This window comes from Paraglaciecola psychrophila 170 (assembly GCF_000347635.1).
GTDB classification, from domain to species: Bacteria; Pseudomonadota; Gammaproteobacteria; order Enterobacterales; family Alteromonadaceae; genus Paraglaciecola; species Paraglaciecola psychrophila.
Map to the genome: position 1 here is coordinate 1,153,430 of NC_020514.1, position 230,686 is coordinate 1,384,115.

Annotated in this window: 189 protein-coding genes, 1 tRNA gene and 18 pseudogenes (1 of these 208 only partly in view); 107 read left to right on the forward strand and 101 right to left on the reverse strand. The window is 40.9% G+C overall.

Annotation, left to right across the window (positions count from 1 at the left end; genetic code table 11):
• Window positions 1-19: 19 nt before the first annotated feature.
• From C427_RS05010 to corA, 8 genes are all read left to right on the forward strand, one after another.
• A complete protein-coding gene (locus C427_RS05010) occupies window positions 20-445 on the forward strand; it encodes a DUF2177 family protein (protein ID WP_007639417.1) in 426 nt (141 codons plus the stop codon).
• Window positions 435-1,115 (forward strand): hypothetical protein, encoded by a 681-nt coding sequence (locus tag C427_RS05015; protein WP_007639415.1) that lies wholly within the window; start codon window positions 435-437, stop codon window positions 1,113-1,115. Before C427_RS05010 ends, C427_RS05015 begins: the two co-directional genes overlap by 11 nt.
• A 301-nt stretch (window positions 1,116-1,416) precedes the next feature.
• Complete coding sequence (locus C427_RS05020) at window positions 1,417-3,138, forward strand: ABC transporter transmembrane domain-containing protein (RefSeq protein ID WP_407636127.1); 1,722 nt, start codon at window positions 1,417-1,419, stop codon at window positions 3,136-3,138.
• Between the two features lie 188 nt (window positions 3,139-3,326).
• The gene (def, locus tag C427_RS05025; protein WP_007639411.1) at window positions 3,327-3,845 is read left to right on the forward strand and encodes a peptide deformylase; all 519 of its coding nucleotides are present in this window, start codon (window positions 3,327-3,329) and stop codon (window positions 3,843-3,845) included.
• A 77-nt stretch (window positions 3,846-3,922) separates the two neighbouring features.
• The gene (locus C427_RS05030; RefSeq protein WP_007639409.1) at window positions 3,923-5,167 is read left to right on the forward strand and encodes a lytic murein transglycosylase; all 1,245 of its coding nucleotides are present in this window, start codon (window positions 3,923-3,925) and stop codon (window positions 5,165-5,167) included.
• A 207-nt stretch (window positions 5,168-5,374) separates the two neighbouring features.
• Window positions 5,375-5,539 carry a hypothetical protein gene (locus tag C427_RS26210; RefSeq protein ID WP_153810660.1) on the forward strand — a complete coding sequence of 55 codons (165 nt, stop codon included), beginning with the start codon at window positions 5,375-5,377 and terminating at the stop codon, window positions 5,537-5,539.
• Between the two features lie 232 nt (window positions 5,540-5,771).
• On the forward strand, window positions 5,772-8,069 hold the full coding sequence (locus C427_RS05035; RefSeq protein ID WP_007639407.1) for a YgiQ family radical SAM protein: 2,298 nt from the start codon (window positions 5,772-5,774) through the stop codon (window positions 8,067-8,069).
• A 327-nt stretch (window positions 8,070-8,396) separates the two neighbouring features.
• Window positions 8,397-9,464 carry a magnesium/cobalt transporter CorA gene (corA, locus tag C427_RS05040; RefSeq protein WP_007639406.1) on the forward strand — a complete coding sequence of 356 codons (1,068 nt, stop codon included), beginning with the start codon at window positions 8,397-8,399 and terminating at the stop codon, window positions 9,462-9,464.
• Window positions 9,465-9,691: 227 nt separating this feature from the next.
• Here corA and pckA read toward each other — a convergent pair whose 3' ends face one another.
• Together pckA and C427_RS05050 are read right to left on the reverse strand one after the other, a co-directional pair.
• A complete protein-coding gene (gene pckA / locus C427_RS05045; RefSeq protein ID WP_007639403.1) occupies window positions 9,692-11,341 on the reverse strand; it encodes a phosphoenolpyruvate carboxykinase (ATP) in 1,650 nt (549 codons plus the stop codon).
• A gap of 508 nt (window positions 11,342-11,849) precedes the next feature.
• Window positions 11,850-12,242, reverse strand: a complete 393-nt coding sequence (locus tag C427_RS05050) for a phasin-related domain-containing protein (protein WP_007639401.1) — start codon at window positions 12,240-12,242, stop codon at window positions 11,850-11,852.
• 542 nt (window positions 12,243-12,784) lie between these two features.
• On the opposite strand from C427_RS05050, the gene C427_RS05055 reads away from it, so the two are divergent.
• Together C427_RS05055 and C427_RS05060 are read left to right on the forward strand one after the other, a co-directional pair.
• Window positions 12,785-15,295, forward strand: coding sequence for a S8 family peptidase (locus C427_RS05055; RefSeq protein ID WP_007639399.1), 2,511 nt, complete (start codon window positions 12,785-12,787; stop codon window positions 15,293-15,295).
• Between the two features lie 165 nt (window positions 15,296-15,460).
• On the forward strand, window positions 15,461-17,968 hold the full coding sequence (locus tag C427_RS05060; RefSeq protein WP_007639398.1) for a S8 family peptidase: 2,508 nt from the start codon (window positions 15,461-15,463) through the stop codon (window positions 17,966-17,968).
• A gap of 351 nt (window positions 17,969-18,319) precedes the next feature.
• Here C427_RS05060 and C427_RS05065 read toward each other — a convergent pair whose 3' ends face one another.
• Entirely contained in the window at window positions 18,320-18,793 is a 474-nt protein-coding gene (locus C427_RS05065) for a DUF6998 domain-containing protein (protein WP_007639396.1), read from the reverse strand.
• Window positions 18,794-19,344: 551 nt separating this feature from the next.
• The gene (locus tag C427_RS05070) at window positions 19,345-19,740 is read right to left on the reverse strand and encodes a hypothetical protein (RefSeq protein ID WP_007639393.1); all 396 of its coding nucleotides are present in this window, start codon (window positions 19,738-19,740) and stop codon (window positions 19,345-19,347) included.
• Between the two features lie 257 nt (window positions 19,741-19,997).
• On the opposite strand from C427_RS05070, the gene C427_RS05075 reads away from it, so the two are divergent.
• The 3 genes from C427_RS05075 to C427_RS28730 all read left to right on the forward strand — a co-directional run bounded on the left by C427_RS05075 (window position 19,998) and on the right by C427_RS28730 (window position 23,175).
• Window positions 19,998-20,978: a hypothetical protein gene (locus tag C427_RS05075; protein WP_015430505.1), complete on the forward strand. Its 981-nt coding sequence runs from the start codon at window positions 19,998-20,000 to the stop codon at window positions 20,976-20,978.
• A 739-nt stretch (window positions 20,979-21,717) separates the two neighbouring features.
• Window positions 21,718-22,875 carry a cell division protein ZapE gene (gene zapE / locus C427_RS05085; RefSeq protein ID WP_236613742.1) on the forward strand — a complete coding sequence of 386 codons (1,158 nt, stop codon included), beginning with the start codon at window positions 21,718-21,720 and terminating at the stop codon, window positions 22,873-22,875.
• A 15-nt stretch (window positions 22,876-22,890) separates the two neighbouring features.
• Entirely contained in the window at window positions 22,891-23,175 is a 285-nt protein-coding gene (locus C427_RS28730) for a transposase (protein ID WP_148285883.1), read from the forward strand.
• 984 nt (window positions 23,176-24,159) lie between these two features.
• On the opposite strand, the gene C427_RS05095 is transcribed toward C427_RS28730, so the two are convergent.
• The 7 genes from C427_RS05095 to C427_RS05120 all read right to left on the reverse strand — a co-directional run bounded on the left by C427_RS05095 (window position 24,160) and on the right by C427_RS05120 (window position 33,301).
• Window positions 24,160-26,631 (reverse strand): S8 family serine peptidase, encoded by a 2,472-nt coding sequence (locus tag C427_RS05095; protein WP_007634611.1) that lies wholly within the window; start codon window positions 26,629-26,631, stop codon window positions 24,160-24,162.
• Between the two features lie 475 nt (window positions 26,632-27,106).
• A complete protein-coding gene (locus C427_RS26215) occupies window positions 27,107-27,274 on the reverse strand; it encodes a helix-turn-helix transcriptional regulator (protein WP_322786670.1) in 168 nt (55 codons plus the stop codon).
• 26 nt (window positions 27,275-27,300) lie between these two features.
• Window positions 27,301-27,738 carry a response regulator gene (locus C427_RS05100; protein ID WP_015430509.1) on the reverse strand — a complete coding sequence of 146 codons (438 nt, stop codon included), beginning with the start codon at window positions 27,736-27,738 and terminating at the stop codon, window positions 27,301-27,303.
• Window positions 27,735-28,430, reverse strand: a complete 696-nt coding sequence (locus C427_RS05105) for a sensor histidine kinase (protein WP_007634615.1) — start codon at window positions 28,428-28,430, stop codon at window positions 27,735-27,737. Before C427_RS05105 ends, C427_RS05100 begins: the two co-directional genes overlap by 4 nt.
• Window positions 28,420-31,569 carry a serine/threonine-protein kinase gene (locus tag C427_RS05110; RefSeq protein WP_015430510.1) on the reverse strand — a complete coding sequence of 1,050 codons (3,150 nt, stop codon included), beginning with the start codon at window positions 31,567-31,569 and terminating at the stop codon, window positions 28,420-28,422. Before C427_RS05110 ends, C427_RS05105 begins: the two co-directional genes overlap by 11 nt.
• A gap of 43 nt (window positions 31,570-31,612) precedes the next feature.
• Window positions 31,613-32,434 carry a GAF domain-containing protein gene (locus C427_RS05115; RefSeq protein ID WP_007634628.1) on the reverse strand — a complete coding sequence of 274 codons (822 nt, stop codon included), beginning with the start codon at window positions 32,432-32,434 and terminating at the stop codon, window positions 31,613-31,615.
• Between the two features lie 36 nt (window positions 32,435-32,470).
• A complete protein-coding gene (locus C427_RS05120) occupies window positions 32,471-33,301 on the reverse strand; it encodes a DUF6689 family protein (protein ID WP_007634630.1) in 831 nt (276 codons plus the stop codon).
• Between the two features lie 411 nt (window positions 33,302-33,712).
• Between C427_RS05120 and C427_RS05125 the strand changes: the two genes are divergently transcribed.
• The 4 genes from C427_RS05125 (at window position 33,713) to C427_RS05135 (ending at window position 36,811) form a co-directional block, all read left to right on the forward strand.
• Window positions 33,713-34,951, forward strand: coding sequence for a serine hydrolase domain-containing protein (locus C427_RS05125; protein ID WP_007634632.1), 1,239 nt, complete (start codon window positions 33,713-33,715; stop codon window positions 34,949-34,951).
• 256 nt (window positions 34,952-35,207) lie between these two features.
• Complete coding sequence (locus C427_RS26220; RefSeq protein WP_007634634.1) at window positions 35,208-35,348, forward strand: hypothetical protein; 141 nt, start codon at window positions 35,208-35,210, stop codon at window positions 35,346-35,348.
• Window positions 35,341-35,901 carry a demethoxyubiquinone hydroxylase family protein gene (locus tag C427_RS05130; RefSeq protein WP_007634636.1) on the forward strand — a complete coding sequence of 187 codons (561 nt, stop codon included), beginning with the start codon at window positions 35,341-35,343 and terminating at the stop codon, window positions 35,899-35,901. Before C427_RS26220 ends, C427_RS05130 begins: the two co-directional genes overlap by 8 nt.
• 421 nt (window positions 35,902-36,322) lie before the next feature.
• Window positions 36,323-36,811 carry a ribonuclease HI gene (locus tag C427_RS05135; protein WP_007634640.1) on the forward strand — a complete coding sequence of 163 codons (489 nt, stop codon included), beginning with the start codon at window positions 36,323-36,325 and terminating at the stop codon, window positions 36,809-36,811.
• Between the two features lie 138 nt (window positions 36,812-36,949).
• Here C427_RS05135 and C427_RS05140 read toward each other — a convergent pair whose 3' ends face one another.
• Complete coding sequence (locus C427_RS05140; RefSeq protein WP_007634641.1) at window positions 36,950-37,624, reverse strand: type 1 glutamine amidotransferase domain-containing protein; 675 nt, start codon at window positions 37,622-37,624, stop codon at window positions 36,950-36,952.
• A 133-nt stretch (window positions 37,625-37,757) separates the two neighbouring features.
• Here C427_RS05140 and C427_RS05145 point away from each other — a divergent pair, with 133 nt between their 5' ends.
• On the forward strand, window positions 37,758-38,630 hold the full coding sequence (locus C427_RS05145; protein WP_007634642.1) for a LysR family transcriptional regulator: 873 nt from the start codon (window positions 37,758-37,760) through the stop codon (window positions 38,628-38,630).
• A 121-nt stretch (window positions 38,631-38,751) separates the two neighbouring features.
• On the opposite strand, the gene C427_RS26225 is transcribed toward C427_RS05145, so the two are convergent.
• Window positions 38,752-39,210, reverse strand: a complete 459-nt coding sequence (locus C427_RS26225) for a hypothetical protein (protein WP_034898483.1) — start codon at window positions 39,208-39,210, stop codon at window positions 38,752-38,754.
• Window positions 39,211-39,338: 128 nt separating this feature from the next.
• Here C427_RS26225 and C427_RS05155 point away from each other — a divergent pair, with 128 nt between their 5' ends.
• From C427_RS05155 to C427_RS28120, 9 genes are all read left to right on the forward strand, one after another.
• The gene (locus tag C427_RS05155; protein ID WP_007634645.1) at window positions 39,339-40,469 is read left to right on the forward strand and encodes a PQQ-dependent sugar dehydrogenase; all 1,131 of its coding nucleotides are present in this window, start codon (window positions 39,339-39,341) and stop codon (window positions 40,467-40,469) included.
• A 179-nt stretch (window positions 40,470-40,648) separates the two neighbouring features.
• Window positions 40,649-40,789: a hypothetical protein gene (locus C427_RS26230; RefSeq protein WP_007634646.1), complete on the forward strand. Its 141-nt coding sequence runs from the start codon at window positions 40,649-40,651 to the stop codon at window positions 40,787-40,789.
• Window positions 40,790-40,932: 143 nt separating this feature from the next.
• Complete coding sequence (locus C427_RS05160) at window positions 40,933-43,746, forward strand: bifunctional aconitate hydratase 2/2-methylisocitrate dehydratase (RefSeq protein ID WP_007634647.1); 2,814 nt, start codon at window positions 40,933-40,935, stop codon at window positions 43,744-43,746.
• A 415-nt stretch (window positions 43,747-44,161) separates the two neighbouring features.
• Window positions 44,162-46,774 (forward strand): bifunctional aconitate hydratase 2/2-methylisocitrate dehydratase, encoded by a 2,613-nt coding sequence (gene acnB, locus C427_RS05165; protein WP_015430511.1) that lies wholly within the window; start codon window positions 44,162-44,164, stop codon window positions 46,772-46,774.
• 388 nt (window positions 46,775-47,162) lie between these two features.
• Window positions 47,163-47,615: a DUF192 domain-containing protein gene (locus C427_RS05170; RefSeq protein WP_007634653.1), complete on the forward strand. Its 453-nt coding sequence runs from the start codon at window positions 47,163-47,165 to the stop codon at window positions 47,613-47,615.
• Between the two features lie 193 nt (window positions 47,616-47,808).
• Complete coding sequence (gene lysC, locus C427_RS05175) at window positions 47,809-49,170, forward strand: lysine-sensitive aspartokinase 3 (RefSeq protein ID WP_007634655.1); 1,362 nt, start codon at window positions 47,809-47,811, stop codon at window positions 49,168-49,170.
• 949 nt (window positions 49,171-50,119) lie between these two features.
• Window positions 50,120-50,845 carry a hypothetical protein gene (locus tag C427_RS05180; RefSeq protein WP_407636107.1) on the forward strand — a complete coding sequence of 242 codons (726 nt, stop codon included), beginning with the start codon at window positions 50,120-50,122 and terminating at the stop codon, window positions 50,843-50,845.
• Window positions 50,846-51,352: 507 nt separating this feature from the next.
• The gene (locus C427_RS28115; RefSeq protein WP_015430512.1) at window positions 51,353-52,468 is read left to right on the forward strand and encodes a CocE/NonD family hydrolase; all 1,116 of its coding nucleotides are present in this window, start codon (window positions 51,353-51,355) and stop codon (window positions 52,466-52,468) included.
• Entirely contained in the window at window positions 52,387-53,253 is an 867-nt protein-coding gene (locus C427_RS28120; protein ID WP_269079242.1) for a CocE/NonD family hydrolase, read from the forward strand. The genes C427_RS28115 and C427_RS28120 overlap by 82 nt, the downstream gene beginning before the upstream one ends.
• A gap of 679 nt (window positions 53,254-53,932) precedes the next feature.
• Here C427_RS28120 and C427_RS05190 read toward each other — a convergent pair.
• Window positions 53,933-54,818 (reverse strand): annotated as a pseudogene (locus tag C427_RS05190) (IS1595-like element ISGps1 family transposase).
• Between the two features lie 133 nt (window positions 54,819-54,951).
• Here C427_RS05190 and C427_RS05195 point away from each other — a divergent pair.
• Both C427_RS05195 and C427_RS05200 read left to right on the forward strand, forming a co-directional pair.
• Entirely contained in the window at window positions 54,952-55,296 is a 345-nt protein-coding gene (locus C427_RS05195; RefSeq protein ID WP_015430516.1) for a hypothetical protein, read from the forward strand.
• 14 nt (window positions 55,297-55,310) lie between these two features.
• Window positions 55,311-55,889, forward strand: a complete 579-nt coding sequence (locus tag C427_RS05200; protein ID WP_041250442.1) for a hypothetical protein — start codon at window positions 55,311-55,313, stop codon at window positions 55,887-55,889.
• A gap of 477 nt (window positions 55,890-56,366) precedes the next feature.
• Here C427_RS05200 and C427_RS05205 read toward each other — a convergent pair whose 3' ends face one another.
• Together C427_RS05205 and C427_RS05210 are read right to left on the reverse strand one after the other, a co-directional pair.
• Window positions 56,367-59,204: a M16 family metallopeptidase gene (locus C427_RS05205; RefSeq protein WP_226991188.1), complete on the reverse strand. Its 2,838-nt coding sequence runs from the start codon at window positions 59,202-59,204 to the stop codon at window positions 56,367-56,369.
• Window positions 59,205-59,466: 262 nt separating this feature from the next.
• Window positions 59,467-59,658: a DUF3185 family protein gene (locus C427_RS05210; protein ID WP_007639632.1), complete on the reverse strand. Its 192-nt coding sequence runs from the start codon at window positions 59,656-59,658 to the stop codon at window positions 59,467-59,469.
• A gap of 285 nt (window positions 59,659-59,943) precedes the next feature.
• On the opposite strand from C427_RS05210, the pseudogene C427_RS05215 reads away from it, so the two are divergent.
• Window positions 59,944-60,612 (forward strand): annotated as a pseudogene (locus C427_RS05215) (OmpW family outer membrane protein).
• Between the two features lie 210 nt (window positions 60,613-60,822).
• Window positions 60,823-61,627: pseudogene (locus C427_RS27085) on the forward strand (delta-class carbonic anhydrase).
• Window positions 61,628-61,647: 20 nt separating this feature from the next.
• On the opposite strand, the gene C427_RS05230 reads toward C427_RS27085, so the two are convergent.
• From C427_RS05230 to C427_RS05255, 7 genes and pseudogenes are all read right to left on the reverse strand, one after another.
• The gene (locus tag C427_RS05230; protein ID WP_007639622.1) at window positions 61,648-62,334 is read right to left on the reverse strand and encodes a response regulator transcription factor; all 687 of its coding nucleotides are present in this window, start codon (window positions 62,332-62,334) and stop codon (window positions 61,648-61,650) included.
• A complete protein-coding gene (locus C427_RS27090; protein ID WP_015430522.1) occupies window positions 62,331-62,747 on the reverse strand; it encodes a sensor histidine kinase in 417 nt (138 codons plus the stop codon). Before C427_RS27090 ends, C427_RS05230 begins: the two co-directional genes overlap by 4 nt.
• A gap of 71 nt (window positions 62,748-62,818) precedes the next feature.
• Window positions 62,819-63,076: a histidine kinase dimerization/phospho-acceptor domain-containing protein gene (locus C427_RS27095; RefSeq protein ID WP_015430523.1), complete on the reverse strand. Its 258-nt coding sequence runs from the start codon at window positions 63,074-63,076 to the stop codon at window positions 62,819-62,821.
• Between the two features lie 75 nt (window positions 63,077-63,151).
• Entirely contained in the window at window positions 63,152-63,643 is a 492-nt protein-coding gene (locus C427_RS27100) for a hypothetical protein (RefSeq protein ID WP_034899663.1), read from the reverse strand.
• Complete coding sequence (locus C427_RS27105; RefSeq protein WP_007639620.1) at window positions 63,640-63,888, reverse strand: hypothetical protein; 249 nt, start codon at window positions 63,886-63,888, stop codon at window positions 63,640-63,642. The genes C427_RS27100 and C427_RS27105 overlap by 4 nt, the downstream gene beginning before the upstream one ends.
• Window positions 63,889-64,010: 122 nt before the next feature.
• Window positions 64,011-66,023 carry a tetratricopeptide repeat-containing sulfotransferase family protein gene (locus C427_RS05250; protein WP_007639617.1) on the reverse strand — a complete coding sequence of 671 codons (2,013 nt, stop codon included), beginning with the start codon at window positions 66,021-66,023 and terminating at the stop codon, window positions 64,011-64,013.
• Window positions 66,024-66,424: 401 nt separating this feature from the next.
• Window positions 66,425-69,068 (reverse strand): annotated as a pseudogene (locus tag C427_RS05255) (TonB-dependent receptor).
• 298 nt (window positions 69,069-69,366) lie between these two features.
• On the opposite strand from C427_RS05255, the gene C427_RS05260 reads away from it, so the two are divergent.
• Both C427_RS05260 and C427_RS05265 read left to right on the forward strand, forming a co-directional pair.
• Window positions 69,367-71,334 carry a BCCT family transporter gene (locus C427_RS05260; RefSeq protein ID WP_081589031.1) on the forward strand — a complete coding sequence of 656 codons (1,968 nt, stop codon included), beginning with the start codon at window positions 69,367-69,369 and terminating at the stop codon, window positions 71,332-71,334.
• A 114-nt stretch (window positions 71,335-71,448) separates the two neighbouring features.
• Complete coding sequence (locus C427_RS05265; RefSeq protein WP_007639600.1) at window positions 71,449-72,660, forward strand: pyridoxal-phosphate-dependent aminotransferase family protein; 1,212 nt, start codon at window positions 71,449-71,451, stop codon at window positions 72,658-72,660.
• 17 nt (window positions 72,661-72,677) lie between these two features.
• Here C427_RS05265 and C427_RS05270 read toward each other — a convergent pair whose 3' ends face one another.
• From C427_RS05270 to C427_RS05280, 3 genes are all read right to left on the reverse strand, one after another.
• Window positions 72,678-73,322 carry a GntR family transcriptional regulator gene (locus C427_RS05270; RefSeq protein ID WP_007639595.1) on the reverse strand — a complete coding sequence of 215 codons (645 nt, stop codon included), beginning with the start codon at window positions 73,320-73,322 and terminating at the stop codon, window positions 72,678-72,680.
• 3 nt (window positions 73,323-73,325) lie between these two features.
• Window positions 73,326-74,504: a benzoate/H(+) symporter BenE family transporter gene (locus C427_RS05275; protein WP_007639593.1), complete on the reverse strand. Its 1,179-nt coding sequence runs from the start codon at window positions 74,502-74,504 to the stop codon at window positions 73,326-73,328.
• 348 nt (window positions 74,505-74,852) lie between these two features.
• Window positions 74,853-75,890, reverse strand: coding sequence for a hypothetical protein (locus C427_RS05280; RefSeq protein WP_007639591.1), 1,038 nt, complete (start codon window positions 75,888-75,890; stop codon window positions 74,853-74,855).
• Between the two features lie 333 nt (window positions 75,891-76,223).
• Between C427_RS05280 and C427_RS05285 the strand changes: the two genes are divergently transcribed.
• Complete coding sequence (locus C427_RS05285; RefSeq protein WP_007639589.1) at window positions 76,224-76,604, forward strand: VOC family protein; 381 nt, start codon at window positions 76,224-76,226, stop codon at window positions 76,602-76,604.
• Between the two features lie 51 nt (window positions 76,605-76,655).
• Here C427_RS05285 and C427_RS05290 read toward each other — a convergent pair whose 3' ends face one another.
• The 6 genes from C427_RS05290 to C427_RS05315 form a co-directional block, all read right to left on the reverse strand.
• Window positions 76,656-77,534, reverse strand: a complete 879-nt coding sequence (locus tag C427_RS05290; protein WP_007639587.1) for a bile acid:sodium symporter family protein — start codon at window positions 77,532-77,534, stop codon at window positions 76,656-76,658.
• Window positions 77,535-77,684: 150 nt separating this feature from the next.
• The gene (locus tag C427_RS05295; protein ID WP_007639585.1) at window positions 77,685-78,434 is read right to left on the reverse strand and encodes an SDR family oxidoreductase; all 750 of its coding nucleotides are present in this window, start codon (window positions 78,432-78,434) and stop codon (window positions 77,685-77,687) included.
• 124 nt (window positions 78,435-78,558) lie between these two features.
• Complete coding sequence (locus C427_RS05300; RefSeq protein WP_007639583.1) at window positions 78,559-79,254, reverse strand: histidine phosphatase family protein; 696 nt, start codon at window positions 79,252-79,254, stop codon at window positions 78,559-78,561.
• Between the two features lie 12 nt (window positions 79,255-79,266).
• The gene (locus tag C427_RS05305) at window positions 79,267-80,370 is read right to left on the reverse strand and encodes a phosphotransferase family protein (protein WP_007639581.1); all 1,104 of its coding nucleotides are present in this window, start codon (window positions 80,368-80,370) and stop codon (window positions 79,267-79,269) included.
• 4 nt (window positions 80,371-80,374) lie between these two features.
• The gene (locus C427_RS05310; protein WP_007639578.1) at window positions 80,375-81,181 is read right to left on the reverse strand and encodes an SDR family oxidoreductase; all 807 of its coding nucleotides are present in this window, start codon (window positions 81,179-81,181) and stop codon (window positions 80,375-80,377) included.
• Window positions 81,182-82,402 carry an acyl-CoA dehydrogenase family protein gene (locus C427_RS05315; RefSeq protein WP_007639576.1) on the reverse strand — a complete coding sequence of 407 codons (1,221 nt, stop codon included), beginning with the start codon at window positions 82,400-82,402 and terminating at the stop codon, window positions 81,182-81,184. It abuts the gene before it with no gap.
• Between the two features lie 120 nt (window positions 82,403-82,522).
• Between C427_RS05315 and C427_RS05320 the strand changes: the two genes are divergently transcribed.
• The 5 genes and pseudogenes from C427_RS05320 (at window position 82,523) to C427_RS05340 (ending at window position 88,135) form a co-directional block, all read left to right on the forward strand.
• A complete protein-coding gene (locus tag C427_RS05320) occupies window positions 82,523-83,440 on the forward strand; it encodes a LysR family transcriptional regulator (RefSeq protein WP_007639575.1) in 918 nt (305 codons plus the stop codon).
• Window positions 83,441-83,550: 110 nt separating this feature from the next.
• Entirely contained in the window at window positions 83,551-85,422 is a 1,872-nt protein-coding gene (locus C427_RS05325) for a sensor domain-containing diguanylate cyclase (protein WP_007639574.1), read from the forward strand.
• Window positions 85,423-85,540: 118 nt separating this feature from the next.
• On the forward strand, window positions 85,541-86,245 hold the full coding sequence (locus tag C427_RS05330; protein WP_007639572.1) for a glycosyltransferase: 705 nt from the start codon (window positions 85,541-85,543) through the stop codon (window positions 86,243-86,245).
• A gap of 119 nt (window positions 86,246-86,364) precedes the next feature.
• Entirely contained in the window at window positions 86,365-86,886 is a 522-nt protein-coding gene (locus C427_RS05335; RefSeq protein ID WP_148285886.1) for a hypothetical protein, read from the forward strand.
• Window positions 86,887-87,578: 692 nt separating this feature from the next.
• Window positions 87,579-88,135 (forward strand): annotated as a pseudogene (locus tag C427_RS05340) (GGDEF domain-containing protein).
• A gap of 74 nt (window positions 88,136-88,209) precedes the next feature.
• Here C427_RS05340 and C427_RS05345 read toward each other — a convergent pair.
• The 5 genes from C427_RS05345 to C427_RS05365 all read right to left on the reverse strand — a co-directional run bounded on the left by C427_RS05345 (window position 88,210) and on the right by C427_RS05365 (window position 91,269).
• Window positions 88,210-88,587: a hypothetical protein gene (locus tag C427_RS05345; protein WP_226991186.1), complete on the reverse strand. Its 378-nt coding sequence runs from the start codon at window positions 88,585-88,587 to the stop codon at window positions 88,210-88,212.
• 14 nt (window positions 88,588-88,601) lie between these two features.
• Window positions 88,602-88,937 (reverse strand): VOC family protein, encoded by a 336-nt coding sequence (locus C427_RS05350; protein ID WP_007639553.1) that lies wholly within the window; start codon window positions 88,935-88,937, stop codon window positions 88,602-88,604.
• A gap of 27 nt (window positions 88,938-88,964) precedes the next feature.
• Complete coding sequence (locus C427_RS05355; protein WP_226991185.1) at window positions 88,965-89,498, reverse strand: DUF4199 domain-containing protein; 534 nt, start codon at window positions 89,496-89,498, stop codon at window positions 88,965-88,967.
• A 150-nt stretch (window positions 89,499-89,648) separates the two neighbouring features.
• A complete protein-coding gene (locus C427_RS05360; protein WP_007639545.1) occupies window positions 89,649-90,857 on the reverse strand; it encodes an ammonium transporter in 1,209 nt (402 codons plus the stop codon).
• A gap of 73 nt (window positions 90,858-90,930) precedes the next feature.
• A complete protein-coding gene (locus tag C427_RS05365) occupies window positions 90,931-91,269 on the reverse strand; it encodes a P-II family nitrogen regulator (RefSeq protein WP_007639543.1) in 339 nt (112 codons plus the stop codon).
• A gap of 234 nt (window positions 91,270-91,503) precedes the next feature.
• On the opposite strand from C427_RS05365, the gene lspA reads away from it, so the two are divergent.
• Together lspA and C427_RS05375 are read left to right on the forward strand one after the other, a co-directional pair.
• Window positions 91,504-92,001, forward strand: coding sequence for a signal peptidase II (gene lspA / locus C427_RS05370; RefSeq protein WP_007639542.1), 498 nt, complete (start codon window positions 91,504-91,506; stop codon window positions 91,999-92,001).
• 4 nt (window positions 92,002-92,005) lie between these two features.
• A complete protein-coding gene (locus tag C427_RS05375; protein WP_007639541.1) occupies window positions 92,006-92,185 on the forward strand; it encodes a hypothetical protein in 180 nt (59 codons plus the stop codon).
• Between the two features lie 36 nt (window positions 92,186-92,221).
• Here C427_RS05375 and C427_RS26240 read toward each other — a convergent pair whose 3' ends face one another.
• The 3 genes from C427_RS26240 to C427_RS05380 form a co-directional block, all read right to left on the reverse strand.
• The gene (locus C427_RS26240) at window positions 92,222-92,341 is read right to left on the reverse strand and encodes a hypothetical protein (protein ID WP_161601930.1); all 120 of its coding nucleotides are present in this window, start codon (window positions 92,339-92,341) and stop codon (window positions 92,222-92,224) included.
• A 19-nt stretch (window positions 92,342-92,360) separates the two neighbouring features.
• Entirely contained in the window at window positions 92,361-92,507 is a 147-nt protein-coding gene (locus C427_RS26245; protein ID WP_007639540.1) for a hypothetical protein, read from the reverse strand.
• 217 nt (window positions 92,508-92,724) lie between these two features.
• Window positions 92,725-93,090, reverse strand: a complete 366-nt coding sequence (locus tag C427_RS05380) for a HopJ type III effector protein (protein ID WP_007639539.1) — start codon at window positions 93,088-93,090, stop codon at window positions 92,725-92,727.
• 578 nt (window positions 93,091-93,668) lie between these two features.
• On the opposite strand from C427_RS05380, the gene C427_RS05390 reads away from it, so the two are divergent.
• Window positions 93,669-94,025, forward strand: coding sequence for a hypothetical protein (locus tag C427_RS05390; protein ID WP_007639536.1), 357 nt, complete (start codon window positions 93,669-93,671; stop codon window positions 94,023-94,025).
• Between the two features lie 123 nt (window positions 94,026-94,148).
• Here C427_RS05390 and C427_RS27115 read toward each other — a convergent pair whose 3' ends face one another.
• Window positions 94,149-94,331 (reverse strand): hypothetical protein, encoded by a 183-nt coding sequence (locus C427_RS27115; RefSeq protein ID WP_007639534.1) that lies wholly within the window; start codon window positions 94,329-94,331, stop codon window positions 94,149-94,151.
• 192 nt (window positions 94,332-94,523) lie between these two features.
• Window positions 94,524-94,760 carry a LysR substrate-binding domain-containing protein gene (locus tag C427_RS27120; protein WP_007639533.1) on the reverse strand — a complete coding sequence of 79 codons (237 nt, stop codon included), beginning with the start codon at window positions 94,758-94,760 and terminating at the stop codon, window positions 94,524-94,526.
• Between the two features lie 184 nt (window positions 94,761-94,944).
• Here C427_RS27120 and C427_RS05405 point away from each other — a divergent pair.
• Window positions 94,945-95,525, forward strand: a pseudogene (locus tag C427_RS05405) (glutathione S-transferase).
• Window positions 95,526-96,571: 1,046 nt separating this feature from the next.
• On the opposite strand, the gene C427_RS05410 reads toward C427_RS05405, so the two are convergent.
• A complete protein-coding gene (locus tag C427_RS05410; protein WP_015430532.1) occupies window positions 96,572-97,885 on the reverse strand; it encodes an aminotransferase class V-fold PLP-dependent enzyme in 1,314 nt (437 codons plus the stop codon).
• 236 nt (window positions 97,886-98,121) lie between these two features.
• Between C427_RS05410 and C427_RS05415 the strand changes: the two genes are divergently transcribed.
• Window positions 98,122-100,548: a TonB-dependent receptor plug domain-containing protein gene (locus tag C427_RS05415; RefSeq protein ID WP_007639530.1), complete on the forward strand. Its 2,427-nt coding sequence runs from the start codon at window positions 98,122-98,124 to the stop codon at window positions 100,546-100,548.
• Window positions 100,549-100,880: 332 nt separating this feature from the next.
• On the opposite strand, the pseudogene C427_RS28480 reads toward C427_RS05415, so the two are convergent.
• The 5 genes and pseudogenes from C427_RS28480 to typA (C427_RS05440) all read right to left on the reverse strand — a co-directional run.
• Window positions 100,881-101,345, reverse strand: a pseudogene (locus C427_RS28480) (methyl-accepting chemotaxis protein); the annotation flags it as partial.
• Window positions 101,346-101,357: 12 nt separating this feature from the next.
• A complete protein-coding gene (locus tag C427_RS28485; RefSeq protein WP_015430534.1) occupies window positions 101,358-101,711 on the reverse strand; it encodes a methyl-accepting chemotaxis protein in 354 nt (117 codons plus the stop codon).
• A gap of 336 nt (window positions 101,712-102,047) precedes the next feature.
• Entirely contained in the window at window positions 102,048-102,353 is a 306-nt protein-coding gene (locus C427_RS28490; RefSeq protein WP_007639528.1) for a PAS domain-containing protein, read from the reverse strand.
• 495 nt (window positions 102,354-102,848) lie between these two features.
• On the reverse strand, window positions 102,849-104,687 hold the full coding sequence (gene typA, locus C427_RS05435; RefSeq protein WP_007639527.1) for a translational GTPase TypA: 1,839 nt from the start codon (window positions 104,685-104,687) through the stop codon (window positions 102,849-102,851).
• A 449-nt stretch (window positions 104,688-105,136) separates the two neighbouring features.
• On the reverse strand, window positions 105,137-106,981 hold the full coding sequence (gene typA / locus C427_RS05440) for a translational GTPase TypA (RefSeq protein WP_007639526.1): 1,845 nt from the start codon (window positions 106,979-106,981) through the stop codon (window positions 105,137-105,139).
• 439 nt (window positions 106,982-107,420) lie between these two features.
• Here typA (C427_RS05440) and glnA point away from each other — a divergent pair, with 439 nt between their 5' ends.
• From glnA to glnG, 4 genes are all read left to right on the forward strand, one after another.
• The gene (gene glnA, locus C427_RS05445) at window positions 107,421-108,830 is read left to right on the forward strand and encodes a glutamate--ammonia ligase (protein WP_007639525.1); all 1,410 of its coding nucleotides are present in this window, start codon (window positions 107,421-107,423) and stop codon (window positions 108,828-108,830) included.
• Between the two features lie 168 nt (window positions 108,831-108,998).
• On the forward strand, window positions 108,999-109,526 hold the full coding sequence (locus tag C427_RS05450) for a DUF4124 domain-containing protein (RefSeq protein ID WP_226991184.1): 528 nt from the start codon (window positions 108,999-109,001) through the stop codon (window positions 109,524-109,526).
• Window positions 109,527-109,655: 129 nt separating this feature from the next.
• Entirely contained in the window at window positions 109,656-110,735 is a 1,080-nt protein-coding gene (gene glnL / locus C427_RS05455) for a nitrogen regulation protein NR(II) (RefSeq protein ID WP_007639523.1), read from the forward strand.
• Window positions 110,732-112,138: a nitrogen regulation protein NR(I) gene (glnG, locus tag C427_RS05460; protein WP_007639522.1), complete on the forward strand. Its 1,407-nt coding sequence runs from the start codon at window positions 110,732-110,734 to the stop codon at window positions 112,136-112,138. The genes glnL and glnG overlap by 4 nt, the downstream gene beginning before the upstream one ends.
• Window positions 112,139-113,055: 917 nt before the next feature.
• Here glnG and C427_RS05465 read toward each other — a convergent pair.
• Complete coding sequence (locus C427_RS05465) at window positions 113,056-114,204, reverse strand: HD domain-containing phosphohydrolase (RefSeq protein WP_007639520.1); 1,149 nt, start codon at window positions 114,202-114,204, stop codon at window positions 113,056-113,058.
• 193 nt (window positions 114,205-114,397) lie between these two features.
• On the opposite strand from C427_RS05465, the gene C427_RS05470 reads away from it, so the two are divergent.
• From C427_RS05470 to C427_RS27130, 8 genes are all read left to right on the forward strand, one after another.
• Window positions 114,398-115,117, forward strand: a complete 720-nt coding sequence (locus tag C427_RS05470; RefSeq protein ID WP_007639519.1) for a 1-acylglycerol-3-phosphate O-acyltransferase — start codon at window positions 114,398-114,400, stop codon at window positions 115,115-115,117.
• A gap of 25 nt (window positions 115,118-115,142) precedes the next feature.
• On the forward strand, window positions 115,143-115,505 hold the full coding sequence (gene rraB, locus C427_RS05475; protein ID WP_007639518.1) for a ribonuclease E inhibitor RraB: 363 nt from the start codon (window positions 115,143-115,145) through the stop codon (window positions 115,503-115,505).
• Window positions 115,506-115,672: 167 nt separating this feature from the next.
• On the forward strand, window positions 115,673-118,009 hold the full coding sequence (locus tag C427_RS05480; RefSeq protein WP_034899655.1) for a TonB-dependent receptor domain-containing protein: 2,337 nt from the start codon (window positions 115,673-115,675) through the stop codon (window positions 118,007-118,009).
• Window positions 118,010-118,085: 76 nt separating this feature from the next.
• Complete coding sequence (locus C427_RS27125) at window positions 118,086-118,352, forward strand: hypothetical protein (protein WP_015430535.1); 267 nt, start codon at window positions 118,086-118,088, stop codon at window positions 118,350-118,352.
• Window positions 118,324-119,208 (forward strand): alkaline phosphatase family protein, encoded by an 885-nt coding sequence (locus C427_RS05485; RefSeq protein ID WP_236613743.1) that lies wholly within the window; start codon window positions 118,324-118,326, stop codon window positions 119,206-119,208. Before C427_RS27125 ends, C427_RS05485 begins: the two co-directional genes overlap by 29 nt.
• A gap of 6 nt (window positions 119,209-119,214) precedes the next feature.
• Window positions 119,215-120,243 carry an alkaline phosphatase D family protein gene (locus C427_RS05490; protein ID WP_007639514.1) on the forward strand — a complete coding sequence of 343 codons (1,029 nt, stop codon included), beginning with the start codon at window positions 119,215-119,217 and terminating at the stop codon, window positions 120,241-120,243.
• Window positions 120,244-120,341: 98 nt separating this feature from the next.
• Window positions 120,342-121,046 (forward strand): alpha/beta hydrolase, encoded by a 705-nt coding sequence (locus C427_RS23960; protein WP_015430537.1) that lies wholly within the window; start codon window positions 120,342-120,344, stop codon window positions 121,044-121,046.
• Window positions 121,015-121,398, forward strand: a complete 384-nt coding sequence (locus tag C427_RS27130; protein WP_015430538.1) for a hypothetical protein — start codon at window positions 121,015-121,017, stop codon at window positions 121,396-121,398. The genes C427_RS23960 and C427_RS27130 overlap by 32 nt, the downstream gene beginning before the upstream one ends.
• Window positions 121,399-121,479: 81 nt before the next feature.
• On the opposite strand, the gene C427_RS05505 is transcribed toward C427_RS27130, so the two are convergent.
• Both C427_RS05505 and C427_RS05510 read right to left on the reverse strand, forming a co-directional pair.
• A complete protein-coding gene (locus C427_RS05505) occupies window positions 121,480-122,376 on the reverse strand; it encodes a DapH/DapD/GlmU-related protein (protein WP_007639505.1) in 897 nt (298 codons plus the stop codon).
• A gap of 113 nt (window positions 122,377-122,489) precedes the next feature.
• Window positions 122,490-123,338 (reverse strand): hypothetical protein, encoded by an 849-nt coding sequence (locus C427_RS05510; protein WP_007639504.1) that lies wholly within the window; start codon window positions 123,336-123,338, stop codon window positions 122,490-122,492.
• A gap of 193 nt (window positions 123,339-123,531) precedes the next feature.
• On the opposite strand from C427_RS05510, the gene C427_RS05515 reads away from it, so the two are divergent.
• The gene (locus C427_RS05515; protein ID WP_007639502.1) at window positions 123,532-125,085 is read left to right on the forward strand and encodes an FG-GAP repeat domain-containing protein; all 1,554 of its coding nucleotides are present in this window, start codon (window positions 123,532-123,534) and stop codon (window positions 125,083-125,085) included.
• Window positions 125,086-125,197: 112 nt separating this feature from the next.
• On the opposite strand, the gene C427_RS05520 is transcribed toward C427_RS05515, so the two are convergent.
• Window positions 125,198-126,514 carry a hypothetical protein gene (locus C427_RS05520; RefSeq protein ID WP_007639500.1) on the reverse strand — a complete coding sequence of 439 codons (1,317 nt, stop codon included), beginning with the start codon at window positions 126,512-126,514 and terminating at the stop codon, window positions 125,198-125,200.
• Window positions 126,515-127,037: 523 nt separating this feature from the next.
• On the opposite strand from C427_RS05520, the gene C427_RS05525 reads away from it, so the two are divergent.
• Complete coding sequence (locus C427_RS05525) at window positions 127,038-127,895, forward strand: PA4780 family RIO1-like protein kinase (protein ID WP_007639499.1); 858 nt, start codon at window positions 127,038-127,040, stop codon at window positions 127,893-127,895.
• 411 nt (window positions 127,896-128,306) lie between these two features.
• On the opposite strand, the gene C427_RS05530 is transcribed toward C427_RS05525, so the two are convergent.
• From C427_RS05530 to C427_RS05575, 11 genes and pseudogenes are all read right to left on the reverse strand, one after another.
• Complete coding sequence (locus C427_RS05530; RefSeq protein ID WP_007639485.1) at window positions 128,307-128,672, reverse strand: AMP-binding protein; 366 nt, start codon at window positions 128,670-128,672, stop codon at window positions 128,307-128,309.
• A gap of 31 nt (window positions 128,673-128,703) precedes the next feature.
• Window positions 128,704-131,817 (reverse strand): TonB-dependent receptor domain-containing protein, encoded by a 3,114-nt coding sequence (locus tag C427_RS05535; RefSeq protein WP_015430539.1) that lies wholly within the window; start codon window positions 131,815-131,817, stop codon window positions 128,704-128,706.
• Window positions 131,818-131,998: 181 nt separating this feature from the next.
• Window positions 131,999-132,643, reverse strand: a complete 645-nt coding sequence (locus C427_RS05540) for a TetR/AcrR family transcriptional regulator (protein ID WP_007639480.1) — start codon at window positions 132,641-132,643, stop codon at window positions 131,999-132,001.
• A gap of 960 nt (window positions 132,644-133,603) precedes the next feature.
• Window positions 133,604-134,584, reverse strand: a complete 981-nt coding sequence (locus C427_RS05545) for a hypothetical protein (protein ID WP_007639478.1) — start codon at window positions 134,582-134,584, stop codon at window positions 133,604-133,606.
• Between the two features lie 198 nt (window positions 134,585-134,782).
• A pseudogene (locus C427_RS24610) lies at window positions 134,783-134,974 on the reverse strand (Type I secretion system protein TolC); the annotation flags it as partial.
• Window positions 134,975-135,805: 831 nt separating this feature from the next.
• Window positions 135,806-136,314: pseudogene (locus C427_RS25655) on the reverse strand (hypothetical protein); the annotation flags it as partial.
• A gap of 170 nt (window positions 136,315-136,484) precedes the next feature.
• On the reverse strand, window positions 136,485-137,096 hold the full coding sequence (locus C427_RS05555) for a DsbA family oxidoreductase (protein WP_226991183.1): 612 nt from the start codon (window positions 137,094-137,096) through the stop codon (window positions 136,485-136,487).
• 488 nt (window positions 137,097-137,584) lie between these two features.
• Window positions 137,585-138,766 (reverse strand): retropepsin-like aspartic protease family protein, encoded by a 1,182-nt coding sequence (locus C427_RS05560; RefSeq protein WP_007639446.1) that lies wholly within the window; start codon window positions 138,764-138,766, stop codon window positions 137,585-137,587.
• A 7-nt stretch (window positions 138,767-138,773) separates the two neighbouring features.
• Entirely contained in the window at window positions 138,774-139,232 is a 459-nt protein-coding gene (locus C427_RS05565) for an acyl-CoA thioesterase (RefSeq protein ID WP_007639445.1), read from the reverse strand.
• 7 nt (window positions 139,233-139,239) lie between these two features.
• Window positions 139,240-139,935: an FFLEELY motif protein gene (locus C427_RS05570; RefSeq protein ID WP_007639444.1), complete on the reverse strand. Its 696-nt coding sequence runs from the start codon at window positions 139,933-139,935 to the stop codon at window positions 139,240-139,242.
• Window positions 139,936-139,947: 12 nt separating this feature from the next.
• Complete coding sequence (locus tag C427_RS05575; RefSeq protein WP_007639443.1) at window positions 139,948-140,694, reverse strand: sugar-binding protein; 747 nt, start codon at window positions 140,692-140,694, stop codon at window positions 139,948-139,950.
• 208 nt (window positions 140,695-140,902) lie between these two features.
• Here C427_RS05575 and C427_RS05580 point away from each other — a divergent pair, with 208 nt between their 5' ends.
• Genes C427_RS05580 through C427_RS05590 form a run of 3 tightly spaced genes read left to right on the forward strand, consistent with a single transcriptional unit; the run spans window position 140,903 to window position 142,882 of the window.
• Entirely contained in the window at window positions 140,903-141,433 is a 531-nt protein-coding gene (locus C427_RS05580; protein WP_007639442.1) for an elongation factor P hydroxylase, read from the forward strand.
• Window positions 141,417-142,592, forward strand: a complete 1,176-nt coding sequence (locus C427_RS05585; protein WP_007639441.1) for an ATP-NAD kinase family protein — start codon at window positions 141,417-141,419, stop codon at window positions 142,590-142,592. Before C427_RS05580 ends, C427_RS05585 begins: the two co-directional genes overlap by 17 nt.
• Window positions 142,589-142,882, forward strand: a complete 294-nt coding sequence (locus tag C427_RS05590) for a YfcL family protein (protein ID WP_007639438.1) — start codon at window positions 142,589-142,591, stop codon at window positions 142,880-142,882. The genes C427_RS05585 and C427_RS05590 overlap by 4 nt, the downstream gene beginning before the upstream one ends.
• Window positions 142,883-142,927: 45 nt before the next feature.
• On the opposite strand, the pseudogene mnmC reads toward C427_RS05590, so the two are convergent.
• Window positions 142,928-144,936 (reverse strand): annotated as a pseudogene (gene mnmC / locus C427_RS05595) (bifunctional tRNA (5-methylaminomethyl-2-thiouridine)(34)-methyltransferase MnmD/FAD-dependent 5-carboxymethylaminomethyl-2-thiouridine(34) oxidoreductase MnmC).
• 200 nt (window positions 144,937-145,136) lie between these two features.
• Between mnmC and fabB the strand changes: the two are divergent.
• Together fabB and C427_RS05605 are read left to right on the forward strand one after the other, a co-directional pair.
• A complete protein-coding gene (gene fabB / locus C427_RS05600; RefSeq protein WP_007639436.1) occupies window positions 145,137-146,351 on the forward strand; it encodes a beta-ketoacyl-ACP synthase I in 1,215 nt (404 codons plus the stop codon).
• 200 nt (window positions 146,352-146,551) lie between these two features.
• A tRNA-Met gene (locus C427_RS05605) sits at window positions 146,552-146,628 on the forward strand.
• Here C427_RS05605 and C427_RS24625 read toward each other — a convergent pair.
• The 6 genes from C427_RS24625 to C427_RS05630 form a co-directional block, all read right to left on the reverse strand.
• Complete coding sequence (locus C427_RS24625) at window positions 146,607-146,852, reverse strand: hypothetical protein (protein ID WP_148285887.1); 246 nt, start codon at window positions 146,850-146,852, stop codon at window positions 146,607-146,609. The two genes, C427_RS05605 and C427_RS24625, sit on opposite strands and share 22 nt — an antisense overlap.
• A gap of 36 nt (window positions 146,853-146,888) precedes the next feature.
• Window positions 146,889-147,242: a DUF952 domain-containing protein gene (locus tag C427_RS05610; protein WP_007642315.1), complete on the reverse strand. Its 354-nt coding sequence runs from the start codon at window positions 147,240-147,242 to the stop codon at window positions 146,889-146,891.
• Between the two features lie 84 nt (window positions 147,243-147,326).
• A complete protein-coding gene (locus tag C427_RS05615) occupies window positions 147,327-147,839 on the reverse strand; it encodes a DUF952 domain-containing protein (RefSeq protein WP_007642314.1) in 513 nt (170 codons plus the stop codon).
• 468 nt (window positions 147,840-148,307) lie between these two features.
• Window positions 148,308-149,063, reverse strand: coding sequence for a DnaJ domain-containing protein (locus tag C427_RS05620; RefSeq protein WP_007642312.1), 756 nt, complete (start codon window positions 149,061-149,063; stop codon window positions 148,308-148,310).
• Between the two features lie 114 nt (window positions 149,064-149,177).
• Complete coding sequence (locus tag C427_RS05625) at window positions 149,178-149,876, reverse strand: hypothetical protein (protein WP_007642311.1); 699 nt, start codon at window positions 149,874-149,876, stop codon at window positions 149,178-149,180.
• 621 nt (window positions 149,877-150,497) lie between these two features.
• A complete protein-coding gene (locus tag C427_RS05630) occupies window positions 150,498-151,670 on the reverse strand; it encodes a DUF418 domain-containing protein (RefSeq protein ID WP_007642310.1) in 1,173 nt (390 codons plus the stop codon).
• A gap of 557 nt (window positions 151,671-152,227) precedes the next feature.
• Here C427_RS05630 and C427_RS05635 point away from each other — a divergent pair.
• A complete protein-coding gene (locus C427_RS05635) occupies window positions 152,228-153,025 on the forward strand; it encodes an SDR family oxidoreductase (RefSeq protein WP_007642309.1) in 798 nt (265 codons plus the stop codon).
• 5 nt (window positions 153,026-153,030) lie between these two features.
• On the opposite strand, the gene C427_RS26255 is transcribed toward C427_RS05635, so the two are convergent.
• Window positions 153,031-153,177, reverse strand: a complete 147-nt coding sequence (locus C427_RS26255; protein WP_007642308.1) for a hypothetical protein — start codon at window positions 153,175-153,177, stop codon at window positions 153,031-153,033.
• A 130-nt stretch (window positions 153,178-153,307) separates the two neighbouring features.
• On the opposite strand from C427_RS26255, the pseudogene C427_RS24630 reads away from it, so the two are divergent.
• From C427_RS24630 to C427_RS05670, 4 genes and pseudogenes are all read left to right on the forward strand, one after another.
• Window positions 153,308-154,333 (forward strand): annotated as a pseudogene (locus C427_RS24630) (IS110 family RNA-guided transposase).
• Window positions 154,334-154,999: 666 nt separating this feature from the next.
• A pseudogene (locus tag C427_RS25660) lies at window positions 155,000-155,961 on the forward strand (IS630 family transposase).
• A gap of 387 nt (window positions 155,962-156,348) precedes the next feature.
• Entirely contained in the window at window positions 156,349-157,959 is a 1,611-nt protein-coding gene (locus C427_RS05665) for a glycoside hydrolase family 3 protein (protein ID WP_015430551.1), read from the forward strand.
• Between the two features lie 299 nt (window positions 157,960-158,258).
• Window positions 158,259-159,142: pseudogene (locus tag C427_RS05670) on the forward strand (IS982 family transposase).
• Between the two features lie 146 nt (window positions 159,143-159,288).
• Here C427_RS05670 and C427_RS05675 read toward each other — a convergent pair.
• The 4 genes from C427_RS05675 to C427_RS05690 form a co-directional block, all read right to left on the reverse strand.
• Entirely contained in the window at window positions 159,289-160,224 is a 936-nt protein-coding gene (locus C427_RS05675) for an alpha/beta hydrolase (protein WP_007641763.1), read from the reverse strand.
• Window positions 160,225-160,612: 388 nt separating this feature from the next.
• The gene (locus C427_RS27145) at window positions 160,613-160,870 is read right to left on the reverse strand and encodes a DUF2293 domain-containing protein (RefSeq protein WP_236613745.1); all 258 of its coding nucleotides are present in this window, start codon (window positions 160,868-160,870) and stop codon (window positions 160,613-160,615) included.
• The gene (locus tag C427_RS27150; RefSeq protein WP_015430553.1) at window positions 160,857-161,303 is read right to left on the reverse strand and encodes a hypothetical protein; all 447 of its coding nucleotides are present in this window, start codon (window positions 161,301-161,303) and stop codon (window positions 160,857-160,859) included. The genes C427_RS27145 and C427_RS27150 overlap by 14 nt, the downstream gene beginning before the upstream one ends.
• Before the next feature lie 650 nt (window positions 161,304-161,953).
• Window positions 161,954-162,373 (reverse strand): ribosome recycling factor family protein, encoded by a 420-nt coding sequence (locus C427_RS05690; protein ID WP_007641767.1) that lies wholly within the window; start codon window positions 162,371-162,373, stop codon window positions 161,954-161,956.
• Between the two features lie 467 nt (window positions 162,374-162,840).
• On the opposite strand from C427_RS05690, the gene C427_RS05695 reads away from it, so the two are divergent.
• The 4 genes from C427_RS05695 to C427_RS28740 all read left to right on the forward strand — a co-directional run bounded on the left by C427_RS05695 (window position 162,841) and on the right by C427_RS28740 (window position 166,784).
• Window positions 162,841-164,280, forward strand: coding sequence for an SDR family NAD(P)-dependent oxidoreductase (locus C427_RS05695; protein WP_161601935.1), 1,440 nt, complete (start codon window positions 162,841-162,843; stop codon window positions 164,278-164,280).
• A 966-nt stretch (window positions 164,281-165,246) separates the two neighbouring features.
• Window positions 165,247-166,014 carry an AMP-binding protein gene (locus C427_RS28125; RefSeq protein ID WP_269079246.1) on the forward strand — a complete coding sequence of 256 codons (768 nt, stop codon included), beginning with the start codon at window positions 165,247-165,249 and terminating at the stop codon, window positions 166,012-166,014.
• A 44-nt stretch (window positions 166,015-166,058) separates the two neighbouring features.
• Window positions 166,059-166,259, forward strand: coding sequence for an AMP-binding protein (locus tag C427_RS28735; RefSeq protein ID WP_015430556.1), 201 nt, complete (start codon window positions 166,059-166,061; stop codon window positions 166,257-166,259).
• Between the two features lie 96 nt (window positions 166,260-166,355).
• Window positions 166,356-166,784: an acyl-CoA synthetase family protein gene (locus tag C427_RS28740; protein ID WP_015430557.1), complete on the forward strand. Its 429-nt coding sequence runs from the start codon at window positions 166,356-166,358 to the stop codon at window positions 166,782-166,784.
• Between the two features lie 512 nt (window positions 166,785-167,296).
• Here the strand turns inward: C427_RS28740 and C427_RS05710 are convergent.
• The 3 genes from C427_RS05710 to C427_RS05725 form a co-directional block, all read right to left on the reverse strand.
• Window positions 167,297-167,794, reverse strand: a complete 498-nt coding sequence (locus C427_RS05710) for an FKBP-type peptidyl-prolyl cis-trans isomerase (protein WP_007641774.1) — start codon at window positions 167,792-167,794, stop codon at window positions 167,297-167,299.
• A gap of 476 nt (window positions 167,795-168,270) precedes the next feature.
• A complete protein-coding gene (locus C427_RS05720; protein ID WP_007641777.1) occupies window positions 168,271-168,876 on the reverse strand; it encodes a DNA-3-methyladenine glycosylase I in 606 nt (201 codons plus the stop codon).
• A gap of 63 nt (window positions 168,877-168,939) precedes the next feature.
• Window positions 168,940-169,425, reverse strand: coding sequence for a hypothetical protein (locus C427_RS05725; RefSeq protein WP_226991254.1), 486 nt, complete (start codon window positions 169,423-169,425; stop codon window positions 168,940-168,942).
• Between the two features lie 506 nt (window positions 169,426-169,931).
• On the opposite strand from C427_RS05725, the pseudogene C427_RS05730 reads away from it, so the two are divergent.
• Window positions 169,932-171,552 (forward strand): annotated as a pseudogene (locus tag C427_RS05730) (cation:proton antiporter domain-containing protein).
• 221 nt (window positions 171,553-171,773) lie between these two features.
• Window positions 171,774-171,959: a DUF2970 domain-containing protein gene (locus C427_RS05735; RefSeq protein ID WP_007641785.1), complete on the forward strand. Its 186-nt coding sequence runs from the start codon at window positions 171,774-171,776 to the stop codon at window positions 171,957-171,959.
• Window positions 171,960-171,969: 10 nt separating this feature from the next.
• Here the strand turns inward: C427_RS05735 and C427_RS05740 are convergent, their stop codons facing one another.
• Complete coding sequence (locus tag C427_RS05740; protein ID WP_007641788.1) at window positions 171,970-172,656, reverse strand: Crp/Fnr family transcriptional regulator; 687 nt, start codon at window positions 172,654-172,656, stop codon at window positions 171,970-171,972.
• A 91-nt stretch (window positions 172,657-172,747) separates the two neighbouring features.
• Between C427_RS05740 and C427_RS05745 the strand changes: the two genes are divergently transcribed.
• The 10 genes and pseudogenes from C427_RS05745 (at window position 172,748) to C427_RS26260 (ending at window position 182,650) form a co-directional block, all read left to right on the forward strand.
• Window positions 172,748-173,503: a class II aldolase/adducin family protein gene (locus C427_RS05745; RefSeq protein WP_007641790.1), complete on the forward strand. Its 756-nt coding sequence runs from the start codon at window positions 172,748-172,750 to the stop codon at window positions 173,501-173,503.
• 3 nt (window positions 173,504-173,506) lie between these two features.
• A complete protein-coding gene (locus tag C427_RS05750; protein WP_007641791.1) occupies window positions 173,507-174,412 on the forward strand; it encodes an alpha/beta fold hydrolase in 906 nt (301 codons plus the stop codon).
• Window positions 174,413-174,419: 7 nt separating this feature from the next.
• A pseudogene (locus C427_RS27155) lies at window positions 174,420-174,677 on the forward strand (DUF3291 domain-containing protein).
• 88 nt (window positions 174,678-174,765) lie between these two features.
• A pseudogene (locus C427_RS05755) lies at window positions 174,766-175,892 on the forward strand (4-phosphoerythronate dehydrogenase).
• 55 nt (window positions 175,893-175,947) lie between these two features.
• Window positions 175,948-176,964, forward strand: coding sequence for an aspartate-semialdehyde dehydrogenase (locus C427_RS05760; RefSeq protein WP_007641794.1), 1,017 nt, complete (start codon window positions 175,948-175,950; stop codon window positions 176,962-176,964).
• A gap of 424 nt (window positions 176,965-177,388) precedes the next feature.
• Window positions 177,389-180,556: a FimV/HubP family polar landmark protein gene (locus C427_RS05765; RefSeq protein WP_007641795.1), complete on the forward strand. Its 3,168-nt coding sequence runs from the start codon at window positions 177,389-177,391 to the stop codon at window positions 180,554-180,556.
• Between the two features lie 197 nt (window positions 180,557-180,753).
• Window positions 180,754-180,963, forward strand: a complete 210-nt coding sequence (locus C427_RS25805; RefSeq protein ID WP_007641797.1) for a hypothetical protein — start codon at window positions 180,754-180,756, stop codon at window positions 180,961-180,963.
• A gap of 39 nt (window positions 180,964-181,002) precedes the next feature.
• Complete coding sequence (locus tag C427_RS05770) at window positions 181,003-181,311, forward strand: cupredoxin domain-containing protein (protein WP_007641798.1); 309 nt, start codon at window positions 181,003-181,005, stop codon at window positions 181,309-181,311.
• Between the two features lie 96 nt (window positions 181,312-181,407).
• Window positions 181,408-182,517: an OprD family porin gene (locus C427_RS05775; protein WP_007641800.1), complete on the forward strand. Its 1,110-nt coding sequence runs from the start codon at window positions 181,408-181,410 to the stop codon at window positions 182,515-182,517.
• Window positions 182,495-182,650, forward strand: a complete 156-nt coding sequence (locus C427_RS26260; protein ID WP_007641802.1) for a hypothetical protein — start codon at window positions 182,495-182,497, stop codon at window positions 182,648-182,650. Before C427_RS05775 ends, C427_RS26260 begins: the two co-directional genes overlap by 23 nt.
• 7 nt (window positions 182,651-182,657) lie before the next feature.
• Here C427_RS26260 and C427_RS27160 read toward each other — a convergent pair whose 3' ends face one another.
• The 4 genes from C427_RS27160 to C427_RS05790 form a co-directional block, all read right to left on the reverse strand.
• The gene (locus C427_RS27160) at window positions 182,658-182,801 is read right to left on the reverse strand and encodes a hypothetical protein (protein WP_226991252.1); all 144 of its coding nucleotides are present in this window, start codon (window positions 182,799-182,801) and stop codon (window positions 182,658-182,660) included.
• 168 nt (window positions 182,802-182,969) lie between these two features.
• Entirely contained in the window at window positions 182,970-183,125 is a 156-nt protein-coding gene (locus C427_RS24665; protein WP_236613768.1) for a DUF1272 domain-containing protein, read from the reverse strand.
• 52 nt (window positions 183,126-183,177) lie between these two features.
• Window positions 183,178-183,822, reverse strand: a complete 645-nt coding sequence (locus C427_RS05785) for a DJ-1/PfpI family protein (protein ID WP_007641806.1) — start codon at window positions 183,820-183,822, stop codon at window positions 183,178-183,180.
• A gap of 107 nt (window positions 183,823-183,929) precedes the next feature.
• Window positions 183,930-184,166 carry a type 1 glutamine amidotransferase family protein gene (locus tag C427_RS05790; RefSeq protein ID WP_007641808.1) on the reverse strand — a complete coding sequence of 79 codons (237 nt, stop codon included), beginning with the start codon at window positions 184,164-184,166 and terminating at the stop codon, window positions 183,930-183,932.
• On the opposite strand from C427_RS05790, the gene C427_RS05795 reads away from it, so the two are divergent.
• Entirely contained in the window at window positions 184,165-185,226 is a 1,062-nt protein-coding gene (locus C427_RS05795; protein WP_226991253.1) for a GlxA family transcriptional regulator, read from the forward strand. The two genes, C427_RS05790 and C427_RS05795, sit on opposite strands and share 2 nt — an antisense overlap.
• A gap of 33 nt (window positions 185,227-185,259) precedes the next feature.
• On the opposite strand, the gene C427_RS05800 is transcribed toward C427_RS05795, so the two are convergent.
• The gene (locus C427_RS05800) at window positions 185,260-186,162 is read right to left on the reverse strand and encodes a LysR family transcriptional regulator (protein ID WP_007641827.1); all 903 of its coding nucleotides are present in this window, start codon (window positions 186,160-186,162) and stop codon (window positions 185,260-185,262) included.
• A 130-nt stretch (window positions 186,163-186,292) separates the two neighbouring features.
• Between C427_RS05800 and C427_RS05805 the strand changes: the two genes are divergently transcribed.
• Genes C427_RS05805 through C427_RS05815 form a run of 3 tightly spaced genes read left to right on the forward strand, consistent with a single transcriptional unit; the run spans window position 186,293 to window position 191,365 of the window.
• On the forward strand, window positions 186,293-189,004 hold the full coding sequence (locus C427_RS05805; protein WP_007641829.1) for a TonB-dependent receptor domain-containing protein: 2,712 nt from the start codon (window positions 186,293-186,295) through the stop codon (window positions 189,002-189,004).
• Complete coding sequence (locus C427_RS05810; protein ID WP_007641832.1) at window positions 188,994-189,917, forward strand: N-formylglutamate amidohydrolase; 924 nt, start codon at window positions 188,994-188,996, stop codon at window positions 189,915-189,917. Before C427_RS05805 ends, C427_RS05810 begins: the two co-directional genes overlap by 11 nt.
• 35 nt (window positions 189,918-189,952) lie before the next feature.
• On the forward strand, window positions 189,953-191,365 hold the full coding sequence (locus tag C427_RS05815) for a YfcC family protein (protein ID WP_007641837.1): 1,413 nt from the start codon (window positions 189,953-189,955) through the stop codon (window positions 191,363-191,365).
• 348 nt (window positions 191,366-191,713) lie between these two features.
• On the opposite strand, the gene C427_RS05825 is transcribed toward C427_RS05815, so the two are convergent.
• The 3 genes from C427_RS05825 to C427_RS05835 all read right to left on the reverse strand — a co-directional run bounded on the left by C427_RS05825 (window position 191,714) and on the right by C427_RS05835 (window position 194,296).
• Window positions 191,714-192,436, reverse strand: coding sequence for a DUF481 domain-containing protein (locus tag C427_RS05825; protein ID WP_007641848.1), 723 nt, complete (start codon window positions 192,434-192,436; stop codon window positions 191,714-191,716).
• Between the two features lie 114 nt (window positions 192,437-192,550).
• Entirely contained in the window at window positions 192,551-193,336 is a 786-nt protein-coding gene (locus tag C427_RS05830) for a DUF481 domain-containing protein (RefSeq protein WP_007641850.1), read from the reverse strand.
• A gap of 114 nt (window positions 193,337-193,450) precedes the next feature.
• Window positions 193,451-194,296: an HDOD domain-containing protein gene (locus tag C427_RS05835; protein WP_007641852.1), complete on the reverse strand. Its 846-nt coding sequence runs from the start codon at window positions 194,294-194,296 to the stop codon at window positions 193,451-193,453.
• 170 nt (window positions 194,297-194,466) lie between these two features.
• On the opposite strand from C427_RS05835, the gene C427_RS05840 reads away from it, so the two are divergent.
• From C427_RS05840 to C427_RS05850, 3 genes are read left to right on the forward strand one after another with little or no spacing between them, the layout of a single operon-like run.
• Window positions 194,467-195,915 (forward strand): WS/DGAT/MGAT family O-acyltransferase, encoded by a 1,449-nt coding sequence (locus tag C427_RS05840; RefSeq protein ID WP_007641856.1) that lies wholly within the window; start codon window positions 194,467-194,469, stop codon window positions 195,913-195,915.
• A gap of 24 nt (window positions 195,916-195,939) precedes the next feature.
• Window positions 195,940-196,740: an esterase/lipase family protein gene (locus C427_RS05845; RefSeq protein ID WP_007641860.1), complete on the forward strand. Its 801-nt coding sequence runs from the start codon at window positions 195,940-195,942 to the stop codon at window positions 196,738-196,740.
• Window positions 196,741-196,762: 22 nt separating this feature from the next.
• Complete coding sequence (locus C427_RS05850) at window positions 196,763-197,668, forward strand: alpha/beta fold hydrolase (protein WP_007641861.1); 906 nt, start codon at window positions 196,763-196,765, stop codon at window positions 197,666-197,668.
• 2 nt (window positions 197,669-197,670) lie between these two features.
• On the opposite strand, the gene C427_RS05855 is transcribed toward C427_RS05850, so the two are convergent.
• The 9 genes from C427_RS05855 to ampD all read right to left on the reverse strand — a co-directional run bounded on the left by C427_RS05855 (window position 197,671) and on the right by ampD (window position 210,470).
• A complete protein-coding gene (locus C427_RS05855; protein ID WP_007641862.1) occupies window positions 197,671-198,453 on the reverse strand; it encodes an SDR family NAD(P)-dependent oxidoreductase in 783 nt (260 codons plus the stop codon).
• A gap of 56 nt (window positions 198,454-198,509) precedes the next feature.
• Window positions 198,510-198,785: a DUF1289 domain-containing protein gene (locus C427_RS05860; RefSeq protein WP_007641863.1), complete on the reverse strand. Its 276-nt coding sequence runs from the start codon at window positions 198,783-198,785 to the stop codon at window positions 198,510-198,512.
• Window positions 198,786-199,465: 680 nt separating this feature from the next.
• Complete coding sequence (locus C427_RS05865; protein WP_007641865.1) at window positions 199,466-201,532, reverse strand: M13 family metallopeptidase; 2,067 nt, start codon at window positions 201,530-201,532, stop codon at window positions 199,466-199,468.
• Window positions 201,533-202,039: 507 nt separating this feature from the next.
• Window positions 202,040-203,461: a dihydrolipoyl dehydrogenase gene (gene lpdA / locus C427_RS05870; protein ID WP_015430561.1), complete on the reverse strand. Its 1,422-nt coding sequence runs from the start codon at window positions 203,459-203,461 to the stop codon at window positions 202,040-202,042.
• Between the two features lie 120 nt (window positions 203,462-203,581).
• Complete coding sequence (gene aceF / locus C427_RS05875) at window positions 203,582-205,252, reverse strand: dihydrolipoyllysine-residue acetyltransferase (protein WP_007642484.1); 1,671 nt, start codon at window positions 205,250-205,252, stop codon at window positions 203,582-203,584.
• A gap of 26 nt (window positions 205,253-205,278) precedes the next feature.
• The gene (gene aceE / locus C427_RS05880; protein ID WP_007642487.1) at window positions 205,279-207,963 is read right to left on the reverse strand and encodes a pyruvate dehydrogenase (acetyl-transferring), homodimeric type; all 2,685 of its coding nucleotides are present in this window, start codon (window positions 207,961-207,963) and stop codon (window positions 205,279-205,281) included.
• A 157-nt stretch (window positions 207,964-208,120) separates the two neighbouring features.
• Entirely contained in the window at window positions 208,121-208,867 is a 747-nt protein-coding gene (locus C427_RS05885; protein WP_007642488.1) for an FCD domain-containing protein, read from the reverse strand.
• Window positions 208,868-209,065: 198 nt separating this feature from the next.
• Window positions 209,066-209,890 carry a beta-lactamase regulator AmpE gene (gene ampE / locus C427_RS05890; RefSeq protein ID WP_007642495.1) on the reverse strand — a complete coding sequence of 275 codons (825 nt, stop codon included), beginning with the start codon at window positions 209,888-209,890 and terminating at the stop codon, window positions 209,066-209,068.
• A gap of 43 nt (window positions 209,891-209,933) precedes the next feature.
• Window positions 209,934-210,470: a 1,6-anhydro-N-acetylmuramyl-L-alanine amidase AmpD gene (gene ampD / locus C427_RS05895; RefSeq protein WP_015430562.1), complete on the reverse strand. Its 537-nt coding sequence runs from the start codon at window positions 210,468-210,470 to the stop codon at window positions 209,934-209,936.
• An 89-nt stretch (window positions 210,471-210,559) separates the two neighbouring features.
• On the opposite strand from ampD, the gene C427_RS05900 reads away from it, so the two are divergent.
• From C427_RS05900 to C427_RS05965, 15 genes and pseudogenes are all read left to right on the forward strand, one after another.
• Window positions 210,560-211,063, forward strand: coding sequence for a retropepsin-like aspartic protease family protein (locus C427_RS05900; protein WP_007642499.1), 504 nt, complete (start codon window positions 210,560-210,562; stop codon window positions 211,061-211,063).
• Window positions 211,064-211,376: 313 nt separating this feature from the next.
• Window positions 211,377-212,228 (forward strand): carboxylating nicotinate-nucleotide diphosphorylase, encoded by an 852-nt coding sequence (nadC, locus tag C427_RS05905; RefSeq protein ID WP_007642501.1) that lies wholly within the window; start codon window positions 211,377-211,379, stop codon window positions 212,226-212,228.
• A gap of 219 nt (window positions 212,229-212,447) precedes the next feature.
• On the forward strand, window positions 212,448-212,879 hold the full coding sequence (locus C427_RS05910) for a pilin (RefSeq protein ID WP_007642503.1): 432 nt from the start codon (window positions 212,448-212,450) through the stop codon (window positions 212,877-212,879).
• A 75-nt stretch (window positions 212,880-212,954) separates the two neighbouring features.
• A complete protein-coding gene (locus tag C427_RS05915; protein WP_015430563.1) occupies window positions 212,955-214,163 on the forward strand; it encodes a type II secretion system F family protein in 1,209 nt (402 codons plus the stop codon).
• Window positions 214,164-214,272: 109 nt separating this feature from the next.
• Window positions 214,273-215,176, forward strand: a pseudogene (locus C427_RS05920) (prepilin peptidase).
• A 577-nt stretch (window positions 215,177-215,753) separates the two neighbouring features.
• Window positions 215,754-216,365, forward strand: coding sequence for a dephospho-CoA kinase (gene coaE, locus C427_RS05925; RefSeq protein WP_007642022.1), 612 nt, complete (start codon window positions 215,754-215,756; stop codon window positions 216,363-216,365).
• Between the two features lie 108 nt (window positions 216,366-216,473).
• Window positions 216,474-217,226, forward strand: coding sequence for a cell division protein ZapD (gene zapD / locus C427_RS05930; protein ID WP_007642025.1), 753 nt, complete (start codon window positions 216,474-216,476; stop codon window positions 217,224-217,226).
• Between the two features lie 36 nt (window positions 217,227-217,262).
• Window positions 217,263-217,505: a DNA gyrase inhibitor YacG gene (gene yacG, locus C427_RS05935; protein ID WP_007642027.1), complete on the forward strand. Its 243-nt coding sequence runs from the start codon at window positions 217,263-217,265 to the stop codon at window positions 217,503-217,505.
• Window positions 217,506-217,647: 142 nt separating this feature from the next.
• Window positions 217,648-218,388, forward strand: a complete 741-nt coding sequence (locus tag C427_RS05940) for a glutathione peroxidase (protein ID WP_007642034.1) — start codon at window positions 217,648-217,650, stop codon at window positions 218,386-218,388.
• 115 nt (window positions 218,389-218,503) lie between these two features.
• Window positions 218,504-219,529 carry an alpha/beta hydrolase gene (locus tag C427_RS05945; RefSeq protein ID WP_007642035.1) on the forward strand — a complete coding sequence of 342 codons (1,026 nt, stop codon included), beginning with the start codon at window positions 218,504-218,506 and terminating at the stop codon, window positions 219,527-219,529.
• 10 nt (window positions 219,530-219,539) lie between these two features.
• Window positions 219,540-220,022, forward strand: a pseudogene (locus tag C427_RS05950) (DUF1697 domain-containing protein).
• A gap of 202 nt (window positions 220,023-220,224) precedes the next feature.
• Complete coding sequence (locus C427_RS27165) at window positions 220,225-220,713, forward strand: glutathione S-transferase family protein (RefSeq protein WP_015430567.1); 489 nt, start codon at window positions 220,225-220,227, stop codon at window positions 220,711-220,713.
• 40 nt (window positions 220,714-220,753) lie between these two features.
• The gene (locus C427_RS27170; RefSeq protein WP_015430568.1) at window positions 220,754-221,158 is read left to right on the forward strand and encodes a hypothetical protein; all 405 of its coding nucleotides are present in this window, start codon (window positions 220,754-220,756) and stop codon (window positions 221,156-221,158) included.
• Window positions 221,159-221,256: 98 nt separating this feature from the next.
• Window positions 221,257-221,688: a thioredoxin TrxC gene (trxC, locus tag C427_RS05960; protein ID WP_034900136.1), complete on the forward strand. Its 432-nt coding sequence runs from the start codon at window positions 221,257-221,259 to the stop codon at window positions 221,686-221,688.
• Between the two features lie 190 nt (window positions 221,689-221,878).
• On the forward strand, window positions 221,879-223,264 hold the full coding sequence (locus C427_RS05965) for an MATE family efflux transporter (RefSeq protein WP_007642041.1): 1,386 nt from the start codon (window positions 221,879-221,881) through the stop codon (window positions 223,262-223,264).
• 114 nt (window positions 223,265-223,378) lie between these two features.
• Here C427_RS05965 and C427_RS05970 read toward each other — a convergent pair whose 3' ends face one another.
• From C427_RS05970 to C427_RS05980, 3 genes are all read right to left on the reverse strand, one after another.
• Window positions 223,379-223,732: a RidA family protein gene (locus C427_RS05970; protein ID WP_015430569.1), complete on the reverse strand. Its 354-nt coding sequence runs from the start codon at window positions 223,730-223,732 to the stop codon at window positions 223,379-223,381.
• A gap of 179 nt (window positions 223,733-223,911) precedes the next feature.
• The gene (locus C427_RS05975) at window positions 223,912-226,191 is read right to left on the reverse strand and encodes a xanthine dehydrogenase family protein molybdopterin-binding subunit (protein WP_007642047.1); all 2,280 of its coding nucleotides are present in this window, start codon (window positions 226,189-226,191) and stop codon (window positions 223,912-223,914) included.
• Complete coding sequence (locus C427_RS05980) at window positions 226,192-226,710, reverse strand: (2Fe-2S)-binding protein (protein ID WP_007642049.1); 519 nt, start codon at window positions 226,708-226,710, stop codon at window positions 226,192-226,194.
• Window positions 226,711-226,946: 236 nt separating this feature from the next.
• Between C427_RS05980 and C427_RS05985 the strand changes: the two genes are divergently transcribed.
• Window positions 226,947-227,711 (forward strand): SDR family oxidoreductase, encoded by a 765-nt coding sequence (locus tag C427_RS05985; RefSeq protein ID WP_007642051.1) that lies wholly within the window; start codon window positions 226,947-226,949, stop codon window positions 227,709-227,711.
• Window positions 227,712-228,149: 438 nt separating this feature from the next.
• Here the strand turns inward: C427_RS05985 and C427_RS05990 are convergent, their stop codons facing one another.
• Entirely contained in the window at window positions 228,150-229,394 is a 1,245-nt protein-coding gene (locus tag C427_RS05990; protein ID WP_081602659.1) for a cystathionine gamma-synthase family protein, read from the reverse strand.
• A 767-nt stretch (window positions 229,395-230,161) separates the two neighbouring features.
• Window positions 230,162-230,686 carry the 3' portion of a YceH family protein gene (locus C427_RS05995; RefSeq protein ID WP_007642054.1) on the reverse strand. The gene runs 165 nt beyond the window's last position, so only the last 525 of its 690 coding nucleotides appear in the window; its start codon lies off the right edge, out of view; it ends in the stop codon at window positions 230,162-230,164.

The following is a 230,686-nucleotide window of genomic DNA, read 5'->3' on the forward strand; positions in this document are numbered from 1 at the left end:
TAAACGCCTCAGGAGCAAAATGAAAACGAATATCATAACTTACGCAACACTGTTACTCAGCCTGCTTATCCTTGATGGCATTTGGTTAGGTTTGGTTGCAAAGGACGGTTATCAACAGGCAATGGGACATTTTATGCGAGAACAGGTCATCATATGGCCTTGGGTTGCATTTTATCTATTGTACCCATTGGCGATTTTGATTTTAGCAATTAACGTTCAACTGCCCACACAGTCTAGATTTTACTTTTTATGGCGAGGTTTTGTTTTAGGTGCAGCGGCTTATGGCACTTACAACTTAACCAACTATGCACTAGTGGTAAATTGGCCTCTGTCTATTACGATTAAAGACTGGCTCTGGGGTGCTGTGTTGACCTCAAGTTGTGCGATGATGGGTGGACATGTGTGGTTGAAATGTTCTTTCAGAGTAAAGTTAAATGATATCTAAGCCGTCTAATGCTGCTCGACTAGTCAGTAATATTAAAGCTGCAATAGGCGCTAATTTACTACCTGGTCTATGTTTGCAGCTGTTCGCTTTAACGATCGGGTTAAGCTACTTCTATTGGCCTGCATCCCAGCAAACCTTTCAGTTTTTTGCTGACTTAAAAACAGAATATGGTGCTTTGTATGCTATTATTTCCACTTCCATATTCGGCGGCTTGTTGCCATTTTTGTATCTATTTCTTAGTGGCAAAATTAAATTTTTAGCAGTTACGCAATTACTTTTTTATATCATTATATGGGCAGCGTTAGGTGGCTTGATAAATGGATTTTATGGCTTGCAAATTCTGTTATTTGGAGAAGGCACAGACTGGCTAACTATATTCAAAAAAACCGTGTTTGATCAATTTGTGTTTTCTGTCTTTGTCACTTCACCATTTATTGCTTTAGCTTTTTTATGGAAAGATCAGCAGTTTAATTGGCAGCAAACCAAAATGCATTTTAATGACCTCATTAAGGTGCAAATTCCTACTACAATTGTGACTACTTGGATTATCTGGATACCTGCAGTGAGTCTTATTTATATGATGCCAAGTAATCTACAAATTCCGTTGTTTAATTTAGTGTTATGTTTTTTTGTATTGATACTGGCTATTTTAAACGTTGATGAAAAATAGCTACGCTAATCATTACATTTGCTGAGTCTTGGTAAGTAGCCACTTATAAGAGTGGCTTTAAATGCACTAAAACCACTTATAGCTAGTCTCGGGTTGAGTTGCGACTAATTGGTTATATATTTCGCCGGAAAAGATACATGTCGTTCATCAGGTGGTTGATGTTACTCATAAATATCCTGCAACAGTTTGATACTTTTTACTTTGGCTGGCGTATCGTAATAGGTCTTTAATGCCCCCATATAAATTTTACTGTTAAACTTAAGAGAGTCACGCTTTGCAATCCCCTAAAACCAGCACCGTTATGAAATGGCTATTTGGCCAACTTCGCCCTTACAAATCAAAAGTGTTTTTTGCTATAACAGCACTAATTGTAGGTGCGGCATCTTGGCTATTATTAGGCCAAGGTATTAAAGCGGTAGTGGACGAAGGGTTTATTGCCGATAATGCTGACAAGTTAGATCAAACGATGTTTATGGTTATGGGTATTGCCCTTGTAGGCAGTATTGCTGCTTATTTTCGCTTTTATTGGATGATTTGGTTGGGTGAGAGAGTTAGCGCAGACATTCGCCAAAATGTGTATGGGCATTTGTTAACGCTATCACCTGCATTTTTTGCTAAAACCCGCACCGGAGAAGTAATTTCACGATTTACCGCCGACACCACATTGCTTCAGTCGGTGGTGGGTATGGGGTTGTCTATGGGCTTACGCTCATGTATTACTTTTATCGGTGCGTTATTCTTGATGCTTTTTTCTAGTCCAATGTTGACTCTGTACGTTTTAATTGCGGTGCCAATAGTGTTACTGCCGATTAGAGTATTTGGTGCAAAAGTAAGATTACACTCCAAAAACAGTCAAGATAAGGTCGCAGACGTGGGGGCTTATGTAGATGAAACGCTACATGAAATCCATACAGTACAAGCTTATTCTCATGAAGAAATAGACAAAACCTTATTTCAATCGCGTATAGAAGGTGTGATGGGGGCGGCACAATTACGGATCAAATACCGTGCTTTGTTGGTGGCATTTATTATGGCGATTAGCATTATTGCTATTACGTCAGTAGCTTGGATTGGTGCTCAGCAGGTGTTGTCGGGTGAATTGAGTGCTGGTGAGCTAACGGCATTTATGTTTTATGCAGTGATGGCGGGTGGCGCTGTAGCCACCATCAGCGAAGTGATTGGTGAAGTGCAAAAAGCAGCGGGTGCTAGTGAGCGTTTAATGGAACTGCTGAATACTCAAACCAGTATTCAGTCGCCTGTTTCTCCAATTGTTTTGCCTAACAAAGTTAGCGGTGAAATTGACTTAAAGCATGTAAGCTTCCATTACCCCCAAGCCGACACTGTTCCCGTTATAAAAAATCTAAGTTTGGCCATCAAAAGTGGTGAGCGTGTTGCTTTAGTCGGTCCAAGTGGAGCGGGTAAGTCTACGTTGTTTCAACTATTACTGCGTTTTTATGATGTCAGCAATGGGCAGATAGCATTAGAAAACCAAGACATTAAATTGTTAGATGTATCTGCATTGCGAGATCAATTTGCGTTGGTACCTCAAGAGTCGGTTATATTTGCTAGTAGTGTTAAAGATAATATTGGTTATGGCCGAACTCATGCTAGTCAGTTAGATATTGAAAACGCTGCAAAGGCGGCCCGTGCCCATGACTTTATTAGTGAGCTACCTCAAGGTTATGATACTAATTTAGGCGAACGAGGTGTGCGTTTGTCGGGTGGTCAAAAGCAGCGCATAGCGATTGCTAGAGCCATTTTAGCTGATAGGCCAATTCTGTTGTTAGATGAGGCCACAAGTTCTTTGGATGCCTCTAACGAGCAACATGTTAAGTTAGCGCTAGAAGAATTGATGAAAGACAAGACAACCTTGATTATCGCCCATAGATTGGCGACTGTTATCAACGCAGACCGGATAGTGGTAATGGACAAAGGTGAGATAGTCGCCATTGGCACTCATCAAGAATTAGTAGAGAATAATGCCCTGTATAGAGAATTTGCACAGTTGCAGTTGGTGAGTTGACAGCTAAAATAATTTTAACCACAGCGGAAATGTGATCTCCGGGTGCCGCGCACCGAGGAAAAGAATAATCAGTTTAAAATCTGTTCCTCTGAATAACGAAGTGGTTGGCGTCATCGGCTCTGTTTTCGCCACCCGAGGTTCTTGGTGGTTCAAAGCTTTTTTATTAAATATTTAAAGGAAGGCAGTTTATGAAAATTGCGCAGGTGGGTGAAGAGGTCCTTAGAACGCCAGCTAGGCAGGTTGAGCAGGTTGAGTTTGAGCAAGAGGCACTGTTCACATTTATGGATGGGTTGCTGGCGACTATGCTTGAAGCTAACGGCATCGGTATTGCTGCACCACAAGTGTTTGACCCTAGGGCTATTATGATTATTGCCTCGCGACCTAATCCGCGTTACCCCGATGCGCCAGATATGCAGCCTTTGATGATGGTTAATCCTGTTATTAAGCAAAGTAGCGACAATCAGGTCTGGGAGTGGGAAGGCTGCCTCTCTGTGCCAGGTTTACGTGGGCGTATTGAACGACCAGATTGGGTTGATGTGGCCTATTTGGATACAGAAGGTAAAGTGCAAAATATCAAGCTAGAAGGTTTTGTCGCGCGTATCTTTTTACATGAGTTTGATCATTTAATTGGTAAAACATGGCTCGATCATATTACCAGTACAAAAAATATCATGGCAAACGATGTTTGGGTGACTAAATTCACCTGAAATTTTTTTATCAATTTATGTTAACTCAGTTAGCATAAACTTTTGAACAACAAATTTTAAATTTTTGGATAGTGAAATTGACTTCTTTATATTCATTTAAAACGATTTTTATCGCCGCAAGTTTCACCTCAGTGGCTTTTATTTCTCACGCTCAGGACGACCAAAATCCTGAGTCCAAATCGTTTCCACAGTGCATCGAACGTTTACAGCAACTAGCTCGTAACGCAGGAGTGTCTGAAAACACTACTGTAGATATTTTAGGTCAAGTTAAGCCTTTGCCAAAAATTCTTGGTTACGACCGTAATCAACCAGAATTTGTTCAGACGTTTACTGGCTACTTTTCAAAACGAGTCACCAATTGGCGGGTCAATAAGGGCCGTGAAAAACTGGCACAACATCGTGAGTTTTTATCCAAACTCACACAGCAGTATGGTGTGCCAGCCCATTACCTGATTGCGTTTTGGGGGCTAGAAACTAATTTTGGTGGCATCAAAGGTAAAATCCCCACTATCCCCGCTTTAACCACATTGGCTTGTGACCAACGCAGAAGTGCCTATTTTTCTGGAGAACTGATACAGGCTTTATTATTACTTGAGCGTGAAAAACTTGATCATAAAGACATGATTGGCTCTTGGGCCGGTGCCATGGGGCACACCCAATTTATGCCAACAGCCTATATGAAATACGCTAAAGATGGTGATGCTGATGGCAAAGTTGACTTATGGAATAATGAATTAGACGCACTGGCATCTGCTGCCCACTTTTTGCAAAACTTGGGCTGGAAAACGGGCTTTAAATGGGGCCGAGAGGTATTGTTGCCTCAAGGTTTTAACTATCAATTAGCAGGTAAATCCCATCCGCAAACGTTGTCTTTTTGGTCACAACAAAACGTGACGCAAGTGAGCGGTCAAACGCTCGGTGATAGTGACATAAAAGCAGCATTGCTTGTTCCAGCAGGACATACAGGCTCTGCATTTATGGTTTACCCTAATTTTGATGTGATCCTACGTTGGAATAATTCCGAATATTACGGCATAGCAGTAGGCCATTTAGCTGATCGAATCAAAGGGCAGGGTACCTTATCAAAACCTCTCCTGGAATTACCTAATTACACATTAGCCGAAATGCAACAATTCCAAGATAAACTGAATCTGTTGGGTTTTGATGTAGGCGAAGCTGACGGTATTTTAGGCCCTGCCACACGCAAAGGTGTACGTGGATTTCAAGTGACTGTTGGGTTGATTGCCGATGGCTATCCATCAAAAGAAACGGTTGAAGCAGTGATGAATGCGACTTTGAATACGGAACAAAACAGGACATAAATAGTTGAGGGTTTGTTGAGAGAAAACGAAATTGATTGATCATCTAACGTTATCCACATCACCTAGCGATATTTAAACTCTGCAACTTTGCACTGACCCTGACACATGCGATTCACTTTCTATCAATAGACTTTTTGCAAGCAAGCAAACGTTTCACTGAACAGTGGCAAACTTGGTTGCTCTATGGCGGTATAAATTAAGATATTAGTGCTTTTGGGGAATGTCGTTTTTACTTGGGGTTGTTATAAAGTCAGCCAATCAAAAGCCAGTGAAATCGACACTCACAATTATGTATTTGGTACTTTGCTATCAGCATTGTTGTTTAGTTTAGGGCACTTGGCTGTTGCACTGATTGTTGACGGGCAACCCTAATGTTTATATATATTTGTACATCATTATCATCATCCCCATCGGCAACAGTGTTTTTGGTTGTATTGCTGGCTATTTTGGGACCGTGGGCTTGAATACACGAGATTGGCACATATGTTTACGCATATAACCATGTTAATTTTGGTGTGATTATTGGCTCACTAAGGCAATTTATTTCTGCTATAATCACGCCGATTTTTTGTACAGCTAGTCGCTGCATTTTTTAGAGAGCATCATGCCAACCATTCAACCCGCAACCCGATCCAAACCTGTCGCCCGTATGAAAGCTGAGCGGGGATTATTTTCTTTCCCTAAATATTGGGCCGAGTGTTTTGGACCCGCGCCATTTTTACCTATGTCACGCAAAGAAATGGACCAGCTTGGCTGGGATAGTTGTGACATTATTTTGGTTACTGGCGATGCCTATGTTGATCATCCAAGTTTTGGTATGGCCGTTATTGGGCGTACGTTAGAAGCACAAGGATTCAGAGTGGGGATTATTTCCCAGCCTGATTGGCATAGTAAAGACGAGTTTATGAAGCTCGGCGAGCCTAACCTATTTTTTGGTGTGACCGCAGGCAATATGGACTCGATGATCAATCGCTATACGGCTGAGCGTAAATTGCGTCATGATGATGCCTACACTCCAAACAACGAAGGCGGAAAACGTCCCGACCGCGCAGTAACGGTTTACACCCAGCGTTGTAAAGAAGCTTATAAAAAACCTGTCATCATTGGTGGCATTGAAGCCAGTCTAAGACGTATTGCTCATTATGATTATTGGTCAGACAAAGTACGCCGTAGTGTGTTGTTTGATTCTAAAGCCGATATGTTGATGTTTGGTAATGCCGAGCGACCCTTATTAGAAATGGCCCATCGTTTTGCTGCGGGCGAAACGATTGACCAGATGCAAGATATTCGTGGCACAGCGGTGATTCGAAAAGAGCCGTTACCCGGCTGGCAAGGTGTGGATTCAACGCACCTAGACAGTATTGGTAAAATTGAACCTATTATTAGCCCTTACCAAATTATTGATGACAAATGCGCCGTCTCCTCTGAGGCTGAAAGGCAAGCGGCAATTGAAGAGCAAAAAGCTCAGCCAATAGTGATTCAGCCATTTACATCAAAAACTGAAAGACGTAAACCTTGGGATAAAACCTATGTTTTGCTACCTGCTTATGATGTAGTGCGCGCCGAAAAAACCCATTATGCCCATACCTCACGTATTTTACACAAAGAGACTAACCCTGGTTGTGCCCGTGCCTTAGTGCAGCGCCATGGTGATCGCATCATTTGGATTAACCCACCTGCTTACCCATTAGAAACCGAAGAAATGGATGCGGTGTTTGATTTACCTTATGCACGGGTTCCGCACCCTAGTTATGGCAAAGCAAAGATACCTGCCTATGACATGATCAAAACGTCAGTGAATATTATGCGCGGTTGCTTCGGTGGTTGTACTTTTTGTTCGATCACAGAACATGAAGGCAGGGTGATCCAAAGCCGTTCGGAAGAGTCGATTATTCGTGAAATAGAATTAATTCGCGACAAAGTACCGGGTTTTACCGGTGTTATCTCTGATCTCGGTGGTCCAACTGCAAACATGTATAAATTGCGTTGTAAAAGCCCCAAAGCCGAACAAGCTTGTCGCCGTTTGTCCTGTGTATGGCCCGAAATCTGTGGGCACTTAGATACCGACCAAACCCCTACCGTTAATCTTTACCGTAAAGCTAGGGAAGTCGAAGGGGTTAAAAAAGTCCTGATTGCTTCTGGTGTAAGGTATGACTTAGCGATTGAAGACCCGAATTACGTAAAGGAATTAGTGACGCATCATGTAGGCGGGTATTTAAAAATCGCACCAGAGCATACTGAAAAAGCCCCACTTGATAAAATGATGAAACCAGGTATGGGTACTTACGATAAATTTAAAGAAATGTTCGACAAATACACCAAAGAAGCAGGCAAAGACCAGTATTTAATTCCTTACTTTATCTCTGCTCATCCGGGCACCGAAGATATGGATATGGTGAATTTGGCTTTGTGGCTCAAAGAGCGTAACTTCAAATTAGACCAAGTACAAAACTTCTATCCGTCACCTATGGCAAACGCCACCACTATGTATCACACCGGTAAAAACCCGATACATAAGGTCAATCATAAGAGTGAAGAGGTTGAAGTGCCTAAAGGCGAAATTCATAGGCGTTTACACCGTGCATTTTTACGTTATCACGATCCAGCCAACTGGCCAATATTACGTAAAACGCTCAAAGAAATGGGCAAAGCCCACTTGATTGGCAATAGCCCTAAATGTTTAGTGCCTGCTGAAAGTCGCAATGAATTAAAAGGCCGCGACCAAAAAGAGTTCGCCAAACGTTCAGGTAACAAAGCATTTGCTAAAGGTAAAACCGCGAATGCAGTAAAAGCACAGAAAGGGCTAACCCGTTTTAGTGATAACCAACCTCACAATGAAGCGGCTAAAGCTGAACAAGTGAGTCATGGAAAGTCGAATAACAAAAAACGGAAACCTCATTAAATCACAGGATTTAGGCAACGATTGTGTGGTTCATCTGATATCTACTCTTTATAAATTTGGTCAACGGTAACTTTTTATTACATAGAGAGTAGTTGCTACTCTGCTTTGCCAACTTCACATAAAAAAGTGTTGTTGGCAGCCTGTTTCAAATAGCCTGCTAAACATCAATTTACATTGATTTTCAATACTGCAACTCTCACAACCCAGAGACAGCAATTAAACCGTGAAGTGCAACACCAGATTAATCAGTAAGTGTCCCGACAAACCTTTAATTGTTCTTAATTTTGTATAAAACTATCATTACTTACCTATTCTCAAGGTTTAAAAATGAAACTGTTTAACAAACGCTATCACCAGCCTGGTACTCGCCCAGGAATGTTAGCCGAACCTGCAAGCGATATATTTACACTTGATTTGCTCGAATATGATGAAAATTCGATAAGCGTAAAGCGTAATCTTGATGTGAATGTTTGTCGTTCTTTTATTGGCACTGAAAAAGTAACGTGGATCCACGTTCAAGGCGATCCGCCTCATGATACTTTGCTTTCTTTAGCTAAAACCCTCGATATTCATGAGTTGTACGTTGAGGATATAGTGAACTCAGGACAAAGACCAAAAGTTGAATTAAACGAGGATCAAATATTTGCGATACTGAGTTTCCCTGTCGACAATGGCAGCAGCGTTCAATTAGAGCAAGTTAGCTTGTGTTTTAGCCAAAATACCGTTGTATCTTTTTGTTCTGGCACGGTTAATCCCTTTAGTAAAATCATCACAAGATTGAACAGTGGGGTGGGTAAATTGAGACGGCGTAAAGCTGATTATCTGTTCTATAGCCTAATTGATACCGTTATTGATTTCGGTTTCCCCCTATTAGAGTCCTACTCTGAACGCATCCAAACGCTTGAAGATCTGCTATGTGATTCGCCTGATAAAGCACAGTTGAATCAAGTGCATAAGTTGCGCCGAGAATTACTGTTAGTTAGACGCCGTTTATGGCCTCAACGAGAGGTGATTAACGAAATATTACGTGATGAGGATAATTCTCAAATATCATTTGAAACCAAGCTACATTTTCGCGATTGCCATGATCACGTTATTTCAATCATGGAGTTGTTAGAAACCTATCACGAGATGACCTCAGGTTTGATGGAACTGTATATGACTAGCGTGAGTTTAAAATTAAATGATGTAATGAAAGTATTGACTATTATTGCCACTATTTTCATTCCCCCTACATTTATCGTTGGTGTGTATGGGATGAATTTCGATCCTAACTTGAGCAGTTTGAATATGCCTGAAATCCAATGGGAATATGGCTATATTGCGGTGTGGGGTTTAATTTTTTCTATGACAACGGGGATGTTAATGTTTTTCAGAAAGCATAAGTGGATTTAATCTTGGTGACCCACTTTCGGGGCTAAGGCACTGCAAGAAGCAAACATTTCTCATTTTCTTCATGGAACCAAGCAAACTAGTTGTCGCTTATTTCCAGAGGTAAACATGTAAATGCTTGGATGAACATTTTCAATAGAGTGATTGCCATAATAGGCTAAAAGGTTATTATCTCTTTTTTTTCAATCATGTTTGAGGCCTCAAAGTGAATGAGACCTCAGTCATCTATGTTATAAATGAGGTCCTGCTAAAGTAAGAGCTTTACCTTCATCATTATCTGTAAACTTAGTAAAGTTACCGATAAATAGTTCGGCTAATTGTTTCGCTTCCTTATCCCATTCATCCACGCTTGAATATGTATTGCGTGGGTCTAAGATATGGCTGTCTACGCCAGTTAATGTAGTAGGGAAAGCAAGGTCGAAATAAGGCAGTGTTTCGCATTCAGCGTTTTCCACTTCACCGCTTAATATTGCATTAATAATAGCGCGGGTTGCCGCTAAACTAATACGTTTACCTGTGCCATTCCACCCCGTATTAACTAAATATGCGCTTGCACCAGCGTCAGACATTCTTTGCTCTAGTACTTCGGCATATTGCGTGGGGTGTAAGCTTAGAAATGCCTGTCCAAAACATGACGAAAACGTTGGAGTAGGGTGAGTAACACCACGCTCAGTGCCTGCCAATTTTGCAGTGAAGCCTGACAAATAATGATACTTTGCTTGTTCACTGGTTAAACGTGATACTGGCGGAAACACACCAAACGCATCTGCGGTTAAGAAAATGACTTTTGTTGCATGTCCCGCTTTACTGATCCCTAATACTCGGTTTTCAATATGTTCAATTGGGTATGAAACACGGGTGTTTTCTGTTTTAGAGTTATCAAAGTAATCAGGTACATTGCCCTTTATCACCACATTTTCTAATAGGGCGTTACGTCTAATTGCGTTATAAATTTCTGGTTCTTTATCAGCATCTAAATCAATTGTTTTGGCGTAACACCCGCCTTCGAAATTAAAGATACCGTCATCATCCCAGCCATGTTCATCATCACCAATTAATGCCCGTTGAGGGTCGGCTGATAAGGTGGTTTTACCCGTTCCCGATAAACCAAAAAATATAGCGGTATCATTATCTTTACCCACATTGGCCGAGCAATGCATTGACGCGATACCTTGAAGAGGAAGAAAGTAGTTCATCATGGAGAACATGCCTTTCTTCATTTCACCGCCATACCAAGTGCCACCAATTAATTGCATTTTTTCAGTTAAGTTAAATGCGACAAAGGTTTCGGAGTTAGTTTCGTGTTTTTTGAAATCTGGGTCTGAAGATTTTGACGCGTTCATAACCACAAAATCTGGCTCAAAATTATCAAGCTGGTCTTCTGTTGGGCGAATAAACATATTTTTAACGAAGTGTGCTTGCCAAGCTACTTGCATAATAAACCTAACTTTAAGTGCCGTATTTGCGTTTGCGCCGCAAATGGCATCTACCACATATAGCTCGCTATCTGAAAGCTGTTGCTGACTGATTTTCTTTAACGCTTGCCAAGTTTCTAATGAGATGGGCTTATTGTCGTTATTGTTGTCTGCGGTCTTCCACCATACGGTATCTTCAGTTGTATCGTCTTTTACTAAAAACTTATCTTTTGGCGAACGCCCTGTATAAATTCCAGTGTCGACATTGACTGCACCTGAATCAGTTACGGTACCTTTCTCGTAACCAGTTAAGGCTTCATCAGTCTCGGCGGCAAATAATGTGTCATAACATGGATTATGGATAATGTTGGTTATATTCTTAAGCCCAACCGTTTCTAAATGCGCGCGGACTTTATCGAGTCTGATACTTTTTGAGGCGCTAGGCTGCTGTTCTTTGATTGTCATATTTTAATCCAATAGTAATTATCTGGGTGTTTTTGCGGCCAAATTATATATATAAAATGTATAGCGCTGGCTGTACCGGACTTTTCAATCTGTTGCGTTAAAGTCATAGGTTTTATACACAAAAAAAATTAATAAATCATAATAACGGTATTATCTTGGCTATAAGCACTGTGAATAAAAGATTACAAAACGCACATGTACTTACTTTCTGACGTAAATTGTAAATTACAATGTAAAGTAAGGGCTGCTTCTTACTGGTTTATCTTTCATTACAATCATTATGTAAAAGGATATTTTAGTGAGGGAACATTAGCACTTGGAAGGTGAAAAAGAGGACCAAAGTGAGGACATTTACGACTTGCAGATAGTCTTTAATTATACATTTAACGGTTTATTTAAATGAACGACTAAAACTAATATCCTATCAATCAATCAATCAATCAATCAGTTGTTTTTACTTATAAAAAAAGAGAGCTCAAAGGCTCCCTTTTTTAAAGGCTAGATTGAATTAAGCTTTTTTTACTGCCGGCTTAGCAGCTAATTTAGCTACTGCAGCTGTTAAAGCGTCAATTTTGTCACTTAGCTCTTCAATTTTTTTGTCAGAATCAGTGTTATTCAGACCGAGTTTGTTTCGAACTGTCTCGATGCGAGTTTCGATTTCAGTTTGAGCTGCTACTTTGGTTTGGACTTCCTTAACTTTGTCTTTACCTTCAGTTTCAAGCTTTTCGCCTTTAACAACTAACTCATCAAACAATTTGTTTGAATCAGTAGAAAGTGCTTCAAAACGACCTTTAACTTCTTCGTAGCCTTTACCATATGCACCAATACCAGCTAACCAGACTTTACGAGCCATGTCTTCTGCATTAGCGGCTTTTTCTTTGATCATATCGATATTACTCATAATATTTACTCCGTGGATGTTTAAAATTAGATGTCTTGCTTCAATGGATTGCATCTTACGGATCAAAATTAGAAATCGCATACTAATCAACCAATTTTATTTAATATTTCCAAGAAAATATTAAGCATAAAATAAAAAGTCAGGTTTATTAGTGCCATTTCTGATGCTTTTTAAATAATTTATCGTGTTGTGATAGTTCTCAGACCTTCTTTGTTTGTAAATCCATTTCTTCAATTGGAGCTATGTGTTGTAAAAAATCGAATAAATAGGTAACGCTGGCTCTATTGAAAATTGCTCAATATTTGCTGTCTGTACAAAATCGTAACGTCTTAAAAACTGTGACCATAAAAACACTCATTACATAAACGGGTGCTACTCGATTCAAAAATAAGGGGATGCCGACTGCTGCCATATTTTACATACTCCAGATTTCAATCGCACCTTACTTAGGGGGATACCCCTATTTGTTCTTTTTGCATTACTTGAGAAACTAAGTAGGTAAAGTTAATAACAAATAGTTAACATTTGGAGCAACCTAAGACATGAAAAAATTTACATTAAGTGTATTGGCTGCCGCTGTTATATCAGTGACGCTGCCTTCGCAAGTTTTGGCACAAGCAGCTATTGGCGAACAACTAGCACAAGTACTGCCGACTATGAGCGGCGAAGAAACGATTATGGCAGTTGTTACATTTGAACAAATGAGCCCAGTATCGGTAAGTCAAATACGTTCATTAAAAGCGTTAGGTATCGTTAAAGGCGTTCAGTTTTCTGCCGTGCCCGTGATGGGTCTTGTTGCTAATGTCGCACAAATTGAAGCTATCGCTGCAAGAGACGATGTTCGCTCAGTCTGGTTAAACCGTAAATTAGACTATTTCAACGCCAGCTCACGTCAAATAACTGGTGTAGACAAAATTCAAGGTGCTGAGTTTGCTAACCGTAATGGCGGCACTGAATACACTGGTAAAGGCGTCACTATTATGGTGAATGATTCTGGTATTGATGCCACCCATCAGGATCTGTTTTTTGGTGATGTAGTGGTCGATAACGTTCAAGCCGCTACGCATTCATTGGATCTTGCTGAGACTGGCATTACCGATGGTTTTGTCATTCAGGGACAACCTAATACTGATCTAAATGTCGGCCATGGTACCCATTGTGCTGGAACAATAGCTGGTTCAGGGGTTATGTCTGATGGAAAATATAAAGGCGTAGCGCCTGATGCTGATTTAGTTGGTTATGGCTCGGGAGCAGGCTTATTTATTTTGGATGCTGTCGGGGGGTATGATTATGCCATTAATCACGTATACGACTATGAACATCCGTTACGTGTTATGAGTAACTCTTGGGGATCTGGCGGCAAGTTTGACCCTAAGGGCCCAGTAAACTTGGCGTCTTATAAAGCCTATAAGTTTGGAATTTTGTCAGTATTTGCTGCGGGTAATGCTGGGTCTGGTGAAAATACCCATAACCCTTATGCTCAGATCCCTTGGGGAATGTCTGTAGGTGCAGGTGATACAAATGGTAATTTGGTCAACTTTTCTTCTCGTGGTTTAGAATATGAAACGGGTGATTTCACTATGCCTGATGGGACAGATTGGACCTATAAGAATGAAGTTACGATCGTAGCACCAGGTCGTTACGTCATATCAACACGTTCATCTACTAATATGGTTGCCAACGGTAATCAAGCAGATTCCGTTATTGAGCCCGCTTATTTACCTTTTTATACGCGTATATCGGGTACCTCTATGGCAACACCTCACGCAGCAGGCGTTGTGGCTCTGGTAATGGAAGCTAACCCATCGTTAAACATTGATGAAGTGAAACAACTAATAAAAGAGTCGGCTACTAATATGCCTGGCTATGAAGCGTGGGAAGTAGGGGCGGGTTATATTAATGCGCGCGCTGCGGTAGCCGCAGCAAAGGGATTTGACAATAACCAAAAAGAGACAATTAACAACAGTTCAGATTCAGAATTTTTTGCAAATATCGATATGCAAGCTCAAAAGATCTCTGAAGGAAAATTAGCTTTTGATACCGTAGAGTCACAAGTAATTGAGCTCGAAGTTGGTCCCAATGCAAAATTCGTAAGTGTCGGTGTAACTGCTTTGGCAGCCATTAAAGCCATTCTCGAAGATCCAGATGGAAATCGTTACGAAGGAGATTTCACAGCGCCTCTTTTGGCTGACAGCTCAGTTATTACTGCTCCTGCTAAATCAGGTACTTGGAAATTATCTATGCAACCTGATGCTTTTGGTCTAGAAGTGTCGCCCCTAGGAGTTGCCTACGATGAGCAAGCTCAAACTGACGAAGCAAGTGATAACCGCGTTACTTACTGGGCATGGCAAGACGTATATCAGGGCTCAGATGGTATGGATGATGTAATAGGCCATAGTCAACAAGATGCAATAGAAAACGCAGTTCTTGAGCGTTTAATGGACGGTCGCCCGACTGGGCAGTTTGAACCTGATTCAATGCTGTCCCGTAAAGAATTAGCAAAGGCATTAGTTATGGGTGCAGCAGTGCGTCAGCATCGTAGCCTTGATAATGAGCCAGAAATTATGATTACTGGCGTTGGCAACAGATATCGGACTTATGCTGAGTCAGTCATTGTGCCTGGTGCAGCGTTGAAAGATGCGAAACAACAATTTGGTCCAGTCATGATGGCTGATGGTGGCGATTTCCGCGGTGGTGATGCGGTGAAGCGCGCAGAGCTAGCCTACAGTTTGGTACAAGTTATTGGCAAGGCACAAATTGCTATGGACTTTGGTGATGATCACCAGGTCACCGTTAACTACAACGGACAGACAATAACGATTGCTGACCAAGGCACTATTCCCAGTGACATGCGAGGATATGTACAAGTTGCACTTGATGAGGAACTTTTAGGTGCTAGTTACAATATAACGCAAGAACAATTCGGCTTAGAGCCCAAAATTGGCGCCAATTTTAACCCTGACAACGGCATCACACGAGCTGGCTATGCCATTATTGCTAACAAAATAGATTCACTTTATTTTGTATCAGGAACTGCCTCTAACGCTGAATAGCGATAGTGTTTTAAGTTCTGTTTAACGCCCCGCTTGCGGGGCGTCTTTATTTGTAACCAATTCAAAATTAGATAGGGGGAACCCCCTATTTCTAAATTTTCACTATCCCGACAGAATACTTAAAAAAACATGTCAATTATTTTAATAATAAGAGCGAGTAAAGAAATGAAAAAATTTACCTTAAGTGCAATAGCCGCCGCAACCATGGCGTTGACTATGCCGTCAGTCGTGTCAGCTGAAGCTGCCATTGGTCAACAGTTAGCTGAGTTTTTACCTACTATGACCGCAACCGAAACGGTTATGGCTGTTGTTACTTATAATCAATTAGAGCCAGTTTCTACAACCCAACTTGAGCATCTTTCTACACTGGGTATTAGTCAGGCGGTTCAGTTTGCTTCGGTTCCTGTTATTGGGGTAGTGGCTAACCTAGAACAAATTAAAGCCATTGCTAAACGCAGTGATGTACGCTCGGTATGGTTAAATCGTCATCTAGAATACTTTAATGCTGATGCTCGCCAAATTACTGGTGTCGCTTCAATACAAGGTGATGATTTTGTTGAACTTAACGGTGTCGAATATACTGGTAAGGGGGTCACTGTGATGGTGAACGATTCGGGTATCGATGCCACCCATCAGGATTTATTTTTTGGGGATAAAGTTATCGACAATGTGCAAGGTCTAACCCACGCGAGTGCCCTAAGCATTGTTGGAGTTACTGAAGGTTTGATCATTAAAAACCAACCTAACACTGATACTAATTCAGGTCACGGCACCCATTGCGCAGGCACAATTGCTGGCTTAGGTGTCATGTCAGACGGTAAGTATACTGGTGCAGCGCCCGATGCTAAGCTAGTGGGCTATGGCTCAGGTGCGGTGATTGCTATTCTTGATACTATCGGCGCTTACGACTACGCCATTAGCAAGGGCGATAGTTACGACGAAGGCCCGTTACGGGTAATGAGTAATTCATGGGGGTCAAGTGGCAAGTTTGATTCATCAGGCCCCGTTACTTTAGTGTCATATAAAGCACATAGATTGGGTATATTGTCTGTGTTTGCAGCCGGCAATTCAGGTTCAGGCGAAGATACACATAACCCTTATGCTCAAATCCCTTGGGGAATGTCTATTGGCGCAGGTGAAAAAGACGGCACTCTTGCTGGTTTTTCTTCAAGAGGTTACAAGTGGGAATCAGGTGATTTCACTATGCCTGATGGCACAAACTGGACATATAACAACGAAGTGACCGTCGTGGCTCCAGGCGTAGATATTATCTCTACTCGCGCTCTCACCAATGCAGGTGCTAACGGTGGTGCCGACGATGTAGAGGCGATGGACGCAACGCATGTACCGTTCTATACCATGATATCAGGTACATCTATGGCAACGCCTCACGTAGCCGGAATTGTTGCCCTGATGATGGAAGCTAATCCAGATTTGGACACACTCACAATCAAAAGATTGTTACAAGAATCCGCTACTAATATGCCAGGTTACGAACGTTATGAAGTCGGTGCTGGATATGTGAATGCACGTGCAGCAGTTGCAGCAGCGAAAAGCTTTGATATGAACCATAAAGTAACGGTGAACAACCTACGCGACAAAGTGTTTAATGCGAATGCATTGATTAAAATCAGTGACAAGACCTTTACAGATAACATCTGGGTAATGCCCGCTGGCACAACAGAGCCAGTAGGATTGAAAAATGCATTTACGTTTGACGTACATGCTGATGCCATCTGGGTTAAAGGGTCAGCGAGTACACTTGCTAATACTTCTAAACTGGTTTTAATTGACCCACAAGGTAATGAATACTTTGGTAACTTAACGTTGCCTGTGCTTGGGACTGAAATGCGTGTTACTGCTCCTGCGATGGAAGGCACTTGGAGTGTCCGTGTAGACGGTCTGACGTCTTTGTCTGGTGTTAATCCTGACCCGCTTGGATTAACCAATGGCCCCATGGCGCCTGATAATTTTGACGTTACCATCACATTTGAAGATTTGATTGGCTTTGATGGAGTAGTCGATATAACAGGCCATCCATATGAAAAAGCGATGCAATATGCTGTTAGCAAACGACTGATGGATGGTTTTAACGACCGTGGTTTCCGCCCAGACGCAAAGTTAAAACGTAAAGACCTCGCTAAGTACTTAGTCATGGGTGGCGCTGTTCGTCAATACCGTGATCTAGACAACGAGCCGCAGCCAGCTCTTAGTTCAGTTCCTACTAGTTATAAAGCATTTGTTGAATCTGTATCGGTTGAGGGGGGCGCATTGAAAGATAAGCTGCTTAACCAAGCTCCTATCATGCTTAGCGAAGGGGGTAACTTTGCACCTAAGGGACGGGTAAATAAACTAGATCTTGCTTACAGCCTAGTACAAGTATTAGGGCTTGAATCGGTCGCTAAAGCGTTTGATCCTAGCGATGATATTACCGTTGACTATAATGGTCAGATTATTGTGTTAGCAGATCAAGATAACATTCCAGACGATATGAAAGGTTATGTGCAAGTTGCAATACAGCTTTCATTATTGAATGTTAACTTCGCCGTGGTTCAAGGCTATTACGACTTGACGCCGCAGCTAACTGCGACCTTCAAACCAGGTTACAAAGTGACCCGCGCAGAATACGCGGTTACGGCTGGTCGTTTTTTTGGACAATACTTCAGTCAGTAATATTAAAAAGTAACCAGGAGGCCAATCGGCCTCCTTTTTTTATATGTGAAACAATTTTACAGGTTATGTATCCCTTAAATCATTGTTAATATTATTACCACAATCAAATCCTCGGCTCTACACACAAACTCACTCAAATTTGCCTCATCTGTTCGAGCATACTAAAGTTTGCAACTAGGAATTAATTTTTGAAACTTGCATTAGGTCGGGTTTGTGCTGTGAGCTCACAGCCATTTGCGGTCGTTCATTAACGATGCCAGAACGCGCAGCTTTTAAATTGGTGTTTATGTGGTCGCGAAGCGTTAAGCCACAAAAAGAGCACAAGAAAAGCTTTCGTCGTTGCTGGCCTTATTAACTGCACAATGCTTCTTTAATACATTTAACTCTCTGGTCGCTCAATATGGGCCCCTTGAGTATTAATATGTGGGCATTAATATGCTTTCTAAAAGATGCATATTCGCCAACGACTTCATGAGGTATCAGTACTGCATCGATTACATCAAAGTTTTCATCGTATATCACTGCGGCCAATTCATCGAAGTCTTTTTCATCATATTTTCGGATGGCACTTAGCTGGCGTGACCTATTGTCTGGCGTAATTCGGCGGCCTTTAATTTGCACTCTGACATTATTTTTATCCATGCCGTCATAGCCTGCTTTTGAATTAGCTTGTAACTCAAGATTAAGAGCTTTTGCCACAAGCCACTCAGTATAATCTCCGAGTGGATTATTCTTAGTACGAACAACCCTTCTATCTTTCAGCTCATCGATGACCGATGATTGAAGACGAAGAAGATCTTTAATACCTAATTCATTGAAGTTCACTCGTTCCCTCTTTGACAGCTAATCGTTTATTAGTGCGACATTTCAAGGTCGACAATCTTGAAAACTAGACTACCTTGTATAGTTGAAAAGTCCAGAGTGAGTACGCTAAGGCGTTTATGAGTCAGTTATATGACTATAATTCGCTCATTGGAGCCATTCGCTGAGCGTCACAAATGTACCCAGCCTGTGTGAAAACTATTTTCAAGCCATTATTTAAACGAGAACTGATGTAAATATGCGTCTTACATTAAAATCTGACTAAGTTTTCTAACCAATCAAATACACATTTTACGTAGCATTGCGTTATTAATTTGGTCATTGGAGTTTTCACACAGTCTGTGCCATAAGGGGACATTCATCATTAGCTTGATAAAACTAGTTTAGATAGTTGTGAGAGCCTCTATAGAAGAAGTTGAGTTTACTTCAATGAAGTTGCTTAAAATTGAAGTATTTAAGCTTTGTCACATGCAAACTTTATCTCTAGATATGGTTTCAAACTTATTTGACTGTGACATGCCACCAGATATTCTTTCTGCTCTATTTTAATTAAGTTAAAAGTTAATATCATAATTAAAATAGTGTATGTCGAATACAATAGCCAAAACATTAGGAAATGGACTTTCTTCTATAGGATATTTTAAAAGGAATTTGAAGTCCCCCTTACCATTCTGGTCATTGACTTGAATAAGTGTAGGTAGTCCAAAACCTTGTTTTTTCTTTCTTAAATGGGACACAAGCGAATTACTTTCTTTGTTGTTAGGAAGTTCTATTATTTTTTTATTTAAGGATCCCAATAGCATCATCAAAAAACCTTGCCACTTAGCTCCTATATAAAACTTCGAAGCATCAATATCTAAGCTTTTTAATAGTGAAATAATATCGCTTCGTAACGTTTCCAATCCAATTAGTTGGCTGAAATACTTATGATCGTCGGAATGCCATTCCATAGTAATATCAAGCTAAAGAAGACACCTAGAAGCTAAAGAAAGCTAAAGAAGACACCCATTTTTAGGAAGTAGCAAATCACCTGTTATGCCCTAAACTATAAGGTATTCACACAACCAAGGATGGTCTGTTATGCCTCAGCCACGTAGGAATCAAATCAGTTTAATCAAGCTAAAGAAGACACCCATTTTTAGGAAGTAGCAAATCACCTGTTATGTCCTAAACTATAAGGTATTCACACAACCAAGGATGGTCTGTTATGCCTCAGCCACGTAGGAATCAAATCAGTTTAATCGATACCCCTTATTACCACTGTGTTTCCCGCTGCGTGCGTCGTTCTTTTTTGTGCGGTACGGATAAGTTTACTGGGCAGAGTTACGAACACCGCCGAGGTTGGGTAGAAGAGCGTTTGTTATTTTTGTCGTCGGTATTTGCTATCGACATTTGTGCTTATGCGGTCATGGGTAATCATACCCATGTGGTTCTGTGTGTGGACAAAGATATGGCTGAACGCTGGTCGATGAAAGAAGTTATAAGACGTTGGCATCAGCTTTACCAAGGTACGTTATTGAGTCAAAAGTATCAAAGAGGCGGCACACTTAGTAAAGGGGAAATGATGAGTCTAGAGGAAACAGTGACAACTTACCGTCAGCGTTTATACGACATCAGTTGGCTAATGCGTAACCTCAATGAGTACATTGCTCGCGAAGCTAACAAAGAAGATGGTTGCACAGGCAGGTTCTGGGAAGGCCGATTCAAATCTCAAGCTCTGTTAGATGAAACTGCAGTATTAGCCTATATGGCCTATGTGGACTTAAATCCTATTCGCGCCAAGATGGACACCACGCCAGAAACGTCAAAACACACCAGTATTCAAAATCGAATACATTCTCTTATCAAAGGCGAACAACCTAAAAATCTGATGCGTTTTGTGGGTAATCACAGACAAGATGTGCCTAAAGGCATTGCTTACAGCTTAATTGATTATTGTGAACTAGTAGATTGCACAGGTCGCTGTATTAGAGATGATAAAGCAGGATATATAGAGCAACAGCATAGCCCTATTCTTGAGCGGCTTAACATTAACGTAGAACAATGGTTAACCCTGACCACAGAGTTCGAAAAACACTTCAGTACTGCCGTAGGCAGTGAGCACATGTTACAGCAATTCAAACAGCACACAGACCATAGGCGTATACGAGGGATGGCAAAGGCAAGAGCCTTACTTCAATCAGCCTGAATCACATCTAAATTTATCCTCAAATCCTCTAATAATAAGTGTCTCAATCATACTGTCTGCAATTTGAGCTGTGCGCCCATGTTAACTGCATTCATCTCGTTCAATCCCAAATAAGCTCGAGTTCCTCATTTTAAAACCAAGAAATGTGAATATCTCTGCCACTTTGTGCTTATTGAATATGCTGTGATTGGGTGTTTTATTACTTTGGGTGTCTCGTTTAGCCGCTTTGTCTAGATAACAAATATTTTACCATGACAAGGCTATTTTTATTTATATTATTCAGTTAGTTATGCAGAATTTGGCGTTCAAGTTGAACTCCGAAACTTGAGTCTCTAATACAAATCCATTTGATACCCATGCAGAAATCTATTGTACCATACCATCATGTTGATAAACTCATCAGCTCCATGATGAAGACGATGAAGATGAAGACCATGATAGCACAACATCGCGTCGCTAAGCGGTGCTTCTCGACAGGCCCCGTGGCAGCGGCTTATGAACTCAAGGTGGACGCGGGGGAGGTGCGACGAGATGACGCGCAAGTCGCTCTGGCGGCAAAATTCGATGCCCTGCACGAGTCTCTTGCCTCGCTCCCACCAGGACCCGTTCGCACCGACGATCCGACAGAGAGCAGCTGACAGGCAGCAGTCCACTGTTACTGGCGCGATCCCTGGCATCCGCCCAGTCCTTTCTTCGAAAGAAGTTCCATTTGTGGTCTTTTGGTCCACCACCACGAGGCATGTACATTCATGGACCGGTCGGGGTCGGCAAGAGCTTTCTAATGGATCTCTTTTACGCGTCGGTTACTGTTCCTGATGATGATTCTTGCTGTAATAATGACAGCCACAGCCACAAACACGCAAAGATTACCAAACGCCGCGTCCACTTTCATGAATTCATGCTAGACGTCCATCATCGAATCTTTGTCTACAAACAGAAGCACCCACGAGGTGATGCGATTCCCATCATTGCGCAACAATTGGCACAAGAAGCCCAACTCCTCTGTTTCGATGAATTTCAAGTGACAGACATTGCCGATGCCATGATTTTGAAGCGACTGTTTTTACTATTATTATTGGATTGGAATGTCGTGGTGGTGGCCACCTCGAATCGACCCCCCGATGCCTTGTATGAGGGAGGCATTAACCGATCCCTCTTTTTGCCATTCATCGACATATTGAAACGCACGTCCGACATTATTTCCATGGAGGATTCCCGCAAGGATTATCGACTCGAAACTCGAGCGGGTGGTCAATCCTATTTTTGGTCAAACAAGGATGTTCGTGGCGATAATAATATTAATAACAACATGCAGGCGCAGTTGGAAGAAATATTTGGTGGCACTGCATCCGGAACTGAGGCCGAGATCATTCCCGTCCTCTTTGGTCGCACCGTCCAGGTAGCCCGATTGAATGACAGGTGCGCCTGGTTTGACTTTTCCGAGTTGTGCTACCAACCGCTCGGGGCGGCCGATTATATTTCCCTCTGCTGCCGATTTCCGGTCCTCATCATGGACTGCGTCCCCCAACTGGACGCCAAACACCTCAATGAAGCGCGACAATTCGTGACCCTCATTGACGCGTGTTATGAATCTCGCACCCGCTTGGTGCTGGCGGCACAAGTCCCGCTCGACGAATTGTTTGTCGATTTTGAAGCGCAAGTCGAAAGCAGTGATGGAGATGAAGAATTGTTTGTCAGTGAGAAGGGGGGAAGCTCGAGTTCCTTTGCGACGACCATGATTCGCACCAAAGAGGGGGAATATTTGGAGTGGTCGGCGACGGGTCGAATTGGCGTGTCACTGGCACAATTATCGGCCACCAATGATCTCGCCTTTTCCTTTCGACGAGCCGCGTCTCGGTTGGTAGAAATGGGTGGAAAGGAATGGGGACGGCAATGACGAAAGTTCTTTACCTTGCAAAGCATTGCACCTATGGCAGAGCAAGGGCTTGCGTCAGGCTGTGCCGCAAAAGTGGCAGGCTTCAGTCTCCATGCAGGTGTCATGATGAGCAACGCACAGGATAGAAGTAAACTCGAAAGGCTGTGCCGTTATATTACCCGCTCTGGGGTATCGGAAAAAAGGTTGGCAATAACGACTTACGGTAAGGTGCCCTACCAACTAAAAAGTGCCTTACATCAGTTGCAGAGACATCATCCTAATTTGCTAAAACTTAGGCTTCTTGCTCCTGAATCGCTATGACCACGAACGTCTGCAATTGGCTCAGATTGTGTAAAAACTTCAACTACCCAATTAATTACGCAATGCTACGTAAAATGTAAGTTTCCTTAGTTATGAAACTTGGTCAGATTTTAATGTAAGACACATATTTACATCTATTTTTGTTAAAATAATGGGCTGAAAATAGTTTTTACACAGCCTGCGCACGTGGCCGACGGATAGAGGAAGTTGATGTTGAAGGGTTTTAGCAGCAAAATACAGTAATATAATTCTTCGTTTGTATGTCTGCTTTGTTGGATCACCTGCCATTAGGATACCAATCGACAACATCAAAAAGTTTAAAGGTATACAGATTTTTTGAACGACTATAGATCGCTCATAGCCGTCTGTCAGTTTATTAGGCAAGGCTGAGTTTCAAACATTAATTCATTGAGTTTTATAGAGCTTAAGCTTTGGCTTTTCCTCGTTATAAACATTATGTAATTTGGGCGAAATCTAAGTAAACAAATCGCCGGGTTTCAAAGAGTTTCAGTTTCAAACATCAATATGCACGAACATCATCCTCATATAACGTGACAAAGTGATCGCTTATACCCTCAACTTAGGCTCAGTCATCTTGATGTATTTTAATGCCCCTATGATGTAGCTTATTAAGACATTTTATTTCAATTTAGTTATTCGAGAGTATTCATTCTTAAGCAAAGAGATAAATGTGGCGATGATTGTTGATTCTCTTTGATAATGAACAGCCTTTAATTATGTTGTATAGGTTAGTTAATTACACAAGCGGTATCTAAGCTCTAAAACCTAATGTGTTGAATGGCAACTCTTCATTTAACCTTGCCTCAAATTGAAATTAGGCTATTTTGCAGGTGCGGTGATATTTTAAAGTTTAGATAATAGTGAAGTTGTGAACGTTATCTTTTGTTATTGATTAACGTTTTTTTTGCAGATATAAAAAAAGGCAGCCTTGGCCACCTTTTGGATTAGCGTGTGTCGTTACACTTACTTTGCCATAAGTGGTGTCAGTTGTGTCAAGCTCATTGCCATTACTGCACGGTTGACTGGAGTGTCTGGATTAAAACGGGCTTTCAAAACTTGCCCCATTCCAACGAGATCATCCTCAAAGCTAAATGCAGCTTGCAATAAACCCGCATTCAGCGCCAGTTGAACATGGCCAAGTAGTTCAGGTGCAATCATGTCACTGTCTACTACTTCAACCCATTGATCAAAGATAAATACTTTTAAAGGCTGATCTTGATCGACTTCAGCTGCTGCTTCTTGCTGGCCTAACATTTGTACCAATGTGTAAGCTAATGTCTCACGTGTAACTGGCTTAGTCGCACCAAACATATCACTGGAATCAGACTGCATCACCCCTTGATTTGCATAAGCACGGTCTTTAATTGAAGCACCATTGGTGACCACAGAATTCATAGCCGCTGCGGTGTCAGAATTACTGTCAACAAAATTGACAGTGTTGCCATCATTAGATTGGCGAACAGCACCATAAAACATCATCATATTGGCTAATTCAGCTTTGGTGACTGTTTTATCTGGCTGAAAACCCTCTTCGGTACCATCCATCAAATGACTGGCTACTGCAAACTTGATAAAGCTTTCAGCTGGGTGACCGATTGCATCGTTGACACCGAAGTAGCTATCAATTGCGAATTGTTTTACGGTAACAGTGGTCGACTCAGGCCCAGCAACGCCATTGGTGACTCCCAACGGATCTACACTTTGCCCAGAGATACTGCCGATCCCGCCCATATATAGCTTCCATATACCTGGCATACCAGTAGCTGAAATGGCCCGATTTGTACCTTGAACTTGGATAAGTCCTATGCCTGAGCTATAGCGATTGCCCTTAGGATCTTCCAGCACAAAAGCGGTTCCTAACTCAACTGTTCCGGTGGCCATGATCATTGATACATTGTCGGCTACGACAAACTCTTTTACATCGGTGTCACCCACTGGAGTGAAACTAATAGGATAATCTTCAGAAGACGGTATGCCTAAATTGGCACCTGCATTAAAATCAATGGCTGTTTTGTCATGGTCGCCAAAACTGTCACTCATCGCTAGCGCGGCTTTAACTGCAGCGTGGGCATTGACATAGCCACTACCGACTTCCCAAGGTGCACGACTTGGCATATTTGTGGCGGTATCTTGTAATATTTGTTTTACTTCACGCCAACCGAGATCAGGGTTAGCTTCAAGCATCAAAGTCACAATGCCTGATACATGAGGTGCAGCCATGGATGTACCGCTGTTAACTGTATAGAAAGGTACATGGGTGGTATCCATATAATCACTATCACTGGATATAGATATCGCATTCGAATAGTTGGTGCTGGAACGAGCCGAGATAATATCTACCCCTGGAGCCGTTACTGTGGGGCGATCTAGCCATTCAAAGACTTCACCATCGATAGTGACAAGTCCACCTTTTTCAGAAACGCCACGTGAACTAAAATCAGCTAAATTACCGTTTTTGTCGCCAGCGGCAACGGCGACTACCCAAGGTGCCTTTTTAAAGTTACCGGTGATAGTGGACTCTCCTGAACCAGAATTACCTGCAGAGAAGACTACAATTATGCCTCGGTCAGCCAGTATTTTAGTCACCACATTAGTGGGGTGATCTGGGTTGAAATCGCTGCCCACATCGCTGGTTTGGCCAAACGAGTTAGAAATAACACGAATATTATAAGTATACTGATGTGTTGAGGCGTAGTCGAAACCGCCCATAGTGTCCAAAAGAAGATTATAAGCCCCTGAGCCATAACCGATGATATTGGCGCCCGGCGCAACACCAGTATGCATGCCGTTACTCATTGCTCCATTGCCCCCGATAGTGCCAGCTACATGGCTACCATGGCCTGTGGCTACTTCAGTGTTAGCAACGTTTTCCTGATAAAGAACAGGCACTATACCTGTGTCGTTGAGTAAATTGAATTGACCAGCAACGTTTTGCACGACATGTTGGGGGAATTTGATGTCGTTATGATTGCCATCAATGCCGCTGTCATTGACCAACACACCGATACCACGACCAGAGTAAGGAATGCCGTTTTTACGCATGCTTTGATCAGCACGCAACTGCTGTACACCGGTTAATTGTGTTGCTTCAAAATTTTCCAGGGTGATTTCTTCATTTTCCCATATGGAAACCACGTCATCACGAGTATATATTGCCTCAATCTGTGATTGGGTCGCCAATGCACCCACAATGGGTAGACTTTGCATGCTGACTCCGCTTATACCAAGTGAGTTCAATGCAGCAAGCTGTGCGGTGCTAAGTGCGCCTGTTTGGTCAAACGCAATAATGACTTGGTGCAGGGAATCCTGATCAGAGTTGGCTAAAATATTTTGTAAGTCTGAATCAAACGTTTTGGCCTGTATAGATGAACTCGCTAAAGCAACAGCAATGGATATCGAAAGAAGGTGAGTTTTATTTTTTATTATATTTCTCATGTGAAAACCTAATGTGTTTAATGACACCACTAGATTTTCATATCCCACAGAAAGCCTCAATAGGGGTTTCCCCCTGCTTTATCTATTAACTTCTGGTGTATCGTAAGCCATTATTTGTTAAACCCTGCAAGTTGATGTTTTGTGATGATGTTCAGTTGAACTCAGCAGTCAACACAGTCAAATCCAGTGGGTGGTGAAAATTGATTTAGATTGTTGATTAAAATCATTGATAGTGACGTTGTCAGTTTAAACGTCAAAGCTATGTCCAGCGATCTATGGCTTCATGGAAACCCAGTTCACAGTAGTGAATTGCAATAAGACAAGTTGAAATAGGTTTTATGATTTGAAAGCTAATTTGTGCCTTTTAAAAACCTGTAATTTACTGGACTCTCAGTGAAACCAGTGTGGCTTCGACCCAACTAGAAAGCCAATGAAACGAATTGAACAGGGTGTGTGAAGGTTTAATTTGGCTAGGTTATTCCAACAGACCGGCTTTTCCAGCTAATCTTATTAACTCTGCAGAACTGGAAACGTGTAATTTCTTGTAGATATTACCACGATGGTTTTCCGCCGTTTTTAAACTCATATCAAGCAGTTCAGCAATTTTCTTACTGGTATTTCCGGCGGTCACTAAAAAAAACACTTCTCGCTCTCGGCGAGTCAGTATTGTTATAGGATTGATGTACTTAATTTGAATAGCCAGAGGATCTTGTTCTTTTTTTGTGCAGGAAAGACACTTTTTCCTTCTGCTACCAACTTGATTGCGTCAATCAATTCTTCGCTTGACGTTTCCTTTAACACATAACCTATGGCACCAGCATCGCGCATCGCTTCAACATACTCAAGTTCATCATGCATAGATAATACTAATATGCGACTCTGTGGGCGTTGTGCCAGCAGTTTATCAATAGCGACCAATCCACTCATTCGTGGCATTGATATATCCATGATTACTACATCCGGAGAGAGTTTTAAAACTTGTTTGATAAGTTCGATTCCGTCACCGCACTGACCAATTACGTTGATATCCTTTTCGGCACTTAGTACTTGGATTAATCCCTGACGCATGAGGACATGATCATCAGCAATCACGATGGAAATACTCATATTGCAACCGTTAATGTAATTCTTGAGCCTTTATTGGCCTTAGCATAAATAGTTAACTGCGCATTAAATGCTTGAGCTCTGTCTTGCATACTCATCAGACCAACACCTTTTTCAACTTTTTCATGCTCAAAGCCAAGGCCATTGTCAATAATATCCAGCCTAATTGTTTGATGATGACTTGATAATAGTATTTTAGTTTTTGAGGCCTGCGCATGTTTAATAATATTAACTAGTGCTTCTTGAGCAATCCTGAAAATTAAAATGCTGATGTCTTTAGGCAACTCCAATGTACAATCAAATTGACATTCATACTGGCAATCTTCATGTTCAAATAAGTTTCTACATAACCATTTAATAGCAGGAACAAGGCCTAAATCGTCTAAAATTGTTGGGCTCATTAAACGCGATAACTGCCGAACATCTGATAGTGCCATTTGAGATAATTGCGCCAATTCTTGAAATTCAGGTTGATTCGAACTAAGACTCTGTAACCTTCTGGTAAGGCCGGTAAGTAGCTGACCTACACCATCATGTAATTCACGTGATAATTTGGCTTTCTCTGATTCTTGTTGTGCCCATAAACGTTTAGCAAGCAAATTTAAATTATATTGCTCGTCATCTAATCGCGCTTGCAACAGCGCTTGTTGACGCAGAACTTCTGCTATTAAATGTTGGTTGTGATCAGCGGGCAAGATAAAGCTCCCGATATGATTTAGCCTGCTGCTCTGTTAGCTGTAACATCCAGTCTTGTAATAACTCTAGTTGTTTTAATTGCGCTTTTTCATCGTCAAAAGCCTGATAGTAAATATGATTTCGCCAATATTTAGGATGAGCTATAAGTTGTTCCCGCAACGCTGTAAGAGCGGTATCTTGAGAAGATTTAAGAAATAGTAAATTCATATAGGCCTGATAGTAAACAGGTTTAACGATTTGTTCTAAAAGTTGCATAATGGGACTATTGATTGGCAAGCTAAGTCTTTCTTGAATATCTAACAAAATTTTCATTTTTGTGGTGGCTGGAATATTGGCTGTTTTTATGTTTTCCACAAATTTGACTGATTCGCTTGATAAAATCTCAGAGGTTTCGACATCATAGCTAAATATTAACCAATTTAATAATGCCTGTTGCTCAACCATAGAGCCCGCGATAGTACTTTTAACTAAGTCAATTTGAGTGCTCAGGCATCGAAGATCAGCGGTTCTCAAACAAATCTCACCGTGCCACAAGTATACCTCTGTTAAAGCTCTGCTATCATCAGTCTGCTGAGCAATAAGTTCCGCGTTTAACAAGTTTTCTAGTGAATGTGTTAGGGCTCCATCTGCAAAGTTTAAAAAGCTATACAACAATTTATTGATCATTAATTCTTGTTTGTTACTGGCATCGAGTTGATAGGAAACATCAGCTAAATATCGCGTTGCTGTTAAGTGATCGCCTTTTGCCATACTTAATTGTGCAATATTTTGTAAAGTACGTTGTAAATGAAGTTTTTCGTTGCTTGTATTAAACAGCGCTTTTGCCTGCTGCCAGTAGATATCCGCTAGGGAATAATCCCCAATTAAAAAGTGCATATACGCCACATTACTGATGCTTTGAGCCTGATTAATGTCACCACCATTGGTAGTACGAATGTCGAGGCCTTTTTTGTAATAGCTTAATGCTTGAGAATACAGCCCTTGTTCCTCATATAAAAAACCAAGTGTATCAAGGACATGTGCTTGTTGTTTTGTATCACCAAAGATTTCAAGTAAATGTGATGCTTCTTCTAGTGCAGTTTTAGCTTTATTAAATTGACCATTTAAAGCATCCAGATTAGCCAAGTTGGCTAACGATTTAGCCCGTTCAAGGGGATATTTTTGAGAATCAAAAATTGTTAGCGAATCCTGTAGGTATTTCTCTGCAGTAGCGTATTCTGCTAATCGTATGTAAGCTACTCCAAAAGCATTTAATACTAAGCCTTCCCCAGCTTGATCTTTATTTTTTCTGAATAGGACTAAGGCGCGAGTCAATTCATTATCAATCGCACTTTGTGTCTTTCCTGAGATTATTTTGAGTCGTGCTAATTCAAACCACAGTTGCGCATTATTCGGTTCCAGTTCGGTTGCTTGGTAATAATCGGCTATGGCTAATTCATAATCGTTTGCCCATTCGTATATTTCACCTCGTTTAGCTAATAATGCAGAACGTTGTGGGAAGGCAGCAGTCAGTTTTTGAATTGCCTGTAGTGCTAATTTTAAATCATTATTAATTTCAGCTTCCAATAGACGACCACTAAGTAACCAAAAAACTGAATTACTTTTCAATGCAAATAAAGTTTGTAGGTTATCTTGTGCGGATTGTATGTCCCCCTCTTGCCAAGCTTTATGGGCGGCTTGATACCAAGTTCCTGCATATTTTGGGGCGTACTGAGTAAAATTATTATGTATGTTCGGTAAACTGTCCGACTCATCTTTATCAAGACTTGGCGTAAATGCACTCAGCCCAGATAAAAAAGAAGTGGCTTCAGACTGCTCAAATTGTTGTGATAATTGCAATTCAAATTGTTCAAACAATGTTTTAGCAAAATCAGCTAAATCTTGTTCAAGTGTGTTTGCATTAACACTTCGGGTTAATTCAACCATACTGATGTCAGTAGGCATCGAACGAATACTCGCTCGTATTAAAAAATCATCAGCTTGGATACTATTGATTGTCAGCATTATTATTGCATCTAATCCAAATATTGTAGCCAATCTTATTCTATCTTGGTCGGCGGTAACTGGCTTTAAGGCAAGATTATTAATTGTATTTTGTGTTCGATATCCATTTACTACCGATAATTGAGGGTTGGTTTGCAGAGGCATTTCAAATAGTTCAACTAGTCCATTGAGCAGTGAAGATTTACCATCATGGATTATTGCAATTTGAATCGTGCTTGTTGGCAAAGCATTATTAGGTTGACTCTGTTGTTGCCATATAGACCAAGCCAATGCACTTATGATGATGAAAACCCCTATTAGCCGAGCTCTATAACTTAGCGTAGTAGTCTTTTTCTTGAAGTGATAAAAGTCGTTGGCTTTAGCTAATGTCGGGCGTTTGGACTGGTTTATATGGCAAAGTTGGGCTGCAAAAGTAGCCTGTTTTGAGTGCCACCAACGTGCGGTCATTGATAATGCGTTATAGTTAATATTTGCCAGCATTAACTGAATTATTTTTCCTGCGCTATAGAGTTCAGATTGCACGCTGGATTGGCCAGAACAAACAACCTCTGGTGCAGAAAAATCTTGGTGACCACTTGTTTGTAACTCATCATTATGGAACTGACCAATACCAAAATCTATTAGACGAAGATTATTGTGCTCATCAATCAGAATGTTGTCGGGTTTAATATCCCCATGCTTAATACCTGATGCCTCACATGCAGTTAACGCAATAAATAGTTGCTGAGTCCAAAGCTGAAATTCAGTTTGTAATATCAGTTTTTCGAGGCGCTTGAACAGTGATATACCAGTAATGAGCTCCATGGTAAAAAAGATTAGGCCCTGATCTTCAAACACATCATAAACTCTAATAATATTTTGATGTTGTAAACGACGGGCAATCAATACCTCGTTGCGTATTGAGTCCAACTGAGTCTGGTTATCCGATGAGGTTTCAACGATTTTAATGGCTATATCTGTTTCTAATAACTGATCGTACGCATGATACACATTACCTTGTGCGCCACTGCCAAGGGGGGCAATTATGTGAAAGCGTTCGACTAGGGTCGTATTGTTGGATAGTTGCGAAGCAGAGCGCAATGGTTGGGTGGCCAGGTTATTGCTGTTCAATGATTCCTCGGTGTGATCAGTCAACTCACCACTCCAATTGGTTTCTCAGCAACGTGAGTATTAATAGTTATAATGCTGAGATTTTATGTTCTATAGATTGAAATAACAAACGCAATGATAGGATATTGGCAAACGATTCAACGAATTTGACTTCTGTTTCTGTGAAAAATTGACGACCTTGGGTGTTATCGGCATATAAAACGCCAATGACATTATTTTCAGACATAATAGGTACGCACAGGGCAGCCTGGATGTTGTAACGCATAACGCTATGTTGTATCGCTAGACTAGGATCAGCTTGAATATTACCAATGGCAAGGACTCGTTTTTCATCAATGCAACGTTGAATAATCGTCTTACTGCCGCTAAAACGCTCGTTATCCATCCATGTTTCGTGGCCCAGGCACTGTTGAAGTTGTTTTTGTTGATCTACCAAAATTAGAGCCGCACGCTCACAGCCCAATGTTTGTAGCAAGCAATGTCGTGCAGATTTTAGTAACGCTATACTCGAAGAACACTGACTAAATTGATGGGACAGCTGTTGAACTTGTCGTTGGCGCCACATATTCTGATTGTCCAATGCAGTCAGTTGGTGGTGGTTAAGGTACTTAAACTGGCATAAAACGGGGCCCAGTTTTAAAGTTTTCTGATCAGTTATAGGCAAATAGCTGACCCGTTTACTACGATGATAACAACCGGCGCTACTCGTGTCTTGAAGTGACCATATATCGTCGTTAGCACTTAACGTGGCGTGGTCGCGTGATATTTGGGGGTGATTAATAAACACATCAGCTTGTGTTGAGCGCCCAATATTATAAGCATTACCTTCAAATAGAATATGTTCGGACATCCAACCTGATTCAAGTGAAATGTTAACCCGCATTGGCATACTGATGTCCTTTATTAAATTTTTACAAAAGTAAAATTAGTTAACTCGAAGACTGTATCTTAAGGTTTTAAGACGAGTCAGCAATTCACCTTGCATGTTGGTTACATCACCAGAGGAGCGCCAAACATTACTCATTTGATCGCCTGTTGCATTTTCGGTAATGAAAATTAAGCTTTCAGTCACTTCTAATGCCGTAGCGAAATCAGCCATCAAAAGCGCATGTTGCAGGTTGTTAATAGAAGCTTGTATCGACGTTGCTAAAATGAGTGAAACCTTGTCACCATGTTGATTAAATAACTGGCTTAATTGGGAAAATGTGTCATCAATCATGTCAATATTGCTTCGCTCGTCAAGCAAGATCATAAAGTCTGAGAAACTACCAGTATTTCCGCGGGCGCGAATACTACCTGCAGAAACCATTGACGTAATATTTTCAAAATTACCATTATCATGGGATCTAAAAAGCCTAGCGGGCATTGCAGCGTTGTAGTCTATTGATCTTGTATAAATTTCTACCGAGGCTAGGCCTTCAAATCCAAATCCGCTGTTTGCTTTGGGACTAATTGAAATAAGAACTGGAAAAGATGGAATCGCTTTTATATCATCCACATTGAATCGATTTGTCACACTACTCGAATTTACATCAATCAATGATGCACTAATCTCAATATTGTTAGCACTTAACCCTATACTCCTTTCAAATTCCACTACTAAATCTAATTCAATTAAGCTTGTGACTTGAAGTTTTGCTTGAAGAATGTTGCCGTTTATTGACAATGATGTAGGTGAAACGGTTTGCGCTATTGAGCTACTGCTTAAAAGAGTTAATAGTAAAAATCCAAAAAAATATCGTTTACTTAGAGTCATGATGTAGCACCTTGATCGTTATTCTTGTCGTATATTATGCGAGCAACTTATCTTATTACCGTATTTATATCAATAGTGACCAGACTTTCACTAATTCTTAATGGTAATGATCAATATACACCCAAGACATAGGCTTCATATAGCGAATGGGCTTCACCTGATTTTGAATTGAAAGCGGGTGGTAATATTGGCTCTCATTTTAATAGCCATGTTAGATACAGTTCGAGAGTTTGCATAATTTTATTTTATCTCTGACTCACTTGGAAGCAAGACAAAACGGGTGACTTGTTTCGTATCCTGAGTATTTGATGCAAACTGTTGCTCAGGTTTAATTGGGATTGATGATAGGTTATGACCGTTCTATTCGTTCCAGCCAGATTTTAATATTTTGTTTAACGTAATGAGAAGTGTATGTCAGAAATAAATGTGAAGACTAAATTTGGTACCGTGAGTGGTTTTTGCGATCCAAAATTCCAAAATGTCGCTGAAGAATTTGTGAAAAATTTTGAAGAGCGTGGGGAGATTGGAGCATCAGTTTCTCTTAACGTTGAAGGGGAGACGTTGCTGGATTTATGGGGTGGCTATCGAGACCCTGCTACTCAAGCCCCTTGGGAAAAAGACACGCTATCATTGGTTTTTTCATGCACTAAAGCTGCCACCGCATTGTGCGCTCACAGGCTTATCGATCAGGGTAAAATGGCGCTGGATGCAAAAGTAAGTCAATACTGGCCAGAATTTGCTCAAAACGGTAAGGAGAATGTGACTGTTAGAATGATGCTAAATCATTCTGTAGGATTGCCAGCATTTCGTGAGCCCATTAAAGAAGGCGGTTATTACGACTGGGATTATATGGTCGAGCGATTATCGGCAGAAGCGCCTTTTTGGGACCCCGGTACTCGAAGTGGATACCACATGATGTCTTTTGGATGGACTGTCGGGGAGCTTGTTCGCCGAGTGTCAGGAATTTCCTTAGGTCGTTATTTCAAAGAAAATTTCGCAGATCCGTTGGGGCTCGATTATTGGATAGGTTTACCAGAAGAACATGAAGAGCGAACCGCTCGCATGATCTCTCAGGCGCCCAGTCCCGATGATAAACCGACTGCTTTTATGACAAATATGATGACAAACCGGGCCTCTATTCAGCACTTGTGTTTCCTCAATTCCGGTAACTATCAACCCAACTGCCGAGAGGCACACGCTGCAGAGATTGGTGGCGGTGGTGGTATTGCCAACGCTCGGGCACTCGCCGGATTATTTGCGCCCTTAGCTAATGGTGGTAGCTTGAACGGGGTGACTTTGCTATCAAGCGATCATATTGAAAAGATGAGTGCAGTGTCTGTGGCGACGATGGAAGATGCTACTTTGTTGATCCCGTCACGGTTTGCTCTGGGCTTTATGAAATCAATGGACAACCGTCACCGTAGTACGGGAGAACTTGAAACCGCGATTATGGGTGAGCAGGCTTTTGGGCATGTCGGAGCTGGTGGTAGTATTGGTTTTGCAGATCCCGAATGTAAACTTGGCTTTGGATATTCCATGTCCAAAATGGGAGCTAGTTTAATGTTAAATGAACGCGGTCAATCATTAGTTGATGCAGCTTATAAAACCTTAGGTTATCGAACTAATAAGCCCGGTCACTGGGTAAGATAATATTATAGTTGGCGGGCATTTACTCAATTACCATGAGTATTCTGCTAGCGAACTCTATTGCAAGCTAAAAGGATTTAGCTCTATTTTTCAGTATACCACTTGTATCTAACGGAATGTATTTGTTCGAAAATTAATGTTTGTCTTTTTGTATAACAATCAATTAAACACAAATTTTAGTATGATCCTCTGCCCATACAAATCGTAATCTCACTTATAAATACATTTGTAAATTCATTATAGTTTTTAGGAGATGAGTGTGAGCGTAGCTTGGGTTGCCTACATAGTTGTTGGCTTAGCAATATCGATGCTAGCGGTTCTTGGCATCGGATTACTGTCCTTATCTGGTAAAAATACCAATACAAAAATGTCGGAGCAAGGCACAAGTAAAGATGCATAAGTTAAATGTTTTTAATACCACACGATATGCCTCATCGATTCGTGCAGAACTTCGGGCAAGCCATGCGGGGGAAACCGGCGCTGTTTGGATATATCGTGGCATATTGTTGGTAAATCGTTTCAAACGAGACTCCGATATACAAACGTTCGCTAAACATCATTTAGCGACAGAGAAAGAGCATCTGCTTCAATTTGAAAACTTGATACATCGATTTAGAGGTAGCGCACTTCTTTTTTTTTGGATGTTCGCTGGATTCATGATGGGCGCACTGTCCATGTTGCTTGGAAAAAATTGGGTTTATTATACGATTTACAAAGTAGAGTCATTTGTTGACGTTCATTACAGGCAACAAATAAACGCTCTTTCCAAGCTGGAGTTTTGTGACAAAGTCGACATTTTAAAAATGATGCAAGCTTGTAATGTTGATGAGCAAGCTCACAGAGACGAAGCGCTCAGCGCGATTAATGGTGAACCTAATCTAGCTATGCGAGTGTGGGGCAACTTGGTTGGAACTGGCTCACATTGTGCCGTTGTTGTGGCTAAATTACTTTAAAAGTATATGCATGGGAAAGTCACTAAGAAACCGCCAGCTGAAAGATTGCGAGCACTGTGCAAAAACCGAGTCTGTGTTGTATCGGATTCGATTACAACAAGCTGCCCCTTGGATTTTTATCTGTTCTAATTGTCAGTCAAAAGTAAAAAGCCAAGCGCTGTATCAATATGGAGGTACTTGGAAACAGCAGAAGCGACACTGATATCGTTAACTGCCTGCTGTAATATTCTATTCACACAATACAAATAAATGCTTTAATCTCGCTCTGAATTCCTCACCCAAAAACGTAAAGTTAAATTGAAATTGTTATCTTTAGTACACTGCTTATTTTCAGTCTGAACTTAGTTGAATTGTTTAGTCTACGAAGGTGCGTAATATGCTGTAAAATTCAAAAGTAACTGTATTTTTAAGCGGATAATGAATGCTTCATTTAGAGGTTTTTACAGACGGTAGTGTTAATAATCAATTAAAAGTGGGGTATGGCGCTTACTTAGTTGTATCAGAACAGTGTAGGTCTATAGACAGACTTAAACATGATGTGAAAATCAAACGCTTTACACCGACAAGTTCGACTAAGTTAGAATTACAAACATTGTTGTGGGCGTTACATGACATCATTATTTTGGCTGCTGAAAGGGACTTCAGATTGACCATTTATACTGATTCTCAAAATATCATCGGTTTGCCGGACAGGCGAATTTCTCTTGAACAGAGTCATTATTTTTCGAGTAAAAATAAGCGGCTCAATAACTATGAACTGTACCAGGAATTTTACCAGTTAACGTCGAGCATAAAACACATCTTGGTTAAGGTGGTTGGCCATCAAGCATCTAGTAACAAAGATGAAGTTGATAGACTATTTGCATTGGTTGATAAGGCATCCAGGCGCGCATTGCGAGAACAATTTTAAGCCGTGCTCAGATAATATGAGCGATTAAATTCAAGATATTTAAATTCTTTAGGTTGTTAGCATGTACTCACTTAAATTTATGACATTAGTAAATATATTAAGGACGAAAATTATTTTACGTCCTTAATACTTGAGATTTTACTTAGCTAATTGTTTTAGTATAGCTACAGCAACAGCATGAGCACTGGTAGGGTTTTGACCTGTTATCACGCGTTCGTCTTCGATTACAAACTCCCCCCAAGGCTGTACTTTGCTGTAACGAGCAGCGTTACGAGCAAGTGACTCTTCTAAAAGAAAAGGTACATCATTTATTGTGCCGTAATCAATTTCTTCTTCACGAGTAAAACCGGTAACAGATTTATTGGCTAAAAGACTTTCACCGTTGCTTAATGTGATAGGCAACAAGGCCGCTGGACCATGACATACTGCAGCGATAAGTCCGCCATTTTCGTAGTGTTTGGCACTAAGTGCTGCAAAGTCTTGGTTACTGGCTAAATCAGATAACAGTCCAAAACCACCCGGATAAAATACCGCATCGTAATCATCAATATTAACGTCAGAAACAGAAAGAGTGTTATTAATCCTGTTTTGGAACTCTTGGTTGTTTAGTATGTTGTCGTTAACAGCATCGCCTTCAATGTCGGTGCCATAAATAGGCGCTTTGCCACCTTTGATAGAAGCAATATCATATTCAAATCCTGCTTCTAAAAACACATGCAATGCATGAGTGATCTCAGGTGAATAAGTACCATTTTCTTGGTCTGTTGTACCTAAAGTGCCATGATTAGTCACTGGAATAAGTATTTTTTTCATTGTTATTGCCCCTTTAATTAGTTTTGTAAATACGCTTTCTTTAAATTGAGATTATTATAGTTGCTGAGTGAATTGACAACAATATAGCTAAATGGCAAATTACTGTTGTTATATAGCAATAATAAAGCGTGGAATGGAAAACTTTGAAGGTATTATTGAATTTGTGAGTGTGGCTGAGAGTCATGGTTTTTCTTCAGCCGCTAAGCAGTTAGGCTGCAGTACTAGTCATGTCAGTCGGCAAATTTTAAAATTAGAAAAACGTTTAGGTTGTGCTTTGTTTGCTCGCACCACGCGGTTGGTCAGCCTGACATCAACAGGATTAAATTATTATCATCAATGCAAGGAGCTAGTCACGGGTCTACAACAGGCTAACGAGCAAATTAATACTCAGCAACTTAAATTGGTTGGAACGTTGAGGGTGAGCGCAGCAGGTACCTTTGCAGAGCAGCAAGTCGCCCCAGCATTGATGGAGTTTGCTTTGCTACACCCTGAGTTGTCTATCGATATTGACTTCAATAGTAAGAAAGTCAATTTTGTCGAAGACGGTATCGATTTTGCGATCAGGTATGGCAAGTTAGAAGGTTCTGGTCTGATTGCCCGTAAATTATTAGCGCATCCTATGATGGCTGTGGCTAGTCAGTCCTATTTAAGCAAATATGGCATACCTAAAGGTCCTAATGACTTAAAAAGACATAGCTGTATTGTTTCAAATAATGATCATTGGTTGTTTGAGCATCAAGGCGAGCAACAGAATATAAGAGTGCAGGGTAGGTGGAAAAGTAATAATGCTCACGCAGTGGTAAACGCGTGCGAACAGGGCTTAGGTATTGCTTATATGCCTGAGCATAACTTTTTACAAGCTGTCGAACATGGACGTTTAGTACCAATATTGCAGACCTTTTGGCGTACTGATTCACACAGTTGGGTGGTATATCAAAATCGTCGATTTTTACCTATGCGAGCCCGTTTGGCTATTGATCATTTGCTAGCACACTTTTCTAAATAAAATACCAAATAAGTAAACTGCCATCGAAGTATTTAACATTTTTTTTGAATAACTTAAATTCAATAGTTGCTGCTACGGTGTTTATTATTTTTTGAATTTTTGTGGATGCTTTTGTGAGTTTTTATTGGGTGGCAATGTGCTGCTTTATTCTAAGGTTTGCAAACACCACTCCGCCCATTGCTCCTGCTAGGCTTTGGCATATAAAACCAAAGGTACTGCGAGCACCGGCTAATAGGGTGATCTCTAAAATAGGATGCATGGCTAAAAGTGCCACCGTGACTCCTACGCCCCCTGCCAAACAATACAGAATGTTAGGGGATAACGTATACCGTTTGATTAATAGGCCTGCCACGATGAAGGAGATGAAATAACTAACCGCTATCACTATGCCATAAGTAGGATATAGGCCTAATAAGTCATCAAGGTTCATACTGAGCCGATCGTTGAACAAAATTTCCACTCCTACCTTGGTCAATTCGGCCATCACAAATTGGCTATGAAACAAGCTTGCTAGAACAAATGCAAAAATCACTGCGACAAGAAAATGTGTACAAAGCCTGAGGTAAAAATATAATTTCATAAAGTGTTACTTATTTTCGTGTTGATGCGGGATATAGAATATGGCGATAATGGGCGAACTGAAAGTTAATATCAATAGAACTATGATCCGCTATTCGGATTTTATTCTAAATTAGAGAAGACACACCTATGCTATATCGGGTTTTTATTTTTGGGCTGCTTATTCTCTTAAGCTGCAATTCACACTTATCAGCTGCGCAACAAGCTCCGTTCCCCAGTTATACAATACAGGAAGTCGCTAGCGGCTTAAATTTTCCTTGGTCATTAGCCTTTTTACCCGATGGCAGTTTATTGGTGACTGAGCGTACTGGCAAATTGGCAAGGATAAGCCATGACAAAGTGTCTGCGCCGATTACTGGCTTGCCCACTGATATATACGTTAAAGGGCAAGGCGGATTATTAGAGGTCGTGTTGCATCCTAATTTTGCCTCAAATAATTGGGTGTATATTTCTTACGCTACAGGCAATGATGACCAAAATGCTTTACGGGTTATGCGTGCAAAATTAATTGGTAACAAATTAGTAGAGCAACAAGTTGTTTTCACCGTGACTCCTTTTAAGTCAACGCCGGTACACTTTGCTGGGCGCATGGCTTTTTTACCTGATAACACACTACTTATCACCAGTGGTGATGGCTTCGATTACCGTGAAGATGCACAACGATTAAATAGTTTGCTGGTTAAAATAATACGCATTAACGACGATGGTAGCGTACCAACCAATAATCCCTTTGTGACTGAAAACCCTGATTCGCCTAGTAATTATGTTTTTAGTTATGGGCATCGAAACCACCAAGGCCTACTTTTTGACTCCAAGCGAAATGTGATTTTTTCAAACGAACACGGACCAGATGGCGGTGATGAACTGAATATTATTCAAGCTGGGGTCAATTATGGTTGGCCCGTGATTACCCAAGGACTAGATTATATCGGCTCTCGCATTAGCCCTTTTACCGAATATCCAAATATGCAGCAACCCAGACTAGATTGGACCCCTTCTATCGCTCCTTCGGGTATGGCAGTTCACCAGGGTCATCTGTTTAGTGAATTAAATGGTGATTTGTTAGTCAGCGTCTTGAAGTTTAAAGAAGTGCGATGGTTGCATATGGACGGATTAAATGTGGTCGGTCAAACATCTTTGTTTAAAGAACTAGAACAAAGGGTTCGTGATGTGCGTGTCCATCCTGATGGTTCAATTTATATCTTAACTGATAGTGAAAATGGCAAAGTCCTGCGTATCATCCCAAGTGAAGATATATAAATTCAGTGTTGGGTAAGTAAAATAGAATTTTACTCAACAGATAAATAGACTTATCAATTAAATAAATACTGAGTATAAGTAAACTAAGGGCTTAGTGAATTTCACTTTTGGGTAATAACCATTATAATTCAGTTCTTATGTCTTATGCTCCAGTATTTATAGTTGTTTTGGGAGTCAATTTGAAGACACAAACCGTTACTCAGGCCTCTTGTCACCACGTTGCACAACGTGCCGCAACGAATATCCCGCCTAAGCTATTGGATGCTGAGCAAGTTGCCCGTTTAGTGCGGGTAATGAAAACATCACCCGCTGGAAATTAAGCTGTTTTTAAAGAAAGCCTTGATGTAGAACGCTTATTTTACCAAAAGATGCTTAATGAATAGAAAATTAGGTAAACTATCGACAAAATTTCACCCTGCTAATGAGTATATTATTAGCATGTTATCGCCCTTGGGAGTTGTATATGAGTTTGTATTTAGAATACGTTAAAGAAATTGAAAGCCGTAAGACAGATCTAGGATTGGCACCTAAGCCAATTGATGGTGCTGAATTATTAGCCCAAATTATCGAGCAAATTAAAGACTCGGCCCATGAGCACAGAGAAGACTCGCTTCATTTCTTTATTTATAACACCTTGCCTGGCACCACTAGCGCCGCAGGTGTAAAAACTAAATTCTTAAAAGAAATCATTTTAGGTGACGTCTTCGTCAAAGAAATTACACCTACCTTTGCTTTTGAGTTGTTATCTCATATGAAAGGTGGTCCTTCTATAGAAGTACTTTTAGATTTAGCATTATCTGATGACGTATCAGTAGCAAAACCAGCAGCAGAAGTATTAAAGACTCAAGTCTATTTATATGAAGCAGACATGAGTCGTCTTGAAAAGGCGTTTAAAGCGGGTAATGCGGTCGCTAAAGATATCCTTGAAAGTTATGCCAGAGCAGATTTTTTTACCAAACTTCCTGAAATAGACGAAGAAATTGAGGTGGTTACTTACATCGCTGGTGAGGGTGATATTTCTACGGATTTATTATCACCTGGTAACCAAGCTCACTCTCGTTCAGATAGGGAATTGCACGGTAAGTGTCTTATTTCTCCCGCTGCTCAAGCTGAAATTCAAGCACTTCAGAAACAACATCCAGCCAAGAGAGTGATGTTAATCGCTGAAAAGGGCACCATGGGTGTAGGCTCTTCTAGAATGTCAGGTATTAATAACGTGGCTTTATGGGCGGGTAAGCAAGCCAGTCCTTATATTCCATTTGTGAATTTTGCCCCCGTTGTTGCAGGTACTAATGGCATTTCGCCTATCTTTTTAACGACTGTTGGTGTGACTGGCGGTATCGGTTTAGATCTTAAAAACTGGGTTAAAAAACTCGATGCTAACGGTAAGCCTGTGCTTAACGAAAGTGGCGACCCCGTTCTTGAGCAAACTTATTCTGTCGAAACGGGCACAGTGCTAACGATTAACACTAAACAGAAGAAGCTATTCAGCGGCGATAAAGAACTGGTTGATATCTCTTCGGCTTTTAACCCTCAAGCAGTTGAGTTTATGAAAGCAGGCGGGTCTTACGCCATTGTATTTGGTAAAAAGTTACAAACTTTCGCAGCTGAAACACTCGGTGTAGCGTTAGAGCCTGTCTATGCTTCTTCTAAAGAAATTTCTCATCCAGGCCAAGGTTTAACGGCTGTTGAAAAAATATTCAACAAAAATGCAGTAGGCGTTGCCTCTAAAACGGCTCTTCACGCTGGCTCTGATGTCCGTGTAACGGTCAATATCGTGGGTTCTCAAGATACAACCGGCTTAATGACGTCTCAAGAACTAGAGTCTATGGCCGCCATGGTTATTTCTCCCATTGTTGATGGGGCTTATCAATCGGGTTGTCATACTGCTTCAGTATGGGATTCCAAGGCACAGGCTAACATTCCTAAGCTGATGAGCTTTATGAATAAGTTTGGTCTTATCACAGCACGGGATCCTAAAGGTGTTTATCACCCAATGACGGATGTTATTCACAAAGTCTTGAATGATATTACGGTGGATGAATGGGCACTTATAATCGGTGGTGACTCGCACACTAGAATGTCGAAGGGTGTAGCGTTTGGTGCTGATTCGGGAACGGTTGCACTTGCCCTGGCTACTGGCGAAGCGAACATGCCTATCCCAGAGTCCGTCAAAGTGACATTTAAAGGCAATATGAAAAGCTACATGGATTTTCGTGATGTAGTGCATGCAACGCAAGCTCAAATGTTAAAAAAGTTTGGCGATAATGTGTTCCAAGGAAGAGTTATTGAGGTTCACATTGGTACTTTACTTGCCGATCAAGCCTTCACCTTTACCGATTGGACTGCTGAAATGAAGGCGAAAGCCTCTATTTGTATTTCTCAAGATGACACTTTGATTGCGTCATTAGAAATAGCTAAGAGCCGTATTAAAATAATGATCGATAAGGGCATGGATAATGAACCCCAAGTTCTTCAAGGATTAATTGATATAGCAAATAAGCGAATTTCTGATATTACATCTGGAGAAAAACCAGCACTAAGACCAGATGATAATGCTGAATATTTTGCCGAATTAGTGGTTGATCTTGATGCCATTGACGAACCAATGATTGCGGATCCAGACGTTAACAATGCCGATGTTTCAAAACGCTATACTCATGATGCTATCAGACCTATTTCGTATTACAAAGGCAGCAAAAAAGTAGATTTAGCCTTTGTTGGCTCATGTATGGTTCACAAAGGGGATATGCAAATTATTTCTCAAATGTTGAGAAATATTGAAAAGCAAAACGGCAAAGTTGAATTTAAAACACCACTAGTGATTGCACCACCAACGTATAATATTGTTGATGAGCTTAAAGCTGAGGGTGATTGGGATGTGCTTAAGAAATATGCAGGTTTCGAATTTGATGACGCTGTGCCTAAAAACACTGCGCGTACAACATACGAAAACATCATGTACCTTGAACGCCCTGGTTGTAACTTATGTATGGGTAACCAAGAGAAAGCTGAAAAAGGCGACACGGTACTCGCCACCTCAACACGCTTATTTCAAGGTCGTGTAGTAGAAGATACTGCTGAAAAGAAAGGTGAGTCATTACTTGCTTCTACACCAGTGGTGGTTCTGTCTAGTATTTTAGGGCGTACGCCTACTTTGGAAGAATACAAAAAAGCAGTGGAAGGCATTAACTTAACTGATTTTGCGCCACCGCTTGAACAGCTAACTACAGCACCATCAGCGCCTGTGGCAGTTAAAATCGCAGATCCTAGCTAATCTAGTAGATGTCGTAAATTAAAGTAAAACAAGCCGCGAGGCTTGTTTTACTTTCCCTAACGCGCTCTTCAAATAGCCTACAGCAGTGACAAGCCCTCGTATTAATAATGATCTCTATCGCGGCATAGCCAGCTAAAAAATTCATAAAGACACAACATGTGTTGAGCAAAACCATTCTTATCACGATAAATTATGCCTTCACCATCGCTTATTATTGCTTGGTGTCTTCTGCCCCAAGTTGATTATATGTGTATTCAATAAATGTAAATTACATATAAATGAGCAAATATTGATTATAAGCAAACGAAGACCTTGGCCAATTTCACTTTTTGACAATAAGCCTTATACTTAGCCGGTTTTATTTCTACACTCGAATATTTTTGATATTTTCGGGGTCAACTTAGAGGGTCTAATTTTGTTAGAAGCATATCGTAAACATGTTGCAGAGCGAGCAGCACAGAGTATTCCACCTAAAGCACTGAACGCCGAGCAAGTGGCTGGTTTAGTCGAGTTGTTAAAAGCGCCACCTGCTGGTGAAGAACACACATTATTAGAATTACTAGCGGAGCGTGTGCCTCCTGGTGTTGATGAAGCTGCGTATGTTAAAGCTGGGTTTCTTACTGCAATCATAGAGGGTGAAGCTTCTTCTCCTGTTATTTCTAAAGATGCCGCGATTCAATTGTTAGGTAACATGCACGGTGGTTATAACATCGTGACTTTAGTTGCCGCGCTTGATAACGATGATTTAGCCGAATTAGCAGCTGAAGAGCTTAAACATACATTATTAATGTTCGATGCTTTCCACGACGTAGAAGAAAAATCCAAAGCCGGTAATGCTTATGCAACAGATGTCATCGCATCTTGGGCCGATGCAGAGTGGTTTACGTCGCGTCCCGATATGCCAGAAAAAATCACTGCTACTGTATTCAAAGTAACAGGTGAAACCAATACCGATGACTTGTCTCCCGCACCTGATGCATGGTCTCGTCCTGATATCCCTTTGCATGCTCGCGCTGCTTTTAAAATGACTCGTGATGGTTTAACACCTGAAAAACAGGGTGAAGTAGGACCTCTAGCACAAATCGACGCAATCAAAGCTAAAGGCCATCAAGTTGCTTTTGTTGGCGATGTAGTCGGAACCGGCTCCTCACGTAAATCAGCTACTAACTCAGTGTTATGGTTTTTCGGTGAAGACTTACCGGGCGTTCCAAATAAACGTGGCGGCGGTATTTGCATTGGTAGTAAAGTCGCGCCTATTTTCTATAACACCATGGAAGACGCAGGGGCTTTAGTATTTGAAGCCGACGTTGAAAAAATGAATATGGGTGATGTGATTGACATCTTCCCATTGGCCGGCAAAATTACCAACGCAGATACGGGTGAAGTGTTAGCTGAATACGCTTATAAGTCAGAGGTTTTACTTGACGAAGTGCGCGCTGGTGGCCGTATTAACTTAATTATTGGTCGCGGCTTAACTGAAAAAGCCCGTGAATCTTTAGGCTTAGGCCCATCTGATTTATTCCGTAAACCTGACCAACCGGTTGATACAGGTAAAGGTTACACGCTTGCTCAGAAAATGGTTGGCCGTGCATGCGGGGTAGACGGTATTCGCCCTGGTACTTACTGTGAACCCAAAATGACCACTGTAGGCTCACAAGATACGACTGGCCCTATGACCCGTGACGAACTCAAAGATTTAGCTTGTTTAGGTTTCTCTGCCGATTTAACCATGCAATCTTTTTGTCACACAGCGGCTTATCCTAAGCCCATTGATATTGAAACTCAGCATACGCTGCCTGACTTTATAATGAACCGTGGCGGTGTATCGCTGCGCGCCGGTGACGGTATTATTCACTCTTGGTTAAACCGTATGTTGTTACCTGATACCGTTGGTACAGGTGGCGATTCCCATACGCGTTTTCCTCTGGGTATCTCATTCCCTGCTGGCTCTGGCTTAGTGGCATTTGCTGCGGCTACAGGTGTTATGCCACTGGATATGCCCGAATCAATCTTGGTGCGTTTTAAGGGTAAAATGCAGCCGGGTATCACATTACGTGATCTGGTTCATGCGATCCCTTTATACGGTATCAAGCAAGGTTTATTAACGGTGGCTAAAAAAGGCAAAGTAAATGCGTTCTCTGGTCGTATATTAGAAATTGAAGGTTTGAGCGACTTAACCGTTGAACAAGCGTTTGAGTTATCCGATGCTTCGGCAGAACGCTCAGCAGCAGGTTGTACTATCAAAATGTCTGATAAGTCTATCGCTGAATACCTCAACTCGAACGTGACTATGTTGCGTTGGATGATCAACGAAGGTTACGGTGACGCACGCACACTAGAACGTCGTGCTCGTAAAATGGAACAGTGGTTAGCTAAACCTGAATTGATGCAAGCTGATGCAGATGCAGAGTACGTTGAAATTCTCGAAATTGATTTGGCTGATATTAAAGAGCCAATTCTATGTTGTCCGAACGACCCTGACGATGCTAAAACATTGTCTGAGGTGTCTGGAACCAGAATTGATGAAGTCTTTATTGGCTCTTGTATGACCAATATCGGACATTTCCGTGCCGCAGGTAAATTATTACAGCAATTTGAAGGTACCTTGCCAACCCGTTTATGGATGTCACCTCCAACCAAGATGGATCAAGCTCAGCTAACGGAAGAAGGCTACTACGACATTTATGCGAATGCGGGTGTACGCCTCGAAATGTCTGGTTGTTCATTGTGTATGGGTAACCAAGCGCGAGTTGAGCCCAATTCAACAGTACTGTCTACCTCAACTCGTAACTTCCCTAACCGTTTAGGTGATGGCGCAAATGTATATTTGTGTTCTGCTGAAATAGCGGCGGTGGGTGCGATTATGGGTAAAATTCCGTCTACAGAAGAATATATGGCTTACGCAACTAAGATTGAATCCATGTCAGCTGAAGTATGTAAATACTTAAACTTCGACCGTATGGATGCGTTCAAAAAAGCCGCAGAAGCAGCGAAGGCCAATATTATTCCTGCACTTAATATTGCTTGATTTTGAAATATCTAACACACTAACAAAAAACGGTATAGCCTAATGGGCGTATCGGTTTTTGGATGTGTATTAATATCTTCACGATTAAGATGAACTACGATTTTTGAATAGGTTGAACTATGGAAACCTCTATTTGGGTTATGTTATTGATGGTCATAATTATGCTGTCTACTGGCTGTACAAAAAGTCTCTTTAGGCAAAAGGTAGGCAGTGTAATAGCTAATGGCGCCGACACTAAAGTATAATATAATGTCCAAGAATGTAGGACGTTACAGCAGCTATGTGTGCAAGGAGATTTTCAGGAGTGGCAAACCAGTGACAAAGAGATGGGTTGTTCGTGCAAAAAACTGTAATCTAAGTGTCTAATTTTCTTAAGTCATCAAAAAATATGTTTACGCTTCGTTTAACGTCTTTGGTTTTTATACTCGCCTTTGTTTCTAGCCTAACTTTTGCTAACCAGGCAGACTCGGTATTTCCTGAAATTCAAGTCAAGGTTAGACAGCAGGTTTTCGCCTTGGAATATGCCAATAACTTTGAATTACGTGCGCAAGGCTTGATGCATAGAGAAGAATTATGTAACAACTGCGGCATGTTATTTAATTTTGAACAATCCAGACGTGCTGGTATGTGGATGAAGAACACTCTTATTCCCCTTGATGTGGCATTTATCCGTGCAGATGGAAAAATCACTGATATCAAAGCCATGCAACCCCATGACTTAACTACTACAAGTTCATCGGAACAGGTGCTGTATGGATGGGAAATGAATCAAGGTTGGTTTGCGAAACACCAAATTAAAGTAGGGGATACCGTAGTTATTCCGCTTAACATCAAACCATAATTCACATGTTGGATTAATTAAATGCTACGGAATATAATCAGATTCAACAGTAGTTTGTATCAAAATATATTCATCAAGATGAATATACTATTCCAAAAAAGCTTACTTATGCATGAACTTTTACTTTTTAATTATAATCAAAAACTGTTATTTTTGTAAGTATCAAGATTTAGATTAATGAGTGAAATAAACAGTGAGTAACATCGCATTGAATAACCTGAATGTAGCTAAATTTGGTGGTACTAGCGTGGCAAATTTTGCCACCATGCAAAATTGCGCCAATATCATTAAAAACAATCCTAATACCAAAGTAGTGGTTGTCAGCGCATCAGCCGGTGTCACTAACCTGTTAGTGGATATTGCCCACACGGCAATGTCTAAAGAACAAATTAAACAAAAGCTCACCGAGATAGACAGTATTCAACAAGCTATTTTGCAAGCATTAGAAAACGTCGATGAAGTAGAGCCAAAACTACAACAGTTACAAAGTTCATTAGCAGACTTAGCTCTACACGAAGAAATGCTCCATCGTGCAGATTTAAAAGACGCCTTGTTATCACATGGCGAAAGAATGTCTTCATTGTTGTTCACCGCTGTATTAAACCAATTCGATGTGAAAGCCGAAAACTTTGATGTACGTAATGTACTTAAAACCGATAGTGAGTTTGGTCAAGCTGTACCTAATCTTGAACAAATAAGCGCTGCAGCCAAACAACTGATGTTGCCTGCGCTGGTCGACACTGTGTTAGTTACCCAAGGTTTTGTTGGTTCAGATCAGCAAGGCAATACCACCACCCTTGGACGAGGTGGCTCAGATTTTACTGCTGCTTTGTTAGCGGAGGGATTGGGTGCAGATACCTGTGAAATTTGGACCGATGTGATTGGTGTATATACCACCGACCCTAGGATCACAAATGCCGCTCGGCCACTACCAGAACTCAGCTTTGAAGAAGCCGCTGAGATGGCCACTTTTGGAGCCAAAGTGTTGCACCCCGCTACAATGGAGCCAGCACTTAGACAAAATATCAAAGTGTTTGTTGGCTCAAGCAAAGAGCCTGAAAAAGGCGGCACTTGGATTATCAGAGACTGTGAAACTGAACCTTCTTATCGTGCTATTACCCGCCGCAAAGAACAGGTGATGGTGACAGTTAAAACGCCAAAGATGATGTATGCACAGGGCTTTTTGCAAAAAGTATTTACCATTATTGCTGAACATAAACTCAGTGTTGACCTCATCACCACATCAGAAATTTCTGTATCTTTTACCCTAGATAATCCCGCTAATTCTGTTCTTAAACGTCTAAATCAAGAAACCATTGAAGAGTTAAGCCAATTTTGTGATGTATTGATTGAAGAGAACTACGACTTGGTTACAGTTGTCGGCAATAATATGCACAGTGCGGCTGGAGTCTCTAGCAAGATTTTTGCGGCTGTGGCGGACTATAATTTACGGATGATTTGTTACGGGGCAAATCCACATAACCTTTCTTTGTTGGTAAATGATACTGACAGTCAAGATGTGGTTTGTGCGTTGCATAGGGCTTTGTTTGAGTGAGGAGTAGCTGCGCGAGCTACGAGCTAAATGCATACGCCATGCTTACCGTAATCATGGTTTTTGTCGCACAACTTCTCGCGCTGCGTCAGCTTGCGGTATGACTTACTTTTTGCCTTCAGCTGCAAAAAGTAAGTAAAAAATACCACTTTTTAAACAATGCTCCTTATCTAATTATTGACTCATTTTTTTATGTCATGATGATTCGTTCCCGGTAGCCATTTCTCAATCGCCTGTCTATGGCGATTGCCCTAAAAAATGAGTCAATAGTTGGAAAGCATTCAGTCGAGGGTAGATCAAGAACATCAGCTTTGCCGACAAGGAATTTTAGATGGCTACGTCATCACTGATACGTCCAAAAAAATTAAAACAATACTCAAAGCCTATAAAATTGACTTACCACTGAATTCCCGCCACGCTATGAAATATGTGAATGGGTACCTTTATTGCTCTGGGTGTCTAATTTAGAAATGGTTAATAATAGTTTATAACAGTTATATCCTGCTGCTAACATTATTAAAGTCACTTATATTAATTTAGTGAAATATCAAGACCTAAACTCAGAAACATAATACAGAGGGCTAGGTAATTATCGTTCGATCTAACCTTCGACTGAGTATATGTTATTGTTCTAATGTGAAAGTTATGATTGAAATAGGACTTTTACTATTCGAATCGCGCATGTCTATATCGTTTTAATTAAACATGTAGTAAAGTTTTTATAATAGTTTCAAAGAGGTATTAAACCGTTTTATTGAATTAAAGAGTAAAATTTCTTTAATTCAATAAAACGGTTTTCTATACATAATTTATGAAGTTTCTCTGCATTACTTTGACTTTATTCTATTTTTGCAGCTCGTCCTGGGCTTCAGTCAGACTAGTGGTCGCGTCCGATAACTGGTGCCCTTATATCTGCGATGATCAGCAATCACCTGGTTATATTGTCGAAATAGTGCGTGATATATTTCATCAAAATAATATAAGCCTCAAGTTTGAAACCCTACCGCTGGCCAGAGCGATGCAGTTTGTAGCAAATAATCAAACTGATATGGTGTTAGGACTAACTGAAGAACAAATCATTGAACACAAACTAAGCAAAAGTCAGCTATCTGTTGGTCGTCCTACCCTTGATTTTTTTGTCATTAATGGTAATCCTTGGCGGTATACTTCAAACACAGAATTGATTAAACACCTTGCTGATGACAAAAAAATTGGGATCATTAAGGGTTACAGTTATGGTGAATTTTTTAATAATCTTATTGAATCGAGACCTAAATATTTTTATGTTTCTCACGGCAATACACCACTTGATACTAATCTTAATCTTCTCAACGCAGGCCGCATCGATATAATAATAGACAATAAATACACGGTGTTATTTTCCGCACAATCTTCCGTACAATCTTCCGCACAATCTTCCGCACAATCTTCCGCACAATCTTCCGCACAATCTTCCGCACAATCTTCCGCACAATCTTCCGCACAATCAGAACTTATAAAAAATTTAGTTCATGCAGGTACTGAAGGTGAAGGCGGGGGTATTTATGTTGGTTTTGCGCCACATCTTTCCACTGATTATATCAATATGCTGGATCAAGGCATCATTGAATACAGAAAAAGTGGCAGGCTTAAAGTTTTACTCAATAAATATGGCATCACTGACTGGAAAAAGGATTAACTTATATTTAAATGGGCACCGATTAGCCATCTGTGACTAAGTAAATTAAAGGCTGTAGTCCCTAGCTGGGATTCATTTCTTCCACAAGATTTTGCATTATTAGCATGGCGAAGGCTAATGATTTTTGAATGGCAGAATGCTTGCCAACTCCTTTTACTTTGCAACACCACCATTCGATTTAATATTTGCCTGATATCAGGTAAATTTATTTGGGTAATTATCAGGGATACTAAATCGCAACGCTTATTATTAAAAATCTTAAAGTTCGAAGTTAAAAACGTCAATAACGTAAAATAAAAAAATTACTCGATTCTGCTGCGTCAGTCTAATGGCTGGATGATAATTATAATGTTGACCAGGATAGAAAAATTAATGGCTCAACTAGCTAACAGTTGAGCGTTTTTGTGATGAACTTCACCTCATTTCTCTTCGAATACAACCACAAAACATAGTAATATTGAATATTGGCGATAAAAAATCGCTGCTTTAATAATAAAGGATAACTTAATGAATAAGAAAACCTTATCAAGGTTCATTATATTGTGTTGTTACATGATGCTGACAACATTTGTACAAGCTGCAGACACCAAAGAACCAGATAAAAGAGCTGAGTATATTCGTTCTCATTATGCAAAATATGAATATCAAATTCCGATGCGTGATGGCGTGAAATTGTTTACTTCGGTATACATTCCTTACGACAAATCATCTGAATATCCGATGATGATGCAGCGCACTCCTTATCGTGTTGCCCCATATGGTGCTGATAAATATAAAACCAAATTAGGGCCAAGTGAAATTTTTGAAAAAGAGGGGTTTATTTTTGTTTTTCAAGATGTGCGTGGCAAATTTATGTCTCAAGGTGAGTACGTTAATATGCGTCCACAAGACGCAAATCAAAAAGGTGGTAATGCCACCGATGATGCCACCGACAGCTATGACACTATTGACTGGTTAGTTAAAAACGTTCCAAATAATAACGGGAAAGTGGGGATGTGGGGCACGTCTTATCCCGGATATTATACCTCGGTCGCCGCCATTAATAGCCATAAAGCCCTTAAAGCGATTTCACCTCAAGCCCCAATAGCCAACTGGTTTTATGATGATTTTCATCGTAATGGTGCGTTTTCTACACCCATGGCGTTTATTTTCTTCGATACTTTCGACAAACAGCGCGAAGGGCAGTTTGCTTACTGGCCAAAAGGTATGGACTCTATTACGCCTGATGGTTATGACTTTTTCCGTAATCTGGGTCCATTGAGCAACGTTAATAAAGATTATTTTAAAGGTGAGCGTCCGTTCTGGAATGAATTAACTGAACATCCTAATTATGATGAATATTGGCAGGCGCGTAATGTGTTACAACACCTTACCAATGTTAAACCAGCCACCTTAGTTGTAGGCGGTTGGTATGATACTGAAGATCTATATGGGCCTCTGGAAACCTATCAAACTATGTCCAAAGGCAATAAAAAGACAATATCCATCTCATCATGGGACCTTGGTATCACGGTCAATGGAATTCAGCTGACGGCAGTAAAATGGGTGAAGCCGAATTTGGCTTTAACACCAGCGAATGGTTTCAAGAACGAATCTTATTGCCATTTTTCAAACAAAATCTAAAAGACATTAAAGATGATAAAGACGCTAAAGCAGTATCATTGGCAACTGCGACGATGTTCGAAACAGGTGCTAATCGCTGGCGCGAATTTGATACTTGGCCACCAAAACAAGGTAAAGATGTTGTGCTATATATGGGAGCTAATGAAAAGCTATTGGATCAAAAAGAGTCTAAAGGTGGTTCGAGTGATTATATAAGCGATCCAAACAAACCTGTTCCTCACTCAGATAAAGTCAGTCGCGGCTGGGATCGTCCATATATGGCAGAAGATCAACGGTTTACTGCTCGTCGCTCTGATGTTTTAGTGTTTAATGACGAAGTGGCAACTGAGGATCAAACCATTGCAGGCTCGATTGATATTAATCTGTGGGTATCTACCGACCAAAGTGCAGGCGATTTTGTGGTTAAGTTAGTTGATGTATTCCCAGGTATGGATGAAACCACCAATAAAGTAGACAAAGAAACGGGCAACCGTCATGAGTTAGTGCGTTGGGGCATTATTCGTGGACGTTTTAGAAACAGTATGAGCACACCTGAGCCGTTTGAACCTAATAAACCCACACTGGTTAAATTTGAACTATTGGACGTACTGCACACCATCAAACGTGGGCATAAGTTACAAATTCAGGTGCAGAGCAGCATGTTTCCGTTTATGGATATGAACCCACAAAAATATGTTGATAATATTTTTAAGGCTAAGCCAGAAGACTATGTCAAAGCGCAACATAAGCTTTATCACAGCGAACAATACCCAAGCTCGATTGAATTTAAAGTGATTGCTCACTAACCAAAGTTGGTAACGGATATGACGTTTCTGAATAGAGTAACTTGAAGCACAAAGCTGCGAGTTATTAGTCTACAATGTACGCTTTAACAATCTAAAAATAAAAAACGTCTTAATTGGCGTTTTTTTATTTTGAGTATAGCGAAGAATAAGCACGGTGAATGCACGCCTCTTTGTATTGTAATCTCGTCAGTCGATTGGCTTACATAGATTTTTCACCATCAAACTGTACACCCTTTACGGTGCATAAAATAAAGTGAAAAAACGTAACCATATATTTTCTTTAACGGTAGCCTTATTTTTACTAGCAGCTTTTCTCGAAAGCCTTTTAAGATCGACTATTTGATGACGCTTAGCAGCGATATTTATCGTCGCGTTTATCTTGGGCAGTATTAGCTTTAGTAACAAAACTCACACGAGTATTGGGGGGATATCCTCAAAACGCCATTCAATCGACTTTATGGTCTGCTACGCTCGACTTAGGTGAACTGCACATAAAAACGCTTAGAAGTATTATTCAAGACAAGTAACAGACCTTGTATATGGGTATTCTTGCAATTATAGATAGTTTCAATCAGTTCTTAGTCCAGCCCAGTTAAAATTAAAAGCAACTTTTTTGCTCTTGAATGGAAAATAATTAGCCGTAATACTTTACATTATTCTACATGCCTATGCACCTGGCTCAGGTCGATTTTACAGGTAAGTGAATTATTGCTAAGTTTAACAATCGGTTAGGTATTTGTTTTTCGATAAATCGACGATTGAACCGATAACAGAACTCATCAAAGTATTCTTGTAGGTATTTTCCGGTTACACCATGAAACGTACCTAACAAAAACGTTCTTAAATTGCCGATGGCTATATGTACCCACGGTAACCCTTCATCAACTAAATAACCCGGGGTTACTCTTGCCTCATAGTTTTCTGTTTGACCTATAATATTCAATGCCGGCAATGCATCAGAATGAACTTGTTGGCCTTGTTTCAAGTGTTTCTTGACGAATTCATTCACGCTAAAATGACAAATGCTATCGACCACTGCCATTGCGATAAATCCTGCTTTTTTATCCTTACTTTCACAGGCTATCAGCACATTCTTTTTTCCTGCTGCTCCGCGTCCTCGTTTGCCTTTTTGTCTACCGCCAACCAGAGCGTCGTCTAGCTCTATTGTGCCACTTAATTGATATAAACTATCTCTATGCCCCATAGCCGTTTTAAGTTTCTTTAAAATCAGCCTCGCGGTTCGCCAATTGACTTCTATTAATTTACTGAGTCTCAGTGCTGAGATACTTCCCTTATCAGAGCCAAAGAGAATAGATAGCCCAAAACCACTGGTTCAAAGTGATTTTGCTGCCGTAAAAAAGTGTTCCTGACATGACTGAGGTCTGCTTTTTACATTGTGTACACTCGTATAAATGATGACTTGTAATTTCATAGCTATGGTTATTGCCACAACCAGGGCAAATAAAGCCATTTAGCCATTTCATTTGTTGCAAGTATTTTAAGCAATCATCTTCTGTACTAAACTGTTTTTGCCAAGCTAAAAAGCTTGCTTCTGGCATGTTCATGGTAATGGTTACCTATGCGGGGTGTTTGTATATACAGTACAGTACAGTACAGTTCAGTCCTGAGTTATCTGCATAGGCATGATATTCTATTATAGAATTTAGTATTGTTTAAACATCGTATGAAGGTATTTTTATGGAAAATGATACGCTTGACTTACTTAAATCAAACATAGCTAAGCTTAAAGTCTGGAACAATAAGCATCAGAATTTGACGCTTGTTAGCAGTCCTAAAAAAATGACTATTTCACGTACTAGCGCAGCTTTTATTCTGGCCACAAGCACTATTTCTAGCCCTTTGTTAGCTACTTCAAATGACCATAGGCCGCTTTGGTCATCAACAACATTACTGAATAGACATTTGGTAAATGTCGATTATTCAACACTTACATCTTATTTGATTATTCCTATTTTTGATAATGTCAGCACCAGAAACATCACTGCTAGCGACCAACCTAATTATAAAAAAACATTTTTATAGCACTGATACGTTGGGTGTTCGCGGAGAGTAAGGAAGCGGAAGATAAAAGCCAAAGTGCTGACCTTCATAGATTTGCATCAATCATGGTAGCCCTACTCAATAGCGGTAGTCCTAACAAAATGGCTGTATTTTTAGCTCAAGTTCACAATAATATTACACGGGAAATGCACGAACCTAGAAACGAAGCACTCGAAAAATTAGATAAGGCTGCGACGGCAAAGGCAAAAATAATGGATAAACAATTCGAAGACCGACAGGTTGTGATGCAACTGGCTAGGCTCAGTCAAGTAGAAGCCTCTATGAAGCAGTTTGCTGCTTTAGACGCTCAAGCTTACCAGTTAGGTTTTGAAACATTCAACAGGCTCAAGGACATCGATACAAATCTCAATATTCCTCTTTATGAAAGAGCCGCCTTCAATGAGGGGATCGAAATAGGTAAGCACAGTTATGATGTATCTCCTGCTATCAGAAACAGTATGCATCTGGATGAAACTGAAAAGCCACTTACCAGCTCTGATAATGGTTTGATTGAAGCAGATAAGAAAACCATCAAAAACAAGATTGAACTTATCTTAACTGATCTTGGAACATGAATGGATATAATACGTAATCTGAACTTGGTTTGAGATGTGTCGCAACCCTGGAAGTTATTGCAATAAAAATAATATGTCAGATGGTGCCAATTAGTTTGCAAAGGCATTGAACGCATCCAGTGCTGCTATTATTACGTTTATCAAGGCGAGCTTGTAATGGAGTTGTGCTCTATTGTGAGCAAGTTCAACGAAGATAGGCGCTATTATAGTGGTTCTCTACGATATAGCTTATCCCGAGCTCAGGTCACATAAAAATATGTACTCAATAAATATGCCAGCTAAAGCTCTCGTTAACTCAAACAGCAATGATTCATTTGAAGTCAGGAATGCGTTGTTGCTTTGGCAGTGAGTTTATAAAAAACAAAATATGACAATCTATAGTTTCTGAGCCGCCTCTATTATTACGACAAGAGAAGCGTCATAAAAATCCTTCCCTCATCGCAGTGTTTTTATCAGTTTACAACTTATTATGGCTGTTTATTTCTGGGGTGATGCAGGGTTCAATAAAATTGGCTCACCAAATCCTAGTGCTTTCATCCGCGCTAATTGGGTGTTGGCATCGCCTACAAAAAACCAAATCATTTGTTTGGGATCTAGGTATTTATCCGCTAGCGTTTTCACTGTTTGAATGGTGATGTTTTTAACTATTTTTTCTCGTTGCTTAACGTAATCTTCAGGCCAATCGTATTTACTAATATTATTTAATAACCCTAGTTTTGAATTGGCTGTTTCAAATGCTCTAGCGTTACTTTTTATTAAAAAGCTTTTGCTGGTGACTAAATCCTGTTGTGAGTAGGTTTTCCCATAATTTTCGAGAATTTCTTTGATTAATTCAGCAGATTCTAAAGTAACGTTTGAGCGTACTTGACTAAAAATTCTAAAGATACCGGGATCTTTGGTACCAGAAAATCTCGAATTAATACCATAAGTGTAGCCTTTCCCCTCGCGTAAGCCTTGTGTCAATTGTGAAGCAAAACCGCCACCACCAAGAATGTAATTAATAATCGTGGCTGGATAGTAGTTTTTATCTGTCACTGCCAGTGCTAAATAACCAATATTAACGACGGTTTGTTTGGCGTTAGGTATATCGTAAAAGTACACTTTGGACTGTTTGGGTTCGATAGGAGGGTCATAGCTGGGAATAGCGACCTTAGTCGATGGCCAGTTTGCTTTTAACTCTGACAATGACGCTAGCACTGCTTTTTTATCTATAGCGCCTACAACATGAACACGAGTTTGGTTCGGCGATATATTTTTTAGATAAAATGTTTGTAAATCTTCTAAGGAAATTGCAGCAACAGAATCCTTGTTGCCCAATATATTTTTTGCGCGAATATTATTTTCGCCGTATATCAATTCATTAAAATTATTCTCGGCAACACTCCTCGGACTGGCTTCTTGCTGACGTATCTGCGACAGCGTTTGTTGCTTAATTAAGGTAAATTCTTTTTGGTCCCAACGGGGTTCTAGTAATATTTCCTTTACTAAATTCATGGCCTGAGAATAATTTTTAGCCAGTGTGTTTACCCTTACACTAATATCTTCTTGGTTGGCCTCAATTCTAATTGATGCTCCAATTTGTTTGATAGCGTTTTCAAGTTCTTCAGGTGTTTTATTACTAGTACCGCTGCTCAGCATTTGAGCCAGTATATTGGTCATGCCTACTTTATCCATTTGCTCAAGTAATTGCCCGCCGTTTATAATAATTTCTACGTCAACAAGGGGCACTTCATTTACCTCTATACCAAGTATTTGAATGGTATCAAGCTGAGCCCGCCAAATATCTGGAACCATCGCCTCGGTTGCTCCTCCATAATGCGGCTCCTTTGAACGGTCGAATGTTGAAGGAGTTTTTGCGTAGGTAGTTACGATGTTAGGATCGACTTGTTTTTCAATACCCTGAATAACTTGTTCTTCGGGTACATCTGCTTTAGTAGAGCCTTTAACTGCGAGCTCAACTTTACCTTTAGGCACAAAGCTGGTGACCACATAATTCTTGTTTTTGATATATTGCTGGTACACACGTTTTACGTCTTGTTTAGTCACGCTTAAAATTGCCTTAATTATTTTTTCTGCGTAACCAGGATCGCCGGTATAAATATTGTATTGAGCCAGCTGTGCGCCTTTACCCAGTACACTTGAAAATTGATCATAAAATTTAGTTTCTTGAGTGGCCAGAATACGTTGTAGGTCCTGTTCAGATATCCCATTTGTTTCAAACTGCTTAAAAGCTTCGTCAATCCCTTTGTTTACCTCGTCTAAATCTATATCAGAATATGCCTTAGCGATTAAATACACTTGGCCTGCTAGCTCACTAGCCTGATGAAACATATTTGCATCTGGGACTAACTTTTTATCTTCAACAAGCACTTTATAAAGCGGTGCAGATTTGCCATTTGCAAGGTATTCAAACAATACGTTTAATGCGTACGCATCAGGATGATATTGCTCAACAGTAGGGTAAGTTCGTGTAATTTGCGGGAGATTGGCGAAGTTGTCTTCATAATAACGTTTAACCGTTTCATTTAGCTTTATGGGGCGCTTTTTAAGAGCAGTAATTTTGTTTCCTGATTTAATTTCAGAAAAATACTTTTCTACCCATGTTTTTGCCTGTACAGGATCAAAATCACCCACAACAGTGAGGGTGACATTATTAGGTACATACCAACGTTTAAAGAATTGTTTTACATCATCCAATGTGGCGGCTTGCAAGTCTGCCAAAGAGCCTATTACCTGCCAATGATAAGGATGGTCTTGAGGATAAAGGTTCTGGTCGATCACCAACCAGTTGTGTCCATAAGGTGCGTTATCGCTGCTTTGGCGCTTTTCATTTTTGACAACCTGTTTCTCTTTTTCCAACACCGCTTCAGTAACGGTATTGATAAACCATCCCAGCTTATCAGCCTCTGCCCATAACATTTTTTCTAATGCATCTTTTGGTACTGTTTGTAGATAATTGGTTCTATCTCTAGTTGTTGAACCATTGGCACCAGAGCCGCCAATTTTTGCTGATAACTTATCTAAACCACCTTTACCTAAGTTTTCTGATTCAAGAAACAGTAAGTGTTCAAACATATGAGCAAAACCGGTTCGTCCTTTAATTTCGCGGGCCGAGCCAACGTGTGCAGTTAAGTTGACTGCCACCACCGGGTCAGAGCGGTCAATGTGAAATACTATTTCTAACCCATTCTCCAAAATAAATTTTTCATATTTGACTTCAAAATGAGGTTTTTTAGGTGTTTCTTGAGCCATTAGGCTGTGAGTTATGCCCAAAACGTATGCAAAAAGTATTAAGTAGATTGTTACTTTTTTCATTTAAATCCATGATTTACAGCGAAAAATTAATTGATGTGATAATTACATATTTTTCAAAAGACTAAAAGTGGATATGGGACAGCTATAGGGGGATCTTCAATTTATAAACCTCAATGAATAATAATGAGTCAGCCATAGGTTGCAGTTATTAAGTCAGCAAAAAACATGTATTTTACTCACTGACCCAGTCAGTCTATTTAGTACAATCTGTTGGGTGCTTTGAAAATATATGGCCATGCAATTACTGTTTATAAGGTTGACTCTACCTTATCTTGGAGATACCAATGGCAGCACAAATAACACCGCCAACCATGCTTAACCAAGCCTCAATGTGAGTATCACCACTGAATGCACGGCTAATCTGAGAGCTTGCCGAGTCAAATACATCGTAACCCCACAAGGCTAAAGCCACACCTAGAACAATTAGTACAATGCCAATAATTTTGTTATTCATATTTTTCTCTCGACTATCAAACGCAGATTTAGTGCTTTTTCGTTAGACTGACACATCTTTTATATTTTAAGCAATTATTAGTTAGCTCGCTACATCAATCAACAGTTTAGGAACGTCAATGAATTTTTAACTGCAGGTTTACTTTAGTTATTGTGCCTACTTCCCTCTCGAAGCAAAGCACCGCTCCTGTTTATTAATCTAATCTTAATGTTCGTGTAAAGTCTTTTTAAAGTTGTTTCTTTAAAATTCTACTGTGTTGATTAATCAATATTAGACAAGGAATATATAAAAAAAAGTAATCTGACATTATTTGCTGTTACGTCACTAACCACAGTCCAATTCGCCACAGCTTTCGAACAAGGTGACATGATACTTCGTGCTGGTTTGCTACCGTGAGTCCTGACGATTTTTCAACAAATATTGTGGTTGGAAGTGACTTAGGGGTAAACGTTGCAGTAGATAATAATACCCAGTTAGGACTTAATATTGCTTGTTTTTTAACAAATAATATTAATGTTGGGCTATTGACTGCCACACCTTTTGTTCGTGATGTAATTTTTGGCGTCAGCGGTCTGCTTGGTACTGGTGACCAATTGGGTGAAGTCACACACTTACACCCAACAATGACCTAACTATTATTTTAATAACGCTTCAAATAATTTTCGGCCATATTTAGGTATAGGCTTAAATTACACCATATTCTTTGATGAAGAGTTTACTTCAGCAAACGATGCAGCCGGATTAAAAGATTTGTCATTAGATAATTCTTTGGGGTTAGCGGCTCAGGTGGGTGCCGATTACATGCTCAACTATAGGTGGTTTATAAATGGGGCACTTCGTTGGATATATATTGATACCGGAGCATCATTTAACCTTAATGCAGCAGAAGTCTCAGTAGACAGTATCGAGATCGACTCTTGGATATACTCAGTGACTCTTGGTTATCGGTTCTAGAATACTGAATATAAAGTTAACAAACGCTATGTTTTCATAACTCTGACATAGTCTATAAGAATAAACGTTAGCGGGCTCCAAATAATCGATTTAGACGTTTAAGTGCTCGTTTTTAAATTACCCGTATTCTATTTAACACGAATAACAATGAACAAAATCAATATAGTAAACAAAAAAAGTATTTTAGCTTTGGCTTGAACAAGCACCTTTGTGTTGTCTGCATCAGTGAATGCAAATGCAGTGAGCTCTAGCGTTGTTGCAACGCAACGAGCGGCGCTAGAAGCCAATACTGATGGTCAAGGCTTTGGTCCTCAATCTCCTCGTGATATCGACCAAGATTATGGTTTGAATACGCGTCATTTTTTCAATAGGGTCAAATCGTAGCCTGCTTAATTTATGTAACATCCATTTCCATAAAAATGCTGAGCACAGTGGTGGCCAGTTCACTACTCATGTGGGTAATGGCGATGGCAAAGGTTCAAACACTGGGTATATTTATGATGGCAAGCTTTCATCTGCACAGATGAAAGCTGTTAGTGGAAAAATCTGCGCCGCTAAAGGCGACACTTTACAATCAGGTGACACCATTGAAGTTCATTATGTATACTCTTCGGCGCAAATACAGCCGGGTCCAACTTTAGGGGCTTGTCTGGCTGAGAGTACAATGAATCTTGATCTTAGAGTTGAGGGGCAGGTTATGGTTCTTACGAATGATAATGATGCCCTAGATTTTAAAGACCTAGCAATGGTTGATCAAGTGAATGGTTATTACTAAGCCCCCAATGTGCCAAATAATATGGACGCGCCTGTTGAATATTTAGGTTCAACTACAGGACCGTCTTATGATGAGAAAGCTTCTCCGCTTCAGGTAAGTTGGAGTGTCAGACCTAAGGTTGCAGTGGTTGATATTAATTCATTTGGTAAGTGGTGTGATGATAATATATTTAAAGAAGATCATGCCCACGGTGTGCGTAACTTGGTAACTAACCCCAAGCTATTGTCATCAATCAACTAATTACCATTAATTTTGATGGATTAGGCTTGGTTTAATAAGCTAAGCCTGTATCCATTGCCTCTTAATGTTTGGATGGTGATCTTAGGTTGGTCCTCCAGTTTGCGTCTTAAGCGGCTAATGTATACATCGAAAATATTTGTTTGGAGTTCGCTTTTAGTTTGCCAATCCCGACTTAAAATCCGCTCTCTAGATAATACTTTTTTTTGGTTTTCTGTTAGATAAACCAGTAATTCAAATTCTAGTTTGGTTAATGAAATCTCAGTTCCGTTTATTCTTGCAGTGCGTTCATCCATTGCCAATTCAAGAGAACCAATACCCAACGTGTTACGAGGAGATGGTGCAGATTTATCTGCACGCCGACGAAGTGCGGCAATGCGCGCCAGTAACTCGTCGAAATCAAAGGGTTTACATAAATAATCATCCGCCCCTTTTTGTAATCCATTGACCTGTTCGCTGACGTCGTCTAATGCGGTTAAAATCAATATCATGGGTGGGGAGGGCAGGGCTTTTATAGCCTCGACGATAGTTAAACTGTCTTCAGAGCCAAATAGTCTGTCAAGTACTACAATTTCAGGGGTGTTTTTGCTGATGTAAGGTAACACTTCGTGCAATTCACTTAGGGTCGAGCATTCATATCCTTCTGCCCTTAATCCACGTTCTAAAAAATTCAATAAGGGCCTTTCATCATCGGCTAACAAAATTGTCATTGGGTTTGTTCTATATGTAATGTAACTGAAAAAATAGAGCCTTCGCCTAGAACAGATTCTACCGTTATTTTTCCGCCATGGGCTTCTATAATTGCCTTGGCTACGGGTAAGCCTAATCCAAGTCCTTGATTATGTTTACTGAAACGCACAAAGCGTTCAAATATATTTTCAATTTCAGTGGCTGAAATACCTTTACCTGAGTCTTTTATAGAAATGCTAATAAGGCTGTCACTCAGTTTCACACTCACTTCTACGGGTAAATCTGGGGGTGAGTACTTGATAGCGTTATCGAGCAAAATAGATAACACCTGTTGAATTCTCGGTGCATCGATAGACACTACTGAAGTCTCAGATATTGAGTCTGTAGATAATGGAATATTGCGCTCATGATGAAGCCTTTGCCATTTTAGCACCTCTGTAAGTAACAGAGGTTTGATTTTGGTGGCGCTAACTTCTAAATTAATTGGTTCATTTCTGCCCGGGTTTAGAGCAGTAAATCATCCACTAATCTGCTTAGGTTGACCGATTGTTCTAATATAGCTGTCAATGTGGCTTGATAATCTTCCTCGCATGCAGATTTAAGCCTCAGTGTGACTTGTGCTTCTCCACGAATAATAGTCAATGGTGTTCTGAGTTCATGGGATACATCGGCTATGAATTGGCGACGCCTAGAATCGATTTTTGTAAGTTTTAAGTTAGCATTAGTAAGCTCTCTGGTGCGCTGCTCTACTGTAAACTCCAAGTGTTTTCTTGATTTCGTCTCATTCGCTTTATGCTATTGAAGTTGGGCTGCGAGTTGATTAATTGATTCCACAAGTTATTGGAATTCATAATCCAATTTTTCTGAAATGGGTTGTTGATATTGTCCTGATGCAATGGCATTAGTTGTGTTTCTTATGAGTATCAGCGGTTGATAAAGCCGATTGAATAACCAGTAACAGCCATAAATTATCAATGGTAAAGACAACGCACCAAGGCCAATCGTAAACCACACCATAACGGTATTAAGGGTATCAATTTTGGCATTTATCGCCGCAACCACTCGACTTTGACGAGACACTGCCGAGTTTATCGCTTCCCTAAACTGGTCGTCGATAGTCACTTCTAGCAGGCTACGCAGCCTTTCTTGCTGATAAAGAGGAGCGGTATTCATACTTACTACTACTAGTTTAAACTCCTTAATAATTTCGTATAAGAGTTGCTCTAGCTCGTCGGTATCCTCAACACTACCTTGAGTAAAATCCACACCTAGCGCTTCACGCTGTTCTAACTCTAACCTTCTGATGTTGGTCAATGACTGCCCAATCAATGCCTGTTTCTTGCGGACATTGGCTTGATTAGCATTTTGACCAAAATGACTTCGTCAGTCAGTTGTTTGAATAATCGATAGGAGATGCTTGAAAGCTGTTGGTGCTCAACCAGTAATGATTGTGCAATGGTACTTTGTTTGAGGTTTTCTCGCGTAAGGTGTGCAGAAATCGCGGTACGGGTTAATGCTACAAGCAAAATGAATGCAGTGGTTAGTCCAAAGTAAAAAAGTTTTTGTTTGTACATCTGTTGGTGGTCTCAATAGTTGTGAACTCTAAGCAAAAGTATTACAAATAAGAACATGACGATATATGTTTAGTTATAGACAAAAACATCATTGCCCTATGCAAGCGTCACCTTGGGACGGGTTATTTAGCTGAAAATGTATGCGTTAATGGACTGAGGTGGGTCTCAAATTTCTTCCATTGGTCTCTTGCGGAAGAATTAATGGGTTGGCGAACCTGCTCTGAGCTAGGGGTTTTTATAGTGCGTTTGGTTTTATAAAAGTGCAAACAAGATGATTCAAAGGGTAACTGGCAAAAATCTAATATGCGCCTAACCTGAGTCTCCAGATCGTCTATTACGTCTTCGTGCTGAACTTTTAAAACAAAGCCGGGTAATACTTCATCCCAATGTGCCATTAAAGATTGATAAGACTGGTAATAGTGAACGAGATTGTCTAAGTCATACGAAAATTCATGACCTTCAGCAAACAGTTGTTTATAACCACTAAAACAACACGCAATGGGATCACGCCTAGCGTCAATTATTTTGGCATTGGGCAACATGGCTTTGATTAAGCCAATATGCATAAAGTTATTTGGCATCTTATCTATAAAAAAGGCAGCCCCTTGGCGATAGCATCGGGTGTCTTCAATAAATTGTTTACCAAAACGAGCAAAGTATTCATTGTCAATTTCATTAACAACGTTTGGGTAACCGCTTTTACTTCCGCTTAATCTTGCTGCTACCCCCATCACATTGTGTAACTCCATAGTGCCATCTACTTGCGAGTGAGACGCGAGTATTTGTTCTAATAAAGTCGAACCAGCTCTAGGAAGCCCTACTATAAAAATGGGGGCAGGTGTTTGGTCGCCTACATCTTGGTGCATGCTGAAAAAATCTGTATTGAACACCGCTTTTTGAGCTGTAACTTGTTCACTCATCTTGGATTGAGAATAATGACTGCTGTGGTTTTTTAAAGTATTACCATTTTGGTAATAACTAAAAGCTGTGTCGAATTGTTGGCGATCTTCATAGGCTTTCGCCAGCGCAAACTCAAGATGGATTTTGTCGTCTTGTTCAATATCGATTTTATCCAGTTGAGCCTGCATCAAGGCTAGTTCGTTATCGCTGAATCGATAGGTTTTAGTATTAGCCAAACTCCAATAGGCATCACCGAAGTCAGGGCGAATTTTGTAAGCTTGTTGATAAGCGGCTACTGCCTGTTCGATGTTACCGTTTGCTTTGTTAGCATGGCCAAGTAGCAGCTGTATACCGGGAAGTTCGTTACGCGCGTCATGTATGACTTGTTGATAAAGTACGATAGCGGGTTCAACTTCACCTACTCCCACCATTGCGCTGGCTTTTGCTGCTAGATATTGGATATTATCAGGGTGTTTGTTGAGTAAAATTTCAGCCTGTTGTTTGGCTTGGCTAAATTTACCTAGTTTAGATAATAATTGTACAAACTCTGCTCTTGCGGCTTCATAGGTTGGGTGTATTTCAATGCAACTCTCTAAGAGGAACTCGGCTTCATGATAGAGTTTTAATCTGATACCGATTTCAGCCAACAGCAGCATGGTTTCAGCATGATGTTTATGATTTTGTAAAAAACGTCGACAAACTTTATCAGCTATACCTAACTTTCCCTCATACATAAGATCTTGCGCGCCACGTATTTCAACTGGTAGTTGAGCAAGGTAATTGATCCGTTGTGTGGCGAATGTGTGCGCTTCAGGATGGTTCAGCTCACTGTAAAGAGGCGCTAATTTTTGCCAACTGGATAACAATGCTGGATTAAGCTTAGTGGCTCTGGCAAACGCTGTTGCTGCGTTAGGCTTGTTGCCTGCGCTTAGTGATAGATAGCCATTTTCTTGATGGGCACGTGCGTGATTTGGTTCAGTTGCGATGAGTGTTTTGATTGTTTCAGTTGCTTCACCAATCAAGCCTTTAGTTCGCTGTGCAACAGCTAGAATATATAGTACATCAGCTTTTTCCTGGGTGTTTTCTTGAGTCTTTTCTACAGAGTCTTCTAGGTTTCTTAGTCCTTGCTTTGAAAGTGATATGGCGTTTTCAGTGTCGCCTGATTGAAGTGCACGTTTGATATCGTCAATCTTAATGTGGTTTTTGGTGCTTTGTTTACTGACGTTTTCTGCCACGTGTTAACTCCAAATGATTTAATTCTATACTACGATCAAATTATGATTGCTGCCCAGATTTTTCCATACTTATACCCATACCACCTCAAAATGCGCGTTTCAGAACGACTGGGGCGCTTCAATTCAAGGCGCGTCAATGACTGAATGTCGACCACCTTCTGAATTGGCGCAACGCAGAAGTGGAGTGCCCCAGTCGTTCCCTTTAGGGCGGGTTTTAAAGCGATTTATGTCGGGCGCCGAGCGCTGCGTTGGCCATTTTTGACTTAGATTACTAGGCCTACAAATGTCCGCCTTGCCTAAACCGCTTTAAATTCCCGCTGAATCCGTCATTTTGAGTTGGTATGGGTATAATAATAAAGGCAAGCTAAAAGCTTGCCTTTATTTACAACTAAATAACTATCTTAATAAAAATCGTAAGACAGTCTCAATCCTAATGTGCGAGGACGGTTAGTCACAACCTTTGGCGTAAATTGCTGAGTATCGATGTACAACACAGCACTTTCGTCAGTGAGGTTATCGATATAAAACTCGGCTTTCCAGTCGTCTTTGGTGATACCAACAGATACATTAGCAATCGCATAGCTTTCTTGAATGTAACGTCCACCTTGGAAAACATCGCCATTCGAGTCTTGGAATGAGGTGCCGTCGTATGTTGCCGCTTCATTTTGAATCGGTAAACCGGAGCCAGTACCATAGATCAATCGTGTCGCGTCTTCGGTCACATAGGCATCCATTGACATCCCGGCTAAACGATCACCTGTATAACTGACAGATGCATTGAAATAACCGTTGTAACCATCGTCAAGTTCGAAGTAATAACGTGCACGAATATTACCTGAAAACTCAGCTGAATAGGGTAGTCGTGCGCCTACTCCTGGCGCAATACCAGCTAGTTCAGCATTAACACGGGATAATTCTGTATCGAGCAAACTAAAGGCCGCGTTGATAACTAAGTTGTCCGACGCTAACCACGTAATATCAGCGTCTATCCCTTTTATCTCGGCATCACCCACATTATCGGTAAATACTAAAAAGCTAATATTGGTTGGGTCATATCGTGACGTTTGTAGGTCAGTAATTTCAGAATAAAAAGCCGTGGCATTTACCCTTAAAATACCATCTAAAAAGTCACCTTTCATGCCTACCTCGAAGTTATCAAGGCTATCTGTAGTAGAGTAAACGGGTATTCTGAAACCATTAAATGCCCCACTTTGATTACTCGCAAGGTCACCACCTTGACGGTTGGTAACCGGTGGTCTAAATCCTTCTGAGTAAGTCGTAAATAATAATATGTCGTCATTCATTTTGTAATCTAACGAGGCTTTAAAAATAGTATCGTCGACTGTTAATGTGCCGCTATCATCTAATAAACTTACATCTAATTGACCGCTTGCAATGGCTGCTTGAAGAACTCCTGGACCATCACCACCTGTTGCTAGGTCTAATTCGGCAGGATCTTGAGTACCAAAGGCACGAATTCTACGGCTAACATCAGTGCTGGTTGTTGAGCCTTTAAAGGTGTCATCAATTTGATACCAACGTGCGCCCAAGGTAGCGGTTAGCTGATCGGTAAGATCGTATTCAACCTGACCAAATACTGCCACTTGTTCGATGGTGTGGGTCACATCGTTGACAAAACTGATGCCTGACTCGAACGGTCCACCGTCAGAATTAATTCCTTCACTACCTGGAAGTACTCTTGCAAGTTCAGGGAACTTATCTGTACTGGCAATATTGAATTGGCCTACGGTTCCAAGTTCTTGATCATCATAGAAAATACCCGCAGTCACACGCCACGCATTATCTACATCGGTGTTGAATCTAAGCTCGTGCGTTATACGCGAAGTATCTGTATTTTCTTTATAATACTTAGTTGGGTCTAGGCAGACTTCATCTTCTGCTGCAACTGATGAACCGTACTGGCACACATAGAAGGCTGAATACAAACCGCCGTTGGTATAACCGGTGTAATCGATAGTAGAGCTGATTTCACGGTCTAAATAACCACCAGTGTACACCACATCAAGCTTGTCTAAACGCCCTTTTAAAGTCCAAGTGGTGAGTCCGAACTCATCATCATTGTCTTCAGGTGTAAAACGGTTAACAGAGCTTTCACCCTCAAGGTTAGGGTCGTAAGAGAATACGCCTTCGGTTTCAAGAGACTGAGCGGTGTGCTGCACCAACAATGACCAATCGTTATTGATCAAATACGACATACCAAATCTAACACCTGCATATATAGCATCGTTGGTATCATCTTCTACTAACTTGCCATTTTCAGGTGAAATAATAGGAGTGTTTTGTGGGTCAGTTAAAACGCCACCGGATATTCTATCAATAACAACAGCGCTGCCAATGTAGCCGCCTTGGCCAGGTTTATTCAGGATATTGTCAATCCATCCACCTTGTTTGTCATTGTAAGCGACTACGCGTATTGCTAGTTCATCGGTAGGCGTAAAGTTCATAAAGCTTCAACGGAATTACTCATTTCGCCGCCTTTAGTACTACCAATATTCACATCCATGCCACCAGAAAACCAGAGTGATCAGGTTTTTTACTGATCATTCGCACTGTGCCTGACTGTGAACTTGCACCAAAGAGTGTGCCTTGTGGACCGGGCAATACTTCGATTCTTTCCATATCTGCAGCATAAACGTCTAAGTTTCTTCCTTGCATGGAAACGGGTTGTTCATCGAGATAAAACGCAACGGACGGTTGTAATGCCTGTACAGAGGACACTGAGATATTGGTTTGTGTAGTTGCTGCACCTCGGATATAAATCTCATTTTGACCGGGGCCTGTGCCTTGGAAAACAACATTTGGAAGAAATTCTACGTAATCACCAAAGCTTTCAACGCCTAGATTTTCTAGCGCCTCACCGTTTAACGCAGAAACAGATACAGGTATATCCTGTATTGATTCGGTTCTTTTAGTGGCGGTAACCTGAATGGTTTCAATTTGTGCTTTTGCTGGCTTTTCTTGTGCTATTGCAGGGTTAAGTGCAAGTGCTGTTACGATGGCACAGCTAATTTTAGTCTTGTTCATATGGTAAGAACCTTTGTGTCTTTTGCATGCACTGCCAAGGGATGATACTTTTATTTTTAGACCCAATGCTTACAATAATTAATTCGAATGATTACGATAATTAATTCGAATACGATTTTATTTCAATATGGCGTAGACCAACATAGCACACTCGCAAGCTTATTTCTAAAGTGATTCCTAGCAGCACCTAAAGATGAATACCAATTAAATGCGTAGCATCCTAATTATATTGCGAGTTTAAAAGAACTATGGGATAGGGTATATTGAATATCAATAAACCGAATACAGGCTTGCATAAGTGGCTCTAACCCGAATAGATCAACACCTAAATCGCCCCGTTTTTTATCTTTCTTCATTATCAATTTTAGCTTTAGTTTTATTTGCATTGATAACGCCGCAAGCGGCGGATGTTTTTTTTACTAACTTACAAAGCGTTATCATTAAAAATGGTAGTTGGTTTTACGTGGTGTCGGTAGCGATCATTTTGCTCACCGTGTTATATGTCGGCTTTTCTAGCTTTGGGGAAATACGCCTTGGTCCAGATCACTGTAAACCTGACTTTTCCTTGCCTAGTTGGCTATCGATGTTATTTGCTGCGGGTATGGGAATTGGGTTGATGTTCTTTGGTGTCGCCGAACCGGTAATGCATTTTTTATCACCCCCTACCGCAACGCAAGGCACAACAGAAGCGGTGCGAGAAGCGATGAAAATGACCTTCTTTCATTGGGGATTACATGCTTGGGCAATCTATGCGGTAGTCGGTTTAATCTTAGCCTATTTTAGTTTTAGACTAAATTTACCCCTCACCTTACGCTCTGCTTTGTATCCTATGATTGGCGATCGCATTTATGGCTGGGCTGGCCATACAGTAGATATTCTTGCTGTGGTGAGCACTGTCTTCGGTATCGCTACCTCCCTAGGCTTGGGTGCAGCACAAATAAACTCTGGGCTAAGCTATTTGTTTGGCTTAGAAGAGTCCATACCTGTCCAAATTTATTTAATGATCGGCATTATTGCTGTTGCCATTGTTTCAGTTGCCACTGGTTTAGATAAGGGTATTCGCCGCTTGTCAGAACTGAATATGATTTTGGCTATTGCATTACTTTTATTCATTTTGATTTTAGGACCCACCGTGTTTTTGCTTGCCGCTTATGTACAAAATACTGGGGCGTACCTGTCTGATATTGTGCGTAATACGTTTAATTTATTTGCCTACGATAAGACTGACTGGATTGGTGGTTGGACTATTTTTTATTGGGGCTGGTGGCTAGCTTGGGCACCTTTTGTTGGACTTTTTATTGCTCGAATTTCTCGTGGTAGAACTATCCGTGAATTTGTTATTGGTGTTTTGGTTATCCCCACTGCTTTTACGTTATTTTGGATGACAGTGTTCGGTAATTCTGCGATAGATCTTATTTATACTCAGGGTGTAGACAATTTGGGTGAGATGGTCAGTACAAATGCGCCTGTCGCGTTATTTGTATTTTTAGAAAACTTCCCATTTCAACAATTCTTAAGTGGTATTGCGACCTTGATGGTTGTGGTGTTCTTTGTGACATCATGCGATTCGGGGGCAATGGTGGTTGATATGCTCTGCTCGCATGGCAGAAATGATACACCGATTTGGCAACGCATTTATTGGGCTGTAGGCGTAGGTCTTGTTGCGGCAATATTGCTGACCGCGGGTGGTCTAAATGCCCTGCAAACGATGACCATTGCGACAGCTTTACCTTTTTCCATTATTCTGCTGCTTTCTTTAGTGGGGCTTATAAAAGCGCTACGAATCGAAAACCATAAAAAGGCCAGTCTGGCGATGAACTTGCATCCACATCCTTCCACTACTGACAGTGGTTGGGAGCAACGATTATCGTCAATTATTCAATTTCCTAACAAAACAGCCGTTACCCATTTTATTGATACAACAGCGCGACCAGCTTTGGATAAGGTCTGTCTAGAATTGGCTAAAAACCAAGTCGAGTCTGAGATAGTCAATGAATCAGGCATGTTGAGTTTGAATGTTCAATACGGCAGTGAGCATTCATTTGTATTCGGCGTGAAGTGCGAAAAATACCGTCAACCTAGTTACTCGCCAGATAACGAGGAATTTCAAGAAGGTAGTGACGACCATACTTATTATCGAGCTGAAGTGCATTTGGCCGAAGGTGGGCAAGATTACGATATTATGGGATGGTCGAAACAAGCCGTTATCAATGATGTGATTGACCAATATCATAAACATCAGCATTTTCTTCATCTATTGCGCTGAAATACGCGTCTATAACTTGAGCAATCTGCGGTAAAGTATAGAAATACTTGCCGCTCATTGTTGGGTTTATTTTACCGGCAGTATTCACTCAATCCATTGAAATAAGGAATAAATGTGCGTATTAAATCGCCTCAAGGTATTTTGTCTTTAGACAATATTTTACCCGAAGAACCTTTGTTAATGATGGGGGCGGGGCCCGTACCAATTCCAGCTAGAGTGGCTGCGGCAAATGGTATCGTGATCAATCATTTGGGCGACACTATGGCGCAGATTATTGAACAGGTAAAGTTGATGACGCGTTATGTGTTTCAGACCGAGACCGGGCATATATTAGGTGTTGCGGGTCCGGGCTCTGCGGCGATGGAAATGGCCGTGGCGAATTTGGTTTTGCCGGGCAGTAAAGTACTTAGTGTGTGTAGTGGTTTTTTCAGTAATCGTTTAGCCGAAATGGCCGAGCGTGTTGAAGCTAACGTAGTGCGTTTGGTGGTAGAAAAAGGACAAAGTGCAGACCCAGAAGTGGTAGCAGACTATATTGCACAAAATCATCCTCAAGTGTTGACCATAGTCCAAGGTGAAACCTCAAGTACCGTCTGTAATACTAACTTGGCAGCTATCGCTGCAGCCGCCAAAGAACATAACTGCTTAGTGATTGTGGATGCCGTTTGTACCTTGAGTACCATGGAATTTGATATGGACGAGTGGGGTATAGACGCGGTGATTACCGGCGGTCAGAAAGGTTTGTCATGTATTCCCGGCGTGTCGTTAATCGGTTTTTCTGATAAGGCTTGGCAACATATTGAGTCGCGCACTTACCAATTGCGTCATTGGTGTTTAGATGCAAAGTTGGCTGATCAATTCTGGTATAAAAAAGCCTATCATTACACGGCACCTGTTTCAGGTATATTAGCTATACACGAAGCCTTAAGATTGGTCTGTACAGAAACCCTGAAAGTGAGATTTGACCGTCACTTACGAAGTTCCAAAGCGTTGCAAGCAGGGATTGAAGCTATGGGGTTATCGCTGCACGTTAAGCCCGCAGCTCGCTTAAATTCTGTTGTGGGGATAAATCTGCCTGATGGGGTTGAAGGTAAACAATTACTCAGCACGATGTCTAATCGCTACAAAGTTGAAATATCCGGTTCGTTTGGTGCCAATATAGTACGTATTGGGCAGATGGGTGAACAATGCCGCGCTCATAACTTATTTCGCACCTTGCACGCGTTTGGCGCCAGTTTTAATTGTCTTGGCCAAAAACTAGATTTACCAGCAGGTATGGCCGCATTAGAAAGTTCCTTAGATCAATACGGTTTTGACGACCAAATTTAATCGAGTATTTGTCAATTTTAAAAATGCATGTTTTTATGTAAATAAGCCACTAAGGTCTCACCAGCTTTAGCAATATGTTGCCTTAAGATGGCTCTAGCCTTGCCTAGTTGTTTGGCTTTTATAGCTTCTAATAGCTGGTAATGCTGTTGCTGACTGATTTCTAAATAATCTAGCTCAACAGAATGAAATCCAATATAACGTGAACAAAGTTGATGCAGGTTGGCGATATTAAACAGAGTAGGCCTTTTAGCTAAGCCATAAAGACAAGCATGAAACTGCCAATTGAGTTCACCATGTTGGGCAATACTGAGCTTTGGTTGCTGCAGTTGTTCTAAAATATCAGTGGCTTGTCCCAATATTTGGTGATTGAGCTTTGGCATGGCGTGACCAAGAATAAGTGGCTCTAGATACATACGCATTATGTATAAGTCTTCTGCTTCGGTCGCACTTAACGGATGCACCATCACCCCTCGTTTTCCGCTTTGCGTTAGCCAACCCTCATTTTTTAATCGCTGCAACACATCACGAATAGGGATACGACTGACGCCATAGTCAGCGGCCAATTGTTGTTGTTTTAAAGGACTCGCTATAGGCAGCTTATTGTCACGGATATCTTGTTTTAATTGCTGATATAAGGCTTCTGCTGGCTGTTTGTCAGTCATAAATTACGCCCTCGCAAAACGGCTAATGGCCAATGTGCCAAGCCCAATGGTAATACCCCAAAATGCTGAGGCGATATTGAAAAAAGACACACCAGAGGCCGTCACTAAAAAGGTTATCAAGGCAGCATCACGATAGTCGGGCTGCTCAAATGTCGATTGTAAACTTGCGCCAATAATACCCAACAAAGCCAAGCCTGCTAACGCCGCAATCATGGCAGCGGGAAAAGCCGCAAACAAACTCACTACAGTGGCGCCACAAATACCCGCCAGTATATTAAATGCCCCTGCGAATACTCCCGCAATATAACGTTTATCTGGATCAGGGTGAGCCTCTTCACTGGCACATATGGCCGCTGTAATAGCCGCCAAATTTAAAGTGAAAGCACCAAAAGGCGCGAACAATACGTTTAGTCCACCTGTCCAACTGAGTATCGGGGATACCGGCGCTTGGTTATGACCAGTGGCGCGTAAAATCGCAATGCCCGGCACATTTTGTGACGTCATGGTCACGACGAACAGGGGTAACCCTACACCTATCAACAAACTTAAATTGAATTCTGGCCATGTCCAAACTGGCGTAGCTAGCGACCATCTGACTTGCTGTAGGTTGATTAACTCAAAGGAATAAGCACAAACAAATCCGGCTAGTAGCACTGCCACTATTGCATACCGAGGTAACCACCTTTTGGCGAATAGAAAAGTCACTAGCATTATCCCCACCATTAGCGGATCACTTTGTAGTGAGGTAAATATACTCAAGCCAAACTGAACTAATATACCAGCCAACATGGCCGAAGCTAATGGCAAAGGGATACGTTTGGTTAAAGCATCGAACCAACCAGACAAACCAGTTAGCAGAGTTAACACCCCAACAAATACAAAAATACCAATAGCTTCGCTAACACTATTACCGCTGAGTGTGCTGGCCAGTAATGCGGCACCTGGAGTGGACCAAGCAATGATGATGGGGCGTTTGTAATACAACGATAAGCCTAAACAGCCCAGTCCCATGCTCATACCCAAGGCCCATATCCATGATTCAATTATTTCATTGCTAGCGCCAGCGGCAATCGCTGCTTGATATACAATCGCCCATGCACTGGCATAACCGACTAATACCGCGATAAAACCGGCACTAATAGCGGATAGGCTGAGGTCTGATATAAAGTTTTTGATCTTCATTTTTGTATTCAAATTTAAAAATGTATACAAAATTTAGCATGATTTTAGATATGATTGAATTACTGAACATAGGATGTACTTTAATTGAAATCTGAAATCTGAAATTTACTAGTTATGGAAGTAATCTACATCAAACCTAAAAGACGCAATTTGCCATTAAAGTCAGTCGATGACATTGTTTCTAATACTCATGATTGACACTTATAGGACTATAGTCAAGCAGAGCTAAAAGGCTGCAATGAGCGAAAAGCGGACATAAAATTGAGGTCCATTTACGATCACAAAAACTGGGAAAGTGGCAATTTGAAGATTTAAATTCTTTCTAAAAACGCACATTGAAAAATATAATTACAGACGCTCTGTAGGGCTATTAATAAAACACTTTTTAGTTATCTGATCAAAATTGTCTTCAGCCCAGAGATATCCAGCAAGAAAGTCACAGAACCATACAAATTGCTCAGCAGAATCTATAAAATCAACCACTACCCAACCCGTATCAGCATCAGCTCCTCTATGGGATATGTTGTTTCTTAGTTCAATTGCTTTAGTAATTTGTCTCATGTGCTTTGTTTCCCTAAACTTAATAATTGAATCCTTATATTCTTCAAATAGTTCAGGAATGTAGTGCTTGAAAATCTTAACTAATGGAGGAGATTGCACTTCAGTTATCAGCCAATTCACACTAGGAAAAGCCTCACCTATAAGCTCTTTTAAGCGAACTTCAACTGAAGCAACTCCAAGAACCAATGCTCCCCGTTTACTCACACTGAGAATATCCCTCGCTTCCCTATAAAGCTCGTGGCCTATCGGTTCAGATTCCGAAGATGCAAAGAACTCAAGAAAATCAGGTGATATTACGTTTTCTATAGAAACTCTTTTATCTTCCCCGTACATAATCCTATTTTCTAAATCACTAATATATATCCACGGGCCCTTCAAGCTGTGTGAGCAATAAGCATTTAAGGACGATATTGGTTTAGCCTTTGAATCTAAATTAAATCGCCACCGCAAAACAGATACAAAAGATTTGACACGTTGTGTTGCATTAGTTTCGATTCGCTTTAAGTAAATAGATAACTCATCGGGAAAATGTTCCAACCCACAATCTTCTCCGCCTCTCATTTTAAGATGTTCTAAAAGAGTGGCTTTTTTACCTGTATCTGGGCGCTTCCCATCACAAAAAGCATTTAGTAACAGCTTAATATTGATCGGTGGTGTTATTTTTTCATCATATTCAACAGAGAATTGAGGATTTTGCCCTTCAGATTTCTTAGGAATAATACGTGCCGTACCACTAATCAATTCTATTGAGTACACTTCAGTACTCTTAGTATTGCTTGTGTCGATTTGTATTCCTGAAATATCTGCGATTACTCTTAAGTACATATATGAAGCTTCCCGTTTTCGTCAACACCAGACTAGTCTAAAATACATTTTCGAAACAGTATTTCTGAAGTAAATAATATCTTGCTATATATCTCAATATGTCCGCAGTTGGCACATACTTGCCTGTCAATAGGCAACCAATAATGCCTGCAAAGGATCTAAACCGCCTATTTATTTTGATTCGAGTGAAAGGTTGGTATTGGCTGCGTTCAGTTTTATAACTTCATAAAACTTACAACCGATCATAACTACGAAAAATTCTGTTTTTATCAATTTGTGCGTAAACTAGTTGCAACTAATGAATTGAATTCCAATTAAACCAAAGGAAATTTTATGTTCAGTCATGTGATGTTAGGTGCTAACGATATACAAGAGTCAAAGAAGTTTTACGATGCCATACTAGGTGCACTGGGATATGACGAAGGGACAATTGATCCTAAGGGTCGTTGTTTCTATTTCACTAAAACAGGTATTTTGGGTCTAAGTGTACCCATTAATGGTGAGCCTGCGTGTCACGGTAATGGCAGTACTTTGGGGTTTGCAGTCGAAACCACAGAACTTGGTGATGCATGGCATGCAGCTGGTCTAGCAAACGGTGGAGTAGCTTGTGAAGATCCTCCTGGTGTGCGTGATGGCGGTGCGATGAAGTTATATTTAGCTTATCTTCGAGACCCTGCAGGCAACAAAATCTGTGCTATGAAGCGCATGACCTAGGTCGTTAATAAATACATAAATGTTGTGGCGGGTACTTCCAGCCACAACATTTCAGACACTCTTGGCAATGCTTTTAGTTGGAAAGCGCCTAGCTCCAAATATCAATAATCCCGCACCCAGATACATCGCTAGACCATATATGCCTGCAGCAATAGCATAATCGGGTCTGTCTAAAAAAGTGATGGAGATCAGCATCGCCATTGCGCTATTTTGAACGCCGACTTCAATGCCCAATGTCACAGTATCTCGTTTAACTAGTTTAAAGATTAACCCTAGCAACAATCCACTACCTATAGCCAATAGATTTAATGAGATAACAGCTTCTGACAATAATGCAAAGGACGTTAAAAACGTTGTTCGTTCTTGGTAGGTAATGGCCGCTATCATAAATATTAAAAAACCAGTAGAAAGCCGCCTAAAAAACACCTCGCTGCGTATCGCAAAATTAGCAAAGTTGTGCCTGATTAAGATACCGACAAGTACCGGTATTAAGGTAATGAAAATAAGACCTAAGGTGGTACTCAATAATGAAAATGACTCAACTGGGGTGTCGTTAAATTCCTCTATAGCAAAGCGAATAATAAGTGGGGTGGTGACAACACAAATCAATGTGGTCACTGCGGTTAGACTAACCGACAGCGCGAGGTTTGCTCTGGCTAACTGACTAAGAATATTCGAGCTAGTACCACCGGGGCAGGCAGCAAGTATCATTATGCCTACCGCTAAGTGCTCAGATAAATTAAAAAATATTGCGATACCGTAAGCCAGTAGAGGCAAGATTAGTAGTTGCCCAAACAAACCTATCGCGACCGGCTTAGGCTCTTTACCAAGCTCTAAAAAGTCTTGTTTGGTTAAGCTTAAACCCATACCAAACATGATAAGCGCCAACACTAAAGGCAGAATAACTTGGGTTAAAATCGAATCGCTCATTGGGGAACTGTTCCTAATTAAAATTTAACGTTTTAAACGGCAGAGGTCACTTGGCGTCGCGCATCGTATTCACATAGAAAAAGAAGAGCAACATCCCTCAGACCTCACTTCGCCTCACTGTATATTCTCTGCATTGGATATACCTTTTAGTTAACTCATTTTAGCTAACAGACTTAATGGCGCAATTCGCGCAATGTACCTAAATAAAGCCCAAGGCCATTTTGGCACAAAACAGCTCGCCACTTCTTTTTCGATATCTTTGACTATGGCTTTACAGCCTGTTTCTAAGTCTACAATAAAAGGCACCGTTTTTACTTTTTCATTTATCTCAGTACGAATAAAGCCTGGATGAATAGTGGTAACTTTAATCGGTGTGTTAAGTACATCAATACGAATACCTTCAGACATCGAGGTTAACGCGGCTTTGGTGGCAGCATAAACTGTCATGGCTCTGCGGGCCCCACGTACTGCACTGACCGAGGATATTGTGACTAAATGCCCTGCGTTTTGACTTCGAAAAATTTCCATGGCTGCTTCACATTGGGCTAAGGCTGAAACAAAGTTGGTCACAGCAGTTTGTTTATTGGCTTTAAAATACCCTGTGCCTAACGAGGCCCCTTTACCCATTCCAGCATTCACTATTACGCGGTCCAGACTGCCTAAATCTGCAGCAAAGGCTTTGACTACCTCAAACACTTGGTCGTGGTCGTTAACATCTAATGAGCGAATAAACACTTTAATATCGGGGTTAATTGTCAACAATTCTTGTTTAAGTGCCTCTAAGTTGTCCATTCTGCGTGCGCATAAAGCTAAGTTACGCCCCATCTTGGCAAACTCAATCGCCATGCCTTTACCCAAACCCGAGCTAGCACCCGTAATTAAAATATTTTGTCTGATCATCTTGTTTATTCGCTTATTATTGGTTAGATGAACTAAAAGCTAAAATTTTATTCACCACAGAGGAACACGAGGGCACCCGGTGACCTCATTTTTCTCTGTGGTTTAAAATTCTGTTTTTTAGCTGTTATTTGTAAGTCAGAAGGTGTTTACGATCGCCTTCGAATGCGCTGTGTTCGTTTAGTGACGATAAAATAGCACCTTTTCTGGTGCTGATTAATTTGGTGATACCGCAGTTTACTAGAGTCCAGTTAAGCGCCATGAGGTTTTCTGCGGGTACACCGAGTATGGCTTGAGATAATAACGCTATCGGTCCACCTGAACTAAATACGGCTACACGTTTTTCACCATCTAGCTCACTTATTAAGTGAGCTAGAGCAGTTTGGATCCTGGCCTGATAATCAGGCCAGGACTCAATATAATCACTATTGTGTTGGCTGCCAATCCAGCGCTTAAAGGCTTGGCCAATGACTTGCTCTAGTGCTTTATGAGGATTTTGTTGTCGACTCATGTAGGCTTTTACGCCCTGTGCAGTGGCAAGCTGGGGGTCGAATTGGGCGAGTATGTCTTGATGGTCATACTCATTCCATCCCGCATCTAGTTGGGGGGTGATATCCGTTTGGCCCATAGCGGTTAAACAGCCATCTGCAGTTTGCTGGTGTCGCTGCATACTGCCGCGTAGGACTTTATCAAAACCGCCTAATCTCGCTTTAAAACTCTCGCCTATGTGTCTAGCTTGTTGTTCGCCAAGCTCAGATAAACAATCATATTCAGCTTTGCCAAAGGATGCTTGGCCATGTCTAATTAAATAAATCGCGGTCATATATGTTCGCCTTTAGCGTTTGCCTTTGATGGCTTTACGGCATTGCCACAGCAAATAATGCACAAAGACCCCAATGTGTTTAAGGGCGGGATTATCCGTTTGTTTGTGGTGATATCGATAATAAATTTGTTGAGCAATAGCCGCTAATCTGAATAAACCATAGACTTCATAAAAGGCAAAGTTGTCGACTTTAAAACCGGTTTTATCAAGGTAATAGGTAATCACTTCTTTACGGGTCAACATTCCGGGTAAATGTGTGGGTTGACGGCGAGTCGACTTGGCCAGTTTGTCGTCATCAGCTTGCACCCAATAGGCTAAGCTATTGCCTAAGTCCATTAAGGGATCGCCCAGTGTGGCTAATTCCCAATCCAATACGCCCAGGATCTTGGTTGGGTCATTCACATCCAACACCAAATTATCAAAACGGAAGTCGTTATGGGTTAAGCAAATATGCTCGTGACTAGGCATATTGTTTTTAAGCCAATTCATTACATATTTAGCGCTGGGTACGTTCCATGTTTTGGCCTTAGTATAGCGAGCACTCCAGCCTTCTATTTGACGTTGGGTATAACCTTCACCTTTGGCTAAATGGTGGAGTCCAGCCGCTTTGTAATCGACTTTGTGCAACTCAATAAGACTATCTAAAGCATTCAGGCAAAGTTGACCTGTGGTGCCTTGTTCAAGTTTGAGTCCTTTGGGCAGGTTCATTCTTGGGATCAAGCCGTTGAGTTTTTCCATTACGTAAAACTCTGCACCTAACACTGATTCATCATCACAATGGCCTAACATCTCGGGTACATAAGCATAAACAGGTTTTAGTGCTGTTTGTAAGCGATACTCACGACCCATATCGTGGGCACCTTTAGCTTTGGTTCCGGCAGGTCCGCGGCGCAAAATGACTTCATGCACCGCACCCTCTTCACCCTCTTCAGTTGGATAACTTAAGCAGTATGTCCAGTTAGATGCTCCACCGGAATATTGGGTCACCCTAGGCTCACCTTTGAGACTAGGAATATTACTTTCAAGCCAAGGGATGAGCCCCGTTAAGTTAAGTTCTTCTCCCTTTCTAACTTGGCTTGCTTTGTCTATTAGGTTTTTTTTATCAGCATCGTTCAAGGTATTAGGCTCTAGGTCTAAAGTTTTTCAATTGTTTCTTCATCATAGCCAAATAACGCATAGCAGGTAACCAACGTTTGATGCGAAAGGCGGTGCGCCCGTCTTTGTGGGTGATGGTCATAAATTTGAAATTTTCACTGTCTTGATAGATAGCCTCGGCTACTTGAGCCGCAGTGATATCGGAATAGGTATGCAGCATTTTACTCACGAGTTTTGCCACACCGGGTTGTTTACTGCGTAGTGACTCATCTAAGTTAGTGGAAAAGAAACCCGGACAAGCCACACTGACATGAATATTGTCGTGAGTGAGTTCCAGGTGCATGGTTTCTGAAAAGCTAACCACTGCAGCTTTACTGGCGTTATAACTACCCATTAGTGGGGCAGGGGTGATCCCTGCTTGTGAAGCAATATTCACTATTTTACCGCCGCCGTGTTGCTTCATTAAAGGGACAAAAGCACGGCACATCCTTACCATGCCTAAAACATTAATATTTAGTACCCAGTCCCACTGTTCAATATCTTCAAATTCCAATGCGCCGCCTGTGGCGACTCCGGCATTGTTGACTAATACATCCACTTTCTGCCAACGGGATTGAAGTTGTTGTTTCAGTGTTTCAATATCAGCTTCGTTGGTGATATCACAAGGCAAAAAGAAGGCTGCACCACCTGCCTTAGTGATGCTATCAACCACTTTATGGCCGCGCTCTGAGTTGAGATCAGCAATACACACTTCACAACCTTGCTTGGCATAATGCAACGCCAGCGCTTCACCTAAACCTGAAGCGCCACCGGTTATTAATACTGTTTTCATTTATTGGTACTTTTTCAGTTCTAAACGGGCAACCATGCCTTTATGCACTTCATCAGGGCCGTCGGCTAGACGCAAGGATCTGGCACCAGCAGCTAAACGGGCTAGTGGGAAGTCATTACACATACCTGCACCACCATGAATTTGGATAGCCATATCTACGACTTCTTCAAGCATTTTGGGTACGGCTACTTTAATCGCTGATATATCCACCATGGCATTTTTAACACCTAAGTTGTCAATTTTCCAAGCGGCTTGCAGTGTCAGTAAACGAGCTTGTTCGATAGCAATACGTGCTTCGGCAACGCGCTCTCTGTTGCCACCAAGCATCATCAAAGGCTTGCCAAAAGCGGTACGTGACATGCCACGCTGCATCGCCAGTTCTAAGGCTTTTTCAGCACCGCCAATAGAGCGCATGCAATGATGAATTCGACCCGGTCCAAGGCGTCCCTGGGCAATAGCAAAACCCTTACCCATGCCAACAAGCAAGTTTTCTTTTGGCACACGCACATTGGTAAAGTGCATTTCGCCATGCCCAAAAGGTGCATCGTAATCACCAAAGGCTTGTAACATACGTTTGATTTCAATACCTGGAGAATCCAGAGGTACCACTACCATACTGTGCTGACTATGTTTGTCGTTTTCTGGATTGGACAGCGCCATAAAGATAGCAATTTTGGCGTTGGGATGACCTAAACCTGTGGTCCACCATTTTTTGCCATTAAGTACTAATTCGTCACCGTCTACTTCAACGGTAGCTTGCATATTAGTGGCATCAGAAGAGGCAACATCGGGTTCTGTCATACCAAACACTGAGCGTATCTCACCGGCCAATAATGGTTTAAGCCATTTTTGTTGTTGGTATTCGTTACCAAAGTGGTACAACACTTCCATGTTGCCAGTGTCAGGTGCGTTGCAGTTAAATATTTCAGAGGCAAATAACACTCTGCCCATTTGTTCTGCTAATGGTGCATATTCTAATGTAGTTAAACCTTGGCCTAACTCTGCGTCGGGCATAAACAGATTCCATAACCCAGCCTCTTGCGCTTTTTTCTTGAGTGGCTCAATTAGTGGATGGACTTGCCAATTTTTCCAATCACCACCGGGATTTAATTCATGGGTTTCAGTATAAATCTGTTCTTCTACTGGATAAATATGTTCGTCCATAAAGGCTTTAACACGTTCAATATAACCCTGTGTTTTTTTGCTGTGGTTAAAATCCATGATAGTGGCTCCAAAAGTTTAGGTGCATGTAATTACGTATAGAATAGTCGCTTTATTAAATTGAATGAAATGAAAAATACTATATGGTTACTATGAATTTTATTCATTGGGTAGTATTTGATGACTGATGTTACAAAAGTCCAGCAACTTGACCTTAATTTACTCAAAGTGTTTGAAAGTATTTATCAAGAGCAGAATATGTCGCGAGCAGCAGAAGTGCTGCATATTACCCCTTCAGCGGTTAGTCATGCGTTAAAAAGGTTACGAGAGCATCTGGGTGATCCGCTGTTTCAGCGTAGTAATAATCGGATGTTACCTACACCTGCTTGCCAGCGTATGGCTCCGCAGATAATTGATAATCTGACTCGCCTAAGACAAATATTGCAGCATTGGGGAGAGTTTCAACCGCACAGCAGTCAACATCATTTTCGTTTAGGTATTCATTACGCCCTTGAACCTTCCATTTTGCCGAAGTTAGCTAAAAGGTTGTCTGAGCTTGCCCCTAATACCACCTTTAGCAGTGTTAAGGTTGATAGGGGAAACTTAACACGAGAATTAGGGGCGGGGCATATTGATATGGCGTTTGATGTAGCTCTACCTATTAAACCGCCTGTACTACACACAAAACTTATCGATGGTAAGTTTTGTGTGTTAATGCGCAAAGGACATCTTCTAGAGAATAACTTAACTCAGCAAACGTATTTTACAGCTAAACATATTGGTGTTTCTAATCGCCCAAGTGGTGCTGCGGCTGAGGATATTTTATTTCAACAGCAAGGGCTTTCGCGGCAAATAAGCATTCGCTGCCAAAACTATTACGCCGCGAAAGCCATGCTGATTGAGTCTGACTTTCTTTTAACGGTGCCATACATGTTGGGTAAGGAGTTGCTGGCAGACTCAGCCCAATCCAATACGTTGATAGAAGCCCCAATGCCCGTGCAACTGACAAATATTGAAACACATCTATACTGGCATAAAAACACCGAGCATGACGCGGCATTAAGTTGGTTTAGGCAAATTTTGGAGTCACTGATCTAAATTAATATTGGCTCTATTCGCATGAGCTTTAAAATGGCATGATATTTTTTGTATAAAAATCAACTTGACCAGATTGTGCTGTTCAATAATTAAAGTGAAGGGAGAGCATCTTGAGCTGCGGCAAGTGCATTAAGTTGTTAGCCAGTCTTTTTATTGGTGTTTTTAGTGTCCCATTATTTAGTGCACAGTTGTTGTCTGCCCAATCCATTCCTACTGTCGACGTCCAAAAAGAATTTAAAAATGGTAAGGCAAGTCTTGCTGGAGAGTGGGCATTAAGCTGGGGTGAGTGGACGTCATTGGAAGATATTGCCGCGTCTGAGGCCAACTTCAAAATTGTGCAATTACCTAATTTCGTGACTACTCTAATTGATGATAAGACCTTAAATGAACTCCGTTTTGGTACTTACATACTCAAACTGAAGAATTTGAGTCGTACTTTCAATAAACCGGCAATACGCATGCGTAATGTCAATGATGCTTGGCAAGCATGGTGGATTGATGAGTCTGGGCAAGCTCAATTTTTAGGTGAGTCAGGTAAAATTTCAAAAAACTATGAAGCGCAACAAATGCGCTTTAAAACACAAATATTACAACTCCCTCAAAATGTTAACTCAGGTACCTTAGTGGTGTACCTTTCGGCACAATTATATAAACGGGCAGGCATGTATGGCGCATTCGATGTGCGGGAATTCGAGTTGGCTAATAAAGCACTGCTTTCTGACTTGGCCAGTCGTGTTGCGTTAATTGCGATTGGTTTACTGGTTGTATTTCAAAATATACTGTTTTATGTATTTCGCCCCAAAGAGCGTGTTTTATTATTATTGGCCGTGTTTGCATTTTCTGTTTTGTTGAGGGCTGCGGTATCGACCGATTATGTTTATTACCTCTTTGGGGATCCGGCTTATTTTGATATTTTATTAAGACTCGAATATATCACCATAGTATGGCCGGCTGTAGCAGCTGCGCACTTTTTCTCATGTTTATATCCCGCTAAATTTTCTACCCGAGTCGTGCAGTTAGGTTACTTAATTATTGCCCTTGTTGTCACTTTCACACTACTGGTGCAACTAACACAAGTTGTTGATAATTTATTCTATTACCAAGGGCTTTTAGGAATATTTAGTTTTTATACTATGTGGCTAATCATAAATTCAATGATACTTACATCTCTCCGCTCCACATTAATGATTGTTAGTTTTTTTGTTTTATTTGGGGGAGTGGTAAATGATGTTTTTGCAGCGTCGTCGAGCACCTATAATTTGTATGTTTCTGAATATACACTGTTTTTATTTTTGTTTGCGCAAACTCAATATCACTCATTAAGGTTTGTATCTGCACTGGATATGGCCGAACATTTAACTAATAACTTACAAAAAGAAGTGGCACAAAAAACCAATGAGTTGTCTATTCGCAATCGTGAACTAGAAGATAAAGCAGATTATTTAAAGGTTCAACATGATCGGATAAAAGAGTTATCAGAAACTGACCATCTCACTGGCTTATATAATCGCCAAATGTTTGATAGCTATTTTGATTTGAAATTTACTGAGGCTATTCAGCAAACAGAACATTTGTCCTTAGTCATGTTAGATATAGATAACTTTAAGGAAATTAATGATGGTTATGGACATCAAGTTGGGGATGCGTGTTTAAAAGCGATTGCTGAATATTTACAGCAAACTAATTTGCGTAAAAATGACTTTGTTGCAAGGTACGGGGGGGAGGAAGTGGTCATTGTTTTATCTAATACGGATATCAAAGGTGCTGCAGAAATCAGCCAAAGAATATGTGATGGATTGAGCCAGATAAAATTCAGTGTTGTGCAAGGTGCGATTGCACTGACTGCAAGTTTTGGCGTAGCTGAGTTAACATACAATCAGGCTAGCAATACCACCCAGTTACTTAAATTGGCAGATGACGCCCTTTATCAGGCAAAATTGCAAGGCAAAAACCAAGTGGTTACGGCTAAAATTGACGCTTAGATGGGGGTATTTCTTTCAGTATAAACAAAGTTATAATATTCACAAATTGTAACGTTTATTTTACTAGCCGACGACTAGTTTAAGTCCGCTTAGTTAAAATCCAAAAGAGCCCATTACCTTGCTTAGTATTGTTATCCCTACATTAAACGAGTTCAAAACCGGTTATCTTTCTAAGACACTTGATGCCTATATTGGGGTAGAGGGTATCGAGATCATTTGTGTAGATGGAGGTAGTCAAGACGATACTATTTCGATAATCAAGCAGTCTAATGCCAAGCTAATCACCACTGATATTGGCTCCCGGGCTGGTAGACTAAATGCAGGTATCAAACTAGCTAAATTCGATATGGTGCTGCTGCATCACCCACGAAGTCTAGTGGATGTTGAGGGCATTAAAGCCTTAACTAACCATACGCCTGATATACATTGGGGAGCTTTTACTCATCAGTTCGATATTCAGCACCCTTTATTAAACTTCACGTCTTGGTATTCGAATCGAATGCGTGGTGATTGCCGCGGCGTGTATTATTTAGATCATTGTTTATTTGCCCAAAAACAGTTATTACTCGATGTAGGATTACTTCCAGAAATCGATATTTTCGAAGATACAGAGATTTGTTTAAAATTAAATAGTAAGGCCAAACCCGTTAGGCTGCCATATATTAGTCGTACTTCAGCCGTTCGTTTTCAAACTAATGGGATCTATCGCCAGGCCCTTAAAAACCAATATATGAAGTGGTGCTATTACTTCAGGGGTTCGGATAAAAATATGAATGCCCTTTATGAAAAAGGTATAGATTTAAATACCAAGTATAAAAAATAGCCAAAATATTAGGAACACGTAAAGGGGGAAATTGTTAGTATAAATAAGCAACAACTTGTTATGGTATTTCCTATACAGCTTTAGTTAAGGACAATATGGCTGCCCTAAGAAAATATCATATGGATATCTGGTCAAAGGCGCTATCAATAGCATTGTTCTTTGTGACTATGTTGTTATTTATGCCGCTTATTTATCATTTTAGTATGGCCTTGCAACCCACTACAAAACAGGCCTATGATGGCCAAGTCACTATTCAAGCGTCAGATTTTTCTTCAAGACAAACACTCGCCTTAGTGGGCGACTGGTCTTTCTTTTGGAAGCAGCTTCTTGAGCCTGACCAGTTGCAAGGGTCTATAAAAAAGTCCACTTTTATAAAAGGGCGTGGTGGCTGGCAATCTTCAACTTATAATCAAGATTATGATGCTATTGGTTTTGCTACCTATCATTTAGATGTTGCTCTTGAAAAAGATGCTAATAATTTAGCTATCCGAATTCCCAAAATTGAGAGTGCTTACAGGTTATATATAGATACTAAGTTTATGGCATCAGGTGGTTTAGTGACAGACACTGAACCAGCTGGAACACCGGGATTCAATACTGCCATTGTTAGAATACCTGATGGACTAAATACTTTTCTATAACGATACAAGTATCAAATTATCATTCGAGTTGGGGCGGATTATGGGCGCGCTGCTAATTACGGCGATCCACTCATTGATCCAATTCTTCTTAAGGCCAACAGATAACATTCCTCTGGTGTTTGCATGTTTATGTCTACTATTTTTTCTTCGAGAGTTTACGGTCGATCATATGAGTTTTGCATTATTAGCACTTGCGGGTGGTTTTGTGTTGAGAACCAAGTTAAATTTCTTAAGTTTATGCTGGTATTCCTACTGCATTGTATTTCTTTCACTTAAGCTACAATCAAGAGTTTCACCGTAAATTTTGTTGTTTTATTTATATTGTGAGTATTGTTTTTTTGGCCTTTGTTTTATTTTTTCCTACACGTTATTTTGGCATTCCATTAGTTTTATTCGAAGTTTTTGCTGTGTTCGTTATGCTCTAAATGTTGCAGAGGATCTGGGTTGCTACGACTAATAAGCAGAGAGACGCTGGAGTGATGTTGATTGGATCGTTAATTGCTTTCTCTTTTGCGGTGAATGACATTTTAAATGTGAGTGGTGTGATTACTACAGGCAGATTTATTAGCTTAGGTATTATTGGTTTTATCATGTCTCAGAGTTTTGTGACAAATAATCGATTTAATCAGTTGAGTAATCATAACGAAACACTGACTGACAAGCTTAAGGAGCACAATGCAGATTTGGAGCTGATGAGTGAGCTACTTGAGACTAAAGTTGAACAACGAACGCGACAGCTTAAGTTAGCCAACATAGAACTTAAAGCTTTGGCTAATAACGATTCTCTGACCAACACCTTCAATCGACATGGATTACAACAGTATATTCAGGTCGCTTTTGAGAGTTATCGTCGTTCCCAAAATTTGTTTTGCATCCTACTGATTGATTACGATAATTTCAAAGACATTAATGACATTTATGGACACGATGTGGGGGACCATGTTTTGCTCATTGGGGCAGACCTGATTAAATCCGGAATGCGAGAACAAGATAAATTAGCCCGTTGGGGGGCGAAGAGTTTCTCATTTTGCTACCAAACACTGATTTGCAAGGCGCACTGGCTATAGCCAATAAACTTAAAGATGCCATTAGTGCTGACCCTATAGGGCATCCCGTTGGTGTAAACGTGTGGGTGACAGGTGGGGTCGCTCTAATCAATCATAATGATACTTTCGAAACGCTGTTTAAACGAGCGGACGATGCCTTGTATCAAGGTAAGCAGAATGGAAAAAATCAAATTTGCAGTTAACCTAAGTCTGCACATAGTAAGCATAATTAGTTGTCTCTATGTTGGCTAGTGTTGCGTGCAGATTACCCAAAAAATTAAAAGCCGTTCAACATTTCACGCAATTTTTTTTCAGCCAGTTCAGTCGGTGATAACGATTCATCATCTTGATTTTTTTCAGGAACTACATCGCCAAACAAGGCGGCTAATTCAGCCTTGGCTTTAGCCGCTTTCTGGTTGTCGGCCATTTTAAATACCTTGTTGTTAGGTTTGAAATAATCGCAAAAATTAGCCTTTTTAGTGTCGCTTATATGCTCAGCTCTTTCTTCTTCACAGCGGTCTTTGACAAAGTACAGGCACATATTGCAAACATGCTGATCTGCTTTGCATTTGTCACACTCTTCACGCCTTGACATTGGGAGGATGACATTGCTTAGAGCCTCGTTACAATTCCAACAGATAAATTCATTAGACATAAAAATAGTGGCCTCTAAAACTGGTCAAACATAATGCTGTTATCATCAGGATCTTTCAACACACAATGAGTTGGGCCTGAGTCACCTTGGGTCGGCGTATCAAACGCAATACCGTTGTCTTTAAGATGTTTTTCTATTGCTCTGACATCGGGTGGATTAAAGGTGAGAATATTAGCCTCGAACATGCCTTCAAATAAACCTATTACGGTAGTTCCCTTTTCTAAAACAAGCCATTTATCTGCGATAGAACCGCACTTCGGATCGATTATAAATCCTAGGGTTTCATAAAATTCTTTTGACTTAATTATATCCTTCACTTTAAGGCCAACTGAAAACTGACCTAATTCCATTGGGTGCTCTCCATTGTATTTTTGGGGCTATTTTCGAGGGGTACGCAGCGCTATAGCACTGACTATAGAAAACAGCAGTCCAATCACAAAAACAGTAGCAAACATCATCATAGACGGTGTGAAATTGTTACCCACCAAGTCTGCGTAATCGGCTAATTCCGAAAGCTGTTGCTCTATTACCGTTGGCTCTAGACCGCTTGAGATGATTTTTTGCTCTGAATATCGGATGTATGAGGAGGTAAATGTTGGGTTAATGAACACTAAATAAAACCAGTTATATAATATAAAGATGTGCGCGGCAATCAGGCTGATCCCTAAACCAACACCTAACGCGCCCATAAAACCTAAAGGAGCAGGCGAACGCTTTTGTTTATAATCTTTTATTCCCATGATGATAGCTAACGAACTTATGAACATCACGCTGTAACCAACAATTTCACCCGTAGTGAAGTTGTCAGTAGTTGAACCTAAGGCTAAATGAGATGTGTAAAATCCAATAACTAACGCCAAGCCACAAAGTGAGCCAAAGCGAATAATCGAATACATGTTGCTGCTTGTCATGTTTTTAAATGCCTAACTGTATGTTATTTAAATGAAAGGTAAAGCTTTTGTCTGTTGTAAATTGGGTGACATTATATTTGTGAGTCGCAATGAGTCGCAATGAGTCGCGACGAGACTCCATCATTGAAGTCCCTTGCAAGCGTAACGTCTCTAGTCGTGATTAACTGAACCGATACTATGAATGCTCAAATCGGCACCTATAAATTCTTCTTCCTGGGTGAGCCTTATGTTTGTCACTTTATTCAAAACTCCATAAACTACTAAGCCACCTACTAAGGCAACAACGATGCCTGCAACTGTGCCTATTACTTGTGCGCTAAAAGCTACACCGCCCATTCCACCTAAAGACTCAAGGCCAAATATGCCAGTTGCAATCCCACCCCACGCTCCACATACTCCATGCAATGGCCATACGCCTAATACATCATCTATTTTTTTAGTTTGTTGCATGATAGTGAACAGTTTTACAAAAATCCAGCCGGCTATTAATCCTACAAATAATGACCCAATAGGATGCATGACATCTGAACCTGCACATACTGCAACTAAACCTGCCAATGGTCCGTTATGAATAAACCCAGGGTCATTTTTACCGAACCATAATGCCGCCAAAATACCGCCTACCATTGCCATAAGTGAATTCATTGCTACCAGACCGCTTATCCCGTCCATGCTTTGTGCCGACATGACATTAAAGCCAAACCAACCAATACATAATATCCATGTGCCTAGAGCTAAAAATGGGATATTCGAAGGAGCAAATGCGATAAGTTTATTATCTTTTTCACGGCCTTTACGCAAACCCAAAAAGTAAATACCTACTAGGGCTAACCACCCACCCATTCCATGCACCACAACTGAGCCAGCAAAATCATGGAAACTAGCACCTGTGGTTTGCTCTAACCAAGCCTGAAAACCGTAGTTACCGTTCCAAATTATGCCTTCATAAAATGGGTATACCACTGCAACAATAAGTGCAGAGGCAATTAAAAATGGATAAAACTTTGCTCTTTCAGCAATGCCTCCAGAAATGATGGCAGGAATAGCTGCGGCAAATGTCATTAGGAAAAAGAATTTTACTAAGTCATAGCCGCTATTCGCTGCTAGCTCTTTAGCATTGCTAAAAAATGTAACGTCGTATGCTATCCAATAACCAATAAAGAAGTAGGCAATACAGGAAACTGCAAAGTCAGTAATGATTTTTACCAGGGCATTTACCTGATTTTTGTGCCGCACTGTTCCGACTTCTAAGAAGGCAAATCCTGCGTGCATAGCAAACACCATGACCGCACCAATCAGTAAAAAGTAGGTGTTGGAGCTTTGCACCAATGTTTCAACGGCGCTGTTAATATCTTGCATGTGGAGTCTCAGTTTATAATTAGAATAATATGCTTGAGGAGGTTATGGTTAAAGCGAAGTTTAACTGTATTTCCTATACAGCGTCATCGCCCTCTTCAGAGGTGCGTATCCGTATAGCTCGTTCAACATCAAAGACAAAAATTTTCCCATCACCAATTTTACCCGAATTGGCTTTGGCAATAATAACTTCGATACAACGCTCAACCTGATCATCTATTAGTACAATTTCCAGTTTAATTTTAGGTAAAAAGTCTACTTTGTATTCTGCACCACGATAGGTTTCGGTATGACCTTTTTGACGTCCGTACCCTCTTACTTCTGTCACAGTTAGACCTGAAATACCTGCTTCAGTTAATGCTTCTCGAACATCGTCAAGCTTAAAAGGTTTAATTATTGCTTCAATTTTTTTCACTTAGTTAACCCATCTTTTAATTTATTTATTTAATATACAGTAGCTTCTCAACGAGTTGAGTTGTACTTTTAGAATTAAAATAGATAGTTAATAACTATGTGTTAACTAGTTGTTAACTTGTGGTGTGTAAAATAGTTCAACTTTAAGACAGCCCGTTATGGACTGGGACTAGAAGAGCATGAAATAATCGGTGCCTAATTGAAATCACAGACAATCATGGTTGAAAACAGATAAATGAATGCATTAAAACGTTTACAAATGATATTGGTTATTTGTTTAGTCAGTATTGGAATTGACCAAGGAACCAAATGGTATGCTTCTGAGTACTTACCCAAATTTGAAATGACCAGTTATTGGGGAGATTTGTTGCGTATTGGTTACGCTGAAAATACTGGTGCATTTTTAGGTTTAGGTAGCGGTATGTCAGACTCCGCCAAGTTTTGGATATTCGTTTGTGCGGTGGGATTTATTCTTTCTGCTTTGCTGATTTATATTTTAAGAACAAAGACACAAACTGCTTACGGATTATCATCGTTAATGATTATCTTTTCAGGGGGCATCAGTAATTTTTTCGATAGGGCTGTCAATAACGGCGCGGTGATCGACTTTTTAAATGTTGGCATTGGTTCCCTCAGAACGGGGATTTTCAACGTTGCCGATATGGCAATCATGTTGGGTGTGTTTTTATTGTTGTTTGCTAAAGATAAAAAGGCTGACAGCAAGGACGAATGATGTGATGGCTAATAAAGCAAAGTCAGGCGTCTATCAGTCACCCTTGAATAAGTTATTTACTCGCCAGCAACCCAGAGTCAAAACCAAAAAAAATATGGCCAAGTTACTCCTTACCTATGCTGAAAATGACAATCAACGTATTGCTCAACTTTTAAGCGTTTGGATCGACGAAAAAGCTAAGTGATTTCAATTATGTCTATTGAATCACGGCTGCAACACTCTAAATCTGGGTATTTTGGCGGATAAGGTTATGGTAAATATGGTGCAGTCGGTCTAGTTTCTCACGCTTAACATGAGGATTTTGTAGCAGGGTTTGAATGCTTTGGTCTAGTGCATATATGGTGTCGCGTTTATCTGCATTAGTGCATCCAAGTGCTTACTGCACTGACTTGTACACTGAGTTTTTCGGTAAGGTTACCGTTTAATGCTAACTCAAATCTGTTTTCTCGTTTTTTTCCTGTGTTTAATTTACAGAAGGTAGAGTAGGCGTCACCTACATTTTCCATTACGTCTTACTTCGTCATTTGGAACCATGTAGCCGCTAAACATAGTTTTTAATCTAATAATGACCACTTAGTGCCAAGTTCAATATTTTCGACTAACTCAGGATCCGCCACTGATTCTTGCTCAGGATCGCCACATAAACCGCCGTAGCCGCAACTTGCGCATACATCTAATTCGCCACCATGGATGTTGGTTGCTGTGGCATAAATGCGTTGCCCTTTAGCTTAATCGAATTAACGCCAAGCCATCAAACTTTACCCCTGACCAGCCTGTCAGTATAAAGTTACGGATATTGCCATGGTCTGTTCCCGCTGGGTTTTCCAATACATCATTACGATAAAAGTTTCCAAATAAATTGAGGGTTTCAAGTTCAGTTAATTCATGTAATTGCGCAAAGTAAAAGATTTTACAAGAACCCTCGTTGCTGCCTGCTGCATTTAACAAGAGCCCATTGCTAAAAGTTGTTGGCGTATAAGTATAAAATTGACTAATTACCTGCATCACGCTGGCAAATTCAATGTTGTCTGGGGTCGAGCGTAACTGCGTGATCAAATTGGTTATCGTCGTCAATTTATTTAAAGTCATAGTGTGTCCGTTGTTTTACTAAGGTCAAAAGAAAAGGTTAATAGGCAGTCAATATGTTTGAGTACTTTATTGACGAACATCGGGGTGGCAACGGTATCAGTAACATTTGCTGATGTGACCACAATGCAGATATCACAGTCCTGTAAAGCTATTTGCTGGCGTACATAAAAGATGTTCAGGTCGTCTAAATTATCTAGGTTTTCATTTAAACAAACTAAACCCACAAAACAGTCATTTTTAGGATGATTATCGAATGTTGCACCCGCTATTTCTCTGGTGAGGGTAATTGCTTGGAATTTGTCTAAATTTAATAGACGAAAAGTGACTTCAATATTGATACTTATAGCTCCTTACTGCTGATGAAAGCCAGACTTAATGATGCCTAGTTGGCAGCCAGTAATTATATTCTAAGTGTTTATCAAATATCGAATTAGATCTCATTTTTGTTTTAAGATACCTAAAGCGTCATTTAGATCTAGACGTGGAAAAATGATCCACATTCTGTGCAATTTAAATGATATGAAGTCAAAACAAGGTTTTTAGTTTACGCTAAACAAAATAAGATCAAAGGAGCAAATATGAAAGTTGTGGTAGGAAAGTTCAGCAGTGAACCTTTCCATGCATTGTCAAAAAAAGAAATCAGCCTCTTATTAAAATTGGTACCTAACGATTGGATAAAACAGGTATCCAATGTGGTACTTAGCTCAAAGATATTAAAGAAAAGAAAATTATCTAAACCTGTTGAATATTCAGTTTCTAAAAAACAACTATCCATTTTTTCAAGGGGCTTAGTGCGCGAAGATATTGCCAAACAAGTGCTGCTTGAATTAGCTTCAATTGGTGGTGAACTTGATGAAGGAAACTTTAACAATACCTTTGAACTAGATAGCGTGATTAAGCCTTATATGGATAAATTTTTAAAGGTTAGGGTGTAGATTCTCAGAAAATCTGCCTGCGACGAGCTGAAGGCACCTATTGAAATTTAATCAAATGTGAAGATTTATTAGGTCAAATTTATAATTTTTAGCTTGATAAATATCAGCATATTGTTGTTACTTTCAGAATTCAGTAGTGTTTGTATTATCGGTTGCCGCGTAACGTTGACATATGGAATGACAAAGCGCATCACTGATAGGATTTTGTAAGTTGTTAGAGCGAAGCAGCACAATGTCTGCAGTGGGTAATTGGGGTAAGTTTTTACTGCTTAATTGTTGTAAGTCGCCAATGCTAAGCTTTGCCATAGCGCCGATTGCTTCCCCGCTCTGTACAATGCCTCTTTGCGCGCTGGCACTGGCGCTACAAGCGATAACCTTGTATGCCCGACCTTGCTTATGCAGCCCTTCAGTTGCTGCTTGATGAAATCGACAGTCTCTTTGAAATATTGCAATCGGTAGAGGATGTTGTTGAGCCGCATCAAAATCTGAGTTGTGGACTCAAACACCTTGACTGGATTTTAGGAAATAGCCTTCTTCCGAGTCAGCAGAACGGGTAATGATCCCCGGGTCTAGGTGACCGCTATCCAGCATAAGTTTGACTCGATTACTTGGAGTACAGGTGATTTGTAAGTCAAGGTTTGGCCACTGCTGATGTAATAACTTCACTAAAATAGGCAATACTGATTCTGAGTAATCATCGGGACATCCCAAGCGCATCAGTGTGCTTGGCTGCACGGGTAAAGCTGCCAGTTTCGACGAAGGCTAAAAAGCTACGTAACGCCTCAATGTCCATGTTCTTACCAATATTACCTATCAGGTTTACTAATAGGTAATATCAAGATTATCCGTTAGTCAGCTGCTTAATGTCAGCGTAGATTAGATTTTATTCAGTGAATCTAGGAATAAAGTAGGAAGATGTATGCAGCTTTACATCGGCAATAAAAATTATTCATCTTGGTCGTTACGTGCATGGATAATGCTAGCAAAATCAGAGGTTAAGTTTGAAGAAGTTAAACTGTTATTGGGTACGTCGGAGTTTTATCAACGTTTAGAAAAAGTTACACCAACGCATAAAGTACCAGCTGTAGTGGATGGCAATGTGAAGGTGTGGGACTCGTTAGCTATTTGCGAATACATCAATGATGCTTATTTGTCAGGAAGCGCTTGGCCAGAACTCGCCAGACAAAAGGCTGAAGCGCGGGCAATCGCCTGTGAGATGCATTCTGGGTTTAATGGTGTGCGTAACGAAATGCCAATGAATATAAGAGCAAAACGCAAAATAGTCCTGAGTGAGCATGCTAAAAATGACATTCTACGCATCCAACAAATATAGAGTGAACAGTGGTATTACGTTTTCAGACTTACGACATAGTGGTAGATGTCAAAGCAAAGCGCTACATGGAACGTGTATTAGCTTGCCCTGAACTCAACCAATGGATAACAGCTGCACTGCAAGAAACAGAGGTAGTAGATGTTGATGAAGCCGGGGTACCCCACTAAGAATTAATGCTTTGAAGTATAAGCGAGTTGATACTTCTTACTTTAATTGCTCTGGGCCATTTTTATAGCCTCTACCTTGACCTTATTTTCCAGAACATTCAAGCCAGATTCGGTATCTATAATAATACCAAAGCGTACGCCAAGCTTAGAGAATTTACAGCGACAGCAGATTGGTAGGACCAAATCGGTTTGGCCATGCCAGTTCAGGCATCTTCGGGCTGAGGACTATCGGTCACGGGAGCAGCAACGGTTTCAGCTATCTTCTTATGTGAAAAACCCTTATGCCAACTTCCATGTTAATTATATACGTTCCTCTGGTGTTCCATTCCATCACGGAATGGCGCCAGTGGTGAGACATAACAAACGCTGTGCTTTCTCGCAGGCGTCGCTCAGGGAATTCCGACAACTGTGGCTGCTGGATTTAACTGGCACGGCATTTACGGGATCCATTTTCAAGGAACTGCGCCTCTGGGAAATGATCGCAACGGGAGCCATTTTTCGGCAATATGGCGCCACCATTTCTATGCCAATCCTATGTAAGGCGTATTTGGTCATGTAAAAAACACTCATGCCTATCCTAGAACCCAAGTCGCTGCTTTTTGCCGTGTCTTCCTCAACGACATCCTATTTGGCGATTTAAATATCAATATACGAAGCGCACTTATCCTCGCTTCTTTGGCGGCTTTAGTGGCGGGCACACATCAAATTTTACCTATGAATACAGGCTTTTGCCCCTGTTGCACCTTGTATTTTCACCCGTTAAAATGCCTTAGAAGGCGGAACGTCTAGCATCGACTTCGCAATGCCCCCTAATACCTATGTTGCGAACATCGAAATATCGGTTCACAAACCCGAGCCTGTTATGTCTCTTACCAGAAGTGGGTCAGATCATAGCGCACTGAAAGGCATATATGTTCGATACAGCTCCTTTTGCTAATGTCAAAACAGGATTCGTATAAACCAACACACGATGGATAATACAATTATGGGCCTAGGGCTTGATAAGTCGTTGTTGCTGGTTGAAAACGTTAAATAAAATAAAATAATTAAGCTAGTTTCTTCATGCTATCAACCAGTTTTTGAATTTCATCAGCACCTGTAAAAACTTGAGGCGTGATACGAATGCAAGCTCCTGAGTGCAAACCTTTGCGCACCACAGTGAAGATCCCATAATCATTTTCAAGTGTTTGCTGTAGTTCTTTTACATCTTCTATGCTAGTTTTTCCAGTCATCCTAAATGAACTCATGCCAGTGGATGACATCTCATCTTTACCGCCTAATACTTCGATATGTGACATAGTTTGCGCTTCGCTAAACCACAAATTACGTAAATATCTGAGCCGTGCTTCTTTGTTTTTAGCGCCAATGGCTTGGTGATAGTCTAACGCAGCTGGCACCGTCATAAAGGCTGCAAAGTTAGAGGTAGCGATGTGTACCCGACTATATGCACGATTATTATCGGGATCAGACTCACCAGGGTAGGGAGCTATTTTATCGAGAGTGCCTTTTTGCATATACAAGGCACCTACTCCGACAGGTGATCCTATCCACTTGTGTAAATTAAATCCTGCCCAGCTCACTTGTAAATCACTAATTTTATAGTCAATTAATCCCCAAGATTGCGCACAATCACAGATAACATCAATGCCGCGTTTTTTGGCTTCGTTGACAATGGCTTTAACCGGAAAAACTAGACCATGTTGATTGCTAACATGGGTAAGTAACATCAGTTTAATATTCGGATGCTGATCGAAGGCATTAATATAACACTCCAATAATTGTTCTTGTTCGGCAACTGTGGGCGTAATCAATTCAATGGTATCAACGCCTCTGTCTTGTTTTAACCACTGCATCGCGGTTTTAAAACTGGGATAGTCGCTATCGGCCATGAGCACAGCATCGCCTGACGTTAATCCTTGATATTGACGAATAAGGTTGTGAATGGCTTCTGTGGCATTGCGAGTCAATACAATTTCACCATCCTCTGCCCCAAGCCCTTGAGATACGCGGGCCATAGCTTGACGCATATCGGATGGAAAACCTTTTCGGGCGTAGAATGAATTTTGGCTATTCACCATTTTATTGGCTGTGTGATAGGCGTCTAATACAGGTTTCGCCATTTTGCCCCAATAGCCGTGTTCAAGATTAATGATACCTTTGGTGCGATCATAATCTGTGGCTATTTCGCGCCAAAAAACCTCATCAGACGCTAAACTGTTCGGCGATTTTTTGATTGAAGTGGGCAAAGACAATGTGTCTTTAGGTGTCTGTGCTGTTGTTCTCATCGATGAAAGTGCAGCAGTTGCAGCGACCCCTGTTAGCAATTGACGACGATTCAAAGAAAATTTTAGTGGATTCATTCGATAAACTTTTTGAGTCAAAATAAGATCAACAGCATAACGGTATTTTGTGACAACTTTATAAAATAAAAAATTGATGTTATTTATTATTTTAATGAGTGTTTATTCTAGCGGCTTTTACTTAAGTAAGAAAAGTGAAATAAAAGTTACATTTTTCAATAACATAATTGTCATTATTCCGTGACAAAGTAACGCCGCCAATTACTCGGTCATAACTATTTATAGGGTCTTATTTTATGTTTACATTGTCTACAATCTCACGTTCTGTGTGTCTCATTTTAGGTGTTAGTGCGCAGCTACCAACGCTTAGTTATGCCGAAGAGGCTTCGCATTCTGAACTCAAAAATAACATGGAAAGTATCATCGTCACGGGGACCCGCTCTTCAGAGAAAACGGTTTTTGATTCGAGTGCCCCGATTGATCTTATTTCAGCTAATGAATTAAGCAGCACAGCTTCTGAAGACTTATCTGATTCCCTCGCACAAATAGTACCTTCATATAAAATACAACGTTTGCCCATGGCTGATGGTCAAGTATTTGTAAGACCAGCCACGTTACGAGGTCTATCACCTGACCATACTTTAGTGTTGATCAATGGTAAGCGCCGTCATCGTAGTGGTTTATTGGGTGGCAATGGAGCACAAGCCCCTGATTTAGCGCAAATACCTTCTTCTGCTATTAAGCGGATTGAAGTGTTACGAGATGGAGCATCTGCGCAATATGGTTCTGATGCCATCGCCGGCGTGATTAATATCATTCTCGACGACGGGGCTGATCTGAAAGGTTTTGCTCAGTATTCAGAGTACAGTGAGGGGGATGGTGAGAATATAAGAGCAGGTATTAAGGCCGGCACTAAATTGGGTGGTGATGGATTTATAACCACTAGTTTTGAATATTCGAATGCTGAAAAAACCTCGCGCAGTCGTCAGCGTCCCGATGCTATTCAGTTTGCTGTAAACCATCCCGAAGTCACTGTGCCTAATCCCGTACAAAATTGGGGGCAACCAGAAACAGAAGTGTTTCGTTTGGCAATTAATTCAGGGTTAGATACACAATTTGGATCCGCATATTTGTTTGCGACCCTCGGCCGAGGTAAGGGGCTGAGTGATTTTAACTGGCGTAACCCAGACAGCACCAGTGCTTTTAATCTTACTGACGTGTTTCCAGATTTTGATCTTAAGGATATCTATCCTGCGGGTTTCTCGCCTCAGTTTAAGCAGGACGATAGCGACAATGCCTTAAATATGGGATTAAAAGGAACCATGTTCAACGATCTAGATTGGGATATGAGTGCAGGTTTTGGACAAAATAGTATTGAGTATAAAATGTCGCAGAGTATTAATGCTTCTTTGGGCTCTGCTAGTCCGACTTCATTCAGCATAGGTGAGTTAATTCAAAGCGAAACAAATTTAAATGCAGATTTCAATTATATATGGTCCTCGCCTATATTATTTGAAGATGCCAATGTTGCCTTTGGTTTAGAGTACCGCAAAGAAACCTATGAGATAAAACCTGGAGAACTAGCGTCTTACGAAATAGGGGCAGGTGCATCAGCCGGTTTGCCTTCTGGGTCAAATGGTTTTCCTGGCTTTTCCCCAAGTCAATCGGGTGAATCGAGTCAACACAGTAAATCAGTTTATATGGATGTTGATTTACCTATGAGTGAAAGTTTGAATATGGGCTTAGCGACTCGCTATGAAAAATATTCCGAATACGGTAATGGTAAATTAACGGGCAAATTATCGACTCGTTACGAAGTCAATAATGACTTAGCTTTGCGAGCCACACTTTCAACTGGTTTTAAAGCGCCTACGCCTGGACAGTTATTCAGCGAACGCACATCGCAGGGTTTGGACACAAACACCCTGAATATTTATACCTCTGGTCGCTTTTCACCTGAAGGCGCTGTAGCGAGAGTGATATCAGATCGTGCGGACGTTTCTATCAACCCACTTGAGGCTGAAGAGTCTAGCAACATCAGTGCTGGTATCGTCTATCGCAATAACAACGGATTTCATTCCTCTGTCGATATTTATCAAGTTGATGTTGATAATCGGTTAAGTACGTCAGAAACTTTCACCATCAGCGATAGTGAGAAATTGCAGCTAGTAGGATTAAATGTTGTTGGTGGTGAAAGTATTACCCGCGTTAACTTTTTTCAAAATGACTTTGATACTCGCACTACTGGTGTGGATTTAGTGTTAGGTTATACCGCTAACGTAAATAGTGGGAGTTTATCGCTCACTTCGGCATTGAATCATAACAAAACGGAAGTACTTAATGGGAGTTTGGTTGACAACGTCACCACCCGTAATCGCTTTGAAAAACTACTACCGCAAAACACGGCTAGTTTCGCTGCAAATTATGATTTGGATATTATTAGTTTAATGGCTAGAGTCAGGTATTACGGCTCCTGGACTGACTATTCTGGAAATAGTGACGGGGATGTGTTTCAAGACTTTGGTTCAGAATTTTTCACAGATATCTCAGCTAGTTATAAATTGAGTGAAGATATCACCCTGAGCGCTGGCGCTGAAAATATTTTTGATTCCTACCCTGAAGAAGCAACATATCAAGCTAACCGAGGCTTGATTTACTCGCGAAATGCACCCTACGACACGGATGGACGTAATATATATATTAAAGTAGCGTTTCAGTTATAGTAACTCTAAACCTAGTCTAATCGTGATCAATCTAATCCAGTGATTGATCATCATTGGATTTCTTTGAAAGTAAATTACTAAGTTTATATAATCAAATTTATTAAGCCACCCATATTAATATTCTGTGCTTAACTAATAAGTTAATAAAGGTGTTGTATTTGAGTATTGATTTTGGCCCACAACATTTGGTCCATAATTATGGGAGACTTGTTAGTTATCGAGTGCTAATTAGCTCGCATGCCCTTGATTGCAGAATCAAGTATGGCGCAGTCAATAAAAACCGGCTTTCGCCGGTTTCATTTTATACTCTTAAAAGTTCGCCGCTAATTACTCTACTTTTGTGCGAACGTCAGTCCTAAGGAGCTTAACACATTAGTTCGTTGCTCAATTTTATTGGCTTCCTCTTCAACCACTTCGGCTTGCGCAAGATTTTGTCTTGAGGCGTCATTAATATTAGAAATGTTGCGACTGATTTCCTGTGAAACCATGCTTTGTTCTTCCGATGCAGCTGAAATTTGTATAGCTAGGTCTGCTATCGAAGACACGCCATTATATACTTTCAGAACAATATCTCTGGACTGGGTGGTTTCAGACACACATAAATCAGCTGATTCTTTACCTTTTAACATGATTTTAGACCAGCTCAAAAACGTGGATTGAATTTCACCTACTGAACTTTGTATTTGTTTGGTTGCTGAATGAGTTCTATTTGACAGGGCCCTCACTTTGTCAGCTACAACAGAAAACCCTCTTCCTTGCTCAACCGCAAGTGCGGCTTCAATCGCGGCATTAAGGGCAAGTAAATTTGTTTAGTCAGCAATACCTTGAATCTTTTGCATAACCACACTAATTTGCTCTGCTTCTTTAGCTAGTTCACTGGCAGCAGTCGCTGATGCAGATACATCATCAGCTAACTTGGAGACTTGTTGCATTGTTTGAGACATAGAATCAGTTGCTGATTTGCAGTCTATATGCAACGACTCAACTTTTGCCGACGTTTTCGTAGTGTTGTTAGCCACCTCAGAAATAGTTGCTGTCATCTCTTCTATTGCCGCAGAGCCTTGAAATAATTCATTGGCTTCTTGCTCGACACCTTTTTTAGCAAGTTCAGACGATTTTTTTAATAAGACAGCACCCATAGAAAGTACGTTAGTGCTATCCATAACTCTCCCAAGTATTGTTTTAACTCGACCTTCACTTAGTTTTTGGGGGAAATCGACAATACTCGCTAATCCTTCACCATAAAATACATGCCGAGAAATACTGTCGTATTTTTTTGCTGGTCAGCCAAATAATGTTGCATTTGGATTAATTCAGTATTAAAAACTGCATAGGGTAGCGCCATAAACAATAACGAAAACTATGGCGAATAAAAACACAAAATTATAGTAACAAGCGACGTAATCAAGAAAACTGAATTCTTTACTATAGGCTTAGTAAATACTCCATCACCTTTGAATTTGCCACTATTTATATGTGTGTATATTCGTTCAGCATTTTTACGATAATCGGCTGCACAACACTGTGCGTAAAGATTGATAACCAGTCAATGTGCCTTTTTCATAAACATGGGTTACAAATGCATCTACCCAATAATACTTTCCATCGTTACAACGGTTTTTAACTGCACCTTGCCAAGCTTGTTTATTCTTCAACTTTCCCCACATATCAGCAAAGGCCGCTTTGGGCATATCAGGATGTCTTACGACATTATGATTTTTACCTAAGAGTTCTTGCTGGAAATATCCTGCTACTCGACAAAATGCTTCATTAGCATAGGTAATTACACCCGCTGTATCTGTCACAGATACGAGCTCTTCGTCAGATCTTAATGGTACTTCTTCATTTATTATGCCCTGGTTACCTTTAGATATTATTGTTAGCTCTTTATGTTCTTTATATTAATGTTTTATCATTTTGTTAAACGCTGTTATTGCATTAAGAATTTGTAGCCCGACTGTTTTCTATACTTAGTTATGACAGGCACTTGCATATCATCCGACTAAGTATATTTAGATTGTTAATCTCAAAGGAATTTGGTTGAATTATAGGCAAAATTTAGTGCATAAAACTTTATTAATTATCGAGCCTTAAGAGAACCTTGGTAATTAACAAATACTGGATTTCGCGATATAAGATGTAAAAAGGTAATGATATTTTGGGCTTTTTTCTTTTAAAAACGCGGGTGAATGAGGTGTGTATTAGATATAACCTAGACATCACACAAATATAAAAACCGGCTTTCGCCGGTTTCAATTTCATCTGATTTTTATTAGAAATTTTAGCTCGAAAGCTTAAACTCAGCTCTTAGTTGGTCGCCCAGCTTGCTTTCGCAAGTTTTCAGTCAACAACTTCTTACGAATTCGTGTGCTTAAAGGTGTCACTTCAACCAATTCATCATTGTCGATGAACTCAAGCGCTTGTTCTAGCGACATGATAATCGGTGGTACTAAACTTTGCGCTTCGTCGGTTCCTGATGCACGAACGTTAGTTAGCTGCTTACCTTTAAGGGCGTTCACCGTCAGGTCATTTTCACGAGCATGAATACCAATTACCATGCCTTCGTAAACTTCAACACCGTGACCGATAAATAACCGTCCGCGACTTTGTAAGTTAAACAATGCGTTAGTTAGTGCTTTACCGGTTGCGTTGGCAATTAATACGCCACTCTTACGCTTACCGATTACGCCGCCTTTATGGGGGCCGTAATGATCAAAGGTGTGGTAAATCAAACCAGAACCTGACGTCATGGTCATAAAGTCAGTTTGGAAACCAATCAAACCACGGCTAGGGATCATGAAGTCCATACGAACACGACCTTTACCATCGGGTGTCATATTGGTTAACTCACCTTTGCGTAAACCAATTTGTTCCATAATGGAACCTTGATGTTTTTCTTCCACATCTATAGTCACTGTTTCGAAAGGTTCGTGGGTCACACCATCCACTTGTTTCAAAATTACTTCCGGACGAGAAACCGCTAATTCGTAGCCTTCACGACGCATGTTTTCAATCAATATACCCAAGTGAAGTTCACCACGACCTGATACGCGGAACTTGTCCGGATCTTGGGTTTCTTCCACTTTAAGCGCCACGTTGTGGATCAATTCAGTTTGCAAACGTTCATGGATATTACGTGATGTGACGTATTTACCTTCTTTACCACAGAACGGTGAATTATTGACTTGAAAAGTCATGGTCACTGTTGGTTCATCAACTGAAAGAGGCGGCAATGCCACAACTGCACTTGGATCGCACACGGTATCGGAGATTTTAAGCTCACCTAAACCTGTTATAGCAACAATGTCACCCGCGTCACCAGAATCTACTTCGAGGCGCTGAAGCCCTAAATAGCCTTGAACCTGCCCGATTCTTCCGTTGCGGGTCTTGCCATCAACACCAATAACACTGACTTGTTGGTTAGGCCTAACCGAACCACGTGTAATACGCCCTATACCAATTACACCCACATAGGAGTTGTAATCCAATTGCGACATTTGCATTTGTAATGGGCCGTTGATATCGGCAACAGGTGGTTTAACATGTTTGATGATAGTTTCAAACAAAGGCGTCATGTTATCGCTAGGCACATCTAAATCGTTGGTAGCCCACCCATTTATGGCTGATGCGTATACCACTTGAAAATCTAATTGGTCGTCAGTTGCACCTAAGTTGTCGAACAAATCAAATACCTGATCTATTACCCAACTCGGACGAGCACCAGGCTTATCAATTTTGTTAATAACAACAATCGGCTTGAGACCTTGTGCAAAAGCTTTTTGTGTTACAAAACGCGTTTGTGGCATAGGGCCTTCTTGTGCATCTACCAATAACAATACTGAATCGGCCATAGACATCACACGCTCCACTTCACCACCGAAATCGGCGTGTCCAGGAGTGTCTACTATATTTATGCGGTATTCATTCCATTTAATAGCGGTGTTTTTCGCAAGAATGGTAATGCCACGCTCCTTTTCAATATCGTTTGAGTCCATCACACGTTCTTCGGCTACGCCGCGGCTCTCTAAAGTGCCAGACTGTTGTAGTAACTTATCAACTAGGGTGGTTTTACCGTGGTCAACGTGGGCTATAATAGCTATATTCCTCAAATATTCGATTGAGGTGTTTGATGAACTCATTTTTTCTTTCTCTGTTAAGGGCCACGTATTCGTCTTGAATGACTATCTACTTGTAAAAGTAATACGTAGCTAGATTGTTTAAATTTTGCGCGCGGATTATACAGTTTAAAAGAGAAAAGGGGATAAGTCTTTTGAACATTCATCGATATAAAATTTTTACCGTCCACTTATAGTAATTTCACTGCAAGTTATCATATGTCCATGTTGGTTCGCATGTTAGTTCATATAAGTTGTTCATCAATAGTTAGGACACTTTATAGAACTTACAGTTTCCTGCTAGGTCATTATTGTTAATAGTGATTCATACATCAAATAATTAACATAAGAATTAAATGCTAAGAGCTTAATGAGATTCTTATAATTTTAACGTAGCCAATAAAAAACCGGCTTTCGCCGGTTTCAATTTAATCTTTTAAAAGCTCGAAGCTCGAAGCTCGTAATTCGAGAGTTTACCCTTTAGCAGGTCGTCCAGCTTGCTTACGCAAGTTCTCAGTCAACAACTTCTTACGAATACGCGTGCTGATAGGTGTCACTTCGACCAATTCATCATTGTCAATGAACTCAAGTGCTTGCTCTAACGACATAACAATCGGTGGCACTAAGCTTTGCGCTTCGTCGGTACCTGATGAACGTACGTTAGTTAACTGCTTACCTTTGAGGGCGTTAACAGTCAGGTCATTTTCACGAGCGTGAATACCAATCACCATTCCTTCGTATACTTCAAGACCGTGACCGATAAATAAACGTCCGCGGCTTTGCAAGTTAAACAATGCGTTAGTCAATGCTTTGCCTGTTGCGTTGGCAATCAATACACCACTTTTACGCTGACCGATTATGCCGCCTTTATGGGGTCCGTAATGATCGAACGTGTGGTACATCAAACCAGAGCCTGATGTCATGGTCATAAAGTCAGTTTGGAAACCAATCAAACCACGACTAGGGATCATGAAATCCATACGGATACGACCTTTACCATCTGGAGCCATGTTGGTTAGCTCACCTTTACGTGTTCCTAGCTGTTCCATGATAGAACCTTGATGTTGCTCTTCAACATCAATAGTAACCGATTCGTAAGGTTCGTGAGTCACGCCATCAACTTGTTTCAAAATAACTTCTGGACGCGAAACAGCTAACTCGTAACCTTCACGGCGCATGTTTTCAATCAATATACCTAAGTGAAGTTCACCACGACCAGATACGCGGAATTTATCCGGATCAGTTGGTATTTCTTCCACTTTAAGTGCCACGTTGTGGATTAACTCGTGTTGCAAACGCTCAAGAATATTACGTGAAGTCACGAATTTACCTTCTTGGCCAGCAAAAGGAGAGTTATTGACTTGGAATGTCATGGTGACTGTAGGTTCATCCACAGAAAGAGGCGGTAAGGCGACAACTGCACTTGGATCACAAACAGTATCTGAGATTTTAAGTTCGCCCACACCTGTTATGGCAACAATATCACCTGCATCACCAGATTCCACTTCGAGGCGCTGTAGCCCTAAATAGCCTTGCACCTGACCAATTTTACCGTTACGAGTTTTACCATCTGCGCCAATAACAGTGACTGCTTGGTTAGTCTTAACCGAACCACTAGTAATACGCCCTATACCTATTACACCCACATAAGAGTTGTGATCCAATTGCGATATTTGCATTTGTAATGGGCCATTGATATCGGCAACGGGTGGCTTTACATGTTTGATGATAGTTTCAAACAAAGGCGTCATGTTATCGCTAGGCACATCTAAATCGTTGGTAGCCCAACCATTTATGGCTGATGCGTAAACCACTTGAAAATCTAGCTGATCGTCAGTCGCGCCTAAGTTATCGAATAAATCAAATACTTGATCTATTACCCAATCAGGACGTGCGCCTGGCTTATCAATTTTGTTGATAACAACGATTGGCTTCAAACCTTGAGCAAACGCTTTTTGTGTAACAAAACGGGTTTGTGGCATCGGGCCTTCTTGCGCATCTACTAACAACAATACTGAATCGGCCATGGACATAACACGCTCTACTTCACCACCGAAATCGGCGTGACCAGGAGTGTCAACTATGTTGATGCGGTATTCGTTCCACTTGATAGCAGTGTTTTTCGCAAGAATGGTAATACCACGCTCTTTTTCGATGTCGTTTGAGTCCATCACACGTTCTTCGGCTTCGCCGCGGCTAGCTTCTAATGTGCCAGACTGTTGTAATAACTTATCAACTAGGGTGGTTTTGCCGTGGTCAACGTGGGCTATAATGGCTATGTTCCTCAAATTTTGAATTGAGGTGTTTGATGAACTCATTGTTTTGTCTCTATTTAGGGCCAGATATTGTATCAAAGATGATTATTAATTTTTTAAAGTCACATTTTCTAAAGTAATACACGGCTAAATTTACTGAAATTTTATGGGCGCGGATTGTACAGTTTTATCCTCCATTTAGCGAACTTCAAATGCATATCGCTGTTAATAAAGAAAAGACCCCTAGTTTATTAACCTCGCATTAACATCTTAATGGTAATTTGGAGTTTTTAAACCAGTGTGACCCAATGTAGTGCTTTGGCGCACTTTTTTGGTGCGAACGGTGCTATCCTTTTCGTTTACGCTATGCTAAAAAAACATAAACAAAAGACATTCCAATCACTTAGGTATGTGGCATGATTATCGCTTCATGCAGGCACACTTTGTATTTGGGTTATTTGACTCCCAATAATACATTTATACTTTTAATCTGGAGGACACCATGTCAGCACAAAAGGCCTTAGACCTTATTAAAGAAACCGAAGCTAAATTTGTTGATTTACGCTTTACTGATACAAAAGGCAAGGAACAACATGTTTCTATCCCTACTCATCAAGTGACTGAAGACTTCTTCGAAGAAGGCAAAATGTTTGACGGTTCTTCTATCCTAGGTTGGAAGGGTATTAACGAATCAGACATGATCTTGATGCCTGATGGCGAAACGGCTGTACTTGACCCATTTGCTGAAGAAACTCAAATTAATATTCGTTGTGATATTTTAGAACCAATGACCATGCAGGGCTATGACCGTGATCCTCGTTCTATTGCTCGTCGCGCAGAAGAATATTTGAAGTCAACAGGTATTGGCGACAAAGTGTTAGTCGGACCTGAGCCAGAATTTTTCTTGTTTGACGATGTTCGTTTCCATACCGATATGGCTGGTTCTTTCTTCAAAATTGATTCTAGTGAAGCCAAGTGGAATTCAGGCTCTGAGTTTGAAGAAGGTAATATGGCCCACCGTCCTGGTGTTAAAGGTGGTTATTTCCCAGTTCCTCCAGTCGATTCGGCTCACGATACACGCGCAGCTATGTGTATGGTTATGGAAGAAATGGGCTTAACTGTTGAAGCGCATCACCATGAAGTAGCGACCGCCGGTCAAAACGAAATTGCATGCCTTTTCAATACATTGGTTAAAAAAGCTGATGAAGTTCAAATCTATAAGTATGTTGTACATAATGTTGCTCATGCTTACGGACAAACAGCTACCTTTATGCCAAAGCCTATTGTGGGTGATAATGGTTCTGGTATGCATGTTCACATATCAATTTCTAAGGAAGGCAAAAATGTCTTTGCTGGAGACAAATATGCTGGCATGTCTGAAGAAGCTTTATTCTATATTGGCGGTATCATTAAACATGCTCGCGCAATTAACGCTTTCACTAACGCATCGACGAACTCCTACAAACGTTTAGTACCTGGTTTCGAAGCACCTGTTATGTTGGCATATTCTGCACGTAACCGTTCTGCTTCTATTCGTATTCCTTTTGTGACTAGCGAGAGAGCTCGTCGAATCGAAGTACGTTTCCCAGACCCAACAGGTAACCCTTATCTAGCTTTCACTGCATTGTTGATGGCCGGTCTTGACGGGATCAAAAACAAGATTCATCCTGGTGATTCAATGGACAAAGATTTGTATGACTTGCCCCCTGAAGAAGCTGCGGCAATCCCACAAGTATGTAGTTCACTTGAGCAAGCGTTGGAAGCCCTTAATAACGACCGTGAGTTCTTAACTGTCGGTGGTGTTATGACTGACGACTCGATTGATGCTTACATAGCACTTAAGAGTGAAGAAGTGCAATTACTAAACATGTCAACTCATCCAGTTGAGTTTGATATGTATTACAGCGTTTAACGTTGCAATGATTTAGTTGACTGTCTTTGATAGTTATTAGAATTAATAACAAGCCCGCATTTGCGGGCTTTTTTTACCTGTAATCAGGCTACAATTGACTATGAGCTTTGGGTTTTAGACTGTGATATTAGAGTCTTGGGCTAGGTCTTGGTATGGAGGTAGGTGATTGTGCGGATATTTTATACTTTTTGTTTATTATTATTGTGCCTTGGTGTGTCTGCACAGGTGGTATATAAAACGGTAAAGACTGATGGCAGTGTGGTTTATAGTGATGTGCGAAGCGATGGTGCTGTAGCCGTTAATCTATCTTCAATGAATACTGTCGTTGTTCCTGCTCTCAATAATGCTACGAGCCAAAAAATCGGCCGAATTAATCCAGCGAAAACCCCCAGACCTGAAGTGCAATATATCGTGTCCATTCGTTCGCCAGATGCCGAACAAACATTGCGTGATAATTCTGGTGCGGTAATGATTGATGCAGAAGTGTTACCAAAAAGATCGGGTAAGTATCAATTAATCATTGATAATCAGGTAGTTAAAACTCAGTCAAACAGAAAGTTTCAATTAGAAAATATAAATCGTGGTGCCCATACCATTCAAGTTAATTTTCTCGACAACTCAGGCAAGATCCTTGCATCGTCTAAGCCGCAGACCTTTTATCTGCAAAAAGCTTCTGCTCTGATCAATGTTAACTAGTGCTAACTGATACAAAACAAGCATATTGTATAAAAAGTAGTATCTAAATTAGAGCAGCTAAATAATACTTTGCACTAAATAAGTGCGCTCTATACGTGCATTAAATAAGTGCATGAAAAAGTTGAATTTATGTCTGAATCTATTACTACTGAATACTTATTAGAAAACCTATCGACTGCTGTTCTCGTGTTAGATGACAGCATGATAGTGCAATATGCTAATCACGCTGCTCAAGCCGTATTTGAACGCAGTTTGAACTTACTGATTGGTTGTTCGTTTAATCATTTTATTGCATCTTCGAGCCTTGATTTTCTGCGTTTCCAAAATTCTATGCAATTTGGTGAAGTTTACTCTGACAGTGAAGTCACCTTCAAATTTATAGATGGTCGACATACCCAAGCTGATGTTTCTGTTACCAGCATACTTGAAAACCAAGATAAACGATTATTAGTTGAAATTAGACTAGTAGAACAGCAAAAAAAGATCAGCCAAGAAAATCATCAATGGGCGCAACAGCAGGCTGCCCGTGAATTGGTGCGCGGTTTAGCACATGAAATTAAAAACCCACTAGGTGGCATTAGAGGAGCAGCGCAACTCCTAGCTAAACAGCTAACCAGTGATGAATTAAAAGAGTTTACTGAAGTTATTATTGAACAATCCGACAGGCTTACCAATTTAGTGGATCGCTTATTAGGGCCAAATTCACGGCCTAATTTTGATTGGCACAACGTGCATCAAGTACTCGAAAAAGTATGTACTTTGGTGCGGCTTGACCCTAGCCATAATATTGAGATAACAAGGGATTATGACCCGAGCATACCTGATATATATCTTGATCAAGATATGATGCAGCAAGCCACATTAAATGTAGTTCGCAATAGTGTGCAAGTGCTGTCTGAACACCAAGAAATAGCAGGTGAGATCAAAATCATCACCAGAATTGAACGCCAAGTGATAATTCATGGCGCGTGTTTCCCGCTATGCGTAAAAATTCAGATTATTGATAATGGTCCAGGCATACCAACCGAACTTAAAAACACGCTATTTTACCCTATGGTTACCAGTAAAAAAGAAGGCAGCGGTTTGGGTTTATCTATATCTCAAACCTTGATCGGCCACCACAGAGGAAAAATTGAAGTAGATAGTTGGCCTGGCAGAACAGAATTTACGTTGTATTTACCCATTGATAAAAAGGATCCCCAGACATGAGTACAGAACCCGTATGGATAGTCGATGATGACAGCTCGATTCGCTGGGTATTACAAAAAGCGTTACAGGCGGCAAATATCCCTTGTTTCAGTTTTGAAAACCCCGAAGATTTATTGTTGCAATTAGAAACAGCACAACCGCCTGAAGTGATAGTGTCGGATATTCGCATGCCCCAGATGGATGGTATGGTTTTATTAGGCGAAGTGCACAAGCGGTATAAAAACATCCCTGTCATCATTATGACCGCCCATTCTGATTTAGACAGTGCAGTGAATGCCTATCAAAGTGGTGCATTTGAATACTTACCCAAACCTTTTGACATCGATGAAGCAGTGAATTTGGTGCGACGGGCGTTAACCCATGCACGTGAGCAGTCTAGCAAAAACCAACCGCCCGAACTGGTCAAAGCTACCGAAATTATTGGTGAAGCGCCTGCTATGCAAGAAGTGTTTAGAGCCGTGGGGCGTTTATCTCGTTCTAGCATTAGTGTATTGATTAATGGTCAATCAGGCACCGGTAAAGAGTTGGTGGCTCATGCATTACATCGCCATAGCCCACGTTCAGAAAATACTTTTATTGCGTTGAACATGGCGGCCATACCCGCCGACCTGATTGAATCTGAATTGTTTGGTCACGAAAAAGGCGCGTTTACTGGAGCACAAGCAGCAAGACAAGGGCGTTTTGAACAAGCTAATGGTGGTACATTATTTTTAGATGAAATAGGCGATATGCCCATAGACGTGCAAACCAGATTGTTACGCGTTTTAGCAGACAGGCAATTCTACCGTGTGGGTGGCCATAACCCCGTTACAGTAGATGTACGTATTATTGCTGCAACTCATCAAAATTTGGAACAACGTGTATCTGAAGGTAAGTTTCGCGAAGATTTATATCACAGATTAAATGTCATACGTATTCATATTCCAACGCTCAGTGAAAGGCGTGAAGATATTCCCATTTTGGCAGCGCACTTTTTGCAAAAAGCGGCGGCAGAGCTAGCTGTTGAGGTTAAATCCCTTAGTAAAGAGACGAAACAAATTCTATCCAACTTACCGTGGCCAGGAAATGTGCGTCAGCTTGAAAATATGTGTCGTTGGTTAACGGTAATGGCCAGTGGTCAAGAAGTTCTGCCTCACGACCTACCGCCAGAAATACACCAACAACCAGTCTCAATTGTCAATCCTGCGCAATCTGGTGATTGGCAAACACTTTTAGCCAGTTGGGCTGATAACCAATTGCAATCTGGTCATAATAATATTCTCGACGATGCGATTATGAGCTTTGAAAGGATTTTGTTAGAAAGGGCATTACATTATACTCATGGCCATAAACAAGATGCGGCTAAACGTTTGGGGTGGGGTAGAAATACACTGACACGTAAACTTAAAGAGTTAGATATGTAGAGTGGAAACAGCCAGTTAGTTCATCACTGGCTTGTTATCTGCTGTTTTATCCAGTTGAGTGATATTGGCTGCAGATTGTTTAATCAGGACTTCAAAATTATATTTTTGTAACAGTCAATTATAATCACCGTTTACATGCATATTGAGTATGCATTCATCAACGTGATCTAAAAGCTCCGAAATATGTGTGATATTTTGGGTGTTTTTGGAAACAGTGATGAAGTGTTTTTTAAAATCTTTAGCGAAGTGTTATAATTTAAACTTATTGGCAATTCCAAGACAATTAGCAAATCAGTAAAATGTCTGTTTGCTATTAGCCATAATATCAAATTTTGGCGTAGAACTTAATAACTGAGCAAACATTGCATCGATATTATGTCCTTCAGATAATTGGCCATTCAAACCTTTTTTTCAATGACTATTGAAACTTGTGACGTGTGAGATAGCCCTACCAGATGGCCAATAATTCAGTCGTCTAAGTCTTCACTCTTTTTAATGTCAATATTACTATCAGACCGCAGGGCAAACCCATATTTAGTGGTAAATACTGACACCTTTGAGAAGACAATAAATGTTTCACGTTATTTTTTAAAATTACATAAACTAATGTCTAGTTCACCGCTTTGCATATATAGATGGGTGCGTTTTACTGGCAGTTTGATGTGCTTTATGATGAAGTTTTTTTTAGGTACACATTCATTTAGTACATCTTTACCTAAGCCAGATAAATGACTTTTTTGATTCAGGAAAGAGAAATGGAGACCAATCGATATCATTTAAAATAATACTATTTTAAATGAATCATGTTTTTTCATAATTTAAACGAATATATCAATATAGTCTTGAGCCCTAAAACTCCATCATTATACTATTCTGCTATTTAGTTGGTAGAGAATAACTAGGTATTCTAAACCTGATTATTTAGCTCGTTCATTCGTTAACAACGAAGCCATTCCGCTGTTAAAAGCCTGCATCCATTTAGTTGAAAATTGGCCTTTAGAGATGCGGTTGATTTCGATGACCGCTTTTTTCTTAGGGCGCTGCAAATGGCTCTCATGTGCTCGGGCATGGGTGATGGCGTCAAAGGTGTCCAATATAGCTAATAATTTTGCACCTTCGCAAATGTCATTTTCTTTAATACCCAGGGGGTAACCGCTGCCGTCAATTCGCTCGTGATGTTGCATCACGATTTTACGGGCCTCGTTCCATTGATTGAGATTTTCTAGTAAGCGCGCGCTTTTATATACATGTGAACGCATCAGGTTAAACTCTAATTCTTCAAGTTTTTCTTGTTTATGCAGCACTGCAATAGGCATAAAAGCCATGCCAAAATCATGCATGTAACAGGCAACAGCAAGTTGCACTTCATCGACTGGCGAACCAGCAACTTTATTAATGTAGCCAGCTAGTTTGGCAATGCGGTCACCTCTTCCGTCCCAGTATTTCGAACGTTTTTCTATGGGTTTCATTAATTCTCTAAAAAACATCAGATCTTCACGTTCTTCGTTAGTAATAGATTTGGGTATGCCTATTGTTGCTATGCTAAGAGACGCACTAGCAGTAGTTGTTTCGCCCGAATCTGCTTCATTACCTAGGTCAAGACTAGGATCTAATATCAAAACTGCTTTGGCTAACAATTGTTCATGAGCATTACCATTTTCAGGCGTAATATGTTTGATAGCCTCAACAAGCCGCTCAAACGTCGCCTTGTCATATTCAGCTTGCCCAGTTTGAATACAGCTTTGCACGAATACTTTAACTTTATCCATGATCAATAAAACCAAGTCACTCATATTACTGGTGTATTGAATTTGCCCTTTACGTAAGTAATCAAGAAGGTCTTCGGCGTATTGCAAAAGTGGGATGAGGGGTGAAAAGTTAACTAGGCCTAAGTCACCTTTAATGGTGTGAATTGAGCGAAATAATGAACGTTGTAATTCGTTATCTTCTGGCTTTAACTCCAATTCAATTAAGGTTTGTTCGCTGGCTTCATAAAGTTCGTTTATTTCTTCCAATAGGTCGGTGAGAATATCTTCGTCGAGATCTTCATGTTTAAACATTTGCATAGAATCAATAGCCTTAATGATTGAAAGTGTGAATAGCGTTATTAAGTATCTGCTAATTAAGAATATTATTCATTTATTTGTGCGCTAACTAAAACGCAAAAATACACGAACTTATAAATCAAGTGGTATAAGTGTTTTAGCTAATGACTAAAAATGCGTATACTCTGCAGCCACTTATTGATGAGGGTACGCTTTGTTAGCGCTTTTACGCATAGTTGCGATATTCTTTTATTTTTTGCTGATCAACCTTGTACTCGTATTGATTTGTTTAGTGCGGCCTTTTCATCGGGATAACGTACATGCTTGCGGTGCTTTGTATAGTTCTGTTTCTGTTCTGTTCGGATTAAAAATAGAAATCCGGGTACCAGACAGTGTTAAACAAGGTGGACCATATGTGTATATCGCGAATCATCAAAATAGCTATGATTTACTGACTATTTGCGGTGCTACTCAAAAAGGTACAGTAACAGTCGGGAAAAAAAGTCTCGTATGGATACCTGTGGTTGGCCAGATATATTGGTTAACAGGTAACATTATGATTGACCGAAATAATTCAGGTCGCGCCCATGATACCTTGCAAAGTACAGTACAGAAAATTCAAAAAAAGCGTTTGTCGGTGTGGTTTTTCCCTGAGGGAACGCGCAGTTATGGTCGCGGATTGTTGCCTTTTAAAACAGGTGCTTTTCGTATAGCCAAAGCCACCAACGAACCCATAGTGACAATTACTGCCAGCCGATTATATGATAAAATAAAATTAAATCGATGGGACAATGGCACGTTATTAATCGAACTGTCAGAGCCGGAGTTTATGGATGAAAATAAATCTTTAAAACAAAATGCTGAATATTTCCATCAGAAAATGCAACAACAGATTAAAAAAGTAGACGCAGAAGTAGATAATAAAATCGGGTAATCCGGTTAGCATAGAGGCAAATTTTATGAATTCAGAAGAAACATCCGAACTAGCCGAATGGCATGAATTTAACCAAGAAACTATCGAAGCATTGATCGAAGATGGCAGCGATGCCAGTCAAGCACATACCATTGAGTATCACTTCGCTAGTGCTGACTTTGACGTATTAGAAAAAGCGGCTGTTGATGCTTTTAAAGCCGGCTTTGAAGTGGGTGATGCCGAAGAATTAGAGTTGGAAGATGGTGAAGAGGTCTTTTGTTTTGATGCCGTGGTCGAACGTATGTTGGATGCAAAATTAATCAACCAAGATACTGACAAGCTTTTTGCTATTGCCATCAAACATAACGTAGATTACGACGGCTGGGGCACATTCTTTATTGAAAAGTAGTCATCATCCGTCAGTATAAAAAATAGACCAATGACACAAAAGTGTCATTGGCTTGTAAAAAAAACGCAGTAAAACCATCATCTAAGTGTCATTAAAAGTACATCTCAGATTCACATTGCTCATTCATATTACCGCCCATAATAAATATTAAATCGGTTAACACATTAATGAGCACCAAAACTCTTTCCAAACTAGCTTTATCTGTATCTGCTGCACTGGGTACCTGTGCTTTTATGGCTCCTGCTTTAGCAGCAGAAGCGTCAGAAGAAAGCATGGAGTCGATCACAGTAGTCGGCAAAAGCGTTTCTTATGCCAACAACCAAACATCAGACGAAATGATGAAACAGCAAACATCCATGACCAGCGTATTGGCTGCTATTGATAATTTGCCAGGGGTATTAATAAACGAAGGTGATACTTTTGGTGCTGATGATTGGTCCACCAGTATTTCTATTCGTGGATTCCAAGTAGATTTGTCACAGCAGCAAATTGGTATGACGGTAGATGGCATTGCCAATGGTAATTCTAATTATGGTGGCGGCGCTAAAGCTAACCGTTATATTGATACTGAAAACTTAGCCAGAGTCGACGTATCCCAAGGTACAGCAGATATTGCTTCTCGCTCCCATGAAGCATTAGGTGGTACCCTCGATTTTGTTACTTTGATGCCTGGCGTAGACGAACGTTTGGTGGTCAGCGCTACACTTGCTGAGTTTGATGGCAGAAAGTTTTTTGCACGTTATGAAACAGGTGAAATCGCTAAAGATACTTTTGCATGGTTCAGTGTGTCTAACCAAGAAAGTAGTGACTGGATGGATCAAACTGCTGAAAATGTGCGTGACCATTTTGCTGCAAAAGTGATTAGCACTATCGGTGATGTTAATTTGACTGCTTATGCATCTTACGACGATACCCATGAAGACAATTACCAACGTATATATGGCTTGTCGCAATTTGAGCAAAACTCTAATTGGGATCAGCTGACTAGCGAGTGGACAGGTATCCCTTACCAAGATCAAGCTTATCGCCGTGGTTGGTCTACGTTAAGAGAAAACTTTTTTACTTATTTAAAGGCTGACTTTACTGTGGGTGAAGTAGCTTTTAGTACCAATGTTTATTATCACAATAACGAAGGTCGTGGTGATTGGGTGCCGCCTTATCTGGTGAATGTGACTGATGACGGAGAAGGCGTTGGTCATTCTGAAGTCGTATCGGGCAACACGGTTTATGGTGGTGACATTTTAGGTCAAATTTTCTTTGTTGACAGAGCGGGTGTTCAGCTTAGTCCTATCGATGGTTGTGTAAGCTCTATTAGTTTCCCTTACGGAGGCGCAGGCGCTGAGTATGACCCAGGTTGTCATGAACAAGGGGCTATTCCAGTAGGTTCATATCGCACGACTAATTATGAAAAATCACGTATTGGTATCAACGGTGACTTTATCTGGGATGCGCGTATAGCCGATATGGATAATACGCTACGTGGTGGTTTTTGGTACGAAGATTACACGCGTGATGAAACTCGTAGCTGGCAGAAAATCATCGATTCGGCGACTAGTTACCGTTTTGATGAAACTCCTTATTGGGTTCAGTATGATCGCGAATTCCCAGTAGAAACCACGATGTTTTACCTTGAAGACCAACTTGATTTAGGTTTTGCTAAAGCTCACTTCGGTATCAAGCAGTTTTTTGTTGATGTGTCGAAAAATGACCGATTTAATGCAATCAACGATCAGGGTGTATCTTCAGATTCAGACTTACTGTTCTCAGCGGGTTTTGTTGCACCTTTACCTGTAACTGGACTTGAGATGTTCGCTGGTTTTGCACAAAACTACGCTTCCATCAAAGATGCTGTATTAGAGCGTGATGATTCAGATTTAAGCTTAGTGAAACCAGAAACCGCAGACAACTTTGATTTGGGTCTACGTTTTTCTTCTAGAGATGTAAGCGCTAGCTTGACCTATTACGCCACTAAATTTGATGACAGGATCAACTTTGTGAGTAATGAAACTGTGACAGGTATCGACTTCTTAGAGTCGGCTGCTGGTGGTTATATTAATGATGGTGGCATAGAGTCGACAGGTTTTGAAGCATCGTTAAGTTACCAACTTTCTGAAAACTTCAGCGTGTATGGGTCTTATACCAGCAATGATTCAGAATATACCGACGCCGAGTATTTAGGTAATGGTGTCATTGGTGCCGCTGAACAAATGGGTGTGGTGAGCATTGATTGGGTACGAGGTAACCATTATGCAGGCCTAAGCACTAAATATGTTGGCGAACGTTGGATGAATCAAGCGAATACCGCAGCTGTAGAAGCTTATACAGTCAGTGATTTTTACTTGGGTACGTCCATTGACGACTTAGGCAGTAGTGTTGAGTCGATTGAGATTAACCTTACCATCAACAATCTGTTTGATGAAAGTTACCTTGGTACTGTTGCCACTAATGCAGCATGGATAGGAGCTCCTCGTACGGTTGCCCTAAATCTAAAAGCCGCTTTTTAAATAAATTTCCCTGTGTGTCACTTTGGGACGAGCTTATGCTCGTCCTTTTTTTTTGCCTAATGAAAGTGAGTTTGAAATGAAATTAATCTTCTTTTTTGGTTTATGCTGCTTTGTCTTAACAAGCAAAGCTGCCGATAATTTAATATTAGTCAGTATTGACGGATTGCGTTGGCAAGAAGTATTTCAGGGGTATCAGGATGATGTGCTTGATTTAGAAACATTTAAGGAACAAAAAGAAGGCTTAGTTAAACAGTTTTCAGGCACAAGTGCTGAGAGTAAACGTCAGAAGTTGATGCCTTTTTTTATGGAATGTATTGGCAAAAGAAGGGGTGTTAATAGGTAATCGTGATCTAGGCTCACAGATGCAAGTCACAAACGGTTATTGGTTTTCGTATCCAGGTTACAATGAGTTGTTGACAGGAAAAGCTGACCCGAACATTGATTCAAATAAAGCCATCGAAAATCCCAATATCACTATATTGGAATGGCTAAACAAACAATCAGAATACCAAGGGAAAGTAGCTGCTTTTGGCAGTTGGGATGTGTTTCCTGCCATTATTAATCGGACACGCAGTGGTTTACCTATTAATGCGGGTTTTGAATCTGCCGATTGGGCAGGTTTATCAGATAAAGCTCAGTGGTTAAATACGTTGCAAACACAAGTTCCCAGTCCTTGGCATAACGTGCGTTTAGATGCATTTACCTTCGGATTTACTAAAGAATATATATTGTTACATCAGCCAAAAGTGATTTATGTGGCACTAGGTGAAACAGATGACTTTGCTCATCAAGGTAATTACCCTGAATACTTACGGGGTGCTAACCGAGCCGATAAATTTATTGCTCAGTTGTGGACATTGTTGCAATCAATGGAGCAGTACCAAGACAATACCAATCTGATAATTACAGTGGATCACGGTCGTGGTGACTCAGCACAGTCATGGCAACACCATGCTAGCCCAAAGGCTGTAAAAGGTTATTTAAACGGATTAAAACAATATCAGGATGGCATACCCGGTGCAGATCAGATTTGGCTAGCCGCGATGGGCCCAGATGTGAAAGAATCAGTTGGAAGCCAGCAGACCTCAAACTTCACCTTGGATCAAGTTGCGGCGACTGCCGTGCAATTGCTTGGATTCGACTATTTGCAATTTGCAACGGACATTGGCCGACCCTTACCGATAATCAAACAAAGGTAAATCATCATGAAATGTATCACTACCTGTATTTTCTTTTTGATAACAATTAATACAACAATGGCGGCTAAGCAGGTATCTGATGTGCCGATTAAAATTCTATTTGGCTCATGTTTACACCAAGATAAGCCGCAACCTATCTGGCAAGCGATGAACCAAGAGCAAGCCGATTTGTTTGTGTTACTTGGAGATAATGTTTACGGTGATACCGAAGATATGCAGGAGTTAAAAGCCAAATATGCCAAGCAGTGGGCAACATCGGGTATGCAAACCATGTTGGCGAATACCCTGACTATTGGTATATGGGATGACCATGACTTCGGTGAAAATGATGCTGGTGCAGAATACCCACAAAAAGAGGCGTCTCGGCAGATCATGCTTGATTATTTTAATGTGCCTAAAGATAGCCCAAGACGCATTAGAGCAGATGGTATCTATACCAGTCATATTTTGACTCAATCCAATAAAAAAGTGCAGATTATATTGCCCGACTTGCGCTGGAATCGAAGTCCTCTTGAATCAGTAGATAAGCTTCATTATATGCTCAGCAAAGCACCTAATGATTTAGGACCTTATATACCCAGCAAAGATGAAGCGTCCACTATGCTTGGCGAAACCCAATGGCAATGGTTAGAACAACAATTACAACAACCTGCAGATGTGCGCGTTTTAGCGACTAGTTTACAATTTCTACCTGAGTTTTCTGGATGGGAATCGTGGGCAAACTTACCCCATGAAAGACAACGGTTTTTAGCCTTGCTCGATAAATATCAAATAGATAACCTGGTGATTGTTAGCGGCGATACTCATTGGAGTGAATTCAGCCAAATAGCCCGAAATAACCAAAAGTTATTGTGGGAAATGACAGCCTCTGGCCTTACTGAAGAATGGAAAAATGTCAGCCCCAATCAACATAGGGTAGGGGAGAGTTATGCCAAGGCAAACTATGGTGTGATTGAACTATCAGGTAAACAATTAACCATGAGCATTAAAGATGTATCTGGCAATACCGTTATGTCACACATAATCGAACTATAAAATCGAACTGACAAGCCCTTGTCTTCAGAGGTAGACTTAAACTTCACTCCCCTTGTTTGGAATCGCTTATGAGAACGTGTTGCCTAGGTTTTATCTTAATGTTATTGAATGTCATCACTGCACAGGCCAAAGAGAACGATGCAGAAATGACTATTGCTAATTCGCAAGTGCGGCTTTTACAATCTGAAATTGTCAAACAAGAATACCAACTGCTGATTAAGACGCCTGCCGGTTATGGGAAAACAGATAAAACCTATCCCGTTATCTATTTTCTCGACGCTCAATGGGATTTCCCTTTGATGGTCTCTACCTATGGGCAATCTTATTATGATGGTTTTATACCAGAAGCCATTTTAGTCGGTATTCAATGGGGCGGTGAAAATCCCGACCCAAATGTATTACGCGTTAGAGACTTCACCCCTAGTCACATGTCTGGCGTCCCTAATTCAGGCGGCGCTGGCAAATTTTTGCAATTTATCAAACAGGAGCTCATTCCTTTCATGGGCAACGAATACCGCACCAATAACAACAGAGTATTGATGGGAAGCTCATATGGTGGTTTATTTACCTTGTATACTTTATTTAACGAGCCCAGCTTATTTAATGGTTACATACCCACATCATCTGCATCCGCATGGGATAACAACCTTATTTATTCTTACGCTAAGGCTTTTGCTGAAAAGAAACTGACGCATCCAATCAGGCTTTATTCTGCCATAGGTGAATTCGATGTCTTAATGCCTGTCTTTGATGATTTGTCGGCATTTTTTTGTGAAGCAGAATTTCAAAGAGTTATCTTTTAAATTCGAACGTATAGCAGGCTTAGGTCATGCCAGTTTAAAAAGCGCAGGTAACACCTGGGGATTACATTATGTGTTTGCGAAGCCCAAGTTGGCTTTGAGCAACGCACAGCTTTTACAGTTTGTAGGCCAGTATCGAGGCACAAAATCTGATGACTTAGTGAATGTGTTGATAGAAAAAGGGCAATTACAGCTTCAAATTTCCGATAAAAAACATCTTCTTTTTGCTAGCACAACACGTAATTTTTATCAGGAAGGTGAGTTTCAACAAGCTAGTTTTGATTCCATAACCAAGCCTCAGAAAATGATTATTGAGAACTTCTTTAGTGTTGAAACTTTTTTACTGGTTGAGTGATTTTATGTTGAAAACAGCATTTGGTTGAGCAGGAATAAGGTAACTCACTCAACGTCAGCTGAGTGGGTTGCCTTAAAAAGTCTAATCGTTGCTATGTAAGCTAGCGTTTAGGCCGCCCCATTTAGATGGATCAGCGACGACTGCTTCAACTACTCCTGATTGGCTGTTACGGCGGAATAATAGGCCATTCATACCTGATAACTGACGTGCTGCAACCACTTCGCCATCTGGTGTGGTAACTTTTGTTCCAGCGGTTACATACAAGCCTGCTTCAACAATACAATCATCGCCTAAAGAAATACCGATACCGGCATTGGCACCGACCATACAGTTTTTACCAATTGCATTAATGGTTTTACCGCCACCAGACAAAGTACCCATAGTAGAGGCTCCGCCACCTATATCAGACCCATCAGCCACTACAACACCCTGGGAAATGCGGCCTTCAACCATTGAGCTACCTAAAGTACCAGCGTTGAAGTTAACAAAGCCTTCGTGCATCACAGTTGTGCCAGACGCTAAATGTGCGCCCATACGTACTCGGTCGGCATCACCAATGCGCACACCTTCTGGGATAACGTAATCGACCATTCTTGGAAATTTATCAATAGAAGTAACAGCTAAGTGATGAACTTCAGTGGCAATCAACTCTCTTAATTCTTCCACCTTACTGGGTAATATGGGGCCAGCAGATGTCCATGCTACATTGGTTAATAAACCAAACACACCTTCAAGGTTAATGTTGTTGGGTTGCACTGCGCATTCTGATAATAAGTGAAGTCGTAAATATGCGTCTTCAGCAGATTGTGGAGTGGCATCTATATCTAGACTAATTTCGACAAATTCGCCTTTAATCAAACCTACTTTACTGGCTAAGCAGTGACGCTCAATTTTTTTATTGCTGCGAGGAAACCATACATCTAAGGTTTTGCCAGTTTCGACATCGATGTATCGATGTCCATTACGGGTGATTGTCATTGTTATGTCCTAAATTGGAGGATTCATTATGATCTTATTATTACGTGAATTACGATTAATCGCAGCCAGTTTTTGTTTATAGGTTATGCCAAATGAGGCGTTGGTCGCTTTTACTACAAAGAAAGTTCTAATTTAGCGTGAGGATTACCTAAATCTTTTATCAGTTGTATAACTGGAAAGTTATGTAAATCGAACTCTACGCCTCTACTATTAGGGTTAGCGCCAGTTTCATCAAAGAAACAAAATGTCAGTATTTGATTAAACGAGTTGCTGTTCCACAAATAACAGCGGTCAAATCCGCTTTGCATGAGAGCATAATTTTGTTGGCCTTCAACCCATTTTGAACTTCTCGAAATATTACGCTTTTGAAAATATTCTAGCCCCAAAGGATGTATCTGATTCTGTTCTTGCAGGCTATTAATAAATTTATCTAGCGGAATATCACCGTCTTTTTGTCCACTTAAATCATGGACTTGTTGCATAGTTAAGGGTGGCCCAAATTTGTCAACGGCGGCACTAAGGGTTTGTTCACGTATGGGGGTCATACTCATATAGGCGTCTTGCAGATAATAAGTGCCTGTAATCTGCTTTATAAAACCGTTGTGTTTGTCGAAGTAAAGCTCTACTTTTTGCTCAAGGCGGCTATTTTCATATGGCTGATAAAAACTAAACTTGATTTTGTCACTTACGGTTCCTCCTCGAATATTACCCAACTCACCCCCTTTTCTGTCAAGGTTTATGGCTTGTTGCAATACATTGTCACCGACTTTAACACCTTTAATTGAGAGTAACGTATCGACTGTTTGGCTCGTGTCATCCAAAGATAAAGAGTTTGATTTGTTAAAGCGCTCTAGACCACGCAATGCTTCAAAAGGATGCGACTGTTGCAGCGTCTGGGCCAAAGCCAAAGGCGTTGCCAACATTGCCATCAAACTACTTACTAATACAAAAAGTTTAACCACTTTTATTCACTCCTGATTGACTAAATATCGCGGTTTTTGTCATACCGCCATGTATCTTGTAAGACTCAAGTCTACGCTATTCAAACGAATGAAACACAAAGACGTAAGCACTTACACTTTTAAAGTTTTTCCCATGAATTAATTTGCTAATGTATGTCACAAATTATAAATGCATTTGGAGCTGAGTTACTTGATGTCTCACTTTTTTCGTCACATACTTTTATCTGGAAACCGTTGTCTTATAAGTTTAGGACTGGCGAGTCTAGGACTTCTGACATCACCGGCATATGCCAAATACACAGATATTTTTACTCAGCACCAGATTGACCTTAAATTTAATGTTAATCAACCGGTGTTAATTGCTGACCTTTTGCCACAAGCCGGCGCAGAACTTGTGATAGTCGGTGTGGATGACAAGCAACAGCGTATGTTAGCTATTTATTTCTTTGATACACAAACCAATACCTACATTCAACAAGACAAGATCAATATTGCGGACAATGTTTTTGCCTATGATGTGGGTGAAGCACAACAAGACGGTTTTCAGCGTTTGTACCTTTTAGACAAATCTATGGTGCATCGTTATGTGCCTGCCCACTTATCACACGAGTCGACATGGGTGAATGGCGAGACGGTTTCATCTATGTATCTTAGCGATAAAGCAGAATCGTTTAGGGAAATGGACTTTATCCAAGATTTAAATAACGATGGTCTTGATGATATTATACTGCCGCACTTTGAACAGCTTAATTTATGGTTGTCCGATTGCTGCGGTGATAGGCATCCCCAAAGCTTACCTATTGCTGCACGGATTGAAATCAACCAAAGCAGTGTCAGTTATGACGACCAAGAGCTGTATTTTCAGGATATGGATTTAGATGGGAAAACAGACTTGGTGACAGTAGAACAAGGTCAATTGAATGTTTTTACTCAGAACGAAAATATGCAGTTTTCACTGATCCCCATCAATATTAAAATTGATCAATCCATTTATGCTGTGGATTGGTGGAAAATGAAAGGTCCTAGTGGACAAGAAATGGATCAAAGTGATATTCAACATCGTGCTGTCAAAGCCATTGATGACTTTAATAGTGATGGCATCCCAGATATCGCCTTGCAGTTTACGAAAAGCTCTGGAGTATTAGATAAAACCATTGATTTTGAGTTTTTCTATGGGGCGTTAAAAGAAGGCAAGTTAAGCTATTCTGATCAAGCCAGTACCAATATCACCTCTGAAGACACCTTATCTAACCTAACATTTTTAGACAGAGACATGGATGGCAGACAAGAAGTGTCGGTATCGTCTTTTGATATTGGTATCTCCCAGATTGTAGGGGCTTTGTTATCCGGTAGTATCGACCAAGATGTGTTGATTTTTTCTATGAATGAAAATAATCAATTTGGTAAAGTGCCCCTTGTCAGTCAAGAAGTGGAAATTACTTTTAGTTTATCTTCGGGTACACGAGGCCAACCTTTGATTAAAATGATTGATATCAATGGCGATACGTTTAAAGACATAGTGTATTCAGATGGCGACGAGTTGATTCGAGCGTTATTAGCCACACCTGATCAGCAAAAGCCTTACGCCAATCGTTCACTTCGTCAGAAACTGCCTATGCCAAAAAATCCCTCAAATGCCACAACAGAAGATCTCAATAGTGACGGAAAGATAGACGTGGTGTTACATCATGGCCCCGCAGACAACTCTGAGCTATTGAAGAGAGTCATAGTGTTGTTGGCGAATTAAGGTTTTCTTTGCAGGATTAAAATTTCATTCTGTTTAGGTGTTTGTTATCCACCAACTGCTGATTAAAAGGCTGCAATAAGGAGCAGCCTTAAATAAATGTGCTGAGCCAAGACTAATCCAGCATATCTGATGCCGTTGATAATTCAGTTAACATACGTTCAAAGGCTTGCCATTTCCCCGCTTCGTCTTGACTTTGTTTACTTATGTAGGCTGAAACAATGTCCTTGCCTACATTATAATTCAGCACGTAAGCACGATATTGTTCAATAAATCGAACACTTTGCTCCGCTTTTTGTTGCGACACTAACGCATACTTTCGTCGCTGTTCAATGGCCTGCATACGGCTGATTTCACCATTTAAATATAGCTGCGCAGTGGCGGTAATAGAGTGGGATAATTGATCGGTTAAATGGTTTAGTTTGTCTAATACGTCTGCAGTAGTAGGATCCAATCCTGCAATAGGAAATAACACATTCCGTTCGTACAGCACTTTTTGATTATCAGGGAAAGCCAACTCGACCCCATAATTAGCACTACCCTCAGCAATCAATGCATAAGGACTAAATAATGGAAAAATGGAGTATTCAACCCAACCTTTTTTATTCAGCAAGTTATTTTCAATCAGTACATTCCAAACATGATGACCCGGGTAACCTTCATGACACCCTAGCACTATTGCTCTTTCGATTTGCATCGGGAAATCTTGATTGATTTGCATCAAACTCTTGTTGTCGCCTTGATACCAATTATACCCAGACCAGCTTTTGTTGGTGACATATTCCAACTCAAACCTTTCGTCCTTCGGCAATGTAATGTATTTGTCTGAGCGCTTTTTACATTCTGCAATGGCAATATTTACCACCTCACTGACTTTTCCTTCGGTAATTGCAAACTGCTTGCGAAAGGCATCAACGCGCTGTGCCAAATCACCTTCGCCTGGCACCAATTTGTTTATCTCACTTAATGTTTGATCAGATTTTGTGAGGTCATATTCAGGAATGCTAGTGTCGTAAATAAGTCGCGCTTCTTCAGCAAAGGTGAATGTTTCGCCAACTAACATACGTGCTCGAACATCCATAGCCCGTACATTGCGAAATAAAGCTTTGTGACGCAATTTTAGGTTTTGATTAACTACATCAATTGCTGCTAGTTTTTGCAGCAACTGACTAATATCAGAGGCGAGTTGTTGTTTAGAGCGCAGCTGCGCCTTTGCGCGTTTTTTCCATTCATCGGGGCCTAGATAAGCGTCAATGAAGTCCTTATCATATTCGCCCAGTTCTAATCCTAGTTTCACATAGTGTTCGGCGGCTTGATTTAGCACATTCGCCGTGTCTGATGACTTTTTCTCAACTGCAGCGCAGCCACATAGCAGTGCCATTAGGCTGAAAAGTAAAGGAATAGAAAATTGTCGATACCGTGTTGTTATCACTGATGATTGTCCTTCAATAATTATCTTTATACTCTATCTTACAGCAAACGTCACTTCTCATTTTTTAGACATCTTTAGCTCTGAAATCAGAGTTTGTTTTGCTCTTGGTGTATTTAAAAATTGCCACTGACTTCCCTTGTTTTAATACTGACTAAGTCTGAAATAATAAAATGAGGTGTCATCTTTCTATACCTGTTTGGTCTGGGTTAGATTATGTAGTTAACTAGGGGGAATGTCTTTAGGGCCACCACTGGTGAGTTGAGGCATAAAATAACGTTTATTTTCAGATAGTTTATAACGTTAAACATCACTTCTAATGATCAATTGATGTTTCTAAATTTAAGCATCATTTATTTATTTTTCAGACATTCTAGCGCTGTGGTGAAATTTGTTACTTACTTAGATATCATTGTTCTGAAAAAACTTGATATCATACCCCTCGTTTTTTAAAGGTTTCAAATCTAAATGATTTGAGTGATGTAATAATTGAACCAACAGAATACGCTGTTGGCCTTAGGTTTTAATGAAAATACCAAAAAGATTACAACCACTTGTAGATGATGGTCTGATAGATGATGTGCTATATCAGCTTATGAGTGGTAAAGAAGCCACCGTATATGCGGTACAATGCGGTACTGAAGTGCGCTGTGCCAAAGTGTATAAAGAAGCAATGAAACGCAGCTTTAAAAAAGCTGCGCAATATCAAGAAGGTCGTAAAGTCAGGAATACGCGTCGTGCCCGTGCGATGGAAAAAGGTTCTAAATTTGGCCGTAAGCAACAAGAAGATGCCTGGCAAAACACCGAGGTTGACGCTTTGTTCAAACTCGCTAAAGCTGGGGTTAGAGTGCCTGAGGCCTTTGGCTGTTATGAAGGCGTGTTACTTATGGAATTGGTCACAGATGACCAAGGCGACGTAGCACCCCGGCTAAACGATGTATCTATGTCAGCAGAACAAGCCATTGAAGATCATGCTCTGGTGATGGTTTATGTGATGCGTATGTTATGTGTGGGTTTGATACATGGTGACTTGTCTGAATTTAATGTGCTGGTAGACGATTATGGTCCGGTGATCATCGATTTGCCTCAAGTTGTGGATGCGGCGGCAAATAACAATGCCTTTAGTATGTTACAGCGTGATGTGCGAAATATGAGTGAATATTATAGCCAATACGCTCCTGAACTGGCTAACACCTTTTATGCTGAAGAAATGTGGGCTTTGTTTGAAGCAGGTGAGCTAACGCTAGAGTCAGAATTGACTGGTCACTATGAACTACCTGATGACGACGCAGACGTAGACTCGGTATTAGAAGAAATCAAAGCCGCCTTCGCTGAAGAACAAGAACGCCTAGAAAGAGTAAAAGAAGCTAACGAACCTCTTTAATATATCGGGGGAATCGCAAATTCTGAATATGACACGCCTTTTATCTGAGAATGCGTAAATCTGTGGGAAAGAAAGTGCCAAAACCGGAGGTAGCGGAGGCTCAAAAAAACTAGTTTTGACGATCTCGTTTGCAATTATTTTCGCCGTTCGGAACCTGCCTCATTTTAAAACCAAATGAGGGCCAAAGCGGCCGCTTAGTTGAGTTACTGAAATCCACTATTTTGATAGCTGCTCCTCTGTGCAATAAATTAATTTTGCCACGGCCCCAGCTATTACCAATAGCTGTAAGTGCACCCCTGAAGAAAGTCGGTTTAGGACGCGAGTTGAGGGATTGATTAAGAGTATTGTGAAGCAAACAACTTGACCATTTTCCTCATTGGAGCTGTTCTAGCGCGCCCAGCAATGACATGTTCAAGGGGACAAACATTGGATCAACCAGCGACAACGGGCATCCTGAAGAATATAGGTAAGTTGTTCACTGTATAGACGGGGGGTGACGGTATGACAGATGGCTCCCAGACAAGGCACGGCAAAGTATATTTCCATGTGACGCTGAGCGTTCCAGGCCAATGTTGATATACAGTCGCCGTCTTGAATGTTTAATCGTTGCAAGGCATTGGCTAACTGCGCCACTCTGTCAACTAGCCCTTGATAATGAATACGCTGTACTTGCCCGTCGGCGTTTAAGCTGACGACGTGTTGTTTAGCATGGACCCGACTCATGTGGCTCAGAATGTCACTGATATTTAGCTCTTTATTGGGAACCAGTTGCAACATACCACTCTCCTTTTGTCGTTTTTATTATGTTTTAGAACTGGTATGTGGCACGTAATGTTAAGGTGCGAGGATTACCATAGTAGCCAATTAAAATAGGAAAACCGCTATCGGTCAAATCATAACCTGTCGTGCGATATTCAACGTCACCCAAATTTTTAGCTTCTAATGCCAAGCGCCAATGACTATCTTGTGGAGTCAATAACAAGGTGGCATTTAGCAGACCAAATGCAGGCTGTTTTAGTAGCACACTTTGATTGGTAACAGGCTGCACTTCGTCTCGCCATTGATAACTCAATGTGGCAGACAACTCGGCGCTATTGTTCCATGACCAGAGCTTTTGAATGTTGAAACTATAGGCTAGCTTAGGCACATCGGTGAATTCCTTTTGATCGGCCAGATTGACCCCACCAGACATGTATTCCTGATATTGGGCATCTAAGTAGGCGGCATTCCCCCACAGGCGCCAACCTTGACCAGGAGTCCAAAGATAATCAAATTCAACCCCACGAATTCGACCGCGTCCTGCATTGGTAAAATCGCCAAAAAAACCATCATTGTTACCGTCGTTATCACTGTCTACGCCAGTAAATATGCTGAGCTGAATATCTTTGTATTGACTGAGGAAAAACGCCATGCTCAATTGTAATTGGTTGGCTAGGGTGGGTTTAAAACCTAATTCGTAAGTTAATACACTTTCAGGTTCATAAGGCTTCGCTGAGTCGGGTACTTGTAAGGTATTGGCTCGTACATTGAAGCCGCCACTTTTGAATCCCTTGGCCACAGAGCCATAAATCAACAAGTCATCATTGGGTTGATAATCCAGTGAGATACGGGGGGAGACATCTGTCCAACTTTCCTTATTGGTAAAGTTGGCACTGATCAGACCATTAGCTTGAGTGAAACTGTTATCGGTGAAGCCTTGGTTCAGTACTTCGGCTTCTTTGCTTTCTCGCCCTGCGCGCAACCCTAGGCTAAGGCGCCAGAGATCGCTGAATTGCCAGCTACCATCACCGTATAGCGCCACTGAATCGGTATCAACCTGGCCGCCACTGGCGCCGAATTGATAATAAATTGGGCCGGGGATAAGGGTTGCTGGCGCTAAACCTAATGCTGCAAAGGGCAGGCCGAATTGGTTGTGTACCTCACCACCGGCTTTAGCCTGCATATAATAGAGGCCAAACACAGCTTGCCATTGAGCTCCATCGTAATTGAGCTGCAATTCTTGACTACGTTGCTCGTCAAAGTAATGGGCATTGACGTCGGCAATGGGGTAAGGGCCGAGATCAAAATCAATGGCACCTTCGGTATCACCGTCTCGCCAGGCAGTCACAGATTTGATGGACCAAGTGTCGTTGACATCCCAGTCAATGGTCAATGAAGCACCTTGGGTGTCAGTGGTATTACGCTGTAGTTTTGCTCCACTGTTTGTATCATAACGATCCTCACTGATAGGCAAGGGGGGCAGGCCTTCAAAGTAGAGTTCAAAGCCATTGACCAACATCCGTCTGGCCCCTCTGACATTAGAGTTGTCTCGTGTTTTATCCAGAGCCAATGCTAAGCTGAGATTGTCGTTTGCCAGCCATAACAAGCTGGTTCTCGCAGCGAGAATATCCTTGTCACTGACGTCTGATCCGTTGTAGAGGTTCTCACCAAAACCATCGTGGTTGAAAGAGCCAACCGCGATGCTTGCGAGCAATTTATTTTTCACTAATGAGCCGGCAGCTGCCATTTTGGCATCAACCTGGCCGTAACTGCCCAGCGCGACATCTGCTTTTGCGCTAAATTCATCGCTAGGTCGACGCGTAATATATTTGATTGCACCGCCGACGGTATTACGTCCGTATAAGGTACCTTGTGGACCACGTAAAACTTCCACTCTCTCTACATCGAGTAAGTCGAGTAAGGCGCCTTGGGGTCTAGCCAGATAGACGTCATCCAGATAAATACCGACGCCGGGTTCGGCTCCCCATAGTGGGTCGGATTGGCCGACACCTCGGATATAAACGGTGGCGGTGGAGCTGGTGCCACGGGCAGCGTAAATACTCAACGACGGAACCTGGCTTTGCAGATCAACTAGATTATTAATCGCACTGCGTTCTATGGCGGTTTTGTCGAGTGCTGATACGGCCAACGGAATATGTTGCATGGTTTCACTGCGTTTTCGGGCAGTCACTTGAATCTTTTCTATAGACGTTTCTTGTTGTTGCAAGTCAGAGGATTGGGCCACAGCGGGTAGGATGCATAAGGTGGCCAGTAATGTTAGTGGAGTTCGGCACATATTCATATTCATAAGTTTCTCTGGTTTATTGTTGTAATGAAGTTTGATGGGAAAATTTATCGGGTGGGGGACTTTTTTTTCTTGCCCATGTGTGTGCAAAAATTGACTTAGAATGAGGTTCAGTTTATCGGGTTGGTCCATGGGGGTTGCATGACGTGAATCTGCTATTACTTCCAGTACGGCATTTGGCATGTTTTGCACATAATCGGCCTTCATACTGACCGGGGTATAATCCTGATCAGCACTGATCACCAAGGTAGGTTGTTGCATCAGGTGTATATGTTGCTGGACTGAAAATGCAGCAATCGCCTGCAAAGCCAACTTATAACTGGTGGCGTCCATTGCGGTCATACGTGCTTCGAAACGGCTGCGCAGTGCTTGCTGACCTTCCAGCGGGAAGAGTTTTTTGCCAATTAAGTGGCCTAGTCGGCGCATACCCAACACTTTAATCACCAATAATCTTATGCCAAGTTGCCAGCGCAAAGAACGAGACATGCCGGCGACCTGTGGTCCTGAATTGATGATGACCATGGCTTGCAGTGTGGTTTTTGCTTGCAAGGCCAGTTCAAAGGTCACCATGCCACCTAAAGAAAAACCGACGACTTGATAGGCTGGTAGCTCAAGATTTTTCATTAGCGCCATGGCGTCACTGGCGAGGTGTTTCATCTCATAGGGACGACTGACTGTTTCACTTTCACCATGACCCCGCAAATCCAAGGCAATAACTCGGTGGTGCTCAGACAATGCCTCAATTTGCAGTAACCAATCCTGTGCACACGAGCCTAGTCCATGGAGCAGCAGCACGGGGCTTCCCTGACCTTGATCCAGATAATGCATACGTAGATTGTCATGATAAAAATAGGCCATATATATCTCTTTTTATGGAATCGGTAGATCCATTCCGATATAGATGTTACGGAATTTGAATTCCGTTTTCAACGGGGTTTGTTAAATAAAATGTTTTTTATTGCTTATTAATTCTTAAGTATTTGAATTATAATGAAATGTATTTTTACTTTTGATTAACAATTGGCGGGGTGTTAGCTTATTAACTGTGGATATCCAGATAGAACACTAGGATACGGCTGAGCTCTTGCACTAATTCTACCTGACTTAAATGACCAAGATTACCGGTGACCGTATGTTGATTCAGTGCACCCAATAGAATATGTACTGCTGCCTGCATGGCCTTGAGGGGGTTAGGATGGTGAACTTCCTGTTGATGAGCCTGAAGTACACGGACTACTGATGCAGCGATATGTTCATTGAGTTGGTGTACTCGGTCGCGAAAATCGGCATCGCGGGAAGCTCTCAAAATCAGTGCTCTAAGTACACCTCTGCGTCCTTGATAGAGAGCCGCTACTTGCTCGGTCAGGGCTTGAATAAATTTTTGTAGTGGTTGAGTTGTCCATTGTTCTGCGTCAGTCAAAACATTAATCGTCGACACTGCAGAAAGGAAAAATCGCTGCAAAAGAAGCTTAGATAGGGTGTCTTTATCACCTAGTATCCGGTAAAAGGTACCGACAGATGACTTAGCGAGTTCGGCAATCTGGGCAACACTCGCTTCTTCGAAGGCATTTTGAGCTAGCAATTGTTCACCTGCGTCGAGCAACCTGTCCAATGCATCACGACTGCGTTGTTGAGCCGGTTCTGGTAGAAAAATAAAGCGGGTAAATTCGGGGCTGTCCAGCATAGATGTCTCTGTACGGTAAGACTGACTTTAGATTTTGTCAGCTGGTTAATCGGAAACTTTCGTCCATTTAACCACGGCTTAAAGGCAGTGCCAAGTAGGTGACAGAATTAGGGCGTCAAAAGAAGGTTTAAATAAGTCGTATCACAATTTTGTGGTTTAAGGTTAATCAGTACGTGTGCTGCAAGAATATATCTGGAACCTCATGACTTAGCACCAATTTCTCAAATATTTAAGGGGCATGTTTTAAGTTGTTCTTGTGTGAGCATGAAATATGCGCATAATGTGTGTCTTTAGTCTACTGGCTAAAGGTGAAGTTATGGCGAGAGTATAGGAAAAATAAGATGTTATTTTTCATAAAATGAAAATATATCCTGCATATCGTCATCTCCTTTATATCAACAATGTCCCGCCTGTCGTCTATTCCTTAGCTGTTTTTATATAATTCAGAATTTAAAACAAGCGCCTTCCTCTGTTGTGTAAACCAGTTTTGAATATTACTTTTGTTTACATGCCTATGCACCTGGCCAGGTCGATTTTACAGGTAAGTGAATTATTGCTAAGTTTAACAATCAGTTAGGTTGTTGTTTTTCGATAAATCGACGATTGAACCGATAACAGCGGAATATAAAGAAGAATATAAAGAAGACAGCCATCATTAAAGACACCGGAGGCCAAAATATAAAGAAGACAGCCATCATTAAAGACACCTGAGGCCTGTTTTATGTTGAATAAATCAATGTAAATAAGGGCTTTACGGCGATTCATTAAAGACAACAACAAAACGCCCTAGATGCAGGATTAAATCGCACAAAGCTGCACGTTTTTAGTAAATAAGGTGTTGAGTTACTGCTGTGTCTGCGCCGGATGTGAATTCGCTTTCACAACCCTTCCAAATACCCAAATATTAGACAAACGGATTTATCCAAGCTGTATTCGAAAGGTTGGTTTTTGTTGGTTTATTCAAGCCTGTTGCAATAAGGCTCTAGCCTTGGCCATCCCTCGTGCGCGTTTGTGCTGGGTATGGTGTTTGAATTGTTGCAGCATGTGCTCACTGCCAACGGCGGTGCTGAAGTGTTGTTCGAATTCAGTGGTTAAGGTTAACCATTGCTCAGTATCTAGGCCAAGGTGCTCTAGTATAGGGCTGTGGTGATGCTCTATGTAACCCGATTTATCCTCTCGAATACAGCGCCCTGTGCAATCCATTAATTCACAATAGTCAATCAAGCTGTAAGCTATGCCTTTAGGCATATCTTGTCTGTGATTGCCCACAAAACGCATGAGTTTTTTAGGTTGCTCACCTTTGATAAGAGCCTGTATACGTTGCCGGATACTGGTGTGTTTTGATGTTTCTGGTGTGGTATCCATCTTGGCACGAATAGGGTTTAAATCTACATAAGCCATGCAGGCTAATACTGCACTTTCATCTAACAGAGCTTGAGATTTGAATCGGCCTTCCCAGAACCTGCCTGTGCAACCATCTTCCTTGTTAGCCTCTCGGGCTATGTGTTCATTGAGGTTACGCATGAGCCAACTGATGTCGTATAAACGCTGACGGTAAATTGTCACTGTTTCTTCTAGGGTAATCAGTTCACCTTTACTAAGTGCATCCCCTCTTTGATACTTTTGACTCAATAATGTGCCTTGGTAAAGCTGATGCCAACGTCTTATAATTTCTTTCATCGACCAGCTTTCAGCCATATTTTTGTCCACATACAGCACCACATGGGTATGATTACTCATCACCGCATAAGCGCAAATGTCGATAGCAAATACCGACGACAAAAATAACAAACGCTCTTCTACCCACCCACGGCGATGCTCGTAACTCTGCCGAGTAAACTTATCCGTACCGCACAAAAAAGAACGGCGAACACAGCGGGAAACACAATGGTAATAAGGGGTATCAATTAAACTGATTTGATTCTTACGTGGCTGAGGCATAACGACCATCCTTGGTTGTGTGAATACCTTAAAGCTTAGGACATAATGCTTGTTTTGCTACATTTTTAAAATGGGTGTCTTCTTTATGTTTTTACGTGGCTGAGGCATAACGACCATCCTTGGTTGTGTGAATACCTTAAAGCTTAGGACATAATGCTTGTTTTGCTACTTTTTTAAAATGGGTGTCTTCTTTATGCAAGCGCAAATGTCGATAGCAAATACCGACGACAAAAATAACAAACGCTCTTTTACCCACCCACGGCGGTGTTCGTAACTTTGCCCAGTGAATTTATCTTCGCCGCACAAAAAAGAACGGCGAACACAGCGGGAAACACAATGGTAATAAGGGGTATCAATTAAACTGATTTGATTCTTACGTGGCTGAGGCATAACGACCATCCTTGGTTGTGTGAATACCTTAAAGCTTAGGACATAATGCTTGTTTTGCTACATTTTTAAAATGGGTGTCTTCTTTATGTTTAGGTGTCTTCTTTATGTTTAATACTTATTTTGAGTGCCAATTGGTGGGGGATAAAGGTAAACCAAAACGTTATTTTTCATAAAATGAAAATGCATGTTGCTTCTTATTTACCACATTGACATCTTTTCATATCCTTGAAGGTCTATAGATCGCTCGAAGCCGTCTGTCGCTTGAGTGCCAGTTGCAGACCTTCACGGAATTAAGATTTAGGTTCAAGAAGCTTAAGTTTTAGCAAATTAGGTTGGCTGGCTCTGCAACTGCTGTAAGTCATTATTGTATACCTTTTTATGATACCCCAGAGCGGGTAATATAAAGGCACAGCCTGCCGCAAACCCTCGCTCTGCAAAAGGTGCAATGTTTTGTAAGGTAAAGACCTTTCCACCTTGCTGTTTGCCTGTAGCGATGTGGTAATTGAATACCCGTGAATTTGCGATATCGGATCGTCTTCCGGCCTACCAAAGCTAGATAATCATTGTCACCCTCCCTCACTAATAAGCCGCCGCGCTCAAGAAAACACGCCTCGTTCTGGCCAATGCGGTGAGTAAGGTTGTTCTGTTCACTTTTTGTCGGGTGACTAATTCATCGGGAATGAATTTATTCATTACATCCATGTAATTCACCCTACGGGCCAGCAAAGCTGTTGCTGTTTATTCCAGATAAATAGGCTGAACAACCTCAGGTTGCCCGTAGGGTGGTGAACAAGGATGCTTCTCATCTAAACGCGTTTTGCCATAGTTATCTTCACCATATACACCATCGAGGTAGAGCATGTGAAATTGAATATTTAAATTGAGCGCTGAGCCAAATCGTTGGATCAATGTAACCGCTCCTGTTTGTGCCATCTTTTTGTTGTAGCCTGCTATTTTAGTGATATGTGTAGCAAGTGTTCGATAGACAATACCTAGTACTTTTCCCATGATCTGAGGATAGCTGGTAAACAGAAATCTAAGTTGAAAAGGTAAGCTCAATACCCATTGCCTAATGGGCTCATGGGGCAACACAACATCAAGGCGGCGATTTTCTGCCATTCGCCGTGCACCACAGCTCGGTCTGGCAGACCACGACTAAAAGACTCTGCGTTATGAAGTGCAGGATGCACAAATGCCGCGGGCGCATAGATGCGCAGGAGCTGCCAACTGAATGTAACCAGGTGTTCATGATGACAATCCTCACAACGTACTCGCAAAAACTCATATTCCAAACGGCCGCACTTGAGGTACTCTTCAAATTCTAACCGCACATATTGCGGATGTGCTGAATATGGCAAGGCGCGTTCCAGCGAATTTGTTAGGTATTGTGGATAGAGGAAGCCTTAAGGTGGGTAATAAAGCTGAGTTTGTTTTACTTAGCGATGATTTGCTTGTAAAAGGGGCTTAGGCCTGAGGTATAAAGATCGATATTAATAATAGCGAGTACATGCTATACCAATAAATTATCCAGTGCCGCTTCAATCCATTCTTTACTCGCGACGCCATCATATCTTGCCTCACCAATAATGATCGTCGGTACCACCGAGATTTTATCTTCCAGGTTTGCTCTACGCAGGGCACGTTGGTGTGCTTGAGTAAATTCATTAGTCTCAAGTGCGCGTTTTAGTGCTTGTCGCTCAAGACCGATATCATCGGCGATAGTTAACAACACATCGATATCACCAATATCCTGATTTTTTTGAAAAAAGGCGGACAATGTAGCCATAGAAAACTCATCACCTAAACCTGCTTGCTCAGCAAACGCAAAGGCCTCGAACGCTTTATCGGTTCTTGGTTGCGGAGAGATAGTAGGTAACTTTATATCAATACCTAGCTTTTCAGCCATGGGGTAAACTGCACGTTGCCAAATAGCGGGTAAATATTCATCTTCTACTTCTAGAGTAGGAACCGGGAATGGTCTTAATTCAAATGGACGCCACGTGATTTTTACCGGTTTCCCCGCAACCACATCGCGGAGTAATTTTTCTGCTAGTAAGCAAAATGGACAGACATAATCGGTATAAACTATGATTTCACGCTTTACGTAGTTGCTAGGCTGCATAATTGAGCTCACTGTTTGGTTTGTTAAAAGAATACACAACAACACGGGTAAACGACGGGTAGAGTATAGGTAAAATATAAAGTCATTTTTCCTAAAATAGAAAAACATGATGCCTTATATTTTCCACATTGACATCTATTTCATATTCTTAAGGGAGTGAAAGTCGGTTATTTTTCGTCTATTAATTTACCGTTTCCAAATAATTCAGAATGCAAAAAAAGTGCCTGCCGCTGTTGTGCAAAAACTGCACTGAAGATTGCGATTATTTATGATGATGAACTGCTTTATTCAAACAGACTTATTTGAGACTGCGGTATATTTTGCCGTTAAATGCTTGCTTTCAGTTCGTACTTGGTATTTGAACGGTTAGAAAAGCTAATCCTCCCACTGTCTGCTGAGCGTTCAAACTAGCCCGTCAAACTAGTTTTACCCGTTAATCTGAAAGATGAGTGCAAATATGGATACTAGATACTGCAATCTAGACGCTATTATTTAATAAACATCACTGACTGACGTTGGTCTATTTTGAAGTCAAATTCTCGTAGAAAATTCATGCCTAATAGACCATCGGCGTTTGCAATGCTTTGCATGGGCAATATCACTACAGGTAGGTTTTGGACTGTGACGTGATTGATGGTTAATTCTTGAAATTGATAAATAGGCGCCATAATACTGCCACCTGCAGTGCCAATACTAAAGCGCCCTAGGTAATTAATTTTGTATCTGTTACTTAAATTATCAAAATATTGTTTTGATATGGCGGTGACAGACGCACCAGTATCAATTAATAGTGCCACTGGGTTGCTGCTTAGTTGAGCCGCAACTACATATTGATCGCCAAATTGTTTAAGTGGGATAGGTTGCCCTAGGTTGGTGTTTGTTTCGCCGGCATCTAATTTATCACTCTCATCATTATCATCATTAACGGGTGATATTTGTTGCGCCACTATGATGTTTCTAATTCGTTGTGCGTCAGTGTCGTTAAAATCTAGGGAAGCCAATACATTTTCCATTAACCCTTCTTGAAAAAGTTCGGCATAAGCCATCGCAAGGGACAAAATATATAGTCTGTTGTTCGGCTCAAGTTGTAACAGCGGCTCCACAAACATAGCTAAAATATCCCAAGAGTAGTTATGCCTTAACTGCTTAATGGTGTTTTTGCTCAACTGTTCGATTTGTTGTTCAATCTCATTATGCTGAACACTCGTCATTGGCTTTCTTAACAAGTCGTAGTAGTGAGCAATAGCATCACTTAACAGAGTGGTTTCCACTTTTAATTTTGCTTCTAACAACAAAAAGTCCATATCTTGTGGGTATTGTTTCAAATAGCGTTGTAAAAATGCACCCAGTTTTAAAACCTTATGCTCTGTTAACCACGAGCTTGCTTGTGCTAGTAACTCGGCTCTGCTGCTCTCAGTTTGTTTAAATGGTGGGCTATGGTTTGGATTATCGGAGTCTATTGCTGGTGGCGTTTGGCTGCTCTGATTAGCCAAATCATCGGTGAAGGTCAAGTTTAACCGTGGCTCAGATGATGTCTTGGGTTGAACCATACTATTTTTATTTTCAGAGCTGGTTAACAAGTTTCGTTTGGGCGTGTTGGATAAAAAATATAGGTTTAGCGCTAAAGAAGCGCCAAGACATAAAAGTAGTAAACTTGTCCACCTGTTCATTTTGCTCCTATTGATATGGAAGTGGTTGCGAGGTTTGAATCTGCGCGGCTGGCCCATAAATATCGGCAAACTCTTTTGGCATACGTTTTGGTTTACCGGTTGATAGAGCAATACACACAAACTCGGTACGGGCTGTTAACAGTGTTTGTTGATCGCTGCGGCGGATAAACTGAAATTGCCGAGCTAACTTAAGTTTGTTGTCGCACTGAACTATCCAAGTGGCACAATCAATCACTTCATTTACATGGGCTGCTGCTAAATAGTTGATTTCGTGACGAGTGATGGCCATGCCTCTGTCTAAAGCCTGATATTGTTCAATCGTTAATCCCAAATGCTTGGAGTGTGCCCATGAGGTCAATTCTAGTTGACTGACGTAGGCTACATTATTTGCATGTTGATAATGATCAATCTGCTCAGGTGAGACTTGCCACTTGTTTAAAAAGGGATTGGGAAGATTCCAAGTCATAGGTTAACTATACATCGGGTAAGGGATTAGGGATATTTGGATTGGCGAGTTGTTGCATGATCTGATGTTCTTTATTCACCACAGGAATAATGAAATCTTCAACATTGCCAAGGTTTTTAAAGGATTTAAAGCCTTTATCTAGAAATTCGTGTAAAGCTAAAACACCTGCCAACTTTGCCGGTTTGCGCGAGATAAATAACAAGCTTGAAATACCTTTCATTTTGACTACTTCAGCCAAGTCGTTACCTAAGGTGCGAATATAGTCAATTTGTTGTTGTCTGTTGGCAAGATTGTCGCAACTGACGTAGGCCTTGGCATAGGTATCGCGATTGATTTCGGCATTCACTAGCTGTTTTGCTAAATCAAAATCTAGCTCAAAAGATAAGGTATTTAAGTATAACGCTGAGGCCAATGACTGGAGTGCTTTTTCCGGCAGAAATTTCGACATTTTTGGTACGATCCGGGCAATGTCTTGGTCGCGCTGACTAAAGTCATTGGGTCCATAGAGTTCATTAATAAAAAACTCTACCGCTGGTTTGAAACGTTTTTGTTGATACATGTCCTGATGACTGACTAACAAACGTTTGCACTGCCAAGCCTGAACCGCTCTAATTGAAGGCATTAATCCCGCTTTTTCTGCAATTTCTTGCATCGTACTAATACCGTGTAAATGGCGAATAATTTGTTTGGTGCAGTCACTCATTATTAAACATGCTCACTTTTTCGATTTATTTTTCAATTGAATGTTGCCAAATACGTTTGCATCTATCCAACCACGGTTGGTGTCACCGTTTACCGGTTCGATTTTATGTGAACCCATAAAATGTTCCCGAGTGGCACTGCCATCGTTATCACAATAGGCCAACATAAAGCCGATTTTTTGTTCAGATTTTAAGATGATTGAAGGTAAAGGTTTGTTGTCGCTGTAATTATTAGGAAACAGTTTGAGTGCCACTTCCCAAATTATTTTTTCAGGTTGTATCTGATCGCGTTGCCAGCGGCTTATTACGTGATCATTATACAAATGGACTTGTTTATCGTCGCCAATATCAACAGCTTGATTATCTAGTGCGATGTGGTACGCAAATGCACTGTGATTATATTGATGGTTGCCACCTGATGCATCGCTGTCTATGAAGACTTCTAGACAATCATCATCCCAATAATTGACTTTAGGATCTGGCGTTTTATCAAATAATATATCGTCAATAATCTCTGCCTGTAAATAGAGATATTGGTTATCCCATAACAATTTATAGCGTCCAGAAAAATCTTCGGGCTTAGGTTCTGACTCAGCCATCAAGTAAGCCATAGGTTGCCATGTTGCATGGTCCCATGTTTGTTCAGAAATTCCATCTATCTTAATAGGAGTTGATGTAGAGCTTACATCTGTGGCGTAACTAAAATCTGCAATAATGTGTGAGCAAAATAATACACTGCCAAACAGAAGCGTTCTAAGCAAAAGATTTACACCTAATCATGGATAAATTGATTTTTATAGCTTGGCGTAATCTGTGAGTGAAAACAATAGGTGAAACCAAACACCGATACAAATTGTTAGAATGGATTGGTATATAGCGGTTTTGTGTATAAAATGCTGCCAATATGAATATGAATGCCGTCTTTCCTTTTAAAAAACTTTTTTTTCGCTGTCTTCAGCTGGGACAATAATGCACAACTCTCAAGATTTGATTGTATTATTTGATGCGACTTTTACCGAGACTGAAAATACAGTTTTGGTCAGGGGAGAGCACGAACCTATCTACACTCCGGCTAAAAGTGCACAACAACGTCACCAGATTGTATTTGCCCACGGCTACTTTGCTAGTGCATTACATGAAATCTCCCATTGGTGTATAGCCGGTAAACAAAGACGCTTGTTAGAAGATTACGGCTATTGGTATAGCCCTGATGGCAGAGATGTGACACAACAGGCTGAATTTGAAAAGGTAGAAGTGAAACCCCAAGCTATTGAGTGGGCTTTCTCCTGTGCGTCGGGCAAACCTTTTACGGTAAGCACCGATAATTTAAATGGTGCAGATGCAGACACTCAAGGTTTTCAAAAGGCAGTAAAACAACAAGTCATGTTTTACTTAGAACATGATTTTCCCGCTCGTGCTGCAGCGTTTATTGACGTGTTACAAGTGTTTTATCAAACTGACAACCTACACCTGGAGATGTTCGATGTTAAACCAGTCTAAGCCTAACAGATTGTTTAAGTTAGGTTTGTTAGTTAATCCTTATGCCGGTATTGGTGGGGCATTGGCCTTAAAAGGCAGTGACGGTGTTGAAATCCGCGAAAAAGCTTTGGCTCTAGGAGCAGAAAAAAAAGCGCTGGATAAAACCCGTTTAACCCTTGAGCATATTCTACCCATAAAAGACCAAGTACAGCTGTATGTTGCATCAGGTGAAATGGGCGAAACCTTAGCTAAGGATATGGGCTTTAATTATTCAGTGGTCTATCAGCCTGAAAACACTCAAACAGAAAGCCAAGATTCTGAAGCGACGGCAAAGGCTTTGCTTGCCCACCAGGTCGACTTGATTTTATTTGCAGGTGGCGATGGCACCGCGCGTAATGTTTGTCATGTAGTGGGAAATTCAGTACCTGTTTTGGGCGTACCAGCGGGCTGTAAAATTCATTCAGCTGTTTATGCTATTACCCCAGCGGCCGCCGGAAGAGTATTAAAGCAAGTCATAAAGGGTGAAATTGTCAGTGTCAGCGACGCCGAGGTCATGGATATTGATGAAGCGCTGTTTAGAAAAGGTAAAGTTAATGCTCGTCAATTTGGTGAAATGCAGGTACCCACGGAACTGAGATATATTCAGGCCGTCAAAATGGGCGGTAAAGAGTCTGATGAACTGGTTTTGGCGGATATCGCCGCGCATATCATTGAGATCATCGAGGACAACCCTGAGCATCTATTTATAATGGGCTCGGGCTCTACCGTTGAATTTGTGATGCAAGAGCTAGGCATTGAAAACACCTTGTTAGGTGTGGATGTGATTAAAAATAGACAACTGCTGGCCAGTGATGTGACTGCTAGCGAATTATTAATCCTGACCATGAATCAAAGCTGTAAGTTGGTGCTGACATTAATTGGTGGGCAGGGTCATATCATTGGCCGCGGTAACCAGCAATTGAGTGCGGACTTTTTAAAACGTTTAGATAAAGATAATATTCTATTAGTCGCGACCAAGACCAAATTATCTAACTTGTCTGGTCGTCCGTTGATTGTAGATTCTGGTGATACACATGTAGATCTTCAACTTTCAGGGTTAATCAGCATTATTACCGGATACCACGATCAAGTGTTATACCCCATCGCCAATTTAAATTTATCCATTAAGGACACAGTTTGACATCATCTGAGCAGCAACAAAACGAGCTTACTACGTTTATACAGAAAACCGAACGTTATTTAGATCAAGTGGTAGAGCATGGTAACGATCAACAGTTGTTTATTGCCAGTTATTTGCAAGGGCACTTTGCTGTTGAGGCGGGGCAAAGCCAAGTGCAACAAATGACACAGATTCAACAATTAGCTGAGCTTATGGACACAAGTTTGACCTCTGCTTTTAGTAACCAAGAACTCTCTACAGATGATCAGCAACAAGTGTTCAGTTTATGGCAGACATTAAAAACGAATTAAGTCAGTCTCGCTAAGGGTATATCTTTAATTGAGTGGCTTGTCTTGTCAGCCCTGTCGGCGAATAAGCCCCCTGACTAAAAATCGATTTGGGTTTAAAGCATCCAACAAGTTGCTCGACAGGGGCAACGGCTCATTTAATATCTGACTGACTAATATCTCGGCGCAAAGTGGCGCCGTGGTTAATCCTCTGGAGCCTAAACCACAGAGCATAAATAAATTATTGTGATTAACAGGTTGCGGGTAATGTTTGGCAGGCAAGGCTTTATATAAGTCTTGATATTGTTCAGATTGTATCTTGCTATCGGGTACTGCTCCCACCATAGGTAAATGATCGGGTGTACTGCATCTTATTGCTGCTCGGCCATGTGTTGTGGGCTGAATATCTTTCATCCAGTCACATTTCATCATAGCTTGCTGATGCATAGTGAGATTGGTTTGTTGTTCGGATAATCGATAATCGCGGCTTTTATCATCTTTGACATAAGTTGACCCCATTGCGTGACAACCTTGCCATGCAGGAGTTAAATATCCTTTATGGCATAAAACTGTAGACAAATCAGCCAGCTGGTTTTGACTGTTAATCGCTTCTACTTGGCCTCTGACTAAGCGAAATGGTAGTGCTGACATCTGCTGGAAATCTCCGCTATCACTCCCCGTTGCCATTATCACAATATCGGCGTCAGATTGGCCACCATTTTGCCAATTGAGTCGCCATGCGCCGTTTTCACGCTCTAATGAGGTAAGTTGTTGATTAATAACGATGCTCGAATCGGCTGCTTTGACTAGCCCTGCGACTAACTCTGGCAGATTAATCCATCCTCCTTGTGGTATATATAAACCCGGATAGGGTAACTCTAGGTTGGCAATTTTTGTCGCTTGTTGCGCGTCAATCCAATGTATTAACGCATCTGGCCATGTCTTATTTGCAATTAATTTGCGATAACGACTGGCTACCTTGTCATTAAACGCTATCTGAAAAGTCCCACACCATTGATGGCTATAATGAACACCTTGACTGAGTAACTGGCGATAAAGTTTGCTTGCGTAATTAAAAGACAATGCATGGATTTGACTAGCGTGTCCTGCTTCTGCATTGAGTTGCGGGTAAAACCCACCTTGGGCATTACCCGAAGCGCCTTGGGCTAAGGCATCGTCTTGACAATAAATTGTTGCTCGTAAACCTCTTTTACTCAGTGCGTAGGCACAATTGGCTGCTGCTACCCCTCCACCAATAATGGCAATTTTGGTTTTTTTGTGCAGCGTTGCAGGCATTCGAGCAAAATAGGGTAATCGGCTTAGGTTATCTGCTAATTTATCAATTGTTCCCACCAACATATCTTTTTTTGCGACCATGGGCGGGTTGTTTTTGCACCTTAAACCCGGCTTCTCTTAAGCCTCGTTTGACATGGCCTGCTGCGGTAAAAGTGGCAAAGTGGCATTGATCTTTAGCCAGTAACGCCATGTTTTCAAATAAGCTTTGAGTCCACATATCAGGGTTTTTACTAGGCGAAAAGCCATCAAGAAACCAAGTGTCGATTAGGCCCTGTGGTTTATTTTCAATCTTGGGCAAGACATCATGCACATCACCTAACCACAAGTCCAAAATAACTTGGCCGCCAAGAAAAGTCAGGCGATGACATCCCTCCACGGAAATCGGGTATTGCTCAAGTAAAGGTTGAGAGTATTTTTTCTAACTCAGGAAAAAGCGACAGAGCTTTGGTTAAATCGGCATGACTAATAGGAAATTTTTCGATTGAAATAAAGTGCAGTCTAAATTTTGGCGCGTCGCTTTTTAGATTAAATTCATGTTGATTAAATTCATCAAAGTGCAACATTGTCACCAATACATTAAGCCCAGTGCCAAAGCCTGTTTCTGCTATGACAAACTGTTTTTCTTGCCATTTTCCCCAACGCTGTAGCAGTTTGTTATTTTTAATAAACACGTGAGTCGTTTCATCGAGCCCCTTAGCATCTGAAAAGTAAAGGTCTTCAAACTTTGTGGCATAAGGGGTGCCATTTTCATTGAATCGAATGTGGGCGTTGGCAATAGTCAAATTAAATAAACTCTAGGTAGTCATACATACAAAGCATTGTGTATTATACATTTTAAGGTATTAGTGATTTCACAACAATCACAGTTATCATTTGCAAGGCTTGGATTTTCTATTTAAGCTAACACGTGTACGCTCAAAGCAGACCAGTTGGCTGAGCAAAATCATTAGAATGTGGACAAATTTTTCCTGAAGGGTTAATCATGAGAAGAGCGGTAATCACTGGACTAGGCATAGTATCCAGTATTGGTAACAATAAAGATGAAGTCACAACCTCTTTAAGGGAAGGGCGTTCGGGCATTACTTTTTCTGAAGAATTTGAACAAGCGGGTATGCGCAGTCAGGTTTGGGGTAAAGTGAATCTTGATATTAAAGAGCACATTGATCGTAAAATATTGCGCTTTATGGGCGAAGCGGCAGGTTACGCTTACATCGCAATGCAACAAGCGATTGAAGATTCAGGCTTGACCGATGACTTGGTTTCAAACGTAAGAACGGGCATTATTGCTGGTTCTGGTGGGGCGTCGTCAAAAAACCAAGTTGAAGCTATCGACATTTTGCGTGAAAAAGGCGTAAAACGTATTGGGCCATACATGGTAACCCGTTGTATGGGCAGTACCGTATCAGCTTGTTTGGCTACTCCTTTTAAAATCAAAGGGGTGAACTACTCGATTAGTTCTGCTTGTTCAACCAGCGCCCACTGCATTGGTAATGCGCTAGAGCAAATTCAATTAGGCAAACAAGACATTGTTTTTGCTGGTGGTGGTGAAGAATTACATTACACTTTATCAGCAGAGTTTGACGCTATGGGCGCCATGTCAACTAAGTATAACGACGACCCAACCAAAGCATCTCGTACCTATGATACCGATCGCGATGGATTTGTTGGTGCTGGCGGCGGCGGTATTGTGGTGGTCGAAGAGCTTGAGCATGCCTTAGCTCGCGGTGCCAAAATTTATGCTGAAATTGTGGGTTATGGTGCCACATCAGACGGTGCCGATATGGTTGCTCCTTCTGGTGAAGGTGCGGTACGTTGTATGCAACAAGCCATGCAAGGCCTAGATAAACCGATTGACTATATCAATACTCACGGCACTTCGACCCCAGTGGGCGACGTGAAAGAGCTATGGGCAATTCGCGAAGTCTTTGGTGATAAAACGCCGCCACTAAGTGCAACCAAAGCCATGACAGGTCATGCCCTTGGAGCAGCTGGTGTAAACGAAGCGATTTACAGTATTTTGATGATGGAAAACGATTTTATCGCACCGTCAATCAATATTGAAAACCTAGACGAGCTAGCAAAAGGTATGGACGTAGTCACTGAAACTCGTGAGAGTAAATTAACCACAGTCATGTCCAATAGCTTTGGTTTTGGTGGCACCAACGCCACTTTGGTAATGCAGAAGTACCAGGGATAGTTAAAACCTTAAACATTGGGTTTACCAAGCTTAAAATGATTAACAATACCGCTCACTAAAAAGAGCGGTATTTTTTAATTATTGTTCAGACAATACAGCACAAACATTAGCTATGCTGCTTTTATCAGCAGTTAGCGCTTATTTAGAAAACATAGCTTGCTTAGTCGAACCATAGCGGCTATCTTGCCGCTTGAATCGGACGCGGGATGGAGCAGTCTGGTAGCTCGTCGGGCTCATAACCCGAAGGTCGTAGGTTCAAATCCTGCTCCCGCAACCAACCGATTCTTTAAAAACATCAAAAACACAATCGCCCTTCGGCTCGCTCTTATTATCCGCGAAAGGTCGTAGGTTCAAATCCAGCTCCGCACCAATTCCGATCTTTAAAACATCAAAAACATCAAAAACACAATCGCCCTTCGGCTCGCTCTTATTATCCGCGAAAGGACGTAGGTTTAAATCCTGCTCCCGCAACCAACCGATTCTCCAATTTATTTTTTTCAACAGATATCAAAAGCATCATCGATTTTGTGTTCGCTGTTATAACCCTTGTTCGGGCAGTATCCATTGATTATTTTGGTCTTTAATAAATTGAGTCTTCTGCTCTACCATGGATAAATCTAACCCAATATAATAGTCGGGATTATCACCGATCCATTTTAGGTTTATGTCATCATCACTAAAGGTCACCTTCAACAAAAATAACTTTTTGGCACTCTCACCCTTATAAAGCTCATTGGCGTAGTAATGGATAAGGGACAATTTAGAAAAATGAATGTAGCCTTCTTTGGCAAAGTTCAAAGGTGTATACACATTATCTTTGGTTAAGGTCGCTAATTCTTGTTCGCTTACAATGTGATATAAGGTAGTGCCCGCTAAGCTTGCAGTGCTCAATAAAAAACTTAACAGTACACAGCCTCTCACTAATAGCCGTTTTAGACTTATAATCAAGTTAAAATTCTCCAATAATGTTGCACATCACATATCTTCAATGATGTTAGATACAGATAAAAATGTACCGTCGTCTGCCCTTGATACGGTATGTACTTGCATCACTGCTGATGGGTTAATGCCGCCTAATATATGAGGGAAAAGCTCGCTGTCGGTCCCCGGAAAATCAGGCTGTTTGTCACCTACGGGCTCAGTACCTTCAAATATAGTTTTTACTCCGGTAGCAATCAACGTGTCGACTGACATCCTCAGACATAACCAATCTCCCACCACATCTTTATAAAAATGATTACCGATAATCAGTAAAAAATCTGGGTTAGCCGTGGCGTGAGTGAATTCGTCTTGGCTATAAGTAGGTGGGTAATAAGTGCTCTTGTCAGCCAGAGTTTTTTCCCATAATTCTTTTTGTACAAGATGGAATATATAAGGGTATTTTGTGGTGTACTCGCTCGCTTTATCCTCTTTAGCTGCAAAAGCGGGTGATTGAAATAACATCGTAAAAATTGATATCAATGTACTGATTAAAATGATTTTCTTCATACTTTATAGTTACTCTAATTGCTCAAGGTCTTTAAGCAAAATATATATATAAAAACCTAATGTCAAAGTTTACTTTATGAAGTGTTTGCCATGCTTTTTTTTGGTGCAAATCACTCGTTTAAAAAATGTAAATGCACCAAAAATAATGTTAGAAATGTTATTTTTGACCCTTTATGATGCACAGCGTAAATCTCTAAATGGTTAACTGGGGTCAAAAACTGGGTCGGAGTAAACTTAAATTCCTGAATTAATAGAAGGTAAGTATTTTTGTTTTTAAGCAATGAAGTAGGTCAGTTTTAGACTGTCGTTGAGACGACTCTTTTGCTGCGGTTTGGACATCAAAAATCAAAGACCTGACCTGTGGTTTCAAAAGTCAACAATGACGTCTTAAATACCCTTTGATTACCGAAGCACCGCGTTCACATAAGGGCTAGACAGCACAAATGTGAAAGTATGAGCGGCTGGCGCTTACTTGTCCTTGCTGCTCACCAGTAAATCTTTAGCCTGATTTATTTTTGTTGCCAGATAATTGCTTCCACCCTTATCGGGGTGGAGCTTCAGCATCAGTTTACGGTGAGCGGCAATGATCTCTTCCTCTGTTGCATTATTATCAAGGCCCAGTACTGCATAAGCTTCAATGACAGTCATCTCAGTGTTGTCGCTTTCGCGAGCGTTTTGCCCGCTCTCTTGAGAACCACTCTCTGCATTGGCCGCTTCGCGCCAGTCAGTACCGTATTTACGATCAAGATAGGTGGCCAAAATCTCAGTAGAATCCGGATATTGCTTGCCCGCTAGGATATACAGAGAAATTAAATCTGGCAGCTCAAATTCAGACAGATATTTACCCTCGCTAACAGTGTCCAATAATTCACCATCTATTTCACCACTTTCGTGATCAAGTGTCATTTTGAGTAAACTGGTTTCAACGGTAGAATTCTTAGACGAACCTGCACTCTGTTTAGCTTTCTGGAAAAGGCCTTGAAAAAGCGGAAAGTAACGTAAAAAGGGAAACAATCGCTTAGCAAATACAATTAAACCTGTTCCCAGTGCTGCCAAAATATAAAGCTTTCCAGTGACCGTTAGCAAAATCAGCCCCGCGATAAAAGCCAGCACGCCGGCTTTCGCACCGGCTTTTTTTCTTTGTTCCTGTTTCAGGGTTTGAATATATCCCACTGTGATATAGCCGATGATGACAACCGCTATTAAAGCGACAAATACTAACATAGAGTTTTCACTTATTTGAGTTACCCATTAAGCCGCAAAGCCAATCATGCTTTAATTTACGGTGTGATTATTTTCGTGGAAACAGTTGAATTATTCACGGCTATTTAATCATGATTATTTTAGCTGCTGCAATAACCGGCGTACGTTCGTATCCTTACTCAATAAATGACTTTCCAGGGCAGGTTTACCGCCCGCTGCATATACCGCAACCGCCGATAAGAGCTGACCTAACTGTTTGGCACTGCCTTGATCAAACTGGCAATGTGCGCCGCCACTCAATGTCGCTAGCTGTGAGAATATACTGCCAACCTTTGAATTTTTTCCTTCCTGAAAAATAAATAAAGGTAGGTTTAGTATTCCCAACTGCCCTGCTAATGCGCCAAGTGAATCCGGGTTTTCTTCGACACAATCACCCACAAATACCAGCGCGTTTACTTTACTGGTGCGAGTCTCACGCACTGCATGTGTGAGTACTTTGGCAATCTGGGTTTGTCCAGCTAGGCATCGCACCGAAAGTAAGGCTTGTTTGATGTCATCCGCGCTGCGTGTCCAAGGAAGCGCTGTAAAGTCTCCCATTCCCCGGTAATAACAAAGCTGCACATTCAGTGTACTCACCTTATATGCTTCTACAAACATAGCCGCATGATTTTGACTCGCCATATCCCAGCAGTGCTCACGACTTGCTGTGGCATCCATTGCAAATATTAATCTGCCCTTGTCCACACCAGTGACCAGCGGTGTATTTTTGACTTTACCAAGAAATGCCTGAACATCTTGGGCGCTCGACTTTTTAACAGGGAGCTTTGAGGTCATGTAATTCTCCTGTTTTATTAAACCCAAAGTAAAAATAAATTCAATATTTGGCTAAAGACTTAATAAGCAATGAATAAGATAAAAACACTGATACCACGACATTAATATCACAATATTAATGTCGCCCATAATAAGTACAGTATGTCAGCTCTGTCGGATCTGTTGTTATTAGTATATCAACAGATCTAAAAATACAGAGATTGCTTGAACAAGTGTTGACGTTTTATGGATATGAATAGTTATGGCAAGTGATTTGGAGTTGGTACACCTTGGATTTAATCGGTTATAGCCATCGTCACTTGTGTATGGTGATTTGGTGATTAAATTCTTAATCTGATTTCTGTTTTTCAACGAACCTGACACCGCAGGTTCCAACTAAAACTGGTAAGGTAAAACTGCAGGGTCAACTTAAATTAACATTCTGGGCTATGGGCTATACTTCAATTTCGTTAATTTACATGGATGTAAATAAATGGCTAGATTACTTCGGTCAGCCCGGTAAATGTTCCTCAACATATTATTCTAAGGGGAATAATCGCCAAGCATGCTTCGCCCGCGATTAGGGTCAGGTCTTGAATTTTGTGCAAAATACAAGACCTGACCCTAAGGTGCTGAGGTGCATTACTGACTAGACACATTATTGTCTTGAGTTTTTCCTAGCGCCCTTAATTTTTTATCAACACTTCTGCTATACAGTTTTCGCCAACTTTTTTCCAAAGGACCTTGCTCATATTTGAACAAATAAAGATTGGCAATCACAATTTGGATTACCGTAAAACTTAAGGCAATTAAAAAGTAGTCAATATGAGTGGCTGTTAACCCAAAATCAGGCACAATCCCACGTAATAAAATGGCTATCACCACAGACTGTAAAATATATAGACTAAAAGCCACTTTACCGGTATTGGCCAATAATTGTGAAAATCTGCCGCTGGTTTGACACAGCTTGACAACGACATGTGCGTAAACTAATCCCACAAAAATTGCTGATATACTCGAAAGCAACGGGATCACTTCAGCACTGAGGTTATCAATCAATAACTGAGGAGCAATCAACAAAAGCGTACTAATGATGCTAGAAATAACAATTTTAGTAAAAGTCGAAGACGAAAAACCCTGTGTAAAAAAATCTGTTCGGTAGAGATATACTCCCAAGTACATTAGGCCTAAGGTCTGCCAAAAAATACATAAAGGCGACATTATCAATAAACCAATCGAAAATCCTGCGTTGATCAAAGTCTGAAATCCATAATTACCCTGCCAAAGCTCAATATCTTCTAAATATTGTTCAGTTCCTCTTACAATCAACTCAGTTGGATCGGCAAAGGCCACGAGTAAAAATGCAGATAGTAAAATTAATGCGCTACCAATCACCAAAAATTTATGGGCTTTTTGCAACAAAACGTCTGGATCATGGGATAGACCTTTGATTAATACAAAACCGACCACACTGTATAACATCAGAATATCGCCACCAAAAATCAACACGCCGTGGAAAAATCCAAACAACAGCAACCAGTTCAGTCGAGACTTTAAAAATATAGTGGTATCCATACCTTTGCGTTTACACGAATCGTATTGAATTGCGATACCAGCCCCGAACAGAATACAAAACAACGTTCTAAACCGACCATCAGCAAAAATACTGTAAAACAAAGTCATCAATTTGTCTGACATCAACATAGGATCAAATGGCACATAACCTAGATACATATTGGCGTGAAAGGGAATATTCATAAAGAGAATACCCAAAATAGCGATTCCACGGAGCACATCGATAGAAGTAGAACGCATTAAAAATATCCTTATATTGTAGATTAAGTTGAAGTCTTATTGCGGACTCAGTAACGACTCATGTCAAGTAAGTTATTATCCAACAAGCTTGACTATAAATATACTCTGGAATTAACAATAAATCTTGGGGCAGGGTCAACTTAAGTTAACATTTTGGGATATGGGCTATACTTCAATTCATCAATTTATATGGATGTAAAAACATATATTGTTCCTTGGTAAATTTCTCATTACGACACTCTATTGATAATCTTGAAAAAAGAGATGTTGATGATTATTTAGTAGGCGGCATTGATATTTGTGGAATTGTATATCGACAGCTACATTCTATTTTCGAATACGAAATTATAATGGCAAAAGCCATTAAACGAATAGACATCTATTATTGATTTTAACCCATATATAGACGTAAACAGATGAATGTCACTGATTTATGCCTGTTTAATCAACAACAAGCGTCATTGTTAAAAATACCTATGCAATTAAAATATGGCTACTAAAACTCATCAATAGATTTACCCAGTTAAAAACCTACCCAGACAACGGAGTAAACTCGTATGTACCAACAAAACACACTCGCAGGTAAAGTTGCCTTTATCGCTGGCGGCACTAGCGGCATTAACTTAGGTATCGCCAAAGGCTTGGTAGCGGTTGGGGCCAGCGTAGCGGTATTAGGCAGAAACCTTGAGAAAGCAAAGGCTGCGGCCGATGAGATCATGACTGAGGTTGGTGGCAAGGCAATCGCTTTGTCCGCTGATGTGCGCGACCCAGAGCAGGTAAAAGCGGCGCTGCAAGCGAGCGTGGACCAACTAGGCAAGATTGATATTTTAATCTCTGGCGCAGCTGGCAATTTTCCTGCACCCGCAGTCGCTATTAATCCAAAGGGTTTCAAGACAGTAATCGATATCGACCTAATCGGCACTTATAATGTATTTCATCTGGGCTTTAATTATGTGAATAAGGATGCATCATTAATCGCAATTACTGCACCGCAAGCAATCAACCCCATGCCGTTTCAAGCGCATGTGTGTGCGGCTAAAGCCGGTATCAACATGTTAGTCAAATGTTTGGCTTTGGAATGGGGCCCTGCAGGTTTGCGTGTCAATGGTATTTCCCCGGGGGCAATTGACGGAACCGAAGGCGCAGATCGGCTAGCACCTAAAGGGCCAATTCGTGACGCCATGATTGGCAAAGTTCCATCCCGTCGGATCGGCGTTCTAAAAGATATCGCCGATGCAGCAATCTATCTCGGTTCTGATTTAGGTAAATATGTGAACGGGGCAATTTTGACCGTTGATGGTGGTACCGAGTTAGGTGATGCCAGTTTAGACTGCTTGACCATACCAAGCCGCTAAGCGAGCTAACGCTCTACAGATTGCATGAATGCGGCTATTTTATCGGTCGCATTCTTGCTGTCTTTTAGGTGTGGACCCAATACTTGGAATACAAATTGTAAATAGGCGACCCGTAATAAAACCAAATAGAGAAGAATTAATAATACACCCATGATAACGACCAGCCCCAAAAAATAGTTTTGTGTTTATTAGTATAGATGATGAGATGGACGCTCCCTAATACGGTGTCAATGCGCCAAAATAGTATTTCCAACAAGACTATTTACATAGGGAACTTCCAAGATGAAGCTTAAAACAATTACTATCGATTTAGCAAAGAATGTATTTCAAGTATGCGGGGTGAATGAGCATATAAAACCTCAGTTTAATAAGATGTTAAAGCGCAATGAGTTACTCGACTTTATGCGCCAGCAGTCACCGACTGTGGTGGTCATGGAGGCTTGTTACTCATCTCATTACTGAGGGCGAGAAATAGCGAAATTAGGCCATGATACCAAGCTTATCCCTGCCCAACATGTCACGCCCTTTGTGCGAGGTAACAAGAATGACCACAACGATGCTTTTGCCATAGCAGAGGCCAGCCAACGAGCTCATATCCGCTTTGTGCTGGTGTAGTCTGAGCACCAACAGGAAATATCCTGCTTACATCGTATCCGTGAGCGACTTATCAAAAACAAAACAGCGATGAGTAATCAAGCTAAAGGGCTATTGAGTGAGTTTGGGGTAGTGTTTCCTTGTGGTCACAAAGCCCTGCTAAATGGGTTAACCAGTGTGATAGATAACCCTCAATACAGTCATCGACTACAAGATATGGTGATAGACATGTTGAGCGAATATGACATCACACTTAACCGTCTCAAAAGTATTGAAAAACAGTTAGATTAATTTGTCGATGCAAGTGAAAGCGGAAAAATCCTACGCAGTATTCCTAGTATCGGTGTGATTAATGCTTCTGCGTTGTTAGCCGCCATCGACAAAGGCCAGGCGTTTAACAATCCTAAAGAGTTTGCAGTGTGGTTAGGGCTGACGCCCAAACCACATGCATCGGGTAATATCAGTAAAATGGGCGGCATTACTAAGCGTGGAGACCGTTACTTACGTAAACAATTGATACACGGTGCGATAGCCTTTGTCAGCCGAGCAGCAAAAAGCACAGGCCCATTAGCTTTGTGGGCGTTGAAATTTCGTGCAACCAAACCGTTTAATAAAGTGGCAGTCGCCATGGCTCACCGTTTGGCTCGTTTAATCTGGATATTACTTTCTCGCCAAGAGCACTATCGCGTTACAGCAGCCAACCTGAGCGCATAATATGAAACAGTTTACGTTATCCCAGTTTTGCTTAATTCCGTTGTGGACAAAGGCACCAAGCCTGTGTGGGTGTTGTGGAAGGCAAGACTCGGGATAACACCTTTTTACCAACCCGCTTAGTCAGTATATGATGAAGAAAACGGTCTGCCCTACCACATCAAAGCCAGGCTATGACAAGGATTATTAATCCGTGTGGGTATTTTAAAGGCGATGTGGTACCCGGTACCCGGAACGGAGTTCATCAGAGGCCTGAAATGATAAAACCATTTCAATAAAGAGCCTGAATATATGTCAGAACTAAGCCATTTTTAAGACTGCCTTCAACACAACAGACTAACGGTAAAAGAAGATTAAAACGGTATTTGTGCTGAAAATCAGCACGAAGGTACAGTACTATGTTGACATCACGGGAGCGTCCATATATATCTTTATAATTTGCTTGCCCCACTCTTGAGCGCACCGACGATTATTTACCGCAGCAGCATGTCATGGTGTTAAGCAAACTGTGATTAAAAAATAAAAAACGACAGCGCCAGAGTCTATTTATACCAATACGTCTAAATATGTGATCTAATATGTCTATTGTATAATCACGTTGTAATTCTTTTGAATCATCATACTGAACAGCAATTAAAAGCGCTTTCTAACAAGGTTAAAGAGCATCGAATGCGCATGCGTTTATTAGTCATAGCGCATTTTAAGGCAGGTAAAAATAAAGCTTCCGTAGCCAGAACGTTGAACGTTAGTCGAAGGATGGTTAATGAATGGGTTGCCAACTATTTGAAAGGTGGTATTAGCGCCTTTGAAAGTAAAAAACCATCGGGAAGACCTTCTCTATTGTCCTCCCAGCAAAAAGCCGAGCTACTCGATTACATCGAGAAACAAAGTTAGTCTACGAGTGGCGGGCGTCTAAACGGCGAGATGCTACAAAACTATATTCAACAAACTTTTTCAGTCAACTATCATCAAAACTCGATTTATAAATTACTCAAGTCATTGAACATCACTTGGACGACAAGTCGCTCAAAACATCCTAAGCAATCTGAAGAAGCCCAAAAAAACTTCAAATTGAAACAATCAGATTGATCCCCGGACATATTTCGCTAGATAGAGTCGATTTTTGGTTTCAGGATGAAGCGAGAATAGGCCCGCAGAATACCACCACACGCGCCTATGGTCATTGAAAGGTCGTCGACCTAGAGCCGTTAGGCAGCAGCAATGCATACTTGTTTGGTGCAGTGTGCCCTGCGACAGGTGAAACAGAAGCATTAATAGTACCTCATGTTGATAAATGTATTATGACACAGCACCTAGAACAGATTTCAGCCAAAACAAAACACGGTAGATACGCAGTGGTGATAATGGATGGGGCGGGATGGCATCAAGCTTCATTAGTCGAAGGGTTTAAAAATGTGAATATCATTAAATTGCCCCCGTACTCCCCAGAGCTAAACCCAATAGAACAAGTATGGAGTTGGCTACGCCAGCATCATTTGGCTAATCGCTGTTTCAGCGGCTATGAGGATATTGTTGATGCCTGCACGCTCGCTTGGAATGACTTTGTAAGCGATACATTACGCGTGACAAAAATGTGCTCACGGGACTGGCTTAAAGTGGGGAAAACCTAATGCGGATTGGTATTAAACGCACAACCCATTCATTATTATTAAGATGGCTAGGTGACTGGTAAGTGCAACCATTTTAATTCACGATATTTTAAAAACCTTTTTGATTGTGTAAACTTACACACAGAAAAAATCAATCTGTGAACTACTTTTTATGACCCCACTTAAGTTTAAAACCCTTCTTTATGCATGTCTTTGCTTGATATTGATTCAGGCCTGTACGATGCAAAAAACAACAGAGTCTATGCCAACCAATATGGTTGACGTACAGTGTATTCGGCGTAGCGCTAAATTCGATATCTGCGCATACGATAGTAAAGAACCTATAATCAACGCTTTCTTAAAAGAGATGACTCTACATGACAAAATTGGCCAAATGACGCAGTCATTTTGGCACAACAGTGTTTCACCCCGAGATTATTCACACATAGAACCATTGCCCTCAATTATTCATACACAAGGGAAGCCACGCCAGGCCCTAAAATCAGTGATTGGGTAACAACGTTTGATACTTTTCAAACTCATGCTTTAAAAACTCGGCTTGGTATTCCACTACTCATTGCGGTTGATGCTGTTCATGGTCAAAATACCTTTGAAGGCGCAACTATCTTTCCTCACAATATCGGAATGGGTGCCACTCGCAATTACGATTTAATCCGCCGCGCTGCTGAAATCACTGCAATTGAAACCGCTGGAACCGGCTTCAATTGGACGTTTTCGCCAGTTATTGCCATGCCAGAACATGAGCACTGGGGGCGTGTTTACGAGGGATTTTCTGAAGATGCAAATGTCACCACCAAAGCGCTTATTGCTTCTATACAGGGCCATCAAGGTACTAATTTAGGTCAGCGCCATACCATAGCGGCGACGGCCAAACATTACTTAGGTGATGGAGCAACGACTGGCGGAAAAGAAGGCGGAAACGCTATTATCAGTGAGCAAGCATTAAAAGACAGATATTTACCTCCGTATCAAGCGGCGGTAGACGAAGGAATTGCTTCAATAATGGTGGGATTTAACTCAGTAAACGGCACCAACATGCATCAACATCAACATTTGGTGCAAGACGTATTAAAAGGTCAGCTTGGTTTTGATGGGGTAGTGGTAACTGATTGGTTAGGTGGAACTCGCTGGGGAGAACCTTTTACGGTCATTAATGCGGGTATTGATATTGCGATGCAACCCTCTAACCACGACGAGTTTATGGCAAAACTTAAAGCAACAGTCATTGATGGCACCGTTAGCATGAAACGGATCAATGATGCGGTAACACGGATATTGGGGTTAAAATTGGATCTCGGTTTATTTAAAGACCCTTTCGTAAAAAAGGAGTTTTCAGCATTAGTTGGCTCTACTGTGCATCGTGAAGTGGCCAGACAGGCAGTGCGAGAATCCCTTGTTTTACTGAAATCTGAAGCAAACGCATTACCCCTTAAATCTACAGACAAAATAGCGGTTGTGGGTGAGCATGCTAACAACAGTGGTTTGCAAAGTGGTGGTTGGTCTATTCATTGGCAAGGCCAAAAGCACGGTTATGCTAGTGCAACAACAATATTAGACGGTATCCATGGGTTTGTTCCCGATGCACAGTATCAGCCAATGGGATGCACAGCAGACATGCAGGCCAGTAAAGTCATTGCCGTAGTAGGTGAATTACCTTATGCAGAATTTATGGGCGATTCAACCAACCTGAATTTAACTCAAACCCAACGAAATATGATTACACGATGCAAGACGTTTGGGAAACAGGTTATCGTCGTGTTGATTTCAGGGCGAGCAATGACAGTTACCGACACTATTAAGCAAAGTGATGCGTTTATTGCAGCATGGTTACCAGGCTCTGAAGGCGCAGGGGTAGCTGATTTTTTGTTTGGTGCTAATGGCTTTACCCCCGTTGGAAAGTTGCCAACATCATGGCCTAATCTTTATGAAGATTTACCTTTGGCACAAGATGCAGAAAATGCATTGTATCCATTTGGATTTGGTTTGAATAAGTATTAACAACACACTGGTGTGAGTGGCTTAGAGCATAATCCCTATATCAGCTATTAAAAAGAGGGGCTTTTCAATCCCCTCTAGGACTGCATGCTGCTGAGTCTCCACCTCCTTATCTTTTCATTTTATTTTTGAAAGAGTCGTCAATTTCAGTAGGTGTAGCAACATTTTATTAATAAACCTTTTGGGCAGGTTCATTTAAAAATAGAATTACCTTACCTGAATCTGGTTTAAGAATTGAAATAAATGCCTGTTCCAAGATCCGATCTGTCGAGTAAAAGAGATGAATGTAAAAAGGAACAGGCATGAGTAGATTAGTTGAGTTGTTTTGTGATGTCGATGATTTTTGCAAAGTATTTATACCTTAATAGCGTAAACAACTGCTTGAAGACGGTACGCAAAAACGTCAAAGAGAAGGGCAAATGACCACCAGTGAAATTATGACGATTGTCGTCAGTTTTCATATGTCACATTACCGTAATTTCAAAAACTATTATCTTGGGTATGTATCTCTTGTCTACAAAAATGCGTTTCCAAATTTATTGAGTTACACACAATTTATAAAGGTCATGCCTAGAGTTATTGTGCCCATGTGTGCCTACTTCACATCACTTAAAGGAAAGCCATCAGGACATGAATTCATTGACTCTACAAGCATCAAGGTGTGTCATAACATCCGAATACCTAGACATAAAACCTTCGACGGTATCGCTCAACGAGGTAAAGGTACTATGGGTTGGTTTTATGGCTTCAAGCTCCACTTAGTCGTCAATCATCACGGTGAAATTGTTGCTGCGAAAGTCACAACCGGCAATGTGCATGACACTCAACCCGTACGTGAATTAGCAGAAGGCTTGACTGATAAATTGTATGGAGACAAAGGCTATTTGAGTAAAGCTTTGGAAGCGGATTTATTAGACAAAGGTGTAAGTCTCATCACAACCGTTCGCAAAAATATGAAAGCAAAAGCTATATCGTTGTGGGATAGAGCCATGCTTTCAAGGCGCTATATAATTCAAACAATAAACGACCAACTTAAGAATATTTCTTATATCGAACACTCAGGCATCGGAGTATGAACGGCTTTATGCTGAATTTACTCGCGGGATTGGTCGCTTATTGTTTAAAAGAAAATAAGCCAAGCCTCAATTTAACTGACGTAGAGCTGAACTCTATGATTATCGCTTAAGCAGATCTCAGGTTACTTATCGTTATTGGTATTAGTGTTAAACACCCTGGGTCTTCTATCACTCTCTTCAAGGATGGTTGTCTTATTTATTTCCACGCAAACTGGCGGGAAGCTATTCTTTAAATTGACTACGCCCCTGCTATTCCCTACAACTCACTCCATTGCATAAAACTAACCACCGCGTGATACAGCCTAAATCTTGCACTCTCTAACAAGGCAGCATGATCCGCATTTGATAAAATGACCCATTGCTTGTCCTGAGTAGCCAGTTTTTTAAAAAACAGCGCATCCGCATCCAGGTTGGCGAGAGGATCGAACTCTGCCTGCAAGAGTAGGGTTGGAACAAGAATGTTGGCAGCATCGAGTTGGTTCCATTGGCTCAGCCGATTCCAATCGGCGCGAACCGGATCAGCCTCGAGTGCGGCTTTAACATAGGCATCGATCGCCTCTTTTGAAATGGTGCCAGGCACAATGAAATCTTCAGCTGCAGCCTCGGCCGTGGTTGGTTTTTTGTGCGGTATTTGGTCTATCAGGCTGTCTTCAAATGTCATCTCTGTATCAATTGGAAATCCGTATAGAACTAGATTTTTCACTTTATCAGGATGCTTTTGTGCCGTTAGCATCGCGACTAAGGAGCCGTTAGACCAACCGAAGACTGTTGTACCTTTGAGTGCTTTGTGGCGTCCATCAATATAATCCAACACCATCGAGGTATCTTTAGCGGCTCGCTCAGGAGTATTCCAGCCACTTTTATCCCTGGGTGTTTTGCCGTATCCACGTAAATCAATTGCGTAAACGGCCATGCCTTTTTTCACTAATGCATTCATCATTGACAAGTCTTCTTGTGCCGTGACCAGATCAAAATCCGGCAGGGCACTCCAGGTACGGCCATGAATTAATAGGATTGCTGCCGTTGGATTTTCAGCGCTTCGACTATACAAGGTGAGTTTATGTCCATCATCCATGGTGACCAGTTGTTCAACCAGCGGCGCTGCATGAACCTGTAACTGCAATATGAAAAGAGCAATTACAACAGTAAAAAAGCGTGTAAAAATCACAGTTGTTAGTTTTTTATTAGGCATGAGATGTGGCTTTTTATTATATTTTTAGTACGGGCACAATAGTGGCCATTTTTATGGAAGTCCAGTAATAGCTAATTAAGTGATGCATCCATTGGGATACAGTTCAAAATTGAGTCCTTTGTTACAGTTGCTATATAAGCTGAGTTTTTTATGAATTTGAGCAAGAGTTAACAGCAAGAATTAACAGGGCAGGCATGATAATTCGGAGCTGTTTAAATTCGGTAACTATCGGGGTCAAGTTAACTATCGGGGTCAGAACAAAGTTAAATCAATATACAGCACAGCCATCATAGTGGTTGTTTACAAAAGAATGGATTCCGGCTAAAAAGCACACCGGAATGACGTACAGAGAAAAACGGCCTGCGTGATAACAGCGCTTGAACCCATTCTATTTTGCATGCAAAGCCTTATAAAGCGGGCAAACCTTAAAATCGACATCATCTCCACTGCGGTATTTTACTAAAATTCGTTCGGATTGACGCGCTATCTGTCGCCTTAGTTCGCGCCTTGCGCCTTTAACCCGCGCAACAGGTGTTGAATCATAAGCACTGGTTTGATGTCGCATCCAGGCCATGACCGCCAAGGCCGCCTTATCATTCAAGGTTACCGATGAGCTACGGGCTACTGTACCGCTACCAACGGGCACCGCGTGTTCTTTTACCAGCTTTTGACCATTGGCTCAACCCAAACAGTGGAGTTTTTTTGGTCGAAAGTTTAGAAAATTGAATGATCTCTTGTTGGAAAGTCTTCGCCCGAAGACCGTTTCCTTTTCTTCGCGGCGAACTTTGACCTGGGCTAATTTCTTTTGATGTTTGGGATCGGCTCGTTGCGCTTCCGACAAGTGTTATCGCTTCTTCAATCTGTTCTTTTGCAGCCCAAACACCGTGAGAAAATGCCTTGCGGCCTTTTTTTTCCTGAACTGTCCAAGTCGGCCCTAGGGATTTCAACTTGCGTGTAACCGAGGCATCTCCAGCAGGTAAATTTTCCCAACCTGTGGGCACTGAATAAACCTTGCCCGTTTTATTTTTAAGGCTACTATCGGACTTAGTGATTAAAAAGCTGCGTGTTTCTGTAGGCATTCATTACTTCCATTCAGTTCTTCGATTTAATACTTCGATTCTATTCTTCGATGATATTTCGGTTCAATATTTCATTGATTAATTGCCACCAAAAATAGCCACATCAGGCGCTTCTTCCAGAGATTTGAAGATGACTGAGCTTCACTCTGTAAACGTTGAAATACTTTGTTGCGGATTGTACTGGGTATTTGAAATCAGCGAAATATAAAAGGGGGCAGATTCAAATTAAGCCATTAACCAGATAACCATAATAACGAGCAGCCCAAAAAATAGTTTTTCGATTTATTACAATGGGTATCTTTATAATTTCAATCTACCCAAATGAGTAAAGGCCGTTAATGATGCGATTTGCCGTAGCACTGTTATCACTTAGAAAATAGATGTATACCCAAGTGACCTCAAGATGCAGAGTTCAGCGGGAATTCAAATCGTCAAATACAAGGCAAAGGTATTGCGGCATAGCGTTTCTATGTCCTATACCTTTAACGCAGTAGTTGGGGATTTGAAACCCGCCCGAAGGGAGCTTAGGCAGAAACCCAGTGCCGCGTTACAACATTTGAAAAGGGGATGCCATTCCCTACATGTTGCGCCTTGCACTGAATTCCTGCCTAAGCTCTGAACCGGCATCTTGAGGTCACTTGGGTATATCTTTACCAGCCTTCAGCCTCAAAGCGAGCAACTCTTGCCTCTGCCTCGGTGCAATGGGTGAGTAATACCAATTTTGATAACGTGATACTTGGGATTTGCGTGATCAATCGAATCAACTTTGCTTCCAAAGTTTCTAATTTATCAGCATGTCCCAATAAAGCAGTTTCAATCTTCTTGATAAGGTAATGAAACTCACCATCACCTTGTTTATTTAACTTTTGTGAAATCATTTGATGAGCTTTTAGCTGTAAGGCGTAAGTTTGAACCTTTATCGCATCACCCGTTACATTCCAATTTCTTGAGCGACGTACTCGTTTTAATTCGCACTCATACTGTAATGCAATTGCTTTAGCTTGTTTAGCCGTTTCGCCCCCGACTCGGTGAATGAGAGAAGGAAGCGCAATAATAATATCTTCATTCATGACGGTGAGTGCGCAAATTTAATGTGGCTTTATGGCTAACTATTAAATCATTAAGTTAGATATTTCCCCACTTATTTCTTATTTTGGTATTCAACGAATAAATCAAAAGAACGAGTGCTATTAAACATCGAGGCATCTAAGTGCTCTGTAGATAAAAGAAGATTAATGAAAATAAGAGGGGCAGATCTACACTGACAGTTAAACCTAATTGAATCTCTTCAACTAAGTCTTTCTTTTGCCAAGAAAGCCAAAAGTCTCAGTGCTTGGCGTGCTAGAACATATTATTTAACGGGGTAACAACCGGCAAGTGATCTTCGTTGGTGATGTTAATATGAAAGCCTATGACCCTTTTATCTAATTTTGATCTCACCTTTCTTAGACGCCGCAAATCATTTAACCCATAGCTGAACTAAAATACTCTTCGCCGCGTATTTTTTTACAAATATATGTTAACGATGGAAGGTAATATGAGCAAGGTTATTACCCTAGATAAAACTATTGAAGTGACACGCAAGCTCCATGAGGCATTTGCTTACGTGAGTGAATTCTCACGTATTGAGCAATGGGATCCCGCTGTAGCTTCGGCCTCGAAGCTAACTACTGGGAAACCCGGCATTGGCAGCCGTTATCAGATCGATATGAAAGCAGGCTTTAGTCTGTACTATGAAATTATTGAATTTGAAGTGAATAAGCGCCTGTTAATGACGGTCGATTCAACACTATTTACAGCCATAGAAGAAATTGTATTTACCACTACTGATACCGGCACCAAGGTGCGTTATATCGCAAACTTTAACTTCCCAGCGCCCATAGCGATTATTAGTCGATTAAATCCTGCAGTAATGAATTGGGTTGGCAACACTGCACTTGAAGGTTTAAGAAAAGCGTTAGAAGACAATTTTACTACTCCCAAGGCATCAAACGTTCTGGCAGCCGCCGACAAGCTAATACTGCCAGGTGTCTGGCGTTTTACTCGCTTGGGTTATACAAGTTCTCGTAAGCGCTGGAATGCGCTGTCAGCATATATGTATGATCGCCATGTTGTCATAACAGGAGCAACTTCGGGTATTGGTTTGGCAGCTGCGAAACAATTGGCTGAACTTGGCGCAGAGTTAACATTGGTAGTTCGTGATAAAAACAAAGCGCAACAAGTTGTACGTGAACTAATAGAGCAAACTGGTAATACTCGAATCAATATAGAGCTTGCCGATATGTCGCTAATGAAAGATGTACATGCGTTGGCAGACCGTCTGCTTAAAGCAGGTAATCAGGTTGATATATTAATTAATAATGCCGGCGCTTTGTTTAACCCTCGTAAACAAACTACTGAGGGTTTAGAGCAGAGCTTTGCCTTGTTGCTACTTGGGCCTTATATCCTTACAGAACGATTGCATTCATTATTGGCAAAGTCTGAGTCAGCAAGAGTCGTCAACGTACTGTCGGGCGGAATGTACTCGCAAAAGATTCAGGTTAACGACTTACAAAGCCAACGCGGTGAATACTCAGGCTCTACTGCATATGCAAGAGCAAAACGTGGCTTAATGATCTTGACTGAAGAATGGGCTAAGCGCTGGCAAGGTGATGATATAAGCGTCAATGCAATGCATCCTGGCTGGGTAGACACGCCTGGGGTTGTCAATGCCTTGCCAGAGTTTTATCGAGTGACTAAGTGTTTTCTGCGTAATCCTGAGCAAGGAGCGGATACTATTACTTGGCTAGCTGCTGCTAAAGAAGCGAGTAAAGTCTCTGGTAAATTTTGGCTAGATCGAGAGCAGCACCCTAGTCATCTTTCAAAACGTACAGTTGAAACTGCCGCTCAGAGAAAGCAGTTGCTAGTGGCGCTGGAAAAATTAGAAAAAACAACTGCGACGACTAAACCCAAACAACGAAAAAAAGCCACAAGTTAAAAACTGTTCAGCTATCTGAGTTGGCTCGGTATATAAAAGGGGCAGAGCCATATAAGGACCTGCGGGGTCAGGTTCGTTTAAAGCTGTTAAATTGTATTAATGGAACTATGATTTAGACTTTACGTACCAAAAATAATGTAAAGGAATATAAAATGGCTTGCTTATCTCGACTGTCCATAGCTGGTTGGCCGAAACACATAAATCAACGAAGCAATAATCGCTAAGCCTGCTTTTTGTTTAGCAGGATTACGAAGTTTATTTAGATAAACTCAAAGATGTTGCTAATAAATATAATTTTTCCATCCATGCACTTGTTCTAATGACACACGGTGTTCACTAATTAGTGACTGCTACTTCGACGGATGGCTTCAGTTAAGTCATGCAAAACTTAGGAAAATGCTACGTAAGGTACATCAATCAAACATATCAACGAACGGGTACATTATGGGAAAGTCGTTTCGAATCGATCTTAGTAGACACTGAACGTTGTCTTTTAATACTTTATCGCTACATTGAGTTGAACCCCGTTAGAGCTAGAATGGTTGAACATCTGGCTGCGTATCTATGGTCAAATTATCAGAGTCTTTCTCTCTTACTTCTATCCGAGAATACAATCCAAACCTTTCGCGATGCCAAAAATAAGGTATGGGCAATAGATGATGAGCCGTTTATTGAACAGGTTTCCAATACCTTATTCAGAAGAGCCAAGCCATCACGATAAGGCGGTGATAGAAGAGCCAAGGTGTTTAATACACCAAAAATCAAATGATTTTATTTTTCAACAAACCTGATCCCGCAGGTATCAAAAAAATAAATAAGTAGGGACTGATGTCTCTTGTTTTGATAATGTAAAGGGAAAATAGGACAAGATGTGACAAATTTAACTCCTTAATCTAGTTTCTCAAAACTAGCGCAACAACCCCCGATAAACCTTATTTACATCAGCCAATAAATCGTCAGCTTAAGATATTTACATGGAATGATGTCGATCTTAGTGCAAGAAAGATAGCTTGTTCGTTGCTGAAAATGGGCTTATCAAAAGGTGATAGAGTCGGCATATTATCCAAAAACTGTGCAGAGTGGTTTATTGCTGATCTTGCCATTATGATGGCCGGAATGATTTCTGTGCCTATATACTTCACGGCAAATAGAGAGACCATTCAATATATTATTGAGGAAAGCGATTCTAAAGTCGTTTTTGTCGGCAAGTTGGACGGATTAGTCGAAGCACAGGAAGGGATTGCACAACATATCCCTAGAATTATTTTTCCTTATCCGAGTGTTTCTGGGCAATACTCCTGGCAGGCATTGCTTGATAACGAACCCTTAGGGGAGATTCATACCGCAGACTCGGAAGACACGATGACGCTTGCTTATACCTCTGGGAGTACTGGAAAACCAAAAGGGGTAGTGACCACTTACCAAAACATTGGCGCAGCAGCCTTGACGACTGCGGCTCGGTTGAAAGCCACTGCCGATGACCATGTTATGTCCTATCTTCCTTTAGCACACATTACTGAACGTTCGGTTATCGAAACCCTTTCTTTTTATTTAGGTTGCTCGGTATTCTTTGTTGAAAACTTAGCCACTTTTATTGATGATGTTAAGGTCGCTCAACCAAATATGTTTGGTTCAGTTCCCCGTCTATGGTCTAAATTCCAGGGCGAAATTTTAAATAAAATGCCAGATAAAAAACTTCAATTCTTATTAAAATTCCAATCATTAACCAATTAGTAGCAAAAAAAATTCGGACATCGTTAGGGTTGAATAACGCGCGTATGTTTCTCTCGGGTACCGCGCCTATTTCTCCTGGGATACTTCAATGGTACAAGGGAATAGGTATTTCTATTTCAGAAGCTTGGGGAATGACCGAAACTTCAGGAATGTCTTGCGTTAATTATCCCTATCAAACTGATGCTCTCGGAAGTATTGGAAAATCAGTTACCTGTGTGGAAATGAAAATTGCCGACTCACAATAAATATTAGTTCGTGGGCCAGCGGTTTTCAAACAATACTACAAAAATGAACAAGCAACTAATGAGAGCTTTATCGACGGGTGGTTTAGAACCGGTGATATGGGTTTCGAGACAATTGATGGAAATTTCAAGATTATTGGTCGCACCAAAGAGCAATTTAAAACAGCCAAAGGAAAATATGTTGCGCCTATACCAATCGAAAGCTTATTAGGACATAACCCAGATATAGAGCAAGTTTGTGTTTTTGGTCAAGGCAGAAAGCAACCTATTGCTTTAGTCGTAATGAACTCACAAAATAAACAATCCAATGCATCTATTACTCAGTCGCTATTATCGACCTTACAGGAAACAAATTCTAAACTAGAAAGCCATCAGGTATTAGATCATTTAATCATACTCAAAGATAGTTGGACCGTTGAAAATGACCTTTTGACACCCACTTTAAAAATTAAACGTACTGAGATTGAGGCAAGCTTTCAACACTATTTGACCGAACCACTTTTAGAAAAAATTATCTGGGAGTCTTAAAATTACTAAAAAATTCTTTTTAAATATTGCAATAAATAGATGTCAGTTAGGGCTGTCTCATCTGATAATCTGCGTTAAGTGTAGCAATCTCTTTTCGCCTGCTGCTAAAGACACCTAGGCCGAATGAATATAAGCCTTGGCTCTCCTTTTATATTTAAAGGACAAGCACGTAATTTGAGTGATAGTTGGAGGGAACATATTTTTAGCGACAACGCAGTTGGCGCCCATAAACTAAGCTTTTTTGTGCGGTTAAGAACTTTAGTAGCGGCGGCTTTCTTTGGTTACTTTCTTTAGCTGTAGCACGAAATTAAGTCAGTCGGTAAGAAGACGCCGCGCGGGATGCTTCTTTAATAAATGCATTGATATCTGTGTTCGAAGTATATGCCACAGAAAGCATACAGTTGTGAGGGGGCAGACCAAAAAAAAGGGGGGAGTGAATTTTATTACTATTCACTCCCCCCTTTTTTCCGAAATGAAACTCTCTCCGGGCCATTCTTGCTGGTCTTATTTACTTAACTTGCTGCTTGTTCTTCGTGTTGATGGCCGCCTTCACCATGAACATGGCCATGAGAGAGCTCTTCTTCAGTCGCTTCTCTCACTTCAATTACCGAGCCTGAAAAATGCAGTATTTTACCTGATAACGGGTGATTAGGATCGACGGTGATATCATCACCGTCAACTTTAGCGACCGTCAATTGAACCGGGCCGTTTTGAGCTTGGGCAGTAAAAACCATGCCTGTTTCAATACTTTCAATGCCTTCAAAGACTTTTCGAGGCACAACTTGTAGAATTTCTTCATTGTATTCACCGTAGGCATCGGCTGGTTCAACGGTTACATCAAACTCTTCACCAGGGGCTTTACCCACAAGTGCAGCTTCTAAACCGGGAATAATATTGCCTTGGCCATGTAAATATACCAGTGGTGCAGCCCCTTCTGAGCTATCAACAACTTGGCCTTCGGTGTCTTTCACTGTGTAGTTCAAAGATACTACTTTTTGATCTGCAATCATTTTTTCATCCTGTCATATTTAGTCAGTTGTATTTATAGCGAAGGTGGATGCCACCAATATTCAAGTCGCTCAAGCACAATTGCACTATAAATGTCTCACCACAAGAATTTGGGGCTTTCTTACTCAATTCAAGGGGAACCATAGAACCTGGCGCTGACACTTGCTGGCAGGACCCTCTTCGCGTTTGGGGTAAATGACGAGCAGACGCCTTGCAGGACGCCGTTTGAGTGACGCTTAGATGGAATATTTGTAGCGACAACGCGGCTGGCGCCCATAGACTAAGTCTTTTTGTGTGGTTAAAAACTTTAGTAGTGAGTTGCATTTTTCTAGTGACTCTATTTTTTGCTGTTGAAAAAAGAGTCACTGGCTCGAAAAGATTCGATTCAAAAAATCATCACGACGGTGGCGCGAAGCGTTTTCTTTATCCTTTGAATAGGGCTAAATCAAGCGCTGCCGCTTAAGTAAAATTTCTCAGCCTAGGGACGAACCAACCCCGCCCTTAGTTCCATCGATTTTACTCTCAAAGCGCAACTTTGAGCATGATCATTCACCATACCCATTGCTTGCATAAAAGCATACATAGTAGTGGGGCCAACAAATTTCCAGCCGCGTTTTTTTAAGTCTTTAGATAAAGCGACGGATTCTTCGCATGTCGCCATAAACTCTGAGGCAAGAGCTTCATCACGCTTTGGCTCAAATCGCCAAAAGTAATGGGCTAATGAACCAAATTCTTTCATCACTTCTTGCGCCTGTTTAGCGTTGTTGATGGTGGCCCTGATTTTACCGCGATGGCGCACTATGCCAGCGTCTAGCATTAAACGCTCAACATCGTCGTCGGTAAATTTCGCCACAAGGTTAAAATCGAAATTAGCAAAAGCGGCTCTGAAATTATCGCGCTTTACCAAAATAGTGAGCCAGCTCAGACCCGATTGAAATCCTTCTAAACAGATTTTTTCGAATAGACGCTGATCATCGGTAACGGGGTAGCCCCACTCGTTTTCATGATACGCAACATACTGAGGCGTTGCCTGACACCAAGCACATCGAGCCTTGCCACCCTCGGAGATATAGGTTTCTGACATAGTTAAATTTCACATATTTGTTTAAAAAAAAGCGAGTTGCTTGCTGGTTTGATTTCAATTATCTCATTCATTGTCCAAAAAAGGCATTAACTCTTGGGTTTGGTTATTCCATCTGGCGTTAAATGTTTTTAGCTTTCGTTTTCTGACATTGGCACAGGCTACGAATATTTTCATGTCGTTTTTGTTGGTCAAGCATTCAATTGATTCTATGAAATAGAGATTCCATGCTTGCTTTTTCTTGCCCTTAAAATTGGTGTAATCTGAGACGGTGACATGATTAGAGCTTTTGTGAGGTGAGAATTTATACTTGGTTTTTGTAGTCTTGCGAGTTTTAGTAGTCGAGATTGTGGGTGATTTTGTTTGTACTTCTTTTGTTGGCTGTCGTAAACAGTCTAGAAATACCTTTTTTGCTTCACGGTGTTTGTTTCTCGCTCTTTCAGTGACTTTATATTTAAGAAGCTTATTCCATACATCGACTTGTTCTTCTTCTAATTCACATTGGCTGTAAGCTAATCTGCTAAAAACACTCATGACGAGTATCAGTATCATTATTTTCAACTTAAACTTCCTTTTAATAGACTTTGTGCGTACCCGATTATGCCTATTTTAGTTACCAATGCGAGTGAATAATATATTACTACAATCAGTACACCAATCGAATACCAGTGATATCTACAAAAGTGATAGTTCAATATTCATTATCTAACTAAGCATTAACAGCATAGTCATGATCACGGCTCCATTCAGTTCAATTTTGATATATTGCCCCTGATGCTTGATGAGGAATAACTTTGATAGCTGAGGCTGCATTGTTACAAAGTAGGTACTGCGGAGGGTATTTTTAATGCTCCAAAATCAGAATCAATGAGATGCCCCCAAAACACCACATAAAATTCTCAGAGTAACTAAAAGAGTAACTAAAAAAATAGCCTGCAACCATGAGTATAATTGGACTTACTCCCAATCAATGCTTATTCTATAAAATTAGGGTTTACTAAAAAAACAAACTTTTTTGTTATAACTTTGTTAACAAAGTTAAGGCTGGTGCGGCAATTATGGACTCTATTCTACTGATCATTTTTTATCTCTCTGGCCATTGCCAGTGTGCTTAATCTTATCTTAAAAAAATTCTCTGTCTCCCACATTATTGGTTACATCATTACCGGTACGATCATCAGTAATATCTTCGATTTTAATGGCAGTGAAAACTTAAGCTCTTTGGACTTAATTGGTGAATTTGGCATCGTGTTTTTAATGTTTACTATTGGCTTAGAGATGTCTTTTGCTAAGCTGAAAAAAATGCGTGAAGTGGTGTTTATTAACGGTACTTTGCAAGTGGTGCTCAGTGCTGTAGTGATTTATCCCGTAGCCCATTATATCTTTGCTCTGGACACCATCTCATCGATTGTGATCGCTTTATCTTTTAGTTTGTCGTCTACCGCAATCGTGCTGACTTACCTAAAAAAATCTAAAGATATCATGACACCTTATGGTGAAAAGTCTGTGGCAATCCTGATTTTTCAAGACTTGGCGGTGATACCGATTTTGTTAATGATTAGCTTTTTAGCTAATAACGAACTGTCTATGCAGGAAATCCTAATAAAAACCCTGCTGTCGGCCGCCGCGGTTATCATTTTTATGTTTACCTTAGGTAAAAAACTGATTGAATGGTTATTGCATTTTTCTACCCATGCCAAACTCGAAGAGCTGTTTTTAGGCTCAGTGTTGAGCATAGTGATGGGTGCTTCGTTATTGGCCCATGAAATGGGCTTTACTTATTCTCTCGGTGCATTTATTGCCGGCATGATTATCGCCGAGACGCATTACCATGTAAAAGTGGAGTCTGATATTGCGTCATACAAAGATATCTTGCTTGGGGCCTTTTTCTTTTCTATTGGTACCAAGATAGATATCCATTATTTTTACCAAGAGTTCTTTTTGGTGTTAGGGGTATTGCTGCTGACCATGTTAGTGAAAGCCACGATCATTTTTACTTTAATTCGCCGCAAGGCCAACAAGAGTGATGCCATTAAGTCAGCCATCGCCTTGTGTCAAATTGGTGAGTTTTCTTTTGCTATATTTTCTTTGGCGACCAGTCAGCACATTATCTCTGAAGAGTTAGGCAGTTTTCTGATATTAGTTACTGTGTTATCCATGATAGTCACGCCTTTTATGGTGAATAATATCTATAAATTGGCGTCTTATTTTGTGGTGGAATTTTTTGAATCAGACAAAATTACGCCTATAGCCGCTCATAATCATATTATTATTTGTGGCTTTACCATAGTGGGGCGCATTGTTGCCAAGGAGCTGAAAAAACAAGATAAGAGCTTTGTGATTATCTCTGACAATTTACCCCATGTATTACTCGCCCGGGAGCGTGGTTATCAGGCTTATTTTGGTCACTTGGAAAAGCTCTCCGTATTGGAGTCTCTCAGAGTTGAGCAGTCATTCAGCATTATTATCACCATGAATACCTTGATAACCAAAAAAATCATCTGCCAAGCGGTGCTGGATTATTATCCCCTGGCCAAATTGATTGTTAAGGTGAATAGCCGCGCCGAACAATCTGCGATGTCAGGGCTCAATATTCATTCTTTTGTGCACGCCCGTCATGAAGCGGCGTTATTGCTGGTGAAAAAAAGTGTGGGATCCTCTGCTGCAATTGACCTTTAGGTAACGTGCAGGTGTCAGCCGTGCTGGATGCAGTTTATAAGAAGAGTGTTTGGTTAGAAGGAATTAAATCAAAAGCCTGCAAGGGTACATGTGGCCCACATGGCATAAAACTATCAATACTTCTCTCCCTTGATATGGCACACTTTGCAGCAAATCGATAACAAGGCATTGGTTGTACATAAATGGTCAATCAAGGTTACAAACACAGAGATCATACTTAGATGGCAAAAAAAAATTTATGGCATGTAATTAAAAGTGTTGCTGCTAGTGTGTTAGGTGTGCAGAGCGATGCCAATTATAAAAGTGATTTTGAACAGACGTCTTTTGTACCTTATGCAATAGTTGGTGTGATATTTGTGCTGGGGCTAATTGGTATATTAATTTTAATTGTGAATATGGTGCTATAACTCTTCTGCTTTAAATCTGAGTTAATGTCTCAAGGGCGTTTCTGTCTAAAATGACGATCTTTCCGTAACGCAGTGCGATAACCTTGTCTGTTTGTAAACCTTGTAAAACTTTGTTCACTGTTTGCCTTGAGCTATGAATAAGCTGCGCTAAGGCATCTTGAGAAATCGTAATCTCCATGTTCTTTGATTGTTGTTCTTCTAATCCCTGATGCATCAGACTTAACCTTTTACATAATTGCCCTTTCAAGGATAGGCAGCCTGTTTCATCTATCAGGCTGAATGTAGCGCGCACTCTTAGACACAACAGACGCATAATATGTTGCGACCATTGATGGTGCGCGATAAATAATTGCTCAAATACGGATTTAGGTATTTTTAATAGTATTGTTGTCTCTTCAGCATGAGCATCGTGGGTGCGAGGTTGACCGTCTATCATTGAAATTTCACCAAACCAATTACCAGGCTGGATCCAAGTCAATACCAGCTCTTTACCTTCAACTGTGAAGTTACTAATACGAATACGCCCGCTAACAACACAATAAAATCCATCCGCCAAGTCATTTTTTTGATGCAATATTTGTTGGTCGTGCAGAACTTTCACCTTACCTTTTTCAAGTAACGTATCCGCTAACGATTCTGGCAAAGAAGCAAACCATGCATTTTGCGAGAGAATTTTTCGAATTTCATTTAATGGCATATAAACTTCTCAATTGTCATTTTGGCGACAGTTTGGATCGTGCTTGATAGCTTATCTTATGTTAATAAATATTCAACTAAGAGCGATACCAATGGCAGCTTCAGTAAAAAAACAAGTCAGTGAACAAGAATGGCAAGCCCGAGTCGATTTAGCTGCAAGTTATCGTGCAGTGGCTATGTTTGGCTGGGATGATTTAGTTTTCACTCATATATCGGCACGTGTACCAGGGCCAGAGCATCATTTTTTAATTAATCCCTATGGTCTGATGTTTGAAGAAGTCACGGCGTCGAGTTTGGTCAAAGTGGACCTGCAAGGTAATAAAGTGATGGATTCGGATTATGAGATTAATCCAGCAGGATTTACGATCCATAGTGCTGTGCATGAAGCCCGTGAAGATGCTCATTGTGTGATGCATTTGCATACCGCAGCAGGTATTGCCGTGTCTGCCACTGCACAAGGATTGTTACCTCTAAGTCAACAATCTCTGTTTGCTCTTTCATCATTGTCTTACCATGACTATGAAGGTGTAGCGCTGAATCCGGATGAAAAGTCACGTTTGGTGGCTGATTTGGGGGACACCCGATTTATGATTTTGCGTAATCATGGTTTGTTAACTTGTGCTGGAACTATTGCCGATGCATTTTTAGGGATGTATTTACTAGAATGTTCATGCCAAATTCAGCTGAAAGCTCAGGCCAGTGGCCAAGAACTGATCCTTATTCCGCCTCAGATATTGGCGGGTATTCAGGCTCAGGCTAAGCAAGTGACACGTTCTGCAGGAGGAGCCTTGGCATGGCCGGGAATATTGCGTAAATTAGACCGAACTAATCCTGGCTACGATCAATAACTTTTGAAGCAACTTACCTTTGAAAACTATCAAAAACATGCTGATTTCAGTGAGTTGTGCGGCCATCGTATCGCTCATTGGCAATCACTTAACTTTGAACGAAATCCTAAACAAGAAACCATCTTGTTTATTCATGGCTTTCCAAGTGCCGCTTGGGATTGGCATTTTCAGTGGAAACATTTAGCCGCGCAATACCGTTTACTGAGTCTAGATTTATTGGGTTTTGGTTTATCTGATAAACCCTCAGAACATCAATATAGTTTGCTTGAGCAAGCCGACATTGTGCAGGCATTACTGAGTAAACAAGGTGTGAAGCAATACCATATTTTGGCCCACGATTATGGTGATTCGGTTGCCCAAGAACTATTAAGTCGCCAAGACGCTATTGATAACGCGGCTAAGATTTTATCTATTTGTTTTTTAAATGGTGGCTTATTTGCTTCTCATCACAGGCCTTTGTTTGCTCAGAAGTTATTGAAAAGTCGATTCGGTGGTTTAGCCAGTCACTTTATGAATAAAGCGAGTTTAGCCAGAGGTTTTAACAAAATATTTGCTGCCGACAGTCAACCTAGTGACTATGAAATAGATATTTTATGGCAACTCATTGAGCACAATAATGGCAAAAAGGTTTTACCCAAGTTATTAAGTTATATAGATGAACGCAACCAGCACGGAAAACGTTGGGTAGAAAGCATGATCAGCACCGTTGTACCTCTATATTTTATCAATGGTGTGCACGACCCCATCTCAGGGCAACATATGCTCGATCATTATATCGACATTATTCCTCATTCAAGAACCACAGCGCTAGATGTGGGGCATTACCCACAGTTGGAAGCGCCAGAAAAAGTATTGTCTTTATATCGTACTTTTTTGACTGAGATAACAAATTGCTTTATTAACACTTAACCCTAATATGCTAGTGAATATGTCTGTTTGGCAATCGGTTGAGGTGTTGAAGCAGTTTATGTTTAAAACGCTTAACATTGACTTTTTGAAGCGTAAAAAGGAGTGGTTTGAAGCTACTACCAAACAAACGTATGCTTTATGATGGCTGCTTGCAGGGCATTACCCAAGTATTCAAGAAGCGAAAGATAGGTTGGCGCTGCTCAATGCTAAGGCAGAAACATCCCAAGCGTTTACCTTTAAAAAGGTGTATCAGGCGCAACAATAAATAATTTAATAACACAGAGTCATGTTTTAAATCATCTACATGGTGGCATAATACCGGCACTTGCAGATACTTATCCTAGATCATCACCATGAAAATATATTACGAAGACAGTATGCCTTATGCGGCAGAGTTTTTTCTGAGCTTGGCGAGTGTGAAGTGTTTTCTCACAAAACGATTAACGCAGAGACGCTGGCCGATGCAGATGTGTTGTTGGTGCGTTCTACCACTAAGGTTAACCAGCAGCTATTAGCTAACAACAAACAACTGCAATTTGTGGCCACCGCCACTGCGGGCACCGATCATATTGATCAAAATTATTTGGCTGACCAGAATATTCCTTTTATCTCGGCTGGCGGTTGTAATGCGGTCGCTGTGGCTGAGTATGTATTAAGTGCCATGTTGGTCATGGGTAAAAGGCTTAACTGGCAATTAGCAGATAAAACAGTGGGCATTGTTGGCGCAGGTCATGTGGGAAGTGCTTTGGCAAGAGTATTGACTGTTTTGGGTATTCGCCATAAGTTATGCGATCCGCCTCTGGCTGATGCTGGTGACGAGCGAGAATTCGTGACAATGAACGATATAATGCAGTGTGACGTGATCACGTTGCATGTACCTTGGGTTAAAGATGGACCTTACCCCACCCAAGACTTATTCAACAAAACTAGATTGGCAGCACTTAGTGACAATCAGCTGTTGATCAATGCATGTCGCGGAGAAGTGATCAACAATCAAGCCGCACTCGAGCTTTTTGAGCAAGGAACGTCACTGAACTTAGTACTCGATGTGTGGGAAAACGAACCTAGTATCAATCTTGACTTAATTCCGCACACCGCCTTGGCTACTGCGCATATCGCCGGCCATACCATAGAAGGCAAAGCTAGAGGGACTGAAATGCTTTATTTGGCCTTGTGCAAACATTTAGGTATTCAAGCTGACAAAAAGTTATCTGACTACTTACCTAGGGCCGAGCTTAATACGATACAAATAAATGATAAACAAGATTTTTGGCAAATATTGCATAAATTAGTTTTAAATGTGTATAACATTGAGACAGATGATCAACACTTTAGAGCAAATATGCACGGCGCTGAGCAGTTTAGATATATCCGAAAACACTATCCTATAAGAAGAGAATTTTCGGCAATAACGCTAAACACTGGAAATTTTGCTGATTCGAAGGCAATCTACGACATTGGATTTTTAGCTGCCAAATAGGTGAGCCAAAAATACAATTTAACCAACAATTTAAAATTTTAGGAGTAATAAAGCCATGTCTCGGGCCTTTGATGTTGCCGTGTTGGGCGCTACTGGATTAGTAGGACAACACATGATCGAAATTCTTGAACAGAGAGATTTCCCGATCAACAAACTTTATCCATTAGCCAGTGCTCGTTCTGCTGGTGGAAAGGTAACTTTCAAAGGGAAAGAAATTACCGTTTTAGACGCGGATGAATTTGATTGGAGCAAGGTACAACTAGGCTTCTTTTCTGCTGGTGGTAGCGTATCAGAAAAGTTCGCACCTATTGCAGCTGATGCGGGATGTGTCGTCATCGATAATACGTCCCAATTTCGCTACGAAGCCGATATTCCATTGGTGGTGCCAGAAGTGAATCCTCAAGCATTAGCTGACTTTCGTAATCGAAACATTATTGCTAATCCGAACTGTTCAACTATTCAAATGATGGTGGCGTTAAAGCCTATTCACGATGCGGTTGGTATTGAGCGGATTAATGTATGCACTTACCAGTCTGTGTCTGGTGGTGGTAAAGCGGCAATTGACGAGTTAGCTCATCAAACTGCGGCGCTGCTAAGTGGCAAAGAAGTGAAAACTGAAGCTTTTAGTCGCCAAATTGCTTTCAACGTTATTCCACAAATTGATGTTTTTATGGATAACGATTACACCAAAGAAGAAATGAAAATGGTGTGGGAAACGAAAAAAATCATGGGTGACGACACTATTTTAGTGAATGCCACGGCTGTACGTGTTCCTGTATTTTACGGTCACGGTGAAGCCATTCACCTTGAAACACGTGCGCCAATTGATGCCGAAGAAGTGAAAGAATTATTAGCCAATGCGCCGGGCATAGTGCTGCACAGGGATAGAGAAAATTTTCCTACCCAAGTTAGTAGCGCTAGCGGTAACGATGATGTACATGTTGGTCGTATCAGAAACGATATCTCTCATCCTAATGGTATTAACCTATGGGTTGTTTCAGACAACGTACGCAAAGGCGCTGCAACTAACAGTGTGCAGATTGCTGAAGTGCTTATCCGCGATTACATGTAAATATATTAGGGCCTGTTGCAGTTTATATGTCTCAGAGATATAAAAAGTATCAGGCCTTTTGAGTATCCTATGTAGGCCCTCATCAATTCTTTCCTATTGCCGATAACTTCTTAAATTAGTATCTTTCCGATCAGCTCGTCATTCTAGATCAAACAGGCCAACTGGTTTATAGTTATGTGAGTATTTATGCGCCGTCTTCAAACTTGGAATACGACTTGCTAGGTAGTATGAATTAAAATGAATAGTTTGTTAAAATCCAATAAAATGGCACTATGTGAAATCACATAACTAGTTAATTTATATAGATAAAAATTTAATTAAGATTCAAGAAATAATGTAAATATGTTGTGCAAAATTGAATGTTGCGGTGCGCTGTGACGTCAATCATAACGAGGATTGGTATTTTGGGGCATAAAGAAATCATATGAATTTGCAAAAAATAGCAGTACATCTTTTAATTGTGCTGAATTTTGTTACCGCTATTCCTGCCGCCTATTCTCAACAGGGGGATTTAAGAGGTCCTAAAAATTTAACGCCTAGGTACTCAGAGCCACAACCTCAACGCCAAACCCAGCCTCAAACTCAAAGAGGCAATCAGTCTGATACTTATGGCCCTGTAGTCTCTTCGGATACGTTATGGCAAATTTCTCAGAATTATCGTCCAAATAACTCGCTTTCTATTTACCAGGTCATGCAAGCTATATACGAGCTTAATCTTGACGCTTTTGAACAACAAAATCTTAATTTTTTGAAAGACGGCTCGATATTAAGAATGCCATCGGAAGCTTATATTTCCAGTTTTAACAACAGTCAAGCCAAACAAAAAGCAGAGCTAGACGCACAGAGCTTAAAGTCGAACACTTCAAGTCAGTCTGCCCAACAAGCAAAAAATACTGCCGCTTTGGATCAAACTCGGGAATTAATAGAAGAAAAATTAGGTGCTATCGACGAGGCACAAAATCGCCAATTTTTGGCCATTCGGAAGCAATTTGCCGAATCGATTAGCACTGTGCAAAGTATTCTGGATAATAATCAACAACTATCTGAAAGATTAAATAAAGTCAATGCCGACATTGATGAAATGCGCAGTGAGGGACAGCAAAAGTCGCTGCAAATGAATCAAATTGGCGAGAGCATTAAAGAGTTATTAGAAAAGTCTCGTCAAGATGATGCGCTAAAAGCTGCTCAAATGGCGAAACAAGAAACGTCTTGGCTAGACAACCCTATTACGCTTATCTTGCTGTTCACATTACCGATTTTATTAGCACTGTCTGCTTTTGCCTATTGGATGATTAAGCGCAACGCCCCTGCGTTTGTTAAGCCTGAAGAAGAGGATTTAGATGATCTTTCTTTGGACCCTATTGCTGCTGAAATGGATAATTTGTCGGATGCACTGAGAGCTGAATTATCGGGAGAAGGTGATGACGAATTAGACGATGATAATTTGTTTGGCGATGACGATTTACTCGATGATGTGTTATCTGGAGAGCTGGAAGAATCGTTAGATGATGCGCTAGGCGATAGTATTGATGATGACCCTGAGATGTTTGATAATCTTGGAGATGATGACCTAGATGAATTACTCGACGAAGAATTTGAAGTTGGCTCTGAAGTTGTTGAGCAAGATGACTTAGATAGTTTATTCGATGAAGACGACGATGATCTGTTAGCAGAAGTACAAGACAGCGATGATAATTCTGACCTTGATGACATGTTAACCGAAGAAGACGAACCAAAAGTCGACGCTGAAGTCGATGACATTGAATATGAAGAGGATGAATCTTTACTTGCACCGGTTACAGATAATGATGAAGCTATAACTGAATCTGCGGTGGATGACGAAGAGCAACCTGAGATTAGTATTGATGACTTACTTGCTGAATCAATAGAAGAAAGTGTTGAAACCCCTTTAATAGATGATTCAGAAGATATCAACGAAGAAGTATTACAGAATCTTGATAAAGAAATAATTTCTCAAAATGAAGAACTGGATAGCGTTACAGGCAGTCTAATTGACGAGTTGGAACAAGTTGAACAAATGCGTTCTATGTTACCTGACGATGACGATGACGATGACGATGAATTATTCGATGTAGAAGAGCCACAGCTTGGTATTCAAAAGTTTGATGGTTTAGCTGAAGAGATAGATGAAGACTTATTGGGTGATGAGTTTGATCAAGAAAATATAGACGATGAAATCGAAGTTGATATATCTGAAGTTCTGCAAGATACACAACAATCCGTTCAAGCTGAAGAGCTAGCTGATACAGCTGAAGAGCTAGCTGATACAGCTGAAGAGATAGTTGAGCCAGAGCCGTCAGTTGAAGCTAAAGAGTTACCTGAGCCAGAACAAGCAGTTGAAGACGAAGAGTTATCTGAGCCTGAACAAGCGGTTGAAGATGAAGAGCTAGCTGATTCAGAACAAGTTGTTGAAGATGAAGAGTTAGCTGAGCCAGAACAATCAGTTGAAGCTGAAGAATTACCTGAGCCAGAGCAAGCTGTTGCAGCTGAAGAGTTAGCTCAGCCTGAACAAGCGGTTGAAGACGAAGAGTTACCTGATCCAGAACAAGCAGTTGACGCTGAAGAGCTAGCTGAGCCAGAACAGGCTGTTGCAGTTGAAGAGTTACCTGAGTCAGAACAAGCGGTTGAAGACGAAGAGTTAGCTGACGACAGCATAGATGAAGACGATGAACTCGACACTGAGTTAAATGAAGACTTCGACATGCCAACCAATAGTGACTCTACATTAGATGAAGATCAGCTAGAAAAAGCCTTAGAAGATTTTGAAAAAGAAGAGTTGGATGAGGTATTAGAAGATCTCACATCAAATGAACCTGCATCTATTAGTTCACTTGATGATTTAGAGTTCTCGGCCGACGATTTTGTTATTAAAAATCAACCTCGTGAGCCACTCTCCTCGACATCTCCAACTCTTGATGAGGGGGAATCGGTTGACGATTTTGATGATAGTGAACTTGATAATGCATTTGATGAAACTATCGATGGATTATCGTTCGAGTCATCACAAAATAGTCGTGATGAATTAGATGATTTACCGGGGTTAGGCGATTGGTTAGATGATGATGTCAAACCTAATCAAAAGCAGACTAATGCTGATGAAGATGATGGGATCATCGAAGAGCTTGAAGGCTCAAGCTTTGATGAAATGCTCGAAACTATTGATTTTGACGACGATTTATCATTAGAAGAAGATGATACTGGGTTTGATATCGCCGCTTTATTGGACGGAACGTTTGAAAGTGAAGACATCGATGAAAGTGAATTAGACACAGAAGACTTTTTAGATGTTGAATCATTACTGAATGAAAGTTTTAGTGCTGAGTCTGATGATGAGATTGATAAAGCATTAGATTTAGATATTCCTCTAGAGCCTTTTGCTAATGAACAAGACAATCTCAATATGATCGATGTTGATGCCGATGATGGTTTGGGTGCAAAGTTAGACTTGGCGCATGCATACATAGAGATAGGTGAAGATGACTCGGCGAAAGAATTATTAGATGAAATTTTGAAAAAAGGCAGTGCAGAACAGATAGCTGAAGTAAAAATCATTCTAAATAAACTGGATTAAAATCGTTAATATGATGGAGTTTATACTTAGGTCATTCCTTAATAAATCTGTCTATTTCGAGGCTGTAACAGATTTTGTGTTTGCTGCTTTTATTTTCATGTTTTAGTCTCGTTAGCACAGCATATTGAGTGATATGAATACAGAATGTTTATGACATATTTCACTAAGCAGTATATTGAATTCCAATGTGGGTATACATGTCAAAATTTATAACCGCTTTCTCAATTGTCTGTACTATTTTCTCTAGCGGTATTTCCTTTTTTGCACAATCCAAACAGCTATCTGTCAATGTGTTGAATGTACAAAACATGTATGTTGTAGACGTTGTGGTTTATCTTACCCCTATAAATGCTAAACCAAGTAATACATCTAAAAACATCGCGATAATGGACCTAATAAATACGTAATTTTTACCACATATATTAGTCATTCAAAAAGATACTCAAGTGGATTTCCCCAATTCTGACTCGATCAAACATCACGTATATTCTTTCTCAAAGGCTAAAACCTTTGAATTACAACTATATAAGAAACTTAATGCTGAGCCTTTACTTTTTTCAACGCAAGGTTCAGTTGAGTTAGGCTGTAACATTCATGATTGGATGCTTGGGTATATTTTTGTTGTTGATACCCCTTATGTTGGTAAAACTGATATGCAAGGCAATCTGACTCTTGAGCTGCCTGATGGCGAATATCAATTAGATGTTTGGCATCCTAGAATACAAGAAGAAGTTTCTCCTTATCCAGACAGCTGACTTTATCGGAAGAGTCTGAGATTAACGTTACATTTGAGTCACCTCTATTACCTGATGCCAATCAACACGAAGATATGTCAGAAGAATTTTCTGATTATGAATAAAACGTTTATGTGGAAAGATGCGTTTCCTCCAAAGATGTTAAGTTTGCTTTTTTTGAGCCTTTTTATAGTGAGTGTTAATGCTTTAGCCGTCGAAGTTAAAGGGCTGGTACAACTCAATTATGTCAAATCAGATCAACAATCCTCTCGGTTTGAAAGCGATACCGGGATACTTGCTTATTCTGAAGACGGTTTAAATGTGCAACAGGCTTTTGCAGAGTTGTCAGACAACTTTGCAAGTGGTCTGAGTTATGCTGTAGTCGCGAATTATTATCAGTTGGGTGAGCAAAATGTAGGCATATCTCAAGCTCAAATTAGTTACAAACCATTAAGCATTAATAAGTTGCGGTGGCGTGCAAGAATTGGCTTTTTTTATCCTAAATTATCTTTGGAAAATGTGGATCTAGGTTGGTTGTCACCTTTCACTTACACCCAGTCAGCACTGAATAGTTGGGTCGGGGAGGAGCTTCGTACTGCCGGATTAGAATTGACACTATACAGCCCCGGTCGTGCTCGTAATAGTCCCATTTCGTGGGAATTTCATGGCTCACTGTTTAAAGCAAATGACCCTTTAGGCACATTAATGTGTTGGCGTGGTTTTGCTATGCACGATAGGCAAAGTTTAAATAATGACCGCGTCCCTTTTGCTCCTTATCCCAGTGTTATTGGCGAAGATCGTATTTTTCACCCTAATTACGTTGAGCCATATCATGAGCTAGATGGAAATATAGGTTTTTATCTAGGTACACATATTAAATATTATAAACAATCCACCTTGCGTTATTACTATTATGATAATCAAGCTGATCCATTAGCCGTTAGTGAGGAACGGCTATACGCTTGGCGAACTAAATTTCATTCCTTGGCCTTACAACATGAATTTAATGGCAATACCCGTGTTCTGGGTCAATGGCTGTCAGGCAGTTCAGTAATGGGCGACCGCTTTGTATATATTGATTTTGATTCTTGGTATGCAATGCTGAGTCATAGACATAATGCACATAGGTTCAGCTTACGTTTTGACAAGTTTAAAGTAAGGGAAGATGATGTTTTTCCATGGGATCTCAATAAAAGTGATGGCCATGGTGTTGGCTTGGCGCTATGACTTAGATAAGCATTGGCAAATTGGTGTGGAACAACATATCAACAAAAATAGTGCTGATATCAGAGCAACTTTAGGTGAAAATGTCGAAATAGACCAACAGCAAAGTTTAGCTGTTTTGCAATATCGATGGTGATGGTTGATTAGACACTGCTTTGTTGTTCAATCACAAATACTCTCGCTTCGCCTATCGGGTCACCATAGTGTTTGGTACCGATCGACGCTTGAAATATATGACCTATTTCAAGCCGCTTTGATAATTGTTTACCGTTTTGTTTATAGTGCATGGTGACCTTACCATCCAAAACCATAAATACTTCTTCTGCATCATTAATATGCTATTTATAAGGTTGATCTGACCAATATAAACAAATGGAGATCCCTTGCATACTAGCAACGGTCATTGCGTCCCATGCACTCTTAGCAGTAAGGTTTTTGGCTCAAATAATCTGCATTTATTTAATGACCCTTTCGGTTGATGCTGGATGTTTCTTTAATAAATTTTCGGGACGAATAGGCCTTTTTTGTAGATTACCCTGGCAATTTGGACAAAGATGTTGATGTATATTGACGGTACAGTTTTCACAGAACGTACTCTCAAATGTACAGATGTAGGCGACTGAACCTGTACTTAAGTCGCTATCACAACTTTCACTGTTGGGTCTAAGTTACAGCATATAAGTTTTCCTTATTGAGGCAGTAAAAACCAATATTAGTCCACTGGGATTCCATTTGTTTAGCTGTCAATATAGCCAAATTTTGGCTGCTAAATTTGCTGAGCAGACGTAGGCTCATATCTATGCCAGCGGGAATGCCGCCAGAGGTGATAACGTTCTGGTTGTCTACCCAGCGAACATTCTCAATTATTGGAATATCAGGATATGTTTGTCTAAATTCCTCAATATCATTCCAATGTGTTGTGGCCTGATAGCTATTTAGTAAACCGGCCTGTGCTAATAAAAATGCTCCGGTACAAACCGAAGCCATAATAGGTACATTATGGCCTTGCTCTTGTATCAATTGGATAATATGAGTTTTTTGCATTTCATCAGTGTGCACACCACCCACAACAACCAGTAGGTCAAGTTCAGGGTGAGTGTGAATATCGTACTTTGGAGTGACACAAAATCCGCCTCTAGCCTCAATCGATAAATTCGTTTCTCCTATTAAAAATACATGTATTCGAAGATTTTCATTGTTTGAGCGATTAGCAGAAGCAAACACTTCAAACGGGCCAGAGAAGTTCAATACTTCTGCGTTCTTATATACGTATATGCCTATGTTAAGTTGCTCTTCTTTATGTTTCATTAGATTCATGCCATTTTAGAAAAATGTTTAACCACTTGTTGGCTTAATTTAGGGCTTGGTTGTTCAGAGGAACCACAATTAACTGGGAGCTCAGTGTTGTAATCTAATCACAATAGTATAATTTTGGTTACTCTATCTGCATCTAACTTGGCCACTTTGGTTAGCCTAAATTGAATATCGGCACTGGCCACTCCATCAGTTATCCGATTTCGGTCTATCACTTCCCGCTGATGTATTACTTCGATATTAATCGCCTTTAGTTTGTTTCTAGTTGCCAAGTGGCTTGCCGCTTTATATCTGACTAAGAGCCATGCCCTAGCTAAAATAATAAATCCTATTTTCATGACTTTCCTAGTTAGTGGTTACACCATTAAGATATTATCTGTGTTATCGTTTGGCGCAAATGACATAAAACTATATTTTTCTGCCATGAGTATGGATCGCCGTATTTTCTTTGTTGTGTTTGACCAGTTTGAGTTACTGGATTTATCCGGGCCCTCATCAGTGTTTAATGCTGCTAAAGCGTTAATGAAACAACCCGCGTATGAGATACACGTGTTGTCTGCCGCTGGGGGATTGATCCAATCGCGCACAGGCATTGAGGTTAATAGCCAATCTCTTGCCACCTTTGATGTTCGTCGTTCAGACACGATTTTGGTTGTAGGGGGAAGTCAGAAGGCAATAAAACAGGTGTCTGTTGATGATGTCGTGCAAAACTGGTTGGCTAAAAACGCAGAAAAAGCTGAGCGAGTAGGATCGATATGCACTGGTGCTATGGTGTTAGCCGCAAATGGTCTATTGGACGAAAAGAGAGCCACAACTCACTGGGCTGATTTGAGTCTCATGGCCGATAAGTATCCCTGTGTTGATGTTGCCAAGGACGCTTTATATTGTGTCGATGGCAACATTTGGACTTCTGCAGGAGTGACAACTGGCATTGATATGGCCATGGCGATGGTGGGCAAAGATCACAATACAAAGGTGATGCATGAGATAGCAAGATGGTTAGTGGTTTACGCACATCGCCCGGGACACCAGTCACAATTCAGTGAATTATTGATGGCGCAACACAGTCCCAGATTCGCGGATATCATTGGTTGGATTGATGGCAATTTACATCATTCAATTAAGGTCGCCGAAATGGCTAAACAAGCTCTTATGACTGAGCGAACCTTCTATCGAAAATTTACCGATGAAATAGGGTGTACACCTTCAAAATTTTTGGAAAACAGACGCCTATTTAGAGCAAAACAATTGTTAGAAAGCGAGGGAGTGGTTAAGTCAATATTTTCCAAGGTAGGTTATCAATCTGAGCTTGGTTTTCGTAATGCTTTTGCCGCCAAGTATGGATTATCTCCGTCCTTGTATAAACGAATGCATTGCAGTTCATGCGCGTTAAAATAGTGACAGGTTTTCTAACTGGCACAAGATACGTGTTTATTTATTTAAGTTATTAAAACGTTCCTTGCAGTGAAGGTAAAACGCCTTGGTAAGCCTATTCATCGGAGCATGAGATGACGTCACAAAACCATACTCATGTTTGATTTTGTGAGTGAGGGGCAGCAATACCATATCATTGTCTACGTATTGCTTTGCCAATAACTCATTGACCAAAGCTATGCCCAGGTTTCGTTTTGCAAAGGTACAGGCTATGGCCACTGTATGTGCTTCTAGCCTTACTCGCATCGGTACATTGGCATTTCGAAACGCTTCGTCGATTTGAACTCTTGAGTACCGGCCCTTGCCAATTAGAATTAGCTGTTGGTCATGCAAATCCTTAATTCCTAAACGTTTTTTACTAGCTAAAGGGTGTGCTTTGCTCAATACACAGCAAGTATTGCTCTCTACAATTTTTTCAGAGGTGAGACCTGGGTGGGTTTCAGGTAATTGGATAAATCCACAATCTGCAGAACGATGAGCAACAATTTCTCTTGCCGCGGCCGGAGCATGTGTATCAAGTGATACATTTACCCTAGGCCGCTGTTTTAGAAAATCGGCGACTATATTTGCTAACGGACCTGCAATAAAAGAATTAGGTGCAACAATTTTGAGTACGCCTAATTCAGAATTAAATAGATTTTTTGCTAATAATGAAATTCTATCGACGCTGGACAAGGTCAATTCCACTTCATGATGCAATACCAGTGCTTCATCGCTGGGTATCAATCTGCCTTTTTCACGATAAAAAAGTTGAAATCCAACATGTTCTTCTAATACACCGAGCAGTCGACTAATGCCTGGTTGCGTTATCCCCATTTCTTTTGCTGCAGCCGTAGCCGTTCCTCTTTCCATGATAGTTTGAAAGGCTTCAAGGCTTTTCAGGTTTATTGGGTTTTTCATTTATGATTATTCCGTTAAACACTATAACAAAATGCTATGGGGTTATCATAATTTATCATGGTATTGCATGGAACTTTTATTTAACTAAACTGCAATAACACTTAAAAAAGCCAAGTAGCCGGAGACTTCAATGTCTAACTTAATTTTTCGTAAAACCTTATTATCTGCAGCAATGGTGTCAGTATTTTCACACTGTCAATGGGCACAGGCTGCTGAGTCTGATGAACAATCTCAATCTGAAACTGAAGTCATCGCCATTACGGGGTCAAGAATTAAACGTCAAACCGAGACTACTAGTCCAGTCCAAGAATTAGACCTTGAAGCATTAAACCAAACAGGTTCAATGTCACTAGGTGAGGTACTTCAAGAACTACCCTCTGTAGGCTCTAGTTTAAATGGCAATGGTTCAGGCGGAACTAGCCACGGTACTAGCAGTTTAAATTTACGCAACCTTGGTGCGAATAGGTCTCTTGTGCTTGTCAACGGGCAACGTTGGGTAAACGGAGCTGGTACCAGAGGATTTCGTGATTTTGTTGATATGAATACAATTCCCCAAGCCATTGTTAGCCGTGTTGAAGTATTGCAAGACGGCGCAACAGCTATCTATGGTGCTGATGCTATAGCAGGCGTGGTCAATATTTATACTCATTCTGATTATGTAGGCACACGTATTAAAACCTATTATGGCGAATCATCTGAGGGTGATAGAGAAACCGCCAACATTGATATGTTATGGGGTAAAGATGTGGGTGAAAGTAATTTCATGTTCGCTGCCAGTTATACTGATCAAAAACCTGTTTATACTCAAGACCGTGAATTAACCGCAGTGCCTCTTAATGGTTTAACAGGGTACACACCAGAAGGCTTTTTTAGAGAAAACGATTTAGCCACGCTAGGTTTAGGTTTCGACGGTAGTGATATCACGCGTGATTTTGGAGCGGACGGTGAAGATTTAAACAACTGGCGTGATCCTACCGATGCTGATGAATATAATCGTTACCATAATAATTATGTCGTTGGCCCTAGTGAACGAACAGCACTTTATGGGCAAGCTTTAATTCCTTTTGGCGAAATAAACTTTAGAATTGAAGCTTTATATAATAAACGTGTATCAGATCAACAATTCTCTCAAGTCCTCTCTTCAGTAAGAGGTAGCCGTGGTTTTGCTATAGCAAACGACCCTGCAGTTAATCCTTTTGGTGTAGAGTTTTCTGGTAGTGACTTCCGTCTTAGTTCATTTATGACTGATAATGATTACAGAGTAAATGAACAAAATGTAGAAACGACTCGATTAGGCATTGGAGCAGATGGTGAACTAAGTGATGATTGGAGCTGGGACGGCTACCTGTCTTGGGCACAAAATAAGGGTGAATTTACCTCATATAATCAATTACATTTAGATAAGTTAGCATTAGGTTTATTAAATTGTGATACATCAGGTATAAATGTTGACGTCTCTGATTTAGAGGCCGACTGTGTCGGTGTTAATTTATTTAATCCACTCACAGATGCAATGGTAAATTATATCAATTTTACTGGGCATGATAAAAATAAAGCCAGCCAAATAGATTTTACGTTGAACGCTACTGGTAACATTATTGAGTTGCCAGCAGGCGATTTAGCGATGGCTTTTGGTATCGAATATCGTAAAGAAAAAGGAGACGATGTATCTGATAGCGTCATAAGTTCAACCCCACGTATCAATTCCTATCGAACAACGTCCTCTTCACCACGCCTAGGCACCAATGGTGAATATGATCTAAAAGAAGCTTATGCTGAGTTTAGTATTCCCTTACTTGAAGGTAAGACATTTGCCGAATACTTAGAGTTAAGCTTAGCGACCAGATTTTCAGATTATAGTACCTTTGGTAGTACGACCAATAGCAAAGCAGGCTTATTATTCACTCCGGTAGAAGGTTTATCATTTAGAGCGACATGGGCAGAAGGCTTTAGAGCACCCTCAATACTAGAATTATTTGAAGGGCAGCGCGTTACTTTTAGTCCGGTATCCGACCCTTGTGCTACTGACAATACCTTACCCGGTTGCACTGGTGTCCCAGCAGACTTTGAGCAGTCTGATAGTAATATTCAACTCACCACCGGTGGTAACAGCTACTTGCAACCTGAGACCTCTGAAAACACCTCTGTTGGTGTGATTTTTATTCCTACTTTCATGGATAACTTTAGTCTCACCCTTGATTGGTATGGTATTGATATCAATAACACAATAAGTGAATTTGGCGCACAAAATATTTTGGAGTTGTGTGCCTTTCAAAATAGAAACTGTGAAGTTATTTCGCGCAACAGTCTTGGCGAAATTGAGAACATCATTGATGGCCCGGTCAATCTTAACAGCACAAGTGTTAGCGGCATGGATGTGTTTATGCGGTATGCTATTGATAACCAAAGTGGTCAGTGGGATTTCACCGCTAATTTTTCCAAATTAAATGAGTTAACTGAAGTCTCAACATTATCGGATGGAAGTACCCAAGAGGAAGACCTAGTCGGTACTGCAGCCTCAAGAGAGTCCTATCCAGAATGGCGTGGTGCAATATCAGCGAACTGGAAACAAAACGATTGGTTTGCTGCTTATAGTGCTAGGTATATCGGAGATACAACTGAAAAGGTAATCAATCAACCTAGAAGTATAGGTTCTGTTACTACTCATAATATTTCTGCTGGTTATCACTTTGATGATAGGTTGACCGTAAAATTGGGGATTAACAATATAGCTGATACACAACCCCCTTCTTCTATAACTAATACCAACATCAATTTTGATCAAAATACTTATAACCCCGTTGGTCGCTTTACATATATGCAGGCCAGCTATGAGTTTTGAAAAGTTTGTATCTGACCTCAAACATAACGCTTTTGACAACAAAGGTAGCCCTTTAGGTTATATAGTTGAAACCGAAATTTATACGATGTTTTCTCCTCTTGAGGCCATTGAATTACCATTAATTTTAGATTCTCCCCACAGCGGTATGAATTGGCCTACCAGTGTCAGAACTGTGGCAACAGACACGCAGTTGAAGTCAGGTTGGGATGCCCATGTAGATAGGTTGTGGCATTCAGTCGTCGGTATGGGAGGCCATCTTCTGTGTGCTCATTATTCGAGAATGTTTATCGATTTGAATAGAGCTCCAGAAGATATTGATCCTCAACTTCTTGACTATTTAGACGAGACTTGTCGTCCAACAAAATATAGCGATAGGGGGATGGGATTACTGCGTAAATTTGCCCTCCCTGGCACCCTAATGTATGACTATAAACTTAACCATATCGACGTGATGAACAGGCTTAATCATTATTATTTGCCATATCACAATGCTTTGAGAATAAAACTGGATGCACTTCATTCGAAATATGGTGGGGTTTGGCATATCGATTGCCACTCGATGAAGTCAATAGCTAACAAAATGAATATTGATTGCGGTGCCCCGAGACCTGATGTGGTGATTGGTGATAATGATGGGGCTGCTGCTGATCCTGCTTTTGTTGATGTCGTCGAAGATGCCTTTAGGAAGCTTGGTTATAAGGTGGCGAGGAATGCCCCATACAAAGGAGGCTACCTTGTAACTCAGTACGCTGTGCCTAGTAGTAATCGGCATAGCATTCAAATTGAACTTAACAGAGCGCTGTATATGGACGAAAAAACGTTTGAACCCAATAGCAATTTCAATAATATACAAGGTGATTTGGCGACAGTGACCTTGATGATTGCTAAGTTTATCCGGTCTCAGGTCGCTTAAATGAACATATTGCCCAATGAAATGGTGGACAACAAATGAACAAGCAAAACGATACATCTCAATCTAAACAGGATGATCAGCATACATCACTCAATCCACTCATTATTTTATTGGGTATTCTTGTTTTGGCCACGACTATGACCTATTTCATTGAATCTGGTAGTTATCAAAGACAAGGTAAAAATGTCGTTCCAGATAGCTACCAGCAGATTGAAAAAGAGATCTCTATTAAAGCGCTGCTCAGAGTATCAGCACAAGATACAGAGAAAGCTCATCCTGTTAGCTTGACGGATATGTTAATGACCATACCCGAAGGTCTGGAACGAGGTGCGGGTTTAATCTTCATGGTTCTTATCATTGGTGGTATGTTTGGCATATTAAATAAATCGGGTGCAATTGATGCGGGTCTGGAAAAACTACTAAGTTTAGTAAAAGGCAATATTAAGTTATTAGTGGTTGTTCTAATGACTGTTTTTTCTATGGGGAGTACTTTTCTAGGATTGGCTTCAGAATACTTACTGATTATTCCTTTGATGGTCGCTATGGCTGTAAGGTTAGGACAACCCAGAATAATTGGTTTTGCTCTGGTCACCGTGTCTGTCAAAATAGGGTACTTAGCATCCGTCACAAATCCTCTACCATTGACGATAGCTCAGCCATTAGTTGGGTTGCAAATATTCAGTGGGGCAGAGATCAGATTCCTTTTTTATCTGGTTTTTTTAGCCATCGGCATTATTTTCATGCTTAAAATGGTGAGCCGACATGCCGGCGAAGCGGTCACTTTCGCTGAGTTAACAACGTGTAAATTATCGATTCGACATAGTGCTTTATTATTCACACTGGTGACAAGTATTGCATTTTTAGTGTATGCATCGAATCATTGGCAATGGAAGCATCACGCCTTCTCCGCATATTACATTGGTGTGTGTATATTCATGTCAATAGTTAGCGGCCTAGGTGCTAACAAAGCGGCAGATGCCTTCGTATATGGAATGAAAAAAGTGTTGTTAGCCAGTTTTTTAATTGGGGTGGCATCTGCTGTTGCTGTCGCCTTGGAGAAAGGCCAGATACTTGATTCTGTCGTGCACTCACTGGTTTCTCTAATTGGAAATAGTGGTCCCACTGCTTCAGCAAATGGTATGTTTTTCGCTCAACTTATGTTGGATTTTCTTATTCCTTCGACTTCAGGGCAAGCTGCTGTCAGTATGCCCATAATGGGGCCGATAGGACAATTGTCTGGTGTGTCGGCTCAGACAACCGTTGTGGCTTTTTTGTTTGGCAATGGGATTACTAACATGTTGACGCCAACATCAGGCACCCTTCTAGCGTATTTAGCAACGGCACAAATTAGTTGGACTCAGTGGGCGAAATTTATATTTCCTTTATGGCTTATTTTTATTGTTACTTCAGTCATTTTATTAACATTAGCTGTAAATTTTGGCTTTTAAAGCCCTGTATTTGAGATTGAAAAATATGAATAGCTTTTTATCTAATAATGAACAGCCGCTCTCTGAGTCTAATGATTGTTATTCATTAGAGCGAGACTCATTTGAAGTGCATGAAAAGGATAAGAGAGAAGAAAATACTTTTCTTAATAATTTAGAGGGGGTGACTAGTTATCACATTCCTGGTTATAACTAAAAGTTGGTTGGTAAAATCTGGTTCGTCATGATGGAGTATTATTAATGTTTGTAGCTGCCGTGATTTTTACTCTGGGTTGGTTTACTTTAGGACCTACCCTCTGGCAGGGACAACGTCTCATTTAGAGAGTCAATTATCTATAAGACCAGCTTGTTTTAGAAAAAACTATATACCAAAGTAACGGCTGTTTGGGTATCTAGGTTGTCGATACCGTCAGCTACATCAGAGTTATGATCTAGAATAAGAGACACTTTGAGGGATAAGCCACCGCTGATTTGGGCAGATACCGATGTCTCTGATTTAGACTTCGTATTGTCACTTCCGACTTCAGTGCTGAGCAACTGCTTGAATTGAGCGGTGTCAGAGATTTTCCATTGGTAGTCTAAAGCAGCCCTAACTATCATTCCATTTTGTTTTTCACCATCACTGGTTTCAGAAAATGAGTAACCAGGACCAACGCTGTAACTAAATTTACTTGCGTCGTCTTCCCACATTTTTTGTGACCAACCAACTGCTAGTGTTGCTTGGTAGTCAAAGCTACTAAATTTGTCGTCTTCGTATGAGGCAAAACCAAATAAACGATGGTCAGGATTTTCTAATTTGTAGTTACCTTGGCCCGATAAAAAATATTTTTGTGCCGTGGTTTGATCGACATCATTAATTTTATCTTTTTTGTACAGCGCTTCTACGGTGAAGTCATTGCTCCACTGAGTCAGTTCTTGATGGGCAGACAGTTTACCTTTTATAGAGGTTGTTTCAGTATTACCTGTTGTTGCAATATAGCCAAATTCGCCATCCATAGAGAAGGGTTTTACTTCGTCCGCAGCCAATGCGTGTCCAGTGGCACATAACCCAAGTAAAATTATAGACTTTTTCATTCGCATATCCTTTATATAAATAATTATGTGTAGATGAGGTTCAGTAAACACATATGTTGCTATTTTGACAGAAGCTTGAGCGTAAAAGTACCCTACTTTAGTTGTAACCTAATTTTAAAAAAACTGATAAACCAAGGTAACCGCAGCCTCAGTGTCTAGCTCTTCAATATCTGGCCCGACACTAGTATCAAGGTTCACGACAAAACTTAGCTTCATAGCTAAAGTGCCTGTCAGTTTTGTTGATACAGACGTTTCTGATTTAGTTTTGGTAAATTCTTGGTCTGCTTCTGTGCTAACAAATTGCCGAAACGTTGCATTATCAGAAAACCTTTTTCTATATTCCAACGCAGCTCTGATAATAAGATTTTGGGAGTTGTCTTCGCTATTGTTTTCATCGACTTCTGAAATAGCGTAACCTGGACCAACACTATATTTAAATTCGCTATGCTTATCGTGCCAGAGCCTAGAGGACCATCCTGCTGCTAATGAAGCTTGATATCGAAAACCATTAAATCGATTATTTTCATATTCGCCATAGATAAAAAGACGGTCATCCGGTTCAGTTAGCTTGTGATCCAATTGACCGGATAAAAATAGTTTCTGGGCTGATGCCTGATTACTTTCTTCACCATCCAACTCTTGTTGGTTCTGCTTGTAGAGGGCACTACCTATGATTTGATAACTCCAAGAAGTTAACTCTTGACTGGTATTTACCTTAGCTGTGATGGTCGAAGTATTGGTATTTCCATCTGCCAGCAAAAACCCAAACTCACTAATTATTGATAATTCATCATCATCAAAAGCGGGTCTATCTGCTAGATATAGGGAGTGCATGATGTTTTGCTTAGCAAAGCCAAAGTTTGCCGTTTGTAAAACAATTAGGAGTAAAATCCACTTCATGGTGTAAAAAATACTAATATTCTAAAAATCAGCGTGTGATTATATCTAAATTCACCACGCTTGTGGACACGTAAAGCACAAAATGTGTAATAAATACTTTTATATCAAGCTAAATTAACAAAGAGAAGGATTCATTACACTTAATACGCCGTCAGCTTCCATGCTTGCAAATTTAATCGCGTCTTTTAAATCTTCTTGATCAAGATTCAAATATTTCAGAACTAAAGGTGTGATCAACTGACTGGCTGAATATAAATTATCATGTGTCATTGCTATGCCAGCACGAACCGCAGTGTAAATAATCGCGACATCTTTGTTTTCCAGCGCTTTATTTTCATTATGTACATCCATCACAGGAACATATAATTGACTGGGTAAGTGCCAAAACTCCATAAGTTTTGCACTGCAATTTGCGTAATCAAAACCTAAGACTTGACGCTGTAACTTCCAAGGCGATGTTTTTTCATCATATTTGCAGCATTTAATTGCTAAATCTGGTGCCTGAATCGCGACTAAAAGCTCGCCTAAATTGTGTAACAATCCAAGCAGAAAGAAGCGCTCGCTGCCTCTTATTTTGATCATCTTAGCCAAATGCTTTGCAACTAAGGCCGCATAGATACTTTGTAACCAAAATCTTTTTAAATCAATTACGTCGCTGCTAAAGTGTTCAAATGCAGAGCTAGCGGTTTCTGACATAACTAGATTATATAAGGCTTCGCCGCCAATAATGTTGATGGCCTTTGATAAAGAGTCAATCTGCGACTCAAAACGAAACAATGGACTATTTGCCAATTTAAGTAACTTAGAAGATAAAGAGGGATCCAATGCGATGAACCGACTAATATCTTCTAAGTCAGATTGGTCATCATCTAGCATTGATCGAATACGCACACAAATATCCGGTAAGGCAAATGATTGACTAGCAACTTTAGCGATATCTACAGGGTGAATTAATGACATAGTTCACTTTTTTTGAAAAAACCTTAACCTAGTATAAACATTAGTAATTTAAAATGAGAGCTTCTTTTTATTTAGATTTACATACAGATGTATGCATAAAAGAGGTTGATTTTTATTTATAAAAATATAGGGTGTTTTAACAACTAGTTTACAATGTAAATGGTATTCCTATGGAAGAGCTTTCTGGCCTAGACGCTTCATTTTTATATCTTGAAACACCAAAGATGCCTATGCACATAGGTGGTGTAGCTGTTATTGAAGGATCGCTTAAGTTTGATGACTTTAGACAGTATGTAAGTGAACGTGTGCATAATGTCGAAAAGCTTACCCAAAAATTGGTCACGGTACCCTTTAGCCTAGATAGACCTTATTGGGTTGAAGATCCCGATTTTGATATCAACATGCACATGCACCGCACTGCTTTACCCCGTCCAGGTGGTTGGAAAGAGTTGCGTTATTTAGCATCTAGATTATTTTCCCAACAGTTAAACCGAGATCGCCCTTTATGGGAATTTATCTTCATAGAAGGTTTAGACTCTATACCGCAAGTGCCTAAAGGGTCGGTGGCGTTGATCAGCAAAGTGCATCATTCAGGATTTGATGGTAAGTCTGGAGCCGACTTGATGTCTATGTTGTTTGATGTGTCACCTACACCAAAGGCACCAAAGCCAGCGGTAGTGAAAGAGAAAAAAGAGATACCTGGGGCTGTTGGATTGATGGCAAAAAGTGCCTATCACTTCATTACGCGGCCAACTAAGCTCCCGGGCCTATTGTGGGATACGGGTAAGGCTACGTTAAAAGCGGGTTACATGACCCGAGCGCAAGGCATAACAAAGCCTACTATGCCTTTCAATGCCCCTAAAACAAGGTTTAACAACACAGTTGAAATGGAACGTGTGTGGAATTCTACTATTTTAGACATTCGCCGAGTTAAGGCCCTCAGAAAAGTAGTCGATGGGGCAACCTTAAATGACGTGATACTAGCTATATGTGCTGGTGCGCTCAGGCGTTACTTGTTAGAAAAAGGTGAGTTACCCGATAAGCCACTTGTCGCTATGGTGCCAGTCTCAACTCGTACCGCAGAAGAAAAAAATGCGATGGGTAATCAAGTATCTGCCATGTATGTGCAGTTGGCTACCGATGTTGCAGATCCCATTAAGCGATTTGAGAAAATTCAAATCAATACCATGGTAGGTAAGCTTTACCAAGATGCCATCGATGCAAAAAGTTTAATGGGATACGCTGAGTTAATTCCGTTTGGTTTAGCAGGTGTGGCAGCAAGGTTCTACTCCAGTGCAGCCATAGCCAAACACCATAATCCATTATTCAATGTGGTGATTACCAATGTACCCGGGCCGCAAATACCCATTTATCTTGCTGGTCATAAGCTCATAGTTAATATGGGAACCGCGCCTATTTTTGATGGGATGGGTTTGATCATGCCTATTTGTAGTTATAACGGCACCATATCTATTAGTCCTACAAGCTCAGCAAATTTAATGCCCGATTTAGATATGTTCACACGTTATATTCGCGAAAGTGCTAATGAGTTAGAACTAGCCGTAAAGGAAAAGCTAGCTGGTCAAGCAGCTATTGATGCGCTTATGCAAGAAGAATAATTACACCGTTTTATAGGATTTTTTATGCAACATGTATTACCTACTATACCCAGACCTTCTTTATTTCATATGCTCAGTGAAGGCAGAACATTAATTGAACTCAGTGCGTTTGGAGCTGCTTTACCCTTTTTAAAGAGGGCTCCTTCTGGTGACGGGCATCCGGTAATGGTGCTTCCTGGTTTTTTAGCCAGTGATTTTTCAACTAAACCCATACGCTCTTTTTTAAAAGGTAAAGGTTATGCAATCTATGGTTGGGAACTCGGACGGAATTTTGGCACCCATATAGTCGGTGGTGAACAAGTATTAAGTGATCAATTAATTAATCGAGTAATTGAATTATCGGTCATTCATAACGCGAAGGTCAGTTTAATTGGCTGGAGTTTGGGTGGTATTTTAGCTAGAGAGCTTGCTCGGATTATTCCAGATTGCGTGCGTCAAGTCATTACACTGGGTAGTCCATTCAATGGTTCGCAAGGGTCTTCTCCCGCAGTCGAAAGATTGTTTGAACTTATTAATGGTAATGTTTCTCAATCTAATCCAGATGCGGTGAGAAAGATGTTTACCCCTCCACCGGTTCCAAATTCGGCATTATATTCTAAAACTGATGGTGTTGTTCATTGGCAAGCTTGTATTAATCACCGAATTGAAGCACATCATCAGGCTGAAAATATTCAGGTACGAGGCAGTCATTCTGGCTTAGGTCACAATCCACAGGCTGTGTGGATTGTCGCGAATAGATTGTCGCAACCAGAAGCTAGTTGGCAGCTATATAAAAACGCTGAACTTGAAAAACCTCAGTTTTCAGGCAAGCTAAAGTACGTTTGATTTGCTAGGAGTTTTGACACCTTTGAATACTATCACTCACCATCCCGAGCAGTTGGTTGCAGCTAACAACCTCTATATTAATTACGATAGTTTTGGAGATAAAAGTCATCCAGCTATTGTATTGATCATGGGCTTAGCCACTCAAATGATTTATTGGGACGAACAGTTTTGCAAATTACTAGCCTCACAAGGCTATTGGGTTATCAGATTTGATAACCGGGATAATGGCAAAAGTACTTGGTTGGACTCAATACCTCCACCCACTAGTCTTGCTTTACTGACAAATGCGGTGTTTAAACGCCCACTTGGTGCCACTTATTTATTGTCTGATATGATGCAAGATACAGTGAGCTTATTAGATGCATTACAGCTTGAAAGTGCACATATAGTGGGCGCATCTATGGGCGGAATGATTGCTCAAGAAATTGCAATCCATCACCCACACAGAGTTAAAAGTCTTACTTCTATCATGTCTACTACCGGTAATAGGAAGTTACCCAAGCCGTCTGCGGCCTTTAGTTTTAAAATGCTTAAACCTCCTCCTAAAGATGTTGATAAAGCCGTTACCTATGGTATGCATGTGTGGCGGATGATACAGGGGAATTATTATCCATTTGATCAACCAAAAGTGCTTGGTTTAATAACGCGGGCATTACAGCGAGGTTTTAATCCTGCGGGCAACACCCGGCAACTAGCCGCTATTTTGGACTCGCCGGATAGAACTAAAGCCCTAAATACTTTAACCGTATCCAGCTTAATCCTACATGGTGAGGACGACCCTTTAGTACTTGTTGCTTGTGGGTATGCCACAGCTAAAGCGATACCCAATGCCAAAATAAAAACCTACCCAGGTATGGGGCACACCATACCCAGTCAACTATATGCTGATATAACCCAACAGATACTGGATCACATTAAGGCTAGCTGACTTTATTTAAAACGTGCAAACAATCCGTTAACGCTGCGCACCATCCATCGAGGATAGTGTGTGGCCATTTGTACTAACAATTTGTTGGCTACCTTGTCCAAAAATACGACTTCTCCTTTCATACTTGCCTTATATGCTTGCGCAGCAAGTTCCATCGGATCTGCTTTTAAAAATTTAGGAATAAACTTTTCAAAGCCATCAGCGTGAGTGAGCATTTGGGTTTCTGTCATGCCAGGGCATACACAAGTGACGCTTACTCCAGTGCCTCGAAGTTCTTCGGCGATACCTTCTGAAAAGGACAATACAAAAGCCTTACTGGCACCGTATGCTGCAAAGTTAGGGGTCGGCATAAAGCTAGCAATAGAGCCTACATTGACAATTTTCCCTTGCCGACGGGCAAGCATGGGTTTGATAAATTGTTGGGTCATATTGACCAAACTCTGAATGTTTAATTGCAATAAGTTATTTAACTGCTGTGAATCGCTTAGGCTCAACTTTTCGACTTGCATCATGCCTGCATTATTCACCAATATATCGACTTTTATTTCTTTTAATGCGATCGCTTCAAATAGCTTTTGTGCCGCATCGACGGGGATCAAGTCGGCGGCGAAGACATGCACATCGACTGCGTATTTTGCTTTTAGTTCGCTAGCAAAATCCATTAACTTAGATGCATTACGTGCTACTAACACTAAGTCATGTCCATTCTTTGCATAGACTTCTGCAAAGCTACGACCTATACCTTCTGATGAGCCTGTGATCAGTGCTGTTTTAAGTTTGGGCATTGCGAACCTCTTTGTTAATTTAGGTGATGTCACAGGTGACCATCAGATTAGCTATTTTATGGTTTATTCTGGGTAAATGAATCGTCTGAGAAACCAAGCTGTGGTGATGTTTCAGTTGTACTTTTTTTGATTTTATTTTTATGGGCTGCTTGTGCTCTTTTTTTACGTGTTGCACAGGCTTTGATAATTTTACTCTGAACATCTTGTTCTAAGTTTATCCAATGTACTCTTTCTTCTCTAGATCTGAAACAGCCAACACAGAAACCTTTTGGTCCAGATTGGCACACACCAATACATGGGCTGGTAATTTCAAATATTTCAATTTGTTTCAAAGCAAGATCACTGACATTATTGTGTTCATGTAATTAAAGTGTAGGCCCGTATGATTTAATTGGTATTTAACAGGTTATATTTTAAATTCTACTTAGAATATAAAATATATACAGACTTAGGATACTTATTGCCATTTTTAAATAAAATGCATGTGGAAAAAATCGATTTATATCTCTTTAAGAGTATTTCTAGTATGCGCTGTCATTTTTTTAGTGCCTTTGTTTGTTCCGTACTTTTTTATGTTGTAACACCATGATTTATCTGGTCTTATAATTGGTAAAACGCGGTGAACCCGTTTGAACGATATCTTTGAGCATGACGATAAATTAAATATCCTAGAAGTAACTGACTATGAGCAGGCAGTGCTTTAGTTCTATCTTCTCCGCTTACTCAAAATAGTATTCCAGTGACAAATATTGATCCAACTAATCATTATGCAATAGGCTTTGGTGAGCAATGATTGCAATTGTCTAAGCACTCTAAAAGTGACACGGACATGAACAAGTTACAATATGCAGTAAAATTAATGATTGATAACGGCACCCTGAATAATATTATGAATAAGTATTACGGTGAAAATTGGCTTCAGGTTAATCAGTTGGTATTAAAGTAATTTAGTTAATTGTTGTGATTAAAAATAAGGCCGCTAAGCGACCTCCTTAATGCTATAGATTGCTTATTACCAAATTTTGACTCTGTCCTCAGGTTTAAGATACATCGCATCGCCTTCTTTAACATCAAATGCTTGATAGAAAACATCTACGTTGCCCACTATACCGTTAACGCGGAACTCTCCTGGTGAATGTGGATCACTAATCAATTGCGCTCTTAATGCATCTTCTCGGGATTTACTGCGCCACACTTGGGCATATCCCATAAAGAAACGCTGGTCGCCAGTTAGGCCATCAATCACAGGTGACGTTTTACCATCTAGTGACATTTGATATGCTTTGTATCCGATAGTCACGCCCGCTAAGTCACCAATATTTTCGCCTAAGGTCAATTCACCATTGACGGTTTGACCTTCAATGGGCTCAAATTTGTTGAACTGAGCAACTAATTTTTTGCCTAGTACATCAAACGCTGCGCGGTCCGCATCTGTCCACCAACTGCGCAAGTTACCTTGACCATCATATTTTGAACCTTGATCGTCAAAGCCATGGCCAATTTCGTGGCCAATTACCGCGCCAATGGCGCCATAATTCACTGCATCTTCGGCATTCATATCAAAAAATGGCGATTGCAAAATTCCCGCTGGGAAAACGATTTCGTTTCTTACAGGGTGATAATATGCGTTGATAGTTTGAGGTGTCATGCCCCAATCAGCTTTGTCGACTGGCTTGCCTATTTTGTTAGTGTCTTCAAAGTGGTCAAAGGTCGAGTATCGAATATAATTACCCACTAAATCATTGGCTTTGATTTCTAAAGCAGAATAATCACGCCATTTATCTGGGTAACCAATTTTAGGTGTGAATGCGGCTAATTTTTCTAAGGCTGCTTTCTTAGTTTCAGGCGTCATCCATTCTAATTGATTGATACTTTCGCCATAGGCTTTCGTCAGGTTTTGGACTAAGACATCCATCTTGGTTTTAGCTTCTGGGGTAAAGTGGCGTTCGACATATTGTTGGCCCAACACTTCACCTAATATACTGCTTGTTGCTGCCACTGCACGTTTCCAGCGAGGTCTTTGTTCTGGAATTCCGTTTAAAGTAGTGGAGTGGAAATCGAAGTGTAAGTCGACCATATCTTGACTGAGACGCGAAGCGTAACTGTCGACTAAGTTAAAGGCTAGGTAGTCTTGCCAAGTTTGTAAATCGTGCGCGGCGAATATCCCAGCAATTTGCTCAAAATATGGCATATTGCGGACTACCATATCATTGACTTCACCCACACCACTTGCATCAGCATAGGCTTGCCAGTCAAAGGAACCGATTAAGGCTTTGACTTGAGTAGTGCTCTTTTTATTATAATTTTTCTCTGCATCCCGGCTTTCAACACGCGACAGGTGTTTGCCTGCGATATCTTTTTCTAAAGCCATGATCTTATTGGCTGCGTCAGCACCAGACTGATGCCCAGACTTTGTTAAAATATCGGTCATGTATTTTTCAGTGGCAGCGCGGAAGTTAACAAATTTTTCTTCTTCTTTGCTGTAATAATCTCTGTCAGGCAGGGTTAATCCACTTTGATAAAGGTACATAGTGACCACTTCAGGATCTTTAGCATCAGGAGAGGTATAGAAGTTAAATGCACCGCTTACCCCTAAGACATATAGCTCGCCAAAAACTTTAGAAAGTTGCTGCATATTTTCTGCTGCATAAATGCTGGCGAGCAAAGGTTCAAGGGGGGACATACCTTTCTCATTTGCCTGCTCAACGTTCATGTAACTGTTATACATATCTCCCAGTTTCTGGGTGTTTGAGCCTTTTATAGCTTGGGTGTTAGATGACTCTTGGATTAATGTCTTTAAGTTTTCTTGGGTGTCGTCATACAAAACATTAAATATGCCATAGCGGGATTTGTCTGCTGGGATCTCGGTTTGTGTTAGCCACGCACCGTTTACATGTCTAAAAAAGTCATCTTGAGCGCGAACGTTTTGATCAACGGCTGTTAAATCGATCCCCGAGGTCATCACAGCCTGACTGATAATTGCTGGAGTGACAGTTGGGTCAGATTGACTTGTGGGAGTACACGCACTTAAACCTAGCGCCAAACTGATACTAAACGCTAACATACTGATTTTATTCATCTGTCTACCTTCATGGAGCTATGTTTTTAGCTCTCGTTTTGTTTTATGGAGGGGCATGAGTTTACTGATTGCTCGGGGTAACTGCAAAAGGTGAAAATAGTTAAGTGTGAGGATTTGTTACAGTGAATTAACATACGTGTCCTGGTAACTCGCGGTAACTCGCAATCAATTGGCTTTGCTTTTCTCTGCGCTACCTGTACGCGGCACCCGGTGACCTCTGTGATTTAAATATCTTGTTTTTGGCTCTTCAGTATTAAAAGCTATATACCACAGAGAAAAAGGAGCGCTTCGCTTCACACAGGAGTAGACATGTTAAGACAAACTAATTTAAATATAAATATGGGTTTTGTCTAATCAGCGAATCTGCAATTCACCTCAGAACACAGAGCGTTTCGTAGAGGGAAGAAATTAAGATGGATTGGTATTAGCTTATTTTCCACATATAAAAAAATCCGATGAAATTCCTTTCATCGGATTTGTGTTTTTGGAATGAATAGTTACCAGTATTTACTTTTTCTTTGCCTTAGCATTTGGCAAGTCAGTAATGCTACCTTCGTACATTTCAGCGGCTAGGCCGATTGATTCGTTAAGGGTAGGGTGAGCATGGATAGTTAATGCGATATCTTCTGCATCGGCTCCCATTTCAATCGCTAGGCCAATTTCACCTAACATTTCACCGGCGTTAATACCGACAATAGCGCCACCAATGATACGATGTGTCTCTTTGTCGAAGATCAACTTAGTCAAACCTTCAGTACGTGCGGATGCAATCGCACGGCCTGATGCAGCCCAAGGGAAAGTCGAAGCTTCGTAATTGAGGCCTTGTTCTTTGGCTTCCTTTTCAGTTACACCTACCCATGCTATTTCCGGATCAGTATAAGCAACAGAAGGAATGCCTTTAGGGTCGAAGTAATGCTTTTTACCTGAGATAACTTCTGCAGCCACATGACCTTCGTGTGCTGCTTTGTGAGCGAGCATAGGCTGCCCGATTAAGTCACCTAAAGCAAAAATATTAGATACGTTCGTACGAAGTTGTTTATCAACATTAATAAAGCCACGTTCGTCTACCTTCACACCGGCTTTTTCTGCATCAACTACACTGCCATTCGGACGACGGCCAACGGCAACCAGTACTTTATCGTACCTAACCGGTTCTGCGGGTGCTTGTTTGCCTTCAAAAGTAACATATAAGCCGTCTTCTTTTGCTTCAACTGCTGTTACTTTGGTTTCTAGCATCACGTTGAATTTATTTTTTACATACTTTTGATAAGCTTTTATTACGTCTTTGTCAGCCGCAGGGATAAGTTGGTCAAGGAATTCGACTACGTCAATTTTTGAACCTAGCGCACGGTAAACTGTACCCATCTCCAAGCCAATAATACCACCGCCTAGGACTAACATTTTTTCTGGTATATCCGCTAGCTCTAGAGCGCCAGTTGAGTCGATTACGCGAGGATCATCTTTTGGAATAAACGGTAAGGTAACTGGCTCAGACCCGGCAGCAATAACAGCATTGTCGAAGGTGATAGTCGTTTTTCCGTCTTTGCCTTCAACTTCAAGAGTATTGCTGCTGGTAAACTTACCATAACCTTGTACGTGTTTAACCTTACGCATCTTGGCCATACCGGATAAACCTTTGGTTAACTGCTCAATAACGCTGTCTTTCCAACCACGGATTTTGTCTAAATCAATAACAGGTTCACCAAAAGATACACCATGGCTAGCCATATCTTTAGCATCGTCAATAACCTTGGCTACGTGAAGTAATGCTTTTGAAGGGATACAGCCCACGTTCAGACATACACCACCTAAAGTAACACGGGCATCAACTATTACTGTCTCCACGCCTAAATCAGCAGCGCGAAAAGCGGCTGCATAGCCCCCTGGGCCTGCACCTAATACAACTAACTGAGTCTTGATTTCGCTCATATGATCCTCAAATTCTTTTTTTGAACAACATGTTTTGCCGGTATTACAGCTAACATGTTGTGAATAAATCCTGCTTTTGGCTTTAGAAGTGGGTAACAGTAAACTGTCACCCGTTCTTCACTAAAGTATTATTCTACGTAAATCAGTTAAATTTGCAGCAACTTCAGTAGAAAAACGTGCACCTACTGCACCGTCGATGACCCGGTGGTCGTAAGACAGACTTAATGGCACCATCAGGCGTGGTTCAAATTCTGTACCATTCCACTTAGGTTTCATTTCTGATTTAGAGACGCCCAATATAGCAACTTCAGGGGCATTAACAATAGGCGTAAACGCTGTTCCGCCAATCCCACCTAAACTTGATATGGTGAATGTACCACCTTGCATATCGTTTGCTTTTAGCTTGCCTTCTCTGGCTTTACCAGAAATTTCGATCAACTCTTTAGAAAGCTGTTCGATGCCTTTTTTGTTGACATCTTTAATAACGGGAACCACTAAACCGCCTGGTGTTTCTACCGCGATACCGATATTAATAAATTTCTTAAGAATTAAACTTTCACCATCCTCAGATAAAGAAGAGTTAAAGGCTGGGTATTTTTCCAATGCTTTGGCCACTGCTTTCATCACAAAAACGAGAGGTGTGATTTTTAATCCAGACTTAACCTTGGCGTGGTAAGCGTTTTGTTCTTTACGGAAAGTCTCAACTTCAGTGATATCTGCCTCGTCGAACTGAGTAATATGGGGAATAGTGACCCAATTACGGTGTAAGAAGGGGCCAGATATTTTCTGAATTCGGCTTAAAGGTAAGATTTCAATCTCACCAAACTTGGCGTGGTCAATAGGTTTAACGGTAGCAATTTGTAAAACATTGCCATTGCCAGTTGCGTTGCCGCTGGCTGATCGAGGTTTTGCTAATTCTGCTTTCACGTAGGCCTGTACGTCTTCTTTTAGAACACGTTTTTTAGGACCGGTAGCTGCCACTAGGCTTAAGTCGACACCAAATTCTCTGGCTATTCTACGTACTGAAGGTGAAGCGTGAGCTTTTCCACCAGAGGTAGGAGTAGGCGCTTCTGGAACCGCCGCCGGTTTTTCTGCAGCTGCCGGAGCCACTTTTTCAGGTTTTTCTTCAGGCTTTTCGACAGCGGTTGGTGCCGCATCCGCCGATTTGTCAGTAGCTTTACCACCGGCGGTCTCAAGTTTAATCACAAGAGTGCCTTGCTTCACTTTGTCGCCAGTGGATATATACACTTCTTTGACTGTGCCAGCGTGAGTCGAAGGCACATCCATCGTAGCTTTATCTGTTTCTAAGGTAATCAAACCGTCTTCTTGTTCAATTACATCACCAACAGACACCAAAACATCAATTACATCCACTTCGCCATCTTCACCGATATCAGGCACAGCCACGTCAATTAGTTCACTGGCTCCATTTGCTTCAGGCTCAGCTGCCGGGGTTGATTCTGCTTTGCTAGGTTCTTCTTTTGTTGCAACTTCAGAAGCGGATTCTTTTTCTTCGGGTTCTGCTGGTGCTTCTTCTTCAGCAGCAGTTGATCCTGATGCTTTAATTTCACCAATTACATCACCTTCTTTGATTTTGTCACCCACTTTGACCGACAAACTGATCAATTCACCTGCAAAAGGGGCAGGGATGTCCATTGATGCTTTATCGGTTTCAACGGTAATCACTCCGTCTTCAGCTTCTAATGTATCGCCGACGGCGAAACAAATTTCAATGATTTCAACTTCTTCGCCACCTACATCGGGGACTAGAATTTTTTGTATATCAGACATATGTAAAACTCCTTATCTAGTCACTATTAAGCGTAAAGTGGGTTAAGTTTGTCGATGTTGATGTCAAAGCGTTTAATTGCTTCGGTCACTACTTTTTTGTCAACTTCACCACGTTTGGCGAGTTCATACAAAGACGCAACGACTATATATGCCGCATTGACTTCAAAGTGTGTACGTAAGTTTGCACGGCTATCACTGCGGCCAAAACCATCAGTACCTAGGCAACGATAGTCGGTGTCAATGAAGGCACGCACTTGATCAGAATAACCTTTCACATAGTCAGTGGCTGCAATAGCAGGACCTGCATCTTTACTGATAACTTTACCTATGTATGATGTTTTAGCATCAGCTTCAGGGTTAAGCATATTCCAACGTGCTATGGCCTGACCTTCACGGGCTAATTCGTTGAAAGAGGTCACAGAATATACATCGGAAGAGACTTTGTAGTCTTCACTTAAAATCTGCGCTGCTTTGCGTACTTCATTTAAGATTGTGCCCGAGCCCATAAGTTGAACATTGGACTTAGCTTTAGCCTTACCTTTTGCTTCAACTCGCTCTAACTTGTAGATACCTTTGATGATTTGTTTGGCTATGTCTTTGCTTTCTGGCATAGCAGGATGTTGATAATTTTCATTCATCAGGGTGAGGTAATAGAATACATTTTCGTTTTCAGTGTACATACGACGTAAACCGTCTTGCACTATTACCGCTACTTCATATCCGTAAGTTGGGTCATAGGTAACACAATTTGGGATCAAATTAGCTTGAACATGTGAATGCCCATCTTGATGTTGTAGACCTTCGCCGTTAAGGGTGGTACGACCTGCAGTGGCACCTAACAAAAAGCCTCGAGCTTGGCTGTCGCCAGCAGCCCAAGCTAAATCGCCTACACGTTGGAAACCAAACATGGAGTAGTATATGTAAAAGGGGATAGTTGTGGCGTTGCAAGTGGAGTAAGACGTACCAGCAGCGACCCAAGAAGCCATAGCACCTAGTTCGTTGATACCTTCTTGTAAAACCTGACCTTTTTTATCTTCACGGTAATAGGCCACTTGGTCTGCATCTTGAGGCGTGTATTTTTGACCTTCGTTGGCGTAAATACCCACTTGACGGAATAGACCTTCCATTCCAAAAGTACGGGCTTCATCAGGAATAATAGGTACCACACGTTTACCCATTTTCTTATCTTTCAATAAGACATTAAGTACACGTACAAAGGTCATAGTAGAAGACACTTCACGGTCGCCTGAACCTTTCAAAATAGCATCAAAGGCTTTTAATTCAGGCATCTCAAGTTGGTCTTCTGCTTGCACACGGCGCTGCGGTAATGAACCACCTAATGCTTCGCGACGTGCTTTCATATACTTATATTCTTCACTGTCTTCAGCAAATTTAAAATAAGGTAAATCAGCAATGGCTTCGTCTGTGACAGGAATGTTGAAACGGTCGCGGAATTTTTTTAGGGAATCCACATCCATTTTTTTCACGTTGTGCGCAATATTTAAGGCTTCACCTGATGCACCTAAACCAAAACCTTTAATAGTTTTGGCTAAAATAACCGTTGGACGACCTTTGGTATCCATGGCTTTTTGGTAAGCGGCGAATACTTTAACTGGGTCATGTCCACCACGGTTTAGCCGGAAAATATCTTCGTCAGACATGTTTGCCACAAGCGCCGCTGTTTCGGGATATTTGTTAAAGTAGTTTTCACGGGTGTACTTGCCACCTTTGGCTTTACAGTTTTGGTATTCACCGTCTACAGTTTCATTCATTAGTTGTAAAAGTTTACCGGATTTGTCACGGGCAATGAGTGCATCCCAGTAGCTACCCCAAATGACTTTTACTACTTCCCAGCCTGCGCCACGGAAAGTGCCTTCAAGCTCTTGAATTATTTTTCCGTTACCACGAACCGGTCCATCCAAACGTTGTAGGTTACAGTTGATGACGAAGGTTAAGTTGTCTAAACCTTCACGAGAAGCCAAACCAATGGCGCCTAATGATTCAGGCTCATCACACTCACCGTCACCTAAGTAACAATATACTCTTTGCTCGGAACAATCTTTGATGCCACGATTAGTTAAGTACTTTAAAAAACGTGCAGTGTAGATAGCTTGCAATGGACCTAAACCCATAGAAACAGTAGGAAACTGCCAATAATCTTTCATTAAGTGAGGATGAGGATAAGAAGGTATTCCTTGGCCATCACATTCTTGACGAAAATTATTTAACTGTGTTTCTGATAAATTGCCTTCTAGGAAAGAGCGGGCATAAATACCTGGAGAAATATGGCCTTGATAAAATATAAAGTCGCCACTGTTTTTGTCGTTAGGTGCTTTAAAAAAGTGGTTAAAACCTACATCGTACAACATGGCTGAGGATGCGAAGCTACCAATATGGCCACCTAGATCTAAGTCTTTCTTAGAAGCACGTAGCACGATCATTAAGGCATTCCAACGTATAGCAGCACGAATTCGCGCTTCAATCGTTTGGTCTCCAGGCATAGTAGGCTCTTGCACTACCGGAATGGTATTGATGTAAGCAGTGGTTGCGTCATAAGGTAAATGCGCTCCATTGCGACGAGCTTTGTCAATTAGAGCCTCTAAAAGAAAATGTGCGCGTTCAGCACCCTCTTCTTTAAAAACTGTTTCTAGCGAGTCTAACCACTCTTGTGTTTCTTGCGGATCCACATCCGGATGCATCATATCAGCCATGGTGCTTTCCTTTTTATAGTTTGTTAATGTAGGTACTTATCGCATATAAATAAAATCAGTGTACAACACCAACCATGCTCTATATTTCAATAAGTTTTTATTAATTTCATGCTTAAACGTGCCGAAACACGTTGAATGAAATAGTTAATTTGTTTTCTTAATTTACTTCTATTCGGCGTAAGGCACGCTGCATACGCATATCTTGTCGATTAATGTTCAGTAAGGTGTCTTCAATATAGGCTAAGTGTTCATTACTAGCCTTGCGAGCTTGTTCAGGATCACCTGCTAGAATAGCCTTAACTATGTTGCGCCTTTGTTTGTTTATATTTTGAGCAGCATCAGCATGTTTAGCCAAAACCTCTAAGTTACGCTGAATATTGTCTTGCAGCATAGACTGTAGACTGCGCATCACGTGCTGTAAAACCATGTTGTGAGCTGCGTTGGCCATAGTGAGATAAAAATTAACTAAAGCAATGGCTTGCTGGCTTTTATCGGTTGAGTCATCTGGCAAAGCTTCCAATGCGCTTTCTAACGCTTCATAATCTTCTGGTTGACCTCGCAGGGCGGCATAGTAAGCAGCCATACCTTCTAGCGCATGACGAAATTCAAGTAAGTCGAATTGCATTTCTGGTTTGTCAGATAGAAGTAATAAAAGCGGGTCTGTGATCAATTCGTTTAGTCGGGGCTTTACAAAAGTGCCTCCGCCTTGTTTACGTTCCACCAAATTTTTGTTTTCAAGCTTTTGAATTGCTTCTCTTACTGAAGGTCTTGATACTGCAAACTGTTCTGCGAGAGTGCGTTCGGATAAAAGTTTTTGTCCTGCTAACAATCTTCCATCTAATATCATGGCTTCTAATTGCTCCATAATATCGTCAGATAACTTTCTAGATTGCACTCGGCGCATTCAATAATTCCACGGTATGTAACAGCGATAGATGTTTGTTTGGTAAATTGGTAATACCAACAATATGCAATAGCTTAGTAGACATTGGTCTTTGGGTAAATGTTAATTTTACAAAAGACCAATACTACTAAGTGCGGATTAAATAAAAATGTTTGAAAAACAAGAAGCTAAGTTGAAATGGGTGTCTGGTCAGACCTTTTAGTTGATCCAACCAGATAAGGTCAATAGCGCAATAATCATTAACAAAAACATCACATTTCTTTTTGCTAAACGCACTAAAGTGCAAGGTTCTTCGGTGCAATCATTTTCATCTGGTTCAATTTCCTCGGCTTTTTTTGATACATCCAATAACAATGTTTTCGCCTGCACTGCTGGGTCGGGTAAATAGCCTAACCAGGTTGGGAAAGCACGGGAAAAATGCCCAACCAATAAAAATCCCAACGCTGTTATACGTACCGGTATCCAGTCAACAATGTTGAGTAAACGTTTTACCTGATTACCGATTTTCTGGTTATCATCTGATAACTTTGCGTCTAGTTCCCTGACCAATACATACAAAATAGCCCCTGCAGCACCGCATGTTGCAAACCATAAAATAACTGCTGCATAGTGACGGTAGTTTTGCCAAACTAGGTTCAATCCAAATGAAATGGAGCCTTTGTCATCACCGCTTATTTGATCCTCATACATGCTACATGCCTGCAAATCCCCTCTGTTCGCGGCCTGTAAAAAACATTTGTACGTAGCGCGGATAGTGGGGCAACCCACACATACCATTAATATGGCTGTGCTTATGACTAACTCTAATAATCCACCAGAAAATTCTTGTACCACTAAGTAAACCATCACCACCGGTACAAAAATTACCAGCGCCAAGATCCAAGATTTTGATGATGAGTTAAACCAATCCCGAGATTGAATGCTGTGTAAGTATTTATCTGTGTAAAACCCGGCTTGCCAATATTTGGATTTAGTAGTGACGCGTTCGACGAGTAGTACCAGCAACAAGCTGATTAATGTCATTATTTTATCTCTTGTTAAATCTTAGTTGGATTGGACGAATAAATTATATCATCTGTCGGTATTGTGGCCAGTCAAAAGCGATACCTGGATCGGTTTTTCTGCCCGGTGCAATATCATTATGGCCAACAATACGCCCTAGGGTGATTGCAGGATAATCCTGTATCAATTCTTGGGTTAATGTACTTAAACTTTGATACTGAGTTTGGGTGTAAGCAACATCATCAGCTCCCTCAAGCTCTATTCCAATTGAAAAGTCATTACATCTATTTACTCCCTGAAAACTTGAGACGCCAGCATGCCATGCTCTTTTGTCAAAAGGCACAAATTGCACAATCTGTCCATCTCGTTTAATCAAGCAATGAGCAGACACGCGCATTTGATAAATGCTGGCAAAGTAGGGATGTAATTTAGGATCTAAACAGCCTGTAAAAAAGTATTGGATATAGTCACCACCAAACTCATTCGGGGGCAACGAAATATTGTGCACCACCAAGAGTGAGATGGTAGTTTGCTCGGGACGCTCGTCCCAGTGGGTGGTAGGACAATATTCAGCTTGTGTACAAATGGCGTTCTTAATCAAGGTATTAGCGGCATGAAAGGCTTCATATTGTTATTATAACAAAGTGGATCAGCGAACGCCGATAAATTTTTAATAGGGTAAATTAAACAATGCAGCAAAATAAAATGGGTAAAGGCATGTTGATTGTTGCTTGGGTCATTGGTCTAGGCTTGTTAACTCTGTTGTTTGATGAGCAGCTTGCCAAGCAGTTCAACCCTAATGCTGAGCCTATTTCCTCATCGAATCAAGGTGTGCAGGAGGTGCGGCTCAAGCAAAACCGAGCTGGGCACTACGTTAGCGGAGGTGCTATTAATGGTCAACCGGTAGTATTTTTATTAGATACTGGGGCCACACATGTATCAGTGCCTATGCATCTGGCCGAGCGACTTAACTTGCAAAAGGGCAGGGAGTCTTGGGTGCAAACCGCGAATGGACAGGTTCAGGTGGCACAAACAAATATTCAAAGTTTGTCTATTGGTGATATTCAATTAGATAATGTCAGGGCTAACTTAAACCCTGGTTTTAAAGCGAATGAAATATTGCTAGGTATGAGCGCACTAAAACAATTAGAATTCACTCAAAAAGGCGAATGGCTGGTTTTACGGAATTTGTAAGTAACCAAAAAGCCTAAGAATAAAATATTTACACCACAGAGGGCACCGGGTGCCGCGCACAGAGAGAAGCATAAGATGAGTGGCGGCTTCGCCAAAAAGACAATGCTAAAAATACTAATGCGCTCGTCTAAATTTTCTTTTCCTCTGCGTAGCGCTCGGCGCCCGACGCTCGTTATCCTCGGTGGTGGTAATCTTTAAATGCTGAAAAGCCAAATCTTGTTCTGACCAAAATCGGGCGTAAATTAGATAATGTCGCAATGAGATCACACATTAAAATGGAATAGCATTATTCCGCATTATGATAAGAGAAACTATGCAAAATATTGATATTAAATCGGCTGTTGAAATCGCATTATCAGAAGATTTGAACGGGCTAGATGCCGACATTGGGGACATTACCGTTAATTTGATCCCCGCAACACAAACCATTACTGCTGATATCATCACCCGTGAAAATTGTGTCGTAGCCGGCGCTGCTTGGGTCACAGAAACTTTTGCGCAACTGGATACAGACATTCAATTGAATTGGTATGTCAAAGACGGTGACGCGCTAAAGGCTAATCAACCAATTGTCAGAGTGTCTGGAAACGCTAGGCGAATTTTAACCGGAGAACGCACCGCGTTAAACTTCTTACAAACCCTTTCAGGTACGGCCACTATCGTAGCGAAATGTGTGAAAGAGTTAGCCGGTACTAACACAAAACTATTAGACACTCGAAAAACATTGCCTGGTATGCGTTTAGCGCAAAAATATGCGGTGACCTGTGGCGGTGGTAAAAATCATCGTATCGGCTTATTTGATGCTTATCTTATAAAAGAAAACCATATCCTAGCCTGTGGCTCAATTCGGGCCGCTGTGACTATAGCAAGGGAACATCACCCAGATTTATCAGTGGAAGTAGAAGTAGAAAACATTCAAGAATTACATCAAGCGATTGCGGCTAAGGCCGACATTGTGATGTTAGACAATTTTAGCTTGGACATGCTTAAGCAGGCTGTGCTTGTCAACAAAGGGCAGTGCAAGTTAGAAGTTTCGGGTAATATTACTATCGAAAGTTTAAAGACTTTATCTGCTTTAGGGGTAGACTTTATTTCCTCAGGGGCGCTTACTAAACATGTTCAAGCGATAGACTTGTCGTTAAGAGTAATCACTACCAGCTCTTAGAAGCTTTGGTAGCTTGCTTATTCATGAGAGTTTAAAAAAAATCACAGGCGTAAGTTGCGGGGATGTTTTTACGGCTAAGACTTAAGTATGTATCTGCATACTTGTCAGATGCTGAACTCGTTCTATACTAATTAGGAATTCAAAAACAACGCCCTAACTCGGCAAACGGCAAAACTTTTAAAACTTAGATATTACACAATATGTGTCGGAGAGAAAACCATGAACATGACTCAAATGAATAATGCAAAAAAACAAGGCGGCTTCACTTTAATCGAATTGATGATTGTTGTCGCTATTATCGGTATTTTAGCAGCGATTGCTTTGCCTGCTTATCAATCTTATACGGAAAAAGCGCGTTTCACTGAAGTTGTTAACGCGACATCTGCAGCAAAAACAGCAGTTGAAATCTGTGTGCAGATGGGGACTCTTATTGCTAACTGTGTTGGTGGTAGTAATGGTGTGCCAACTGATGTCACTGTAGCAAATGGTGTTGTTGGTGTTGTTACAGCAGCTAGTGGTGTTATCACTGCGACTAAGGCTAGCGACTCTACTATAACTGGAGATGGAACTTACAGGCTAACACCTACTCAGGATGCAACTACAAAGGCTATAAAATGGGCTGTTCTTTGTACCCCGACTTCACTTTGTTAAGTTTATAATTAATTTAAAACAGGCCCGGATTCTCCGGGCTTTTTTGATTTTGGGTTTAATCAGGTAAGGTAAAATATGGCTACTTCCCCTACAATATTTGTTTACAACGGCTCGAATCGTCGGGGGCAAGTTGTCAAAGGCGAAATTTCCGCCATGTCTATTATTGAAGCTAAAAATCAACTACGTAGGCAAGGTATCTCCGCCAAAAGGGTTAAGAAGCTCGCTAAACCATTGTTTGGTGGCGGCGAGAAAATTAAGCCTGTTGATATTGCCTTATTGTCTAGGCAAATCGCCACTATGCTCAGTGCTGGTGTCACCTTAATTCAAACTATCGAAATGATTGCCTCTGGTCACGCTAATAAAAAAATGCGTACCTTATTAAGTGAAATAGGCGCCAGTGTTAGTGCGGGTAACCCGCTTTCAGCTACGTTGCGAAAATACCCTGACTACTTTGATGATTTATATTGCGACCTAGTGGAAACCGGCGAACAGTCCGGTGCCTTAGAAACTATCTATGACCGAATTGCTATCTATAAAGAAAAATCTGAAGCTCTTAAATCCAAAATTAAAAAAGCCATGTTTTACCCCATAGCGGTGGTGGTGGTAGCTTTTATTGTCACCACTATTCTATTGATTTTTGTGGTGCCTCAATTTGAAGAAATATTTTCTAGTTTCGGCGCAGAACTGCCTGCCTTTACTCAGTTTGTTTTGGGCATATCTCGGGGTATGCAAGATTACGGCTTGATGATTGCCGGTGTGATATTTGCTGCGGGGACTTTATTTGCCAGAGCCCATAAAAAATCTCTGAAACTCAGAGACTCTGTTGATAAAAAAATTCTAAAGATCCCTGTGATTGGTGAAATTCTTAAAAAAGCCTCTGTTGCTAGGTTTACGCGTACCTTAGCAACTACTTTTGCTGCGGGTGTGCCTCTTATGGGGGCGTTGGACTCGGCGGCAGGAGCGGCAGGTAATGCGGTATTTCGTGATGCGATTTTGTTTGTTAAAAAGGAAGTGTCGGCGGGTATTCCGATGAACGTGGGCATGCGTTCTACTGCAGTATTTCCTGAAATGGTGGTGCAGATGATTGCTATTGGTGAAGAGGCGGGCGCGGTTGATGAGATGCTGAGTAAAGTAGCAACTATATATGAAGGAGAAGTAGACGATATGGTGGACGGCTTAACCAGTTTATTAGAGCCCATGATTATGGCTGTATTAGGCGTAGTGATTGGTGGCTTGATTGTCGCCATGTACTTACCCATATTTGAAATGGGCAATGTGGTATAAATGATTTCACTTTTTTAACCTTCTGTTACCTATCTCATGGCTTGCCAGATGAAATTCTGGCAAGCTACAATTATTAATTATTTCTCATTTATTTTTTATAAGTTACTTTATGCAAGCAACATTTGAGTTAATGGCTGACTCACCGGCCTTTTTTATGGGTTTTGTGTTTATTGTCAGTTTGATGGTAGGCAGTTTCCTAAATGTGGTTATTTATCGTTTACCCGTTATGATGGAGCGCGCATGGAAAGCCGATGTAGCTGAGTATACGGCTTCACAAACCCAAGCCGCGCCTGCCACAGACAGTTCCCATAGTTCCAAAGAAGCGCCTTTCAACTTAGCTAAACCCGATTCAACCTGCCCCAAGTGCCAACATAAAATTAGAGCATGGGAAAATATACCTTTCATTAGCTGGTTACTGCTCAGAGGCAAATGCAGTCAATGTAAGAACCCTATCTCGATGCGTTATCCTCTGGTTGAATTAGCGACCGGTCTTTTATCCACATTAGTTGCATGGCACTTTGGTTTCGGTTTAGCCGGCTTTGCTGCCGTCATAGCCACTTGGTTATTGATAGCGATGACTTTTATCGACCTAGATACCATGTTATTACCCGACCAATTAACCTTATCGTTGTTATGGTTAGGCTTATTGATGAGTATCGAAAGCCCTTTTGTATCTAGCCAAGATGCGCTGATTGGCGCTGCTGCTGGTTATTTAAGTTTGTGGAGCTTGTATTGGGCATTTAAGTTACTGACTGGCAAAGAGGGCATGGGATATGGCGATTTTAAACTACTGGCCGCAATCGGTGCTTGGGTAGGTTGGCAACATTTACCGGTGGGTGATATTACTGTCTTCATTTGTCGGAGCGATTGTGGGTGTGACTTTGCTTACCATCCAAGGAAAGGACAAAAGTCAGCCCATCCCCTTTGGTCCTTATCTCGCGGCTGCGGGTTTTTTAACTTTGTTGTATGGTGATTGGATTGTTACACAATATTGGCAGTGGATGTTGCCTTGAGCATTTAAATGCTTTCTACCACAGAGCTCACTGAGCGTTGGGCAGCCAAGCGCTGCACAGAGGAAAAAATGTTAAGAAAAATGATATATAAGTCTTTTCGGCAACGCCGACACACGCCTTTGCTTTTCTCTGTGCTCTCTTTGCCCTCTGTGGTTCAAAATTATTTTTTCTTTGGCTTTTCAGCATTTAAGATCTTTTTACCACAGAGGACACCGAGCGCTGCGCTACACAGAGGAAAAGAATGTTATAGGTCTTTTCGGCGAAGCCGCCACACGCCTTTGCTTTTCTCTGTGCTCTCTTTGCCCTCTGTGGTTCAAAATTATTTTTTCTTTGGCTTTTCAGCATTTAAGATCTTTTTGCCACAGAGGACACCGAGCGCTGCGCTACACAGAGGAAAAGAATGTTATAGGTCTTTTCGGCGAAGCCGCCACACGCCTTTGCTTTTCTCTGTGCTCTCTTTGCCCTCTGTGGTTCAAAATTCTTTTTTCTTTGGCTTTTCAGCATTTAAGAGCTTTCTACCACAGAGGACACCGAGCGCTGCGTTGCACAGAGGGATAGTATTAAATTGGCAGGGGGTATGGTTGTGAGTGATTATGTGGTGGGTATCAGTGGTGGTATCGGCAGTGGCAAAACGACTGTCACTGACTTATTTGCAAAACTTGGTATAGAGATAATTGATGCCGATCTGATTGCCAGAGAAGCAGTAGAGCCAGGTAAACCCGCCTTAAAAGCAATAGTGGATAAGTTTGGTCTGGCCGTTCTAGATGATTCAGGGTATTTAAATAGAGCTAAACTTCGCACTTTGGTTTTTGAGGATAGTGAGGTTAAAAACTGGCTGAATGAACTGTTACATCCTGTTATCAGGCAACAAATGTTATTACAGACACAACAAGCCAAATCGGCTTATTGCCTTTTGAGTGTGCCACTATTGGTTGAAAATAAATTAAATGAGCAAGTTGATAGGGTGGTGATTGTTGATGTAGATGAACAAACTCAACTGCAACGAACTTTGTTACGTGATAAAACTAATGCACCACAAATCCGTGCGATTATGAATGCTCAAGCAACTAGGCAGCAGCGTTTGGCCGTGGCAGACGATATTATTGACAACAATGGTAAAGCGAATGATTTAATCAAACAAGTGGCGCATTTACACCAACATTATCTGCAGTTTGCGAAACAAATTTGATCTTTCTGTTAAACACAAATTGATTTTAGCCTATTGATTTGACCAAAAATTCTTTACAATGTTTATTCACTGCAATTACCGCAGTTTAACCAATATAAACAGGTCATCATGTCTCAAGCAATTTACGAATTTCCACTCAATGAAAAGGTGCGTACTTACCTTAGGCTTGAGCAGTTATTTAAGCAGCTTGAGCAAGGCAAAATTGCCAGTGAAGATTGGCAATATATAAATTTTCTCAACTGCCTTTTTACTTTGCTCGATTTGTCAGAACGCATCGATTTGCGTAACGACGTGCTTAAAGACATTGAGTCACACGAAAAAAACTTAGTTATCTGGTCGCAACACCCCAACATTGATGACGATGCTTTACAGTTCGCATTACGTAAGATTTTACGTTTACGTGATTCATTAAAAAGTAATAAAAAAGTGGGCGCAGAACTCAAAGAAGACCGATTTTTAGCATCCATAAGACAGCGTTTTTCCATTCCTGGTGGCACCTGTAGTTTTGATTTACCCAACTTACACTATTGGTCACAGCAGCCGAATGAAAACAAGCAGCGAGATATCAACAGCTGGTTGCAAGAACTCACACCTATTCAGCAGGCGATGGAAATAACACTTTCATTTTTGCGCGAAAGAGGGCGTTTCAGCTCAATTGAAGCAGAGAAAGGTTTTCATCAAGGCATTGCTGAAGATAAAAATGAGTTAATTCGAGTCTTGAGTCCAACTGACGAAGGACATTATCCGATGTTGTCAGGTAATAAGTATCGCTATGCTATTCGCTTTAATTTATTTACGCCTACCATGCAGGGGAGTGTAACGGTAGATAACAAAGTGAGTTTTAAATTAGCGTGTTGTTAAACGTTTCAATTGACCTATTCGAGGTGATGTATCTCTATGACAACTAACGTCAGCTGTCCTAATTGTAAAAAAAATGTGGAATGGATCGAAAGTAATCTTTTTCGTCCGTTTTGCAGTAAAGTTTGTCAGTTAATTGATTTAGGTGAATGGGCCGACGAGGAAAAGTCTATTCCTTGCGGTGCAAATAAAGATCAAGAAACCATTACATTGCCCGACCTTGATATTGAAGATATTGAGGCAATGTTAAGTGAGCACGCCGAAGGTTTTTTTAAAGAATAGATCAACTGATTAATCATTAATTAATCAAATAACTATTGATTAATTAAATTGATTTACCTAATCGATAATAATTATTTTAAATAACTAATCCCAATATGTATATTAAACGTAGTAAATTTTATTAACCTAGATGGAGACCAAGATGTCTAACCCAAATTTTGAAGATAAATCAGGACAAGCAGTACCACAGTGTACATTTGCTGCACGTGTTAACGATGAGTGGGTAAAACTCACCACTGACGAATTGTTTAAAGGAAAAACGGTTGTTGTTTTTTCTTTACCTGGCGCTTTTACTCCAACGTGTTCTTCTACCCACCTTCCTCGTTACAATGAGTTGGCTAAAACATTCAAAGCTAACGGCGTAGACGAAATCATTTGTGTGTCTGTAAACGATACATTCGTAATGAACGCATGGGCAGAGCATCAAGAGTCAGACAATATTACACTTATTCCAGATGGAAACGGCGAGTTTACTGACGGAATGGGCTTGTTAGTGGATAAGTCTGAGATCGGTTTTGGTAAGCGCAGCTGGCGTTATTCTATGCTGGTTAAAGACGGCGTAGTAGACAAAATGTTTATTGAGCCAGATTTACCAGGCGACCCCTTTGAAGTATCAGATGCAGATACTATGCTTGCCTATGTTGCACCCACTGCAAAAGCTTCAGTACCTACTGTTGTGCTTACTAAGCCAAGCTGTCCTTTCTGTATTAAAGCAAAAGCATTGCTTGATGCAAAAGGTTTTGAGTATGAAGAATTGGTTATGGGCAAAGACGTTTCTTTCACCGCTCTTAAAGCGCTTTCAGGCAACGAGTCTTGGCCTCAAGTGTTTATTGGTGGCAAGCTGATTGGTGGTTCTGACGATTTAGAAGCTTATTTCGCGTAAAGTCTACTTAAACAAAAAATGGCGCTAAAAGCGCCATTTTTTTTGCCTACAAATTAGTAAATTGTTTTGCAACTGGATATAGTAGAGCCTATTAAATAATAGAAGTTTTGACTTAATGAAGTTTCTTTTACTGCTGCTAATATTCGCGTCTATCACAACCGTTTTCAGCGTATCATCCCAGCCTGTCGAAGATAAATTTGATAGATTTGATGCAATTTATCAAGCACAACTTGGCACTACACGTGGCTGCCAAACACCTGACGCGAATATGTTTAAGGTCTGCTCTGATAGCTTAAAAAATGATGGTAATGCCCCCTATATATTACATCATAATAAAGTCACAGAAAAAGTAGTGGTGTTGTTTCATGGATTAAGTGATTCGCCATTTTACTTACGCTCTATTGCGCAATCTATACATCAACAAGGTATCAATGTGATTGTTGCCTTAATGCCTGGTCATGGTAAAAACCACGCCGATGAAGATATGCAAGACGATAAACTGGCAGATCGCTGGCGGGCGCATGTGTCTGATTTGGTTGAGTATGCAGCGAGTTTAGGCGAACAACGTTATTTAGGTGGCTTTTCGACGGGCGGTGTTTTAGCCACTGAGTATATTTTACAACATCCTGAGGCTGCTAAAGGTTTAGTATTGTTTTCTGGTGCCTTAGCATTGGACTCAAGCGTAGAGTCAATTGCCAATATCTGGGGAATACAATGGTTGGCTAAATTGTTAGACGGTGAATATGCAACGCAAGGGCCTAATCCTTACAAGTACCCGAGTGTGGGGCGTTTTTCAGCATTTAAATTAACTGAAGTTATCTTTTCAGTTCGAGATTTGATTGAGCAAGGTGTAACGCTAAATCTGCCTATTTTTTCTGCTCATTCAATGGCAGATATCACTACCCCCATAATCGGTGTCAAAGACCTTATGGCTGCGAATAAAGGACCTAATAGCCTATTTGAAATTTCTTTAGATGTTGATGTTTGCCATGCTGATGTGGTGATAAACCAAGAACAATTGTCTGATATGCACTATGACGCCTCATTACTTGAAGACATACTGCCTTGTGAAGTGCCTAAAGTTAATCCTAAACATGCAGATATGTTAGATTTTTTGAGTCAATTTTTGACCACTTATTAGGGGAGGTACAATGAATAATTGGATTGTTCTACTCAGAGGGAGCAATGTTAGGGGGAAAAACATTGCTCCGATGCAACAATTAGCAGACATGCTGGTTGGCTTCGATTGTCAGAATGTTTAAACTTATACTTAAAGTGGCAATATTTTATTAGGTCACCAAAAATCACATAGGCAAGTGTTATACAAACAAATAGCCGAGCAGATTCAACAAACATTTGGTTTTAAAGTACATATCCTCCTTTTGACATTAACTCAATTTGAGCATGCCGATGTAAATAATCCATTTTATGAAGCACAATCTAAAACATTGCATGTGTTTTTTCTTGCTGAAAACACATCGCATTCCAATTTTGATACCCTAACTGCGCTTTGCAGCTTTAATAATCAACAGCTGTTTATTCGCCATATTAGGACGATTTTTCACTCTTTGATAGATAACCATCAAGTAAAGAAATGGCATTTTATGCAAGTGAAATGGATATGCTACGGTTAATACGTTAGTTATCTATTTTAATCGATCAGTGAGTTAATTATGTCTAATGAATACACACTTTATGGCGCACCTATGTTTTGTATACAGGTAAGGCTAGAGCTTATTTAATCTTTAAAGGACTGCCTTACACTGAGGTGTTTTCGTCGCTTAAAGTCTATAAGAACATCATTGTGCCTAATACTGGTATACGTTTTGTGCCAGTGTGAAAACTCCTGAGGATGAATATTTACAAGATACAGCACAGATTATCGATACGCTAGAGCAACATCACCCTCAACGTTCGGTTACCCCCACGACGCCTAAACAGAAGTTGGTTTCTTACTTATTTGAAACCTGGGATGATGAATGGTTAGTGATACCTGCTATGCATTACCGCTGGAATAAAGACAATTTTCCTTTTATTTATGAAGAGTTTGGTAAGGTTATTGCACCTAATATGCCAGGGTTTATTCGTGCATTTATCGGTAAAAAAATCGGTGCGAAGTTTAAGGGATTTGTGCCGATGTTAGGGATTGCTGATAAGAGTATTCCTGCCATAGAGGATTGGTATGAAAATCATGTGTTACCATTATTAGATAAACATTTTGCAGAGCATGACTATCTTCTAGGCAGTAAACCTAGTTTAGGTGATTTTGGTTTAATGGGGCCTTTGTATGCACATTTATACGTGACCCTGCTCACGGTGCCTTAATGAAAAAAGCGGCACCTAATGTTGCTAAATGGGTGAAAGAATGAATCAAACTCAAGATGTTGAAGGTGAATTTTTAGCTGACGACGTTATATCCGACACGTTACTTGAGCTAATAACACGTATGTTTAAAGAACAATGGCCGGTATTGACAAGCACTGTGAAGAGTTTAGATACATGGGTTGAGCAAAATCCAAAAAAATCAGAAATCCCCAGAACTATTGGTAAACATGATTTTACAATTGGTGACATCACAGAACAGCGCGCCATTGGCACGTTTCATCAATGGAAAGTGCAACGAATAGTAGACTGTTACCAGCAATTCGATGAGCAACAAAAATGCTTAGTGGATACCTTTCTAGAATCGGTTGATGGTCTAGATAGTATGCAGATACATATTAAAAATAGATTAAGTCGAGTTAACAACAAATTAGTCACTCTCAATTAAAAGTAATTCTCAATTAAAAGTAACTCTCAATTAAAAGTAACTCTCAGCTAAAAGTCACTCTCAGTTAAATTTAGATAGACCACTTATTAGGAAAATATATGCATATAGTTTGTTCTCTTTGCCTCGCAATAAATCGTATACCAGAGAGTAAAAGTCATACACAGGCCAAGTGTGGTAAGTGTCAGCAAGCCGCCTATTCTTCGAGTCCAGTGGAGTTATCGGATTTTTCATTTTATCGTTATATTGAAAAAAACGACTTACCAGTGATTGTCGATTTTTGGGCAAGTTGGTGTGGCCCATGTCAAGCTATGGCGCCTGTGTTTAGTAAAGTTGCCAAACAATCTGAAAGTTTGTTATTTGCTAAAGTGAACACTGAAAAAGCGCAGAAAGTGTCAACTGACGCCACTATTCGCAGTATTCCTACATTAGTCTTTTTTTACCATGGTAAAGAAATCGACAGAATTTCGGGTGGATTAAGTGAGTCACAGCTGAAAAACTGGATAGTGCAATGTTTGCAGAAAATAGAGTAGTGCAATGTTTGCAGAAAATAGAGTAGTGAGTGTCTGCAAAAAAGAGCTAAGTTTGCGAAACTACAAAATATTCCTCCAAAAGTGCCTCCTATTTGAGTTTTATTACGTATCTACGTCTTTACTCATTTTGTAAAATCACAAGTGAGCCTTTCAGAAAGCAGTAAGCCTTTCAAAAAACATAAGGAACTCCATGAGTAAATCTTCTCGTGATTTAACTTTAGGGTCACTGTGGACAGCTATTGCTGCACTGACCTTACCCATGACAATTGGTATTATGGCGACTATGTCTGTGTCGATTGTCGATACCTACTTTGTAGGTAAACTCGGTACCAACGAACTAGCTGCGTTGTCATTTACCTTCCCAATCACTATCACTATCGCAAGCTTAGCTATTGGTTTAGGAGCGGGTGCGGCGGCAGTTGTTTCACAAGCGATTGGCGCAAAAAATGAAAAAGAAGCAAAACGTCTATCTACCGATAGTTTAATTGTTGCGACTTTAATTGTAGTGATTATTTCAATCATTGGGCTGCTGACGATCAAACCTTTGTTTATGCTCTTAGGGGCGCAAGGAGAAGTGCTTTCGATGATTGAACGTTATATGTGGATTTGGTACATCTCTATGCCGTTTTTGGTCATCCCTATGGTTGCCAATGCGATTATTCGGGCAGTGGGTGATGCAGTATGGCCAAGTATTATCATGATCGGTACTGCTGTTATCAATATAATCGCGACGCCTATTTTAGTCTTTGGCTGGGGGCCCATTCCCGCTTTTAATATAGAAGGTGCAGCATACGGCACATTTGTCGCAAGAGTCTTTACTTTTTTATTGGCTTTATACGTTGCCTATTACCGCGAAAAAATGATTGTTTTACTGGTGCCTGCGTTATCTGAATTTGTTCAATCTTGTAAAAAAGTATTAAAAGTGGGAATACCAGCAGGTGTTGGTAGTGCGGTTAATCCTTTTGGCGTGACTATTGTTACCAGTATAATTGCGACTTTTGGTGCTGAGACGGTAGCTGCTTTTGGCGTAGCCACGCGAATTGAGACTTTTGCTTGTATCCCTATGTTTGCGTTGTCTGCTTCTATCGCGCCCATAGTTGGTCAAAATTGGGGCGCGAATAAAAAGAGCCGAGTACTGCAAGCTGTTAAGTATTGTTACCTTATGTGCTGCGTTTGGTCAGTCTTTATCTTAACGTTATTGTATTTTGCGGCGGAGCCAATCAGCCGAGTATTATCCTCTGATGCGGGTATTGCGAAAGAGTCTTCTAGCTATCTGGGTATTGCCACCATTGGACTTTGGGGATATGGAATTGTGATTGTCTCAGCAGCGGCGTTTAATGCCCTGGGCCGACCGTTAAGCTCATTGGGTTATTACTTATTTAGAACGGCATTATTGTATGTGCCTCTGGGTGTCATCGCGGGCATATATTTCGATATAAAAGCGGTTTATTACGCCATTGCTGCTGCCAATGTCATATCAGGCTTGGTTATTGGTTGGTATACATTATGCTGGCTTAAAAAGGCAGATAGTTGCGACAGCCAACTAAATCAATTAGAGACAGATATCAGTCAGTAACATTTGAATGAACAAACTATATAAGCTCCTAAATGATAGCTCCCATTCAAATAATAATGTGAATGGGAGTATTAAATAACAAAGGTGAGGGACTTTATGGGGTATTGTTGTTGACTACTTCTGCGCCGCAACTACCGATATTTCGACTAATAATTCAGGTCTAGCCATTGACGCCTGAACACAAGTTCTAGCAGGTGCGTGTCCCTCTGGTATCCAACTATCCCACACCGTATTCATGGCCTGAAAGTCTTGCATATCTTTGATGTAAATTGTGGCTGATAATAGATGTTGTCTATCGCTGCCGGCGTCTAATAATAATTGGTCTACTTTATCGAGCATAGTTTGAGTTTGGTGTTCAATATTTTGGGTGGCGTCGGCACAGACTTGCCCACAAAGGTAGATAATGCCTTGGTGGATAACAATCCGGCTCATGCGCTGTTTGGTTTCTTTACGTTGAATAAGGAGCATTTTTTTTCGCTTAATACGTTGTATTATTGATATCGTGATCTTAACAAACTTGAGATTAACGATAGGTTTTATATAGCATCGGTATCAAAAACGACACATGTCGTCACTTATAAAAAAGCGCCATTACTTATGGCAAGAAATGGCGCTTCAAAACTCAGTACTTAGCCGAGACGTGTAACTTAAATTAAGGCTTTTACGGCCTTAGGTGTAATAGGTAAGTCGCGCACTCTTGCGCCAACAGCATTAAATATTGCATTACCGATAGCAGGGGCAACCGCAATTAAACCTGGCTCACCTAATCCGGTTGGGAATTCAGTATTTTGTACAAAACTGATATCCAATTCTGGAACATCTGCCATGCGTAGTGGCGTATAGGTATTTAAATTTGTGTCAGCAACTTGTCCATCTTTAATGGCTGTTCCTTCGTGTAATGCAAGGCTTAGTCCCCAAAGCATTGCGCCTTCTGTTTGGGCTAGTGCGCCATCAGGATGAACCACGGTGCCACAGTCCATTACATTAGTAAGCTTTAATACCTTTACGTTGCCAGTGGCGGGATCAACTCTAACATGTGCGACACAAGCACTCCATGTGGGCATCGCACGCTCTTGTCCTGCGGCAATTGCCACGCCCATGCCTTCATTTTCAGGTAAGGTTTTACCCCAACCAGATTTCATTTTTGTTTCATTTAACACATGAGCCAGACGTTTTGCTCCACCTACGGCCTCGGGTGCTTTACTTGCATTTCTACCCTTAGCGTCGAGCAGTTGCATTCTGAAATCAATAGGATCCATATTTTGTGCATGAGCGATTTCATCCATAAACGATTCTACTCCCCATCCAATCCAACCCGGTCCAACAGCACGTAGATAACCTGGTACAAAGGTCTTCTGCGCAAGTGGGTTGTTGATGGCTCGTACTCTATGGTTGTTCAGGCTGTACCAATGGTCGGCACCGCTAATCGAAAAGGCATCGACCTTGGTTTTTTTGTCTACGCTGTCTGGCATAAAACCAGGCGCCATAGTCAAGGATGGCCAACCCGCTGCAGCGGCATGATCAATACCTTGTAACGCATCTTCGTTATCCCAGTAGGCAGCAAAATGTTGTACTGAAGGTGAGCGGATACAGTCAAAGCGCGAGTCGTCTTCTCGGGTAAATACCAGTTTGACTGGTTTGCCTATGGCTTTAGCAGTCACTGCTGCAGGGATCATGTAATCACCGGCTAAACGCCTACCAAAACCACCACCTAAGTAATATTGATGAATAATAACTTTGTCATCGGTGAGTCCCACAGATTTGGCTACAACGGGTAAAAATAATGATTGCCATTGGTTGCCCGTATGTACATGACAAATTCCGTCTTTGAACTCAACGGCTGCATTGACTGGCTCTAAAGCAAAGTGCAGCGCAGAAGCTGTCCTGTAAGTGCCATCGATAGACTTTTTAGCTTCTGCAGCTGTTTTATCGATATCACCGAGGTCAACAAAAAGCCCACCTGAGGATTTATCAGCAACCAGCCTTTCACCTTCGTCAATTAAATCTTGCTCACTGACATTGGCTGTTTCACCCGCCTGATATTCGACTTCAATGGCTTTTGCAGCACTAATTGCACCATAGTAAGTATCTGCTAGAACAGATACCCACCCTTGCAGAATATTGCTGGGGTCCTGTAAAATTTCGTAGCCTAAGTAACCTTTAACATCAGTCGCTTTGCTATCGTTTACTTTAAGCACCTTCGAACCATAACGCGTTGGCGGTATTAACGGACGTGCGTACACCATGCCCTCAAGTTCAACGTCAATGCCGTATTTCGCTGTTCCTGTGGATTTTGCAGGTATATCTAAAGCCTTACTAGGCTTCGCAATCAGCTGTCTTGTTTTCGGATCTTTAGGTGTAAACTTGGCAAGTTCTTCGGGACTAAATGTTTTATCTATTTTGCCTTTACTGACAATGTCGGCGAAGCTAATTGACTTGTCACCGCATATCACTTGGCTATTTTGTGTTTCACAGTCAGTTGCTTGAACGCCCAGTAATGTTGCTGCGGCTTCAATTAAAGCTGTTCGCCCCGCAGCTCCTGCTTGAGACATGGGCAAGTATGATTGGAAAACAGACCATGAACCTCCCGTCACCATATAACCCCATTTGGGATCGGTATCTACATGTTTAATTGTGACCTTATTCCAGTCGGCGCCTAACTCGTCTGCAACAATACGGGCGATTGCAGTACCTACGTGTTGCCCCATTTCGGCTCGTGAAATGTTGACCAAAATTGAACCTGTTTGATCAATTTCAAACCAAACGGTTGGATTAAAGCGTTTTTCAATTATAGCAGTAGCAGCAGATTCTGAGGAACACGAAGTCAATACCGGCGCAAAGGCCATGACTAAGCCTGTGCCAACGGTACCAATAAGAAACTGACGGCGACTTTGTTCAATTGTTTCGGTTTTATTGAGGCGGCTCATTTACACAACCTCCTGTTCATTGCTGTTTTCTAGAATGCTTTCTCTTTTGGGGTCATAAATTTCTACTACACTGGCACTTGCTGAAGATACCTGTTTGATGGCGTCTTTAATGCGTTTATAGGACATGCAGCGACAAAGGTTTCCGGTCATATGATTAACAATTTCTTCGTCTGAGGGATTTGCATTAGTGGCTAATAATGCAGAGGCTTGCATGATTTGACCTGATTGGCAGTAACCACATTGAGGTACCTGATTATCAACCCAGGCCTGTTGTAAAGGATGTTTGTTTTCGAGTCCTTCAATGGTGAGTATTTCGCTACCGTTAAGTGCGGCAATGGGCAATGAGCAAGACCTAACCGGACCACCATTTAAATGCACAGTACAGGCACCACACATCGCAATACCACAACCAAACTTGGTGCCTTTAAGCCCAAATTCGTCTCGAATGACCCACAGTAATGGTGTGTCTGAAGGTGCGTCCGTGCTAATTTTGTTACCGTTAAGTGTAAATGTAATCATAGTTCCGCCCATTGAACGACTCAGCAATGTGCCTCGTCTTGGTTGTTGACATTGTAGCAAGAAAACATCAGGTTGATACTCATGCTCTTAAATATCTGACCAAAATACACATTTTGTGTCTTACGTTTGATTATTAGTTATTCATTACATTGATAGGTCAACATGTATAAAAGCTATTTTTTGTTTTCTGTTTGAGTTGATAGTCTTGTGACAAGTAAGAAATAGAGAGTGAATTAATGGATAATCAGCAAGGGTTTTTAGATAAAGTTGTATTAGTAACAGGTGCGGCGGCTGGAATAGGGGAAGCTACCGCTCGGGCTTTTGCAGCACAAGGTGCCAAGGTAGTGTTGGCAGATATAGACAACGGTGGTGAACACGTCGCAAATAGTCTTTGTGCTCAAGGTCACAAGGCCGTTTTCCATGCCTGTGATGTAAGTAACAGTGGATCAGTGACCGCGCTTTTTGCTTTTATCCAAGACACTTTCGGTCGTATAGATATTGCGTTTAATAATGCCGGTATTGATATCGAGTCAGGTAAATTAGCCGATGGTAGCGAGGACGTTTTCGACAAAATCATGGACATCAATGTCAAAGGTGTGTGGTTGTGTATGCAACACGAAATTCAAACTATGCTCAAAACTGGCGGTGGTGCGATTGTGAATACTGCGTCTGTCGCAGGTTTAGGTGCAGCGCCAAAGATGAGTATTTATGCTGCTAGTAAACATGCGGTTGTGGGACTCACTAAGTCTGCTGCAGTCGAATATGCCAAGAAAAGTATTCGAGTCAATGCTATTTGCCCTGCTGTTATCGATACCAACATGTATCGTCGCGCACTAGCAGGAGATGAAAAAAAGGCTCATGCAATTGGCGCTATGCACCCTGTTGGCAGAATAGGAACAGTAGAAGAGGTAGTGGGTGCAGTTTTGTATTTGTGCTCTGAAGCTGCGGGTTTCACCACTGGAGTAACATTACCCGTTGATGGCGGTTCAACCGCTATTTAGCGAGTTGATTTTTAAAGTCTTGGGCGAGTTGTTTATCGTCCACATTCGCTGCTATTAAGTGGTCGTTCCTCGATATTTATTTGCATAATTAAGGTATGTTTGCACACTAAAGCATGGTGCACTAATTAGTTCTATCCCATCTCTTTTATGATTGCCAATATACTTTAATGAATAAGATTATTTGTTTAGCTATTTTTTTACAAACCACCTAATTCCGGTTACTCAAAACCAGTGTTTTATTGAATTTAGGTCTGTTTTATAGAGCCCCTTTAGCGTTTATGCTGCTCAGGCTTTACAAGGATTAAAAGCTAAAGGGATGCAGGCAATATAGTTTTTTTGATAGCAAAGTTTATCGGCTAATTGTGTATATCTAGACTAACACTTTTTTGCTAGTGTCGAAGTGGTTAACCCATTTACAGCAAACCAAAGAGTCAAATGTCATGAGATATTTGTATCCTTAAAGGTCATACGGAAAGCATTATTGAGATCGGCTATGAGATCGTCCGGATGTTCAAGGCCGATGGAGAGGCGTATAAGGCCATCGGTTACACCGAATTTTTCACGTAAGTCAGCAGGTACGCCTGAATGAGTGGTACTACCCGGGTGGCAGATAAGACTTTCACTGCCGCCGAGACTGACCGCGGATTTGAAAAGGGACAGGTTGTTGATCAGGCGAAAAGTGTCTGATTTTGACACCTCCAACACGAATGAAAATGTTGAGCTAGGCCCAGAACATTGTCGTTTATAAACGGCCTGGTAAGCTTTATCTGCGATGAACTCAGGGTGAAGTACTTTTGAAGGGATGTAAGTATTATCTGCAATCCATTGTGCCACTTTACGGCCGCTATCAGCGGAACGTTCCATGCGAATACTTAAAGTTTCGAGTGAGCGGGAGATCATCCAGCTAGTATGCGGGTCGAGGTTAAGACCCAGAATGCCGCGGGTGGCGCGAACTGGTCGCAGCATTTCAATACTGCCACAAACAGCACCAGCGACGAGGTCGCTATGGCCGCCGACATATTTGGTCAGTGAGTACATTGCCATATCAATGCCTTGGGGCACAACTTGTTGGAACACAGGACCCATGAGGGTGTTGTCGCAGACACTGATTGGACGATGGCCTGTTTCTGTCTCAATAGTATCTAATACACGGTTTAGCGCTTCGAAATCAACAAGAGAGTTTGTTGGGTTGGCGGGTGATTCAACAAAGACCATGGCAACGCGGCCTTTTTTTGTAGCTTCACGCAGCGAGCTGAGCATGGCTGACTCGTCAAGACCATCGTGGAATTCACCGGTGTCGATGTTGAATTCGGGCAAGAATTTACGAATAAGTGTTTCGGTACCTCCGTACAAAGGAGCACTTTGAACAATAACATCACCGGGGCGCAAGTAAGCAAGTAATATCGCGCTAATTGCACCCATACCACTGGAACAAACTACGGAGCGCTCTGAGCCTTCAAAAAGTGATAGTCGGTCTTCGATTATTTCAACGTTGGGATGATTGAAACGGCTATAAATTAGACCGCCAACACTGCCTTGTGGCGCGGGTTTTCTGCCCGCCATGATATGGAAGAACTCTTCTCCCTCCTCCGGTGTTTGGTAGGCGAATGTAGAGGTTAAGAAAACAGGAGGTTTGACGGAGCCTTCGGATAATTGCGGGTCATAACCGTAGGACATCATCATCGTTTCAGGTTTGAGCTGGTGAGCACCGATTTTACTTTTTTGTAGTTTCCGTCGTTAGCCATTATCTGTTTTCTCTTTATCTGTTTTGTTTTACAGGTTGCATCTTAAGCCTTGTTGATTGTTAAACCAGTCTTTTCTAAGCATTAGGTCTAAGCAATTAACTGCAGTGTAAAATTTCTACAATTCGCCAGTGAAAACCATGATATTTTGCCTGTATAGCATGTTACTTAGTGAAAGAGACCGATGAGGAGGTCATTTCTTGATGCGGATATAATCCAGTTGAAACTTGGTATACAGCCGGCAGAGAATATCTGATTTTCTAAAAAAATGACGCGTTTTGAGCTTGATACGGCTGAAGTTTAGTTGGTTGTTCCAAGCGTTTTTGGATTGATTAAACTAGCTAATGGTGCAATTTTATCACTAGAATAAATGGGAAAGCATAGCAATATTGCTTCTTAAATTTGAACCTATAAATTAGTTTCACCAATAGACAGCCAAGTTCTTATTGACTCAGCTGCTTAATCTAATTCATTTTAAATTTAGGATAAGCATGGAAAATTCTAAAGCTGACACACATCCGCACTCGAATAATGACCAAGAAACAGCAAAGCTAACAAGTATTCAGTGCATAAAATGGATTTTATTTTAGCTGTTATCTATGCTTTGTATTTTGCTCAATCACTGATTATTCAACTGGTTTTAAAAATACTCATCGCCTTGATACTAAGCCCACTTTTAACAATGGCTGATATAAAAATTAGTTTTACTTATTCACTTAGTATATCAACCATTTCCTTTAACTCTATTAATTGGCTAGTTAAATCAGCAACTTGTTGCTCCAAATGAGTAATCCGCCTTAATGCATGCGAATCGATTAATGACTCATTTTGTACATGACCAGTGTTGGCTATTTTCGATGGTGCTTGCGACAAGATTTGCAATCCATCTTCACCACTGAATAAATGCCCATAACGAGCCTCCCGTTTACCGGGCTCACGTTCTAGTTTCACTACTAATTTTTCGCCGTTTAACTGGTGTAACTTATTTAATGTTTCTTCTATTTTATCCACATTATCAAATTCGGCTAATCTGTTGGTACGGGATTTAAGTTCGCCGGGAGTTTGTGGGCCGCGTAATAACATCACGCAGACAATAGCTAATTGCTGACGACTAAATTTTAAATCACTAAATTCGGTATTACAGAAACGATGTTTATACTTCACAACACGGCTTCCAATGCCAGTATGCTCGAAGATTAGTTTCTTATCTCTCAGTTCATCTAAACCATTTTG

What these genes read in the sequence shown, in the direction of transcription:
- C427_RS05010 (WP_007639417.1), top strand. Translation starts at nt 20, where the DNA reads ATGAAAACGAATATCATAACTTACGCAACACTGTTACTCAGCCTGCTT.
- C427_RS05015 (WP_007639415.1), top strand. Translation starts at nt 435, where the DNA reads ATGATATCTAAGCCGTCTAATGCTGCTCGACTAGTCAGTAATATTAAA.
- C427_RS05020 (WP_407636127.1), top strand. Translation starts at nt 1,417, where the DNA reads ATGAAATGGCTATTTGGCCAACTTCGCCCTTACAAATCAAAAGTGTTT.
- def (WP_007639411.1), top strand. Translation starts at nt 3,327, where the DNA reads ATGAAAATTGCGCAGGTGGGTGAAGAGGTCCTTAGAACGCCAGCTAGG.
- C427_RS05035 (WP_007639407.1), top strand. Translation starts at nt 5,772, where the DNA reads ATGCCAACCATTCAACCCGCAACCCGATCCAAACCTGTCGCCCGTATG.
- corA (WP_007639406.1), top strand. Translation starts at nt 8,397, where the DNA reads ATGAAACTGTTTAACAAACGCTATCACCAGCCTGGTACTCGCCCAGGA.
- pckA (WP_007639403.1), bottom strand. Translation starts at nt 11,341, where the DNA reads ATGACAATCAAAGAACAGCAGCCTAGCGCCTCAAAAAGTATCAGACTC.
- C427_RS05050 (WP_007639401.1), bottom strand. Translation starts at nt 12,242, where the DNA reads ATGAGTAATATCGATATGATCAAAGAAAAAGCCGCTAATGCAGAAGAC.
- C427_RS05055 (WP_007639399.1), top strand. Translation starts at nt 12,785, where the DNA reads ATGAAAAAATTTACATTAAGTGTATTGGCTGCCGCTGTTATATCAGTG.
- C427_RS05060 (WP_007639398.1), top strand. Translation starts at nt 15,461, where the DNA reads ATGAAAAAATTTACCTTAAGTGCAATAGCCGCCGCAACCATGGCGTTG.
- C427_RS05070 (WP_007639393.1), bottom strand. Translation starts at nt 19,740, where the DNA reads ATGGAATGGCATTCCGACGATCATAAGTATTTCAGCCAACTAATTGGA.
- C427_RS05075 (WP_015430505.1), top strand. Translation starts at nt 19,998, where the DNA reads ATGCCTCAGCCACGTAGGAATCAAATCAGTTTAATCGATACCCCTTAT.
- zapE (WP_236613742.1), top strand. Translation starts at nt 21,718, where the DNA reads ATGTACATTCATGGACCGGTCGGGGTCGGCAAGAGCTTTCTAATGGAT.
- C427_RS05095 (WP_007634611.1), bottom strand. Translation starts at nt 26,631, where the DNA reads ATGAGAAATATAATAAAAAATAAAACTCACCTTCTTTCGATATCCATT.
- C427_RS05100 (WP_015430509.1), bottom strand. Translation starts at nt 27,738, where the DNA reads ATGAGTATTTCCATCGTGATTGCTGATGATCATGTCCTCATGCGTCAG.
- C427_RS05115 (WP_007634628.1), bottom strand. Translation starts at nt 32,434, where the DNA reads ATGCCAATGCGGGTTAACATTTCACTTGAATCAGGTTGGATGTCCGAA.
- C427_RS05120 (WP_007634630.1), bottom strand. Translation starts at nt 33,301, where the DNA reads ATGACTCTAAGTAAACGATATTTTTTTGGATTTTTACTATTAACTCTT.
- C427_RS05125 (WP_007634632.1), top strand. Translation starts at nt 33,713, where the DNA reads ATGTCAGAAATAAATGTGAAGACTAAATTTGGTACCGTGAGTGGTTTT.
- C427_RS05130 (WP_007634636.1), top strand. Translation starts at nt 35,341, where the DNA reads ATGCATAAGTTAAATGTTTTTAATACCACACGATATGCCTCATCGATT.
- C427_RS05135 (WP_007634640.1), top strand. Translation starts at nt 36,323, where the DNA reads ATGCTTCATTTAGAGGTTTTTACAGACGGTAGTGTTAATAATCAATTA.
- C427_RS05140 (WP_007634641.1), bottom strand. Translation starts at nt 37,624, where the DNA reads ATGAAAAAAATACTTATTCCAGTGACTAATCATGGCACTTTAGGTACA.
- C427_RS05145 (WP_007634642.1), top strand. Translation starts at nt 37,758, where the DNA reads ATGGAAAACTTTGAAGGTATTATTGAATTTGTGAGTGTGGCTGAGAGT.
- C427_RS26225 (WP_034898483.1), bottom strand. Translation starts at nt 39,210, where the DNA reads ATGAAATTATATTTTTACCTCAGGCTTTGTACACATTTTCTTGTCGCA.
- C427_RS05155 (WP_007634645.1), top strand. Translation starts at nt 39,339, where the DNA reads ATGCTATATCGGGTTTTTATTTTTGGGCTGCTTATTCTCTTAAGCTGC.
- C427_RS05160 (WP_007634647.1), top strand. Translation starts at nt 40,933, where the DNA reads ATGAGTTTGTATTTAGAATACGTTAAAGAAATTGAAAGCCGTAAGACA.
- C427_RS05170 (WP_007634653.1), top strand. Translation starts at nt 47,163, where the DNA reads ATGTTTACGCTTCGTTTAACGTCTTTGGTTTTTATACTCGCCTTTGTT.
- C427_RS28115 (WP_015430512.1), top strand. Translation starts at nt 51,353, where the DNA reads ATGAATAAGAAAACCTTATCAAGGTTCATTATATTGTGTTGTTACATG.
- C427_RS28120 (WP_269079242.1), top strand. Translation starts at nt 52,387, where the DNA reads ATGGGTGAAGCCGAATTTGGCTTTAACACCAGCGAATGGTTTCAAGAA.
- C427_RS05195 (WP_015430516.1), top strand. Translation starts at nt 54,952, where the DNA reads ATGGAAAATGATACGCTTGACTTACTTAAATCAAACATAGCTAAGCTT.
- C427_RS05205 (WP_226991188.1), bottom strand. Translation starts at nt 59,204, where the DNA reads ATGAAAAAAGTAACAATCTACTTAATACTTTTTGCATACGTTTTGGGC.
- C427_RS05210 (WP_007639632.1), bottom strand. Translation starts at nt 59,658, where the DNA reads ATGAATAACAAAATTATTGGCATTGTACTAATTGTTCTAGGTGTGGCT.
- C427_RS05230 (WP_007639622.1), bottom strand. Translation starts at nt 62,334, where the DNA reads ATGACAATTTTGTTAGCCGATGATGAAAGGCCCTTATTGAATTTTTTA.
- C427_RS27105 (WP_007639620.1), bottom strand. Translation starts at nt 63,888, where the DNA reads ATGTACAAACAAAAACTTTTTTACTTTGGACTAACCACTGCATTCATT.
- C427_RS05270 (WP_007639595.1), bottom strand. Translation starts at nt 73,322, where the DNA reads ATGACTGACAAACAGCCAGCAGAAGCCTTATATCAGCAATTAAAACAA.
- C427_RS05275 (WP_007639593.1), bottom strand. Translation starts at nt 74,504, where the DNA reads ATGAAGATCAAAAACTTTATATCAGACCTCAGCCTATCCGCTATTAGT.
- C427_RS05280 (WP_007639591.1), bottom strand. Translation starts at nt 75,890, where the DNA reads ATGTACTTAAGAGTAATCGCAGATATTTCAGGAATACAAATCGACACA.
- C427_RS05285 (WP_007639589.1), top strand. Translation starts at nt 76,224, where the DNA reads ATGTTCAGTCATGTGATGTTAGGTGCTAACGATATACAAGAGTCAAAG.
- C427_RS05290 (WP_007639587.1), bottom strand. Translation starts at nt 77,534, where the DNA reads ATGAGCGATTCGATTTTAACCCAAGTTATTCTGCCTTTAGTGTTGGCG.
- C427_RS05295 (WP_007639585.1), bottom strand. Translation starts at nt 78,434, where the DNA reads ATGATCAGACAAAATATTTTAATTACGGGTGCTAGCTCGGGTTTGGGT.
- C427_RS05300 (WP_007639583.1), bottom strand. Translation starts at nt 79,254, where the DNA reads ATGACCGCGATTTATTTAATTAGACATGGCCAAGCATCCTTTGGCAAA.
- C427_RS05310 (WP_007639578.1), bottom strand. Translation starts at nt 81,181, where the DNA reads ATGAAAACAGTATTAATAACCGGTGGCGCTTCAGGTTTAGGTGAAGCG.
- C427_RS05315 (WP_007639576.1), bottom strand. Translation starts at nt 82,402, where the DNA reads ATGGATTTTAACCACAGCAAAAAAACACAGGGTTATATTGAACGTGTT.
- C427_RS05320 (WP_007639575.1), top strand. Translation starts at nt 82,523, where the DNA reads ATGACTGATGTTACAAAAGTCCAGCAACTTGACCTTAATTTACTCAAA.
- C427_RS05335 (WP_148285886.1), top strand. Translation starts at nt 86,365, where the DNA reads ATGGATATCTGGTCAAAGGCGCTATCAATAGCATTGTTCTTTGTGACT.
- C427_RS05345 (WP_226991186.1), bottom strand. Translation starts at nt 88,587, where the DNA reads ATGTCTAATGAATTTATCTGTTGGAATTGTAACGAGGCTCTAAGCAAT.
- C427_RS05350 (WP_007639553.1), bottom strand. Translation starts at nt 88,937, where the DNA reads ATGGAATTAGGTCAGTTTTCAGTTGGCCTTAAAGTGAAGGATATAATT.
- C427_RS05355 (WP_226991185.1), bottom strand. Translation starts at nt 89,498, where the DNA reads ATGACAAGCAGCAACATGTATTCGATTATTCGCTTTGGCTCACTTTGT.
- C427_RS05360 (WP_007639545.1), bottom strand. Translation starts at nt 90,857, where the DNA reads ATGCAAGATATTAACAGCGCCGTTGAAACATTGGTGCAAAGCTCCAAC.
- lspA (WP_007639542.1), top strand. Translation starts at nt 91,504, where the DNA reads ATGAATGCATTAAAACGTTTACAAATGATATTGGTTATTTGTTTAGTC.
- C427_RS05375 (WP_007639541.1), top strand. Translation starts at nt 92,006, where the DNA reads ATGGCTAATAAAGCAAAGTCAGGCGTCTATCAGTCACCCTTGAATAAG.
- C427_RS26245 (WP_007639540.1), bottom strand. Translation starts at nt 92,507, where the DNA reads ATGGAAAATGTAGGTGACGCCTACTCTACCTTCTGTAAATTAAACACA.
- C427_RS05380 (WP_007639539.1), bottom strand. Translation starts at nt 93,090, where the DNA reads ATGACTTTAAATAAATTGACGACGATAACCAATTTGATCACGCAGTTA.
- C427_RS05390 (WP_007639536.1), top strand. Translation starts at nt 93,669, where the DNA reads ATGAAAGTTGTGGTAGGAAAGTTCAGCAGTGAACCTTTCCATGCATTG.
- C427_RS27115 (WP_007639534.1), bottom strand. Translation starts at nt 94,331, where the DNA reads ATGGCAAAGCTTAGCATTGGCGACTTACAACAATTAAGCAGTAAAAAC.
- C427_RS05410 (WP_015430532.1), bottom strand. Translation starts at nt 97,885, where the DNA reads ATGAATCCACTAAAATTTTCTTTGAATCGTCGTCAATTGCTAACAGGG.
- C427_RS05415 (WP_007639530.1), top strand. Translation starts at nt 98,122, where the DNA reads ATGTTTACATTGTCTACAATCTCACGTTCTGTGTGTCTCATTTTAGGT.
- C427_RS28485 (WP_015430534.1), bottom strand. Translation starts at nt 101,711, where the DNA reads ATGGATAGCACTAACGTACTTTCTATGGGTGCTGTCTTATTAAAAAAA.
- typA (WP_007639527.1), bottom strand. Translation starts at nt 104,687, where the DNA reads ATGAGTTCATCAAACACCTCAATCGAATATTTGAGGAATATAGCTATT.
- typA (WP_007639526.1), bottom strand. Translation starts at nt 106,981, where the DNA reads ATGAGTTCATCAAACACCTCAATTCAAAATTTGAGGAACATAGCCATT.
- glnA (WP_007639525.1), top strand. Translation starts at nt 107,421, where the DNA reads ATGTCAGCACAAAAGGCCTTAGACCTTATTAAAGAAACCGAAGCTAAA.
- glnL (WP_007639523.1), top strand. Translation starts at nt 109,656, where the DNA reads ATGTCTGAATCTATTACTACTGAATACTTATTAGAAAACCTATCGACT.
- glnG (WP_007639522.1), top strand. Translation starts at nt 110,732, where the DNA reads ATGAGTACAGAACCCGTATGGATAGTCGATGATGACAGCTCGATTCGC.
- C427_RS05465 (WP_007639520.1), bottom strand. Translation starts at nt 114,204, where the DNA reads ATGCAAATGTTTAAACATGAAGATCTCGACGAAGATATTCTCACCGAC.
- rraB (WP_007639518.1), top strand. Translation starts at nt 115,143, where the DNA reads ATGAATTCAGAAGAAACATCCGAACTAGCCGAATGGCATGAATTTAAC.
- C427_RS05480 (WP_034899655.1), top strand. Translation starts at nt 115,673, where the DNA reads ATGAGCACCAAAACTCTTTCCAAACTAGCTTTATCTGTATCTGCTGCA.
- C427_RS27125 (WP_015430535.1), top strand. Translation starts at nt 118,086, where the DNA reads ATGAAATTAATCTTCTTTTTTGGTTTATGCTGCTTTGTCTTAACAAGC.
- C427_RS05490 (WP_007639514.1), top strand. Translation starts at nt 119,215, where the DNA reads ATGAAATGTATCACTACCTGTATTTTCTTTTTGATAACAATTAATACA.
- C427_RS23960 (WP_015430537.1), top strand. Translation starts at nt 120,342, where the DNA reads ATGTTATTGAATGTCATCACTGCACAGGCCAAAGAGAACGATGCAGAA.
- C427_RS05505 (WP_007639505.1), bottom strand. Translation starts at nt 122,376, where the DNA reads ATGACAATCACCCGTAATGGACATCGATACATCGATGTCGAAACTGGC.
- C427_RS05515 (WP_007639502.1), top strand. Translation starts at nt 123,532, where the DNA reads ATGTCTCACTTTTTTCGTCACATACTTTTATCTGGAAACCGTTGTCTT.
- C427_RS05525 (WP_007639499.1), top strand. Translation starts at nt 127,038, where the DNA reads ATGAAAATACCAAAAAGATTACAACCACTTGTAGATGATGGTCTGATA.
- C427_RS05530 (WP_007639485.1), bottom strand. Translation starts at nt 128,672, where the DNA reads ATGTTGCAACTGGTTCCCAATAAAGAGCTAAATATCAGTGACATTCTG.
- C427_RS05535 (WP_015430539.1), bottom strand. Translation starts at nt 131,817, where the DNA reads ATGGCCTATTTTTATCATGACAATCTACGTATGCATTATCTGGATCAA.
- C427_RS05540 (WP_007639480.1), bottom strand. Translation starts at nt 132,643, where the DNA reads ATGCTGGACAGCCCCGAATTTACCCGCTTTATTTTTCTACCAGAACCG.
- C427_RS05545 (WP_007639478.1), bottom strand. Translation starts at nt 134,584, where the DNA reads ATGCCTCAGCCACGTAAGAATCAAATCAGTTTAATTGATACCCCTTAT.
- C427_RS05555 (WP_226991183.1), bottom strand. Translation starts at nt 137,096, where the DNA reads ATGCAGCCTAGCAACTACGTAAAGCGTGAAATCATAGTTTATACCGAT.
- C427_RS05560 (WP_007639446.1), bottom strand. Translation starts at nt 138,766, where the DNA reads ATGAACAGGTGGACAAGTTTACTACTTTTATGTCTTGGCGCTTCTTTA.
- C427_RS05565 (WP_007639445.1), bottom strand. Translation starts at nt 139,232, where the DNA reads ATGACTTGGAATCTTCCCAATCCCTTTTTAAACAAGTGGCAAGTCTCA.
- C427_RS05570 (WP_007639444.1), bottom strand. Translation starts at nt 139,935, where the DNA reads ATGAGTGACTGCACCAAACAAATTATTCGCCATTTACACGGTATTAGT.
- C427_RS05580 (WP_007639442.1), top strand. Translation starts at nt 140,903, where the DNA reads ATGCACAACTCTCAAGATTTGATTGTATTATTTGATGCGACTTTTACC.
- C427_RS05585 (WP_007639441.1), top strand. Translation starts at nt 141,417, where the DNA reads ATGTTAAACCAGTCTAAGCCTAACAGATTGTTTAAGTTAGGTTTGTTA.
- fabB (WP_007639436.1), top strand. Translation starts at nt 145,137, where the DNA reads ATGAGAAGAGCGGTAATCACTGGACTAGGCATAGTATCCAGTATTGGT.
- C427_RS05615 (WP_007642314.1), bottom strand. Translation starts at nt 147,839, where the DNA reads ATGAAGAAAATCATTTTAATCAGTACATTGATATCAATTTTTACGATG.
- C427_RS05620 (WP_007642312.1), bottom strand. Translation starts at nt 149,063, where the DNA reads ATGTTAGTATTTGTCGCTTTAATAGCGGTTGTCATCATCGGCTATATC.
- C427_RS05625 (WP_007642311.1), bottom strand. Translation starts at nt 149,876, where the DNA reads ATGACCTCAAAGCTCCCTGTTAAAAAGTCGAGCGCCCAAGATGTTCAG.
- C427_RS05630 (WP_007642310.1), bottom strand. Translation starts at nt 151,670, where the DNA reads ATGCGTTCTACTTCTATCGATGTGCTCCGTGGAATCGCTATTTTGGGT.
- C427_RS05635 (WP_007642309.1), top strand. Translation starts at nt 152,228, where the DNA reads ATGTACCAACAAAACACACTCGCAGGTAAAGTTGCCTTTATCGCTGGC.
- C427_RS26255 (WP_007642308.1), bottom strand. Translation starts at nt 153,177, where the DNA reads ATGGGTGTATTATTAATTCTTCTCTATTTGGTTTTATTACGGGTCGCC.
- C427_RS05675 (WP_007641763.1), bottom strand. Translation starts at nt 160,224, where the DNA reads ATGCCTAATAAAAAACTAACAACTGTGATTTTTACACGCTTTTTTACT.
- C427_RS27150 (WP_015430553.1), bottom strand. Translation starts at nt 161,303, where the DNA reads ATGCCTACAGAAACACGCAGCTTTTTAATCACTAAGTCCGATAGTAGC.
- C427_RS05690 (WP_007641767.1), bottom strand. Translation starts at nt 162,373, where the DNA reads ATGAATGAAGATATTATTATTGCGCTTCCTTCTCTCATTCACCGAGTC.
- C427_RS05695 (WP_161601935.1), top strand. Translation starts at nt 162,841, where the DNA reads ATGAGCAAGGTTATTACCCTAGATAAAACTATTGAAGTGACACGCAAG.
- C427_RS28735 (WP_015430556.1), top strand. Translation starts at nt 166,059, where the DNA reads ATGTTTCTCTCGGGTACCGCGCCTATTTCTCCTGGGATACTTCAATGG.
- C427_RS28740 (WP_015430557.1), top strand. Translation starts at nt 166,356, where the DNA reads ATGGGTTTCGAGACAATTGATGGAAATTTCAAGATTATTGGTCGCACC.
- C427_RS05710 (WP_007641774.1), bottom strand. Translation starts at nt 167,794, where the DNA reads ATGATTGCAGATCAAAAAGTAGTATCTTTGAACTACACAGTGAAAGAC.
- C427_RS05720 (WP_007641777.1), bottom strand. Translation starts at nt 168,876, where the DNA reads ATGTCAGAAACCTATATCTCCGAGGGTGGCAAGGCTCGATGTGCTTGG.
- C427_RS05725 (WP_226991254.1), bottom strand. Translation starts at nt 169,425, where the DNA reads ATGATACTGATACTCGTCATGAGTGTTTTTAGCAGATTAGCTTACAGC.
- C427_RS05735 (WP_007641785.1), top strand. Translation starts at nt 171,774, where the DNA reads ATGGCAAAAAAAAATTTATGGCATGTAATTAAAAGTGTTGCTGCTAGT.
- C427_RS05740 (WP_007641788.1), bottom strand. Translation starts at nt 172,656, where the DNA reads ATGCCATTAAATGAAATTCGAAAAATTCTCTCGCAAAATGCATGGTTT.
- C427_RS05745 (WP_007641790.1), top strand. Translation starts at nt 172,748, where the DNA reads ATGGCAGCTTCAGTAAAAAAACAAGTCAGTGAACAAGAATGGCAAGCC.
- C427_RS05760 (WP_007641794.1), top strand. Translation starts at nt 175,948, where the DNA reads ATGTCTCGGGCCTTTGATGTTGCCGTGTTGGGCGCTACTGGATTAGTA.
- C427_RS05765 (WP_007641795.1), top strand. Translation starts at nt 177,389, where the DNA reads ATGAATTTGCAAAAAATAGCAGTACATCTTTTAATTGTGCTGAATTTT.
- C427_RS25805 (WP_007641797.1), top strand. Translation starts at nt 180,754, where the DNA reads ATGTCAAAATTTATAACCGCTTTCTCAATTGTCTGTACTATTTTCTCT.
- C427_RS05775 (WP_007641800.1), top strand. Translation starts at nt 181,408, where the DNA reads ATGAATAAAACGTTTATGTGGAAAGATGCGTTTCCTCCAAAGATGTTA.
- C427_RS26260 (WP_007641802.1), top strand. Translation starts at nt 182,495, where the DNA reads ATGGTGTTGGCTTGGCGCTATGACTTAGATAAGCATTGGCAAATTGGT.
- C427_RS27160 (WP_226991252.1), bottom strand. Translation starts at nt 182,801, where the DNA reads ATGCACTATAAACAAAACGGTAAACAATTATCAAAGCGGCTTGAAATA.
- C427_RS05785 (WP_007641806.1), bottom strand. Translation starts at nt 183,822, where the DNA reads ATGAAACATAAAGAAGAGCAACTTAACATAGGCATATACGTATATAAG.
- C427_RS05795 (WP_226991253.1), top strand. Translation starts at nt 184,165, where the DNA reads ATGACTTTCCTAGTTAGTGGTTACACCATTAAGATATTATCTGTGTTA.
- C427_RS05790 (WP_007641808.1), bottom strand. Translation starts at nt 184,166, where the DNA reads ATGAAAATAGGATTTATTATTTTAGCTAGGGCATGGCTCTTAGTCAGA.
- C427_RS05800 (WP_007641827.1), bottom strand. Translation starts at nt 186,162, where the DNA reads ATGAAAAACCCAATAAACCTGAAAAGCCTTGAAGCCTTTCAAACTATC.
- C427_RS05805 (WP_007641829.1), top strand. Translation starts at nt 186,293, where the DNA reads ATGTCTAACTTAATTTTTCGTAAAACCTTATTATCTGCAGCAATGGTG.
- C427_RS05810 (WP_007641832.1), top strand. Translation starts at nt 188,994, where the DNA reads ATGAGTTTTGAAAAGTTTGTATCTGACCTCAAACATAACGCTTTTGAC.
- C427_RS05815 (WP_007641837.1), top strand. Translation starts at nt 189,953, where the DNA reads ATGAACAAGCAAAACGATACATCTCAATCTAAACAGGATGATCAGCAT.
- C427_RS05825 (WP_007641848.1), bottom strand. Translation starts at nt 192,436, where the DNA reads ATGAAAAAGTCTATAATTTTACTTGGGTTATGTGCCACTGGACACGCA.
- C427_RS05830 (WP_007641850.1), bottom strand. Translation starts at nt 193,336, where the DNA reads ATGAAGTGGATTTTACTCCTAATTGTTTTACAAACGGCAAACTTTGGC.
- C427_RS05835 (WP_007641852.1), bottom strand. Translation starts at nt 194,296, where the DNA reads ATGTCATTAATTCACCCTGTAGATATCGCTAAAGTTGCTAGTCAATCA.
- C427_RS05840 (WP_007641856.1), top strand. Translation starts at nt 194,467, where the DNA reads ATGGAAGAGCTTTCTGGCCTAGACGCTTCATTTTTATATCTTGAAACA.
- C427_RS05845 (WP_007641860.1), top strand. Translation starts at nt 195,940, where the DNA reads ATGCAACATGTATTACCTACTATACCCAGACCTTCTTTATTTCATATG.
- C427_RS05855 (WP_007641862.1), bottom strand. Translation starts at nt 198,453, where the DNA reads ATGCCCAAACTTAAAACAGCACTGATCACAGGCTCATCAGAAGGTATA.
- C427_RS05865 (WP_007641865.1), bottom strand. Translation starts at nt 201,532, where the DNA reads ATGAATAAAATCAGTATGTTAGCGTTTAGTATCAGTTTGGCGCTAGGT.
- lpdA (WP_015430561.1), bottom strand. Translation starts at nt 203,461, where the DNA reads ATGAGCGAAATCAAGACTCAGTTAGTTGTATTAGGTGCAGGCCCAGGG.
- aceF (WP_007642484.1), bottom strand. Translation starts at nt 205,252, where the DNA reads ATGTCTGATATACAAAAAATTCTAGTCCCCGATGTAGGTGGCGAAGAA.
- aceE (WP_007642487.1), bottom strand. Translation starts at nt 207,963, where the DNA reads ATGGCTGATATGATGCATCCGGATGTGGATCCGCAAGAAACACAAGAG.
- C427_RS05885 (WP_007642488.1), bottom strand. Translation starts at nt 208,867, where the DNA reads ATGCGCCGAGTGCAATCTAGAAAGTTATCTGACGATATTATGGAGCAA.
- ampE (WP_007642495.1), bottom strand. Translation starts at nt 209,890, where the DNA reads ATGACATTAATCAGCTTGTTGCTGGTACTACTCGTCGAACGCGTCACT.
- C427_RS05900 (WP_007642499.1), top strand. Translation starts at nt 210,560, where the DNA reads ATGCAGCAAAATAAAATGGGTAAAGGCATGTTGATTGTTGCTTGGGTC.
- nadC (WP_007642501.1), top strand. Translation starts at nt 211,377, where the DNA reads ATGCAAAATATTGATATTAAATCGGCTGTTGAAATCGCATTATCAGAA.
- C427_RS05910 (WP_007642503.1), top strand. Translation starts at nt 212,448, where the DNA reads ATGAACATGACTCAAATGAATAATGCAAAAAAACAAGGCGGCTTCACT.
- C427_RS05915 (WP_015430563.1), top strand. Translation starts at nt 212,955, where the DNA reads ATGGCTACTTCCCCTACAATATTTGTTTACAACGGCTCGAATCGTCGG.
- coaE (WP_007642022.1), top strand. Translation starts at nt 215,754, where the DNA reads ATGGTTGTGAGTGATTATGTGGTGGGTATCAGTGGTGGTATCGGCAGT.
- zapD (WP_007642025.1), top strand. Translation starts at nt 216,474, where the DNA reads ATGTCTCAAGCAATTTACGAATTTCCACTCAATGAAAAGGTGCGTACT.
- yacG (WP_007642027.1), top strand. Translation starts at nt 217,263, where the DNA reads ATGACAACTAACGTCAGCTGTCCTAATTGTAAAAAAAATGTGGAATGG.
- C427_RS05940 (WP_007642034.1), top strand. Translation starts at nt 217,648, where the DNA reads ATGTCTAACCCAAATTTTGAAGATAAATCAGGACAAGCAGTACCACAG.
- C427_RS05945 (WP_007642035.1), top strand. Translation starts at nt 218,504, where the DNA reads ATGAAGTTTCTTTTACTGCTGCTAATATTCGCGTCTATCACAACCGTT.
- C427_RS27170 (WP_015430568.1), top strand. Translation starts at nt 220,754, where the DNA reads ATGAATCAAACTCAAGATGTTGAAGGTGAATTTTTAGCTGACGACGTT.
- trxC (WP_034900136.1), top strand. Translation starts at nt 221,257, where the DNA reads ATGCATATAGTTTGTTCTCTTTGCCTCGCAATAAATCGTATACCAGAG.
- C427_RS05965 (WP_007642041.1), top strand. Translation starts at nt 221,879, where the DNA reads ATGAGTAAATCTTCTCGTGATTTAACTTTAGGGTCACTGTGGACAGCT.
- C427_RS05970 (WP_015430569.1), bottom strand. Translation starts at nt 223,732, where the DNA reads ATGCTCCTTATTCAACGTAAAGAAACCAAACAGCGCATGAGCCGGATT.
- C427_RS05975 (WP_007642047.1), bottom strand. Translation starts at nt 226,191, where the DNA reads ATGAGCCGCCTCAATAAAACCGAAACAATTGAACAAAGTCGCCGTCAG.
- C427_RS05980 (WP_007642049.1), bottom strand. Translation starts at nt 226,710, where the DNA reads ATGATTACATTTACACTTAACGGTAACAAAATTAGCACGGACGCACCT.
- C427_RS05985 (WP_007642051.1), top strand. Translation starts at nt 226,947, where the DNA reads ATGGATAATCAGCAAGGGTTTTTAGATAAAGTTGTATTAGTAACAGGT.
- C427_RS05990 (WP_081602659.1), bottom strand. Translation starts at nt 229,394, where the DNA reads ATGATGATGTCCTACGGTTATGACCCGCAATTATCCGAAGGCTCCGTC.